The sequence below is a fragment of the Vogesella sp. LIG4 genome (assembly GCF_900090205.1).
GTDB lineage: Bacteria > Pseudomonadota > Gammaproteobacteria > Burkholderiales > Chromobacteriaceae > Vogesella.
On record NZ_LT607802.1, the window covers coordinates 1,125,215 to 1,343,672 of the forward strand.

211 protein-coding genes and 1 riboswitch (1 of these 212 only partly in view) are annotated in these 218,458 nt (G+C 65.9%); of the genes, 86 read left to right on the forward strand and 125 right to left on the reverse strand.

Going from position 1 to position 218,458, the window contains the following annotated elements; all coding sequences use genetic code 11:
- Positions 1–436: 436 nt before the first annotated feature.
- Together PSELUDRAFT_RS05285 and PSELUDRAFT_RS05290 are read right to left on the reverse strand one after the other, a co-directional pair.
- Positions 437–1,387 (reverse strand): carbonic anhydrase, encoded by a 951-nt coding sequence (locus PSELUDRAFT_RS05285; protein WP_231895309.1) that lies wholly within the window; start codon positions 1,385–1,387, stop codon positions 437–439.
- A 63-nt stretch (positions 1,388–1,450) separates the two neighbouring features.
- Positions 1,451–2,341, reverse strand: a complete 891-nt coding sequence (locus tag PSELUDRAFT_RS05290) for a DMT family transporter (RefSeq protein WP_088965851.1) — start codon at positions 2,339–2,341, stop codon at positions 1,451–1,453.
- A 120-nt stretch (positions 2,342–2,461) separates the two neighbouring features.
- Between PSELUDRAFT_RS05290 and PSELUDRAFT_RS05295 the strand changes: the two genes are divergently transcribed.
- Positions 2,462–3,565 carry an NAD(P)/FAD-dependent oxidoreductase gene (locus PSELUDRAFT_RS05295; RefSeq protein WP_088965852.1) on the forward strand — a complete coding sequence of 368 codons (1,104 nt, stop codon included), beginning with the start codon at positions 2,462–2,464 and terminating at the stop codon, positions 3,563–3,565.
- On the opposite strand, the gene PSELUDRAFT_RS05300 is transcribed toward PSELUDRAFT_RS05295, so the two are convergent.
- From PSELUDRAFT_RS05300 to PSELUDRAFT_RS05315, 4 genes are all read right to left on the reverse strand, one after another.
- Positions 3,566–4,120, reverse strand: a complete 555-nt coding sequence (locus tag PSELUDRAFT_RS05300; RefSeq protein WP_088965853.1) for a hypothetical protein — start codon at positions 4,118–4,120, stop codon at positions 3,566–3,568. It abuts the gene before it with no gap.
- A gap of 9 nt (positions 4,121–4,129) precedes the next feature.
- Positions 4,130–4,885, reverse strand: a complete 756-nt coding sequence (locus tag PSELUDRAFT_RS05305) for an ABC transporter substrate-binding protein (protein ID WP_157725023.1) — start codon at positions 4,883–4,885, stop codon at positions 4,130–4,132.
- Positions 4,882–5,682: an MOSC domain-containing protein gene (locus PSELUDRAFT_RS05310; RefSeq protein ID WP_088965855.1), complete on the reverse strand. Its 801-nt coding sequence runs from the start codon at positions 5,680–5,682 to the stop codon at positions 4,882–4,884. Before PSELUDRAFT_RS05310 ends, PSELUDRAFT_RS05305 begins: the two co-directional genes overlap by 4 nt.
- 112 nt (positions 5,683–5,794) lie before the next feature.
- Positions 5,795–6,763, reverse strand: coding sequence for a bile acid:sodium symporter family protein (locus PSELUDRAFT_RS05315; RefSeq protein WP_088965856.1), 969 nt, complete (start codon positions 6,761–6,763; stop codon positions 5,795–5,797).
- A 162-nt stretch (positions 6,764–6,925) separates the two neighbouring features.
- Here PSELUDRAFT_RS05315 and PSELUDRAFT_RS05320 point away from each other — a divergent pair, with 162 nt between their 5' ends.
- Positions 6,926–7,816, forward strand: coding sequence for a LysR family transcriptional regulator (locus tag PSELUDRAFT_RS05320; RefSeq protein ID WP_088965857.1), 891 nt, complete (start codon positions 6,926–6,928; stop codon positions 7,814–7,816).
- Between the two features lie 40 nt (positions 7,817–7,856).
- Here PSELUDRAFT_RS05320 and PSELUDRAFT_RS05325 read toward each other — a convergent pair whose 3' ends face one another.
- Entirely contained in the window at positions 7,857–8,642 is a 786-nt protein-coding gene (locus PSELUDRAFT_RS05325) for a helix-turn-helix transcriptional regulator (protein WP_088965858.1), read from the reverse strand.
- 93 nt (positions 8,643–8,735) lie between these two features.
- On the opposite strand from PSELUDRAFT_RS05325, the gene PSELUDRAFT_RS05330 reads away from it, so the two are divergent.
- Together PSELUDRAFT_RS05330 and PSELUDRAFT_RS05335 are read left to right on the forward strand one after the other, a co-directional pair.
- Positions 8,736–9,932, forward strand: a complete 1,197-nt coding sequence (locus PSELUDRAFT_RS05330; protein WP_088965859.1) for an MFS transporter — start codon at positions 8,736–8,738, stop codon at positions 9,930–9,932.
- A gap of 190 nt (positions 9,933–10,122) precedes the next feature.
- Positions 10,123–10,323 carry a DUF1059 domain-containing protein gene (locus tag PSELUDRAFT_RS05335; RefSeq protein WP_088965860.1) on the forward strand — a complete coding sequence of 67 codons (201 nt, stop codon included), beginning with the start codon at positions 10,123–10,125 and terminating at the stop codon, positions 10,321–10,323.
- A 694-nt stretch (positions 10,324–11,017) separates the two neighbouring features.
- On the opposite strand, the gene hutH is transcribed toward PSELUDRAFT_RS05335, so the two are convergent.
- The 6 genes from hutH to PSELUDRAFT_RS05365 form a co-directional block, all read right to left on the reverse strand.
- Positions 11,018–12,553: a histidine ammonia-lyase gene (gene hutH / locus PSELUDRAFT_RS05340; protein WP_088965861.1), complete on the reverse strand. Its 1,536-nt coding sequence runs from the start codon at positions 12,551–12,553 to the stop codon at positions 11,018–11,020.
- 86 nt (positions 12,554–12,639) lie between these two features.
- Positions 12,640–14,328, reverse strand: a complete 1,689-nt coding sequence (hutU, locus tag PSELUDRAFT_RS05345; protein WP_088965862.1) for a urocanate hydratase — start codon at positions 14,326–14,328, stop codon at positions 12,640–12,642.
- Between the two features lie 88 nt (positions 14,329–14,416).
- Complete coding sequence (gene hutG, locus PSELUDRAFT_RS05350; protein WP_164497420.1) at positions 14,417–15,349, reverse strand: formimidoylglutamase; 933 nt, start codon at positions 15,347–15,349, stop codon at positions 14,417–14,419.
- Between the two features lie 3 nt (positions 15,350–15,352).
- Complete coding sequence (hutI, locus tag PSELUDRAFT_RS05355; protein ID WP_088965863.1) at positions 15,353–16,585, reverse strand: imidazolonepropionase; 1,233 nt, start codon at positions 16,583–16,585, stop codon at positions 15,353–15,355.
- A gap of 197 nt (positions 16,586–16,782) precedes the next feature.
- Positions 16,783–17,511 (reverse strand): histidine utilization repressor, encoded by a 729-nt coding sequence (hutC, locus tag PSELUDRAFT_RS05360; RefSeq protein WP_088965864.1) that lies wholly within the window; start codon positions 17,509–17,511, stop codon positions 16,783–16,785.
- 160 nt (positions 17,512–17,671) lie between these two features.
- Complete coding sequence (locus tag PSELUDRAFT_RS05365) at positions 17,672–18,373, reverse strand: dienelactone hydrolase family protein (RefSeq protein ID WP_088965865.1); 702 nt, start codon at positions 18,371–18,373, stop codon at positions 17,672–17,674.
- A gap of 212 nt (positions 18,374–18,585) precedes the next feature.
- Between PSELUDRAFT_RS05365 and PSELUDRAFT_RS05370 the strand changes: the two genes are divergently transcribed.
- Both PSELUDRAFT_RS05370 and PSELUDRAFT_RS05375 read left to right on the forward strand, forming a co-directional pair.
- Positions 18,586–19,452, forward strand: coding sequence for a D-hexose-6-phosphate mutarotase (locus tag PSELUDRAFT_RS05370; protein WP_088968393.1), 867 nt, complete (start codon positions 18,586–18,588; stop codon positions 19,450–19,452).
- 37 nt (positions 19,453–19,489) lie between these two features.
- Positions 19,490–20,107: a hypothetical protein gene (locus tag PSELUDRAFT_RS05375; protein ID WP_088965866.1), complete on the forward strand. Its 618-nt coding sequence runs from the start codon at positions 19,490–19,492 to the stop codon at positions 20,105–20,107.
- Positions 20,108–20,536: 429 nt separating this feature from the next.
- Here PSELUDRAFT_RS05375 and waaA read toward each other — a convergent pair whose 3' ends face one another.
- Together waaA and waaC are read right to left on the reverse strand one after the other, a co-directional pair.
- On the reverse strand, positions 20,537–21,787 hold the full coding sequence (gene waaA / locus PSELUDRAFT_RS05380; protein WP_088965867.1) for a lipid IV(A) 3-deoxy-D-manno-octulosonic acid transferase: 1,251 nt from the start codon (positions 21,785–21,787) through the stop codon (positions 20,537–20,539).
- On the reverse strand, positions 21,784–22,743 hold the full coding sequence (gene waaC / locus PSELUDRAFT_RS05385; protein ID WP_088965868.1) for a lipopolysaccharide heptosyltransferase I: 960 nt from the start codon (positions 22,741–22,743) through the stop codon (positions 21,784–21,786). Before waaC ends, waaA begins: the two co-directional genes overlap by 4 nt.
- A 506-nt stretch (positions 22,744–23,249) precedes the next feature.
- Here waaC and PSELUDRAFT_RS05390 point away from each other — a divergent pair.
- Entirely contained in the window at positions 23,250–24,029 is a 780-nt protein-coding gene (locus tag PSELUDRAFT_RS05390; RefSeq protein ID WP_088965869.1) for a glycosyltransferase family 2 protein, read from the forward strand.
- Between the two features lie 144 nt (positions 24,030–24,173).
- Positions 24,174–25,172, forward strand: coding sequence for a S66 peptidase family protein (locus PSELUDRAFT_RS05395; protein ID WP_088965870.1), 999 nt, complete (start codon positions 24,174–24,176; stop codon positions 25,170–25,172).
- A gap of 6 nt (positions 25,173–25,178) precedes the next feature.
- Here the strand turns inward: PSELUDRAFT_RS05395 and PSELUDRAFT_RS05400 are convergent, their stop codons facing one another.
- The gene (locus tag PSELUDRAFT_RS05400; RefSeq protein ID WP_162291240.1) at positions 25,179–25,724 is read right to left on the reverse strand and encodes a DUF1294 domain-containing protein; all 546 of its coding nucleotides are present in this window, start codon (positions 25,722–25,724) and stop codon (positions 25,179–25,181) included.
- A gap of 132 nt (positions 25,725–25,856) precedes the next feature.
- Entirely contained in the window at positions 25,857–26,585 is a 729-nt protein-coding gene (locus PSELUDRAFT_RS05405) for a 16S rRNA (uracil(1498)-N(3))-methyltransferase (protein WP_088968394.1), read from the reverse strand.
- Positions 26,586–26,752: 167 nt separating this feature from the next.
- Between PSELUDRAFT_RS05405 and PSELUDRAFT_RS05410 the strand changes: the two genes are divergently transcribed.
- Together PSELUDRAFT_RS05410 and PSELUDRAFT_RS05415 are read left to right on the forward strand one after the other, a co-directional pair.
- Positions 26,753–27,526, forward strand: coding sequence for an inositol monophosphatase family protein (locus PSELUDRAFT_RS05410; protein ID WP_179947591.1), 774 nt, complete (start codon positions 26,753–26,755; stop codon positions 27,524–27,526).
- 136 nt (positions 27,527–27,662) lie between these two features.
- Positions 27,663–28,232 (forward strand): DUF4337 domain-containing protein, encoded by a 570-nt coding sequence (locus PSELUDRAFT_RS05415; protein ID WP_088965872.1) that lies wholly within the window; start codon positions 27,663–27,665, stop codon positions 28,230–28,232.
- Here PSELUDRAFT_RS05415 and PSELUDRAFT_RS05420 read toward each other — a convergent pair.
- The 4 genes from PSELUDRAFT_RS05420 to PSELUDRAFT_RS05435 form a co-directional block, all read right to left on the reverse strand.
- Positions 28,229–28,924: an alpha/beta hydrolase gene (locus tag PSELUDRAFT_RS05420; RefSeq protein ID WP_088965873.1), complete on the reverse strand. Its 696-nt coding sequence runs from the start codon at positions 28,922–28,924 to the stop codon at positions 28,229–28,231. The two genes, PSELUDRAFT_RS05415 and PSELUDRAFT_RS05420, sit on opposite strands and share 4 nt — an antisense overlap.
- A 167-nt stretch (positions 28,925–29,091) precedes the next feature.
- Positions 29,092–31,077, reverse strand: coding sequence for a tetratricopeptide repeat protein (locus tag PSELUDRAFT_RS05425; protein WP_088965874.1), 1,986 nt, complete (start codon positions 31,075–31,077; stop codon positions 29,092–29,094).
- A gap of 135 nt (positions 31,078–31,212) precedes the next feature.
- Complete coding sequence (locus tag PSELUDRAFT_RS05430) at positions 31,213–32,103, reverse strand: DMT family transporter (RefSeq protein WP_088965875.1); 891 nt, start codon at positions 32,101–32,103, stop codon at positions 31,213–31,215.
- 2 nt (positions 32,104–32,105) lie between these two features.
- Positions 32,106–32,621 (reverse strand): MarR family winged helix-turn-helix transcriptional regulator, encoded by a 516-nt coding sequence (locus tag PSELUDRAFT_RS05435; protein ID WP_088965876.1) that lies wholly within the window; start codon positions 32,619–32,621, stop codon positions 32,106–32,108.
- Positions 32,622–32,701: 80 nt separating this feature from the next.
- Between PSELUDRAFT_RS05435 and PSELUDRAFT_RS05440 the strand changes: the two genes are divergently transcribed.
- Positions 32,702–33,577 (forward strand): EamA family transporter, encoded by an 876-nt coding sequence (locus tag PSELUDRAFT_RS05440; protein ID WP_088965877.1) that lies wholly within the window; start codon positions 32,702–32,704, stop codon positions 33,575–33,577.
- Here PSELUDRAFT_RS05440 and PSELUDRAFT_RS05445 read toward each other — a convergent pair whose 3' ends face one another.
- From PSELUDRAFT_RS05445 to rarD (PSELUDRAFT_RS05455), 3 genes are all read right to left on the reverse strand, one after another.
- Positions 33,578–34,237 (reverse strand): alanyl-tRNA editing protein, encoded by a 660-nt coding sequence (locus PSELUDRAFT_RS05445; RefSeq protein ID WP_088965878.1) that lies wholly within the window; start codon positions 34,235–34,237, stop codon positions 33,578–33,580.
- Positions 34,234–34,683: a GNAT family N-acetyltransferase gene (locus PSELUDRAFT_RS05450; protein ID WP_088965879.1), complete on the reverse strand. Its 450-nt coding sequence runs from the start codon at positions 34,681–34,683 to the stop codon at positions 34,234–34,236. The genes PSELUDRAFT_RS05445 and PSELUDRAFT_RS05450 overlap by 4 nt, the downstream gene beginning before the upstream one ends.
- Before the next feature lie 150 nt (positions 34,684–34,833).
- Positions 34,834–35,742, reverse strand: coding sequence for an EamA family transporter RarD (rarD, locus tag PSELUDRAFT_RS05455; RefSeq protein ID WP_088968396.1), 909 nt, complete (start codon positions 35,740–35,742; stop codon positions 34,834–34,836).
- Between the two features lie 366 nt (positions 35,743–36,108).
- On the opposite strand from rarD (PSELUDRAFT_RS05455), the gene PSELUDRAFT_RS05460 reads away from it, so the two are divergent.
- From PSELUDRAFT_RS05460 to PSELUDRAFT_RS05470, 3 genes are all read left to right on the forward strand, one after another.
- Positions 36,109–39,600, forward strand: coding sequence for an indolepyruvate ferredoxin oxidoreductase family protein (locus PSELUDRAFT_RS05460; RefSeq protein WP_088965880.1), 3,492 nt, complete (start codon positions 36,109–36,111; stop codon positions 39,598–39,600).
- A 208-nt stretch (positions 39,601–39,808) separates the two neighbouring features.
- Complete coding sequence (locus PSELUDRAFT_RS05465; protein ID WP_088965881.1) at positions 39,809–40,249, forward strand: DUF488 family protein; 441 nt, start codon at positions 39,809–39,811, stop codon at positions 40,247–40,249.
- 33 nt (positions 40,250–40,282) lie between these two features.
- Positions 40,283–40,732, forward strand: coding sequence for a MarR family winged helix-turn-helix transcriptional regulator (locus PSELUDRAFT_RS05470; RefSeq protein ID WP_088965882.1), 450 nt, complete (start codon positions 40,283–40,285; stop codon positions 40,730–40,732).
- A 24-nt stretch (positions 40,733–40,756) separates the two neighbouring features.
- Here PSELUDRAFT_RS05470 and PSELUDRAFT_RS05475 read toward each other — a convergent pair whose 3' ends face one another.
- Positions 40,757–40,984: a hypothetical protein gene (locus PSELUDRAFT_RS05475; protein ID WP_088968397.1), complete on the reverse strand. Its 228-nt coding sequence runs from the start codon at positions 40,982–40,984 to the stop codon at positions 40,757–40,759.
- 214 nt (positions 40,985–41,198) lie between these two features.
- Between PSELUDRAFT_RS05475 and PSELUDRAFT_RS05480 the strand changes: the two genes are divergently transcribed.
- The gene (locus PSELUDRAFT_RS05480; protein WP_088965883.1) at positions 41,199–41,762 is read left to right on the forward strand and encodes a YIP1 family protein; all 564 of its coding nucleotides are present in this window, start codon (positions 41,199–41,201) and stop codon (positions 41,760–41,762) included.
- A gap of 97 nt (positions 41,763–41,859) precedes the next feature.
- On the opposite strand, the gene PSELUDRAFT_RS05485 is transcribed toward PSELUDRAFT_RS05480, so the two are convergent.
- The 4 genes from PSELUDRAFT_RS05485 to PSELUDRAFT_RS05500 form a co-directional block, all read right to left on the reverse strand.
- Positions 41,860–43,365 (reverse strand): tripartite tricarboxylate transporter permease, encoded by a 1,506-nt coding sequence (locus PSELUDRAFT_RS05485; protein WP_088965884.1) that lies wholly within the window; start codon positions 43,363–43,365, stop codon positions 41,860–41,862.
- On the reverse strand, positions 43,366–43,881 hold the full coding sequence (locus tag PSELUDRAFT_RS05490; RefSeq protein ID WP_088965885.1) for a tripartite tricarboxylate transporter TctB family protein: 516 nt from the start codon (positions 43,879–43,881) through the stop codon (positions 43,366–43,368).
- 3 nt (positions 43,882–43,884) lie between these two features.
- A complete protein-coding gene (locus PSELUDRAFT_RS05495) occupies positions 43,885–44,838 on the reverse strand; it encodes a tripartite tricarboxylate transporter substrate binding protein (protein WP_088965886.1) in 954 nt (317 codons plus the stop codon).
- A 94-nt stretch (positions 44,839–44,932) separates the two neighbouring features.
- Positions 44,933–45,985, reverse strand: a complete 1,053-nt coding sequence (locus tag PSELUDRAFT_RS05500; RefSeq protein WP_088965887.1) for an ABC transporter substrate-binding protein — start codon at positions 45,983–45,985, stop codon at positions 44,933–44,935.
- 220 nt (positions 45,986–46,205) lie between these two features.
- Here PSELUDRAFT_RS05500 and PSELUDRAFT_RS05505 point away from each other — a divergent pair, with 220 nt between their 5' ends.
- Positions 46,206–46,874: a response regulator gene (locus tag PSELUDRAFT_RS05505; protein ID WP_088965888.1), complete on the forward strand. Its 669-nt coding sequence runs from the start codon at positions 46,206–46,208 to the stop codon at positions 46,872–46,874.
- The gene (locus PSELUDRAFT_RS05510; RefSeq protein ID WP_088965889.1) at positions 46,871–48,250 is read left to right on the forward strand and encodes a sensor histidine kinase; all 1,380 of its coding nucleotides are present in this window, start codon (positions 46,871–46,873) and stop codon (positions 48,248–48,250) included. Before PSELUDRAFT_RS05505 ends, PSELUDRAFT_RS05510 begins: the two co-directional genes overlap by 4 nt.
- Positions 48,251–48,252: 2 nt before the next feature.
- On the opposite strand, the gene PSELUDRAFT_RS05515 is transcribed toward PSELUDRAFT_RS05510, so the two are convergent.
- From PSELUDRAFT_RS05515 to PSELUDRAFT_RS05530, 4 genes are all read right to left on the reverse strand, one after another.
- Entirely contained in the window at positions 48,253–48,612 is a 360-nt protein-coding gene (locus tag PSELUDRAFT_RS05515) for a group 1 truncated hemoglobin (RefSeq protein ID WP_231895310.1), read from the reverse strand.
- Positions 48,613–48,816: 204 nt separating this feature from the next.
- Positions 48,817–49,284 carry an aspartate carbamoyltransferase regulatory subunit gene (gene pyrI / locus PSELUDRAFT_RS05520; RefSeq protein ID WP_088965891.1) on the reverse strand — a complete coding sequence of 156 codons (468 nt, stop codon included), beginning with the start codon at positions 49,282–49,284 and terminating at the stop codon, positions 48,817–48,819.
- Between the two features lie 11 nt (positions 49,285–49,295).
- Positions 49,296–50,216, reverse strand: a complete 921-nt coding sequence (gene pyrB, locus PSELUDRAFT_RS05525; protein ID WP_088965892.1) for an aspartate carbamoyltransferase — start codon at positions 50,214–50,216, stop codon at positions 49,296–49,298.
- A gap of 312 nt (positions 50,217–50,528) precedes the next feature.
- A complete protein-coding gene (locus PSELUDRAFT_RS05530; protein ID WP_088965893.1) occupies positions 50,529–52,607 on the reverse strand; it encodes a methyl-accepting chemotaxis protein in 2,079 nt (692 codons plus the stop codon).
- 310 nt (positions 52,608–52,917) lie between these two features.
- On the opposite strand from PSELUDRAFT_RS05530, the gene PSELUDRAFT_RS05535 reads away from it, so the two are divergent.
- On the forward strand, positions 52,918–54,132 hold the full coding sequence (locus tag PSELUDRAFT_RS05535) for an HD-GYP domain-containing protein (RefSeq protein ID WP_088965894.1): 1,215 nt from the start codon (positions 52,918–52,920) through the stop codon (positions 54,130–54,132).
- Positions 54,133–54,206: 74 nt separating this feature from the next.
- Here the strand turns inward: PSELUDRAFT_RS05535 and PSELUDRAFT_RS05540 are convergent, their stop codons facing one another.
- The 12 genes from PSELUDRAFT_RS05540 to PSELUDRAFT_RS05590 all read right to left on the reverse strand — a co-directional run bounded on the left by PSELUDRAFT_RS05540 (position 54,207) and on the right by PSELUDRAFT_RS05590 (position 63,144).
- Entirely contained in the window at positions 54,207–55,145 is a 939-nt protein-coding gene (locus PSELUDRAFT_RS05540; protein WP_088965895.1) for a sensor domain-containing diguanylate cyclase, read from the reverse strand.
- A gap of 177 nt (positions 55,146–55,322) precedes the next feature.
- A complete protein-coding gene (locus PSELUDRAFT_RS05545) occupies positions 55,323–55,655 on the reverse strand; it encodes a nucleotide pyrophosphohydrolase (RefSeq protein WP_088965896.1) in 333 nt (110 codons plus the stop codon).
- A 153-nt stretch (positions 55,656–55,808) separates the two neighbouring features.
- Positions 55,809–56,417, reverse strand: a complete 609-nt coding sequence (gene gstA / locus PSELUDRAFT_RS05550) for a glutathione transferase GstA (RefSeq protein ID WP_088965897.1) — start codon at positions 56,415–56,417, stop codon at positions 55,809–55,811.
- 132 nt (positions 56,418–56,549) lie between these two features.
- Complete coding sequence (locus PSELUDRAFT_RS05555; RefSeq protein ID WP_088965898.1) at positions 56,550–56,834, reverse strand: VF530 family DNA-binding protein; 285 nt, start codon at positions 56,832–56,834, stop codon at positions 56,550–56,552.
- On the reverse strand, positions 56,827–57,231 hold the full coding sequence (locus tag PSELUDRAFT_RS05560; protein ID WP_088965899.1) for a YkgJ family cysteine cluster protein: 405 nt from the start codon (positions 57,229–57,231) through the stop codon (positions 56,827–56,829). Before PSELUDRAFT_RS05560 ends, PSELUDRAFT_RS05555 begins: the two co-directional genes overlap by 8 nt.
- 107 nt (positions 57,232–57,338) lie before the next feature.
- Entirely contained in the window at positions 57,339–57,803 is a 465-nt protein-coding gene (locus PSELUDRAFT_RS05565) for a DUF3291 domain-containing protein (RefSeq protein ID WP_088965900.1), read from the reverse strand.
- 151 nt (positions 57,804–57,954) lie between these two features.
- Positions 57,955–58,320 carry a VOC family protein gene (locus tag PSELUDRAFT_RS05570; RefSeq protein WP_231895311.1) on the reverse strand — a complete coding sequence of 122 codons (366 nt, stop codon included), beginning with the start codon at positions 58,318–58,320 and terminating at the stop codon, positions 57,955–57,957.
- 138 nt (positions 58,321–58,458) lie between these two features.
- On the reverse strand, positions 58,459–60,879 hold the full coding sequence (locus PSELUDRAFT_RS05575; RefSeq protein WP_088965902.1) for a DUF3141 domain-containing protein: 2,421 nt from the start codon (positions 60,877–60,879) through the stop codon (positions 58,459–58,461).
- 236 nt (positions 60,880–61,115) lie between these two features.
- Positions 61,116–61,580: a DMT family transporter gene (locus PSELUDRAFT_RS05580; protein WP_088965903.1), complete on the reverse strand. Its 465-nt coding sequence runs from the start codon at positions 61,578–61,580 to the stop codon at positions 61,116–61,118.
- 219 nt (positions 61,581–61,799) lie between these two features.
- Positions 61,800–62,300: a cupin domain-containing protein gene (locus PSELUDRAFT_RS05585; RefSeq protein ID WP_088965904.1), complete on the reverse strand. Its 501-nt coding sequence runs from the start codon at positions 62,298–62,300 to the stop codon at positions 61,800–61,802.
- Positions 62,301–62,342: 42 nt separating this feature from the next.
- A complete protein-coding gene (locus PSELUDRAFT_RS19590; RefSeq protein WP_164497421.1) occupies positions 62,343–62,510 on the reverse strand; it encodes a hypothetical protein in 168 nt (55 codons plus the stop codon).
- Positions 62,511–62,694: 184 nt separating this feature from the next.
- Complete coding sequence (locus PSELUDRAFT_RS05590; RefSeq protein WP_088965905.1) at positions 62,695–63,144, reverse strand: hypothetical protein; 450 nt, start codon at positions 63,142–63,144, stop codon at positions 62,695–62,697.
- Positions 63,145–63,298: 154 nt separating this feature from the next.
- Here PSELUDRAFT_RS05590 and PSELUDRAFT_RS05595 point away from each other — a divergent pair, with 154 nt between their 5' ends.
- The gene (locus tag PSELUDRAFT_RS05595; RefSeq protein WP_088965906.1) at positions 63,299–63,958 is read left to right on the forward strand and encodes a cupin domain-containing protein; all 660 of its coding nucleotides are present in this window, start codon (positions 63,299–63,301) and stop codon (positions 63,956–63,958) included.
- 22 nt (positions 63,959–63,980) lie between these two features.
- On the opposite strand, the gene PSELUDRAFT_RS05600 is transcribed toward PSELUDRAFT_RS05595, so the two are convergent.
- A complete protein-coding gene (locus tag PSELUDRAFT_RS05600) occupies positions 63,981–64,739 on the reverse strand; it encodes a sulfite exporter TauE/SafE family protein (protein ID WP_088965907.1) in 759 nt (252 codons plus the stop codon).
- Between the two features lie 97 nt (positions 64,740–64,836).
- Here PSELUDRAFT_RS05600 and PSELUDRAFT_RS05605 point away from each other — a divergent pair, with 97 nt between their 5' ends.
- Positions 64,837–65,745: a LysR family transcriptional regulator gene (locus PSELUDRAFT_RS05605; protein ID WP_088965908.1), complete on the forward strand. Its 909-nt coding sequence runs from the start codon at positions 64,837–64,839 to the stop codon at positions 65,743–65,745.
- Positions 65,746–65,787: 42 nt separating this feature from the next.
- Here the strand turns inward: PSELUDRAFT_RS05605 and PSELUDRAFT_RS05610 are convergent, their stop codons facing one another.
- From PSELUDRAFT_RS05610 to thiC, 6 genes are all read right to left on the reverse strand, one after another.
- Positions 65,788–66,177, reverse strand: a complete 390-nt coding sequence (locus PSELUDRAFT_RS05610) for a DUF3224 domain-containing protein (protein WP_088965909.1) — start codon at positions 66,175–66,177, stop codon at positions 65,788–65,790.
- A gap of 38 nt (positions 66,178–66,215) precedes the next feature.
- Positions 66,216–66,635, reverse strand: a complete 420-nt coding sequence (locus PSELUDRAFT_RS05615) for a DUF4019 domain-containing protein (protein WP_157725025.1) — start codon at positions 66,633–66,635, stop codon at positions 66,216–66,218.
- Between the two features lie 232 nt (positions 66,636–66,867).
- A complete protein-coding gene (locus tag PSELUDRAFT_RS05620; protein ID WP_088965911.1) occupies positions 66,868–68,853 on the reverse strand; it encodes a U32 family peptidase in 1,986 nt (661 codons plus the stop codon).
- Positions 68,854–68,977: 124 nt separating this feature from the next.
- Positions 68,978–69,292 carry a hypothetical protein gene (locus PSELUDRAFT_RS05625; protein ID WP_088965912.1) on the reverse strand — a complete coding sequence of 105 codons (315 nt, stop codon included), beginning with the start codon at positions 69,290–69,292 and terminating at the stop codon, positions 68,978–68,980.
- Positions 69,293–69,473: 181 nt separating this feature from the next.
- Complete coding sequence (locus tag PSELUDRAFT_RS05630) at positions 69,474–69,704, reverse strand: DUF2789 domain-containing protein (RefSeq protein WP_088965913.1); 231 nt, start codon at positions 69,702–69,704, stop codon at positions 69,474–69,476.
- Positions 69,705–70,074: 370 nt separating this feature from the next.
- Complete coding sequence (thiC, locus tag PSELUDRAFT_RS05635) at positions 70,075–71,979, reverse strand: phosphomethylpyrimidine synthase ThiC (protein WP_088965914.1); 1,905 nt, start codon at positions 71,977–71,979, stop codon at positions 70,075–70,077.
- An 86-nt stretch (positions 71,980–72,065) separates the two neighbouring features.
- Positions 72,066–72,203: riboswitch (TPP riboswitch) on the reverse strand.
- Between the two features lie 231 nt (positions 72,204–72,434).
- On the opposite strand from thiC, the gene PSELUDRAFT_RS05640 reads away from it, so the two are divergent.
- Positions 72,435–72,674 carry a DUF3562 domain-containing protein gene (locus tag PSELUDRAFT_RS05640; RefSeq protein WP_088965915.1) on the forward strand — a complete coding sequence of 80 codons (240 nt, stop codon included), beginning with the start codon at positions 72,435–72,437 and terminating at the stop codon, positions 72,672–72,674.
- A gap of 34 nt (positions 72,675–72,708) precedes the next feature.
- Here PSELUDRAFT_RS05640 and PSELUDRAFT_RS05645 read toward each other — a convergent pair whose 3' ends face one another.
- Complete coding sequence (locus PSELUDRAFT_RS05645) at positions 72,709–73,143, reverse strand: hypothetical protein (RefSeq protein ID WP_088965916.1); 435 nt, start codon at positions 73,141–73,143, stop codon at positions 72,709–72,711.
- A 467-nt stretch (positions 73,144–73,610) separates the two neighbouring features.
- Here PSELUDRAFT_RS05645 and PSELUDRAFT_RS05650 point away from each other — a divergent pair, with 467 nt between their 5' ends.
- The 3 genes from PSELUDRAFT_RS05650 to ung all read left to right on the forward strand — a co-directional run bounded on the left by PSELUDRAFT_RS05650 (position 73,611) and on the right by ung (position 75,486).
- Positions 73,611–74,270, forward strand: a complete 660-nt coding sequence (locus PSELUDRAFT_RS05650; protein WP_088965917.1) for a protein-L-isoaspartate O-methyltransferase — start codon at positions 73,611–73,613, stop codon at positions 74,268–74,270.
- Positions 74,271–74,272: 2 nt separating this feature from the next.
- Positions 74,273–74,599: a rhodanese-like domain-containing protein gene (locus PSELUDRAFT_RS05655; RefSeq protein WP_088965918.1), complete on the forward strand. Its 327-nt coding sequence runs from the start codon at positions 74,273–74,275 to the stop codon at positions 74,597–74,599.
- Positions 74,600–74,772: 173 nt separating this feature from the next.
- A complete protein-coding gene (gene ung / locus PSELUDRAFT_RS05660; RefSeq protein ID WP_088965919.1) occupies positions 74,773–75,486 on the forward strand; it encodes a uracil-DNA glycosylase in 714 nt (237 codons plus the stop codon).
- Between the two features lie 34 nt (positions 75,487–75,520).
- Here the strand turns inward: ung and PSELUDRAFT_RS05665 are convergent, their stop codons facing one another.
- Complete coding sequence (locus PSELUDRAFT_RS05665) at positions 75,521–76,054, reverse strand: cysteine hydrolase family protein (RefSeq protein WP_088965920.1); 534 nt, start codon at positions 76,052–76,054, stop codon at positions 75,521–75,523.
- Between the two features lie 286 nt (positions 76,055–76,340).
- On the opposite strand from PSELUDRAFT_RS05665, the gene PSELUDRAFT_RS05670 reads away from it, so the two are divergent.
- Positions 76,341–77,087 (forward strand): sulfite exporter TauE/SafE family protein, encoded by a 747-nt coding sequence (locus PSELUDRAFT_RS05670; RefSeq protein ID WP_088965921.1) that lies wholly within the window; start codon positions 76,341–76,343, stop codon positions 77,085–77,087.
- A gap of 11 nt (positions 77,088–77,098) precedes the next feature.
- Here PSELUDRAFT_RS05670 and speD read toward each other — a convergent pair whose 3' ends face one another.
- Genes speD through PSELUDRAFT_RS05690 form a run of 5 tightly spaced genes read right to left on the reverse strand, consistent with a single transcriptional unit; the run spans position 77,099 to position 80,585 of the window.
- Entirely contained in the window at positions 77,099–77,491 is a 393-nt protein-coding gene (gene speD, locus PSELUDRAFT_RS05675; RefSeq protein ID WP_088965922.1) for an adenosylmethionine decarboxylase, read from the reverse strand.
- The gene (locus tag PSELUDRAFT_RS19240) at positions 77,488–77,640 is read right to left on the reverse strand and encodes a hypothetical protein (RefSeq protein ID WP_157725026.1); all 153 of its coding nucleotides are present in this window, start codon (positions 77,638–77,640) and stop codon (positions 77,488–77,490) included. Before PSELUDRAFT_RS19240 ends, speD begins: the two co-directional genes overlap by 4 nt.
- Positions 77,637–79,100: a DUF4178 domain-containing protein gene (locus tag PSELUDRAFT_RS05680; RefSeq protein ID WP_088965923.1), complete on the reverse strand. Its 1,464-nt coding sequence runs from the start codon at positions 79,098–79,100 to the stop codon at positions 77,637–77,639. Before PSELUDRAFT_RS05680 ends, PSELUDRAFT_RS19240 begins: the two co-directional genes overlap by 4 nt.
- Positions 79,101–79,134: 34 nt before the next feature.
- Complete coding sequence (locus tag PSELUDRAFT_RS05685) at positions 79,135–80,145, reverse strand: SPFH domain-containing protein (RefSeq protein ID WP_197693972.1); 1,011 nt, start codon at positions 80,143–80,145, stop codon at positions 79,135–79,137.
- A gap of 38 nt (positions 80,146–80,183) precedes the next feature.
- Positions 80,184–80,585 (reverse strand): DUF350 domain-containing protein, encoded by a 402-nt coding sequence (locus PSELUDRAFT_RS05690; RefSeq protein ID WP_088965925.1) that lies wholly within the window; start codon positions 80,583–80,585, stop codon positions 80,184–80,186.
- A 65-nt stretch (positions 80,586–80,650) separates the two neighbouring features.
- Here PSELUDRAFT_RS05690 and PSELUDRAFT_RS05695 point away from each other — a divergent pair, with 65 nt between their 5' ends.
- The 3 genes from PSELUDRAFT_RS05695 to PSELUDRAFT_RS05705 all read left to right on the forward strand — a co-directional run bounded on the left by PSELUDRAFT_RS05695 (position 80,651) and on the right by PSELUDRAFT_RS05705 (position 84,759).
- The gene (locus PSELUDRAFT_RS05695; RefSeq protein WP_088965926.1) at positions 80,651–82,162 is read left to right on the forward strand and encodes a polyamine aminopropyltransferase; all 1,512 of its coding nucleotides are present in this window, start codon (positions 80,651–80,653) and stop codon (positions 82,160–82,162) included.
- Positions 82,162–83,763, forward strand: a complete 1,602-nt coding sequence (locus PSELUDRAFT_RS05700) for an NAD(P)/FAD-dependent oxidoreductase (RefSeq protein ID WP_088965927.1) — start codon at positions 82,162–82,164, stop codon at positions 83,761–83,763. Before PSELUDRAFT_RS05695 ends, PSELUDRAFT_RS05700 begins: the two co-directional genes overlap by 1 nt.
- 90 nt (positions 83,764–83,853) lie before the next feature.
- Entirely contained in the window at positions 83,854–84,759 is a 906-nt protein-coding gene (locus tag PSELUDRAFT_RS05705) for a LysR family transcriptional regulator (protein ID WP_088965928.1), read from the forward strand.
- 54 nt (positions 84,760–84,813) lie between these two features.
- Here the strand turns inward: PSELUDRAFT_RS05705 and PSELUDRAFT_RS19570 are convergent, their stop codons facing one another.
- The gene (locus PSELUDRAFT_RS19570) at positions 84,814–85,056 is read right to left on the reverse strand and encodes a hypothetical protein (protein WP_162291241.1); all 243 of its coding nucleotides are present in this window, start codon (positions 85,054–85,056) and stop codon (positions 84,814–84,816) included.
- On the opposite strand from PSELUDRAFT_RS19570, the gene PSELUDRAFT_RS05710 reads away from it, so the two are divergent.
- The 7 genes from PSELUDRAFT_RS05710 (at position 85,039) to PSELUDRAFT_RS05740 (ending at position 92,252) form a co-directional block, all read left to right on the forward strand.
- Positions 85,039–86,196, forward strand: coding sequence for an ABC transporter substrate-binding protein (locus PSELUDRAFT_RS05710; RefSeq protein WP_088965929.1), 1,158 nt, complete (start codon positions 85,039–85,041; stop codon positions 86,194–86,196). The two genes, PSELUDRAFT_RS19570 and PSELUDRAFT_RS05710, sit on opposite strands and share 18 nt — an antisense overlap.
- 197 nt (positions 86,197–86,393) lie before the next feature.
- Entirely contained in the window at positions 86,394–87,410 is a 1,017-nt protein-coding gene (locus PSELUDRAFT_RS05715; RefSeq protein WP_088965930.1) for an ABC transporter ATP-binding protein, read from the forward strand.
- A 9-nt stretch (positions 87,411–87,419) separates the two neighbouring features.
- Positions 87,420–88,373 carry an ABC transporter permease gene (locus PSELUDRAFT_RS05720; protein ID WP_231895312.1) on the forward strand — a complete coding sequence of 318 codons (954 nt, stop codon included), beginning with the start codon at positions 87,420–87,422 and terminating at the stop codon, positions 88,371–88,373.
- Positions 88,363–89,175, forward strand: coding sequence for an ABC transporter permease (locus tag PSELUDRAFT_RS05725; protein ID WP_088965931.1), 813 nt, complete (start codon positions 88,363–88,365; stop codon positions 89,173–89,175). Before PSELUDRAFT_RS05720 ends, PSELUDRAFT_RS05725 begins: the two co-directional genes overlap by 11 nt.
- Positions 89,172–90,623 (forward strand): gamma-aminobutyraldehyde dehydrogenase, encoded by a 1,452-nt coding sequence (locus PSELUDRAFT_RS05730; protein ID WP_231895313.1) that lies wholly within the window; start codon positions 89,172–89,174, stop codon positions 90,621–90,623. The genes PSELUDRAFT_RS05725 and PSELUDRAFT_RS05730 overlap by 4 nt, the downstream gene beginning before the upstream one ends.
- A 93-nt stretch (positions 90,624–90,716) precedes the next feature.
- Positions 90,717–91,220: an ester cyclase gene (locus PSELUDRAFT_RS05735; protein WP_088965932.1), complete on the forward strand. Its 504-nt coding sequence runs from the start codon at positions 90,717–90,719 to the stop codon at positions 91,218–91,220.
- Between the two features lie 261 nt (positions 91,221–91,481).
- Positions 91,482–92,252, forward strand: coding sequence for an EAL domain-containing protein (locus PSELUDRAFT_RS05740; RefSeq protein ID WP_088965933.1), 771 nt, complete (start codon positions 91,482–91,484; stop codon positions 92,250–92,252).
- A 641-nt stretch (positions 92,253–92,893) separates the two neighbouring features.
- Here PSELUDRAFT_RS05740 and PSELUDRAFT_RS05745 read toward each other — a convergent pair.
- The 3 genes from PSELUDRAFT_RS05745 to PSELUDRAFT_RS05755 form a co-directional block, all read right to left on the reverse strand.
- Entirely contained in the window at positions 92,894–93,685 is a 792-nt protein-coding gene (locus tag PSELUDRAFT_RS05745) for a DinB family protein (protein WP_088965934.1), read from the reverse strand.
- Positions 93,686–93,912: 227 nt separating this feature from the next.
- Entirely contained in the window at positions 93,913–94,527 is a 615-nt protein-coding gene (gene thiE, locus PSELUDRAFT_RS05750; RefSeq protein ID WP_088965935.1) for a thiamine phosphate synthase, read from the reverse strand.
- Entirely contained in the window at positions 94,514–95,386 is an 873-nt protein-coding gene (locus PSELUDRAFT_RS05755; RefSeq protein WP_231895314.1) for a hydroxymethylpyrimidine/phosphomethylpyrimidine kinase, read from the reverse strand. The genes thiE and PSELUDRAFT_RS05755 overlap by 14 nt, the downstream gene beginning before the upstream one ends.
- A gap of 63 nt (positions 95,387–95,449) precedes the next feature.
- On the opposite strand from PSELUDRAFT_RS05755, the gene PSELUDRAFT_RS05760 reads away from it, so the two are divergent.
- The 6 genes from PSELUDRAFT_RS05760 (at position 95,450) to PSELUDRAFT_RS05785 (ending at position 98,254) form a co-directional block, all read left to right on the forward strand.
- Positions 95,450–95,614, forward strand: a complete 165-nt coding sequence (locus PSELUDRAFT_RS05760; RefSeq protein ID WP_088968401.1) for a rubredoxin — start codon at positions 95,450–95,452, stop codon at positions 95,612–95,614.
- A 26-nt stretch (positions 95,615–95,640) separates the two neighbouring features.
- Positions 95,641–96,456 (forward strand): M48 family metallopeptidase, encoded by an 816-nt coding sequence (locus PSELUDRAFT_RS05765; protein ID WP_088965936.1) that lies wholly within the window; start codon positions 95,641–95,643, stop codon positions 96,454–96,456.
- Between the two features lie 153 nt (positions 96,457–96,609).
- On the forward strand, positions 96,610–96,960 hold the full coding sequence (locus PSELUDRAFT_RS05770; protein WP_088965937.1) for an MmcQ/YjbR family DNA-binding protein: 351 nt from the start codon (positions 96,610–96,612) through the stop codon (positions 96,958–96,960).
- Between the two features lies 1 nt (position 96,961).
- Positions 96,962–97,378 carry a CopD family protein gene (locus PSELUDRAFT_RS05775; protein WP_088965938.1) on the forward strand — a complete coding sequence of 139 codons (417 nt, stop codon included), beginning with the start codon at positions 96,962–96,964 and terminating at the stop codon, positions 97,376–97,378.
- Positions 97,378–97,791, forward strand: a complete 414-nt coding sequence (locus PSELUDRAFT_RS05780; RefSeq protein ID WP_088965939.1) for a DVU_2496 family lipoprotein — start codon at positions 97,378–97,380, stop codon at positions 97,789–97,791. The genes PSELUDRAFT_RS05775 and PSELUDRAFT_RS05780 overlap by 1 nt, the downstream gene beginning before the upstream one ends.
- The gene (locus PSELUDRAFT_RS05785) at positions 97,775–98,254 is read left to right on the forward strand and encodes a CYTH domain-containing protein (RefSeq protein ID WP_088965940.1); all 480 of its coding nucleotides are present in this window, start codon (positions 97,775–97,777) and stop codon (positions 98,252–98,254) included. Before PSELUDRAFT_RS05780 ends, PSELUDRAFT_RS05785 begins: the two co-directional genes overlap by 17 nt.
- Positions 98,255–98,329: 75 nt before the next feature.
- Here the strand turns inward: PSELUDRAFT_RS05785 and PSELUDRAFT_RS05790 are convergent, their stop codons facing one another.
- A complete protein-coding gene (locus tag PSELUDRAFT_RS05790; RefSeq protein WP_088965941.1) occupies positions 98,330–99,217 on the reverse strand; it encodes a DMT family transporter in 888 nt (295 codons plus the stop codon).
- 253 nt (positions 99,218–99,470) lie between these two features.
- Between PSELUDRAFT_RS05790 and PSELUDRAFT_RS05795 the strand changes: the two genes are divergently transcribed.
- The 3 genes from PSELUDRAFT_RS05795 to hemL all read left to right on the forward strand — a co-directional run bounded on the left by PSELUDRAFT_RS05795 (position 99,471) and on the right by hemL (position 101,807).
- Positions 99,471–99,887: a flagellar protein FlhE gene (locus PSELUDRAFT_RS05795; RefSeq protein ID WP_088965942.1), complete on the forward strand. Its 417-nt coding sequence runs from the start codon at positions 99,471–99,473 to the stop codon at positions 99,885–99,887.
- A gap of 52 nt (positions 99,888–99,939) precedes the next feature.
- Complete coding sequence (locus PSELUDRAFT_RS05800; protein ID WP_088965943.1) at positions 99,940–100,272, forward strand: thioredoxin family protein; 333 nt, start codon at positions 99,940–99,942, stop codon at positions 100,270–100,272.
- 257 nt (positions 100,273–100,529) lie between these two features.
- Positions 100,530–101,807, forward strand: coding sequence for a glutamate-1-semialdehyde 2,1-aminomutase (hemL, locus tag PSELUDRAFT_RS05805; RefSeq protein ID WP_088965944.1), 1,278 nt, complete (start codon positions 100,530–100,532; stop codon positions 101,805–101,807).
- A gap of 295 nt (positions 101,808–102,102) precedes the next feature.
- Here the strand turns inward: hemL and PSELUDRAFT_RS05810 are convergent, their stop codons facing one another.
- The 3 genes from PSELUDRAFT_RS05810 to parC all read right to left on the reverse strand — a co-directional run bounded on the left by PSELUDRAFT_RS05810 (position 102,103) and on the right by parC (position 107,470).
- Positions 102,103–103,431: a sigma-54 dependent transcriptional regulator gene (locus PSELUDRAFT_RS05810; protein ID WP_088965945.1), complete on the reverse strand. Its 1,329-nt coding sequence runs from the start codon at positions 103,429–103,431 to the stop codon at positions 102,103–102,105.
- A gap of 169 nt (positions 103,432–103,600) precedes the next feature.
- On the reverse strand, positions 103,601–105,121 hold the full coding sequence (locus PSELUDRAFT_RS05815) for a nitrogen regulation protein NR(II) (protein WP_088965946.1): 1,521 nt from the start codon (positions 105,119–105,121) through the stop codon (positions 103,601–103,603).
- A gap of 3 nt (positions 105,122–105,124) precedes the next feature.
- Positions 105,125–107,470, reverse strand: coding sequence for a DNA topoisomerase IV subunit A (parC, locus tag PSELUDRAFT_RS05820; RefSeq protein WP_088965947.1), 2,346 nt, complete (start codon positions 107,468–107,470; stop codon positions 105,125–105,127).
- 81 nt (positions 107,471–107,551) lie between these two features.
- On the opposite strand from parC, the gene PSELUDRAFT_RS05825 reads away from it, so the two are divergent.
- Positions 107,552–108,010 (forward strand): GNAT family N-acetyltransferase, encoded by a 459-nt coding sequence (locus PSELUDRAFT_RS05825; protein WP_088965948.1) that lies wholly within the window; start codon positions 107,552–107,554, stop codon positions 108,008–108,010.
- Positions 108,011–108,054: 44 nt separating this feature from the next.
- Here PSELUDRAFT_RS05825 and PSELUDRAFT_RS05830 read toward each other — a convergent pair whose 3' ends face one another.
- Together PSELUDRAFT_RS05830 and PSELUDRAFT_RS05835 are read right to left on the reverse strand one after the other, a co-directional pair.
- Complete coding sequence (locus tag PSELUDRAFT_RS05830) at positions 108,055–108,654, reverse strand: ParB-like protein (RefSeq protein WP_088965949.1); 600 nt, start codon at positions 108,652–108,654, stop codon at positions 108,055–108,057.
- Between the two features lie 44 nt (positions 108,655–108,698).
- Complete coding sequence (locus PSELUDRAFT_RS05835; protein WP_157725027.1) at positions 108,699–109,430, reverse strand: BPSS1780 family membrane protein; 732 nt, start codon at positions 109,428–109,430, stop codon at positions 108,699–108,701.
- Positions 109,431–109,641: 211 nt separating this feature from the next.
- Here PSELUDRAFT_RS05835 and tkt point away from each other — a divergent pair, with 211 nt between their 5' ends.
- From tkt to fba, 5 genes are all read left to right on the forward strand, one after another.
- Positions 109,642–111,633: a transketolase gene (gene tkt / locus PSELUDRAFT_RS05840; protein ID WP_088965951.1), complete on the forward strand. Its 1,992-nt coding sequence runs from the start codon at positions 109,642–109,644 to the stop codon at positions 111,631–111,633.
- Positions 111,634–111,751: 118 nt separating this feature from the next.
- Complete coding sequence (gene gap, locus PSELUDRAFT_RS05845; protein ID WP_088965952.1) at positions 111,752–112,765, forward strand: type I glyceraldehyde-3-phosphate dehydrogenase; 1,014 nt, start codon at positions 111,752–111,754, stop codon at positions 112,763–112,765.
- 427 nt (positions 112,766–113,192) lie between these two features.
- Entirely contained in the window at positions 113,193–114,365 is a 1,173-nt protein-coding gene (locus PSELUDRAFT_RS05850; protein WP_088965953.1) for a phosphoglycerate kinase, read from the forward strand.
- A 196-nt stretch (positions 114,366–114,561) separates the two neighbouring features.
- Positions 114,562–115,194, forward strand: a complete 633-nt coding sequence (locus tag PSELUDRAFT_RS05855) for a LysE family translocator (RefSeq protein WP_088965954.1) — start codon at positions 114,562–114,564, stop codon at positions 115,192–115,194.
- 87 nt (positions 115,195–115,281) lie between these two features.
- On the forward strand, positions 115,282–116,346 hold the full coding sequence (gene fba / locus PSELUDRAFT_RS05860; RefSeq protein ID WP_088965955.1) for a class II fructose-bisphosphate aldolase: 1,065 nt from the start codon (positions 115,282–115,284) through the stop codon (positions 116,344–116,346).
- A 153-nt stretch (positions 116,347–116,499) separates the two neighbouring features.
- Here fba and PSELUDRAFT_RS05865 read toward each other — a convergent pair whose 3' ends face one another.
- The gene (locus tag PSELUDRAFT_RS05865) at positions 116,500–117,657 is read right to left on the reverse strand and encodes an HPP family protein (protein WP_088965956.1); all 1,158 of its coding nucleotides are present in this window, start codon (positions 117,655–117,657) and stop codon (positions 116,500–116,502) included.
- 180 nt (positions 117,658–117,837) lie between these two features.
- On the opposite strand from PSELUDRAFT_RS05865, the gene PSELUDRAFT_RS19595 reads away from it, so the two are divergent.
- Together PSELUDRAFT_RS19595 and PSELUDRAFT_RS05870 are read left to right on the forward strand one after the other, a co-directional pair.
- Complete coding sequence (locus PSELUDRAFT_RS19595) at positions 117,838–117,981, forward strand: hypothetical protein (RefSeq protein WP_164497422.1); 144 nt, start codon at positions 117,838–117,840, stop codon at positions 117,979–117,981.
- 28 nt (positions 117,982–118,009) lie between these two features.
- A complete protein-coding gene (locus tag PSELUDRAFT_RS05870) occupies positions 118,010–118,804 on the forward strand; it encodes a TIGR00266 family protein (RefSeq protein WP_088965957.1) in 795 nt (264 codons plus the stop codon).
- Between the two features lie 243 nt (positions 118,805–119,047).
- Here PSELUDRAFT_RS05870 and aroG read toward each other — a convergent pair whose 3' ends face one another.
- From aroG to PSELUDRAFT_RS05900, 6 genes are all read right to left on the reverse strand, one after another.
- Positions 119,048–120,124 carry a 3-deoxy-7-phosphoheptulonate synthase AroG gene (gene aroG / locus PSELUDRAFT_RS05875; protein ID WP_088965958.1) on the reverse strand — a complete coding sequence of 359 codons (1,077 nt, stop codon included), beginning with the start codon at positions 120,122–120,124 and terminating at the stop codon, positions 119,048–119,050.
- A 453-nt stretch (positions 120,125–120,577) separates the two neighbouring features.
- Positions 120,578–120,988: an RNA polymerase-binding protein DksA gene (gene dksA / locus PSELUDRAFT_RS05880; RefSeq protein ID WP_088965959.1), complete on the reverse strand. Its 411-nt coding sequence runs from the start codon at positions 120,986–120,988 to the stop codon at positions 120,578–120,580.
- A gap of 219 nt (positions 120,989–121,207) precedes the next feature.
- Complete coding sequence (locus PSELUDRAFT_RS05885; protein WP_088965960.1) at positions 121,208–121,513, reverse strand: c-type cytochrome; 306 nt, start codon at positions 121,511–121,513, stop codon at positions 121,208–121,210.
- A gap of 58 nt (positions 121,514–121,571) precedes the next feature.
- Entirely contained in the window at positions 121,572–122,156 is a 585-nt protein-coding gene (locus tag PSELUDRAFT_RS05890; RefSeq protein ID WP_231895315.1) for a YggT family protein, read from the reverse strand.
- 3 nt (positions 122,157–122,159) lie between these two features.
- Complete coding sequence (gene proC, locus PSELUDRAFT_RS05895) at positions 122,160–122,963, reverse strand: pyrroline-5-carboxylate reductase (RefSeq protein ID WP_088965961.1); 804 nt, start codon at positions 122,961–122,963, stop codon at positions 122,160–122,162.
- Between the two features lie 50 nt (positions 122,964–123,013).
- On the reverse strand, positions 123,014–123,706 hold the full coding sequence (locus PSELUDRAFT_RS05900; RefSeq protein ID WP_088965962.1) for a YggS family pyridoxal phosphate-dependent enzyme: 693 nt from the start codon (positions 123,704–123,706) through the stop codon (positions 123,014–123,016).
- A gap of 171 nt (positions 123,707–123,877) precedes the next feature.
- On the opposite strand from PSELUDRAFT_RS05900, the gene PSELUDRAFT_RS05905 reads away from it, so the two are divergent.
- The 3 genes from PSELUDRAFT_RS05905 (at position 123,878) to PSELUDRAFT_RS05915 (ending at position 127,013) form a co-directional block, all read left to right on the forward strand.
- Positions 123,878–124,585 (forward strand): hypothetical protein, encoded by a 708-nt coding sequence (locus tag PSELUDRAFT_RS05905; protein WP_088965963.1) that lies wholly within the window; start codon positions 123,878–123,880, stop codon positions 124,583–124,585.
- Positions 124,586–124,820: 235 nt separating this feature from the next.
- The gene (locus tag PSELUDRAFT_RS05910; protein ID WP_088965964.1) at positions 124,821–125,861 is read left to right on the forward strand and encodes a type IV pilus twitching motility protein PilT; all 1,041 of its coding nucleotides are present in this window, start codon (positions 124,821–124,823) and stop codon (positions 125,859–125,861) included.
- 12 nt (positions 125,862–125,873) lie between these two features.
- Complete coding sequence (locus PSELUDRAFT_RS05915; RefSeq protein ID WP_088965965.1) at positions 125,874–127,013, forward strand: PilT/PilU family type 4a pilus ATPase; 1,140 nt, start codon at positions 125,874–125,876, stop codon at positions 127,011–127,013.
- A gap of 87 nt (positions 127,014–127,100) precedes the next feature.
- Here the strand turns inward: PSELUDRAFT_RS05915 and PSELUDRAFT_RS05920 are convergent, their stop codons facing one another.
- A complete protein-coding gene (locus PSELUDRAFT_RS05920) occupies positions 127,101–128,333 on the reverse strand; it encodes an EAL and HDOD domain-containing protein (protein WP_162291242.1) in 1,233 nt (410 codons plus the stop codon).
- Positions 128,334–128,536: 203 nt separating this feature from the next.
- Between PSELUDRAFT_RS05920 and thpR the strand changes: the two genes are divergently transcribed.
- Entirely contained in the window at positions 128,537–129,043 is a 507-nt protein-coding gene (gene thpR / locus PSELUDRAFT_RS05925) for an RNA 2',3'-cyclic phosphodiesterase (protein WP_088965967.1), read from the forward strand.
- An 80-nt stretch (positions 129,044–129,123) separates the two neighbouring features.
- On the opposite strand, the gene PSELUDRAFT_RS05930 is transcribed toward thpR, so the two are convergent.
- The 8 genes from PSELUDRAFT_RS05930 to cyaY form a co-directional block, all read right to left on the reverse strand.
- Positions 129,124–129,858, reverse strand: coding sequence for an amino acid ABC transporter ATP-binding protein (locus tag PSELUDRAFT_RS05930; RefSeq protein ID WP_088968403.1), 735 nt, complete (start codon positions 129,856–129,858; stop codon positions 129,124–129,126).
- 2 nt (positions 129,859–129,860) lie between these two features.
- Entirely contained in the window at positions 129,861–130,526 is a 666-nt protein-coding gene (locus PSELUDRAFT_RS05935) for an ABC transporter permease subunit (RefSeq protein WP_088965968.1), read from the reverse strand.
- The gene (locus tag PSELUDRAFT_RS05940; RefSeq protein ID WP_088965969.1) at positions 130,526–131,269 is read right to left on the reverse strand and encodes an amino acid ABC transporter permease; all 744 of its coding nucleotides are present in this window, start codon (positions 131,267–131,269) and stop codon (positions 130,526–130,528) included. The genes PSELUDRAFT_RS05935 and PSELUDRAFT_RS05940 overlap by 1 nt, the downstream gene beginning before the upstream one ends.
- 116 nt (positions 131,270–131,385) lie before the next feature.
- Positions 131,386–132,282 carry a glutamate/aspartate ABC transporter substrate-binding protein gene (locus PSELUDRAFT_RS05945; RefSeq protein WP_088965970.1) on the reverse strand — a complete coding sequence of 299 codons (897 nt, stop codon included), beginning with the start codon at positions 132,280–132,282 and terminating at the stop codon, positions 131,386–131,388.
- An 83-nt stretch (positions 132,283–132,365) separates the two neighbouring features.
- Positions 132,366–133,100, reverse strand: coding sequence for an amino acid ABC transporter ATP-binding protein (locus PSELUDRAFT_RS05950; protein WP_088965971.1), 735 nt, complete (start codon positions 133,098–133,100; stop codon positions 132,366–132,368).
- Positions 133,101–133,132: 32 nt separating this feature from the next.
- Entirely contained in the window at positions 133,133–133,918 is a 786-nt protein-coding gene (gene rsmA, locus PSELUDRAFT_RS05955; RefSeq protein WP_088965972.1) for a 16S rRNA (adenine(1518)-N(6)/adenine(1519)-N(6))-dimethyltransferase RsmA, read from the reverse strand.
- A gap of 200 nt (positions 133,919–134,118) precedes the next feature.
- Positions 134,119–134,535: a YqaA family protein gene (locus tag PSELUDRAFT_RS05960; RefSeq protein ID WP_088965973.1), complete on the reverse strand. Its 417-nt coding sequence runs from the start codon at positions 134,533–134,535 to the stop codon at positions 134,119–134,121.
- 2 nt (positions 134,536–134,537) lie between these two features.
- Positions 134,538–134,855 carry an iron donor protein CyaY gene (gene cyaY / locus PSELUDRAFT_RS05965; protein WP_088965974.1) on the reverse strand — a complete coding sequence of 106 codons (318 nt, stop codon included), beginning with the start codon at positions 134,853–134,855 and terminating at the stop codon, positions 134,538–134,540.
- Between the two features lie 96 nt (positions 134,856–134,951).
- On the opposite strand from cyaY, the gene PSELUDRAFT_RS19735 reads away from it, so the two are divergent.
- Together PSELUDRAFT_RS19735 and PSELUDRAFT_RS05970 are read left to right on the forward strand one after the other, a co-directional pair.
- Positions 134,952–135,071 carry a lipoprotein gene (locus PSELUDRAFT_RS19735; protein WP_231895316.1) on the forward strand — a complete coding sequence of 40 codons (120 nt, stop codon included), beginning with the start codon at positions 134,952–134,954 and terminating at the stop codon, positions 135,069–135,071.
- Positions 135,068–135,547, forward strand: coding sequence for a GNAT family N-acetyltransferase (locus PSELUDRAFT_RS05970; RefSeq protein WP_088965975.1), 480 nt, complete (start codon positions 135,068–135,070; stop codon positions 135,545–135,547). Before PSELUDRAFT_RS19735 ends, PSELUDRAFT_RS05970 begins: the two co-directional genes overlap by 4 nt.
- Before the next feature lie 13 nt (positions 135,548–135,560).
- Here PSELUDRAFT_RS05970 and PSELUDRAFT_RS05975 read toward each other — a convergent pair whose 3' ends face one another.
- Positions 135,561–137,273 carry a diguanylate cyclase gene (locus PSELUDRAFT_RS05975; protein WP_157725028.1) on the reverse strand — a complete coding sequence of 571 codons (1,713 nt, stop codon included), beginning with the start codon at positions 137,271–137,273 and terminating at the stop codon, positions 135,561–135,563.
- A 375-nt stretch (positions 137,274–137,648) separates the two neighbouring features.
- Here PSELUDRAFT_RS05975 and PSELUDRAFT_RS05980 point away from each other — a divergent pair, with 375 nt between their 5' ends.
- The 4 genes from PSELUDRAFT_RS05980 to PSELUDRAFT_RS05995 are packed head-to-tail and all read left to right on the forward strand — an operon-like array spanning position 137,649 to position 139,605.
- Positions 137,649–138,017 (forward strand): VOC family protein, encoded by a 369-nt coding sequence (locus PSELUDRAFT_RS05980; RefSeq protein WP_157725029.1) that lies wholly within the window; start codon positions 137,649–137,651, stop codon positions 138,015–138,017.
- Positions 138,014–138,457: an EVE domain-containing protein gene (locus PSELUDRAFT_RS05985; protein WP_088965978.1), complete on the forward strand. Its 444-nt coding sequence runs from the start codon at positions 138,014–138,016 to the stop codon at positions 138,455–138,457. Before PSELUDRAFT_RS05980 ends, PSELUDRAFT_RS05985 begins: the two co-directional genes overlap by 4 nt.
- Positions 138,458–138,461: 4 nt before the next feature.
- Entirely contained in the window at positions 138,462–139,175 is a 714-nt protein-coding gene (locus PSELUDRAFT_RS05990; RefSeq protein ID WP_088965979.1) for a YafY family protein, read from the forward strand.
- Positions 139,176–139,197: 22 nt separating this feature from the next.
- Entirely contained in the window at positions 139,198–139,605 is a 408-nt protein-coding gene (locus PSELUDRAFT_RS05995; protein WP_088965980.1) for a VOC family protein, read from the forward strand.
- Positions 139,606–139,621: 16 nt separating this feature from the next.
- Here PSELUDRAFT_RS05995 and PSELUDRAFT_RS06000 read toward each other — a convergent pair whose 3' ends face one another.
- The 5 genes from PSELUDRAFT_RS06000 to PSELUDRAFT_RS06020 form a co-directional block, all read right to left on the reverse strand.
- Positions 139,622–140,461, reverse strand: a complete 840-nt coding sequence (locus tag PSELUDRAFT_RS06000) for an N-acetyltransferase (RefSeq protein WP_088965981.1) — start codon at positions 140,459–140,461, stop codon at positions 139,622–139,624.
- An 89-nt stretch (positions 140,462–140,550) separates the two neighbouring features.
- Positions 140,551–141,096 (reverse strand): cytochrome b, encoded by a 546-nt coding sequence (locus PSELUDRAFT_RS06005; RefSeq protein WP_088965982.1) that lies wholly within the window; start codon positions 141,094–141,096, stop codon positions 140,551–140,553.
- A 119-nt stretch (positions 141,097–141,215) separates the two neighbouring features.
- On the reverse strand, positions 141,216–145,328 hold the full coding sequence (locus tag PSELUDRAFT_RS06010) for a DEAD/DEAH box helicase (protein WP_088965983.1): 4,113 nt from the start codon (positions 145,326–145,328) through the stop codon (positions 141,216–141,218).
- Positions 145,329–145,646: 318 nt separating this feature from the next.
- Positions 145,647–147,662, reverse strand: a complete 2,016-nt coding sequence (locus PSELUDRAFT_RS06015) for a methyl-accepting chemotaxis protein (RefSeq protein ID WP_088965984.1) — start codon at positions 147,660–147,662, stop codon at positions 145,647–145,649.
- A 312-nt stretch (positions 147,663–147,974) separates the two neighbouring features.
- Positions 147,975–148,832, reverse strand: a complete 858-nt coding sequence (locus PSELUDRAFT_RS06020; protein ID WP_088965985.1) for a LysR family transcriptional regulator — start codon at positions 148,830–148,832, stop codon at positions 147,975–147,977.
- Positions 148,833–148,934: 102 nt separating this feature from the next.
- Between PSELUDRAFT_RS06020 and PSELUDRAFT_RS06025 the strand changes: the two genes are divergently transcribed.
- Positions 148,935–149,867, forward strand: coding sequence for a DMT family transporter (locus PSELUDRAFT_RS06025; protein WP_088965986.1), 933 nt, complete (start codon positions 148,935–148,937; stop codon positions 149,865–149,867).
- Positions 149,855–150,058, forward strand: coding sequence for a 4-oxalocrotonate tautomerase family protein (locus tag PSELUDRAFT_RS06030; RefSeq protein ID WP_088965987.1), 204 nt, complete (start codon positions 149,855–149,857; stop codon positions 150,056–150,058). Before PSELUDRAFT_RS06025 ends, PSELUDRAFT_RS06030 begins: the two co-directional genes overlap by 13 nt.
- A gap of 164 nt (positions 150,059–150,222) precedes the next feature.
- On the opposite strand, the gene PSELUDRAFT_RS06035 is transcribed toward PSELUDRAFT_RS06030, so the two are convergent.
- Positions 150,223–150,606, reverse strand: coding sequence for a hypothetical protein (locus tag PSELUDRAFT_RS06035; protein ID WP_197694023.1), 384 nt, complete (start codon positions 150,604–150,606; stop codon positions 150,223–150,225).
- A gap of 198 nt (positions 150,607–150,804) precedes the next feature.
- Here PSELUDRAFT_RS06035 and PSELUDRAFT_RS06040 point away from each other — a divergent pair, with 198 nt between their 5' ends.
- Positions 150,805–151,569, forward strand: a complete 765-nt coding sequence (locus PSELUDRAFT_RS06040) for a transporter substrate-binding domain-containing protein (RefSeq protein WP_088965988.1) — start codon at positions 150,805–150,807, stop codon at positions 151,567–151,569.
- A gap of 66 nt (positions 151,570–151,635) precedes the next feature.
- Here PSELUDRAFT_RS06040 and argH read toward each other — a convergent pair whose 3' ends face one another.
- The 3 genes from argH to PSELUDRAFT_RS06055 form a co-directional block, all read right to left on the reverse strand.
- Entirely contained in the window at positions 151,636–153,018 is a 1,383-nt protein-coding gene (gene argH / locus PSELUDRAFT_RS06045; RefSeq protein WP_088965989.1) for an argininosuccinate lyase, read from the reverse strand.
- Positions 153,019–153,746: 728 nt separating this feature from the next.
- The gene (locus tag PSELUDRAFT_RS06050; protein WP_304440661.1) at positions 153,747–156,671 is read right to left on the reverse strand and encodes a DNA translocase FtsK; all 2,925 of its coding nucleotides are present in this window, start codon (positions 156,669–156,671) and stop codon (positions 153,747–153,749) included.
- 225 nt (positions 156,672–156,896) lie between these two features.
- Complete coding sequence (locus PSELUDRAFT_RS06055) at positions 156,897–157,085, reverse strand: Lar family restriction alleviation protein (protein WP_088965990.1); 189 nt, start codon at positions 157,083–157,085, stop codon at positions 156,897–156,899.
- 200 nt (positions 157,086–157,285) lie between these two features.
- On the opposite strand from PSELUDRAFT_RS06055, the gene PSELUDRAFT_RS06060 reads away from it, so the two are divergent.
- A complete protein-coding gene (locus PSELUDRAFT_RS06060; protein WP_088965991.1) occupies positions 157,286–158,896 on the forward strand; it encodes a methyl-accepting chemotaxis protein in 1,611 nt (536 codons plus the stop codon).
- A gap of 81 nt (positions 158,897–158,977) precedes the next feature.
- Here the strand turns inward: PSELUDRAFT_RS06060 and PSELUDRAFT_RS06065 are convergent, their stop codons facing one another.
- The 5 genes from PSELUDRAFT_RS06065 to PSELUDRAFT_RS06085 all read right to left on the reverse strand — a co-directional run bounded on the left by PSELUDRAFT_RS06065 (position 158,978) and on the right by PSELUDRAFT_RS06085 (position 163,167).
- Positions 158,978–159,481: a YgjP-like metallopeptidase domain-containing protein gene (locus PSELUDRAFT_RS06065; RefSeq protein WP_088965992.1), complete on the reverse strand. Its 504-nt coding sequence runs from the start codon at positions 159,479–159,481 to the stop codon at positions 158,978–158,980.
- 27 nt (positions 159,482–159,508) lie between these two features.
- Positions 159,509–161,062, reverse strand: coding sequence for a sensor domain-containing diguanylate cyclase (locus PSELUDRAFT_RS06070; RefSeq protein WP_088965993.1), 1,554 nt, complete (start codon positions 161,060–161,062; stop codon positions 159,509–159,511).
- A gap of 171 nt (positions 161,063–161,233) precedes the next feature.
- Positions 161,234–162,241: a class I SAM-dependent rRNA methyltransferase gene (locus tag PSELUDRAFT_RS06075; RefSeq protein WP_088965994.1), complete on the reverse strand. Its 1,008-nt coding sequence runs from the start codon at positions 162,239–162,241 to the stop codon at positions 161,234–161,236.
- Positions 162,242–162,348: 107 nt separating this feature from the next.
- Complete coding sequence (locus PSELUDRAFT_RS06080) at positions 162,349–162,699, reverse strand: DUF1304 domain-containing protein (RefSeq protein ID WP_088965995.1); 351 nt, start codon at positions 162,697–162,699, stop codon at positions 162,349–162,351.
- A gap of 15 nt (positions 162,700–162,714) precedes the next feature.
- On the reverse strand, positions 162,715–163,167 hold the full coding sequence (locus PSELUDRAFT_RS06085) for a thioesterase family protein (RefSeq protein WP_088965996.1): 453 nt from the start codon (positions 163,165–163,167) through the stop codon (positions 162,715–162,717).
- A gap of 65 nt (positions 163,168–163,232) precedes the next feature.
- Here PSELUDRAFT_RS06085 and PSELUDRAFT_RS06090 point away from each other — a divergent pair, with 65 nt between their 5' ends.
- Complete coding sequence (locus PSELUDRAFT_RS06090; protein WP_088965997.1) at positions 163,233–163,823, forward strand: TetR/AcrR family transcriptional regulator; 591 nt, start codon at positions 163,233–163,235, stop codon at positions 163,821–163,823.
- Here the strand turns inward: PSELUDRAFT_RS06090 and PSELUDRAFT_RS06095 are convergent.
- From PSELUDRAFT_RS06095 to PSELUDRAFT_RS06105, 3 genes are read right to left on the reverse strand one after another with little or no spacing between them, the layout of a single operon-like run.
- On the reverse strand, positions 163,808–164,548 hold the full coding sequence (locus PSELUDRAFT_RS06095) for an ABC transporter substrate-binding protein (protein WP_088965998.1): 741 nt from the start codon (positions 164,546–164,548) through the stop codon (positions 163,808–163,810). The genes PSELUDRAFT_RS06090 and PSELUDRAFT_RS06095 overlap by 16 nt on opposite strands.
- 46 nt (positions 164,549–164,594) lie before the next feature.
- The gene (locus tag PSELUDRAFT_RS06100) at positions 164,595–165,146 is read right to left on the reverse strand and encodes a YaeQ family protein (RefSeq protein ID WP_088965999.1); all 552 of its coding nucleotides are present in this window, start codon (positions 165,144–165,146) and stop codon (positions 164,595–164,597) included.
- Between the two features lie 59 nt (positions 165,147–165,205).
- Positions 165,206–165,814 (reverse strand): FMN-binding negative transcriptional regulator, encoded by a 609-nt coding sequence (locus PSELUDRAFT_RS06105; protein ID WP_088966000.1) that lies wholly within the window; start codon positions 165,812–165,814, stop codon positions 165,206–165,208.
- A 248-nt stretch (positions 165,815–166,062) separates the two neighbouring features.
- On the opposite strand from PSELUDRAFT_RS06105, the gene PSELUDRAFT_RS06110 reads away from it, so the two are divergent.
- Together PSELUDRAFT_RS06110 and PSELUDRAFT_RS06115 are read left to right on the forward strand one after the other, a co-directional pair.
- Positions 166,063–166,848 (forward strand): ABC transporter substrate-binding protein, encoded by a 786-nt coding sequence (locus PSELUDRAFT_RS06110; protein ID WP_088966001.1) that lies wholly within the window; start codon positions 166,063–166,065, stop codon positions 166,846–166,848.
- A 55-nt stretch (positions 166,849–166,903) separates the two neighbouring features.
- Positions 166,904–168,229 (forward strand): PLP-dependent aminotransferase family protein, encoded by a 1,326-nt coding sequence (locus tag PSELUDRAFT_RS06115; RefSeq protein WP_088966002.1) that lies wholly within the window; start codon positions 166,904–166,906, stop codon positions 168,227–168,229.
- A 97-nt stretch (positions 168,230–168,326) separates the two neighbouring features.
- Here the strand turns inward: PSELUDRAFT_RS06115 and ccoG are convergent, their stop codons facing one another.
- The 4 genes from ccoG to PSELUDRAFT_RS06135 form a co-directional block, all read right to left on the reverse strand.
- On the reverse strand, positions 168,327–169,685 hold the full coding sequence (gene ccoG / locus PSELUDRAFT_RS06120) for a cytochrome c oxidase accessory protein CcoG (protein ID WP_088966003.1): 1,359 nt from the start codon (positions 169,683–169,685) through the stop codon (positions 168,327–168,329).
- A 127-nt stretch (positions 169,686–169,812) separates the two neighbouring features.
- On the reverse strand, positions 169,813–171,651 hold the full coding sequence (locus PSELUDRAFT_RS06125; RefSeq protein ID WP_088966004.1) for a diguanylate cyclase: 1,839 nt from the start codon (positions 171,649–171,651) through the stop codon (positions 169,813–169,815).
- 141 nt (positions 171,652–171,792) lie between these two features.
- The gene (locus PSELUDRAFT_RS06130) at positions 171,793–172,422 is read right to left on the reverse strand and encodes a LysE family translocator (protein ID WP_088966005.1); all 630 of its coding nucleotides are present in this window, start codon (positions 172,420–172,422) and stop codon (positions 171,793–171,795) included.
- Positions 172,423–173,409: 987 nt separating this feature from the next.
- Positions 173,410–174,543, reverse strand: coding sequence for a GGDEF domain-containing protein (locus tag PSELUDRAFT_RS06135; protein WP_088966006.1), 1,134 nt, complete (start codon positions 174,541–174,543; stop codon positions 173,410–173,412).
- Positions 174,544–174,688: 145 nt separating this feature from the next.
- Between PSELUDRAFT_RS06135 and PSELUDRAFT_RS06140 the strand changes: the two genes are divergently transcribed.
- Positions 174,689–175,402 carry a pseudouridine synthase gene (locus tag PSELUDRAFT_RS06140; RefSeq protein WP_088966007.1) on the forward strand — a complete coding sequence of 238 codons (714 nt, stop codon included), beginning with the start codon at positions 174,689–174,691 and terminating at the stop codon, positions 175,400–175,402.
- Between the two features lie 68 nt (positions 175,403–175,470).
- On the opposite strand, the gene PSELUDRAFT_RS06145 is transcribed toward PSELUDRAFT_RS06140, so the two are convergent.
- From PSELUDRAFT_RS06145 to hemC, 4 genes are all read right to left on the reverse strand, one after another.
- Positions 175,471–176,679 (reverse strand): heme biosynthesis HemY N-terminal domain-containing protein, encoded by a 1,209-nt coding sequence (locus PSELUDRAFT_RS06145; RefSeq protein ID WP_088966008.1) that lies wholly within the window; start codon positions 176,677–176,679, stop codon positions 175,471–175,473.
- Positions 176,680–176,682: 3 nt separating this feature from the next.
- Positions 176,683–177,708, reverse strand: coding sequence for a uroporphyrinogen-III C-methyltransferase (locus PSELUDRAFT_RS06150; RefSeq protein WP_088966009.1), 1,026 nt, complete (start codon positions 177,706–177,708; stop codon positions 176,683–176,685).
- 158 nt (positions 177,709–177,866) lie between these two features.
- Positions 177,867–178,607, reverse strand: coding sequence for a uroporphyrinogen-III synthase (locus tag PSELUDRAFT_RS06155; protein ID WP_088966010.1), 741 nt, complete (start codon positions 178,605–178,607; stop codon positions 177,867–177,869).
- Between the two features lies 1 nt (position 178,608).
- Positions 178,609–179,544, reverse strand: coding sequence for a hydroxymethylbilane synthase (hemC, locus tag PSELUDRAFT_RS06160; RefSeq protein WP_088966011.1), 936 nt, complete (start codon positions 179,542–179,544; stop codon positions 178,609–178,611).
- A gap of 558 nt (positions 179,545–180,102) precedes the next feature.
- Here hemC and ppc point away from each other — a divergent pair.
- Complete coding sequence (gene ppc, locus PSELUDRAFT_RS06165) at positions 180,103–182,811, forward strand: phosphoenolpyruvate carboxylase (RefSeq protein ID WP_088966012.1); 2,709 nt, start codon at positions 180,103–180,105, stop codon at positions 182,809–182,811.
- A 149-nt stretch (positions 182,812–182,960) separates the two neighbouring features.
- Positions 182,961–183,551, forward strand: a complete 591-nt coding sequence (locus PSELUDRAFT_RS06170) for a DUF1003 domain-containing protein (protein ID WP_088966013.1) — start codon at positions 182,961–182,963, stop codon at positions 183,549–183,551.
- On the opposite strand, the gene PSELUDRAFT_RS06175 is transcribed toward PSELUDRAFT_RS06170, so the two are convergent.
- Positions 183,548–183,883 carry a DOPA 4,5-dioxygenase family protein gene (locus PSELUDRAFT_RS06175; RefSeq protein ID WP_088966014.1) on the reverse strand — a complete coding sequence of 112 codons (336 nt, stop codon included), beginning with the start codon at positions 183,881–183,883 and terminating at the stop codon, positions 183,548–183,550. The two genes, PSELUDRAFT_RS06170 and PSELUDRAFT_RS06175, sit on opposite strands and share 4 nt — an antisense overlap.
- A 73-nt stretch (positions 183,884–183,956) precedes the next feature.
- Positions 183,957–184,097, reverse strand: a complete 141-nt coding sequence (locus tag PSELUDRAFT_RS19245) for a hypothetical protein (RefSeq protein WP_157725030.1) — start codon at positions 184,095–184,097, stop codon at positions 183,957–183,959.
- A gap of 103 nt (positions 184,098–184,200) precedes the next feature.
- Between PSELUDRAFT_RS19245 and PSELUDRAFT_RS06180 the strand changes: the two genes are divergently transcribed.
- The 4 genes from PSELUDRAFT_RS06180 to PSELUDRAFT_RS06195 all read left to right on the forward strand — a co-directional run bounded on the left by PSELUDRAFT_RS06180 (position 184,201) and on the right by PSELUDRAFT_RS06195 (position 187,980).
- Entirely contained in the window at positions 184,201–185,115 is a 915-nt protein-coding gene (locus PSELUDRAFT_RS06180) for a LysR family transcriptional regulator (RefSeq protein ID WP_231895317.1), read from the forward strand.
- A gap of 79 nt (positions 185,116–185,194) precedes the next feature.
- Positions 185,195–186,097: an EamA family transporter RarD gene (gene rarD, locus PSELUDRAFT_RS06185; protein ID WP_088966016.1), complete on the forward strand. Its 903-nt coding sequence runs from the start codon at positions 185,195–185,197 to the stop codon at positions 186,095–186,097.
- A 148-nt stretch (positions 186,098–186,245) separates the two neighbouring features.
- Positions 186,246–186,500, forward strand: coding sequence for a GlsB/YeaQ/YmgE family stress response membrane protein (locus PSELUDRAFT_RS06190; RefSeq protein ID WP_088966017.1), 255 nt, complete (start codon positions 186,246–186,248; stop codon positions 186,498–186,500).
- 226 nt (positions 186,501–186,726) lie between these two features.
- On the forward strand, positions 186,727–187,980 hold the full coding sequence (locus PSELUDRAFT_RS06195) for an ABC transporter substrate-binding protein (RefSeq protein WP_088966018.1): 1,254 nt from the start codon (positions 186,727–186,729) through the stop codon (positions 187,978–187,980).
- A 49-nt stretch (positions 187,981–188,029) separates the two neighbouring features.
- On the opposite strand, the gene PSELUDRAFT_RS06200 is transcribed toward PSELUDRAFT_RS06195, so the two are convergent.
- The gene (locus PSELUDRAFT_RS06200) at positions 188,030–189,223 is read right to left on the reverse strand and encodes a winged helix-turn-helix domain-containing protein (protein WP_088966019.1); all 1,194 of its coding nucleotides are present in this window, start codon (positions 189,221–189,223) and stop codon (positions 188,030–188,032) included.
- A gap of 274 nt (positions 189,224–189,497) precedes the next feature.
- On the opposite strand from PSELUDRAFT_RS06200, the gene PSELUDRAFT_RS06205 reads away from it, so the two are divergent.
- Together PSELUDRAFT_RS06205 and PSELUDRAFT_RS06210 are read left to right on the forward strand one after the other, a co-directional pair.
- Entirely contained in the window at positions 189,498–191,357 is a 1,860-nt protein-coding gene (locus tag PSELUDRAFT_RS06205) for an ABC transporter ATP-binding protein (RefSeq protein ID WP_088966020.1), read from the forward strand.
- A 313-nt stretch (positions 191,358–191,670) separates the two neighbouring features.
- Positions 191,671–193,494 carry a phosphoenolpyruvate carboxykinase (GTP) gene (locus tag PSELUDRAFT_RS06210; protein WP_088966021.1) on the forward strand — a complete coding sequence of 608 codons (1,824 nt, stop codon included), beginning with the start codon at positions 191,671–191,673 and terminating at the stop codon, positions 193,492–193,494.
- A 183-nt stretch (positions 193,495–193,677) separates the two neighbouring features.
- Here the strand turns inward: PSELUDRAFT_RS06210 and PSELUDRAFT_RS06215 are convergent, their stop codons facing one another.
- From PSELUDRAFT_RS06215 to PSELUDRAFT_RS06265, 11 genes are all read right to left on the reverse strand, one after another.
- Positions 193,678–194,313 carry a tetratricopeptide repeat protein gene (locus PSELUDRAFT_RS06215; protein ID WP_088966022.1) on the reverse strand — a complete coding sequence of 212 codons (636 nt, stop codon included), beginning with the start codon at positions 194,311–194,313 and terminating at the stop codon, positions 193,678–193,680.
- Between the two features lie 95 nt (positions 194,314–194,408).
- Complete coding sequence (locus PSELUDRAFT_RS06220; protein WP_157725031.1) at positions 194,409–196,016, reverse strand: response regulator; 1,608 nt, start codon at positions 196,014–196,016, stop codon at positions 194,409–194,411.
- A gap of 261 nt (positions 196,017–196,277) precedes the next feature.
- A complete protein-coding gene (locus PSELUDRAFT_RS06225) occupies positions 196,278–196,493 on the reverse strand; it encodes a YdcH family protein (RefSeq protein WP_088966024.1) in 216 nt (71 codons plus the stop codon).
- 116 nt (positions 196,494–196,609) lie between these two features.
- The gene (locus PSELUDRAFT_RS06230; protein ID WP_088966025.1) at positions 196,610–197,215 is read right to left on the reverse strand and encodes a purine phosphorylase; all 606 of its coding nucleotides are present in this window, start codon (positions 197,213–197,215) and stop codon (positions 196,610–196,612) included.
- A gap of 112 nt (positions 197,216–197,327) precedes the next feature.
- Entirely contained in the window at positions 197,328–198,365 is a 1,038-nt protein-coding gene (locus PSELUDRAFT_RS06235) for a histone deacetylase family protein (protein ID WP_088966026.1), read from the reverse strand.
- A gap of 84 nt (positions 198,366–198,449) precedes the next feature.
- Positions 198,450–199,493 (reverse strand): extracellular solute-binding protein, encoded by a 1,044-nt coding sequence (locus PSELUDRAFT_RS06240; protein WP_088966027.1) that lies wholly within the window; start codon positions 199,491–199,493, stop codon positions 198,450–198,452.
- 23 nt (positions 199,494–199,516) lie between these two features.
- Positions 199,517–200,305 (reverse strand): ABC transporter permease, encoded by a 789-nt coding sequence (locus PSELUDRAFT_RS06245; RefSeq protein WP_088966028.1) that lies wholly within the window; start codon positions 200,303–200,305, stop codon positions 199,517–199,519.
- 1 nt (position 200,306) lies between these two features.
- Positions 200,307–201,194, reverse strand: a complete 888-nt coding sequence (locus PSELUDRAFT_RS06250; protein ID WP_088966029.1) for an ABC transporter permease — start codon at positions 201,192–201,194, stop codon at positions 200,307–200,309.
- The gene (locus tag PSELUDRAFT_RS06255; protein ID WP_088966030.1) at positions 201,187–202,272 is read right to left on the reverse strand and encodes an ABC transporter ATP-binding protein; all 1,086 of its coding nucleotides are present in this window, start codon (positions 202,270–202,272) and stop codon (positions 201,187–201,189) included. The genes PSELUDRAFT_RS06250 and PSELUDRAFT_RS06255 overlap by 8 nt, the downstream gene beginning before the upstream one ends.
- A gap of 432 nt (positions 202,273–202,704) precedes the next feature.
- A complete protein-coding gene (locus tag PSELUDRAFT_RS06260) occupies positions 202,705–203,739 on the reverse strand; it encodes an AraC family transcriptional regulator (RefSeq protein WP_162291243.1) in 1,035 nt (344 codons plus the stop codon).
- Positions 203,740–203,800: 61 nt separating this feature from the next.
- Positions 203,801–206,677, reverse strand: a complete 2,877-nt coding sequence (locus PSELUDRAFT_RS06265) for an EAL domain-containing protein (protein WP_162291244.1) — start codon at positions 206,675–206,677, stop codon at positions 203,801–203,803.
- A 170-nt stretch (positions 206,678–206,847) separates the two neighbouring features.
- Between PSELUDRAFT_RS06265 and yedA the strand changes: the two genes are divergently transcribed.
- From yedA to PSELUDRAFT_RS06305, 8 genes are all read left to right on the forward strand, one after another.
- A complete protein-coding gene (gene yedA, locus PSELUDRAFT_RS06270) occupies positions 206,848–207,720 on the forward strand; it encodes a drug/metabolite exporter YedA (protein ID WP_088966033.1) in 873 nt (290 codons plus the stop codon).
- A 763-nt stretch (positions 207,721–208,483) separates the two neighbouring features.
- Positions 208,484–209,218, forward strand: a complete 735-nt coding sequence (locus PSELUDRAFT_RS06275) for a GntR family transcriptional regulator (protein ID WP_088966034.1) — start codon at positions 208,484–208,486, stop codon at positions 209,216–209,218.
- Positions 209,215–210,330: an N-acetylglucosamine-6-phosphate deacetylase gene (gene nagA, locus PSELUDRAFT_RS06280; RefSeq protein WP_088966035.1), complete on the forward strand. Its 1,116-nt coding sequence runs from the start codon at positions 209,215–209,217 to the stop codon at positions 210,328–210,330. Before PSELUDRAFT_RS06275 ends, nagA begins: the two co-directional genes overlap by 4 nt.
- Positions 210,323–211,333, forward strand: coding sequence for an SIS domain-containing protein (locus tag PSELUDRAFT_RS06285; protein ID WP_088968404.1), 1,011 nt, complete (start codon positions 210,323–210,325; stop codon positions 211,331–211,333). The genes nagA and PSELUDRAFT_RS06285 overlap by 8 nt, the downstream gene beginning before the upstream one ends.
- A gap of 156 nt (positions 211,334–211,489) precedes the next feature.
- On the forward strand, positions 211,490–214,000 hold the full coding sequence (gene ptsP, locus PSELUDRAFT_RS06290) for a phosphoenolpyruvate--protein phosphotransferase (protein WP_088966036.1): 2,511 nt from the start codon (positions 211,490–211,492) through the stop codon (positions 213,998–214,000).
- A gap of 318 nt (positions 214,001–214,318) precedes the next feature.
- Positions 214,319–215,965, forward strand: coding sequence for an N-acetylglucosamine-specific PTS transporter subunit IIBC (nagE, locus tag PSELUDRAFT_RS06295; RefSeq protein WP_197693939.1), 1,647 nt, complete (start codon positions 214,319–214,321; stop codon positions 215,963–215,965).
- A gap of 801 nt (positions 215,966–216,766) precedes the next feature.
- A complete protein-coding gene (gene gap, locus PSELUDRAFT_RS06300) occupies positions 216,767–217,777 on the forward strand; it encodes a type I glyceraldehyde-3-phosphate dehydrogenase (protein ID WP_088966038.1) in 1,011 nt (336 codons plus the stop codon).
- A gap of 408 nt (positions 217,778–218,185) precedes the next feature.
- Positions 218,186–218,458, forward strand: partial view of a succinylglutamate desuccinylase/aspartoacylase family protein gene (locus tag PSELUDRAFT_RS06305; RefSeq protein WP_088966039.1) — the start only. It continues 852 nt past the right edge of the window; the window shows 273 of its 1,125 coding nt (coding positions 1–273); its start codon is at positions 218,186–218,188; the stop codon falls past the right edge of the window.

Below are 218,458 nucleotides of genomic sequence, written 5' to 3' on the forward strand. Positions count from 1 at the left end.
CAGGCCGAAGCCCCTGTTACCGTTCGACTTGCATGTGTAAAGCATGCCGCCAGCGTTCAATCTGAGCCAGGATCAAACTCTTTAGTTCAAATCCAAGCAATTTGTGGCACGCAAGTTCAAAGAAACCGAACTCGAGAAACCTCGAATCCGTGTCACTTTCTCTTGCAGTGCAAGTGTCTGGCTTGCCAGGCACTTACACCTATCGGTTATTTGGTTTGTTAAAGAGCGGGCTGACTTCGTTTCGTTGCGTCGTCAGCAGAGGAGGCGAACTATACCCATCGCCCCTGAAGCCGTCAACAGCTGATTGCACGAAAACCCCAACGAATTCGACAAGTGATTGATCCGTAAGGACAGCAAAAACCAAAAAGGTTGGCCGCAGCCAACCTTGCAGGAAAAAGCCCGGCTGGCGCCGGGCTGTCTGGTTCTGAATTACGGCTTAATGGCTCGCCACTGTGCCGGTTACGCTGCCCGCGCCCATGAAGAAGTTGCCGGCCTTGGTGAGTGCGGCCAGCTTGCCCGGCTCGGTTTCACCATTGATGTTGGTAATGATGAGTTTGCCGCGCCCCTGCTTGTAGTCGTTGCGGAAGTCATAGAAGGCGCCGATTACCGCCAGCTTGCCGGCATCGACCTCGCCACCGAACTTGAGCAGTGCCGCCTCCACCTGGTTGTTGACGTTGATCAGCACGCCATCGTTCACCGCGATGCCCTTGGGAATATTGATGGTGAGCAGTTCCTTGCGGATGGCCGGTTCCAGATTGGAGAAGTCACCGCTGGCGGCTTCGATGGCGCCGCAGACGGAGTGGCCGATGAACATCAGCAGCGGGGTGTGCAGGTGACGTACGCCGTATTCGATGGAGCCCTCGGCCGTGGCCAACTGGTTGCCGATGTCGCGCACCACGAACAGGTCGTTGACGGCATCACCATGGAAGGCATTGGTCTGTACGCGGGAATCGGAACAGGTAACAACGGTGGCACGCGGCGTCTGCTTGCTGGCGAAGCGTTCGAAATAGGCGGCCGGTTTGCTCTTCATATAGCGCTGGTTGGCATCCAGCATGGCTTTGACCAGGCCCTGCACCGGGCCCAGTTCATCGGCATGGCTGCTGGCTGGTGCCACCGGCTTTCTGGCGTGTTTGGCCACCTTGCCGCTGGCAGCCGCATGAACGGCAGCCACCTTGCCGCGGCTGCTGTTCATTACCTTGCTTTTGTTGTTGACCGAAGCGCTGTGGTCCGCCGGCTGCAGGGGGTGGATGGATGGCTCCAGTTGTTCGGCATTGGCTGCCGGCAATGGCAGCTTGGGCGGCTGGATCTCGCTGGCCGGCACATTGCCCGCCACCAGCAGTAACAGGCCTGTGCACCACAAGCCCGCCGGACGCATCAACTTGCGCATGACTTCCCCTTGCTTCAATTGTTCTGGCATCTTTGCCTCAATATCGGCAGGGTTGCAGAAAACTCAATTTTTGTGAACTTGTCGTTGCGGCCAACGTTTGGCCTGGCTGATGAAAACGCCCAGCAATACCAGCACGCCGGCCAGCCATTGCGGCGTGCTCAGCCGTTCGCCCAGCATGGAGGCCGCCATGCCCAGGGTGAATACCGGAATCAGGTTGATGAAGGAACCGGCCAGCGCCACCGGCACCCGGCTTACCGCCCAGGTATAGATACCGTAGGCCCCCAGCGTTACGCATACCCCCAGGTACAGCACCCAGGCTACCGCCGTAGGCGGGTAATGCGTGGGCAGGTGCGCCCATGGTGTCAGCAGGATGACGCCGAACCAGGCTGCACCCAGCACCGTCTGGGTAGCCGTGATGGCCAGGGCGGAAAAGCGCGTGGACAGTTTCTTGGCGATCAGCACATAGCCGGTGGCGCAGATCATGGCCATGAATTCGAGGAAGTTGCCCAATACCGGCGCCGGTGCGCTGGCATCCGGCTCGCTGCCGCTGGTCAGCCAGATCACGCCGGACACCGACAGCGACAGCCCCACCCACACCAGCGGCGACTGCCGCTCGCGCAACAGGAAGTGCGCGCCCACCGCCACCAGCAGCGGCAGTGTGGACGTGATCATGCTGGCTTGCGAGGCACTGGTGCGCAGCAGCGCATTGGCCTCGAACAGGAAGTACAGGCAGGGCTCGCACATGCCCATCAGCAGCAGCCACTTCCAGTCGCCCTTGCGGTATTTCCAGCGATCCCCGCGCCCGAGCAGGAACGGCAGCATGCAGAGGGTGGCGATCACCATGCGGCAGAACAGCACGAATACCGGGTCGAACACCGCAAACACGGTTTTGAGTGCAATGAAGGCACTGGCCCACAGCAGCATGGCCAGGCTCAGGGCAAGGTAAGGCAGCATGAATACTCCGAATGAAACAGCGGCCCGCATGGTGGACCAAGCCCGTGGGGGAGTCAAAGCCCGGCTGCAACGCGCTTTACCTGCCGACAGTGGCAAGGTAGAAACGCGCAGGGAGGGAATATGGATAAAGTGGATTGCGTGGTGATAGGCGCCGGGGTGATTGGCCTGGCCTGCGCCCGGCTGCTTGCCGCCAGCGGCCGCGAGGTGGTGATAGTGGAGCGGGAGGCTGCCGCCGGCCAGCATTGCAGCAGCCGCAACAGCGAGGTGATTCACGCCGGCATCTATTATCGCCCCGGCAGCCTGAAAGCCCGGCTGTGCGTGGCGGGCAAGGCCATGCTGTACCGCTACTGCGCCGAGCGCGCCATCGCGCACCAGCGTATCGGCAAGCTGCTGCTGGCGGTAACGGCGGACGATCTGCCAAGGTTGGCCGCATTGCAGGCGCAGGCGGCGCAGAACGGCGTCACCGACCTGCGCTGGCTGGATCAAGCCGGACTGGCCGACTGCGAACCGGCCCTGCAGGCACATGCCGCCCTGCTGTCGCCCTCCACCGGCATCATCGACAGCCACGGCCTGATGCAGGCGCTGCTGGCGGATACGGAAGCAGGCGGTGCACAGCTGGCGCTGGCTTCCAGCGTGCAGGGGCTGCGCGCCACGGCCGATGGCCTGGTGCTGCAACTGGCCGATGGCTACGAGCTGCTGGCCGGCTGCGTCATCAATGCCGCTGGTGCCTGGGCGCCGGCGCTGGCGGCCGGCTGGCAGGATGTTCCACGTGAAACCGTACCCACGCCCTACTACGCCCGCGGCGTGTATTTTGCACTGCAGGGGCGCAGCCCGTTTTCGCGGCTGATCTACCCGATGCCTGAAGCCGGCGGCCTGGGCACCCACCTGACGCTGGACCTGGCCGGCCAGGCGCGCTTCGGCCCGGACGTGGAGTGGATAGACAAGGTGGATTACACGCTGGACCCGTCACGCGGCGAGCGCTTCTACGGCAGCATCCGCCGCTGGTGGCCGCAACTGGCGGATGGCGCGCTGGCGCCGGCCTACTGCGGGGTGCGGCCCAAGATTGCCGGGCCGGGCATGGCCGATGCCGATTTCCTGATCCAGGACGCCAGCCAGCATGGCGTGCCGGGGCTGATCAACCTGTTCGGCATCGAATCGCCCGGGCTGACCGCCAGCCTGGCGATAGCCGAACAGGTGGCCGCCCGCGTGTTGCCGGCAGGCTGATCAGCCGGCCACTTGCTGCTGCGCAATCCGTGCCACGATGCCCAGCATGCGGCGGCGAATCAGGCCGCTGACCGGGCGGATCAGGCACCAGTACGGCAGAAAACGCAGATAGCTGGCACGGTCCGGGCAATGCACCCGGGTTTCCGTCTGCAACAAGCTGCCGCCATCGGGCAGCGGCTTGATCTGCCAGCCCAGTACCAGGCGCGGCACATCGCTGCAGCGGGCAAACCCGGCGGCATCCGCCAGCGTCCGCAGCCCGTAATCGGCTTGCCAGAAGCAACCCGCCAGGCCATATACCAGGCCGCCATCGTCCTGATGCAGCATGGTGAAGGAATGCAGGCCGAACGGCTGTGCCGGCAGCTGCCGGCGCGCGCCCAGACTTGCGGCCAACCTTGCCGGCGCTTCGCGTAGCGCTATCAGCCGCTCCACCAGCGGGTCACGCCACTGCGGCAGGGCGGCCAATGCCGCCCGCAGTTGCCCGGCATCGGTGCTGACCCGGCGCTGGTGGCGTTCGCTGAACTGGTAATGCGGCAGGAAATCATCAAGTGCCGGCATCAGGCGTCCTCATGGCTGCGGCTCGCTCTGGTAGCGGCGGAAAATGGCATCGTAGCGGCCATCCTGCTTGATGCGGCGCAGGCCGGCGTCGTAGTGCTGGCGCAGCGTGGCATCGTGCCACAGCACGTCGGCCTCCTTGGGCGGCAGCAAGGGGTAGAACGCTACCGCCAGCTGCGCCTGCTTGCCCAGCTTGCGGCGGTTCCATTCGAAGATCAGCCGGTCGGTAAAAATCACGTCGCAGCGCCCCAGGTACAGCGTGCGCAGCTGGCTGACCTGATCGGCAATTTCACTGTAATTGCCATTGGCAATCGCCAGCACCGAGTCGTAACCGCTGTTGGGGATATCCGCCTGCGCGCCATCCCAGGCCACCACGCGCAGCGGTTGCAGATCCTGCAGGGTTTCCAGCTGCAGCTGCCGGCGCTGCAGCGCCACCACCACGTTATCGAAGGAATGCAACGGCCGCCCGGCGCTGCCGGGCAGCTGGTATTCATGCTGCAGGCTGGGGGAAACATCGTACAGCGCGTCCAGCTCGCCGCGGCGATAGGCGCTGACTCGCCGCGTGAACGGGTAGAACACCGGCGTTACCGTCAGCCCTTCGCTGCGCAGCGCTTCCACCAGCAGCTCCACCGCGATACCCGGGCGCTTGTCCACGTTCACCCACGGCGGGATGCTTTCCGGAAAGCCGACCTTCACCACATCGCCGCCCCAGGCGTTTGCCAGCCACAGCAGCAGTAGTGCGGCCAACTTGATACGGGCTGTTTTCAATCGAAGCTCACCGTACTTGCCAACACTTCTACAGTATCGCCCAGTTTCAGCACGCCGCTGTTGCGGGCCACCAGGTTCACGCCAAAGCACACGCCTTCCGGCAGGCGGCGGTAGCCCATCAGCGTGGCCAGCGGCTGTTTGTCCGGGTGCGGTACTGCGCTGTGCGGATCGATGGTGGTGAAGATACAGCGCGTGCAGCGGCTGGCTACCTCGAACTCCACCTCGCCGATGCGGATGTGCTGCCACTCGTCTTCCTCGAAGGCGAAGGTGTCGTTCACCACCAGGTTGGGGCGGAACTGGCGCATGCTCACCGCTGCGGCCAACCTGCCGTTCAGATCCGCCAGCGAGGCCTCGCTGATCAGCATGAACGGCGCGCCGTCGGCAAACGACAACGGCAGTTCGCTGTCCTGGTAGCGGCGGGTGCTCTGCCCCAGCCACAACAACCGTACCGACTCGCCCAGCCAGGCGCTGAACCAGGCATCGGCGGCCGCATCGCCGGCCAGCGCGGTGAATTCCGACTTCCACACCTGCGCACGGTGCGATTGGGAGAACAGATGGCTGTGGGTATGCAAGGTGGCGGCGCCCGGCGCGGCAAACTGCCAAGCGCCATCCGCCAGCTGTTGCGCCACCACCTGCACCAGGCGGTGATGGGTACGCGCGGTGATCTGGCTGCCGTCCGGGCGCACCACCAGCCACACCCGGTCGCCGGCCAGGCCTTGCGGCGTCACGTCGGCCTGCTCCACGGCATTGCCGCGGCAGGATTTGAGCGGATGTACGAACAGCTGACTGAGTTGCATGAGTCCCCCGGCGTTATGCAGCGGCAATAAAGCGCTGTTTATAGCCGATTCGACAGTCCAGGGGAATCACCGGGTAACACGTGTTGCGGCCAACCTTTATAGGCGCGCCGCTTCAGCCTGCCTGCCGCCGCAGGCGGTAGCGCCGTGCCAGCACCGCGCACACCATCAGCTGGATCTGGTGGAACAGCATCAGCGGCAGCACGATGGCGCCGATGGCGTGGCCGGCGAACAGTACCTTGGCCATCGGCACCCCACTGGCCAGGCTCTTCTTGGAGCCGCAGAACACGATGGTGATCTCGTCCGCCAGGTTGAAACCCAGCTTGCGGCTGGCCAGCCGCGTCAGCCCCAGCACCAGCGCCAGCAAGCTGGCACAGGCCAGCAGCAGGCCGCCCAGCGCCGGCAGCGGCGTATCGCGCCACAGCCCGCCGATGACCGCCGCGCTGAAGGCGGTGTACACCACCAGCAGGATGGAACCCTGGTCCACCAGCTTGAGCTTGCTCTTGTGGCGGTCCACCCAGCGCCCCAGCCACGGCCGCAGCAGCTGGCCAGCCACGAACGGCAGCAGCAGCTGGTAGACGATGGTCATGGCCGAGCCGGCGCTGCTGCCCACCTGGCCGGACACCAGCAGCCAGCCCACCAGCAGCGGCGTCAGCGCAATGCCCAGCAGATTGGACGCGGTGGCGCTGCACACCGCCGCCGGCACATTGCCCTCCGCCACCGACACGAAGGCGATGGACGACTGCACGGTGGACGGCAACAGGCACAGGTACAGCAGCCCCAGGTACAGCTCCGGCGTGGTGAGCCCGGTGAGCAGAGGTTTCAGCACCACGCCCAGCAGCGGGAACAGCACGAAGGTGGCCGCCAGCACGGTAAGGTGCAAGCGCCAGTGGGTGATCCCGGCCAGCACCGCCTCGCGCGACAGCTTGGCACCATGCAGAAAGAACAGCAGGCCGATGGCGAAATCGGTTACCCACTCCAGCAGCCTGGCGGCGCTGCCGCTGCACGGCAGCAGCGTGGCCAGCAACACCGCAGTGATGAGGCCAAGAGTGAAATTGTCGGGCAGAAAACGTGGGCGCTGCATGCTGATCCTGTCTGGAGCCGGCCCTGTGTGTTGCCAGCAGTCCGGCGGCGGGTGATGGGTTGATGCGGCCAACCTGCCACGGCCAGCCATACAGCCGCTATTTCACCGCGCCGCGATCTACAATACAAATTCATTTATCTCATTGATTGATGCGCTATTGCGATGAATATCACCCTGCGCCAGCTGCGCGCCTTCCTGGCGGTAAGCCAGCACGGCGGCTTCGGCCGCGCCGGCGACCGCGTCGGCCTTACCCAGTCGGCAGTAAGCCGCAGCATTCGCGAGCTGGAGGAACAACTGGGCGTGCGGCTGCTGGATCGCACCACCCGCGAGGTGCTGCTCACCGCCACCGGCCAGCGCCTGAGCGCCCAGCTCACCCGCGTGCTGGACGAGCTGGACGGCGTGCTGGCCGAGGCGCACCAGGCCGGCGAACAGGCCAAGGGCACGGTGCGGGTGGCCAGCAGCCCGACGCTGTCCGCCAGCCTGATGCCCGCCTGCCTGGCGGCTTGCGGCCAACGTTATCCCCAGGTGCAGCTGCAGATACTGGACCAGGTGCAGCGCTTGAACCTCGACAGCGTGCTGTCCGGCGAGGTGGATTTCGGCCTGGTGGTGGACCCGCGCGCGCAGCCGGGGCTGGAAGGCGAAGCGGTGGTCAGCGACCCGTTCTGCCTGGTGCTGCGCCCGGATCATCCGCTGGCGCAGCAGGACAGCGTGCAGTGGCGGCAGTTGCAGGATGCGCCGCTGGTGCTGCTGGACGGCAACAGCGGCAGCCGGCCGCTGATCGAGGCGGCGCTGGCGGCGCAGGGCGTCAGCGCCCACGTGGTGCAGCAGCTGGGCCATTCCAGCGCCGTATTCCGCGTGGTGGAGGCCGGCATCGGCATCAGCATCTCGCCCCGACTGGCCCTGCCGCTGCCGGCCGGCAGCCAGCTCACCGTGCGCCCGCTGCTGCCGGAGATCCGCCGTGACGTGATGCTGGTGCGCCGCGCCGGGCGCTCGCTGTCGCCGCTGGCGGAAAAGGTATGGCAGCTGATGCGCGAGGTGCTGACCACGCAGTAGCCGTAACCAGGCGCTTCATGCGGCCAACGTTGGCCGCAGACTATTCCGGCGGCAGCCCGAAAAACACGCTGGGCACCATGCCGAACTGGCGGCGGAACATGGCGGTAAACGCGCTGGGGCTGGCATAGCCGGCATCCAGCGCCACATCCAGCACCCGCGCGCCGGCGGCCAGCTGCGCCAGCGCATGCATCAGCCGCGCCTGCCGCCGCCAGGCGCCGAAGTTCATGCCGGTGGCGCGCACGAAACGGCGCTGCAATGTACGCACATCCACCCCCAGCCAGGCCGCCCAGTCGTCGCTGCTGCGGGTGTCGTCCGGCTGCGCCTGCAAGGCCTGGCACAGCGGCGCCAGCAGGTCGTCGTCCGGTGTCGGCAAGGCCAGCGGCAGGGTTTCCAGTACCTCCACCTCCTCCAGCAACAAGGCCAGCAGCCGCGCGGCACGGGTGCCCGGCAACACCGGCGGCGGGCAGCGCACCGCGGCCAGCAGCAGTTCGCGCCACAGCGGCGTTACCGCCAGCACACAGCATTGCTGCGGCATGCCGCCCAGCGCCGGCTGCTGCACATAGACACTGCGCACCTGCGCCGGGCTCAGCATGTGCACCTCGTGCCAGTGGCCGGGCGGAATATAGATGGCACGCGTCGGCGGCACGATCCACTGCCCGCGCGCGGTGATCACCCGCATCACTCCGGCGGTGCCGTACAACAGCTGCGCGGTGCTGTGGGTATGGCGCACGGTGGCGTGGCCGGCCGGGTAATCCTGCGACTTGCCTATCATCAGCGTATCGCTGGTGAGCAGCGGCGGCTCGATCATCTCGATATCTGCACTCATGCCGTTTTCTCGATAGTTGCTGCCATTTTCGCGTGAGACTGGCAGATGTGGACATTCTAGGATGCTGCTACACCCACCCACAAGGAGTGCATCGTGCAAGCTACCCTGTCCACCCCGGCCCCAGCGGCCACCAACCCGCGCTGGCGGGTAATCGGCGCCGTGAGCGTCGCGCACTTTCTCAACGACCTGGTGCAGTCGCTGATCCTGGCCATCTATCCGCTGCTGAAAGGCAATTACGCGCTGAGCTTCGCGCAGATCGGCCTGATGACGCTGACCTACCAGTGCACCGCCTCGCTGCTGCAGCCGCTGGTAGGCATCATCACCGACCGCAAACCGCAGCCGCGCGCACTGGTGCTGGGCATGGCCGCCACCCTGTGCGGCCTGCTGCTGCTGTCGCAGGCTACGCAGTTCGGCTGGCTGCTGCTGGCCGCCGCACTGGTGGGCTCCGGCTCGTCCATCTTCCACCCTGAATCGTCGCGCGTGGTGCGCCTGGCCGCCGCCGGGCGCAAGGGGCTGGCACAGTCGCTGTTCCAGGTGGGCGGCAACGGCGGCACCGCCACCGGCCCGCTGCTGGCGATGCTGATCATCCTGCCCTACGGCCAGCACAGCCTGGCCTGGTTCGCCAGCCTCACCCTGCTGGCCATGCTGGTGCTGTGGCAGGTGGGCAACTGGTACCGCGCGCAGCTGGGCAACGGCAGCGTGCGTGCCGCGCACAATGTGGCGCCGCCGCTGCCACCGGCCAAGACCCGCAAGACGCTGGCGGTGCTGATGGCGCTGGTGGTGACCAAGTACACCTATATGGCCTGCCTGCACAGCTACTTCATCTTCTACCTGATCGATCGCTTCGCCATGTCCACCGCCGATGCGCAGCTGTACCTGTTCGCCTTCCTGCTGGCGGTGGCCAGCGGCACGGTGCTGGGCGGCCCGCTGGGCGACCGCATCGGCCGCCGCCGGGTGATCTGGTTCTCCATCTTCGGCAGCGCCCCGTTCGCCCTGGCCCTCCCCTATGCCGACCAGCACACCACGCTGGCGCTGGTGGTGATGATCGGGCTGATCCTGTCGTCGGCGTTCTCCGCCATCCTGGTGTATGCGCAGGAGCTGATGCCGCAGCGGGTGGGCATGATCTCCGGCCTGTTCTTCGGCCTCGCCTTCGGTGTGGCCGGCCTGGGCGCGGCGCTGATCGGCCAGCTGGCCGACCACTTCGGCCTGCAGACGGTGTACCAGTGGTGCGCATGGATACCGCTCACCGGCATCGTCGCCGCGCTGCTGCCGGAGCTGCGCAAGCGCTGACGATGTGCTGAAACGAAAAGGTTGGCCGCAAATCCTCCGGGGCTTGCGGCCAACCTTTATGCCGATTCGTGGCGGCTGGCGTGCAGGGGCAGATGCTATAACTCAGGGGCCAATAACAAGAATCCAGCTCGGTATCAGGGGTGCGCGCCAGGCGCATGGCGCCCACGTCCCAGGGGGAAAAGGAGCCACCATGGCCAGGAAATACATCGACTGCCGGGATCATCCTGGCAACACGCAATGCACGGTGTCCATTGCAGCGGACAACGAAGACGAACTGCTGAATGCAGCGGTACAACACGCGGTAGCCATGCACGGCTACCAGGATAGCCCGCAGCTGCGCGAACAATTGCGGCAGATGTTCAAGGAAGAACACGCCGCGGCGGCGCACTGACGCAGCGCCTGCTCGGCGAACCACAACAAACGGCTCCTGCAGGAGCCGTTGGCTTTATGTAGCCAGTTTGGCCAGTAGTGAGGAGGCCCACAGAGCTGCCAATGTTAATGAGCAATTGCGCAGTAGATGTTGGGCTTCGCTGCGCTCAAGCCCCTACGTGCTCATTGGTGGGCACGCTCCGCTTTGCCCACCCTACGTACCAGCAGAATCGCACCGACTTGCCCCAATCCCGTTGGCGCGAGCCGGGCAAAACGGTGCGCCCCAGGTTTTAAGACGCCGATCTGTCTGAGTCCCGAGCCGTTAGCGAGGGACGAGTTCGGCGGCGCCTGGGGCGTGCCTTTTTGCACGGGGTTTCGAGCAGCCCCGGGTCGCCTTTTCTTTGGGTACTTTCTTTTGGCGAAGCAAAAGAAAGTACCCCGTGCGCCGGGCGGAACCGGCTACTTCAATCAATATCCGCGCAGCGGATTCAAAATCAAACGTGGTAAACGTTGGGCTTCGCTACGCTCAACCCAACCTACGTGCTGCCCGTTTAGCATGGAGCGCTGCCAAGAAAAAAGGGCAAGCCTCGCGGCTTGCCCTTGCTTGTGTCCTGCACGACCAACCTGCCACAGCGTGGCGGAACGCCCCGTTACCGGGGCTTCCGCCCTACTGCTTACTGCTGGTTGGCCGCAGTCCTTCCCCTGTTGTTATCCGCTTACAGCGACGGCAGCAGGCCGTCGATGGCGTAGCGGTTGTACTCGGCGCGCTGGATCAGCGCGGCTGCCTTCTGGATGTCCGGCGCGAAGTAGCGGTCCTTGTCGTAGAACGGCACTTCGGCGCGCAGCGTAGCCTTGGCGGCTTCCAGTGCGGCGGCAGCCTTGTTCGGCGCGCGGAAGTCCACGCCCTGGCAGGCGGCCAGCAGTTCCACGGCCAGGATGCCGGCGGTGTTGTCGGCCATGTCGCGCAGGCGGCGGCCGGCGAAGGTGGCCATGGACACGTGGTCTTCCTGGTTGGCGGAGGTCGGCAGGCTGTCTACGGAAGCCGGATGCGCCAGCGACTTGTTCTCGGAGGCCAGGGCCGCGCCGGTTACCTGGGCGATCATGAAGCCGGAGTTCACACCACCGTTGTTCACCAGGAACGGCGGCAGCTTGGACAGGTTGCTGTCGATCAGCAGCGCCATGCGGCGTTCGGACAGCGAGCCGATTTCGGCAATCGCCAGCGCCAGGTTGTCGGCGGCGAAGGCTACCGGCTCGGCGTGGAAGTTACCGCCGGACAGGATGTCGTTGTCGGTGGAGAACACCAGCGGGTTGTCGGATACCGAGTTGGCTTCCACCAGCAGCACTTCCGATGCCTGGCGGATCTGGGTCAGGCAGGCGCCCATTACCTGCGGCTGACAGCGCAGGGAGTACGGGTCCTGCACCTTGCCGCAGTCGGCGTGGGAGTCGGCAATCTGGCTACCGTTGCCCAGCAGGGAGCGGTACTGCGCAGCAGCGTCGATCTGGCCCTTGTGGCCGCGAACCTGGTGGATGCGGTCGTCGAACGGGGTGCGGCTGCCCTGGGCGGCTTCCACCGACATGGCGCCGGCCACGGAGGCGGCTACGTACAGGTCTTCAGCGGCGAACATGCCTTCCAGTGCGAAGGCGGTGGATGCCTGGGTGCCGTTCAGCAGGGCCAGACCTTCCTTCGGTGCCAGGGTGATCGGCTCCAGGCCGGCGGCACGCATGGCGTCGCCACCGTGTACGCGCTGGCCGTTCACGAAGGCTTCGCCTTCACCGATCAGCACGGCGCTCATGTGCGACAGCGGGGCCAGGTCGCCGGAGGCGCCCACGGAACCCTTCTGCGGAATCACCGGGTAGATGCCCTTGTTGAACAGGGTGATCATCGCTTCCAGCACCAGGCGGCGGATGCCGGAGAAGCCGCGGGACAGCGAGTTGATCTTCAGCGCCATAACCAGGCGCACGGTGGAATCCTTCATCGGCTCGCCGATGCCGGCAGCGTGCGACAGCACGATGGAGCGCTGCAGCAGTTCCAGCTCTTCCGGGGCGATCTTGGTGTTGGCCAGCAGGCCGAAACCGGTGTTGATGCCGTATACGGTGCGGTTTTCGGCCAGCACGCGCGCCACGGTGGCGGCGGAGGCGTCGATGGCGGCGTGGGCAGCCGGGTCCAGCTTGATCTGCACGGAGGCGTCACGGGCGATCAGGCGCAGTTGGGCCAGCGACAGCTTGCCCGGGGTAATGGTGATGGTGGTCATGATGGTCTTTCCGGTTGGGCGGCCGCTATCGGCCGCCACAGGTGTTTCGATGCTGCGGCCAACCTTGTGGGTTGGCCGCAAGCGGATTACTTGATCATCGGCAGCTTGAGGCCGAAGCGCTTGGCAGCGGCAATGGCTTGCTCGTAGCCGGCGTCGGCATGGCGCATCACGCCGGAGCCGCAGTCGTTCACCAGCACGCGGGCCAGGCGCTCGGCGGCGGCGTCGGTGCCGTCAGCCACGATCACCATGCCGGAGTGCTGCGAGTAGCCCATGCCTACGCCGCCACCGTGGTGCAGCGATACCCAGCTGGCGCCGCCGGCGGTGTTCAGCAGCGCGTTCAGCAGCGGCCAGTCGGATACGGCGTCGGTGCCGTCCTTCATGGCTTCGGTTTCGCGGTTCGGGCTGGCTACCGAGCCGGTGTCCAGGTGGTCGCGGCCGATCACGATCGGGGCCTTCAGCTCGCCGTTCTTCACCATCTCGTTGAAGGCCAGGCCAGCCAGGTGGCGCTCGCCCAGACCCAGCCAGCAGATACGTGCCGGCAGGCCCTGGAAGCTGATGCGCTCACGCGCCATGTCCAGCCAGCGGTGGGTGTGCTTGTTGTCCGGGAACAGTTCCTTGATCTTGGCGTCGGTCTTGTAGATGTCTTCCGGGTCGCCGGACAGCGCTACCCAGCGGAACGGGCCCTTGCCTTCGCAGAACAGCGGGCGGATGTAAGCCGGTACGAAGCCCGGGAAGTCGAAGGCGTTCTGCACGCCCTTGTCGAACGCAACCTGGCGGATGTTGTTGCCGTAGTCCACGGTCGGGATGCCCATGGCCTGGAAGTCCAGCATCGCCTGTACGTGCACGGCGCAGCTCTGCGCGGCTTCGTCGGTGAGGCGGGCGTGCTGTTCCGGCTTGGTTTGCGCGGTCTTCCACTGCTCCACGGTCCAGCCGATCGGCAGGTAGCCGTTGATCAGGTCGTGGGCGGAGGTCTGGTCGGTTACCAGGTCCGGCTTGATGCCGCCGGCCTTGGCGCGCTTCACCAGCTCCGGCAGGATTTCGGCGGCGTTGCCCAGCAGGGCGATGGATACGGCTTCCTTGCGCGCGGTGTGGTACTTGATCAGTTCCAGCGCGTCGTCGATGTCCTTGGCCTGCTTGTCCACGTAGCGGGTACGCAGACGGAAGTCGATGCTGCTCTGCTGGCATTCGATGTTCAGCGAGCAGGCACCGGCCAGGGTAGCGGCCAGCGGCTGTGCGCCACCCATGCCGCCCAGGCCAGCGGTGAGGATCCACTTGCCGCTCAGGTCGTTGTTGTAGTGCTGGCGGCCGGCTTCGACGAAGGTCTCAAAAGTACCTTGCACGATGCCCTGCGAGCCGATGTAGATCCAGCTGCCGGCGGTCATCTGGCCGTACATGAACAGGCCCTTGCGGTCCAGTTCGTTGAAGTGTTCCCAGTTGCCCCACTTCGGCACCAGGTTGGAGTTGGCGATCAGCACGCGCGGGGCGTTGGCGTGGGTCTTGAACACGCCTACCGGCTTGCCGGACTGCACCAGCAGGGTTTCGTCTTCGTTCAGGTCCTTCAGCGACGCCAGGATCTGGTCGTAGCACTCCCAGTTACGCGCAGCGCGACCGATACCACCGTATACCACCAGCGCCTGCGGGTTCTCGGCAACGTCCGGGTCGAGGTTGTTCTGGATCATGCGGTAGGCCGCTTCGGCGATCCAGTTCTTGCAGTTCAGTTCGGCGCCGCGGGGGGCATGGATTACGCGGGTGGCGTCAAAACGCGGGTCAGTCATGGGAGTGCTCCTAAATGGTTTGTGCTCTGGTCAGGTGTTGTTCACTGCTGGGTCCGCACCGGCCTTCCATCCGGCTGCGGTGATACTGTCAGCGCCGCAGCTGGCGCGTGATCGACCACGCCAGCCGCGCCGCCGCCTTGGCGCCGTGGCTGTCCTGATCGAATGTCGGGTTGAATTCCACCAGGTCGGCGCCGATCAGCTTGCCGCTCCTGGCGATCTTGGACACCAGCGCTTCCACCACGCTGATATCCACGCCGTAACCGGCCGGGGCGGATACCGCCGGCATCTGTGCCGCCGGCAGTACGTCCAGGTCGATGGTGAGATAGACCACATCCACGCTGTCGACGAACTCGGCCAGCTGGTGGCGGGCATCGGCCAGCTGCCAGGCGGTCATGTCGCTGTCCAGTCGCCATTCGGCGCCGAGCTTGGCAGCGGATTCGAACAGCGCACGGGTGTTGGCGGTTTCCGCCACGCCCAGGCACAGGTAGCGGAAGTTGTTACCGCGACGGGTGCATTCGGCGGCGATCTGTGCGAACGGGGTGCCACTGGTGGCTTCTGCCGCGCTGCGCAGGTCGAAGTGGGCGTCGAAGTTGACGATGCCGATGCGCTTGCCCTGGTGGGCATTGGCCAGGCCCAGCCAGTGGCCGTAGGCGGTTTCGTGGCCGCCGCCCAGTACCAGCGGCAGGTGGCCGGCTTGCACGATGGCGGTCACTGCTGCGGCCAACCTTTGATGCGCGGCATCCAGGTCGCCGTCGTCGCAGACCACGGTGCCGGCGTCGTACAGCGGCAGCGTCGGGTGCCAGGCCAGGTTGGCCAGCGCCTTGCGCAGCGCCAGCGGGCCGGCCACGGCGCCGGTGCGGCCCTGGTTGCGGCGCACGCCTTCGTCACAGGCAAAGCCGAGAATGGCGATGCCCGGTGCCACGCCGGCCGCCAGCGGTTGTACCGCCTGGTGCCAGCGGCGGGCCAGATCGCCCTCGGCGGCGTCAATGCGCCCGGTCCACATGCTCATGTCGATAGTCATTGCTTAACCCTCGTGCTGCACCACGCCACGGAACACGCGGCGGGTCAGCGGATTGGTACCGAGGCCGTATACGATCTCGGCAGGATGTTCGATGTCCCACAGCAGCAGGTCGGCCACGCAACCGGCGGCCAGTTTGCCGTGGCTGGCACCGCGGCCCAGCGCCTGCGCGGCGTGGCGGGTGGTGCCCAGCACCGCTTCTTCCGGCGTCAGGCCGAACAGCACGCAAGCCTGGTTCATGGCCAGCCGGATGGAGGCGAACGGGCTGGTGCCCGGGTTCAGGTCGGTGGATACCGCCATGGCCACACCGGCCGCGCGCAGTTTGTCCACCGGCGGTTTCTGCGTTTCGCGCAGGAAGTAGTAAGCACCCGGCAGCAGCACTGCCACGGTGCCGGACTTGGCCAGCGCAGCCACGCCGGCATCGTCCAGGAATTCGATATGGTCGGCGGACAGGCCGCCGAACTCGGCCACCAGCTCGGCGCCGTGCAGGTTGGACAGCTGCTCCACGTGGCCTTTCACCTGCAGGCCGTGGGCGCGGGCGGTCTCGAATACCTGGCGGGTCTGCGCCGGGCTGAAGCCCACGCCTTCGCAGAACACGTCCACCGCCTCGGCCAGGTCTTCCTGCGCTGCGGCGGGGATGATCACCTCGCACACGTGGCGGATGTAGCCGTCGGCGTCGCCGGCGAATTCCGGCGGCAGCGCGTGGGCGGACAGCAACGTGGTGGAGACTTCCACCGGCAGCGCGGCTTCCAGCCGGCGTGCGGCGCGCAGCTGCTTGAGTTCGTCCACCAGGGTCAGGCCGTAGCCGGACTTCATCTCGATGGTGGTAACACCTTCCTTCATCAGCGCCTTCAGCCGCGGCAGGCTCACCAGCGCCAGCTCGTCCTCGTCCAGGCCACGGGTGGCGCGCACGGTGGAGATGATGCCGCCGCCTTCAGCCGCGATCTGCTGGTAAGGCACGCCGGTCAGGCGCTTTTCCCATTCCGCGGCGCGGTTGCCGCCGTACACCAGGTGAGTGTGGCAATCGATGAAGCCGGGGGTGATCCAGGCACCCTTCGCATCGATGATTTCGCCTTCGCCGAACGCACGCAGCGCTGCATCCTGCGGCAGCACGGCGTGGATCATGCCGTCACGCAGCCACAGTGCGTGGCCGTCCAGCGCGCCATAGGGCGCGGCAACGGCGGCGTCGCAGGTGGCGAGGCGGGCGTTGATCCACAGGGTGTCGGTGCGCTTGCTCATGGTTGTTCCGGTGTTTCGCGATTAATTGTATATACATTTAGTTGATTCCCGCGGACACGTCAAGATATTTCTTGGACCGGCAATGCAGGCCGTCAGCGCCACGCAACAGCACACGGCGAAAAAAACCCTTAAAAAACAACAGGCCACGCGTTTGCGTGGCCTGTTTTCCGTTGTTGCGTAAATGTATATACATTTTGTCAGCGCTTGCGCACCCTGGTCTGCGAACGCAGCTTGTACTTGGCGCCCGGGTGCAGCAGACGGGCGAAACTCACCAGGTGTTTGCCGGACCAGGTACGGCGCAGCACGCGCAGGCAGGGGTCGCTACCTTCCACCACCAGCAGCCGGCATTCGTCGGCCAGCGGCAATACCGCCTCCACCGTGTGCTCCACGTCGGACAACGGACAGGTGCGCATCAGGTAGGCGTTGGGGGTTTCGCGGGTGAAGTCCTGCTGCAGGTAATCCGGCGCCCACTGCGGATTCACGTAGCGCTCTTCGATCTGGATCGGGCTGTCGTCCTCGAAGTGCACGATCAGCGAGTGGAACACCGGCGCCGCTACTGCCAGCCCCAACCGCAGCGCCACTTCCTCGCTGGCGGCCTCCTGGCGCACGTAGTGCACTTCGGCGCTGTAGTGGTGGCCGCGGGTGGCGATTTCCTCGGCGATATTGTTCACGTCCAGCAACGGCGATTCCGCCTTGCGCTCGGCCACGTAGGTACCGTCGCCGGCATAGCGCAGCAGCACGCCGGCCTCGGCCAGATCGCGGATGGCCTTGTTCACCGTCATGCGCGATACGCCGAACTGCCTGGCCAGTTCCACTTCGGGCGGAATCTTGGCGCCGGGGGCGTAGCTGCGGTTCTTGATGCCGTCGAGGATGTAATCGCGGATGCGCAGATAGTGCGGCTTGGATGCGGTCTTGGGCGTGCTCATGCCGGCATTGTAAGGGAAAGTCTGTTCCAAAAGCGTGTCCACCATCTCGCGGGCAGGCGCGAGACAAGGCGAAACGGAGGGCGGGGTTTACGGCACGTTGCAGAGCATAAACAGACGCCGGGGTTGGCCGCATGCTTGCGGCCAACCCTGGCAGGCTCACTCAGCCCAGCTTGTCGGCCAGGAATTGCAGCGTGCGGCCATGTGCCAGTGCAGCGGCGCGCTGGTTGTACATCTTGGCCCGCCCCCAGCAGTTGAAGCCGTGATCGGTACCGGGGTAGTCATGGAACTGCGCATTGCTCTTGCCGGCAAACGCCTGCTTTACCTGCGCCACGATGTCCTGGGTGATGTGGGCATCCTGCTGCGCGTAGTGGAACAGAATGGGCATGCCGATCTGCCCGGCCAGGTCCAGGTGCTGGTGGATGCCGCCACCGTAGTAGCACACCGCGGCATCGGCCTGGCTCAGCGCCGCGGCGCGGAAGGCCAGTTGCCCGCCCAGGCAGTAACCCAGCGTGGCCACCTTGCCCGTTACCTGCGGCATGGCGCGCAGCGCGGCCACTGCCGCCGCCACGTCGCTGGCGGCCAGCGCGGTGTCCACCTGCTGGTAGTAGCCATAAGCCTGCTGGGTGCCGGCTTCGTCGTATGTCAGATCCACCCGCGGCGACAGCCGCCAGAACACGTCCGGCGCCAGCACCACGTAGCCGTCCTGCGCGTACTGGTCGGCCACGGCGCGGATGTGTTCGTTCACGCCCCAGATTTCCTGCACCAGCACGATGCCGGGGCCATGCCCGGCCGGCGGCAACGACAGGTAGCCGGAGAAGGTTTCACCATTGGCGGTTTGCAGATCGATCCAGCGAGAATTCACGTTGTGCTCCTGTGAAGGTTGGCCGCATGCAGACGGCACTGGCTTTGTGCCGGCAACTGCTGCATTGTAGCCGGCAACAATAGATAAAGGTGCCGGCGTCGATGGCTGAACGACGGCGCCACATAATGGTCTGAATCTGGCTGGCAGCGACAGCGCGGCCCGCTTGCACCCAGAAACGGCGCATGGCAACAGGCGCCAGCAAGGATGTCATCATGTCCCACCCAGTCCACCCCGATCTGCTCGTGCCGGGCGTACGCGCCATCGAACTGGCCCCCGGCCTGCCCGGCCTCGCCTTCAGCCACCCGGCCTTCAGCGCCACCTTGAGCCTGTACGGCGGCCAGCTGCTGGATTTCACGCCGACTGGCGGCCAGCCGCTGCTGTACCTGTCGCCGGCCAGCCGCCTGGAAGACGGCAAGGCGATTCGTGGCGGCATTCCGCTGTGCTGGCCATGGTTCGGCCCGCACCCGCAGGATGCCGGCCAGCCGCAGCATGGCGTGGCGCGCACCGCGCTGTGGACGGTCAGCGCGGTGGCACGCAGCGACGACGGGTTTCACGTGAAACTGGCCGGCCCGCGCCACGGCGCAATGGATGCCAGCCTCACCCTGCAGCTGGGCCCAGGCGTGGACATCGCACTGACCAGCCGCAACCTGGGCCAGGACAACATTACCGTCAGCGCCGCACTGCACAGCTACCTGGCGGTAAGCGATATCCGCAGCATCCAGCTGCATGGCCTGGGCGGCGCCCGCTATCACGACAAGCTCAGTGGTGATAGCGCCACCCTGCCCGCCGGCGACTGGCGCTTTGCCGCCGCCACCGATGCCGTGGTACAGCATGCCGGACCGTGCACGCTGGCCGACCCCGGCTGGCAACGGCACATCGCCATAGGCAGCAGCGGCTCGGCCAGCACCGTGGTGTGGACGCCGTGGCAGCAGGGTGCGGCCAACATGGCCGATCTGCCGGACGACGGCTGGCAACATTTCCTGTGTGTGGAAGCGGCCAACGCCGGCAGCGATGCCCGCGTGCTGGCCCCCGGCGCCAGCCACACGCTACGGCAGCAATTGCTGCTGCAGGCGCTATAATCCGCCCCTTGTACCCGCGTTTCCGAGACCTGCAGCAATGATGATGCAACCCGACCGGTTGGACCGGTTCTTTCCGATCACCTACCCCAATGGCGCCACTGTCAGCCGTTTCGCCAAACCCTGTCCGCACTGCCGGCAGTTGGTGAAGGCCAGTGCCATGGAAGGCGTGGCGATGCTGCTGCAGGACAAGGTATTCGTACTGGCCGACGGCGAATGCCCGCATTGCCAGCACCGCTTCGTGGTGAAGTGCGTGATCGACGCCTACAAGCGGGTATTGCCGGTACAGCTGCCGGTATTCCTGTACCGCCTGCTGCTGCGCTGGGGCGCACGGCGCCAGCTCAAGCTGTTCCGCCAGCAACCGGAATGGCAGCGCGCACGTCAGCTGGTGGAGGCGATGGACCCGGAACAGGTGAAGGAAGCCATCAGCCAGCTCACCAGCAGGCTGCTGAACGACAGCGAGGCGGTGGAAAAATCGACCGACATCGTGGGCCGCTTCCAGGACCAGCCCATCCACGCCTGGCTGCGCCATGATGGCCGCACGCTGGTGTTCGACCGCGCCGCCCCCGGCGCGGATGCGCAGTTCCAGCTGCAGGATGGCGAAGTGCTGTTCGATGGCCGTCTGATCTATAAGCAGGTCATGCCGGAACAGGCCTGAGCCACCATCCCTAATAACAAAACCGCCAGACATCGTGCTGGCGGTTTTGTTTTGTAAATATTGTCTTGGTGATCAAGCATGTTGCAAAACATGCGGCCAACGTTGTGAGGCGCCCAAACTGCCCCACGGGGAGCGCCGGCCAAAATGGTGTTCGCCAGGTTTTAAGACGGCAGCTGAGCCGTTTGACGTTAGCAAACGGCGAATTGCCGGCGCCTGGCGAATGCCTTTTTGGCCGGGGTTTCGCGGACCACCCTATTGAACCATCCGGCGAGCGGGGGTGGCGGGGGGCGGCGGCACGCCCCCTGGCCCGTCCGCCGGGCGGAACCGGCGACTTCAATCATCATCCGCGCAGCGGATACAAAACCAAACCCGGTAAATGTTGGACTTCGCTACGTGGGCAGACGGAACGCCCGCTTTGCGGGCTTCCACCTACACCTGGCTGCTGATCAGCTGCAGCATGCGCTGGCTGGCGCCGCGATGCTGCGCGGTAAACGCCAACCCGGCGTCCCGCATCCGCTGGCGCGCCGCGTCATCCTGCAGCAGTTCCAGCGCTACCGACACCAGCGTGCCGGCATCCCTTACCTGGCGCGCGGCGCCTGCTGCCAGCGCCAGGCTGGCTGCCTCGGCAAAGTTGAAGGTGGACGGGCCGATCAACACCGGCAGGCCGACGCTGGCCGGCTCGATCAGGTTCTGCGAACCGTAATCCAGCAGCGAACCGCCGACAAAGGCCACATCGGCAGCGACATAGTAGGCGAACAGCTCGCCCATGCTATCGCCCAGCCACAGCTGGGTGCCGGCGGCCACCGGCTGCTCGTCGCTGCGGCGCTGCACGGTAAAGCCCATGCTTGCGGCCAACATGGCCACCGTGTCGAAACGTTCCGGATGGCGCGGCACGATCAGCAGCAGCGCATCGCCACGCGGTGCTGCCTGCCAGGCCTGCAGGATCAGTTCTTCTTCGCCGTCGCGGGTGCTGGCGCACACCCATACCGGGCGGCTGCCAATGCGCTGGCGAAAGCGCTGCCCCAGCGCCAGCTGGTCCGCCGGCGGGGTGAAATCGTACTTGCTGTTGCCACAGACACTGACCTTGGCCGCACCCAGCTGCCGCAGCCGTTCGGCATCGGCTTCGCTCTGCGCCGCCACCGCGGTGAGCGCGCGCATCGCCGGGCGGATCAAGGGCCCGATGCGGCGGTAGCCGCGCAGCGATTTTTCCGACAGCCGCGCGTTCACCAGGAACAGCGGCACGCCGGCGGCGCGGCAGGCGTGCAGCAGATTCGGCCACAGCTCGGTTTCCATCAGCACGCCGAAGCGGGGCCGCAGCGCGGCGATGAAGCGGCGCATATTGCCGGCACTGTCGTACGGCAGATAGCGGATCTCGGCGTCCGGGTACAGCTCCAGCGCGGCGGCGCGGCCGGTGGGCGTCATCTGGGTGATGACAAAACGGGCAGCCGGGTACTGCTGGCGCAGCAGCTTCACCAGCGGTAGTGCGGCACGGGTTTCACCCACCGATACCGCGTGCAGCCAGATCACCTCGCGGCCATCGCCACGCGGCAGGTCGCGGGCAAAACGTTCGTCCCAATGCTGCAGATAGGCCGGCGCCTGGCGCGCGCGTTTCTTCAGATAGCGTTTCACCAGCGGCGTGAGCAGCGGCCACAGCGTGCTGTACAGCAGCCGCGCGATCATGCCGCGCCCCGGCAACGCGCCAGCAGCGCCAGCACCTCGTCCACCGGCGGAATCACCCCGGCCTCACCGATGTTGACCGCACGCGCGGTTTCCACCACGCCGGTCAGTGCCGGGTCGGTATCGGTGTAGATCGCCACCAGCGGTATATCCAGTGCATTGGCCAGGTGGGTAAGGCCGGTATCCACCCCTACCACCGCCGCCGCGTGGCCGAGCATGGCGGCGGCCTCCTGCAGCCGCATGCGCGGTGCCATCACGGCGCCGGGAATGGCTGCGGCCAACCTTTGTGCGCGCTGTTGTTCGCTGGCATTGCCCCACGGAATCACCGTGGCCAGGCCCTGTGCCTGCAATTCATGCGCCAGCGCCACCCAGTGCGCCTCCGGCCACAGCTTGCTGTCGCGGCTGGTGGCGTGCAGCAGCACCCAGTACGGCGCGGCCGGCAGCCAGGCGGGGCGCTCGCCGGCACGGATGCCGAATACCGGCGGGCCACTGAATTCATAGCCCAGCGCCGCAGCGAACAGCCGGCGGTTGCGTTCGATGGCCGACAGCTGGCGGCTTACCGGGTAGCAATGCTGATAAAACCGGCTGGCCAGCGGCTCGCGGATGCTGGCGGCGTCATAGCCGGCCAGCGGGCCGTTGGCGAGCTTGCCGGGCAAGGCGCTTTTCAGCAGCCCCTGCGCATCCAGCACCAGATCCCAGCGCGTGCCGGCCAGCGCCTGGCGCAATTCGCCCATCTCGCGCCAGCTGCGCCGCTGCAGCAGGGTTTTGCGCCAGCGCCGCCAGGCGATGGGAATGGTGCGCACCACCAGCGGATGCAGACCCGGGATATCCACAAACGCTTCTTCCGCCAGCCAGCTCACCTGCATGTCGGGGCGGGCACGGGCCAGATCGGACAGCGCCGGAAAGGTGTGGATCAGGTCTCCCATCGAAGAAGTACGCAATAACAGGAGATTTTGCATGCGCGGGATTGTACGAGCGGGCCTGTGGTTAACCAAGTAAAATCGCCCGGCACCGTTTGTGGATAAGCGCTTGTGGATAAGGACGGCCGGATTTGTCCACAACTGGTCACGAGGCTGCCGGTAGTAGTAATCCAACGGCCATCAACAGACTAAGTTACTGTCAGGTCAATGTTTTTGACTGTTATCCACATTTTTTGCCGCCTTTATCTTTATCTTCAATATAAATACGGGAAAACAGGGAACAACAGGATGAGCAGCAGACTGTGCCGGCAAAAACAGTACTGCACAGCCCCGGTGGAACAGTGTGGCGTCAGCCTGTGGAAAACACGGCGCTGCAGAATATCGCCAGAATTATCCACAACTGCTGCACCGCTGATCCTGCCTGGCAACCACATGCTGGCAAAGCACATAAACAGCTGAAAATATTCAGGAAAACAGGCTTATCCACAGCAAGGCTGTACCTTCATCTGCCCTCTTCTTTTTAAAAATTGGACATCTTAGAAACCATGTCTGAACCGCTAAGCGTGGTACTGATCACCAAAAACGCTGCTGCATTACTGGAAAAATGTCTGCAAAGCTGTGCCTTTGCCGACGAGATCGTGGTGGTGGATTCCGGCAGCAGCGACAACACCACTGCGATAGCTTCTGCCTATAAGGCCCGAGTTATCCACCAGGACTGGCTGGGATTCGGCCCGCAGAAGCAGTTTGCGGTCAGCCAGGCCAGCCATGACTGGGTGCTGTGCCTGGATGCCGACGAGTGGCTGTCGGAAAAACTGGTTAGTGAAATCAATGGCTTGCTGAACAATCCACAGCAGCTGGCTGCCTGCGGCGCCTGGCGCTTCGCGCGCAGCAACAAATTCATGGGGCGCTTCCTGAAATTCGGCGAGGGCTATCCTGATTACAGCCTGCGATTGTTTGATCGCCGCCGCGCCCGCTGGTCGGACGACCTGGTGCATGAATACGTGCACAGCCAGGGAGAAGTCGGCACCTTGCGTGGCGACCTGATGCACGAATCCGGCGAGGACATCGCGCTCTATCTTGGCAAGCAGAACCGTTACACCACGCTGCAGGCGGAAACGCTGTATCAGCGCGGCAAGAAAGTGGGCGTGGGCAAGCTGCTGTTCAGCCCGCTGCTGCGCTTCGTGAAGTTCTACCTGCTGCGGCAGGGCTTTCGCGATGGTCTGCCGGGGCTGGTGCACATCAGCATCGGCTGCTTCAACAGCTATATCAAATACGCCAAGCTGATCGAACTGCACCGGCTGGCCGCACAGGCAAAACCGCGCTGAATCGGCAGACGGCTGTGGATAAGCGGCGCTGACCAGCTATCCACAGCCTTGCTGGCTGGCAAGCGGCGACATGGCAGCGGCAGTGTTTTTTGCGGGTACTGCCGGCAGTGGCCCTTGCGGCCAACCTTATCCACAGGAGGCGTCATGCAGATACGTTTCCCTGCGCCCTTGCAGCCCGGCGACCGTATCGCGGTGTGCGCGGTGTCCTCCGGCGTGCCCGAGGTGATGCAGGGCGGGCTGGATGCCGCCCTGCACTGCCTGCGCGCAGCCGGTTACCAGGTGCTGGAAGGCGCTACCCTGCGCCGGCAGCGACAGGATGCCAGCGGCAGCGTTGCCGAGCGGCTGGCGGATCTGCAGCGCTTCCTGTACGACCCGGACATCCGCGCCATCCTGCCGCCCTGGGGTGGCGAGCTGGCGATACAGCTGCTGTCCGGCATCGACTTTGCCCGCCTGGCGACGCTGCCGCCGAAATGGCTGTGCGGTTTTTCCGATGTTTCCACCCTGGCGGTGCCGCTGACGCTGCTGTCTGGCTGGGCCACGCTGCACGCGCCCAATCTGTTCGACCTGGGAGATACCGAGCGGCAGCAGGAGCAGCAGGCGCTGTGGCATAGCTGGCAATACGGTTTGCCGCCGCAGCAAGCGGCCTTCCCGCGCTTCTGGCCGTTTGGCGACCCCGGGGTAAGCCGCGACAGCGGCGTGCGCGTGCTGGGCGGCGGCAGCGCCGTAATGGAGGGCAGGCTGGTGGGAGGCTGTCTGGATGTACTGTCGCGACTGGTGGGCACCCGCTATTTCGATCTGCGCGCTTTCAAGCGCCAGCCGGCCATCCTGTATCTGGAAAACTGCGAACTGGCGCCGTGCGAGCTGGCGCGCGCGCTGACCGGCATGCGCCTGGCCGGGGTGTTCGATGATCTGGCCGGGCTGGTGTTGGGCCGCAGCGGCGCGGTGGAACCCGCTGGCAGCGATGCGCTGCATTACCACGATGCGGTGCGGCAGACGCTGGACGGGCTGGGCTGCCCGGTGGTGGTGGATGCCGATATCGGCCATGTGCCGCCGCAGTGGTGCCTGCTCAACGGCGCCTGGGCGCGCTTGCAGGCCGGGGACGGGCAGGCACTGCTGACGCAGACGCTGCCCGGGGCTGTATAGCGGCGCTCAGCCGCCTACGCCGCTGTGCAGCCAGACCAGCAGGCCAAGGTTGGCCGCAATGCTGCCGCGGTACCAGAACTGGAACGCCAGCTTGCTGCTCTTGTGGCGCAGCCGCCGTTGCGCCAGCCAGGCTCCGGGCCAGCCGCCGAGCAGCGACAGCAGGTGCAGGGTGCTTTCGCGGGTACGCCAGCGCCGCAGCTGGGCAGCGCGCTTGTCGCGGGCGTACACGACATAGGTGAGCAGGCTGAAGAACAGGTAGAGGCCGGCCACGCCGACCGGCACGTAGTGCAGCAGGATGGCGCCGGCCAGCAGCACGGCGAACAGCAGCAGCGGAACAGCGCTGCTGCGCGGCCGGCGCACCGGCAGCGCCGGCCGGGTGCTGAGGCGGTGACGGACGCTCAGCTGGCGTATGGCGTGGGCGTTCAGGCGCCCTTGTGGATCACGACTCACGTTGTAGCTCAACAGATCGCCATTGCGTGGCGGGTGGTGCAGGCGCTGGAAGTCAGGCTGATGGACCAGGGCCGGTTCGCCGCCGCCATTGGGCGTAACCATGCCGAAGCCGCGCTGTGGCTGCCAGTTGTGCAATCTGCCCTGAAAACGCATTTGTAAATCCCCCAATGGCTGATGGGGGTATTTTCTATACATTCGTCATTTATGACAAATGTTTTGAAGCGCCAGTGTGCTTCACACGCTGTAGTCGCCCCACACCGTCTGCATGGCACCCACCGCCGCCAGTGCCGCGGTCTCGGTGCGCAGGATGCGCGGGCCCAGCTTCAGCGGCGTGCAGCCGGCGGCAATCGCTGCGGCTTCCTCGCCGGCGGACAGTCCGCCTTCCGGCCCGGCCAGCAGCCAGGCCGCGTCGGGCTGGCTGGCGATATCGGCCAGCCGCCGCGTGCCCAGTGGCGACAGCAGCAGATGGGCAGCGGCCGGCGGCAATGCGGCCAACCATTGCTTGAGGGTGAGAATGGGCAATACCTGCGGAATGACATTGCGCCCGCTCTGCTCGCAGGCGGCAATCACGATTTCCTGCCAGCGCTGCACGCGCTTGTCGGCGCGATCGCCGGCCAGCTTGACGATGCTGCGCTCGGTAGCCAGCGGCTGGAAGGCGCTGACGCCCATTTCCACCCCCTTCTGCAGGGTGAATTCCATGCGGTCGCCGCTGGAGATAGCCTGTGCCAGCCCCAGCCATACCGGCGATTCGCGGCTGACATCGTCAAAAGCGGTGATGGCGCAGCTGGCCTCGCGCTTGGCAATGCTGCCAAGCACCGCCTGCCACTCGCCGCCGCGGCCGTTGAACAGGGTGATGGCATCGCCTTCACGCAGGCGCAGTACCTGGATATGACGCACTACACTGTCAGGGAGCGCGTACTGTTCTGCCGTGGTCAACACAGCGTCGATGAAAAACCTTGGCATTGCGTGTTGCCCGTAACTGTCGATGGCGGTATTTTGCGTGTTTTGCTGCAGTTGCAACAACCATGGCGTGCAGCAAGGTCCGCACCCGGGCCGTCAGCGCTGCCGCGGCTATCCGCCGCGGCACCACACCACCACAGCGGGAGAAGGCTTTGCAGGTAGTCGATGAGGTGATCAAGGTCGTACGCGCGGTAGCCCGAAGCGAGGTGATGCCGCGGTTCCTGCGCGTGGGCAAGACGCGCAAGGAGGACGGCTCGCTGTTTACCGAAGCGGATCTCGCCTGCCAGAGCGCCCTGCAGCAACAGCTGCCGCGCATCCTGCCGCACCCGGTGCTGGGCGAGGAAATGACCATCGAGGAACAGGACGCACTATGGGCGGCCAACCCGGATGGCCTGTGGGTGGTGGACCCGATCGACGGCACCACCAACTTCGTCAACGGCCTGCCTTACTTCGCCATTTCCGTGGCGCTGATGATCAATGGCCGCAGCGAGTTGGGGGTGATCTACAACCCGGTATCCGACGAAATGTTCTACGCCCGCCGCGGCCACGGCGCCTTTCTCAATGGCCAGCGCCTGCCGCTGAAATCCATGGCCAACAGCATGGGCGACGCCATTGCCGCGGTGGAAATCAAATACCTGCGTTCCGGCAAGCTGGCCGCGCGCATGGGCAGCGTGGCGCCGTTCGGCAGCCAGCGCAGCATGGGCTCCAGCACCCTGGACTGGTGCTTCCTGGCCGCCGGCCGCTATGACCTGTACCTGCATGGCGGGCAGCGGCTGTGGGACTACGCCGCCGGCGCGGTGATCCTGGAAGAAGCCGGCGGGCGCATCGCCAGCCTCAACACCGACGATTACTGGGCGGACACGGTGTGGAAACGTTCCGCCATTGCCGCGCTGGATACCGCGCTGTTTGCGCAGTGGCACCGCTGGGTGCGCGCCAACCAGTAGCGCTGGTGCTGTCTTGTGACCACGGCCAGGCGCTTGCCTGGCCGTTTGCTTTGCTGGCTTGCTACGTTTGGTTGCAACAGCCGGCGCGCCGCCGCCGGATACTTGTCGTTATCGAAACAATGGCGAGGAACGGGCAATGGAAGTGGAACTGAGCGTGGAAGGCCGCCAGCGGCGGATCAACACCGCGGTGGCGATGACGGTGGTGCTGCTGTCGGTATTCATGGGCATCGCCAAGATCAAGGACGACAACCTGGTGCAGGCCATGCAGCTGGCCAAGTCGGACGCGGTCGATCTGTGGTCGGAATACCAGAGCCGCAGCATCAAGAAATCGCTGGCCGAAAGCACGCTGCAGCAGCTGGATATCGCCGCTGCGGCCAACCCGGCGCTGACTGCGCCGCTGGCTCGCCAGCGCAGCGAACTGCAGCAGAAGATCGCCGCCTACAACCAGGCGATTCCGGCCACTGCCGCCAAGGCCAAGGACCGCGAGGCGGAATACAACCGGCTGAATTTCCACGACGACCAGTTCGACCTCAGCGATGCGGCGATTTCCATCGCCATCGCCTGTGCGGCGGTGGCGGCGCTGGTGGAAATGTGGCTGCCGCTACTGGTGGCCTGGGGCTTTGCCGCCTTCGGCATGGTATTCGGCGTAGCCGGTTTTGCCGGCTGGATGCTGCACCCGGACTGGCTGATGAATCTGCTGAGTTAATCCGCCAGCCAGCTACCTGCCACCAGCCAGGCGGCAAAATCGTGCGCCATCTCGGTGCTGAGCTGGTGTCCGCCGGGGTAGCGCTGCAGCTGGTGCGGCACGCCAAGGTCGCTCAGCCAGGCGGTGGCGCGCTCGGCCCAGGCAATCGGCAGCTTGTCGTCCAGCTCGCCGTGGCCGATGAAGGCAGATAGCTGCGCCAAGTCTGCCGGTTCGCCGATGATGGGCGCAATTTCCGGCAGGATGCGCCCGCTGAGCAGGCCGAAGCCGGCCACCTGCTGCGGCGCGGTCAGTGCCACGCCGGCACTCATGATGCCGCCCTGGCTGAAGCCGGCCAGCACGGTATGTGCGGCATCGATGCCGTACTGCTGCTGCAGGCTGGCACACAGCTGCAGCAATTGCTGGCGGCTGCGCTCGGCCTGCTGCGCATCGATACGCGGGCCGTTCGGCCCGAAACTCACCTGGAACCAGCCATACTGCTGCGGCCCGAAGGTCAATGGCGCGCGCAGCAACACCAGCTGCACCCGCTCGTCCAGCAGCGGCTGCAGGCCGGCAAGATTCAGCTCGTTGCCACCCACGCCATGCAGCAGCAGCAACAGCACTTTGGCCGGCTGCCGGCTCGCCCGTGGCAGGGCGCGGTAGATCAGGCCGGAAGCGGCGTCTTCGATGGCGGGTGGCAGGCTGCTGGTGCTCATGGCGGATCTCGGTCGATAAGTGGGGATACGGCATTGTGCGATGCGCCGGCAAGTGAATAAACACGCTGCCGGTAAAGGAATTGTTGCCGTTGGTGACACAATGGCAGTGCGGTGGCCGGTGTTGTGTAGCGGATATGGCTGCAGTGCCTGGAGCCAGGGCGACAAACTTATTTCAATTTGATTTTTGCTTGGGAATGCCCTTGTTCTGCAGCCTTGCGGAACCAGCTTTGCGCTTGCGACTCATCCTTTGCTACGCCGGAACCGTCCTGATAAAGCAGGCCCAGTTTGAATTGGGCATCGGGCAGCCCCTGTTCGGCTGCCTGCCGATACAGGGCAATTGCCTGTTCCATATCCTTGTCTACGCTCCAGCCCCACTCGTACATCCGGCCAAGATTCAACTGTGCTTGCGGCAAGCCCTGCGCTACGGCTTTGCGGTACCACTCAACCGCAAGTGCAGTATCAATGGGCACACCACGCCCGTTGTCGTACATCTCCGCCAGCGCGTTCTGGGCGCGGGCGTCGCCCTGAGCTGCGGATCTGGCGTACCACTGGCGTGCCAGCTGCAAATCGCGCAGCACGCCCCAGCCATTGGCGTACATCACGCCAAGGTAATACTGGGCGATGCTGTCACCCTGCTCGGCGGCCTTGCGGTACCAGAAGGCCGCCTGGTCGGTGCTCTGCGGCATGCCCTTGCCGGCGTCGTGCATCAAACCGATCAGACGCTGGGCCACCGCATCGCCCTGCACTGCCGCCTGGCGGTATTTTTCCGCTGCCAGGATCTCGTCCTTGCTCAGGCCATAATCGTTCTCGAAAAGCGATTTGAAATAGATTTCAGCGATAGGGTTTCCGCCATCAATTGCCTTTTGATACCAGTAGGCAGCAGCACCAAAATCCATGGTTGTCCCCTGACCCCGTTCATACATTCTGGCCAGGCTGCCTTGGGCATAGATTTCCCCTTGTTCTGCCGCCTTGCGATACCACATGAATGCCTCGGTATCATTGTGTGGTACGCCTTCGCCAGATGCATATTTCTGGGCCAAGTTGGCTTGTGACGCAGCGTGACCTTGCTCGGCTGCTTTGCGGTACCACATCGCAGCTTCAACATCATCTTGTGCTCCCCCGCGGCCAGAGTCGTGCATATATGCCAGGGTGTACTGAGCACTGGCATATCCTTGCTTGGCTGCTTTGTAAAACCAGAGGGTGGCAGCTTTGTAGTCCTGTTTTATGCCAATGCCATTTAGCAACATTGCTCCCAAGTTATATTGTGATTGCGCATCACCCTGTTCGGCCGCCTTGCGAAACCAGACAAAAGCTTCATTACTATCTTGAGTAACCCCTTTGCCTTCCAGATACAGTGCGCCGAGGCTGAGTTGTGCCGCTGGCAAATTTTGTGCTGCCGCCTTGCGGAACCAGCTCAGGGCGGTCTGGTAATCCCGAGGTACTCCTCGCCCGAGTTCGTACAGGACCCCCAGATTACTCTGGGCGATGGCAATCCCCTGCTCGGCGGCCATGCGGAACCATGTCACTGCTGCGGCATCATCCTGTACCAAACCTCTGCCTTCCAGCATCATTAACCCGAGGTTGTGCTGCGCACTAGGATTGCCCTGACTGGCTGCCTTGCGAAACCAGGTGACAGCTTCCTCGTCATTTTTCTGTGTACCCCAGCCGTTCATATACATCACGCCAAGAGCGTTTTGTGCTTCGGCAAAGCCCTGTGCCACAGCCTTGCGAAACCAGGTGACGGCCTCCTCGTCATTTTTCTGTGTACCCAAGCCGTTCATATACATCACGCCAAGAGCGTTTTGTGCTTCGGCAAAGCCCTGTACCGCAGCCTTGCGATACCAGGCGAGAGCCTCGCCATAATTTTTGGTCACCCCTTGACCGTTCTGGTACAGCACAGCAAGGTTGTGCTGCGCCTCGGCCAAACCTTGCTCAGCGGCTTTGCGATACCACCGTGCCTCCTCGGCAAAATTCTGCGGCACTCCATTGCCTGTTTCGTAGCGGTAACCCAGTCGGAACTGGGCCATGGCATCGCCTTTCTCGGCTGCGATCTGTTCGATGGGTGGGGTGGCAGGTGTGGCGAGGGTGGCGTACGCAGCGGTGGGCAAGAGTATGGCGGACAGTAATGCAGCTAGCGGGGTGAGAGTCTTCATCCTGCAATATCCATCAGTAAATGAAACGGGCAGGCGTACAGCATACGGTAAGTGCTGACTGGGTAGTCTGTATTTATGACAAAAAAATGCGGCCAACCTTTGGGAAAAGGTTGGCCGCAAGTATGTGAAGCCGTCTCAGCGCAGCACGATCAGCATGCTGCCGGCCACGCTGGCAGCGGCGCCCAGCCAGGCCAGGGTGGGAGGGCGCTGGCCCATTACCGCCCACAGCATGGGCAGGATCATCACCGGGGTCATTGCCGACAGCATGCCCACGGTGGCGACGTTGCCGCCTTTCAGTGCCAGCATCACCAGCGTCATGCCCACGCCCTGGCCGACCAGGCCGTTGAGCACGGTCTGGCCGAACAGCCGCGGCGCCAGCGGGCTTTGCAGCCGCGCGTGGCGGTTGCCGCTGGCCCACAGCAGCCAGTGCGCCGCGCAGCTGACGGCGATGCGCAGGCCGTTGGCGGCAATCGGGTCGATGCCGGCGGCCATCACCGGCTTGGCAAGAAAGGTGCCCAGCGCCTGGCATAGAGCGGCGGTCAGCGCCAGGGCCACGCCCAGCTTGAGGCCGTGGGTGTTTTCCCAGTGGTGTTGCTGGCTGTCGCGGCGGCCGAAGGCGATGGCGCACAGCACGCCGGCGAACACCAGCAGGCTGCCGGCCGCCGCCGCCAGGCTCAGCCTTTCGCTGAGCAGCAGCACGCCCAGGCTTACCGAGAACACCGAATGGGTGGCGAACAGCAGGCCGGTGCGGCGCGGGCCGATGCGGTTCATGGCTGCGAACATCAGCGTGTCGCCGAGGAAGATGCCGGTAAGGCCGGAGGCGGCCAGCAGTGCCAGCTGGCTGGCGCTGAGCATCTGCCAGCCGCCGCCGGCCAGTGCAATGCCGCCCAGCAGCACGGTGAGCAGGCTCAGGCGGATGCGGGTGAAGCCGAAGGAGCCCAGCTGCCGCGACGGCGTGGCACCGATGATGGAGCTGAGTGCCCAGCAGGTGGCGGCACCCAGTGCCGCCAGGTCGTAGAACTGCATATTCAGTCTCCCGGGGTTTCCAGTAGTGCCAGCAGGCGGATCAGCCCCTGTTCCAGCTGCGCGCGTTCCGCCGCCGCCAGCGGCGCCAGGATGGCGTGTTCGTTGGCCACGTGTGCGGCTACCGCCTCGTCGATCAGTGCCAGGCCGGCGGCGCTGAGCTGCACCAGCTGGCTGCGGGCATCGTCCGGGTTGGGCAGGCGGCCGATCAGGCCGCGGCCTTCCAGCTGCTGCAGCTGGCGGGTCATGGTGCCGGAGGTGATCATCAGCGTGCGGAACAGCGCGGTGGGTGCCAGGCAGTAGGGGCTGCCGGCGCGGCGCAGGGTGGCCAGCACGTCGAATTCCCAGCTGCTGAGGCCGAAGCGGGCGAAGGTTTCGTCCAGCCGGCCGCGCAGCAGCGCGGTGCAGCGGCCCAGGCGGCCGATGATGCCCATCGGGCTGGCATCCAGATCCGGCCGCTCGCGCTGCCATTGCTGCAGGATGGCGGCGACGGCGTCGCCGGGAGTGGCAGTGCTGTCCATGCCTGTTCCTCGTAATTTGTCTTGAATTCAAGATGATTCTGCGATAGCGTGAATTATATCTTGAATTCAAGGTAATTGAGATGGCTACCACCCGCTTCTGGCGCGATGTCGCCGTTACCGCACTGGCGCCCGCGATCTGGGGCTCCACCTACATTGTCACCACCGAACTGCTGCCGCCGGAACGGCCATTCACCGCCGCGCTGCTGCGGGTATTGCCGGCGGGCCTGCTGCTGCTGGCCTGGACCCGCACCCGGCCGCGCCCCGGCGAATGGTGGCGGCTATGGCTGCTGTCGGCGCTGAACATCGGTGTGTTCCAGGCGCTGCTGTTCGTGGCGGCCTACCGGCTGCCCGGCGGCATCGCCGCGGTGATCGGCGCCTGCCAGCCGCTGCTGATCATGGCATTGCTGTGGCTGGCGGAGCGGCAGCCGCCACGGCGCCTGGCCCTGCTGGCCGCCTGCGGCGGCATGGCGGGCATGGCCCTGTTGTTGTTGTCGTCGGCAGCGCACTGGGACGGCCCCGGTGTGCTGGCCGCCCTGGCCGGCGCCGGCTGCATGGCCAGCGGTACCTACCTTACCCGCCGCTGGGGCAGCAGCCTGCCGGTGCTGGCGCTGACCGGCTGGCAACTGCTGCTGGGCGGTGTGTTGCTGGCGCCGCTGGCCTGGTTGCTGGATCCGCCGCTGCCGGTGCTGGCTGCACGGCAATGGCTGGGTTACGGCTATCTGTCGCTGGCCGGTGCGCTGCTGGCCTACGCGTTGTGGTTCCGCGGCGTGGCGCGGCTGCCGCCGGTGGCGGTGTCGTCGCTGGGCCTGCTCAGCCCGTTGTGCGCGGTGCTGCTGGGCTGGCTGCTGCTGGGACAGTCGCTGGGCGGCTGGGCGCTGTGCGGCTTGCTGCTGGTGTTGGGCAGCGTGCTGGCGGTGCAGTGGAGCAGCCAGCGGCCGGCACCGCACCGGGCTTGATCAGCTGTCAGCCGGGGGCTCGTCCAGCAGGGTAATCTCCACCCGCTCCTTGCCCTTGCCCACGTTTTTGCGTTTCAGCGCGATGCGGCCAACCTCGCCGGTGCGCTGCAGGTGGGTGCCGCCGCAGGGTACGCGGCAGTAGTCGGGTACTTCCCAGTAGCGGCGCTCGCTGGCGGTATCGGAAAACGCGCTGATGATGGCAGAGTCGGCGTCGATCAGCGCCTGCACCCTGGCTGTGATGGCGGCCAGGTGCGGGGTGATCGGCTGTGGCAGCGCAAAGTCGATGCGCGCCTTGTGTTCGCCGATGTGGGCGCCGATTTTTTCCACGCCGTCGAAGTCGCGGTAGATGGTTTCCAGCGTCAGCTCGGCGGCGAAGTGCAGCCGCATCAGCCGGTAGCGGCGCGGCCAGTCGATGCGCACGTTTACCGCGTCGCCAGCGTACAGGCCGTGGCCATCGGCCAGGGTGTAGACGATGTCATGGCCATGCTTTTCCGCCTGCAACACCGGCTGGCCGGCAATGCTGCCGCTGTCGCTCTCCTGGCCGCCGCTTTCGGCGTAGAAGATGGTTGCCTGCAGCGTGATGCGGTTGCCATCCACGCTGGCGACGCGGGTGGCGAGTTCGCTCTGGTACGGGTCGTCCCAGAAGGTCTTGTGCGTCATGCCGGTTTGCCCTGGGCGGCCAGACGCTGGTAGATGTCCGGTTCCACCTTTTCCATGATGCGTTCCGGCGCACTCAGTTCGGCAAAGCCGTACTGCGCGTACAGGCCGTGGGCGTCGGCGGTGGCCAGCATGAAGCGGCGCAGGTTCTGCAGCTGCGGGTGGGCCTGGATATAGCCCATCAGCGCCTTGCCCACGCCCTGGCCGCGTACGCTGTCCAGTACGAACACATCGCCCAGGTAGGCGAAGGTGGCGTAGTCGCTGATCACCCGCGCGAAGGCTACCTGCTGGCCGTGTTCGTCGTAGCCGCCGATGCACAGCGCACCGTCCAGCGAGCGTTCGAAGATGTCGCGCGGCAGGCCGCGCGCCCAGTAGGATTCGCCGCTCAGGTAGCGGTACACCATGTCGCGGTCCAGCCGCTGCTTGTCGGTATCGAATTCGATGCTCATCTCGGTCCCCCTCCTCACAGCCTGTAACGCTACTGCCGGTATCGGGCGGCGGCAAGCACTGCCGGCTGAACACTGTGTGATGCAGGCGGTCAAAAACAATGCGGCCAACCCGTTGCCAGGTTGGCCGCATGATCCGCTTGCTGTTGCTGCTTACGCACGCTGCAGCTGGCGTTCCTTCCAGTAGCTCAGCAGGCCGTGGCCGGAGTACAGCGCCAGCGCCAGCCAGATCAGCGCGAAGCCGATGGCATGCGCCTGGTCGAACGGCTCGCCGTACAGCCACACGCCCAGCGCCAGCACCAGGGTAGGCGCCAGGTACTGGATCAGGCCGACGGTGGCGAGCTTGAGGCGGCGCGCGCCGCTGGCGAACATCAGCAGCGGTACGGCAGTCACCACGCCGGCGCCCATCAGCAGCGCATCCTTGCCGAATGCCTGGTGGCCGAAGGCGCCGTTGCCCTGCCACTGGAACCACAGCAGCAGGCCCAGCGCCAGCGGGGTGAGCAGATAGGTTTCCAGCGCGAGCCCTTCCAGCGACGGCAGCGGCGCTTTCTTGCGCAGCAGGCCGTAGCTGCCGAAGGTGCCGGCCAGGCTCAGCGCGATCCACGGCAGTGCGCCGGAATTGAGGGTGATCCACGCCACGCCGACGGCGGCCAGCGCCACGGCGGTGGTCTGCACGCGGTTCAGCCGTTCGTGCAGGAAGATGCGCCCCAGCAGCACGTTCACCAGCGGGTTGATGAAGTAGCCCAGGCTGCTTTCCACCACATGGCCGGCGTTTACCGCCCAGATGTAGATCAGCCAGTTGCCGGACAGCAGCAGCGAGGACAGCGCGAAGATGGCCACGCGGCGCGGTTCGCGCAGCGCCTTGCCCAGCCACGCCCAGTTGCGCTGCCACAGCAGGATGAAGGTGACGAACAGCGCCGACCACACCACGCGGTGGCACATGATCTGCAGGGCGGGCACCTGGTGCAGCGGTTTCCAGTACAGCGGAAACAGCCCCCAGATGAAGAAGGCGCCAATGGTGTACAGCACACCGCGGCTGGTTTCGTGATGGGTATTCGACATGATGATGACCAGCGTTGGCCGCATGGGCTTGTGGCCCGGCGGCAGGAATGGAAACTGCACTGTAACCATCTGCCGCACGCTACTCAACCACTGTAGCCAAAACGCAGTGTTCAAGTTGGCACAACGATAGGCACAGGTGCGTTGTGGCTGCCGGTTTTGCTGCGTTGGCACATTTGCCGCAGTCCACTAGGTAGAGACCGCAATAAACGACAAACACTTTGACGTTTACGTTCACGTCAATTAATGTCCGCAGCAGTCGGCGCATAGACGCCTCGCCACCTATAAAGACAGAGAGCCAGCCAGATCGGGACCGCTCACAAGGCCCACCCGACCCGTTGCCACAAGCACAAACATGGAGGAGAAACCATGTCGATTCGCCACGTCGAACTGGAAGACAAGTACACCGCCCCCACCGGCGAAGTGCTGCTGAACGGCATTCAGGCGCTGGTGCGCCTGCCGATGATGCAGCAGGAGCGCGACCGCGCCGCCGGCCTGAACACCGCCGGTTACGTTACCGGCTACCGCGGCTCGCCGCTGGGTAACGTCGACCAGAACATGCAGAAGGCGGAAAAACACCTCGCTGCACACAACGTGGTGTTCCACCCCGGCCTGAACGAAGACCTGGCTGCCACCGCGGTATGGGGCACCCAGCAGGTGAACATGTTCGAAGGCGCCAAGTACGACGGCGTGTACGCCATGTGGTACGGCAAGGGCCCGGGCGTGGACCGCTCCGGCGACGTGATCAAGCACGGCAACGTGGCCGGCACCAGCAAGAATGGTGGCGTGCTGCTGGTGTGCGGCGACGACCATGCCGCCAAATCCTCCACCTTCCCGCACCAGTCCGACCATATCCTGGCCGCCAGCATGATCCCGGTGCTGTCGCCGTCCGGCGTGCAGGAAGTGCTGGACCTGGGCCTGCACGGCTGGGCGATGAGCCGCTATTCCGGCTGCTGGGTGGCGATCAAGGCCATCTCCGACACCGTGGAAAGCTCCGCTGTGGTGGATGTGAGCCCGGAACGGGTGCAGCCGGTGATTCCCGATGACTTCCCGCTGCCGGAAGACGGCCTGTCGATCCGCTGGCCGGACACCCCGCTGGCGCAGGAAAAGCGCGTGCTGCACCACCGCCTGTACGCGGCGCTGGCCTACGCCCGTGTGAACAAACTGAATCACGTCACCCTGGATTCGCCCAAGGCGCGCCTGGGCATCATCACCTGTGGCAAGAGCTACCTGGACGTGATGCAGGCGCTGGACGACCTGGGCATCGATGAAACGTTGGCCGCAGACATCGGCCTGCGCATCTTCAAGGTGGGCATGGTGTGGCCGCTGGAGCCGGAAGGCGTGCGCCAGTTCGCCGAAGGCCTGGACGAGATCCTGGTGGTGGAAGAAAAACGCCAGATCATCGAATACCAGCTGAAGGAACAGCTGTACAACTGGCGCGACGACGTGCGCCCGCGCGTGGTGGGCAAGTTCGCCGAGAAAGGCGAATGGGCACTGCCGCACGGCGACTGGCTGCTGCCGGCGGCCGGCGAGCTGACCCCGGCGATGATCGCCCGCGCCATTGCCAAGCGCCTGGCCAATATCTACGACAGCCCGGTGATTCACGACCGGCTGAAGTTCTACGAAGAAAAAGAAGCGCAGCTGGTGAAGCCGCGCGAGGCCATCGCCCGCGTGCCGCACTACTGCTCCGGCTGCCCGCACAACACCAGTACCCGCGTGCCGGAAGGCAGCCGCGCGGTGGCCGGCATCGGCTGCCACTACATGGCGCACTGGATCGAGGGCGACAGCACCAAGACCTTCACCCAGATGGGCGGCGAAGGCATCACCTGGCTGGGCCAGGCGCCGTTCACCACCACCAAGCACATCTTCACCAACCTGGGCGATGGCACCTACTTCCACTCCGGCCTGCTGGCGATCCGCGCCGCGGTGGCCGGCAAGGTGAACATCACCTACAAGATTCTCTACAACGACGCGGTGGCCATGACTGGCGGCCAGCACGTGGACGGCTACCTGGACGTGCCGATGATCACCCGCCAGGTGCATGCCGAAGGCGTGAGCCGCATCGTGATCACCAGCGACGACCCGGACAAGTACCGCACCGCCCACGGCCTGAAAGAAGGCCTGGCGCCGGGGGTGGAAGTGTTCCATCGCCGCGAGCTGGACCGCATCCAGCGCGAACTGCGCGATGTCGAAGGCACCACTATCCTGATCCACGATCAGACCTGTGCCGCCGAGAAGCGCCGCCGCCGCAAGCGCAAGGAATTCCCGGACCCGGATCGCCGCGCCTTCATCAACGAGCGCGTGTGCGAAGGCTGTGGCGACTGCAGCAAGAAATCCGGCTGCCTGTCGGTGCTGCCGGTGGAAACCGCCATGGGGCGCAAGCGCAAGATCGACCAGAGCAGCTGCAACAAGGACTACAGCTGCGTGGAAGGCTTCTGCCCCAGCTTCGTGTCGGTAGCCGGCGCCAAGCTGAAGAAATCCGGCAGCGGCAAGACCAGCCTGGACAGCATGGGCGAGCTGCCGATGCCGCGCCTGCCGGGTGCGCATGAGCCGTACGGCATCATGGTCACCGGCATCGGCGGTACCGGCGTGGTTACCATCGGCCAGGTGCTGGGCATGGCTGCCCACCTCGACAACAAGGGCGTGACGGTGCTGGACATGGCTGGCCTGGCGCAAAAAGGCGGCTCGGTGTGGTCGCACGTGCGCATCGCTGACAGCCAGCAACAACTGCACGCAGTGCGCATCGCCGCCGGCGACGCCAACCTGGTGCTGGGTTGCGACCTGGTGGTGACCGCCGCCGAGGAAGCCATGGCCAAGATGCGCGACGGTTTCAGCCACGCGGTGGTGAACAACTACGAATCGCCGACCAGCGCCTTCCTGAAAAACCCGGACGTGCGCTTCCCGTCCAAAGCCATGAAGGACGCCATCGTCGAATCGGTGGGTGCGGCCAACTATGCCGAGGTGAACGCCACCCGCATCGCCACCGCCCTGCTGGGCGATGCCATCGCCGCCAATATGTTCATGCTGGGTTACGCCTGGCAGCGCGGCCTGGTACCGGTGTCGCTGGAAGCCATCATGCACGCCATCGAGCTGAACGGCGCCGCGGTGAAATTCAATCAGGATGCCTTCGCCTGGGGCCGTCATGCCGCGCATGACCCGGCAAAAGTGGAAGCGCTGGTGTCGCCGTCTACCGTAGTGCAGTTCGTTCCACGTGAAACCGTGGAAGGCGTGCTGCATCACCGCAGCAAGGAGCTGACGGCCTACCAGAACGACAAGCTGGCCGCCCGCTACAAGGCGCTGGTGGAACGCGTGAAGCAGGCCGAGGAGCAGGTGAACCCGGCCAGCAGCGCGCTGACCCTGGCGGTGGCGAAGAACTACTACCACCTGCTGGCCTACAAGGACGAGTACGAAGTGGCGCGCCTGTACAGCGACGGCGAGTTCCAGCGCGAGCTGGCCGCCCAGTTCGATGGCGACTTCAAGCTGACTTTCCACTTTGGCGCCAGCTGGATGACCGGTCACCAGCCGAAAAAGATCAACCTCGGCCCGTGGGCGCTGAAGGTGATGGGCGTGCTGGCCCGCTTCAAGGGGCTGCGCGGTACCGCGCTGGATCCGTTCGGCTGGCAGAGCGACCGCAAGCTGGAGCGCGAGCTGATCGTCGAGTTCGAGCAGCTGGTGAACGAACTGACTGGCAAGCTCAAGCTGGGCAACCTGGCCACCGCCACCGAGATGATCAAGCAGTACGAAGGCGTGCGCGGCTTCGGCCACGTGAAGGAAGCCGGCCTGAATGTGGCGCGCCAGAAACTGGCCGAACTGCGCAAACAGTTCGAAGCCCTGCCAAGCAGCAAGGGCGCGGCAGCGTAACAGACTACTGATGCTGAAGTAGAGGGTGTTCAGCGGGCCATATGGCCCGCTTTTTTTTTTAACAAATAAAGCCTGAACGAGGCGCTTTTTTCCGGTAACGGTGAAATGTGCGGGGCGGGTGCGCTGGATCAAGGTTTTTGTAGATATATCGTTCTACGATATATTTGTGCAGTCGTGAATAGCGGCCGCCACAGCAAGGAGAACAATCATGGCATCGCGCATCCGCCTGCTGGCTGTAGCCGACTACTGCCAGCGCGCCGACAACGTATTTCTGATTACCGCCAGCTGGCCCACCGGCCTGCCGCGGCGCAGTATCACCCGTGCGCGCTGGCTGCCGCGCGTGGCGCCGGCCGATGGCCTGCTGGCCTGGCTGCGGCGCGACGAAGGCCGCTGGCCGTATTTCTGCGACAGCTACTGGGCCGACCTTGCGGCCAACCCGGCACGCTGGCAGCCGCTCATCGACGCGGTGCGGCAGTACGGCGAAGTGGTGCTGCTGCACGATACCCCGATGGTGGAAGCCAACCCGGTGGTGGCGCTGGTGCAGTTCCTGGAAGCACGGCTGGCGGCGGAAGACTGGCGCGCCGGTGCGGCCTGCCTCGCCTCGCCGGTGTGCTATGCCGCCGAGACCCTTCACGGTGGGGAATTGTGATACCGTGGCGCGGTTTCCCTGCCGCTGCCTGCCATGACCCCGCCTGACACCCTCAGCAAGGACGATTTTCAGCGTCTCGCCGACTTCCGCTACCGCCTGCGCCGCTTCCTGCGTTTCAGCGAAGAACTGGCGCAGGAACATGGCCTGACGCCGCAGCAGTACCAGGTGCTGCTGCAACTGCGCGGCTACCCTGGCCGCGACTGGGCCACGGTGGCCGAGCTGGCCGAGCGGCTGCAGACCCAGCATCACAGCGTGGTGGGGCTGATCAGCCGCTGCGAGGCGCTGAACCTGGTGCAGCGCACGCCGGGGCGCGACGACAAGCGTTGCGTGGAAGTGAGCCTGCTGCCGCTGGGCGAGCAGCTGGTGGAAGAAATGGCGCGCGCGCACCGCGACGAACTGCTGGCACTGCGCCAGCTGGGTGGTTTTGCCTCGCTGGAGCTGCTGCTGCACAGCGGCCCGGGCAGCGAGGAACCCGCCATCTGACCCTTGCGGCCAACGTTGGCCGCATCAGCCGGGGAACAGGCTCAGGCGGCGGGCATCGTCCACCGCCTTTTCCATATCGTGGCTCTCGTCCTGCCACACCCATACCTTGTGCAGGGAATCAAACACCTCCACCAGCCACAGCCCGCCGCGGCAGTCCTGGGCGACCAGGCGCGCGCGGGTGGGACGCTGGTAATTGAAAATCACGGCTTCGCTGGTGGCGGCGGCTGACGGTTTGGCAAAGCGGGCTAGCATGACGCGCTCCTGCATACTGGATTACATGGCATTGCAAAAGGCATGCCTGCTTGCTGCGGCTTGCGGCGTGGTAAATGGCTGCCTGCTGGTGCAAGCCGCATCCGCTTGCAGCACGGCACGCACCAGCTTGAAACCCGGCTTGAATTTATATCGTATCACGATATATTTATGGTACCACCCGTCATTTGCCGGGCACTGCCCAGGGAGTACTGCCATGACCCCGCTTACCCCGTTCCGCATGCTGATGTCGTCCCACCACGGTTGGGATGAGCTATCCACCCGCCACCCGGGCGCAGGCTCCAGCTTCAGCCACGTGGTGCTGCCCGCCTCCACTCTGGCGGCCGCCATGCTGCTGTACGCCGGCCACATCAACGGCCATGTCTATGCGGCCAACCTGTCCATGCTGCGCTGGGATGTAATGGTGGCGCTGTTCTGGTGTGCCTGCTGGGGCAGCGTGCACCTGATGGCAGGCTTCATCCGCATGGCGGTGCATGCCGAAGCGCGCCCGCCGTATGCCGACTGCTACCGGCTGGCGGCGCTGGTGGCACTGCCGATCTGGCTGTCGTCGCTCACCCTGCTGCTGCCGTGGCCGCTGTTCAATGCCGCGGTGGGCGTGCTGGGGCTGCTGGCATCCGGCCTGCTGCTGTACCACGGGCTGGATGCGCTGTTCGAGCACGATGACTCGGTGCGTACCGAAGCGCTGGCCTACACCGTGTTCAGCGTCGGCGCGCTGGTGTGGAGCCTGCTGGTGGCACTGATCCTGCTGCCGTTGCTGTAGGCCTGCCGGGCAAAAAAAGCGCCAGCGGCCGCAGACGGGCGCGCTGGCGCAAGGACCGGTACTGGGAAGTACGGTGTTCAGTGTGGCCGCATGCTGTTCAGGCGGCGGCCAGCAGGCGCTGGCGGCGTTTCAGCAGCGGCGGCACCACCAGGATGGCTACCGTCACCAGCAGAATGGCCAGCGAGATCGGGTGGGTGAGGAATACCGTCAGGTCGCCCTGGTGGATGGACATGGCGCGGCGGAAGTGTTTTTCCGCCATCGGCCCCACTATCAGCCCCACCACCAGCGGCACCACCGGGAAGTCATAGCGCCGCATCAGGAAGCCCAGCACCCCGATCACGTACAGCAGCATCAGGTCGAACCAGCTCTGGCGCAGCGCGTAGGCGCCCATGGTGGCCAGCAGTACGATGCCGCCATACAGCAGTGGGCGCGGCACTTTCAGGAACTGCACCCACAACCCCACCAGCGGCAGGTTCAGCACCAGCAGCATCACGTTGCCGATGTACAGCGAGGCGATCAGGCCCCACACCAGCTCCGGGTTGGTATCGAACAGCAGCGGGCCGGGCACGATGTTGTACTGCTGGAAGGCAGACAGCATGATGGCCGCGGTGGCCGAAGTGGGGATGCCCAGCGTCAGCAGCGGCACCAGGGTACCGGTGACGGCGGCATTGTTGGCCGCTTCCGGGCCGGCCACGCCTTCGATGGCGCCCTTGCCGAATTCCTTCTGCGCCTCCGGGCTGGCCAGCTTCTTCTCCGCCGAGTAGGACAGGAAGGTCGGCATCTCGGTACCGCCGGCCGGCAGGGTGCCGAACGGGAAGCCGATGGCGGTGCCGCGCAGCCAGGACTTCCACGAGCGGCGCCAGTCACTCTTGCTCATCCAGAAGCTGCCACCCATGGTTTCCAGGCCGGCCTTGACCTTGTTCTCGTAGGTGGCGGTGTACAGCGTCTCGCCAACCGCGAACAGGCCCATGGCGATCACCACGATATCCACGCCGTCGATCAGCGGCAGCAGGCCGAAGGTGAAGCGGCTCTGGCCGGATTGCGGCTCGATGCCGATCAGGCCGATGGCCAGGCCCAGCAGCAGCGCGATGCAGCCTTTCAGCGGCGAGTTGCCCAGCACCGCGGATACCGCGGCAAAGGTCAGCATCATCAGCGCGAAGGTTTCCACCGGGCCCAGCTGCAGCGCGAAGCCGGCGATCACCGGTGCCAGCAGCGACAGCAATACGGTGGAGATGCTGCCGGCCACGAAGGAGCCGATGGCGGCGGTGGACAGCGCCGGGCCGGCGCGGCCGGCCTTGGCCATCTTGTTGCCTTCCAGCGCCGAGACGATGGAGCCGGCCTCACCCGGAGTATTGAGCAGGATGGAGGTGGTGGAGCCGCCGAACATGGCGCCGTAGTAGACACCGGCCAGCATGATCAGCGCGCCGGTAGGATCCACGCTTTGCGTCACCGGCAGCAGCAGCGCCACGGTTACTGCCGGGCCCACGCCGGGCAGCACGCCGATGGCGGTGCCCAGGGTACAGCCCAGCAGCGCCCACAGCAGGTTGGCCGGGGTCAGTGCGGTAGCAAAGCCCAGGCTGAACAGCGCATTCAAGGATTCCATTTACAGTACTCCCCCCGGCAGCAGGGCCGGCAGGTTCAGGCCCAGCCACTTGAACAGGTGGAACAGGACGAGGGCCAGGGCGAAGGACAGCACCAGATCCAGCGCCGGACGGCGGGTTTCCAGTGCGCGGCAGATGCCGAAGCACAACAGCGTGCCGGCCAGGGTGAAGCCGATCAGGCCGATCAGCGCCATGTGCGCGATCAGGCTGCCGCTGGCAATGACGAACATGCGCCAGTCCGGGTCGCCGCGCTCGGCGGCTTCTTCGGCTTCCAGCGCGTCCGTGTCGTCTTCCCCGTCGCTGAGCACCGTGTCCGGCCCGTTGCGGTGGCGACGCTGCATCAGCAACGCGCCACCGGCAACGATGAGACCGGAAACGATCAGGGTGGGGAAGAAGCGCGGACCGATGCCGGCGTAACCGGCATCATTCGGGATATCGCCGATCTGCCAGGCCATGAAGATGCCCAGCACGATCACCCCGATGGCGAGCCACTGCTCGCCGGATACGCGCTTGATCATGGCTCAGTTACCCAGCTTCAGTTTCTTCACGGTGGCGGCGGTACGCTTCACGTCCTCGTCGAGGAAGCTCTTGAAGCTGTCGCCGGTCTGCAGCATGTCCAGCCATTCCATCTTGTCGGCCTTGGCTTTCCAGCCCGGCGATTTCACCGCCACTTCCACCGCCTTGATCAGCGCGGCCTTCTGGCTGGCGTTGATGCCCGGGGCGGCGAACACGCCGCGCCAGTTGTACACCACCACATCGCTGCCCTGTTCACGCAGGGTCGGCACCGGGATGTCCGGGTTGCGGGTGGCGGCGGAGATGCCCAGCGCGCGCACCTTGCCGGCCTTGATCAGGTCGGCCAGCTCGCCGTAGCCGCTGATGTAGGCGGCGATCTGGCTGCCCAGGATGGCGGCCTTGCCCTCGCCACCACCGGCGAACGGGATGTAGTTCAGCTTGGCCGGATCCACGCCGGCTTTTTCCGACATCAGGCTGGCCATGATGTGGTCGATGCCGCCGGCGGAGCCGCCACCGATGCTGACGCTGCCCGGGTTGGCCTTGTAGGCGGCCAGCAGGTCCTTGATGGATTTGTACGGCGAGGAAGCCGGCACCACGATGACGTTGAACTCACCCATCAGGCGGGCAATCGGCGTCACCATGCCGAAGTTCACCGGCGACTTGTTGGTCTCCAGCGCACCCACGGTCACGGCGCCGGCCACCAGCAGGGCGTTGGGGTTGCCCTTCTCGTTGTTGACGAACTGCGCCATGCCGATGGCGCCGCCGGCGCCGGCCTTGTTTTCCACCACCACGCTCTTGGCGTAGCCGGTGGCCTGAAGTGCTTCGGCCATGGTGCGCGCCACGGTGTCGAAGCCACCGCCCGGGTTGGCCGGCGCCATCATCTTGAACTGGTCCACCTGTGCCAGGGCGGCGAACGGCGCCAGCGCGAGCAGGCAGGCGGCAAGCAGTGCTTTGCGTTTCATGTGTTTCTCCTCCGTCATGCGGTTGTTGTGTGATGTATGCCCTCTGCCGGGGCGGTATTGGCAGCCGGTGCCGGCACCGGTCTGCGAATGGGGTTTACGGCGCCCTGCCCGGCGCCAGCTGCTGTTGCCAGTGGCGCAGGAACAGGCTGCGCTTGGCACTGTCCAGGTACACCAGCAGGCCGCTGCCCACCTGGATCGGGCGCAGCTTGGGCGCCTCGCGGTCCAGATCGACATTGCCCAGCCGCCGCGGCAGGTCATTGCGTATCGGCGGCAGGCCGCTGGCCTGTGCCAGCACCTGCTGACCTTCGCGCGACAGCACGAAATCCATCCACAGCCTGGCCGCTGCCGGGTGCCGCGCCGCCTTGTGGATCAATTGCAGGCGGCTGACCACCAGCGTGTAATCCTGCGGCAGCAGCCAGCCCACCTGCGGGTGCTGCCGGGCGAAGCGCCATGCATACGGCCCCAGCACGTTGTAGGCGATGTCCGCTTCGCCGCGCTGCAACCGCTGCAGCAGGGTCAGGCTGTTGCCGTCCTGGTAGCGCATGTGGCGCCCCAGCGCCGCGGCCAGATCCCAGAACTCCGGGTTGTGCCGCGAGTCCTGGCTGAAAAAGAAATAGCCGGCACCGGAGCTGGCCACGTCGTAGCTGGCCAGCCGCCAGCGGGCGCCGTCCTGGCGCAGGGCACGGCGCAGCGCGGCATGGCTGTCCGGCATGTCGCCATCGGCAATGCGGTGGCGGTCGTAGGCCAGCACGATAGGCTCGAAGGTGGTGCCGTACACTTCGTCGCGCCACGATGCCCAGCCGGGCAGCGCTGCCTTCTGCGGCGAGCTGTAGCGCAGCGCCAGCCCCTCGTTCACCAGCTTGATCTGCAGGTCCATCGCCGAACTCCACAGCACGTCGCCATGCTCGCCGCGCAGTGCGCGGCGGTAGATGTCGGCACCGGACAGGTCGCGGTAGTCCACTCGCAGGTAGGGGTGGCGCTGGTGGAAGGCTGCCAGCAGCGGCGCCACCTGTTCGCGGTCGGTGGTGGAATCCACCTGCAGCACGCCTTCGCGGCGCGCGGTTTCCTCCAGCGCGCTACGCGGCGCAGCGCCCGCCAGCAGCGGGGCGGCGATCAACAACAGCAACAGTGCGCGCAAAGCGTTCATGCGGTTTTCCTTCCGTTGGTGGCTAGTCTGGCAAGGCAAGCTTTCAATTCCCTTTCATCCGCCGCTTGTTGCACTGCACTGGTGCAAGAAAGCCGCAGCATGGCGGCGTGCCGGGCGGAGCCGTGGCACACGGGTGTTACGATGAAAAAAGACGGCCGCGCCACCGCAGCGCTGCCGGCATACAACACACGAAGCAATGAGAGAACGAGAGAGCGAGACCATGAGACTGTTGCTGGTCGAAGACAACCCCGACATCGCGCTGTGGCTGCAGAAGGCGCTGTCGGCTGCCGGCCACGCGGTGGATGTCGCCGCCGACGGCGTGCAGGCCGATCAGCTGCTGGGCTATGAGCCCTACGCGCTGGTGATCCTGGACATTGGCCTGCCGCGCATGGACGGCTTCGAGGTGCTCAAGCGCCTGCGCCGGCGCGGCAACCGGGTGCCGGTGCTGGTATTGACAGCGCAGACCGGGGTGGATGCGCGCGTGCATGGCCTCGACCTGGGCGCCGACGACTACCTGGGCAAACCGTTTGAGCTGGCCGAGCTGGAAGCGCGGGTGCGCGCGCTGCTGCGCCGCTCGCAGGGCAAGGAAGACGGCGTGCTGCAATGCGGCGAGCTGTTGTTCGAGCCGGCCAGCAAGCGCTACAGCGTGCGCGGCCAACCTTTGGCGCTGACGCCGCGTGAAATGGCGGTGCTGGAAGTGCTGCTCTACCGCCAGGGCAAGCCGGTGAGCAAGGAAACCCTGGCCGAGCAGATCGTGCGCCTGGACCAGGACCTGAGCCCGGACGCCATGGAAATCTACGTGTACCGGCTGCGCAAGAAGCTGGTGGACAGCGGTGTGGTGATCCTCACCCTGCGCGGGCTGGGCTATATGCTGGACGTGGCCAAATGAGCCGTTCGCTGCGCCGCCAGCTGGTGCAGTGGGTGGTGATTCCGTTGCTTCCGCTGGCGGCGGCCACCGCCTGGCTGGCACAGAACAACGCGCGCGAGGCGGCCAATGCCGCCTTCGACCGCACCCTGCAGGCTTCCGCGCGCAGCATTGCCGAGCGCATCACGCTGCAGGATGGCGAACTGGTGGTGGACCTGCCGGTGGCGGCGCTGGAGATGTTCGATCCGCACTTCCAGGACCGGGTGTTCTACCGCATCAGTTTTGCCGGCGGCACCACCGTTACCGGCGATAGCGAACTGCCACAGCCGCCCAGCCTGCCGGCGGCGGGCGAGGTGCGTTTCTACGATGCCCGCCTGCGTGGCGAGGAAATCCGCAGCGTGGCGCTGGGCGTGCCGCTGTTCTACGGCGGTGGCCAGCGCCTGCTGCTGGTGCAGGTGGGCGAGACCACCCTGTCGCGCCAGGCGCTGGCGCGACAGCTGTTCCGCCAGTCGCTGGCACAGCAGTGGCTGATCGGCGCGGTGGCGGCGCTGCTGGTGGCGGTGGGCATCAACCGTGCGCTGCGGCCGCTGCAACGGGTGCGCGCCATCCTGCGCGAGCGTGCCGGCGACCCGTCGCTGCAACTGGAAGTGGGCAGCGTGCAGCGCGAGCTGCAGCCGCTGGTCAGCGCACTCAACAGCGCGCTGGCGGAGCTGGAGCAGCAACTGGCGGTGCAGAAGCGCTTTACCGCCGATGCCGCCCACCAGCTGCGCACCCCGCTGACGCTGTTGAAAACCCAGGCCGAGGTGACGCTGCGCATGGCGGATCCAGCCGAGCAGCGCAGTGGTGTGGCAGCGCTGGTGCGCGCCACCGACCAGGTGATACGGCTGGCCAACCAGCTGCTGGCGCTGTCGCGCGCCGAACCCGGCCCCAACCGCCACGACACCGCCGAGCTGGACCTGGCTGAGCTGGCGCGCGCGGTGACCCTGGACTTCGTCACCGTGGCGCTGGGCAAGTCGCTGGACCTGGGCTACGAGGGCGACGAGCATGCCCCCTTATGCGGCCAACCTTTGCTGCTGCGCGAAATGCTGTCCAACCTGGTGGACAACGCGGTGCGCTACACCCCGGCCGGCGGTGAAATCACCGTCGGTGCGCATGCCCGCGGTGACGAGGTGGAACTGACAGTGGCCGACAGCGGCCCGGGTATTGCGCCGCAGGAGCGCGCGCTGGTGTTCGAGCGCTTCTACCGCGGCCAGCAGACCGGCGGCGACGGCTGCGGCCTCGGTCTTGCCATCGTGCGCGAGATCGTGCGCGGCCACGGCGGCCAGATCCGGCTGGAAAGCGCCAGCGCCGGCGGCCTGCGGGTGGCGATCACCCTGCCCCGTCAGCCACCGGCGCGCTGAGCTTACTGCCGGATCACCTCGTCCTTCAGGCTGTACAGGATGGCGATCACTTCGTGGCGGGCGTCTTCCGCTACGTTGTTGCTGGCCAGTGCCGTGAGGATATCGTCCATCACCGCCAGGTATTCCTGCTCGCTGATATTCATGCCGCGGTGCGCGCTGCGCATGTCCTTGCCGCAGTACACCTGCGGCCCGCCACTACCCATGCAGAAAAACTGGAACACCATTTCCTTGAGGTGGCCAAGGTCGGCAACGTGGGCAAAACGGGGATGCACAGCCGGGTTGGACAGGTGGTTGGCCACCACGTCGTCGATGATGCGGCGGATGCCGTCGGCGCCGCCAAGTCGTTCGTAAAGGGTAAGCATGATGACTCCCGCGTGCGTGGATCACTGCTGCAGGCAGCGGCCATCGGGGTCGTCGGGTGCGGCAGACTGCGCCTGCCAGCGGGCAGGCTGGCCGGGTAGTTTCACCATAGCCCGCGAGGCGGGGGAGTCAATTGCTGGGCGCAGGCGCATGAAAAACGCCACCGCGGGGCGGTGGCGTCGGGTCGGTGCAGCGCGGGCCGGCGCTTAGCGGCTGCCTACCACGATGTCCTTGCTGAACACCTTCTCGCAGTATTTGCACTTCATCTTGGTGTCGTGCTCGGTGACGCGCACGGTGAAATGGCTCTTTACCGGCTCCACGTGCGATACGCAGTTGGAGTTGGCGCAGGCGAAGATGCCGGTGACTTCTTCCGGAATCGCCAGCTTCTGCTTGCGCACCACTTCGAAGTCCTCGATCACGCTGACGGTGCACTTGGGTGCCAGCAGCGCCAGCTCGTTGGCCTGCTCTTCGCTCAGCACCAGGTTTTCCACCTTGATCAGATCCTTGGCGCCCATGTGGCCGCTGGACAGGTTCAGCCCCACGGTGACGCGCTCGCCGTATTCGGTGAGTTTGAACAGGTGCAGGATGCGCAGGCCCATACCGGCCGGGATGTGGTCGATCACGGTACCGTTTTTCAGTGCCTCGACGTTGCGGGCGTAGACTTTTTCGCTCATCGGTTTTCCTTTCACACCGTTTCGTTCAGTACCAGCGACAGCAGCGCCTGGCGTGCGAACACGCCGTTGCGGGCCTGTTCGAAGTAGTAGGCATGCGGGGTGCTGTCCACGTCGGTGGTGATTTCGTCCACCCGCGGCAGCGGGTGCAGGATCTTCATGTTCGGGCGCGCGTTGCGCAGCATGTCGGCGCGCAGCACGAACTGGCCCTGGATCTTCTGGTACTCGGCCTCGTCGAAGCGCTCGCGCTGCACGCGGGTCATGTACAGGATGTCGATGTGCGGGATCACTTCTTCGATGGTGGCAGCGATGGTGTAGCTGATGCCGCGCTCGTCCAGCTCCTCGCACAGGTAGTCAGGCATTGCCAGCGACTCGGGGCCGACAAAGTAGAACTTGGCGCCGAACAGCGACAGCGCCTGCGCCAGCGAGTGCACGGTGCGGCCGTACTTGAGGTCGCCGACGAAGGCCACGGTGAGGTTGTCCAGCCGGCCCTGGGTTTCGCGCAGGGTGAACAGGTCCAGCAGGGTTTGCGACGGGTGCTGGTTGGCGCCGTCGCCACCGTTGATGATGGGCACGGCAGAGAACTCGCTGGCCACGCGCGCGGCGCCTTCCTTGGGGTGACGCATCACGATGGCATCGGTGTAGCTGCTGATGATGCGCACGGTGTCGGCCAGGGTCTCGCCCTTCTTGGTGGAGGTACTGGCGGCGTCGGAAAAGCCGATCACGTTGCCGCCCAGGCGCTGCACCGCGGTTTCGAACGACAGGCGGGTGCGGGTGGACGGCTCGAAGAAGCAGGTGGCGATCAGGCGGTCCTTGAGCAGGTCGGCGCGCGGCTTGGCCTTCAGGCGCGCGGCGGTTTCCACTACCAGTTCCAGCTCTTCACGGCTGAAGTCCGGAATGGAAAGGATGTGCTTGCGGTAAAGCGGATTGGCCATGGGATATCGCTCCGGCAATGATGAAACTTTAAAAAAAAGCTCCTGAACGGGTCAGGAGCTTTTTTCACAAAAACGGCAGGGCCAGGCCACGCCTCGGCCACGTTCGGCAACGCCGGCTGCGCGCGCGGCGGTGGCGCACGGGGCTGGCTGGCAACGGGTGGCGGTCATGGCAGGCTTTCGAACAAAACCGCGGGATTATACGAAATTCACTTTCGTCGCGGTAGGCCCACGCTGCAAGCTTGCGGCCAACGTTGGCCGCAAAAAAGGCCACGCCGCGCATGACATGCGGGGGGGCCCGTGCTGCTGCGCGGCTTACAGCCGGAAGTTGCCCACCAGGTTTTCCAGGCTGGCGGCCAGTTCGCGCAGCTGATCCACCTCGCGGCGCACTTCGCCAACGATGTGGTTGTTGCTCTGCGCCATGGTGCTGATGCGCTCCACGTTCTGCGCAATTTCGGAGGCGGCGCTGGATTGCTCGCGGGTGGAGGAGGCAATGTCGCCGATGCCCAGCACCAGCGCCTGGCTCTTCTCGCGCACCTGCTGCATGGCCTGGTTGGCTTCCTCGGCAATGTCCACGCTCACCGCCACCATGGCGCTGGATTTCTTCACATTGCTCACGGCCTCGTCGGTTTCGCTGCTGATGGCGTTGACGATGCGGGTGATCTGCAGCGTGGCCTCGGCGGTGCGGCTGGCCAGCTGGCGCACTTCGTCGGCCACCACCGCGAAGCCGCGGCCCATTTCGCCGGCGCGCGCCGCTTCGATGGCAGCGTTCAGCGCCAGCAGATTGGTCTGGTCGGCAATGTCCTTGATCACGTTGACGATGGTGGTGACTTCGCCGGAGCGCTCGCCCAGTGCCTCCATGCGCGTGGCCAGCGCCTGCATGCCGCTGGTCATGCGGGTGATCTCGGTGGTGACTTTCTCCACCGTGGCCACGCTCTGCTCGGTGAGGCTGCCGGTATCGCGCGCCGCGGTTTCGGCGTCCTGCGCGGTGTTGGCGATGTGGTGCACGCTGACGGTGACCTGCTCCACCCCGGCGGCGGTGGCGCTGGCGGCGTCGGACTGCTGCGCCGAGGCCTGTTCCACCTGCACGGCGGAGGCGCTGAGCTGGCCCGCGGTGCGGCTTACCGCCAGGCTCTGCTCGCGTACTTCCACGAACATGTCGCGCAGTGATTCGATGAACTGGTTGAAGGCGGCGGCGGTGCGACCGATCTCATCGCGGTTGGGCACCTGGATGCGCACCGTCAGGTCGCCCTTGCCGGAGGCCAGCTGCTCCATGGTGCCGGCCAGCACGTTCAGCGGGCGGGTCAGCGCGCGCACCACGCCGGCCAGCACCAGCAGGATGATCACCAGCGCGGCGATGCCGATGCCGATGGCGGTGTTGCGCTGGCTGGCGGCGGCCGCGGTGATGGCGGCGGTGGGCACCGACACGCCGGCGGCCCAGAACTGGCCGGTGTCACCTACCTTGATCGGGTAGAAGAAGTGGGTGAAGCCGGCGTCCTCGTAGACGAAGCTCTCGCCCTTCTTGATCTTGTCGAGGTTGGCCGCAAGCGGGTCTTCCTTGGCGATGGGCTTGCCCAGCAGCTCGGCCTTGGGGTTCACCACGTACAGGCCGCCTTCCGACACCATGCGCACGAAGCCGGTGTCGTACAGCTTCACGCTGCCGTATTTCTTCTGCAGGTCGTCCAGCGCCAGGTCGGCGGCGGCCAGGCCCTGGAACTTGCCGCTGCCGTCCTGGATGGCGTGCGCCAGCGAGCTTTCCAGCACCTGCTTGCCCTGCACTTCGTAGAAGAACGGCTCGGTGATGGTGTCGCGGTTACGGGTCTTCGGCGTGTAGTAGAAGTCGCCCCAGCCCGGCTTGTCATAGTCCGGCTGGTACTGGGAGAGTTTGTCCTTCCATTCCGGGAACTTGGCCACCCGGTCGCTGGACATCATGACGTCCTGCTTGGCCTTGCCGTCCGCGCTGCGGGTGATGTACGGGGTGTAGCGGCCGCTGGGGTCGTGGCGCGGCCAGTCCAGGCGGAACTGGTCGTCCTTGCCGTCCAGCGCGTTCGGCTCGTACAGCATCCACACGCCGATGGCCTGCTTCTCGGCGTCCAGAGTGCTCAGCAACATGTTGTCCACCACCTTGCGATCCACCGCGCCGGCGCGTTGCAGCCCGGCCACGTTTTCCGCCAGCAGGCGCGGAATGGCGAAGCCGCGTGCCAGGTCGCCGGTGACGGAGTCGGCGAAGCGGCCGGCCTGTTGCGAGGCCAGCTCGTAGCCCTGTTCCTTGGCCGAGTCGTAACTTTGCTTGGCGATCAGCGCGATCATGCTGGAAAAGCCGATGGCGATGGCGATGCCCGCCACCAGGATGATGCGGTTGCTCAGATGGCCCCAGCGTGTGGTTTCTGTCATGACTTCCCCCTTGTTGTTGTGCGCATTCTTGCTACCAGCTTAAGCGCCTAGCCGTATTCTTACTGAGGCTTTGCCGGTGTTATGGAAAATATCCTCAATTGTGTCCTGATAAAAATCAAGTGTTTGCAGCGGAATATACGGCTGCGCTGCAAACAAAACACCCATTTGTAGAATGACGCTGTGTTCGATGTAGGCTATATCAGGCTGTGGGGAAAATGCCAGATTTGCATTTGATTAAGGTTGAGGACGGATGCGATTCTGCGGCGTATGATCGTTTGAATTCCGGTGTATCGCGGCTAGTGGCGTATTCATGATCAAGTGTATCGACGTGTCCGACCTGAAGGTCGGGATGTTTGTGGATGACCTGAATTGCGATTGGTCTTCGCACCCGTTTTTCCGCAAAAGCTTCCTGCTCAAGAACGAGCAGGAGATCGAGAAAATCGTCGCCGCCGGCATCCACGAGGTATACATCGATACCAGCAAGGGCCTGGATGTAAAGCATGCCCGCACCGCCGAGGAGGTGAAGGTATCGCTGGAAAAGGAGATGATCGAGGCGCTGTCGCAGGAGCAGGCGCTGCCGCTGAAAGTGGAGCTGGCCGACGAAATGTCGCGCGCTGCCCGCATCAAGAACCAAGCGCACGAGCTGGTGAAAACGGTGATGCAGGACGTGCGGCTGGGCAAGGCGGTGGAGCTGGAAAAGGTCGATCCGATGATCGAGAGCATCACCGAATCCCTGCTGCGCAATGGCGGTGCGCTGCTTACCCTGCTGCGCATCAAGCACAAGGACGACTACACCTTCCTGCATTCGGTGAGCGTGGGCACGCTGATGATCGCCTTCTGCCGCTCGGTGGGCATGGACCGCGAAACCATCCACCTGGCCGGCATGGGCGGGCTGCTGCACGATACCGGCAAGGCGCTGGTGCCTGACGAGGTGCTGAACAAGCCTGGCCGGCTCACCGAAGCAGAGTTCGACATCATGAAGCGCCACCCGCGCGATGGTTTCGACATTCTGTGCCGCACCGACGGCATCGACGAGATTCCGCTGGACATCACCCTGCACCACCACGAACGCATCGACGGCAGCGGCTACCCGCACCACCTGAAGGGCGACACCATCAGCACGCTGGCCAAGATGGCGGCCATCGTCGATGTCTACGACGCCATTACCGCCGACCGCTGCTACCACAAGGGCATGCCGGCCACCGATGCGCTGCGCAAGATCTACGAATGGTCGAAGTACCACTTCGACCCCAAGCTGGTGCAGGCCTTTATGCGCTGCGTCGGCATCTACCCGGTGGGCACGCTGGTGCGGCTGGAGTCCGGCAGGCTGGGCGTGGTGGTGGAACAGAACGAGGGCAGCCTGCTGCAGCCCAAGATCAAGACCTTCTTCAGCGCCAAGAGCGGCGTGTACCTGACGCCGGAGATTGTCGACCTGTCCAAACCGCTGGGTTTTGGCGGCGGCGACAAGATCGTCAGCCACGAGAATCCGGAGCAATGGCAGCTCAACCCGCTGCGTTTCATGTGAAACAGTCAGCCAAATGCTGAAAACGATGCGGCCAACCTTTGAGCAAGGTTGGCCGCATTATTTTTGGGCTGCGTTTACAGCCGGATCAGCTCGCGGTCATTGCCGCCGCGGCGCTTGGCGCGGTACATCGCGCGGTCGGCCTGGCCCAGCAGGTCTGCCGGCATGGCGTCGCCGGTAGTGAAGGTGGCGATGCCGATCGACACGCCCACCTGGTTGGGGTGCGGCAGCCCTTCCAGCGGGTGACGCAGCGAGGCAATGACCTTGGCGGCCACCGCGCGGGCGCCGACATCGTTGCTGTTTTCCAGCAGGATGGCGAACTCGTCGCCGCCGACGCGCACCAGCAGATCGTTGCTGCGCACCGCGCCACGCAGGCGCTGGGCGATCAGCGACAGCACCCGGTCGCCTACTACGTGGCCGTGCACATCGTTGATGGGCTTGAACTGGTCCAGGTCGGCGAACAGCAGCGCGCACTGGCGCGACACGCGGTCGCGCGCCAGGGTTTCCAGCTTCAGTTCCAGGAAGCGGCGGTTGGACAGGCTGGTCAGCGGGTCGCGATGCGCCAGCTCGGTCAGCTGGCCCTGCAGCAATTGCAGGCGCTGCTCTTCCTGCTTGCGGGCGGTGATGTCGTGATGGGTTTCCAGCAGGCCTTCCAGCAGGCCATCGTCGCCGAACAGCGGTGCCACGGTCACATCGATGAAGCGTTCATTGCCGAGGATGTCCTGCTGGCGATGCTCCATGGTGACGGGCTGGCCGCTTTGCAGCGCGCTCTGGAACGGGCACGGCTGCTCGCCGCTGCAGGGGCTGGTGCTGGCATGGGCATAGTGGTGGCAGTTGCTTGCCGCGTCGGGGGTGCCGAACTGGCGCCGTGCGGCGGCATTGGCGTAGTCCACGCGGCCATCGGGACGGAACAGCATCACCGGTTGCGGCAGAAAATCCAGGATTTGCTGCAGACGGCGTGCCGCCGGGCTGTTGATTGCACCGTCGTGAATCAGGGCATGATCGGAATGCGTCATGGCAGCCAGTGGAAGCAAAAATAGGATGCTAGCATTCGATTTAAAATATTGGTGATGAATATTGGGTATTACGCCCGTTCATCACCATGAATGCGTTTTTTGGTGAAATATTTCTATAAATAGAGGTATCAGAAACGGCGCTGGCGACTGCCCTTTTTCGCAACACGCCGCCGTGCTTCAGCCTGCCGGCGGTGGATATTTCCGCGCGTTCTTGCGCAGTTTGTCCGCTACCGCGGCATCCAGGTCCACCTGGCACACGTCGGCCAGCCGCACCAGGTACATCAGCACATCGGCCAGCTCTTCCTGCAGGTGGGTGTACTCGGCCGGGTTTCCCGCAAGCTGCGCTGCCTCGGCATCGGTCTTCCACTGGAAGATTTCCGCCAGCTCCCCTACTTCGCCGGCCAGCGCCAGCATCAGGTTGCGCGGGGTATGGTAGGGCTGCCAGCTGCGCTCGGCGGCAAAATCGCGCTGCGCGGCAATCAGGCCGTCCACATCGACCAGTCTGCTCATGTTTTTGCTCCAGCTGCCAAAACAGCGATGAATGGTGGCCGCAGTTGGGCGGATACCCCGCAGGGGTGATCCGCCAGCGGCCTTGCCACAAGTCTGCCATGTATCGGCGGAACGCCCGGCTATGCCGGGCTTCCGCCCTACTCAAGGCAGTGCTTACAGCAGCCCTTCCTCGCGCATGGCCTGCATTACCGCCGGGCGTTCGCCGATGCGGCCACGGTAGGCTTGCAGCACCGGCCAGGCGTCCAGGTTGCGGCCCAGGATGCTCGCCCAGCCCAGGCAGGTGAACAGGTAGCCGTCGGCCACGCTGAAGCCGTCGGCCAGCAGGTAGTCCTGTTTGGCGAGGATGCCGCTGAGCAGGGTGAAGCGGGTGCTCAGCTGTTGCCAGGCGGCATCGCGCACGGCTTCGTCCTGGCTGCGGAACATCGGCGAGAAGCCCTTGTGCACTTCGGTGGAGATGAAGTTGAGCATTTCCTGCAGGCGGTAGCGCGCCAGCGTGCCGTTGGCCGGCGCCAGCTTGCGCTCGGGCGCCTGGTCGGCGATGTACTGCACGATGGCCGGGCCTTCGGTGAGGAACTCGCCGTTATCCAGCTGCAGCGCCGGCACGTAGCCTTTCGGGTTCAGTGCGCGGTAGTCGGCGCCGCTCTCGGTGAGGCGCGGCTCGGCACGCAGGTTCACTTTTTCGAAGCTGTACGCCAGGCCGGATTCGGCCAGGGCGATATGCGGGGACAGCGAGCAGGCACCGGGGGAGTAAAACAGTTTCATCGCGACTCCATGCAGTATGTCGGCGATGAGCAGGCCCGGCGTGTAGCCGGCGGGGCGATCGCCAACGGTTGGACAGCCTCCGGTGGGAGGGACCAGCTGCAAATGGCGTCGGCTTATGCGTTTTGCAATGGCTTAGTGTTGATTTTTGCCGGCGAACAGCACCCGCGGTGCCGGGCCGCGTGGCGCAGGTGCGGCCTTGGGCGTGACCAGTTCCAGGTACAGCGCTTCCACCTGCTGTCGTGCCCACGGGGTGCGGCGCAGAAAAGCCAGGCTGGATTTGATGCTGGGGTCGTGGTTGAAGCAGCGGATCTTCACCAGCTGCCCCAGGCGCGGCCAGCCGTAGTGGCGCACCAGCTCGGTGAGCAGCGCTTCCAGCGTGATGCCGTGCAGCGGGTTGTTGGCCTGCTTGTCAGTCATGGCTGGTTACCTTGCGGCCATGCGCCGGATTGCGCAGGTAGGCGCAGAAACCGGGGCGCGGGCCAACCTTGGGGTGGTTGCGGCAGGTGTTGGGGCGCTGTTCGTAGATGGTGCACAATCGGCTTTTGGCATCCAGGTACAGGCAGTCGCCGTTGGAGCGCTGCGCCAGGGTGAATACCCCGTACTTGAAGTTGAAATGCTGGATGATGCGCTGTTTTTCCAGCCGTTTGGCGATGTTCTTGATCGGCTCGTCCAGCTCGAACTCGTCCACCACACCCATGCGCACCAGGTCCGGCAGCTTTACTTCCACCGGCATGGTGCAACAGGAGGCCATGCAGTCGCTGCACAGCCCGTTCTTGTACTTGATCCAGGTATCGAGGCGGTCGATATCGGCCACGGCTATCCCTAACGCATTGAATTGACAACGAAATCCGCCCTCTGGCGGAAGCCGCGCATTCTACGGGCAGGTGGCAGTGGTGGCAAGGCCGCTGTCAGTGCAGGATTTCAAGCCGGCTGGTTGGCCGCATCCGGCGCCGGAAACGGCCGCGCGTAGCTGAACGCCGCGGCACTGGGGCCCTGCTGGCGCAACAGCGCCAGCTTGTCGGCGGCTTCCTGCAGGCTGGGGATGTGACCATGCGGCACCCACCACAGCACGGTGGCGGCCTCGGCCATGCGGCCGAACCACTCGCGGCGGCGGCGGAAGAATTCCACGTGCTCGCTGCGGTAGACGAAGTCGCCCAGCGCCTCGATGCTGCGCCACACCGACATGTTCACGATCACGTCGTCGCCGAACGGGCGCAGGCTGGTGGCGTCGCCGGCTTCGTCCTGCAGCCGCCACACGAAGCCGGGCGAGCCCTCGCCCAGGCCGTTGATGTGCTGCAGGTTGGCGACGAAGTCGGCCAGCTGCGGCGAATCCAGTGGCGCCAGCAGGGTGGCGATATTGAGTTGGGCAAGCTGGTAGGCGGACATGGCAGGCTCCATCGCGGGTGGGTGTCCGGCACAGGTGGTGATGACGATGGCAAAAAACAAGCGGCCAACCCTGGCAGGCTGGCCGCTTGTTGATCGCGCGTAGTGAGCGCCCCGCCTGGCGAGGCCCGACGTTTGCCGTGTTCGGCGCCTGCTACATGGAATGCAGGCCGAAGCTGTTGCCGTCCGGGTCCAGCCCCAGCGCGATGAAGCCGTACTGGCCGATGGATGTCTTGCCTTGCAGCAGTTTGCCGCCGGCGGCTTCGATACGGCTTGCCTCCTCGGCGCAGTCACCGCAGATGAAATACACCATTACGCTGTTGCCGCCGGAGGGCTGGCCGTCGCGTTTCACCAGGGCGCCGCCTGCGCCCCTGCCTTCCGGCTGCATCGGGAAGGTCCACATTTCCATGCCGGGGAATTCCAGTTTTTCCAGTTGCTGCTGCAGGACTGCCTGATAGAAGCTCACTGCGCGCGCCATGTCCTGGACGTGGATTTCGAACCAGCCTACCGGGTTGTTCATGATTGCCTCCTGTCTGTCCGGCTGGATGCCGGTGAGACTTCAGCATAGTGGCTGGTGGTGATTTGGCGATTAAAAAATATTGAGCAGACAATGGCTTGCGGCCAACCTGCAGAGGTTGGCCGCAAGGCGTGGCGCGGTTTATTCCGCGTCCGGCGCTGCCGGTTTGCGGCGGCTGCGCGGTGCTGCCGGCTTGGCCTCCGCGCTGCTTGCCGCTTTGCTGGCGGCGGGTTTGGCAGCGGCCGGGCTGCGCTTGGCGGCAGGCTGGCGCGCGGGTTTGGCTGCCGGCGTGGCAACTTCTACCCTGGCGGCTTCTGCTGGCTCAATTACCGCCGCTGTTTGCGCGGCCTCTGCTACTTCAGCAACTGCGGCAGCGGGTGCCGGTGCTGCCGCTTCGGCCTTGCCCGGCTGCGGGCTGGGGCCGCTCAGCTGCAGCGCGGCGGCCACGCGGGCCAGGCGTGCCTGTTTCTCCTCGCTGATCGGCCCGGCGATGCCCAGCAGGTGCCAGGCCAGGTCCAGCGCCTGCTGGCGCTGCTGCGGCTCGGTAAGCAGGCTGCCCAGGGTGTCCAGCGCGCGGGTTTCGTCGTTGCGCACCAGCCAAGTCTGGCGGCGGATGCTGTCTTTCAGCGCCGGCAGCGCCACGCCCTCGCCCAGCGGCGTTTCCGCCATCAGGCGGCGAATGGCGTTGAACGGGCGCACGTCCACCACGCCGGTGCCGATGGCGGTGTACACCAGCAGGCGCAGCAGGCCGTCGAACGGGTTGCCGGCGGTGTAGTGCTGCTCCAGCTCGGCACGCTTCAGGCGCAGCATTTCCTCGCGCTCCCAGCGGCCGGACTGCGCTTCGCGCTGCCAGGCGTCCGCCGGCGGCAGGCCGACCACTGCACGCAGCCACGGCGCGCCGTAGGTGAGTTCGAAGCATTGCTCCATCCAGCGGTCGCGCCAGTCGCCCCACTGCTCCAGCGCGCCGGCCATGAGCTTGCTGCCTTGCTGCTGCCACTGCCAGAACAGGTTGCCCTCGTCCACCGGCTGGCGTTGCAGGCGAATCTGCTCGGCCGCCCGTGGCAGCCAGGACAGCCACGGGTTGAGGCTGGACAGCAGCAGGCGCTCCTGCCGCGCCGGGTGCAGCACACGCAGTGCCTCGGCCTGCGCCGGCTTGATCAGCGCGCGCAGCCAGGGCGACACGAAGCTGTCGTACAGCTGCTGGTTGATCTCGGCTACGCGGCGCACCACTTCGAATGGCAGCTCGTCGTCGCGGCCGTCGTCCAGCGCGGCAATGTCGGCGATGTCGCGCGGCTCGAAGCGCACGATGTAGCGGCCCTGCAGGTAGTCCACGCCGGGGGTTTCCGGGTGGGTGTCGGTGATGACCGCCTCGTACAGCCCCGGCGGCAGCACGTCGATGAGATCCAGCGCGCTGGCCAGCTCGCTGTGCTCGCGGTTGGCCACGCCGGCGGACACGAAAATACCCAGGTGGCCCACCTGCTCGTGCAGGCAGTAGACGATGGTCTGCTCGTTGGCGCGAATCTCGTCGGTGCTGCGGTACAGGTCCATGACCCAGTTCAGCGCCTGTTGCGGCGGGGTGATGTTGTCGCCCCAGCTGGCGAACACGATGATGGGCGAGCGGATGTTGCGCAGGTCGACGCGGGTATTGCCCTGCTCCAGCTCGATGTCGCCGGCGGACAGGTGATTGCCGACGAACAGGTTCTGGGTGATCCACTCCATTTCCTGCTTGCCGAGCATGAAATGGCCGCCCCACCAGCGTTCGAAGTCCAGGAAGCGCTCGCGCTCGTCATCCACGTTGGCGTACAGACGGTACGGCTTTTCCCACAGCGTGTTGGCCGGGTTCAGGTTTTCGAAGTTGCTTACCAGGTGGGCGCCGTCGAACAGCCCGCCGCCCAGGTCGCCGGCCAGCGAGGCGCCCCAGGTGCCGCCGGTGAGGCCGCCGCTGTAGCGCAGCGGGTGCTTGCCGCGAATGCCGGACCAGTAGGCCAGCGGCGAGCCGGCCAGCAGGATGGGGCCGACCTTTTCCGGCGCGGTGGCCGCCAGCAGCGCCAGCGCCCAGCCGCCCTGGCAGTTGCCGATCACGAACGGCTTGCCGCTGTGGCCGCTGTGCAGGCTGTTGATGCGATCCATGAAGGCTTTTTCCGCCTGCAGCACGCATTCGATGGTCTGGCCCGGCTCCGGCTGCGGGAAGAACATCACGAAGTAGCACGGGTGGCCCTGGCGCAGCGCGATGCCGATTTCGCTGTCCATCTTGAAGCCGCCGATACCGGGGCCGTGGCCGGCGCGCGGGTCGATCACCACGAAGGGGCGTTTGTCCGGGTCGGTGGCCGGGCTGCCGGCCGGCGGGTGGATGGCGGCCAGTGCGTAGTTCACCGGCTGCGGCAGCTTGCGGCCATCCATGATCAGGCTGTAGTCGAAGGCCAGCACCGGCGGCTTGCCGTCGGCGTGGTGCTGCAGGTAGACATCGCCACGTTCGCGCAGCACATCCAGCGCGAGGATGCCGCGCTGCCAGGCATCGGTGAGGTAGGAATTCAGGTCGTTGAACAGGGTTGCGCTGTGCATGGCACGCTCCGCTAGACAGTATCACTAGCAGCATAGCCATACTTTTGTTGCAGTGCAGCTAAGGTATGCGGCAAAAATGTATCCGCATGTCCTTGATCTTTCGTGGGCAAGGCATGCGGCCAAGCTGTCCGTTCGGGCATGTTGTGTGCGGCGCAACAATACCCTGGCTGCAGGCCGGATCGTCTTGCGCAGTGTTGCCGGCCCTGCTCATCTGTTCCACGTGAAACGCCGCGGGTTCAGGCCTTGCCGATCTTGTCGCCCAGGTTCACCAGCAGCACGCCGGCAATCACCAGCGCCGCGCCCAGCAGGCGCCAGCTGTTGATCTCCTTCAACGGCATACCCAGCCAGCCGTAGCGGTCGAACAGCAGCGAGGCGCATACCTGGCCGGCGATGATCAGCGACAGCATTACCGCCACGCCCAGCCGCGGCGCCAGCAAGGTGGTGCCGAACACGAACAGCGCGCCCAGCATGCCGCCGGTAAGCATCCACCATTCGGCCTTGGGCAGCGCGGCCAGGCCCAGCCAGCGCTGGCCGGTAAGCAGGGCGGCAATGGCCAGGGTGACGGCGCCCACCAGGAAGGACACCAGGGCGGCCATGATGGGGCTGCCGCCTATCAGCATCTTGAGCTGGTTGTTGATTGCCGCCTGCAGCGGAATCACGATGCCGATGACGAAGGCCAGCGGGAGGTAAAGCGAGTTCATGGGTAAATCCGGTCGGGTGGGAGCGGCGATGATCCCGCCAATACCGGCGGCATGCAAGCAACGCAGTGTTCAGTTGCGCCCTGCCGGGGCCACGCTCCGGCGCGCGGGTGCGGGACAGGGCGAACACCGGGGGGCGCGGCATTTACAGAGGGTAAATGCGCCTGCCCAAAGCGGTATCAACGCCGTATCGCCGCCGCGTGGTGGAGCGTGTATCGCCGCTCAGTCCTGGCTGCCGGCCTGGCCGTCCCAGTATTCCATGGTGGCCTTGCCGTCGAAGCCCTGCCCCAGGCTGCGCACGCCGATGCGGCCGCTTTCCGGGTACACCACCACCTCGTTGCGGTTGCGCTCGCCGATGATCAGGTAGCGGCATGGGGCATCGCTGTGGTTGAACAGCGCATGGCCCACCTGCTGCCCGGCGGGAAAGCACACGTAGTCGCCGGCCTGCATGCGGTAGCGCGCCTCGCCCAGCAGCAGCGTCAGCTCGCCATCCAGGATCAGCAGGTGTTCCTCCTCCTGCATGTGGTAGTGCAGCGGGCAGGATTGCTTGCCGGGCGCCAGCTCCTCGCGGCTTACGCCCACGTGCTGCGCACCGCCGAATTCGCCCAGCTGTTGATAACGCAGGCCGAAGCGGCTGCCCTGTTGATAACTGTCCCACGGCACGCTGTCGGCGGCGAACGGTTCGTAGGCGCCAATGGTGTTGCGGCTGGTTTTCTGCTCCATATATGGCTCCGTGGTCAAGGCCCGGTCTGTGCATCCCGGCGCTTACTGCGCCGGGGAACTGTCGGTGTGCTGCTGCAGCTGCTGATTGTAGCTGTCCACCTGCTGCTGCACCGCCTTGGCCTTGTCCAGATCCTGGCGCTGGCTTTCGGCGATCTTGCCGCTGGGGCCGCAGGCGGCAAGCAGCAGGCTGAGGAGAATGACGACGCGCATGGTGCTCTCCGGCGGGTAGTGATGCCTGCGTTGTAGGCCAGGTCGCGGCGGGAGGAAAGCCCCAGGGGCGGCTCAGCATGGGGGCACTACCGCCTTCATGCCGGCATTGTGCAGCGCACTGCAGCGATTGATCCCGTTGACGTGCCGGGTGAGCGCAGCCGCCCCGGCAAAGCCTGGTGAATCATCACCTGGGCAGCGGGCACTGCGCGGGCGGGCCGGGCTGCTGCTGCGCCAGCAGCGCATCGGCCTGTGCCTGCTCGCCCTCGCTCAATTTGCGGTAGCCACGGCCATAGCGCCAGCCATAGCCCCAGCGGTAAGGCGTGAAAAAGTATGGCCCGCCGCCCAGGTGCACGCCAGTGAACATCAGCTCGGCAAGCTCGCGGCTGCCGCTGGCCGCCAGCACGCAGCGGCGCAGGGCCTGATCTGCCTGTAGCCGTTGCTCGGCGCTGCCGCCGCGCCAGTAGGCCAGATCATGTGCCACGCAGCAGGTGCACCAGTCCGCCTTGCCGATCAGCGCCCGGTCCGGAAACAGGCTGCAGCCATCGGTGGTGAACGGCTGCAACGGTGCCTGGGTGGCACAGGCGGACAGCAGAACGGCACAGCTGGCAATCAGGGATTTGGCAGGGAATGTCATGCGCATGCTCCAGGCGGGGGCCAGGGCAAGGTGCGCGTGCGGTGGTAGCGGGTCAAGCCGCGATGGCTAAACAATGGTGTGCATCGCGGCTGCCGCCGTGGCCGGCTTGGTGCTATGGTGGGCGCCTCGGCCAGGGTTGGCCGCAGGAGAGAGCATGCTGCTACGAGCCGACATGACGCAACGCGCGCTGGTGCTGCCCGGCGACTACCAGTTCGTGGCCTCGCCGTTGCCCGGGGTGCAACGCATGATGCTGGACCGGGTGGGCGGCGAAGTGGCGCGCGCCACCAGCATTGTCGATTACGCCCCCGGCGCCTGTTTTGACGCCCACGATCACGATGGCGGCGAAGAGATACTGGTGCTGTCCGGCGAGTTTGCCGACGAGCACGGCGTGTACCCGGCTGGCAGCTATCTGCGCAACCCGCCGGGCAGCCGCCACGCGCCGTATTCCCGTAGCGGCTGCCGGCTGCTGGTCAAGCTGCGGCAGTTTGCGCCGGACGATGCCGCCACGGTGCGTATCGATACCGCCAGCGCGCCGTGGCAGCCGGGGATGCATCCCGGCGTGCAGTTGCTGCCACTGCATCGGCATGGCGCCGAGCACACCGCGCTGTTGCGCTGGGCGCCCGGCACGCTGTTCCCGCTGCACAGCCACCCCGGTGGTGAAGAGATGCTGGTGCTGCAAGGCGTGCTCTGCGACGAAAACGGCTGCTACCCGGCCGGCAGCTGGCTGCGCAGCCCCTGTGGCAGTGCGCACACGCCGTATACCGGCCACGAGGGCGCTGTGATCTACGTGAAAGCGGGCCACTTGGCGGTGTGATGCGGCAGCCCGGCGCCGCCGCTCAACCCAGCCAGCAGCTCAGGCCGGCGGTCAGCCACAGCATCAGCGCGAACAGCTGACGCAGCCGCGGCTGTGGCAGGCGGTAGGCCAGCGCCACGCCAGGCGACACGGTGAACAGCCCGCCCAGCGCCAGGCACAGCCCCAGCGGCCAGTCCACCGCGCCTGCGCGGCCATAGCTGGCCAGCGCCACCAGAGCCCCCGGCAGTACCAGCGCCAGTGCCAGGCCCTGCGCCTCGGCCTGCGCTTTGCCGAAGCCGCGCACCAGGATGGGCGCCGCCACGATGCCGGCGCCCACGCTGAAGAAACCGGCGCAGGCGCCGCCCACCAGCCCCACGCCGGGCAGGTAGCGGGCGGGCCACGGCTGCTGCGTGGCGCGCTGCGGCCGTGGCCGCGACTCGCGCCAGAAATAGCCGCCCAGCAGCAGCAGAAAGCCGGCAAAGATCTGCCGCAACAGCGTCTTGTCCAGCCCCAGCGCCAGGTGCGCGGCCAGCCAGGTGGCCAGCACCGACAGCGCGCCGATGCGCAGCGCCAGCGACAGCGGGAACGGGCTGCGCTGGCGGTAGCGCCAGAACGCCAGCAGCACATTGGGTACCATCATCACCAGCGCCGTGCCCTGCGCCATGGTCTGATCCAGGCCGTAGGCAGCGCCCAGTAGCGGTATCGCCAGAATGCCGCCGCCGATGCCCAGCAGGCCACCCACCCCGCCCAGTACCGCGCCCAGCAGCAATGCGGCCAACGTTGTCACTGCGCCCAGATGCATGCCTGCTCCCTTTTCATCGTGTGAGCGGGCAGTGTATAGCGGCTATCCGTGGCTATAATTTCGCCATAAACAAGCCATTCTTGATCTGAGCGTAACAATGGACCCGGTCGCCGACCTCGCCTTCTTCAGCCGCCTGATGCAGTGCGGCAGCCTTACCGCCACCGCCCAGCAGCTGGGCATCACTCCGCCTGCCGTCAGCCGGCGGCTGGCTGCGCTGGAGCAGCGGCTGGGTGTGCGCCTGGTCAACCGCACCACGCGCACGCTGGCACTTACCGCGGAGGGCGAACGCTACCTGGCGCGTGGCCGGCCGCTGCTGGCGGAGCTGCTGGAGCTGGAAAACGAGCTGAGCGCCGCCAGTGCCGCACCGCAGGGCCTGCTGCGCGTCAACGCCACGCTGGGCTTTGGCCGCCGCCACATCGCCCCGGCGGTATCGGCCTTCGTGCGCGCCTACCCGCAAGTGCAGGTGCAACTGCAGCTGAGCGACCGCATGCCGGCGCTGAGCGAAGGCAGCTTCGATGTGAGCATCCGCTTTGGCGCGCCGCCGGATGCGCGCATCGTGGCACGGCGCATCGCCGCCAACCGCCGCATCCTGTGCGCATCACCCGCCTACCTGGCGCAGCACCCGGCACCGGCCGAGCCGGCCGACCTGCGCGCGCTGGACTGCATCGTGGTGCGCGAGAACGACGATATCTGGGGCAACTGGGTGCTGCACAACGGCAGCCAGGTGCAAACGGTGAAGGTAGCCGGCCCGCTGTCCAGCAACGATGGCGAAACCGCGGTGCACTGGGCGCTGGACGGCCACGGCGTGCTGCTGCGCTCGCTGTGGGATGTCACGCCCTATCTGCACAGCGGCCGCCTGCGCCAGCTGCTGCCGGCGTGGAGCGGCGCGCCGGCCGACATCTGGGCGCTGTACCCGCCGCGGCTGGGCTTGTCCGCCCGGGTGCGCTGCTTTGTGGATTTCCTGAGCGAGCACTTTGCCGCCGCCGCCAACTGGCAAGGAGCGTAGGCGCGGCTTGGCCTTGCGGCCAACGTTGGCCGCAAGCCAGCGTCAAAGCTGGTAGTCGAAGCGGTAGTGGTGCAGGCCGTCCACGATGTCGATGGCCATGGTGCCGCTGAGCCCGGCCAGCTCGCCGCTGGCCGAATCCGGCACCACCGTCAGCGTCAGGCTCTTCTCGCCGCGCGTCATCACTCCGTTGTGCTGCAGCAGGAAACTGCCCTGCCGCCCCGCCAGGCTGCCCTGCACCTGTTCGATGGCGACGTAGCCGGCAGAACCCGGCGTGGGGGTGATGGCGCTAAGCATCTCGCCACGGCTGCTGCCGCTGAGATCGCCGCTGAATTCCTTCTCGATGGCCAGGCGCCCCAGCTGCATGGCGTCGGTGCCCTGATGAAAAATCACCAGCGGCGTGAGTTTGACGTTGAACGTACCGATTGCCTGCATGCTGCTGTCTCCTGTGGGGGGCGCGGCCCTGCCCGGCCCTAGTTGACAAAGTAGCCGGAAATCCGCCAACTGCCATCCGCTTCTCGCTGTGGTGTTACTGTTTCGATGGCTTCTGCACGGTTATCGAAACGGGCACGGTACTGGATGACCACGTAGTCGCCGGGTGGCGCGCCTGGCAAGGTACGGGCTGGCACGGTGGATTGGAGAGTGCGCGCCTGCAGCTTGCCCAGCGGGCTGCGGGCGCTGTGCAGTGCGTCCAGCCACTGTTGCTGGCTGATGGATGCTTTGAACAACGCGGCGGCCTGCTGCCAGCTGGCGGCAAAGTCGTTGCTGTCGATCAGCGCGAGCCAGGCGCGGGCGGCGGTATCGGCCGCCTCTGTGTCGGGAGTGCTGGCAGCGTGGGCGGCATTGGCGCACAGGCAGCCTGCCAGCAGGGCGGGTAAGAGTCGGCGTTTCATGCGGCGGATTCCGGTGCTGTTGCGCGTGGGAGCGCGGGTGGAGGAAATGGCGCCACCATAACCGAATCCGCTGGCCCGCTCCATTCTGTTGGCATTTTTATTGATGGCGGGTTCGCTACTCACGCCCTACGTGAATAATCGTCTGCAAAGCACAAGGGCAAGCCGTATGGCTTGCCCTTGTCGTTTGCTGCGGGAGAACGGATGCGGCCAACGTTGGCCGCAAGCCATGCCCTTACTGCGGCCGCTGCTTGAAAAAGGTAATCGGTGCGCTGGCCGGGATATCGCTCGGCGGCGCCGATTTCAAGATGTGCTTCTTCATCTTGCCCATCACGTGCATTTCGCACGGGCGGCATTCGAATTTCAGCGTGTAGGTCTCGTCGCCGGTTTTCAGGATCATCGGGTCGGCGCGCACCTGGCCCATCACCCCCTTCACGCCCTTGGCCTGCTTGGGGCACAGGTTGTAGGAGAAGCGCAGGCAGTGCTTGGTGATCATCAGCGAGACCTCGCCCTCTTCCTGGTGCGCTTCGTAGGCCGGCTCGATCACTTCCACGCCGTGCTGCTTGTAGAAATCCCAGGCCAGCGCGTTGTAGACGTTGGCGAGGTAGCTCAGGTTCTGTTCCGGGTAGGCCACGGGCGGTTCCACCGCGGCCTTGCGCGGCTGGCGCGGCCAGGCGGCCACGCGTGCAGCCTCCAGTTTTTCCACCGCTTCGCGGCGCAGGCCGTTGATTACCGAGGCCGGCACAAACCACGGCTGGCTGAGTGTGAGTGCCACATCGTGTGCCTGGAACATGGTATTGCCGAGCTTGGCCACCGCTTCGCGCAGGCTGGCCTCGGCGCGGGCGGCGTCCTTGGCCGGCTCCAGTGCCATGTTGGCCGCAGCGCTGGCGCTGCAGCCGTCGGCGTCGGTCAGGGTCAGCGTCAGGCCGTCCGCGTTGTCGGCCAGCGTGGCCCACACGCCCACGCGACGTTCGGCGGATTTCTTCAGCAGCGCCAGCTCCCAGGCGTGGTCGCGGTTGCGGCTGATGTCGGTGCCGGGCTTGAGGCCGGCCAGCAGCGCCGGGTCGTTGGGTTCGCAGCGCCACAGCAACAGGCCGCCGGGCGCCTTGCCCACCTGTTTCACGGTGTTGAGCTGCATGCCCACCACTTCGCGTTTCTTCATGAAGTTGATGCCGTCGCCGTTGCTCATCTGTTCGCTGGTGGCGATCTCCACCCAGCCCTCGCCCACCTGGTGCACGCTGCCGAGGGCAATGCCGACGAACTTGGGCGAATCGAAGGCGCCGATGTCCTGCTTGCGGCCGGTGGCGAAGTAGTCGGTGGCGCCGCGGTGGAAGGTTTTGTCCGGGTTGGGCGTGAAGAAGATTTCGCTGCTGCCGCTGGCTGCCGGGGCCAGCTCCGGGCGGCGCTCGAAGATTTCGTCCAGTAGCAGGCGGTAGTGGGCGGTGATGTTCTTCACATAGCTCACGTCCTTGTAGCGGCCTTCGATCTTCAGCGAGCGCACGCCGGCGTCCAGCAGCGCTTCCAGGTTGTTGCTCTGGTTGTTGTCCTTCATCGACAGCAGGTGCTTGTCGAAGGCCACCACGCCGCCTTTTTCGTCGGTCAGCGTGTACGGCAGGCGGCAGGCCTGCGAGCAGTCGCCGCGGTTGGCACTGCGGCCGGTGTCGGCATGGCTGATGAAGCACTGGCCGGAGTACGCCACGCACAGCGCGCCGTGGATGAAGTATTCGATGGCGGCCGGGTCGGCGCCTTCGGCCACGGTCTGCGCGATCTTGGCGATCTGCGGAATGGTCAGCTCGCGCGCCAGCACGATCTGGCTGAAGCCGGCATCGGACAGGAAGCGCGCCTTCTCCGGGCTGCGGATGTCGCACTGGGTGGAGGCATGCAGCTGGATCGGCGGCAGATCCATGCGCAGGATGCCCATATCCTGCACGATCAGCGCGTCCACGCCGGCGTCGTACAGTTGCCAGATCAGCTTGCGCGCCGCGTCCAGCTCGGCATCGTGCAGGATGGTGTTGAGGGTGGTGAAGATGCGCGCATGGTAGCGGTGGGCGAATTGCACCAGGGAGGCGATATCTTCCACGCTGTTGCAGGCGTTGTGCCGCGCGCCAAAGCTGGGGCCGCCGATATACACCGCGTCGGCGCCGTGCAGGATGGCCTCGCGGCCGATGTCGGCGTTCTTGGCGGGGGACAGCAGCTCTACCTGGTGCGGCAACAGACTCATGAATACTTCCTGCGGTGGGTGGTGGGGTGAAGGGGCGGAAGTATAGCGGAATCAGTGGCTTAGGTGTAGCCGCCCGCATTGCCGCCGCGAGCGCCGGCGGCAGGCGGACGCCGTGTGGAAAAGATCAGCTCAGCAGGCGGAAGATTTCCCAGTGCTGGGTACCGGAAACCACGTGTGGTTCCAGCTGTCGGCTCCAGGCGGCGTGGGCGTCCAGGGTGGCCAGCTTGGCCCAGGCGGCTTCCAGCTCGGCCAGGCTGCCAACGGTGATTTCGGACTGGATGGTGGATTCCCTGGCGCCGATCGAACCGGTCAGCAGGCGCACGCGGTCTTCGCTCCAGCCTATTTGTGAACCGATTTCCTGTAACCAGTGATGCATCTGCGCCAGCACTTCGGCCTTGTGGCCGAAACGGGCTTCGATACTCCAGCGGGCGATGAACATGGTGGCTACTCCTGTCAGAACAGGGCATGCCGGAAGCGCGCGGTCAGCAGCTGCCGCTGCAGCGCGGAGGCTGTTGGGCGGCCGTGTTGCAAGGTAGCCGGGCCGGCGCACGCGGGGGCGCGTGCGCGCATGCCTGGTGGGTGTAACCCAGCATAGACCATGACCGGGCGGCTGGCTGGCCTCAGCTGCTGAGCAGGTTGGCCAGTGCGTCCACTGCTTCCGCCCACTCGGCGTCTTCGTCCAGCGCCTGCTTCAGGAACGATGACTGCGAGCGGTTCCAGAACGGGGCATCCTCGATGGCGGTTTCGTGCGGCAGCGGGTGGCTGGCGATGAAGGCGCGGATGGCGGGGGGCTCGGCCGGCAGGCCCAGTTGCTGGAACAGGCCCGGCAGATCGTGGTGGCTGGTATCCATGCTGCTCTCCTTTGGCAACGTGTTTTGTTGGTGATGTGACTGTGCAACGATTTGTCTGTGCAGCATAGACTGCAGCAACGGATGTAGCAGCGCAATTGGCATCGCCGGTGAGTAATACGTCGCTGCCGTGTAGCTGGGTGTGAGCAATGCCGCGCCGCCGGCAGCCTGCCCGACTACGGCAAGCTGTGCAGCGATGGCGACCTGAAAAACCTGCACGCCTGCGACTGGTTCCACGCGCTGCTGGAGGAGGTACGCCAGCAGGAATTCAGCCGGCAGTGAGCCGTTGCGCCTTTGGCAAATAAAAAAGGTTGGCCGCAAGCTTGCGGCCAACCTTTTGTTTCATGTGAAACGGTAAATCAGGAACGCGGCATCAGATCTTGTCGTACAGCTTGCCGCCGCCCTGCACGAACTCGATAGCCTTCACTTCCATGCCCTTGTGCAGCGCGTCCTGCTCGCTGATGCCCTGCTTGGCGGCGAATTCGCGCACGTCCTGGGTGATCTTCATCGAACAGAAGTGCGGGCCGCACATGGAGCAGAAGTGCGCCACCTTGGCGCTGTCTTTCGGCAGCGTTTCGTCGTGGAAGTCGCGCGCCTTGTCCGGGTCCAGGCCCAGGTTGAACTGGTCTTCCCAGCGGAACTCGAAGCGCGCCTTGGACAGCGCGTTGTCGCGGATCTGCGCGCCGGGGTGACCCTTGGCGAGATCGGCGGCGTGCGCAGCCAGCTTGTAGGTGATGATGCCTTCCTTCACATCGTTCTTGTTCGGCAGGCCCAGGTGTTCCTTCTGGGTGACGTAGCACAGCATGGCGGTGCCGTACCAGCCGATCTGTGCGGCGCCGATGGCGGAGGTGATGTGGTCGTAGCCCGGTGCGATGTCGGTGGTGAGCGGCCCCAGGGTGTAGAACGGCGCTTCGTGGCACCACTCCAGTTCCTTGTCCATGTTCTCCTTGATCAGCTGCATCGGCACGTGGCCGGGGCCTTCGATCATCACCTGCACGTCGTGCTGCCAGGCGATCTGCGTCAGTTCGCCCAGGGTCTTGAGTTCGCCCAGCTGCGCGGCGTCGTTGGCGTCCCAGGCGGAGCCCGGGCGCAGGCCGTCACCCAGGCTGAAGGCTACGTCGTAGGCCTTCATGATTTCGCAGATTTCCGCAAAGTGGGTGTAGAGGAAGTTTTCCTGGTGATGCGCCAGGCACCACTTGGCCATGATGGAGCCGCCGCGCGACACGATGCCGGTCATACGGTTGGCGGTCATCGGCACGTAGCGCAGCAGTACGCCGGCGTGGATGGTGAAGTAGTCCACGCCCTGCTCGGCCTGTTCGATCAGCGTGTCGCGGAAGATTTCCCAGTTGAGGTCTTCGGCCTTGCCGTTCACCTTTTCCAGCGCCTGGTAGATGGGCACGGTGCCGATGGGTACCGGGGAGTTGCGCAGGATCCACTCGCGGGTTTCGTGGATGTTCTTGCCGGTGGACAGGTCCATGATGGTGTCGGCGCCCCAGCGGATGCCCCAGGTCATCTTGTCCACTTCTTCGCTGATCGACGATGTTACCGCGCTGTTGCCGATGTTGCCGTTGATCTTCACCAGGAAGTTGCGGCCGATGATCATCGGTTCGCTTTCCGGGTGGTTGATGTTGTTGGGGATGATGGCGCGGCCGGCGGCCACTTCCTGGCGCACGAATTCCGCGGTGATGTCTTCCGGCAGCTGGGCGCCGAAGTTCTGGCCGGCGTGCTGGCGGGTCATCAGCTCCAGCAGGCGGTTGTTGCCGGTGGCGTGCAGCGATTCGATATACGCCTTGCGGTTCTGGTTTTCGCGGATGGCGACGAATTCCATTTCCGGGGTGATGATGCCGCGGCGCGCGTAGTGCATCTGGGTAACGTTGGCACCGGCCCTGGCGCGGCGCGGCTTGCGGGTGAGGTCGAAGCGCAGGTCGGCCAGCTTCGGGTCCGCCTCGCGGGCGCGGCCGTATTCGCTGCTCAGGCCGGCCAGCAGCTCGGTGTCGTCACGCTCGGCAATCCAGGCAGCACGCAGTGCCGGCAGGCCGGAGCGGATGTCGATGCTGGCTTGCGGGTCGCTGTACGGGCCGCTGGTGTCGTAGACGTAGATCGGCGGGTTCTGCTCGCCGCCGAACTGGGTGGGGGTGTCGGCCTGGCTGATTTCGCGCATCGGCACGCGAATGTCCGGGCGGCTGCCCTGTACGTGGATCTTGCGGGAGTTCGGCAGCGGCTGGATGGCGGCGGAATCCACCACCATTTGTTCGTTCAGTTTGCTAGGCGCGTTCATCGGGGGGCTCCAGTTGCGATGAAACGGCGCAAGGAGCGACCCGGACAGGCGGGGCGGCACGGGCGAGGCCCGTACGGCATTGGAGTGTCTGGCAGATCACGCTTCCCTACGCCGGGATTATCCGGGTCAGGTTCGAAGGGTAACTCTCACCCACCAGCCTGCCGTTGCGTGCGGGAACTGCTCCCTGGCGCTGTCCGGCAGGGGCAGGACCCCTAGCGACGCAGCGAAGGTAAGTGAATTGCGGTGTGACCGCAAGCGCTTTTTCCTCTGCGCCGTCGCGGCATTCCGCTTTGAAACCAGGTAGTTGCCCGGCATCGGCAGGCGTCTGGCGCCAACCATCATGGGTGATTTGGGCGTGGGGAGGCGGTTGGCGGCAAACCGGGCTGGCGTCTGGCAGGTGTTGTTCTACAGTCAATACTTGTCGGCTGGCCACAGGTGGCCAGGAGGAGGCGGGAATGAACGAGAGTCAGTTGCGGCATGCCATCGAGGATGTTGCCAGCAAGACCGGTGTGCCGGAGGCCGAGGTGCAAAGATGCTTCGAGCAGGCGCTGGGCTCGCTATGCGCCCACGCCCGGGTGCAGGATTACCTGCTGGTGCTGGCCGGGCGGAAGGTACGCGAATCCCTGCGTGCCATGCCCGGCGCGCAGGCAGACGCCGCTCGTGTGGCGCCTGCTGCCCGCCGTTTACAGGGCTGAGCGGCAGTTGGCCGCATTGCCTGATTGTTAATGCCTAGTCGTTCTTGGACGACGGGCGGCCGGTCTTGATGCTTTCCACCTTGGCCAGCATGGTTTTCAGCCGTGCAACAGGCATGGCTTCCAGCGCCAGCAGGCCGGCGCGCAGCAGCTCGCTCTTCTTGATGTTGATGCCGGCATCCAGGCTTTTCTTCTTCAGCTCGGCAATCTTGTCGTAGTCGCTCTTGGGCATGGTGAAGCTGTCGCGCACCACCTTGGTTTTCTTCTTTTTCTTGTCACCGGCAGTGGTGACGGCGGCGGCCTCTACCGGGGCGGCAGCAACGGCTGGCGCCTTGCTTGCCACGGCTTCTGCCGGGGCGGCCTGCTCCGCTGCGGCCGGCTTGCTGCCGGTGCGACGGCGGCTACGGGTAGGGCGGGCGGTTTGCTGGGTGGGAGTAGTGGTCTCGGGCGTGATTGCTGCGGGTTTCTTCATGACGGGCACCGGTGCGCTGATTAAACGAGATATACAGTATATACCGTTATTTACTGCGGAATGCCAATGCAATGCCGGCTGCGGCCGGCTACCGGCATGCAACTTTTCCTCGCCCTGCCCATCCATGCCACTGGTCCGTTCTTCAAGCCCTGCCCCCTAGCCTTTGAGGCAAGAATGCGACATGTGCCTTGGGGGCTTTCTCCGACTCCTGTATGATGACGGCCACTTTGGATAAGTGCGGCCAGCGGCCGCCACTGCGGGCGGTAGCGGTGGCGTGAGGGTGGCACGGTACGGTAGTGGCATTTTTTTGCCAGTGCCTTGATATTGATGGTTTTTCTCCGGCTGCTGCACAGGCAGCATGGTGATGTTTCAGCCCGATGCCGGGCGCCTGCGAAAACCGTATGACATGCCGCGTGCGGTTTTCAGAGTCGTCCTTTTATTTAGTCTTGAATCCCCCGGAGTTTCCGATGAATTTCGAACAAGCCCGTTTCAACATGGTTGAGCAGCAGATCCGTCCGTGGGATGTGCTCGACACCTCCATCCTCGATTTGCTGTTTCACGTGAAACGCGAAGATTTCGTGCCGGAAGACAAGCGCACCCTGGCATTTACCGACGTGCAGCTGCCGCTGGAAAACGGCTGCACCATGCTGGAACCGAAGGTGGAAGCCCGCCTGCTGCAGGACCTGCAGGTGAAAGCCAGCGACAAGGTACTGGAAGTGGGCACCGGCAGCGGCTACATGACCGCACTGCTGGCCGCGGTGAGCCAGCACGTGTACAGCGTGGACCTGGACGCCGAGCAATCCCAGCGCGCTGCGGCCAACCTGAAGACCGCCGGCATCCGCAATGTGACCCTGAGTGTGGGCAACGGCATCGACGGCCTGGCCTCGCAGGCGCCGTTCGACGTGATCTTCCTCGGCGGCTCGGTACCGGTGGTGCCGGAAGCGCTGAAGGCGCAGCTGGCCGTGGGCGGCCGCCTGGCGGTGATCGTGGGCGATGCCCCGGTAATGATCGCCAAGATCATCACCCGCGTGTCGGAAAGCGCCTACCAGGAAAGCGTGAGCTTCGACACCAATATCGCACGCCTGCAGCAGCTGGACGCCATCGAGCCGTCCCGCTTCAGCTTCTGAGCATGGTAGGCGAAATCACTGCCCGCGATCTGGCGGCCTGGCTGGCGGACGACAGTCGTGCCAAGCCGGTGCTGCTGGATGTGCGCGAGGACTGGGAATACGCGCTGTGCCACATCGCCGGCTCGCAGCAGATGGTGATGAACATGGTGCCGCTGCGTCATAACGAGCTGCCGGACGATGTGCCCATCGTTACCATCTGCCACCACGGCGTGCGCAGCTTCCAGGTGGGCCTCTACCTGCAGAACGCCGGCTTCGAGCAGGTGCTGAGCCTGCGTGGCGGCGTGGATGCCTGGGCCAATGAGGTAGACCCGGCGATGGCACGCTACTGAGAACCTGCTTACGATCTGCTGTGCTTCGTGAAACGTTACGCGGTGAGTACGCCTTGTCTCGCTCTAGCTCGCGAGATCGTAAACAGATTCTGCGCCATCCTGCCAAGTCGAAAGCCGTTCCTGCCGGAGCGGCTTTTTTGTTGTTGCCACCGCGTGGCAGAAATCGAGTGAGCATGAGTTACCTATCCCCCGCTATCGAATCCCTGCCCACCGCCTGGCGCGATGTGCTGGCCGCTCCGGCGCTGGCCGCGCAGCTGCAGGCCATCGAGGCGCGTCTTGCCGCCCGCGCCGCTGACGGCGTGGCGATCTATCCGCCGCGCGAGCTGATCTTCAATGCACTGCGCCACGTGGCGCCGCAGGACGTGCGGGTGGTGATCCTGGGGCAGGACCCGTACCACGGTGCCGGCGAGGCCATGGGGCTGAGTTTTTCGGTGCCGGCCGGGGTGAAGATTCCGCCCAGCCTGCGCAATATGTACAAGGAGCTGGCCAGCGACCTGGGCGTCGCCCCGGCCGCCAGCGGCGACCTGTCGCACTGGGCGCGCCAGGGCGTGCTGCTGCTCAACACCTCGCTGACGGTGGAGGCCGACAATGCCGGCAGCCACGGCAAGCTCGGCTGGCAGCAAATCACGGATGCGCTGATCGACGCGGTGAGCGCGCAAAACCCCGGTTGCGTGTTCCTGCTGTGGGGCAACTGGGCGCAGGGCAAGGCCGAGCGCATCGATGCCGGCCGCCACGCGGTGCTGAAGGCGGTGCATCCGTCTCCGCTGTCCGCCAGCCGCGGCTTCTTCGGCTGCCGTCACTTCTCGCAGGCCAATCAATGGTTGGCCGCACGCGGCCGCGGCGAAATCGCCTGGGGCGCGCCGGCTACGCAGGACCGCCTGTTCTAGCGGGCTGCCCTGCTTGCCGGCCTGACTGTCGGCATCAGAACTGGATCTCGCTTGCCGGCTGGATAGAAGCGAAGGCCGCCAGGGTCGCGTTATGGTGGGCCACGATCTGGCTGGCCGGCAGCTGTGGCGTATCCGCGCAGGAATGCGCATCCGCCACCAGCACGCATTGCAGGCCGCGCTCGGCGGCGGCGCGCACGGTGCTGTCCACGCAGTACTGGGTTTTCATGCCGCAGATGATCAGCCGCTGGATGTCATGCTGCGCCAGCAGCGCTGCCAGCTCCGTGCCCTGGAAGCAGCTGGGGCGGGTCTTGTTGAAGATGATGGCGTCGTTTTGTTCGAGCGCCAGCTCCGGCAGCAACTGCCACAGGGGGCTGCCCGCAGCAATGGGGGAATCGGCGGGGCCGGTATGGCGCGCAGCCAGCAGCAGGGTTCCCGTACGGCGTGCCCGGGTGACGAGGCTGCCAATATTGGCCAGCAGCTGTTCGCGCTGCCACGGTTTGTCCGGGGCGTGATACAGGCCGTACTGCATGTCGATGATCAACAGGGCGCTACGAACGGGGGAACTCATGGCTTCTCCTTGGTGATGTGCCCGAACGGGCCGGAGAAGTACACCCCGGCCAGCGCCCGGGGTGGGAAAGTACGGCTACTGCGGCTGTACGTCGCCTTCCCGGCCCCGTTGTCGGGTCGTGGTGGTGGCGGTGGTGTGGCGGGCAGGTGCACTCATGCGTGCATCATGAGTTGGCGCCGCCGGTTTCGTCAATCACGATACCGGCATTGCCGCTACCTGCCGGATGACGGCATGACGGTTTCGCCACTATGCTCGTCGGTTCCACTTCAATAGATTCGATTGTCAGATGAGCTTCTCACTTTCCGCCTGGCTGGTCAGCGCCGTGGCCATCCTGCTCACCGGTGTCGCCAAGGGTGGCTTTGGCGGCGTGTTCGGCGGCATTGCCGTGCCGCTGATGTCGCTGGTGATGCCGCCGGAAGCCGCCGCCGCCCTTACCCTGCCGCTGCTGTGCCTGATGGATCTGTCCAGCGTGAAGCTGTACTGGCGGCGCTGGGACACGCACGAATTGCGGCTGATGCTGTCCGGTGCGCTGCTGGGCATTGGCCTGGGCGCGCTGGCCTTCGGCCTGCTGCCGGCCTGGTCGGTGAAGCTGGTGATCGGCTTGCTGGCGCTGCTATTCGCCGCGCAGCGGCTGTGGCTGCGCTTCTTTCCGGCCACGCCGCGGCAGATGGGGCCGCTGGCCGGGCGCATCGCCGGGCTGTTTGGCGGCCTCACCAGCACGCTGGCGCATGCCGGCGGCCCGCCGGTGCTGGTGTACCTGTTCAGTCGCCCGCTGTCCAAGGAACGCTTCGTCGCCACACTGGCGGTGTTCTTTACCGTGGTGAACCTGGTGAAGCTGCTGCCCTACCTGGCGCTGCATCTGTTTACGGCAACGGTACTCTGGCAGTGCCTGTTGCTGTCACCACTGGTGCCGCTGGGCGTATGGCTGGGCGTGCGCCTGCAGCGCCGCATGCCGGAGCAGGCCTTCTTCAGCAGCGCGGTGGCGCTGCTGGCGCTGTCCGGCGCGCAGCTGGTGTACTCGGCGTTGGTTTGAGTGGTCGTGGATCAAGCTGGGTTGTTTGCTGGCAGAACTGCGCTGTCGTGGTGGCGGGAACGCTGCCCGCGCTGATGCCGGCTGGTTTCGGTTCGCCCCGCCTGCAGCGCTTGATTCAGTACCTGCAAGGCCGCCATGTGCGCGCCGCTGCCGCATAGGAACAGGTCGATGGCGGCATAGCCGTACTCTGGCCAGGTGTGGATGCTGATATGCGATTCGGCCAGCAGCAGTACGCCGGTGACGCCCTGCCCCGCGCCGAAATGATGGAAGTGTCCTGCCAGCACATGGGCTCCCGCCGCACGGGCCGCAGCGTAAAGTGCGTGCTCCACGTGTGAGGCATCGGCGAGAAGGTTGGCCGCACAGTCATACAGGTCGGCCAGCAGGTGTTCGCCCAGGTGGCTCATTTGTGCCCGCCGGAGAAGCCGCCATAGCCGCGGCTGCTACTGCCGCTGCCGCCGCTACGGTAACTGCCTTCATCATCCTGGGCGTAGCTCAGCAAGGTGGTGATGATGATGATCGCCAGGCAGTAGCAGATGAAGGTGAAGTGTTTCATCGGTTATTCAGCGGCGCCCACAATATGCAGGTCGCCATAAACAGAATGATAAAAACAGCACTACTGTCGCTGTTGATCAAGGGCGGCAGATTGATGCACCAGAGCAGGACGCTGGCGCCGGTAGCGATTCGTTGCTGAGTCTCAAGCCGCTTGGCTGGTGATCCGCTAAAGGCTGGCTCCAGCGGTGCTTCATTGCCGAACCAGCGTGCGATGTCGGCATTGCTGATGCGACTGCTGCTGCTCCAGGTGAGCTCCAGCTTGCTTTCTTCGCTGGCCAGCAGCGTCTTGCCGTCGGCACTGGCAAACTCGCTGATGCTGACGCGTTCGCCGACACGTGCCCGCCATGGAAAGGCGCCAGCTGCACAGGCGATCTCGCCATCGTAGATCGGGTAGCGCGGCTCGAAACTTTTTTTACCCCATATCGCGTAGTCCGCCGTGACCTGGTCCACCCAGACATCCATCAGGGTGCCCAAGTACCAGCCGTCGCTGGTTTCTGTCAGCCAGCGGAAGCCTAGCAGGGGTTCGTACAGCAGGTATTCGTTCCAGCTGCTGCTGCGATCCTTTGTGACCACCCAGCCCAGCAGGCCGATGATGGTCCAGGTCTTGCCGTCTATCTTCGCTTCGCTGCCATTGGCCAGGGTGAAACGCTGTCCCAGAGTCTGCAGTGCCTGGTGTTGCCCCAGTACGGTGGCGCGCTCACCCTGGATATCCACTTCGCTGCCGCACGACGGGCAGTTCAGGTGGGTGGCTGTGCCGGCACGGTAGTCGAGGCCCGCGCCGCAGCTGGGGCATTCGAGTTGTTGCACGCTGCCCTTCAGCTTGCCGGTGGCTGTCTGGATCATGCGCTCGTCGCGCAGGCGCTGCATATTGAGCTGTTTCAGCGTCACTGCTTCGCCCAGATACACCTGCGGCACATCCTCGCTGTAGTCCAGGGTCAGGAAGCTGCCACCACTGCGGGCGTCGGCCACCTTGATATCGTAGCCGGGGCCGACGGCAAACGGCAGCTCGCCCTCTCCGGCTACACAGCGGGCCTCGCGAATGTCGCAGAAGGTGTAGTCGCGTTTGTTGTAAGGCCAGGTCTTGCCGGCTCGGAGGTCTGTAAAGCGGGGTGGATTCTGGTACCGCCCCTGCGACTGGGTCAGTACGTACTGGCCGACGGCATCGGCTAGCCAGCCGCTCTCGCCATCGTCGAACAGGATGTGCCATTCGTTCCAGCTGCCGCTGTCGTATTGCAGCTGGATGCGGCCAACCACGGTGAACTGGCGGCCGTGCCAGATGCCGCAACTGGCAATCTGCAGGGGTGAGTAGTCATCCAGTAGCTCGGCCATCTTGCCAAGGTCACGCACGCTATCGGCATCGCGCAGCAGGGTGCTGCGGCAATAGCTGCACACCGCCAGTACCGAACTGGTGGCGTGAAAGCGCACTTCAGCGCCGCAGGCAGGGCAGGCTACGCGGTACATCAGGCAGGGTTGGCCGCAAGCAGGGACATGAGTATTAGCCCACCAGCTTTTTAAGTACGTCCGCCTTGGCAGCGTCGTAGTCGGCCTGGGTAATCAGCCCGGCATCCAGCAAGCCTTTGAGCTGCGCCAGTTTGGCCTGCGGGGTGTCGCCCCCGGCCGCCGTGGGAGCCGCCGTAGTGGCGGCGGGCGACAGACTCTGTTGCAGTGCCTGGCCCATGACCTGCCCCACGCCCACGCCGGTGGACAGGGCTGCGCCCAGGCCAGCCAGGCCGCCTTCGTTCTGTGCGGCCAGCGGAATGCTTTCCGCCGCCTGGTAGCGTGTGTACTGGGCGAGATCGCCTGCCATGCCCATGGCGATGCGCTTGTCGATGGCTTTCTGCAGCTCTTCCGGCAGGGAGATGTTTTCCAGTGCAAAGCTGTCCAGTTCGATACCGTAGCGGGCAAATGCCGGCAACAGGGCCGTCTTGATGGTATCGGCCATCAGCCCCTGATTAGCCGCCATGTCCAGGAACGGTACAGCGCTGTTACCCAGCGTGCTGGCAATGGTGGCCACTACCTGGTCACGCAGCTGTTGCTCCAGTTCATCCACGCTGTAGCTGTCGCGGGTGCCGCTGACTTCGGTGAAGAAGCGCTGCGGGTCGGTCACGCGATAGCTGTAGATACCGAAGGCGCGTAGCCGCACCATGCCGAAATCCTTGTCGCGCAGGGTAATTGCCTGCGGCGTCCCCCACTTGCGACCCAGCTGCAGCCGGGTGCTGAAGAAAATTACATCGGACTTGAAGGGCGAAGCGAACAGCTTGTCCCAGTGCTGCAGATAGGTGAGTACTGGCAGCGTCTGGGTGGTGAGCTTGTACATGCCCGGCCCGAACACATCGGCGATCCGGCCCTCGTTGATGAACACTGCCATCTGCGATTCACGAACCGTCAGGCTGGCCCCGTACTGGATTTCGTTATCCTGCATCGGGTAGCGCCAGGCCAGCACGCCGTCGCTGTCTTCCTGCCATTCCAGGATGTCGATGAACTGCTTGGAGATAAACGAGAACAGGCTCATGCGGCACGCTCCGTGAGGTTGTTGGCGATCGTTCAGGACAGGCTGCCGGCGTTGATCAGCCCGGCGGCCAGCTGGATGCTGCCGGCCAGAATGCCGACGGCGCTGTTGTTGTCCATCAGTGCCTGGGCCAGGTCGCGCAGGCAGCGGGACAGCACGATGTGCACCAAGACCTGCACCAGCATGGCCAGCAGGCCCCACAGTACGAAGCTGGGCAGTGAATTCAAGTGCCAGGCGCTGGAGGCCAGGGTCAGCGAAAACCCCAGCAGCGCACCACCAAAGGACAGCGCGGCCGCCTGATTGTGCCGGCGTATCAGCGCCAGTTCGTCCAGCGGGGTTACCTGGCAATAGAGCCAGCTGAACAGTGCCAGCAACAGTCCGCCGCAGGCGAGGTAGGCAAGATAGGCCAGCAGGGGCGTCAACGGAAACACGAACATGCGGCATCCTCGGCGGGCTTGGGCAATAATGGCGGCCATTCTACCCATATTTCATGAAAGACTGCATGCGCGACCGCTTGCTGATCCTGTCGGTGTTCGTGGTGGCCTCATGTGGCCTTGCCTACGAGCTCATTGCCGGCGCTCTGTCCAGCTATCTGCTGGGTGACTCGGTGCTGCAGTTCTCTTCCATTATTGGCTGCTACCTGTTCGCCATGGGGGCCGGTTCGCATCTGTCGCGTTACGTGAAGGATGAGCGGGTACTCGATACCTTTATCGAGATCGAGCTGCTGGTTGGGGTGCTGGGGGGGCTGTCGGCCAGCGTGCTGTTTGCCGTATTTGCATGGAGTAGCGAATCGTTCCGGCTGGTGCTGTACGCGCTGGTATTCCTTACCGGCTGCATGGTGGGGATGGAGATTCCGCTGGTGATGCGCGCCCTCAACCAGCGTCGGCAGAGCTTTGCCGAGCTGGTCAGCCGGGTGCTGACTTTCGATTACCTGGGCGCGCTGGCCGTGTCGCTGCTGTTTCCGCTGGTGCTGGCACCCAGGCTGGGTCTGACGCGCTCGGCGTTGCTGTTCGGCATCGGCAATGTGCTGGTGGCACTGTGGACCTGCCGTGTGTTCCGCACCGAGCTGTTGCGGCCAACCCGGCAGTACCTGCGTAGCCTGGTGGTACTGCTGTTGCTGGGGGGCTCCTTCCTTGGATCGGATGTGCTGACGCGCTGGAATGAGCGGGCAATCTATGGTGACGAAATCATCCATGCCGTCACCACGCCTTACCAGCGGCTGGTCATCACGCGCTGGAAGGACGATATGCGCTTGTACATCAACGGCAACCTGCAGTTCTCCAGCCGTGACGAGCACCGTTACCACGAGGCGTTGGTGCACCCGGTGCTGGCGAATCTGCCCTGGGCGCGCAATGTGCTGATCCTGGGCGGTGGCGATGGTCTGGCCGCGCGTGAGGTGCTGAAATACCGGCAGGTTCAGCGCGTGGTGCTGGTGGATCTGGACCCGGCAATGACGCAGCTGTTCTCCACGTCGGCGCCACTGGTGGCGCTCAATGGCGGCTCCTTGCGCAACCCGAGGCTGCAGGTGGTGAATGCCGATGCCGCCCGCTGGCTGGAACAGCATGGCGACGTGTTCGATGCGATCATCGCTGACTTTCCCGACCCGTCCAGCTTTGCCCTGGGCAAACTGTACTCGGTACCGATGTACCGGCTGCTGGCACGACATCTGGCGGAACATGGCCTGGCGGTTGTGCAATCCACCTCTCCCTACCACGCGCCGCGATCTTTCTGGAGTATCGATGCCACGCTAAAGGCCGCCGGCTTCAGTACCACGCCCTACCATGCCTATGTGCCGTCGTTCGGGGAGTGGGGCTTCATCCTGGCGGCCAAGCATCCCGGCTACCAGCCGCCACAGACATATCGTGTGGCGCTGCGCTTCCTGGATCGCGAAAGCACGCGACAGATGTTCTTCTTTCCCCCGGACATGCGGCCTTGGAAGGTTTTGCCCAACAAACTCAATGACCAGCAGCTGGTGCATTACTTCGAGCAGGACTGGTCGCTGGTGATCCGCTGATGCGACGGCGCGATTTTCTGCAGCGGGCAGCCATGCTGGCCGGCCTGCCACTGGCAACGGCCTGCCAGCGCATACTGTCCTTCGGCCTGCCGCTGGAGGTGAGTCGGCCTGGGATGGCGCAGGGGCACCGTTTGCGGGATGCGCAGGTGTTGCCCTCTCCGCGTGCCACGCGCCAGACTGGCGTAGTCATCGTGGGCAGCGGTGCGGCGGGGCTGTTTGCCGCCTGGCGCTTGCGGCGCGCAGGCTTCAACGATTTTGTGGTACTCAACGGCCCGGAACCGGATGGCAATGCGGCGGGTGGTCGCTTCGACAGCTGGGCATACCCGACCGGTGCACATTACCTGCCGCTGCCGTCGCGGGAGTCGGTACACGTGCGCGAGCTGCTGGCCGAGATGGGCGTGATCGAAGATGCCCCGTTCAGCGAGCGGCCACGCTTTGATGAACGCGTGCTGGTGCACGCGCCGGATGAGCGGCTGTGGCGTGATGGCCAGTGGCAGTATGGCCTGATGCCACAGGGAATGGGGCGGGACGAGGCGGCACAGCAGCAACGGTTCCTGCTTCACGTGGAACAATTGCGGCAGCAGCATGGGCGAGACGGACGGCGGGTGTTCGCTGTACCGCTGGTGTTGTCGTCGCAGGATCCGCAGTGGCGCAAGCTGGATTGCAGCAGCTTTGCGCAGTGGCTGGCCGCCAATGGTTACACTGCGCCGGGGCTGCTGTGGTACCTGGATTATTGCTGCCGTGATGATTATGGCAGCGGCCTGGCGCATACCTCGGCGTGGGCTGGTCTGCATTACTTTGCCGCCCGTGATGGCCATGCGGCCAACGCGGAGGATGGTGCGGTGCTGACCTGGCCGGATGGACTGAGCGCCGTGATGCGGTATATGCGGCGCAGGATCGGTGGCGAGGCGTTGCTGGATGGTGCGGCCTGGCGCATCCAGCGCCAGGGGCGGTGGCAGCAAGTGGATTATCTGGATGCCGGCGGTAGCCAGCGCCTGCTGGCACGACAGGTGATCATCGCCACGCCTTTGCATGTGGCCTGGCATCTGCTGCCGGAGATGGCCGCCATGGGGTTCGCCCGCGAACATCTGCCGCCACGGGCTCCCTGGCTGGTGGGCAACGTGCTGTTGCAGCGCTTTCCGCGCGAGCCGGCAAACCAGTCTCTGGCCTGGGACAACGTGGTTTTTGGCAGCCGGAGCCTGGGCTACGTGGTGTCGACCAATCAGTTGATCGGCGTTGCCAAGCCGGAGCGTACGGTATTCACCTGCTATCACGCGTTTGCGGACGGGGATGTCGCCGCCACGCGCCAGAACTTGCGGACACTTGGCGACGAGGCACTGTTCGATATCGCCAGCCGGGATATCTACACCGTCTATGGCTCCCGCTTGCGGCGCGATATGTTGGCCGCACGCCTGACTGTGCGCGCCCATGCCATGGCCAGCCCTTCCCCCGGCTTTCTGGGCAATGCCGGGCTGTCTGCATTGCGCGCGGCGGACGATGGTGTGCTGTTCGCCCATTCCGATCTGAGCGGCTTGTCGCTGTTCGAGGAGGCCTGCTGGTGGGGGGAGCAGGCTGCGCACAAGGTGCTGGCGCGCGGCTAGTACAACGTGCCTGCCCGCTCATCGTCTGGGGGGCATGGTGTAAAGTGCAGCCCAAGGCGGGCGACACCGCCGTTGTCTACAGGGGGAAACGTGGCCATCACGCTGAAGAATGTGCGCTATTTCGTGGCGGTAGCCGAGGCGGAGTCGATCTCCGGCGCGGTGCAGGATCTCAACGTATCGCAATCGGTGGTTACCGAGGCGATACGCGCGCTGGAGGCGGACCTTGGCGCCACGCTGTTCCAGCGCCACGCGCGCGGCATGATTCTCACCCACGCCGGCTACCAGTTCCTGCGCCATGCGCACCAGATCCTGGCCTCGGTGCGCAATGCACGCGAGGCGATGCGTGCGCGGCCGGACACCGTTACCGGCCAGCTCAATATCGGCGTCACCAGCCTGGTGTGCGGCTACTTCCTGCCTTATCTGCTGGACCGCTTCCGCAATACCTTTCCGCTGGTGGACATCCGCGTGGTGGAAGACCAGCGCGAATACATCGAGCACCTGCTGGTGAACGGCGAGCTGGATGTGGGGGTGCTGATCGTCTCCAACCTGGAAAACCGCCAGGCACTGGAGGCGGAAACGCTGCTGGAATCCGCCTATCGGCTGTGGCTGCCGGTGAACCACCCGCTGCTGGAGCTGGGCACGGTGGCGGTGGCGGAAATGGCGCAGCAGCCGCTGGTGACGCTGAAGCTGGACGAGCTGGAGGACGTGGCCACCGCCTTGTGGCGCAGCCAGGGCTTGCGGCCAACGGTGGCGGTGCGCACCAGCTCGGTGGAGGGCCTGCGTAGCCTGGTGGCCACCGGCGCCGGCCTGGCGGTGATGCCGGACCTGCTGTACCGGCCGTGGTCGCTGGATGGCGACCGGTTGGAAGTGCGGCAGCTGCTGGAAAAGACGCCGTCGCTGCAGGTGGGCCTGGCTTGGCGCCGCGGCGCCAAAGTGGCGGAAACGGCACAGAACTTTCTGACCGTGGCGCGCGAGTACACGCGCAGCCATGCCTGATGCGCGCAATCTGCGTTCTATTTTTTCTATAGCTGATTATAGCCAATCTGTTTTTCAGATATTTAGCGCCGCACTCGCGGCGTTTTTGTTATGGCAGCGAAAAAATTGGCGCTGCAGCGCACAAAAGTAGCGGAAAATGCCAATGCAGGCATTGAGCGTGCGGTTTTTCCGATAGGTAGTATTGGGCAAGTTACCTTGGTAGTGCCAAAACGCGGTTCCTAGAATGCAGCACATCATTCGAGACGCAATCAATGCGCCGATCTGCAAAGGAGAACTGTGATGAAGCATCGCCTGCATGCCCTGGCCTGCGCCGCCGTCTGTAGCAGCATGGTCGCTACCCCGCTGATGGCCGCTCCGCCGACCTCGCTGGGCAAGCCGGAAGGCAAACTCAACATCATCGCGTGGCCGGGTTATATCGAGCGCGGCGAGACCGACAAGAACTACGACTGGGTAACCCAGTTCGAGAAGAACACCGGCTGCCAGGTCAGCGTGAAAACCGCCGCCACCTCCGACGAGATGGTGTCGCTGATGAACTCGCCCAACTACGACCTGGTCACCGCTTCCGGCGATGCCTCGCTGCGCCTGATCTACGGCAAGAAGGTGCAGGAGATCAACCCGAACCTGATTCCCAGCTGGAGCACGCTGGACCCGCGGGTGAAGAACGGCAACTGGTACACCGTGGGCGGCAAGGTGTACGGCACGCCGTACCAGTGGGGCGCCAACTTCCTGATGTACAACAGCAAGGTATTCACCACTGCGCCTACCAGCTGGTCGGTGGTGTTCGAGCCGGGCAAGCTGCCCAACGGCCAGCCCAACAAGGGCAAGGTGCAGGCTTACGACGGCGCCATCTACATGGCAGACGCCGCGCTGTACCTGATGAGCAAGAACCCCAAGCTGGGCATCAAGGACCCGTACGAGCTGAACGAGGCGCAGTACCAGGAAGTGCTCAAGCTGCTGCGCCAGCAGAAGCAGCTCACCCACCGCTACTGGCATGACGTTACCGTGCAGATGAACGACTTCAAGAAAGAAGGCGTGGTGGCATCCAGTGCCTGGGGCTACACCATCAACAGCCTGCAGGGCGAGAAATTCCCGGTGGAAGGCGTGATTCCGAAGGAAGGCGCCACCGGTTGGGCCGACACCACCATGCTGCATGCGCAGGCTCAGCACCCGGTGTGCGCCTACAAGTGGATGGAATGGTCGCTGAACAAGAACCTGCAGTCGGGCCTGGCCGAGTGGTTCGGCTCCAACCCGGTAGTGGCCGACGCCTGCAAGACCAAGGCACCGGGCGGCAGCGATTTCTGCAAGAGCAACGGCTTTGACCGCTTCGCGCAGATCCGCTTCTGGAAGACCCCGATCGCCACCTGCAAGTCGCAAGGCAGCTGCGTACCTTACAGCCGCTGGACGTCCGACTTCATCGCCATCATGGGTGGCCGTTAAGGCGGGCCGCTGCCACAGGGTTGGCCGCAGCAGGCCGGGTGGATGCCCGCCCGCCTGCCCCGCGCCGGCCTGACGTTTCAACCGAGCGCCGCCATGTCCCTCCTGGGGGGGCGGGGTGTGGCGGTTGCTCACCCGCAGTATGGCCTGTCATTTGGTCAGGCCGCTTTGCGCGCTGTTGCCGCGCATCGGAGTACATCATGTCCATTGCCGTCCAGTTCCAGAATGTCAGCCGCCACTACGACAGCGTACGCGCCGTTGACGACATCAACCTCGATATTGCCGAGGGCGAATTCTTCTCCATGCTGGGCCCGTCCGGCTCCGGCAAAACCACCAGCCTGCGCCTGATCGCCGGCTTCGAGCAGCCCAGCCAGGGCTCCATCCGCATCTTCGGCCAGGAAGCCGCCGGGCTGCCGCCCAATCTGCGCGCGGTCAATACCGTGTTCCAGGATTACGCGCTGTTCCCGCACATGAACGTGCTGGACAACGTGGCCTACGGTCTGATGATCAAGGGCGTGGGCAAGGACGAGCGCTACCGCCGCGCCGAGGAAATGCTGGAGATGGTCAAGCTGGGCCAGTACGGCACCCGCCGCCCGGCGGCACTGTCCGGCGGTCAGCGCCAGCGTGTGGCGCTGGCGCGGGCGCTGATCCTGCAGCCGCGCGTGCTGCTGCTGGACGAGCCGCTGGGCGCGCTCGACCTCAAGCTGCGCGAGGCGATGCAGACCGAGTTGAAGGCGCTGCAGCGCCGCCTCGGCATCACCTTCATCTATGTCACCCACGACCAGGGCGAGGCGATGTCGATGTCCGACCGCGTGGCGGTGTTCAACAAGGGGCGCATCGAGCAGGTGGCGGCGCCGCAGCAGCTGTACAACCAGCCGGCCACGGCCTTCGTGGCGGATTTCGTCGGTGCGGCCAACGTATTCGATGGCGAGCTGGCCGGCACGCTGGTTGGCCATGCGCAGGCCTTCGCCGTGCGCCCGGAGCGCATCCGCCTGGCCGGCCAGCTGGCCGATGCCGACGCGGTGCGCGTGCCCGGCAAGCTGCTGGATATCCAGTACCTGGGCGCGGTAAGCCGCTACGAGGTGGAAGTGTTCGGCCAGAAAGTGCTGAGCATGGTGCTGCCCAACGAGCACGGCCATGTCGAGCCGCAGGCCGCCATCGGCGGCGCCATCACCGTGGCCTGGCCGCGCCAGGCCATGCTGCCGCTGGCCGGTTGAGGGGGAAACATGATGACCGCTTCTGTTTCCGCCGCTCCCGCCGCCGCCGTGCTGGGCCCGTGGCAGCGCCTGGGTGTGGCGCTGTACCGCCGCCCGGGGCTGCAGCTGGTGTTGCTGCTGGGCCTGCCGCTGCTGTGGTTCCTGGTGGTGTATATCGGCTCGCTGGCCACCCTGCTGGTGCAGAGCTTCTTTACCTTCGACGACTTCACCATGTCGGTCAGCCACGACCTGACGCTGGCCAACTATAAGCAGTTGCTGCAGCCGGCCAACTTCGACGTGGTGCTGCGCACGCTGGCAATGGCCAGCGCGGTGACGCTGGCCTCGGCGGTGCTGGCCTTCCCGCTGGCCTACTACATGGTGCGCTACGCCCGTGGCTGGAAGAAGGGTTTCTTCTACGTGGCGGTGATGCTGCCGATGTGGGCCAGCTACATCGTGAAGGTGTACGCCTGGACCGTGCTGCTGGCCAAGGACGGCATCGTGTACTGGGGCTACCAGCACCTGGGCCTTGCCGGCGTGGTGGACTGGCTGATGACCGTGCCGCTGCTGGGCGGCAACTCGCTGACCACCTCGCACCTGGGCCGTTTTGTGGTGTTCACCTACATCTGGCTGCCGTTCATGATCCTGCCGGTGCAGGCGGCGCTGGAGCGGGTGCCGCTGGGGCTGATGCAGGCCAGCAGCGACCTGGGCGCCAGCGGCGCGCAGACCTTCCGCCACGTGATCCTGCCGCTGGCGTTTCCGGGCGTGGTGGCCGGCTCCATCTTCACCTTCTCGCTGACGCTGGGCGATTACATCATCCCGCAGCTCATCGGCCCGTCCGGCCTGTTCATCGGCTCCATGGTCTACACCATGCAGGGCTCCATCGGCAACATGCCGATGGCCGCCGCCTTCACCGTGGTACCGGTGGTGATCATCGCGCTGTACCTGACCGGCGCGCGCAAACTGGGAGCGTTCGATGCACTCTGATCAAGACCGCGCACCCCTGTGGCTGCGCCTGCTGGCCTACGGCGGCATCGGCTTTCTGTTCCTGCCCATCGCCGTCATCATCATCTACGCCTTCAACGCCGAAAGCGCCGGCTACAGCTTTCCGCCCAAGGGCTTCACCCTGGCGTGGTTCTCGCTGGCCTTCGCCCGCAACGACGTGATGCAGGCCATCGGCCTGTCGCTGCAGTTGGCCGCATTGGCCACCGTACTGGCGGTACTGCTGGGCACCCTGGCGGCCGCGGCCATGTACCGGCGGGATTTCTTCGGCAAGAACACCATCACCACCATGCTGATCCTGCCGATTGCCCTGCCCGGCATCATCACCGGTATCGCGCTGCTGTCGGCGTTCCGGCTGGCGGACATCCCGTCCGGCTTCTGGACCATCGCCATCGGCCACGCCACCTTCTGCGTGGTGGTGATCTACAACAACGTGATCGCCCGCTTCCGCCGCATGAGCTACAGCCTGGTGGAAGCCTCGCAGGACCTGGGCGCCGACATGCTGCAGACCTTCCGCTACGTGGTGGTGCCGCAGATCGCCACTGCGCTGCTGGCGGGCGGCATGCTGGCCTTCGCGCTCAGCTTCGACGAGATCATCGTTACCACCTTCACCGCCGGCAACGAGATCACGCTGCCGATCTGGATGCTGAACCAGCTTACCCGCCCACGCGATGTGCCCATCACTAACGTGGTGGCCATGACCGTGATGATGATTACCACGCTGCCTATCCTGGCGGCCTACTACCTGACCCGCGGCACGGAAGAAATTGCCGGCAGCGGTAAATGACCGAGGTATCTATGGAAAAGACTCTCAACACCCGCATGCTGATCGGTGGCGAATTCGTGGAAGGCCAGGGCGAGCGCGAACGCATCGTCAACCCGGCGACAGGCGAGCTGATCGTGGAAATCGCCGAAGCCAGTGCCGAGCAGGTGCAGGCGGCGGTGGCCGCCGCCCAGGCCGCCTTCGGCAGCTGGGCGCGCACCACCCCGCGCGAACGCAGCGAGAAGCTGCTGGCGCTGGCCGACGCCATCGAGGCGCGCGGCCCGGAGTTTGCGCGCCTGGAATCGCTGAACTGTGGCAAGCCGCATCACCTGGCGCTGGGCGACGAGATTCCGGCGGTGGTGGACGTGTTCCGCTTCTTTGCCGGCGCGGTGCGCGCCCAGACCGGCGCGCTGGCCGGCGAATACCTGCCCGGCCATACCAGCCTGATCCGCCGCGACCCGCTGGGCGTGGTGGCCTCCATTGCGCCGTGGAACTACCCGCTGATGATGGCGGCGTGGAAGATGGCGCCGGCCTTGGCCGCAGGCAATACCGTGGTGCTCAAGCCTTCCGAGCAGACCCCGCTGTCCACGCTGAAGCTGGCCGAGCTGGCCGCCGGCATCTTCCCGCCGGGGGTGTTCAACCTGGTGCTGGGCCGCGGCGAGACGGTGGGCAGCCCGCTGATCTCGCAGCCGGAAGTGCGCATGATCTCCATCACCGGCGACGTGTCCACCGGCCAGCGCGTGCTGGAAACCGCCTCGCGCTCGCTCAAGCGCACCCACCTGGAGCTGGGCGGCAAGGCGCCGGTCATCGTGTTCGACGACGCCGATATTGCCGCCGCAGTGGAAGGCATCCGCGCCTTTGGCTACTACAACGCCGGCCAGGACTGCACCGCCGCCTGCCGCCTGTACGTGCAGAAGGGCGTGTACGAGCGCTTCGTTGCCGACCTGGGCGCGGCGGTATCCACCATCAAGTACGGCCACCAGCACCTGGAAGGCGTGGAGATGGGCCCGCTGATCTCCGAACGCCAGCGCAGCCGCGTGGCCAGCTTCGTGGAGCGTGCCGAGCAGCATGCGCACATCGAAGTGGTGACCGGCGGCGCCATGGGCAGCGGCCCGGGTTTCTTCTACCAGCCGACGGTGATTGCCGGCGCGCGCCAGGACGACGAAATCGTGCGCCGCGAAGTGTTCGGCCCGGTGGTGTCGGTTACCCCGTTCGACGACACCGAACAGGTGATCGGCTGGGCCAACGATTCCGATTACGGCCTGGCCAGCTCGGTATGGACCCAGGATGTGGGCAAGGCGATGAAGGTTTCCGCCGAGCTGCAGTACGGCTGCACCTGGGTGAACACCCACTTCATGCTGGTGAACGAGATGCCGCATGGCGGCATGAAGCGCTCCGGCTACGGCAAGGACATGTCGATGTACGCGCTGGAAGACTACAGCTGTGTGCGTCACGTGATGATCAAACAGTAAACCGCTGTTCACGATCTGCTGGGCGCCGGGAAGACGGTGCCATCCGGTTGGCCGCAAGGCTGCGGCCAACCTCGTTCACATAGGGAGAGACACATGCACACAGGAATCACCCGACGCGTTGCCCTGCTTACGGTAGCGGGCGGCATGATGTTGTCCGCCGGCAGCTGGGCGGCCACGCCGCTGCAGGTGGTGCAGCAGTACATGGCGGGCTGGAACGCCCACGACGCCAACCAGGCGGCCATGGCCATGGACCCGGAAGTGGAATACTACGATGTGACGGTGGGCGAATCGCAGTACGGCGTGGTGGTGGCGCGCGACAACGTGATCCGCTTCTTCATGAACAGCTTCCCGGACCTGAAATGGCAGATGCTGGACAAGCCGGTGGTGACCAAGAACGAAGTGGTGTTCCGCTGGCGCTTCACCGGCACCAATACCGGCCCCAATATCGACAGTAGCATCAATGAAGGCAAGGCCACCGGCAAGCCGATCAATTTCGAAGGCCTGAGCCTGGTCCGCATCAAGAACAACAAGATCGTGTACCAGGGCGATTTCTACGATGCACTGTCGCTGAACAAGCAGCTGGGCAACATCAAGTAATTCCCGTGGTGAGAGCTGATGTGCCAACAAAGCCCCTGCGCAACCCGCAAGGGCTTTGTGGTGCAAGCCGACAGGCTGCCGATGCTGCCATATCATTGGTGCGGCCTGGCTTTGCCGGATCCGCCAACGCCTGACCTGCTGCCTGGCCGCAGCCTTGGGCCACCCGCGAGGGTGGCCTTTTTTCATGGCTGCCGGCCATGGCAAACGACATGCCGGGCGGCAACAGGCTATGCTGCAAACATTGTCCCGGTGGAAACCGCAATGACCCAGCCGCTCACCCTTGCCACCCTGCTGCCCGCCCTGCAGCGCGATGAAGCCGGCCGCTACCAGGCCAGCTTTGCCGATTACCGGCTGGCCAGCGTATTCCAGCCGGTGTACTACCGCAGCGGCAGCATCTTCGGTCACGAGGCATTGCTGCGGGTGCAGGCCGCCGATGGCAGTGCCTTGCGCCCCGACCTGCTGTTTACCGGGCTGGACGAGCCCGATGCGCGGCGGCTGGATGCGCTGGCGCTGCTGATGCACCTGCACAACTTTGCCCAGGCGCGCTGCGCCGGCTGCCTGTCGCTCAACGTGCAGGCCACATCGCTGCAGGTGGACGGCCTGCTGCCCATGCTGCAGCAGCTGCTGGCCGCGCTGGGGCTGGGGGCGGATGGCGTGGTGCTGGAAGTGCTGGAATACGAGCTGGAACACAGCCCGTTGCAGCTGGCCGGCAGCCTGCGCCGCTTTTCCCAGGCCGGTTTCGGCCTGGCCATCGACGACTTCGGCGCCACCGCCTCCAGCCACGGCCGCACCCGCGCGCTGTGCCCGGACATCATCAAGTTCGACCGCTGCATGCTGCTGGATCAGCAACAGGGCGATGGCGGCCGCATGGCGCGCGAGCTGCAGCTGGCGTGGCAGATAGGCTGCCGCAGCGTGGTGTGCGGCGTGGAGACGGCGGAGCAGCACAGCGCCATGCAGGAACTGGGGCTGGAGCTGTACCAGGGCTACCACCTGGCGCGCCCGGCGCCGCTGCCGGTGTGCGAGCTGCTGTGATGCGGCCAACGTTTGGGCGCCGTACCTTGTAGGGCGGAAGCCCCTTCGGGGCGTTCCGCCGCCATGCGGCCAACCTTACCCCCTGGTGATGACCTTGCCGGCGGAACGCCCGCTTGCAGCGGGCTTCCGCCCTACGCGCTATATCTGGGCTACCACCTGGCGCGCCCGGCGCCGCTGCCGGTGTGCGAGCTGCTGTGATGCGGCCAACGTTTGGGCGCCGTACCTTGTAGGGCGGAAGCCCCTTCGGGGCGTTCCGCCGCCATGCGGCCAACCTTCCCCCTGGTGATGACCTTGCTGGCGGAACGCCCGCTTGCAGCGGGCTTCCGCCCTACGCGCTATACCTGGGCTACCACCTGGCGCGCCCGGCACCGCTGCCAGTGTGCGAGCTGCTGTGATGCGGCCAACGTTTGGGCACCGTACCTTGTAGGGCGGAAGCCCCTTCGGGGCGTTCCGCCGCCATGCGGCCAACCTTACCCCTGGTGACGACCTTGCCGGCGGAACGCCCGCTTGCAGCGGGCTTCCGCCCTACACGTTACCGTTGGCACGACAACAGCGCGTAGCTTGGGCCCAGCGCAGCGAAGCCCAACGTTTACCGCGTCTGGTTTGCTATCCGCGTTTCGGATGATGATTGACGTCGCCGCTCAGACCTCCTCGCCCGCCAGTGCCGCCAGCAGTTCGTCGATCTCCAGCAGGTGGGTGGCATCGTGTTCTGCCATGTCGGCCACCAGCTCGGCCAGCGTCAGCCGGCGCCGGCCTTCCCATACCGCGATGCGCGCCTGTGCTGCCTCGTCGCAGTCTTGCAGCGTGGCCAGCAGCGCCAGGCGCGCGGCGGCGAAGCCTGCTGCTGCCTGCTGCCAGTCCTGTGTCTGGTAGTTGCGCTCGGTTGCCCACACGCTGCCGTTGACGCCGTGCAGCGCGGCCTGCTGCTGTTGCAGCATGGCCTGCACCCGCGGCAGGAAGGCGTCGCGATCCAGGTCGCGCAGGTGGCACAGGTGTTCCAGCGCCGAGAACGCGGTGCCGGCCGGGCGTTGCGTGCGCTGACTGGCGGGCAGCGTGGCCAGGCGTTGCATCACCTGCTGCGGCATGGTGGCCAGCTGTTGCAGCAGCTCGGCAAAGCTGCGCCGCAGCGGCGCCGGCGACCACACCGCGCCGTAGCTGAAGTAGCCGCCCGGTACGCGGCCGCGCGGGCGCAGCAGCTCGTGGCCGTGGCGGCGCATCACGTCGCCGACCATGGCGCCGCAGAACTGGCGCGCGGTCTGGTCGGCGGCCAGTTCCGGAAAGCGGGTTTGCAGGTCGTGCACGATGGCGGTAACTGCCGGGATGTCGGCGCGCGATAGCGCCGCGTATTCGGTGTAGCGCTGCGGGCTGTCGATAAGCGCTTCCAGTTGCTGGCCCAACGCAGTGAGGCGGAACTGGTCGAAACGGTTGTGCATGGCGGGGCTCCAAGTAACGTATCGTTTTGATACGTTACTCGTCTTGCTTTGCCTTGTACAGTCTGTGAGGGGTTGGCTGCAGGCTCAGAGTGTGTTCACGATCTAGCGAGCTAGGGCGAGACAAGGCGAAAACGGCGGAGGAAGCGGAATTGACATGAAGTCAATGCGCATCCCCGAGTTGAATTCAACGTCGTCGCGCCGAAGCACAGCAGATCGTGAATACGCTCTCAGCCGAACAGCGCCGCCAGCGCGGCAGCTCGTTCGCTCACGTCGTCGCCGTCGAACAGGCCGCCAATCACCGCGATGGCATCGGCGCCGGCCGCTACCACCTGTGCCGCGTTGGCGCTGGTGATGCCGCCGATGGCCACGCGCGGCACGCCGAGGCTGGCGCTCTGCGCAAACAGTGCCAGCGGCGCGGCTACCGCTCCCGGCTTGGTGCCGGAGGGGAATACCGCGCCGAACGCCACGTAGCTGGCGCCGGCGGCGACTGCCGCGCGGGCCAGCTCGATGCTGTTGTAGCAGCTGGCGCCGACAATGGCGGCCGGGCCCAGCGCGGCGCGCGCGGTGGCGATGGCGGCATCGTCGCGGCCAACGTGTACCCCGTCGGCCTGCACCGCGCGGGCCAGCTGGATGTCGTCGTTGACGATGAACAGCGCGCCGCGGCTGCGTGCCAGGCTGGCCAGGATATTGGCCTGCCACAGCCGGCGCACCGGGTCGCTGCCCTTGTTGCGGTATTGCAGTACGCGGGCGCCGCCGTCCAGCGCGGCGCTGACCTGCTCGATCAGCTTCTCGCTGTCGTCGGTATCGGGGGTGATGGCGTACAGGCCGTTAACGTTTTGCATCCTGATCCTTGTCTGCCGCTTGCTGGCCTTCTTCGGGTTCGGCGGTGTCATTGGCCCAGAACAGTCGGTCCGGGATGTATTGCCCCATGCCGGGGCGGAAGCCGTAGCGCAGCGCCTGCCAGGTGTAGTCCTGCGCCTCTTTTACCGCTTCCGGCACCGCCAGGCCGCGGGCGATCAGCCCGGCCACCGCCGAGGCCAGCGTGCAGCCGGAGCCGTGGAAGCTGCCGGCCAGCCGTGGCCAGGTGTCCACGCGTACTTCGCCGCTGCGGTCGTACAGGCGGTTTTCCACGTCACGGGTGGCTTCGTGGGTGCCGGTGATGAATACATAGTCGCAGCCCAGGCGGGTGAGCCGCTTGGCGCAGTCGGCCAGGGTGATGCTGTCCTCGTCGTCTTCGTCGTTGGCTGCCAGGCGGCGCGCTTCCATACTATTGGGGGTGAGTACGGTAACCTGCGGCAACAGCACGTCGCGCAGCACGTGTACCAGCTCGTCGCGCGACAGCTCGTCGCCGCGGCCGCTGGCCAGCACCGGGTCGTAGATCAGCGGAATGTCCGGGTAGTCGGCGGCCAGTTCGGCAATCGCCATGACGTTGTCCACGCTGCCTATCATGCCTACTTTGAACGCAGCGACCGGCATGTCCTCTAATACCGCGCGTGCCTGGTCCAGCACCCATTCGCCGTCCAGGGTCATGAAGTCCTGTACGCCACGGGTATCCTGCACGGTAACGGCGGTGATCACCGACAGCGGATGGCAGCCCATGCTGGCCAGGGTCAGAATGTCGGCCTGGATGCCGGCGCCACCGGTGGGGTCGGAGCCGGCCAGCGTCAGGACGATGGGCGGCAGCTCGATGTCTTGGCTCAAGGTTTATCCTCTTGGGGCAGGAGCAATTACAATGTGCATTTTAACCGTTTGGAAAGCAAAACCATGCAAACCTGGATGTGCCTGATCTGCGGCTTTATCTATGACGAGGCTGCCGGCCGCCCGGAAGACGGTATTGCGGCCGGTACCAGATGGGAAGACGTGCCGATGAACTGGACGTGCCCCGACTGTGGCGCACGCAAGGAAGATTTCGAAATGATGGCATTCTGAGCCATCACCAACTGGATGCATAGACGATGAACACCACTTTGCGACGTTATGGCGCAGCGCTGCTGGCAACGGCGGCGCTGGCAGGCTGTGTCAACACCACTTCCAGCGGCGAGGTGGGCGTGCAGCGCAAGCAGTTCATCCTGCTGTCGGAGCAGGAAGTCACCACAATGTCGGCGCAGGCCTATGCGCAGGAAGTGCAAAAGGCCAAGACCGGCGGCGCGCTGAATACCAATGCCGTGCTCACCCGCCGCGTGCGTACTATCTCCGAGCGCCTGATCCGCCAGACGCCGGTGTTCCGCCCGGATGCGCGCAACTGGAAGTGGGAGGTCAACGTGGCCAACTCTTCCGAGCTGAACGCCTACTGCATGGCCGGTGGCAAGATCATGGTGTACAGCGGGCTGGTGGAGCGGCTGTCGCTCAGCGATGACGAGCTGGCCACGGTGATCGGCCACGAAATGGCGCACGCGCTGCGCGAGCACAGCCGCGAAAGCATGAGCCAGGCTTACGCCCAGCAGGCCGGCCTCAGCATCGTCGGCCAGCTGGCCGGGCTGTCGCAGGCGTCGATGGAACTGGCCTCGCTGGCCACCGACGTCACACTGACCAAGCCGCACAGCCGCACCATGGAAAGCGAAGCCGATACCATCGGCCTGGAGCTGATGGCACGCGCCGGCTACAACCCGCAGGCATCGCTCAGCCTGTGGCAGAAGATGCTGAAAGCCGGTGGCGGCGGCAATGGCCCGGCCTTCCTGTCCACCCACCCGGCGGGCGAGGATCGCATTGCCAGCCTGCAGCGGCTGATTCCCAAAGTGATGCCGCTGTACCTGGCTGCGCCGAAGAAGTAAAAGCGTGTTCACGATCTCGCGAGCTAAGGCGAGACAAGGCAAAACCGGCTGAGGAAACGGAGTTTACAAGTGGTAAATGAGTATTCCGAAGACGGTTCTAACGCCGTCTCGCCAACGCGCAGCAGATCGTGCACCGACGCTGAGCGGTTTCACGTGAAACTGACTCTGGCTCAGCTCGATGCACTGCTGCAGTACGCCCAGGCCCTGCCCGGCGCGCAGCTGGAAATCCTGTGGGGCGGCGTGCAGGTGCTGAAGGTGGCGGGCAAGATGTTCGCCACCTTCCACGGCGACACCCTGGCCTACAAGGTGGCGGACGAGGATTTCCTCGCCCTGTCCGGCCTGCCCGGCGTGCGCCCGGCGCCCTACCTGGCCCGCTCGCGCTGGATCAGCGTGGACAGCACCGCCGCACTGGACATGGCGCAGCTGCAGCAGGGCCTGGCCACCTCCTGGCGCCTGGTGTTGCTGAAACTCCCCAAGAAAGTACGCGCCGCGTACGGACTCTGACATGGCCTATCTCTATATCAAGGCGTTTCACATCTTCTTCGTGGTGTCGTGGTTTGCCGGCCTGTTCTACCTGCCGCGCATCTACGTCAACCTGGCCATGGCACAGCCCGGTGCCGAGTACGACCGCCTGCTGCTGATGGCGCACAAGCTGCTGCGCTTCATGACGCCGCTGGGCGTGCTGGCCATCCTGTTCGGCCTGTGGCTGATGTTCGGCTACGGCATCAGCGGCGGCTGGCTGCACGCCAAGCTCACGCTGGTGGCGCTGCTTGCGGCTTACCATGGCTACTGCTTCAAACTGCTGGGCGATTTCCGCGCCCGGCGCAACCAGCGCAGCCACAAGTGGTTCCGCGTGTTCAACGAGCTGCCGGTGCTGGTGCTGCTGGCGGTGGTGATTCTGGTGGTGGTCAAACCGTTCTGATGAAATTCGCTCTCCCCCTCATCCTGCTGGCCGCGCTGCTGGCCGGCTGCAAACGCCAGGACTGTACCGACGGCGTATTCGTGCTCACCGGCCAGGACTACGGCGATGCCCCTGCGGCCAACGTGGCGCCGATGCCGGGCCGTCTGCCTGCCGGCAAAGTGCCGGCCGGGCTGCAACCGGCATCCGATGGCCACTACCCCGGCACCAAGGCCTACTGCAGCGTGCTGGCTGCGCACAGCGACTACAGCGATGCGCTGAAAGGCAACCGCCTGCAGCGCGGCAAACCGTGGTTCGTCTACCGGCTGGACGCACGTTGGCCGCAGGACGTCTATCCCTATCACGAGGCCGACTGGCGCCTGAAAGCCCCGGCCCGCCTCATCAAGAAAGAAGAATCGCATGGCAGTGGAAATTGAACGCCGCTTCAAGGTGAACGGTGACGCCTGGCGCGGCCTGGCAGAAGGCGTGCGCTACCGTCAGGGCTATCTGTCGGTGGAAAAGGAACGCACCGTGCGCGTGCGCGTGGTGGGCGAGCAGGCCTGGCTCACGCTCAAGGGCCAGATCAGCGATATCAGCCGCCACGAATTCGAATACGCCATTCCGCAGGCCGAGGCGCAGACCATCATGGACGCCATGTGCCCGATGGTGGTGGACAAGCTGCGCTACCGCATCGAATTCGGCGGCTTCATCTGGGAAGTGGACGAGTTCTTCGGCGAAAACGGTGGCCTGGTGCTGGCCGAGATCGAGCTGCCGTCGGAAGAAACCGCCTTCGACAAACCGGCCTGGCTGGGCGAGGAAGTCACCTTCGACGGCCGCTACACCAACGCCTACCTGTCGAAAAATCCGTATACAAAATGGCCGGATGAGCCATTGAAATAAGCAGCAAAGACATTCGGCAGTTACGGGCCACATACCATCGGAGTGTGTGGCCCATTTTATTGGGTGCTTGCATGCTCATGGCTTCAGTGACACAGCTGTTTTTCGCGTGCCGAACTGCAGTTCGGTTATCAGCATGGCAACAATGATCAGGGCCGCGCCAAGCCAGTTCTGCATGCTGAGCCGGTCCCCGGCCAGCAGGTAGCCAAACAGTCCGCCAAATACAGGCTCAAGTACGATGATCAACGCAATCTTGTTGGGGGAGGAGGCTATTTGTGCATTGGTCTGCACAAAAAAGCCGAGTGCGGTGCCGATGATGGCGATAGGTAATACGCTATGAATGAGAGTATTGGTATCTGGAAAGGCCAATTCATTGCTGAATAATGCCTGTAGTGCAGACAATGTTGATACTGTCGCCAGCTGAGTGAATGTTAGGTTTACCGCATCACTTAGCTTGCTGGCTTTGGATAGTAAAATGACGTGAATTGAAAAGAAAAGTGCACATATCAACACCAGAGTGTCTCCCCGCCGGATGTTGAGTTCAGTTAGCGTGAGCAATGCCAAGCCAATTGCAGCAATTATCGCCCCCAATATTTGCTTGGGCATAATTTCCATTTTTAGAAACAGCCATGACAGTAGCGGTGTGATGACAACCGTCAGCCCTGTTATAAAACTGGCATTCGATGCAGTCGTATAATTCAGCCCCTTTGTCTGAAATAGAAAAGCCAGAAACAAGGCCATGCCGGTGGTCATGCCCCATCCGACTTCCTTTTTTGTGAAGTGGGTGCTTCTTCGGAGGACAATGGGCAGTATGGATATACTGGCAAAAAAGAAGCGCCATGTGTTGAATGAGGAGTCACTTAGGCTGTTCAAGGCCGCATGTATTGCTGAAAAAGACCAGCCCCAGAAAGCCGTCACCGAAATGAAAGCCCACTCCCAGAACCTTCTGTTGTGGTCCGCAGTCATAGGCCCTCCTCGCTAGAAAATATTTGCTGAATGATAGGTGTGTTGATCGGCGGCGATGTGACGTTTTTACCTAGTTAACTTTTATTTGTATTTTGTGGAAACAAGCAGGGCATGCATGGGCATCCGTCGCGCTGCCGCTGCCTGCGAGCAACCTTGCCGTCCCCGGTCGCTGGCAACTGGCACCTGCCTTGCTTGTCTCAGTAGTTCTGACGCGATGTTGCCGCCCGGCACCACCGGGCGATAAGGAGGCCGCATGACCCGCCATACTCCCCTGTTGCACGGCCTGGCAGCCCTGCTGTTATTGCTGTCGGCACTGGCCTGCGCCAATGGTGGCTCGTATGCCAGTGACGTGGTGGCGCAGAGCATCAGCACCCGCAACACGGTCTACAGCGCGAACTTCCCGCTGCTGGGGGCGCCGCCGACCGATGGCAAGATCACCTCGGTGTACTACGCCTGGAGTTTTTCCTACCGGCCGCCGGACTTGCTGGTGTTCCTGTGCCAGGGCAGCACCTGCCTGAACGTCAGCAAGGAACCCAGCGGCAACACCCTGGCGTTCCGCGAGCGCAATCCGGCGCTGCCGTTCTATCTCAAGTACTTTGTCGGCGGCCGCGGCCCGCTCATGCCGGCAGTCAGCGGCAAACAGCAGCTGGCGGTAAGCTACGGTTTTTAGGCCGTAAGCGGCAGTTCTTGCCGCCGCTGCAGCGCCATACATGGAGCCTGCCATGCCCTATATTGCCCACTACCCCGCCAGCGCCCCCGACCGCGCCACGGTCGATGCCGCCGCCGAACCGCTGCTGCTGGAATTCGGCGTGAACTGGTGCCCGCACTGCCAGAACGCGCAGCCGGCCATCGAACAGGCGCTGGCCGCCTACCCGGCGCTGCGCCACATCAAGGTGGAAGACGGCCCGGGGCGGCGGCTGGGGCGCAGCTTCCGCGTCAAGCTGTGGCCATCGCTGATCCTGCTGCAGCACGGCGTGGAGCTGGGCCGCGTGGTGCGGCCGCTGGCCGAGGCCGAGGTGGCGGACTTGCTGGCGCTACTGCCGCCTGCGCCGTGAAGCGGGCACAAGGTTGGCCGCAGGCTGAACACAGCTTTCCCGCTACCCGCTAGCCCGCGGCGGCGATTTGCCGGAAAATCCCGGTCTTGATTTTCACGACCCGCCCGCAGAAGGCGTCGCATCTGGACACAGGTCAACGCAGCCCCGGCAACACGGCTGTATGTTGCCGACAGGAATTCCCGCCCGGTTGCCAGCCGCAGCCGGTGCCGCACCCCATGTGAATCGCAGCCGCGTGCGGCTGCCTGAAAGGAAAAGCAATGTCCCGCAATCTCGAACTGTTTGAACGTGGCAAGCAAGTCATTCCCGGTGGCGTGAACTCGCCGGTGCGCGCCTTTGGCCAGGTGGGCGGCACCCCGCGTTTCGTGAAGCGCGCCGAAGGCGCCTACTTCTGGGATGCCGACGACAAGCAGTACCTGGACTACGTCGGCTCCTGGGGCCCGGCCATTCTCGGCCACGCCCACCCGGAAGTGATCAAGGCAGTGCAGGACGCCGCTGCCGGCGGCCTGTCCTTCGGTGCGCCCACCGAAGGCGAAGTCGAGATTGCCGAGGAAATCTGCAAGCTGCTGCCTTCGGTGCAGCAGCTGCGCCTGGTGAGCTCCGGTACCGAGGCCACCATGTCCGCCATCCGCCTGGCGCGCGGCTTCACCGGCCGTGACCTGATCGTGAAATTCGAAGGCTGCTACCACGGCCACTCCGACAGCCTGCTGGTGAAAGCCGGCTCCGGCCTGCTCACCTTCGGCAACCCGTCCTCCGGCGGCGTGCCGGCGGACACCACCAAGCACACCCTGGTGCTGCAGTACAACGACGTGCAGCAGCTGGCCGACACCTTCAAGGAACTGGGCGACAAGATCGCCTGCGTGATCCTGGAGCCTATCGCCGGCAATATGAACCTGATCAAGCCGTCCGCCGAGTTCGTGCGCAGCTTGCGCGCACTCACCGAGCAGTACGGCGCGGTGCTGATCTACGACGAAGTGATGACCGGCTTCCGCGTGGCGCTGAACTGCGCCCAGGGTCTGCACGGCATCACCCCGGACCTGACCACGCTGGGCAAGGTGGTGGGTGGCGGCATGCCGCTGGCAGCCTTCGGCGGCCGTGCCGACATCATGGCCAAGATCGCACCGCTGGGTAACGTCTACCAGGCCGGTACCCTGTCGGGCAACCCGCTGGCGGTGGCCGCCGGCCTCACCACGCTGCGCCTGATCCAGCAGCCGGGCTTCCACGACAATCTCGGCCGCCTCAGCGCCCGCCTGGCTGCCGGCCTGGCCGATGCCGCGCGCGATGCCGGCGTGCCGATGGTCACCGACAGCGTGGGCGGCATGTTCGGCTTCTACTTCAGCAGCAAGGTGCCGGCGAGCTACGCCGAGGCCACCCAGTGCGACATCCCGCGCTTCAAGGCCTTCTTCCACGCCATGCTGGACGAAGGCGTGTACCTGGCGCCGTCGGCTTACGAGGCCGGCTTCACCTCCAGCGCCCACACCGAGGCGCTGATCGACGATACTATCGCCGCGGCCCGCCGCGCGCTGGCGCGCATCTGAGGCGAGTCAATTTACCCCGCGTGCGGCGGCCTACTCCAGCCACATGCAGAAACCCCCTGCCGTTGCAAAGCGGCAGGGGGTTTTTCATTGCGGAGTGCAGGGTGGAAGCCCGCTGCAAGCGGGTGTTCCGCCAGCCCTGGCAAGCATAAGGTTGGCCGCAAGCTGGGGCCGCCTGGCCGCCCGGAAAAGTCGCTGGCGCATCCGGGGATGGCGCTGCGGCCAACGTTGGAGTGGATCCTGATGAGGGTTCCCGGATGCGCTGCACTTATCCGGGCTGCGCATGCAGCGCCAGGCCTCAGCCTTCCTTCATCCCCAGCCGCTCCAGCCGGTAGCGCAGTGAGCGGAAGCTCACCCCCAGCAGCTTGGCCGCCTGGGTGCGGTTGCCGCCGCTTTGCGCCAGCGCCGCCTCGATGGCGCTGCGCTCCACCCGGTCCAGGTAGTCCTGCAGCGTTTCGCTGCCGGCGCTCACGCCGCCCGCTTCCATGCCGGGCGCGGGGCTGTCGGCACGCAGTTGCAGGTCCAGCGGCTCGATCATGCCGTCGCTGCACAGCGCCACCGCGCGTTCCAGAATGTTTTCCAGTTCGCGGAAGTTGCCGGGGTAGTGATAGGCCAGCAGCGCCTGTACCGCCTCCGGCGTCAGCCGCGGCCGTTCGCTGCCGGCATAGCGATCCAGCAGAGCGCCGATGAAGCGCGGCAGATCCTCGCGCAGCTCGCGCAGCGCCGGCATGGCCAGGCTGATCACGTTCAGCCGGTAGTACAGGTCCTGGCGGAAGGCGCCGTCGGCCACTTGCTGCACCAGGTTCTTGTGGCTGGCGGACAGGATGCGCACGTCCACCGCCTCCTCCTGCGCTGCGCCCAGCCGGCGCACGGTTTTTTCCTGTATCGCCCGCAGCAGTTTCACCTGCATCGCCAGCGGCAGGTCGGCCACTTCATCCAGGAACAGCGTGCCGCCGTGCGCCTGCTGGAAGAAGCCTTCGCGGTCGGCATCGGCGCCGGTGAAGGCGCCTTTTTTGCTGCCGAAGAACTCGCTTTCCATCAGCGTTTCCGGGATGGCGCCACAGTTCACCGCCACGAAGGGCTTGCCGGCGCGCGGCCCCAGTTCGTGGATGCTGCGCGCCGCCTGCTCCTTGCCGGAGCCGGATTCGCCGCTGATGAACACTGCCGCCTGGCTTCTGGCCAGCTTGGCGATCAGCCGCTGCACGTCCTGCATTGCCGGCGATTCGCCCTGCAAGCGGGTGATGCTCACCGCGGCCGTGCCGCTGTCGCGCAGCCCCAGTGCGGATTTCACCAGCGAACGCAGCGCGGCCAGGCTCAGCGGCTTGGCCAGGTAGTCGAAGGCGCCGGCCTTCATCGCCGCCACCGCGTTTTCGGTGCTGCCGTAGGCGGTGATCACCGCTACCGGCACGTCCAGCCCGGCCTTGGTGATGTACTGCACCACCTGGATGCCCTCGCCATCCGGCAGCCGCATGTCGGTGAGCGCCAGGTCGTAGCGGCTGCTGGCCAGCTGGCTGTGCGCCTCTGCCACGGTCCCGACGGCGTCCACCGTCAGCCCCATCTTGTCCAGCGTCAGCGCCAGCAGTTCGCGGATATCGGGTTCGTCGTCAACTATCAGCACTCGGCTCATGGTTTGCTTCTCGCTTGCACGCCGCCTCAGGGCCTGTTTACGCTCTCGCGAGCTAGGGCGAGACAAGGCGAAAATGGCAGAGGAAGCGGAGTTTACACATAGTAAATGAGCATTCCGAAGACGTTTTTAACGCTGTATCGCCGAAGCGCAGCAGAGCGTAAACAGGTCCTCAGGCGCTCTTGGGCAGGGTCAGCACAAAGCAGCCCCCCGGCCCCTGGTAGTTCAGTTCGGCACCGTTGGCCTCGGCCAGCTCGCGGGCGATGTACAGGCCAAGGCCGGTACCGGTGCTCTCGGTAGTGTAGAACGGTTCGAACAGCCGGCTCTGCGCCGGCTCGCCCACGCCGGGGCCGTCGTCGCGCACGCGGATGGCTTCGGCATCCACTTCGATGCTGACCGCGCCCGGTGCCCGGCTGCTGTAGCGCCAGCCATTGCTGATCAGGTTGGTGAGAATCTGCTGCAGGTGGCCGCGGTCGAAGCGCACGGTCTGCTCCACCAGGATGCGGGTGGCAATGCTGCCGGCCGCCTGCGGGTTGGCCAGCAGGAAGTCGTCCACCAGCGCGGTGAGAAAGCCGCCCAGCGTGATCTGCTCCGCTTTTACCCGGTCGCGGCGGTTCAGCTGCAGCACCTCTTCCACCAGGTGGTTGATGCGTCGGCTGTTGGCATGCACCATCGCCGCCAGCCGGCGGCTGCCTTCGTCGCTGGCGTCCTCGCCCAGCAGCTCGGCCGCCTGGCTGATGGCCGCCAGCGGGTTGCGGATTTCGTGGGCGATATTGGCGGTAAGCCGGCCCAGCGCGGTGAGCTTGATGCGCTGCGCCTCGGCGGCCAGGTCGGCCACGTTCTGCAGGAAGATCACCACCAGCCGCACCTCGCCCACTGCCAGTGGCAGCATGCGGCCCAGCAGCTGCTGGCCGCGCACGTTGATGTCCAGCGTCTGTGCGTGCGACGGGCAGCCCTGCTGCCGCCAGCGGCGCAGGATGGCTTCCAGCTCCGGCAGCACCGACTCGCGCTGGATGCGGCCGAACACCCGCTCGGCGCGGCTGTTGTAGTGTTGCACCAGGCTGTTTTCGTCCACCACCACCACCGCCTCGCGCAGCGCCTGCAGCACCAGCGCATTCAGGCGGTTGAGGCTGGCCAGCTCGCGGCTGCGCGCGGCCACCAGCCGCTCGGATGCGCGCGCCTTGCTGCCCAGCAGCGAGGTGATGCCAGCGGTAACGAAACAGGCGATGGCCAGCATGGCGGCCTGGTACAGCTCGCGGGTATCCAGGCCATGGCCGCGGCTGCCCCACAGCACGCTGCCGAATACCGCCAGGGTGGCCAGCGAGGCATAGAAGGCGGCGATGCGCCGCGATACCAGCATGCCGGCCACGGCCAGGAACGGCAGCAGCATCATGCCGAAGCCGCTTTGCACCCCGCCATAGTGCTGCATGAAGGTCACCAGCAACAGGATGTCGCCGGTGAGGGTCAGAGTGAGCGTCCAGTGCAGCGGCAGGCGCAGGCGCGGCAGCAGCATCGCCAGGGTGATCAGTGCCGCATACAGCCACACCCAGCCGCCCAGCGGCAGATTGGGCGTCAGCGACGCGGTCACCCACTGCGTCATGATCAGCAGGATCAGCACGCTGACCATGCGGAACAGGTTGAAGTAATGCAGCGCCCGGTTCGGTGACATCAGGCCTTCGACGGGCGCCGGCATCGCTTATTCCACGTCGCGGATGGCGGTGACGGTCCACTTGCGTGGCAGCAGCTTGCCCTTGCGGCCACGCTTGCCGTCGAACTCGGCCAGTGCCAGCTTCTCGTCCGCCAGCTTGCCGCGTATCGAGGTGGTGGCCAGCAGCGCGCGCTCGCCGGCCACCAGGCCGAAGGCGGTGACCGCCTCGCCGTCGTCCAGCGCCAGCAGCATCAGGCCGCGGCCCTTGGCCAGCTCCTTCAGCTCGCCGGCCGGGAAGGCCAGCAGGCGGCCGCCATCGCTGGCTACCACCAGGCGCAGGCCGTCAAGGTTGGCCGCAGCCTTCACCGGTGCCAGCACCGCTTCGTTGTCGTCCAGGGTGAGGAAGGCCTTGCCGGCCTTCACCCGCCCGGCCATGTCGGCGATCTTGGCGATGAAGCCGTAGCCGCCGCTGCCGCCGACGATGAAGCGTTCCTCGTCGCGGCCGGAGATCATCTGCGCCGGCTTGGCGCCGTCCTGCAGCTCCACCAGGCTGGCAACCGGCACGCCGTCGCCGCGGCCGGTGGGCACATCGGCCGGGTCGATGGTGTAGGCGCGGCCCTTGCTGTCCAGCACGATCAGCGACCACACGGTGCGGGTTTCCACCACGGTGTGCTGCGCGTCGCCGTCCTTGAACGAGAGCGCGGACAGGTCCAGGTTGTGGCCCACGCGGGCGCGGATCCAGCCCTTCTGCGACAGGATCACCGTCACCGGCTCGTCGGCCACGGTCTGGGTGAGCACCGCGCGTTCGGCCGGCTTCATCTCGCTGCGGCGCGCATCGCCGTACTTGGCGGCATCTTCGCGGATTTCCTCGGCCATCTTGCCGCGCAGCGCGGCCTCGCTGCCCAGCAGGTAGCGCAGGCGGTCGCGCTCCTCGCGCAGCTCGGACAGCTCCTTCTCCAGCTTGAAGCCTTCCAGCCGCGCCAGTTGCCGCAGGCGGATTTCCAGGATGTCCTCGGCCTGGATCTCGGTGAGGCCGAAGGCCTTCATCAGCTCCGGCTTGGGCTCGTCCGATTCGCGGATGACGCGGATCACTTCATCGATATGGATGAAGGCGATCATGCGCCCTTCCAGGATGTGGATGCGCTTGTCCACCTGGCCCAGGCGGAAGTTCAGCCGGCGGGTGATGGTGTGCTGGCGGAACTGCAGCCACTCGGCGAGGATGCTCTTCAGCCCCTTCTGCGCCGGGCGGCCGTCCATGCCTATCATCACCAGGTTGAGCGAGGCATTGCCTTCCAGGCTGGTCTGCGCCAGCAGGATGTTCATGAACTCGTCCGGGTCCTGGCGGCTGGACTTGGGTTCGAATACCAGCCGTACCGGCTGCTCGCTGTCGGACTCGTCGCGCACGCGATCCAGCAGCGACAGCATCAGGCTCTTCAGGTTCTGCTGTTCCTGGGTCAGCGCCTTCTTGCCGGACTTCACCTTCGGGTTGGTGGCCTCCTCGATCTCGGCCAGCACTTTCTGCGCGCTGGAGCCGGGCGGCAGCTCGGACACGATGACCCGCCACTGGCCGCGCGCCAGCTTTTCCACTTCCCACTTGGCGCGCACGCGCACGCTGCCGCGGCCAACCTCATAGGCTGCCTGGATGTCCTCGGCCGGGGTGATGATCTGGCCGCCACCGGGGAAATCCGGCCCGGGCACGTGCTGCATCAGCTCGGCAGTGGTGAGGTCCGGGTTGGCCAGCAGCGCCAGCGCGGCGGAGGCTACTTCCTTCAGGTTGTGCGGCGGAATCTCGGTGGCCATGCCCACCGCGATGCCGGAGGCGCCGTTGAGCAGCACCATGGGCAGGCGTGCCGGCAGCAGCGCCGGCTCGTCGAAGGCGCCGTCGTAGTTGGGCACGAAGTCCACGGTGCCCATGTCGATCTCGGACAGCAGCAGCTCGGCCAGCGGCGTCAGCCGCGCCTCGGTGTAACGCATTGCCGCCGCACCGTCGCCGTCGCGGCTGCCGAAGTTGCCCTGGCCGTCGATCAGCGGGTAGCGCAGGGTGAAATCCTGCGCCATGCGCACCAGCGCCTCGTAGGCGGAGCTGTCGCCGTGCGGGTGGTATTTACCCAGGATCTCGCCCACCACGCGGGCGGACTTCACCGGCTTGGCACCGTGGGTCAGCCCCATGTCGCGCATGGCGTACAGGATGCGGCGCTGCACCGGCTTCTGGCCGTCGGCCACTTCCGGCAGCGCGCGGCCCTTCACCACGCTCATCGCGTATTCGAGGTAGGCGCGCTCGGCGTACAGGTCGAGCGGAATGCTGCCGTCGTCCACGGCAAGGTTGGCCGCAGGCGGGGCCGGCGGCGGCGGCTCGGATACGTCCGGTACGTCAAACAGGTCGTTGTGGCTCATATGTGGGGATCGCGGCCGGCATGCAGGGCGCACGCCGTGATATGTTCGGATCACTGAAAGTGAAAGTTCGAGGATTGTACTATGGCAATTCAAGTACGGTGGCAATGCCACGGTTTTGGCGAGTTCACCGCAACGGCACTGTATGACGTGCTGCAACTGCGCGACCGGGTGTTCGTGCTGGAACAGCAGTCGCTGTATGGCGATATCGACGGCGTGGACCGGGACTGCTGGCACCTGTGCGGCCGTGATGCAGCGGGCCAGCTGGTGGCCTACGCGCGGCTGATCGCCCCCGGCGTGAAGTATCCGGACGCCAGTGCCATCGGCCGGGTGGTGATTCCGCAACCGCTGCGCGGCAGCGGCCTGGCCAAGCCGCTGATGCAGCAGGCAGTGAACCAGTGCCTGGCGCTGTTCCCGGGCCGCGCCATCATGCTGTCGGCGCAGGCCGACCGCCAGGGCTTCTACGAAAGCTTCGGCTTCCGCCCGGTATCGGCGCCCTACGACGACGGCGGCATTCCGCACCTGGACATGCGCCGCGATTGAGCGTCAAAGCCTGGCCGCAAGCCGTCCCGGCCTTGCGGCCAACGTCAACTCCCGCTCTTGAAGCCCGGCATGCCGCGCGCCAGTTCGCTGCCGGCCAGCGGCAGCGCCGCTTTCACTGCCGCGGCGAAGTCGGCCTGCACCTCTTCCAGCGGCAGGTTGCGGCGGAAAAAGTCGGCCCACACGAACTCGGCAAACGCCGTCGGCGTCTTGTCGTAGCCGCCGGCGTTGCGTACGTAGCCGGCCAGTGAGCGGTAGACATCGTCGACCAGTTTTTCCAGGTGGCGCGGAATGCAGGCGTACACATGGCGCACGCCGTTTTCGTCCAGCGGATGCACCCAGTGCTTGTTGTCCATCGCCAGCCAGAAGGCATCGCCGGACAAGTGGGAAAAATCGGCTTCCACTTCAAAGAAGCCGCTGTCGACGCCGGCCTCGAATGCCGCGCGGCCCAGGTGGTGGTGGTCGGTGATGTACAGCTCGCCGCCGGCGCCCAGTACCGCCGGAATCGGGTGTGCGCGCATGAATTCCAGTTGCTCGGCGGCTTTCAGCGCCGCCAGGTGTTTCTTCTTGTCGTGCACCTCGATCATGCCGACGGTGAGCTGGGTCGGGTGCAGCTTGTGAATGGGCGCTTGCTGTAGCGTGCTCATCGCGTTCTCCCAAGTGTGTGGCGGCAGGCTTGCGGCCAACCTTATCAACGTTGCGGCAGCCCGTCGCCGAACACGTCCTGCCAGGCGGTGTAGACGGTGACGAACATCACCGGCAGCCACAGCAACAGGCCCAGCCCGGCCGGCAGCAGCGCCAGCAGCAGCAGTGCCGACAGCACCAGCCCGCACAGCAGTACCGCCTGCCAGTTGAGCAGGCCGCCGGCCAGGCTGCGGCGCATGGCGCGCAGCGGGTCGAAGCCGCCCAGTACCACCGCCGCCGGTGCGAACCAGTACAGCAGCGAGGCGATGAACAGGCCGCCGGCCATCAGCGACATGCCCACCATCTGCGTGCCCAGCGGCAGCGCCTGCATCTTCTGCGGGTCGTGCATGCCGCCCATCATGGCCATCAGCAACAGCATGATCAGCAGCATGGTCAGTACCAGCAGGCCGAAATAGCTCAGCCCCAGCCCGATCAGCGGCCGGGCGTGCTCCTGGAACGCCGCCAGCACCTCCTGCGGCCGCAGGGTGGCGCCGCGGTCGGCGCGCCTGGCCGCCAGTACGAAGCTGCCGGCGAACACCGGCGACAGCATGATGGCCAGCAACTGCCCCAGCCCCGGCAGCAGGCCGAACAGCAGGTGCAGCAACAGGTAGCTGGCGGCGAACAGTATCCAGGTCAGCGGCTGCTCGCGTACCAGGTAGAAGGCTTGCGCCACCCAGTACCAGCCATGCACAGCCGGCACGCGCCGTGGCGGAAAGGCATGCGAAGGGGGTGATTGCATCGACTGTCGGCTCCGTTTTGATGACGCCATGATCAAGTACGGCGGCATGGTAATTTTATTACGGCGCAAAGCCAGCACCGGCGCGGGTTGGCGAGGTTGCCGCGCTGCGGCAAAATCGGCGATAATCCCATGATTTCGCAACGGTTAGACCGCCGCCAACAGCGGCGCGACACTGTTGCTCCGGCTCCCTACATCTTGAGGTTTTCCCCGAATGGTCACCCGAACCGAGCTAGCCAATGCCGTGCGTTTCCTGTCCATGGACGCCGTGGAAAAGGCAAAATCCGGTCACCCCGGCGCCCCGATGGGCATGGCGGATATCGCTGAAGTATTGTGGCGCGATCATCTGAAACACAACCCCGCCCATCCGGACTGGGCCAACCGCGACCGCTTCGTGCTGTCCAACGGCCATGGCTCGATGCTGCTGTACAGCCTGCTGCACCTCACCGGCTACGACCTGTCGATCGAAGACCTCAAGAACTTCCGCCAACTGCACAGCCGCACCCCGGGCCACCCGGAATACGGCTACGCACCGGGCGTGGAGACCACCACCGGCCCGCTGGGCCAGGGCATCACCAACGCGGTGGGCCTGGCGCTGGCCGAGAAGATCCTGGCTGCCGAATTCAACCGTGACGGCTTCCAGGTAGTGGATCACTACACCTACGCCTTCATGGGCGATGGCTGCCTGATGGAAGGCATCAGCCATGAAGCCTGCTCGCTGGCCGGCACCTGGGGCCTCAACAAGCTGATCGGCTTCTACGACGACAACGGCATCTCCATCGACGGCGACGTGGATGGCTGGTTCACCGACGACACCCCGGCGCGCTTCGAAGCCTACGGCTGGCAGGTGATCCGCAACGTGGACGGCCACGATGCGCAGGAAATCCAGACCGCCATCGACACCGCCAAGAAGAGCAGCGACCGCCCCACCCTGATCTGCTGCAAGACCCTGATCGGCAAGGGCGCCCCGAACAAGGAAGGTGGCCACGACGTGCACGGCTCGCCGCTGGGCAGCGCCGAGATCGCCGCCGCACGCGCCAACCTGCAATGGGCCTACGAGCCGTTCGTGGTGCCGCAGACCATCTACGAAGCCTGGGATTGCCGCGCCAAGGGCGCCGGCCTGCAGGCCGCGTGGGACAAGCTGTTCGCCGACTACGCCGCTGCTCACCCGGAACTGGCTGCCGAGTTCATCCGCCGCATGAAAGGCGAGCTGCCGGCCGGCTGGAATGAACATGTTGCCGCCAAGATCGCTGCGGCCAACGACAAGGGCGAAACCATCGCCACCCGCAAGGCGTCGCAGAACGCCATCGCCGCCTTCGCCGAGGTACTGCCGGAACTGGTGGGCGGCTCCGCCGACCTCACCCCGTCCAACCTCACCAACTGGCCGGGTTCGGTAGCGGTTACCCCGGAAGCCGGCGGTAACTACGTGCACTACGGTGTGCGCGAGTTCGGCATGGCCGCCATCCTCAACGGCCTGGCGCTGCATGGCGGCGTGAAGCCGTTCGGCGCCACCTTCCTGATGTTCAGCGAATACGCGCGCAATGCACTGCGCATGGCGGCGCTGATGAAGATCAACCCGGTGTTCGTGTTCACCCACGATTCCATCGGCCTGGGCGAAGACGGCCCCACCCACCAGCCGGTGGAACAGATCGCCACCCTGCGCCTGATCCCGAACATGGCGGTATGGCGCCCGTGCGACACCGTGGAATCCATGGTGGCCTGGGCCGAGGCGCTGGCCGCCAAGGATCACCCGTCCTGCCTGATCTTCAGCCGCCAGAACCTGCCCTTCGTCACCCGTGACGCCGCGCAGATTGACGGCGTGAAAAAAGGCGGCTACGTGCTGCGCGATGCGGCGGGCGCCAAGGCCGTGCTGATCGCTACCGGTTCCGAAGTGGAGCTGGCGCTGAAGGCGCAGGAAGCCCTGGCCGCCGAAGGCATCGCGGTACGCGTGGTTTCCATGCCGTGCACCCGCGCCTTCGACCAGCAGGACAAGGCCTACATCGCCTCGGTACTGCCGGCAGGCGTGCCGCGCGTGGCCATCGAGGCCGGCGTGACCGACGGCTGGCGCAAGTACGTGGGCCTGGAAGGCGAAGTTGTCGGTATCGACCACTTCGGCGAATCCGCCCCGGCCGGCGTGCTGTTCAAGGAATTCGGCTTTACCGTGGAAAACGTGGTCGCCAAGACCAAGAACGTCATCCGCGCATAACACACAGGCCGCCCCCGTACGCGAGGGGCGGCCGTTTCATTTGTAGTGCCACCAGATCGGCAAAAGCCGGCAGACATGGGCACTTTCCGGTTTCAGACATTTTCTTGGGAGAGAAAACATGACCATCCGTATCGCGATCAACGGCTACGGCCGTATCGGCCGCCAGGCACTGCGCTCCATCTACGAATACAAGCTGCGTGGCGATTTCGAAATCGTTGCCGTGAATGCTTCCGGCGACCTGGCCACCAACGCGCACCTGACCAAGTTCGACACCGTGCACGGCCGTTTCGACGCCGATGTGAGCCACGACGAGCACAACCTGATCGTCAACGGCGACGTGATCCCGTTCTTCTCCACCCGCAACCCGGCCGAACTGCCGTGGGACAAGCTGCAGGTGGACCTGGTGCTGGAGTGCACCGGCTCGTTCACCACCAAGGAAAAGTGCCAGGCGCACCTGAACGCCGGCGCCAAGAAGGTGCTGATCTCCGCACCAGGCGGCGATGACGTGGATGCCACCATCGTTTACGGCGTGAACCACGACGTACTGCGCGCCGACATGACCGTGGTGTCCAACGCCTCCTGCACCACCAACTGCCTGGCCCCGGTGGCCAAGGCGCTGAACGACGCCATCGGCATCAAGAAGGGCCTGATGACCACCATTCACGCCTTCACCAACGACCAGGTGCTGACCGACGTGCGTCACAAGGACCTGCGCCGCGCCCGTTCCGCCACCGACAACCTGATCCCGACCAAGACCGGCGCCGCCAAGGCGGTAGGCCTGGTGCTGCCGGAGCTGAAGGGCCGTCTGGATGGCTTCTCGGTACGCGTGCCGACCATCAACGTATCGCTGGTGGACCTCACCTTCACCGCCATGCGCGACACCACCAAGGACGAGATCAACGAGATCGTACTGAAGGCGGCCGAAGGCAGCATGAAGGGCACCCTGGGCTACAACACCCTGCCGCTGGTATCCAGCGACTTCAACCACAGCACCGAAGGCTCCATCTTCGACGCCACCCTGACCAAGGTAACCGGCGGCAATATGGTGAAAGTGCTGGCCTGGTACGACAACGAGTGGGGCTTCTGCCAGCAGATGCTGAAAACCGCCAAGGCAATGTTCGAGGCGAAGTAAACCGGGACTGATGCGGCCAACCTGCGGGTTGGCGCCAGCCTGGTAGGGTGGGCCGCAAGCGGCCCACGCCAATAACCGATTTGCCGCTGCCCGGCTTACCGGCAGCAGCAGAGTGATAATGGCGGGCCCAGGAGCCTGTTCAATGTCTTTTGACGGCTGCGGCCGGCTTCTGCCGGATGCAGCGCTAGGAGAGAGTCCCGCCGCAGTGCCTTCACTGCCAGGGACGATCGACAACGCGATGCGCCGGCAGAACCCGGCCCCGTAGGGCTGGCCCGGCAAACCGCCATCTGCGGCGTTGGCCGGCTTGGCCTTAGAATAACTAAGGCCTGCGCCGTCCGCCTGGCATCTGACTATTTGTCGGGCCAGCGCAGTCGCCAAAAGGCATTGAACAGGCTCTACACCCGCCCTGCCCAGCTGAGGAGAAAACATGCAATTCAAGAAACTCACCGACCTGGCCCTGGCCGGCAAGCGCGTACTGATCCGCGTGGACATGAACGTGCCGGTAAAAAATGGCGTGATCGGTGACGACACCCGCATCCGCGCCAGCCTGCCGTCCATCGAGCACTGCCTCAAGGCCGGCGCCAGCGTGATCCTGATGACCCACCTGGGCCGCCCCACCGAAGGCGAGCCGAAGCCGGAAGACAGCCTGGCACCGGTAGCCGCCCGCCTGTCCGAACTGCTGGGCAAGGCCGTTGCCGTGTCCGACAACTGGCAGGCCGGCCTGCAGTTGGCCGCAGGTGACGTGGTGATGCTGGAGAACGTGCGCCTGAACAAGGGCGAGAAAAAGAACAACGAAGAGCTGGGCAAGGCATACGCCAGCCTGTGCGACATCTTCGTCAACGATGCTTTCGGCACCGCGCACCGCGCCGAAGCCTCCACCCATGCCGTGGCCAAGTTCGCCCCGACCGCCTGCGCCGGCGTACTGCTGGCTGCCGAGCTGGAAGCGCTGGGCAAGGCGCTGCAGGCGCCGGCCCGCCCGCTGGTGGCCATCGTTGCCGGCTCCAAGGTCTCGACCAAGCTCACCATCCTGGAAGCACTGGCCGACAAGGTGGATCAGTTGATCGTGGGTGGTGGCATCGCCAACACCTTCCTGCTGGCCGAAGGCAAGACCATCGGCAAGTCGCTGGCCGAAGCCGACCTGGTGGAAGAGGCGAAGAAAGTCATCGCCAAGATCCGCGCCCGTGGTGGCGACGTGCCGCTGCCGAGCGACGTGGTGTGTGCCGGCGAGTTCGCCGAAACCGCCGCCGCCACGCTGAAGAACGTGGCCGAAGTGACTGCCGGCGACATGATCCTGGACATCGGCCCGCAATCGGCTGCCGAACTGGCCGCCATCGTGGCCCAGGCCGGCACCGTGGTGTGGAACGGCCCGGTGGGCGTGTTCGAGTTTGCGCAGTTCAGCGACGGCACCCGCGTGCTGGGCGAAGCCATCGCCAAGTCGCCGGCGTTCTCGATTGCCGGCGGTGGCGACACCCTGGCGGCCATCGCCAAGTTCGGCCTCACCGACGACATCAGCTACATCTCCACCGGTGGCGGCGCCTTCCTGGAATTCCTGGAAGGCAAGGAACTGCCGGCAGTGGCGATTCTGGCCGAGCGCGCTTAACAAGCCGCGGACGACCTGGCGAGCCAGAGCGGGGCAAGGCGAAGAGGTACTCGCCATGTAAGGTTCTGGCTGCAGGTCGTTGCTTGCGGCCAACGTTGGCCGCAACCGTTCACGCGCAATCGTGAACAGCATGTAACTTGCCGGGTACAGGCCAGCGGCCTAGACTCGGCAAGACTGTTTTCAAGGAGCTGCGACCATGGCATTCAATACCTGGCTGATCTTCGTGGTGACGGTGTTCTTCGTCTCCGCCACCCCCGGCCCCAACATGTTGCTGGCAATGAGCCACGGCATCCGCTTCGGCCTGCGCGGCGCACTGCCGACCATGGCCGGCCTGCTGCTGGCGCTGGGTCTGGTCATGGGCGGCTCCGCTGCCGGTCTGGGCGCGCTGCTGGCGGCCTCCGAGCTGCTGTTCTCCATCGTCAAGTACGCCGGCGCCGCCTACCTGGTGTGGCTGGGCTACCAGGCCTGGCGCGCGCCGGTAAGCGATACCGCTGCTGCCAGCGATGACGAGGGCGATAAAGTCGTCAGCGCCGGGCAGCGTTTTCGCACCGGCTTCCTGGTGGCGATGAGCAACCCGAAGGCCTTCGTATTCTTTACCGCGCTGTTCCCGCAGTTCATGCGTGCCGACGTGCCGCAGCTGCCGCAACTGGCGGTGCTGGCCGGCACTTTCTACGTGATCGAAAGCAGCTGGCAGCTGGTGTACGCCTTTGGCGGCGCCAAGCTCAAGCACTGGCTCACCAGCCCGCTGCGCCAGCGCCTGATGAACCGCTTTGCCGGCGGCTCCTTCATGGCGGCCGGCATCGCACTGAGCACCGTAAACCGCGCCTGAGCCAGGTCTGAACGGCCGCGCGGCCAACCTTTTTTCCGCGCCAGCCCCGGCTGGCGCGACAGCATTCAACTACTGGAGACTCGCCACATGGCACTCGTATCGATGCGTCAGCTGCTGGACCACGCAGCAGAATTCAGCTACGGCCTGCCGGCCTTCAACGTGAACAACCTGGAGCAGATGCGCGCCATCATGGAAGCCGCCGACAAGGTGGATGCTCCGGTGATCGTGCAGGCCTCCGCCGGTGCCCGCAAATACGCCGGCGCCCCGTTCCTGCGCCACCTGATCCTGGCCGCGGTGGAAGAATTTCCGCATATCCCGGTGGTGATGCACCAGGATCACGGCACCAGCCCGGACGTATGCCAGCGCTCCATCCAGCTGGGCTTCTCCTCGGTGATGATGGACGGCTCGCTGAAGAGCGACGGCAAGACCCCGGCCGACTACGACTACAACGTTGACGTCACCCGTACCGTGGTGAACTTCGCCCACGCCTGCGGCGTGTCGGTGGAAGGTGAAATCGGCTGCCTGGGCAGCCTGGAAACCGGCATGGCCGGCGAAGAAGACGGCGTGGGCGCCGAAGGCGTGCTGGACCACAGCCAGCTGCTGACCGACCCGGAAGAAGCCGCCCGCTTCGTGAAGGACACCGGCGTGGACGCACTGGCCATCGCCATCGGCACCAGCCACGGCGCTTACAAGTTCACCAAGAAGCCCACCGGCGACGTGCTGCGCATCGACCGCATCAAGGAAATCCACGCCCGCATCCCCAATACCCATCTGGTGATGCACGGCTCCTCCAGCGTGCCGCAGGAATGGCTGCAGATCATCAACGAATTCGGCGGTGACCTGGGCGAGACCTACGGCGTGCCGGTGGAAGAGATCGTGGAAGGCATCAAGCACGGCGTGCGCAAGGTGAACATCGACACCGACCTGCGCCTGGCCTCCACCGGCGCCATCCGCCGTTTCCTGGCGCAGAACCCGAAAGAGTTCGACCCGCGCAAATACCTGAAGGTCTCCACCGACGCCATGCGCGACATCGTGCTGGCCCGCTACGAAGCCTTCGGCGCCGCCGGCATGGCTAGCAAGATCAAGCCGGTAAGCCTGGACAGCATGGCCAATCTGTACCTGAAAGGCCAGCTGGCGCAGATCGTGAAGTAATCACGCCCTGCCCATGCAAAACGCCACTCTGCGGAGTGGCGTTTTTTATTGCCCTGCGGCCAACGTTGGCCGCATGGTTTTGCTCAACGAGCGGTAGGTTGGCGTCGAGCATAACGAGGCCCAACGTTTACCGTGAATGCATGTCTACCAGAGTCAGCCGGCATGCAGCCGGTCGCGGAACAGCGCGGCAATCAGGTCGGACTGGCTGATCATGCCCTGCAGCGTGCCGTCGTCGGTCAGCACCGGTACGTGGTGCAGGCCGCGCTCGGCGAACAGCGGCACCAGCTCCACCAAGTGCAGATCGGCACGCACGCTCACCACCGGGCTGCTCATGATGGCCGCCACGCGGTTGCTGCTGCCGCGGCCGCCCAGCAGCCGTGCCAGGCGCTCGCGCAGGCCTTCCGGCGTGCCGTCCAGCCGCTTGAGGAAGTCCACCAGCGACACCATGCCCACCACCTGGCCGAACTCGCCGACCACCGGCAGCGCGCGCACCTTGTGGCGGCGCAGCAGGCGCCATGCCTCCTGCAGGCTGCTGTCCGGCGGCAGGCTCACTACGTCGCGGGTCATGAAGTCGCGGCAGCGCACATCGCCCAGCCGGCGGCGGTAGGCGTGCATCTCGGCCAGGGTCATCACCTGCTCCAGGTCGTCGCGGCTGATGTCCAGCAGGTGGTTGAAGCCGGCCAGCGCCGCGTTGACGTCATCATCCAGAATACCCATGCGTGCCAGCGGCGTCGGGTCGCTGACCAGGTGGCGGTTCGGCGCCGGCAGCGCGCGCGGGTAGGGGCGGCGCAGCAGGTAGCGGTTCAGCGCCAGCGCTAGCAGCAGCATCAGCAAGGCATTGCAGGACACCAGTGCCACGAAGCCGAAGCCCATGGCGTGCACCGCCGGGCCGCCGATGACCGCGTTGAGGGCGATGGCGCCGCCGGGCGGGTGCAGGCAGCGCAGTGCGATCATGGCAAAGATGGCCAGCCCGACAGCCAGGCCCGCCGCCAGCGCCGGTTGCGCCACGAAATGCGCGCACAGCACGCCCACGCTGGCCGATACCAGGTGGCCACCCACCAGCGGCCACGGCTGTGCCAGCGGGCTGCTGGGCAGTGCGTACAGCAGCACTGCCGCTGCGCCCATGGAGGCCACCAGCATCGGCGCCGGGCCCAGCAGCCAGTGGGTGGTGAGGCCGGTGATGGCAATGGCCAGCAGCGATGCCAGGGTGACCGCCAACCGCTCGCGCTGGCCGATGACCAGCGGCTCCGGCCACCAGCGCTTCAGTTGGCCGCGCAGTGCGGCCGGCAGGGATAGGGAATGGTTTTGCATCGAAGTATTGTAGGGAAGATGTATTTCATTTGTCACTTAGCGGCCGCACGTCCGGCCTGATTCATGCCAATGCCCTGGCGCAGGGACGCTGCTTTTTTGCCGGGCCCAACCGCCGGGGCCGGGCTCTGCCGGGCGCTGGCGTGAACAGACTTTGAACAGGCACTTAGGTACACTGTTGTCATGAGCGAGCTTTTCTCCCCCCTGGAATGGGTCTTCGTCATCATCCTGGCGCTGGTGCCGCTGGCCGGCATCGCGCTGCATCTGTGGATCATGCTGCTGCGGCCGCCCAGGACGCCGCCGGACGAGCACGACAAGACCAGCTGACAATCCCTCTATCGCGAAAGGAACCCGTATGTCCATGGATGTGATCGACTATCAAATCTTCGGCGACGATATGCAGTATGTCGAGGTGGAACTGGACCCGGGCGAAGCTGCCGTCGGTGAGGCCGGGGTGATGTACTACATGGAAGACGGCATCGGCATGGATACCGTGTTCGGCGATGGCTCGGCCAACCAGGGCGGGCTGTTCGGCAAGCTGCTGGGCGCCGGCAAGCGGCTGCTTACCGGTGAGTCTCTGTTCACCACCGTGTTCCAGAACCAGAGCAGCCAGAAGCGCAAGGTGGCGTTTGCCGCCAGCTACCCCGGCAAGATCGTGCCGGTGCATCTGCTGGAGCTGGGCGGCACGCTGTATGCGCAGAAGGACAGCTTTCTGGCTGGCGCCAAGGGCGTGAGCCTGGGCCTGGCGTTCCAGAAGAAGATCGGCGCCGGCCTGTTCGGCGGCGAGGGCTTCATCATGCAGAAGCTGGAGGGCGACGGCTACGTGTTCCTGCACGCCGGCGGCACGCTGACCAGCCGCCAGCTGCAGCCGGGCGAGACGCTGCGCGTGGATACCGGCTGCGTGGTGGCGTACCAGCCGACGGTGGATTTCGACATCGAATACGTGGGCAAGCTCAAGACCGCGCTGTTCAGCGGCGAGGGGGTGTTCTTTGCCCGCCTTACCGGCCCGGGGCATGTGTGGCTACAGTCACTGCCGCTGTCGCGGCTGGCCGACCGCATCCTGGCCGCCAGCCCGCGCGCCGGCGGCGAAAACCGCGAGCAGGGTTCGGTGCTGGGCGGTTTGGGGCGGCTGATGGATGGCGACGACTGATCTGCCTCCCGGCAGGGTTGGCCGCAAGCAAAACAGCCAGCGCGAGCGCTGGCTGTTGATGTTTTGACAAAGCCCTTGCGCATGGCGCAAGGGCTTTGTCATGAAAACAGGAAGGCTGCCAATGCCAAGACTTAGCTGGAGCGGCCCGGCTTTGCCGGGTCCGGTAGAGCCTGCATAAGAAACTTTGTATGCAGCCTGGCAGCCAGCGCAAGCGCTGGCTGTTTTACAAGGGCGACTGGCAGCTTACTTGCCGGCAGCAGTGCCGAACTTGCTGCGGCGTGCCGTCACCGCGTCGGCCAGGGTGGCCAGCAGCGCTTCGGTATCGTCCCAGCCGATGCAGGCATCGGTGATGCTCTGGCCGTAGGTCAGATCGCAGCCCGGTTTCAGATCCTGGCGGCCTTCCACCAGGTGGCTTTCCACCATCACGCCAAAGATATGGCTGTCGCCGGCGGCCATCTGGCTGGCCACGTCCTGGCACACTTCCATCTGGCGCTTGTAGTCCTTGCGGCTGTTGGCGTGGCTGAAGTCCACCATCAGCTTCTGCGCCAGGCCCACGGCGGCCAGTTCGGCCGCGGCAGCCTTCACGAAGCGCTCTTCGTAGTTCGGCTCCTTGCCGCCGCGCAGGATCACGTGGCAGTCCGGGTTGCCGCCGGTTTCCACGATGGCGGAATGGCCGGTCTTGGTGACCGACAGGAAATGGTGCGACACGCTGGCAGAGCGGATGGCGTCCACTGCGATCTTCAGGTTGCCGTCGGTGCCGTTCTTGAAGCCCACCGGGCAGGACAGTCCGGAGGCCAGCTCGCGGTGCACCTGCGATTCGGTGGTGCGCGCGCCGATGGCACCCCAGCTGATCAGGTCGGCCAGGTACTGCGGGGTGATCATGTCGAGGAATTCGGTGGCGGCCGGCATGCCCATGCTGTTCAGGTTCAGCAGCAGGCGGCGGCCGATGCGCAGACCGGCGTTGATGTCGTAGGACTCGTCCAGGTGTGGATCGTTGATCAGGCCCTTCCAGCCCACGGTGGTGCGCGGCTTTTCAAAGTACACGCGCATCACCACTTCCAGCTCGCCGGCATACTTGTCGCGCAGCGGTAGCAGGCGGCGGGCGTATTCCTCGGCGGCGGCCGGGTCGTGGATGGAACAGGGGCCGATCACCACCAGCAGGCGGTCGTCTTCGCTGCGCAGCAGGCGCGCGATGTTGCGGCGGGTGTGGTAGATCAGCTCGGCAGCCGGTTCGGTGATCGGCAGTTCGTAAAGATGGGCGATCGGGGGCAGTAATTCCTTGATATCGCGGATGCGTACGTCGTCGGTCTGGCGGTGCATGATTTGTTTTCCTTGCCTGTCGGGCTATCTCTTTGCATAGCAACATTACCTGCTTGAGCCCGCTGTGCCAAGCGTTTGACGGCAAAACAAAAGGGCACCCGGCGGGGAGATCAGGCTGTAGACAAGGCAACTTGTGCAGGTGCAACCGGACCCGGCGAAGCCGGGCCGCGCCGGCCAAGCGGTTGAATCGGCAGCCTTCCCGTTTGCATAACAAAGCCCTTCCGCGCTGCGAAAGGGCTTTGTCGATACGGCCCCCCGTGGGGTGCCCAGGCTGCGGACAAGGCAACTTGTGCCGGTGCAACCGGACCCGGCGAAGCCGGGCCGCTCCGGCAAAGCGGTTGAATCGGCAGCCTTCCTGTTTGCATGACAAAGCCCTTCCGCGCGGCGAAAGGGCTTTGTCGATACACACAGGGCACCCCGAAGGGTGCCCTTGAGCGCGGATAGCCGGTGATATCAGTCGGCGTACTGGCGCTTCATGCGCTCGCGGCGCTCCTGGGCCTCCACCGACAGGGTGGCGGTCGGGCGGGCCAGCAGGCGCTTCAGGCCGATGGGTTCGCCGGTGTCTTCGCAGTAACCGTAGGAACCGTCATCGATCAGGCGCAGGGTGGACTGGATCTTCTGCAGCAGCTTGCGCTCGCGGTCGCGGGTGCGCAGTTCCAGTGCATATTCCTCTTCCAGCGTGGCACGGTCAGCCGGGTCCGGCGTGGCCTCCTGCTCTTGCAGATGGCTGGCCGTGGCATTGGCGTTGCCCAACAGCTCTTGCTGCATCTGCAGCAGGCGCTCCTTGAAGAACTCAAGGTGGTCGGCGTTCATGTAGTCGTCACCGGACCAGTTGTGGATGTCTTGTTCAGTCAGCTTGGCCATGATGTGAGCTTCCAGCTATTAAGAGTTTTGGCAAACAGGCGTGGAAGATTACCGACGGCATAGGGAAAGTGCAACAGCGGTAATGGATGATTAAGGAATCATCTACTTGTATAGTACCGGCCGTTACAAAGCTCAAGCCGGATATTGCCTGCCGCCAGGCGTGGCCGCAGACGGTAAAAAGCGGCCTGGCGGCCGCTTTTTACCTGGCAGTGCTGCGTCTTACTTCAACGTCAGAATCCACTTCACCAGTGCCTTCAGGTCGGCATCGCTCACCTGCGGGTTCGGCGGCATCGGCACCGCGCCCCATACGCCGGAGCCGCCGTTCTTCACTTTGGCGATCAGTCTGGCTTCGGCGCCCTTGTCGCCAGCATATTTCTTGGCCACGTCCTTGTAGGCCGGGCCAACCACTTTCTTGTCCACCGCGTGGCAGGCAAGGCAGTTGTTCTTCTGCGCCAGTTGCAGGTTGGCGAAAGCCGGCGCAGCCAGAGCGCCACAGGCGACAGCAGCAAGCAGCAATTTCTTCATCTGGTATCTCCACTGTTGTAAGCACCGGGTACGCGGGCCCGGCTGCCATAATGATTGCTTAGACGGCAATCTTGAGTTGCGTCAAGAACAGCTGCTCCAGCAGGCGCAGTGGCAGCATCTGGATTACCTGGATAATCAGCAGCAGCACCAGCGGCGACAGATCCACCCCGCCCACGTTGGCCGCACGGAACGGCTTGAGGTAGGGGCGGGTGAGTGCTTCCAGTATCGGCGACAGCGCGTTGTACGGGCTGACCCAGCTCAGGATGGCCTGCACGATCACCGCGCCGGTGAGCAGGTTGAGCGACTGGCGGAACAGCTCCAGCAGCGCCAGCAGCGAGAGGCCGAACCAGGTCTGCGGGCTGACGAAGTTGTACGGGATGCGCCCCAGTGCCACCACCACAGCCATGACCAGCAGCTGCACCAGCAGCGCCACCAGGATGGAGGCGCTGTCGTAGCCGTGCCAGGAAGGCACGCGCCGCCGCAGCGGCAGCACCACGAAATTGGTTACCGCCATCACGAACTGGTTGAGCGGGTGCTTGTGCGGTGCATGCGACAGCTGCAGGTAAAAGCGCAGCAGCAGCACCAGCACGAACAGCCCGCCCACGGTGCTGATGAGAAACGTCAGGGTTTCCAGAAACAGCATGCATTAGTCCTTGGAGAGTTCTTCGCCCATTTCCACCGAACGGGCACGGCAATCCATCGCGCCGGCGATGATCGCCTGTTTAACACCTTCCGCCTCGAAGCGGAAGATGGCGCGCTCGGTGGTGCCGCCCTTGGACATCACGTTCTGGCGCAGGGTTGCCACCGGCAGCGGGCTCTGCCGCGCCAGTTCCACCGCGCCGTCGAAAGTGGCGATCACCAGGCGGCGTGCCTCGTCCTCGCTGAAGCCCGACTGCCTGGCGGCTTCGATCATGCTTTCGATGAAGTAGAACACGTAGGCCGGGCCACTGCCGGACACGCAGGTGATGTCGTCAATGCCGCTTTCTTCCGCCAGCCAGGTGGTGGTGCCTACCGACTGCATGATGCGGGTGGCGGCATCGCGGTCCGCCGCGCCGATGTTGGCCGCAGCGTACAGCCCGGACACGCCCTTGCCGACCATGGCCGGGGTGTTGGGCATGACGCGCACGATGCGCTGGCTGCCCAGCCAGCGTGCCAGTGCGTCGCCGCGGATGCCGGCAGCGATGGAAACCACCAGCGCGCCGCCCAGCTTAGGGGCCAGCGCCAGGCATACGTCGCGCAGCACCTGCGGCTTCACCGCCAGCACCACTACGTCGTCCACGCCGAACTGTGCCGGTGCCTCGGCCAGCGGTTCCACGCCGAACTGCTGCTGCAGCTGGGTGCGTTTCTCCTCGTGCAGCTCCACCACGCGGATGTGATGCTCGCCACTGCCAACCAGGCCGCCGATGATGGCTGTCGCCATATTGCCGCCGCCGATGAAGGTAATCTGCATGTTCGTCCCTTTGTAGTTTGTATACAGTTTGTGTGTGCCGCGATGATAGCTCAGGCCGGATAGTGGCGGGCGCCAAAAATGGCGGTGCCGACACGCACCATGCTGCTGCCGGCCGCCACCGCCTGCGCCATATCGGCCGACATGCCCATGGACAGCGTATCCAGCTGCATGCCCTCGGCCGCCATCTGCTGTTGCAGCTGGCGCAACACGCCGAAGCGTGCGGCCAACAGTGCCGTGTCCGGCGTGGGCTCCGGAATGCACATCAGCCCGCGCAGGCGCAGCTGCGGCAGTGCCGCCACCGCGCGCAGCAGCGCCGGCGCTTCCGCCAGCTCGCAACCGCTCTTGCTGTCCTCGCCGGACACGTTCACCTGCACGCAGACATTCAGTGGCGGCATGCCGGCGGGGCGCTGCGCCGACAGGCGTTCGGCGATCTTCAGGCGTTCTATCGAATGCACCCAGTGCGCCACCTCGGCCACCGGGCGGGTCTTGTTGGATTGCAGCGGGCCGATGAAATGCCACTCGATGGCGAGATCCGCCAGCTGCTGCGCCTTGGTGGCCAGTTCCTGCACGTAGTTTTCGCCGAAGGCGCGCTGCCCGGCCGCGTATGCCTCGCGGATTGCTTCCGCCGGAAAAGTCTTGCTGACGGCCAGCAGCGTCACCTCGTCGGGGCTGCGTCCGGCGGCGGTGGCCGCGGCGGCCAGGCTGTCGCGTACGGTCTGCAATGCGTGTGCCAATTGCGTCATGATGCGTGGTTTCGTTGGGTCCGGTAACGGTGTTGCCATGTTAGCGGTTTGGCCGCCCGCTGGCGATTTTGCCAGCGGCCAGCATTCCCGCCCGGCGGCATGCGCTTGAGCTATAAAACCAGAGCCACCGTCCTGCCCATGCTCCGGGCTGGCCTGGCACAGGAGAAGCACATGCCGATTCGTGACGAAAGCACGCGAGCCAACCGACTGAAAGAGGTCGAGAAGAAATGCGCGCTGTGCCAGGAAAAATATCGGGGCCTGGAACATGAACTGGGCATCGCCGACAAGGCGGCGGTGATCGAAGAGGACGGCTATGGCGGCGTGCCGGTGGAGCTGACCGCCTTGCGCGAGCTGTTCGGCCCCACGCGCAGGCCACAGCAGGGGCAGGCTACGCAGCACAGGAGTTATGACTACATCAGCAGCCGCATCAGCAAGGTGCGCCGCAAACTGCGCGAGCTGTATTTCTCGGTGCCCGACGTGGCGCAGCGCAAGGCGCTGATCACCGCCCGGCGCCAACCCCGGCGCCTGGTATGCGAGGCGCTGCAGGACGAGCTGAATGTTGCCCGGCACACCCTGCAAACCACCAAGCACCGCTCGCACGCCAAGCCCTGGCTGCTGGGCGCGGCGGTGGGCGCCGGTGCGGTACTGCTGGGCGCTGCGCTGGCGCATCTGTACGGCGCACTGGCCGGCATGGTGGCGGGGTTTTTTGTCGGCAAATGGCTGGTGGACAACCACAACAAGCAGCTGCAGCGCCAGACGCGCAGCGAGCAGTTCGATGCCGACAGTCTGGCCAATCTGCTGCAGACCTGCCGCCGCGCGCCGGAGTGGTTTTCCGAGGCGGAGGAAAACAGCGGTGAGCGCGACGCGTACGAAGTCTGAAGCGCCGCGCATGCCCAAGGTTGGCCGCAGCCGGCATAGCGGCAGACCAATGTTCTGCCCGGCGGGGTACGGCCGCCGGCCCAGGCAGGTGCTGGCGGCATGGAAGCCCCGCCAAGCGCCGTGTATGATTTATCAAAACAACTGTTACAAGCCTGCCATTTAACGCATCACTACTGCGCGCCGGTTTTTTGTGGAGCAATGGCCTGGCGGCCATTCCGGGCGAACGGGGAACTCAATGGAAATTTCCGACCTGCTGTCCTTCACGGTCAAGAACAAGGCATCCGACCTGCATCTGTCCGCCGGTCTGCCGCCGCTGATCCGCGTGCATGGCGACATCCGCCGCATCAACCTGCCGCCGATGGACCACCACGACGTGCACGACATGGTGTACGACATCATGAACGACTATCAGCGCAAGAACTTCGAGGACAGCTTCGAGTGCGACTTCTCGTTCGAGGTGCCCAACCTGGCACGCTTCCGGGTGAACACCTTCATGCAGAACCGCGGCATGGGCGCGGTGTTCCGCGTGATTCCGTCCAAGGTGCTGTCGCTGGAAGACCTGAACGCGCCGAAGATTTTCCGCGATATTTCCGAATACCCGCGCGGCATCGTGCTGGTGACCGGGCCGACCGGCTCCGGTAAATCCACCACCCTGGCGGCGATGGTCGATTACATCAACAGCAACTACTACGCGCACATTCTCACCGCGGAAGACCCGATCGAATTCGTGCACGAGAGCAAGAAGTCGCTGATCAACCAGCGTGAACTGGGTACCCAGACCCGCAGCTTCGCCAATGCGCTGAAGAGCGCGCTGCGTGAAGACCCGGACGTGATCCTGGTGGGCGAGATGCGCGACCTGGAAACCATCCGCCTGGCGCTGACTGCGGCGGAAACCGGCCACCTGGTATTCGGTACCCTGCATACCAGCAGCGCGGCCAAGACCATCGACCGTATCGTGGACGTGTTCCCGGCAGCGGAAAAGGACATGGTGCGCGCCATGCTGTCGGAAAGCCTGCGCGCGGTGATTTCGCAGGCACTGCTGAAGACCAAGGACGGCGCCGGCCGGGTGGCGGCGCACGAAATCATGATCGGCACCCCGGCGATTCGCAACCTGATCCGTGAGAACAAGCTGGCGCAGATCAACTCGATGATCCAGACCGGCCAGCAATATGGCATGCAGACACTGGACCAGTGTCTGACCGACCTGGTGCGCCGCAATATCGTGTCCGACGAAGAAGCGCGCGGCAAGGCCACCAACAAGGACAACTTCCTGTAAGCGGAGCGGGTGATGGAAAAGGAACAGGCATCAAAATTTATCCATGATCTGCTGCGCCACGCGGTCAGCAAGAACGCGTCCGATATCTTCATTGCCGCGGAATTTCCGCCGGCGATGAAAATCGACGGCAAGATCACCCCGGTATCGCCGCAGCCGCTGTCCGGCCAGCACACCAAGGAACTGGTGCGCGCGGTGATGAACGACCGCCAGACCGAGGAATTCGAGGCCAACAAGGAAGCCAACTTCGCCATCAGCCCGCCGGGCATCGGCCGCTTCCGCGTCAGCGCCTATATCCAGCAGGGCAAGGCCGGCATGGTGCTGCGCAAGATCAACACCGATATCCCCACTTTCGAGCAGCTGCAGCTGCCGGAGGTGCTGAAGGACATCGCGATGATCAAGCGCGGGCTGGTGATCTTCGTCGGCGGCACCGGCTCGGGTAAATCCACCTCGCTGGCCGCCATGGTCGATTTCCGCAACAGCAACAGCGCCGACCACATCATCACCATCGAGGACCCGGTGGAGTATGTGCACCCGCACAAGAAGAGCATCATCACCCAGCGCGAAATCGGCGTGGATACCGACAGCTGGGAGATTGCACTGAAGAACACGCTGCGCCAGGCGCCGGACGTGATCCTGATGGGCGAGATCCGCGACCGCGAAACCATGATGTACGGCCTGCAGTTCGCCGAAACCGGCCACCTGTGCCTGGCCACGCTGCACGCCAACAACGCCAACCAGGCGCTGGACCGCATCCTGAACTTCTTCCCGGAAGAGCGGCACCAGCAGGTGCTGATGGACCTGTCGCTGAACATGAAGTCCATCATCTCGCAGCGCCTGGTGCCGCTGAAGGGTGGCAAGGGCCGTACCGCGGCGATCGAGATCCTGATCAACACCCCGCTGATCGCCGACCTGGTGTTCAAGGGCGAGGTGTCCAGCATCAAGGAGGTGATGAGCCGCTCGCGCGAATCCGGCATGCAGACTTTCGACCAGGCGCTGTTCGACCTGTTCGAAAGCGGCAAGATCAGTTACGAGGATGCGCTGCGCAATGCCGACTCGGTGAACGATCTGCGGCTGCAGATCAAGCTGCACAGCGAAACCGCCAAGCACCAGGGGCTGGAGCAGGGCGGCATCGACCACCTGGACATCGTCTAGCCTGCGGCCAACCCTGGCCACAGCAAAACGCACAAGGCCGGTCTTGCGACCGGCCTTGTGCGTTTTGCTGTGGCGATTCCTGCCTGCTCAGTGCGGCAGCTCGTCCTGCCACAGCTGCTTCACCCACTCCAGCGCATGCAGCTGCAGGCGGTTGAAGCGTTCGGCATCCATCTGCGGCAAGGGGCTGCCGCTCTGGCGGCACTCCGCCAGCTCCACCTGCTGCAGCAGGTCGCCCAGCTCGCCGTTGCGATGCAGCAGCGCGTCTTCCACCGCCGGGTGCAGCGCCAGGCTGGAAACCAGCTCCGGCATCGGCATCGCCAGCATGCTGTCGGCCAGCGACAGGATGCCGGCCATGAAGGCGTCGTCGCTGTCATGCCCCAGCTCGTCGGCCAGCAGTTCCATCATGCGGCCGCGCACCGCCGCCATTTCCAGCAGCGGGCTGTGGCCGCTGCGCCCCGGCTTGCAGTCGGCGGCGAACAGCAGGATCAGCGCCCAGCGCTTGAGCCGCGCCGTGCCCAGCAGCATCAGCGCTTCGCGGATGGAGGACACCGGGCGGCGATAGTTTTCCGCGGCATTCACCAGCTTGAGCAGGCCCAGCACCATGTCCGGCGCTGCCTTGAACACTTCCTCCAGCCGGCCGATGTCCGCCTCCTGCAGCACCAGGCCCAGCAGGCGCAGCGTTACCGCGCGGTTGGGGGTGGCGCGGTTGTGGGTCATCACCGTTGGCCGCGCAAAGAAATAGCCCTGGAACAGCGAGATGCCCAGCGCCTTGCAGGCCTCGAACTCTTCCACCGAATCCACTTTTTCCGCCAGCAGCCGGCCCTGGAAGCCCTGCAGGCGGGAAACCACCTCGGGCAGGGTGGCCAGCGGAATCTCGCGCAGGTCGAACTTGATGTAGTCCACCAGCGGCAGCATGCGGGTGACATCCGGCGTAATTGCCACCACATCGTCCAGCGCAAAGTGATAGCCCAGCCGGCGCAGCTCGGCACAGCGCGCGCGCACGCTGTCGTCCAGCGGTACGTTTTCCAGGATTTCCAGGATGATGTTGTCCGGCGGCATCAGTTCGATCAGCGGGCTTTTCAGCAGCGTTTCGTTGACGTTGATGAAGCCCGGGCAGCCTTCCAGCACCCGCGACAACCCCAGGTCGATGAAGGTGTGGCGGATCACCGCGGCGGTGGCATTGATGTCGTCCTGAAACAGCGCCCGGTTTTCCGGCCCTGAGCGGAACAACAGTTCGTACGCCACGCGTTGTTGCTTGAGGTCGACGATCGGCTGACGCCCCAGATAGATGGTGGAGTACATGTTTTCGATTCCTGCCATGACTATTCGATAGTAGCCGAAAGCGCCGGCAGCGGGCAGCACCGGCGTTGCCGGCTGCTCGCCGCCAGGGGCGGGCGTGGGTGGCTTGCAACAAAACTGCAACTGGCTGCCCCGTGCCGCTGCTGTTTCATGTGAAACCTGCCCGGCAGCGCTGCGGTGTTGGCCGCATACTGCAAACATGCCCCCGCAGCCAGGAGCCTGCCGTGCGACTGTTTTTCGCCATCCTGCCAGGCCGGCACCTTGCCGGCACCCTGCATGGCCTGGCACGCCCGCTCACCCGGCGCTGCCGCGGCCGCCTGGTGCCGCAGGGCAGCCTGCACCTCACGCTGGCCTTTCTGGGCGAGGTGGCGCCACAGCGGCTGGACGAGTTGCGCCGCATTGGCAGCCAGTTGCCGCACGCTGCCGGGGCGCCCTGGCAGCTGGACCAGGTAGGCAGCTGGCATGGCGGCATCGTCTGGGCCGGCGCCAGCCAGCCCTGCCCGGCGCTGGACGAACTGGCCGCCGCCCTGCGCAGCGCGCTGGCTGCTGCCGGCTTCGGCCTCGAGCAGCGTGCCTATCTGCCGCACGTCACCCTGCTGCGCCACGCGCGCCAGCTACTGCCAACACATGCCATCACGCCGCTGGCCTACCCGCTGCGGCGCATTTCGCTGATGGCATCCACGCTGACACCGCAGGGCGCACACTACCGCGAGCTGGCGCACTGGCCCTGATGCGACAACGCCACCGCGGGCGGTGGCGTTGATGGCCAGGGTTGGCCGCAAGCTTGCGGCCAACCTTGTGGCGAGAGTGCTCAGTGCTGCAGGATCTTGGACAGGAACTGCTTGGCGCGCTCGGAGCGGGCGTCCGGGTTGCCGAAGAATTCCTCCTTGGCGCAGTCCTCCACGATGTGGCCGCGATCCATGAAGATGACGCGGTTGGCCACCTTGCGCGCAAAGCCCATCTCGTGGGTGACGCACATCATGGTCATGCCTTCGTGCGCCAGCTCCACCATCACGTCCAGCACTTCGTTCACCATTTCCGGGTCCAGTGCCGAGGTCGGTTCGTCGAACAGCATGGCGATCGGGTCCATCGCCAGCGCACGGGCGATGGCCACGCGCTGCTGCTGGCCGCCGGACAGCTGGCCGGGGAACTTGTGCGCATGCGCCTTCAGGCCCACGCGGTCCAGGTAATGCATGCCCTTCTGCATTGCCTCGTCCTTGCTGCGGCCCAGCACGCGCTGCTGCGCGATGGTGAGGTTTTCGGTAATGGACAGGTGCGGGAACAGCTCGAAGTTCTGGAACACCATGCCGATGCGGGCGCGCAGCTTGGGCAGGTCGGTCTTCGGGTCGCCCACCGAGGTGCCGTCCACGATGATGTCGCCCTTCTGGAACGGCTCCAGCGCGTTGACGGTCTTGATCAGCGTGGATTTGCCGGAGCCGGACGGGCCGCACACCACCACCACCTCGCCTTTGCATACTTCGGTAGTGCAGTCGGTCAGCACCTGGAACTCGCCATACCATTTGCTGACGTTGTTGATGGAAATCATGCTCATACCGCGAACCTCTTTTGCAGGCGCTTCACCAGGGTGGAGGCGCCGAAACTGATCACAAAGTACACCGCACCGGCAAAAATCAGGAATTCATGCGGCAAACCGACGATGTCGCCCTTGGAACGGGCCATGTTGAGGAAGTCCATCAGGCCCACCGCGTATACCAGCGAGGTGTCCTGGAACAGGATGATGGATTGCTGCAGCAGCAGCGGCATCATCTTGCGGAACGCCTGCGGCAGGATGATCAGGCGCATGGCCTGGCCATAGCCCATGCCCAGCGCGTAGGCGGCGTTGAGCTGGCCGCTGGAGATGGACTGGATGCCGGCGCGCACGATCTCGCAGTAGTAGGCGGCCTCGAACATCATGAAGGCCACCAGGCAGGAGGTGAAGGCGCCGACGGTGACGAAGTGCCCGGTCATCCAGTTCAGCAGCATGGGCACCGCCAGGTAGAACCAGGTGATGACCAGCAGCAGCGGAATGGAGCGGAAATAGTTGACGTAGACCTTGGCCAGCCCGGACAGCAGGCTGTTGCTGGACATGCGCATCAGCGCCAGCACGGTGCCCAGCGCCACGCCGCCGCTCACTGCCAGCAGCAGCAGCTTGAGGGTGAGCAGCATGCCGTCCGCCAGGTTGGGCAGCGTCGGAATGATCTGGTTGAAATCCATTATTTACCCCCTCCCATCATGCCGGGCACGCGCACCTTGCGTTCCACCCAGCCCATCAACCCCATCAGGCTCATATTGAGCACGAAGTAGATCAGCGTGGACAGCGTGAAGGCTTCAAACATATTGGCGGTGAATTCCGCGGTCTGCTTGGTTTGCGCCAGCAGCTCCATCAGGCCGATCAGCGATGCCACCGAGGAGTTCTTGAATATGTTGAGAAATTCGCTGGTGAGCGGCGGGATGATGATGCGGAACGCCTGTGGCAGCAGCACGTAGCGGTAGGTCTGCGCCTGGTTGAAGCCCACCGCCAGTGCCGCGGCACGCTGGCCCTTGGGCAGCGCCTCGATGCCGGTGCGTACCTGCTCGCAGACGCGGGAGGCGGTGAACAGCGCCAGGCAGATCACCACCGAGATATAGGCCGAGATGGTCGGCGGCAGCTCCTGCTTGAACCAGACCTGCGCATGTTCTGGCAGCAGGTCCGGCACCAGGAAGTACCACACGAAAAGCTGCACCAGCAGCGGTACGTTGCGGAACAGCTCGACATAGGCGGTGGCAAAGCCGGATACCGCCTTGTTTGGCAGGGTGCGCATCACGCCCAGAATGGCACCGAGCAGCAGTGCCACGATCCAGGCCACCAGCGCCACGGCGATGGTCCAGCCCAGGCCGGCGATGAACCAGTCGAGGTAGATCTCGTGGCCGATACCGGTGGACCTGAAGAAAACGTGCCAGTCCCAGTTGTAGTTCATTGATGTCTCCAAAGAAAAAGGGGCGCGCGGCGCCCCTTCGCAAGCGGGAGGGGCACGCCCCTGGCCCGGTTACGTTGGCCGCAAGCCGAACTCACCCGCTTGTATGACCACGCCGCTTACATCTGCTCCGCAGACTTGTCGGTCGGCTTGGCAACCAGGTTCTTGATTTCTTCGGACATCGGGAAGTTCAGGTTCAGACCTTTCGGCGGTACCGGGCTCATGAACCACTTGTTGTAGATCTTGTTGATTTCGCCGGACTTGTACACCGCCTTCAGCGCGTCATCCACCACCTTCTTGAAGGCCGGGTCATCCTTGCGCAGCATGCAACCGTAGATCTCGTAGGACTGCGGCTTGCCGGTTACTACCCAGTTGGCCGGGTTCTTGGCTTTCACCAGTTCGCCGTACAGCAGCACGTCGTCCATCATGAAGGCCACGGCGCGGCCGGATTCCAGCATCAGGAACGCTTCGCCATGGTCCTTGGCGGAGATGATGTTCATGCCCATCTGCTTCTCGGCGTTCATCGCCTTCAGCAGGCGCTCGGAGGTGGTGCCGGCGGTGGTCACCACGTTCTTGCCCTTCAGGTCCGGGAAGTCCTTCACGCCGGAAGTCTTGGCGGTCAGCAGGCGGGTGCCGATCTCGAAGATGCCCATCGAGAAGGCCACCTGTTTCTGGCGTTCCAGGTTATTGGTGGTGGAGCCGCACTCCAGGTCCACGGTGCCGTTCTGTACCAGCGGGATGCGGGTCTGCGAGGTCACCAGGTTGTAGCGCACCTGCAGGTTCGGCATCTTCAGCTGTTTCTTCAGCGCTTCCACTACCTTCAGCTGCAGGTCGTGCGAGTAGCCGATCGGGGTCTGGCCTTCGGCCAGGTAGGAGAACGGGATCGAGGCATCGCGGTGGCCCAGCACGATGGTGCCGGATTGCTTGATCTTGTCCAGGGTACCTTCGGCCATGGCCGGTGCGGCCAGGGCGGATGCCATCACGGCGCTGGCCAGCAGTCGGGTAGTAAATCGCATGAGTTTCTCCATTTTTCTCGAGTGTTTGCTGCTTGTCCCGGCCGCTCCGGCATGCCGGGCGACCTAAAAAATCTGTATTGCGGCTAGTTCATCGGCGTCAGCAACTGGCGCAGGAACTGCTTGGCGCGTTCGTGCTGCGGGTTGGTGAAGAACGCCTCCGGCGCCGCCTGCTCGATGATCTCGCCGTGGTCGATGAACACCACGCGGTCGGCCACTTCGCGGGCAAAGCCCATTTCGTGGGTCACCACCATCATGGTCATGCCGGACTCGGCCAGGTCCTTCATCACCTTCAGTACTTCGCCGATCATCTCCGGGTCCAGCGCCGAGGTCGGTTCGTCAAACAGCATCACCCGCGGCTGCATGGCCAGGCTGCGGGCTATCGCCACACGCTGCTGCTGGCCGCCGGACAGCTGCGACGGAAAGGCATCGCGCTTGTGCGCCAGGCCCACCCGTTCCAGCAGGTCGATGGCCAGCTTTTCCGCCGCCGCCTGCGGTACACCTTTTACCTTGATAGGCGAAAGCGTGATGTTGTCCAGCACGGACAGGTGCGGGTAGAGGTTGAAGTGCTGGAACACGAAGCCCACCTCGGCGCGCAGCGCGTTCAGATCGGTCTTCTTATCGGCCACATTCACCCCGTCCACCCAGATGCCGCCTTCGCTGATGGTCTCCAGCTGGTTGACGGTACGGATCAGCGTGGACTTGCCGGAGCCGGACGGCCCGCACACCACCACCACCTCGCCCTGCTGCACTTCCAGGCTGATGCCCTTGAGCACATGCAGGTCCTTGAACCACTTGTGCACATTGTCGAATCGGATCATGACTGCCCTTTTCCGCCGTCTGTCGATGCCGCCTAGCCGGCAGCCTGGGGCGCCAGCGCGTTGGCAATGGCCACGTACTGCTGCACGCTGAGGTTCTCGGCACGCAGCCCGGCATCAATGCCCAGTGCGGCCAGGGCCTCGTCGCTGATTACGCCCTTCAGGTTGTTGCGCAGCGTCTTGCGTCGCTGCGCGAACGCCTTGGCTACCACCTCCTCCAGCAGCGCCTCGTCGCGGGCAATGCCGCAACGCCCCGGTACCGGAATCATGCGCACCACGGCCGAGTCCACCTTCGGCGGCGGGTAGAACGAGCCGGGCGGTACCAGCAAGATCTGTTCCATGTCGAAACGGTACTGCAGCATCACCGTCAGGCGGCCGTAATCGGCGGTGCCGGGCACGGCCACCATGCGGTCCACCACTTCCTTCTGCAGCATGAAATGCATGTCGGTCACCCGCTCGCCGTAGCTCGCCAGGTGGAACAGCAGCGGGGTGGAAATGTTGTACGGCAGGTTGCCCACCAGCTTGAATTTGCCGTCGGTTACCGAGCCGAAATCGAAGACCAGCGCATCGCCTTCGTGAATGGTCAGCCGTGCCGGCGGGTACTCGCTTTTCAGGCGGGAGATGATGTCGCGGTCGATCTCCGCCACGTGCAGGTGGTCCAGGCGCTGCAACAGCGGCTTGGTCAGCGCGCCCAGGCCCGGGCCGATCTCCACTACCACGTCGTTGCGCGCGGCGCCGACGGCGTTGACGATGTCCTCGATGACTTTCTGATCCTGCAGAAAGTTCTGGCCGAAACGTTTGCGCGGAATGTGTTTGCTCATGAAATGTCCGGGTAGCTGATAAAGCGCGCAGCCGGCGCCGGCGGGCACCGGCTGCGTATAAAAATAATGGCCGCCATGTTCACCTTACGTGCTGGCGGCAGTTTTGCCATGACTAACTGGGCAGGTGGCTGCCAGTGCGCCGGCGCACGGAAAACCGAACAGGCGACGGGGGCGATGGTCGCCCTGCCGGATGGCAGCGCTCAATGGCCATGCCCCAGCCACAGCATGCCGGCCACCAGCACCGCGTAGCGGGCGAACTTGCCCAGCGTGATCCAGCACACGCAGGCGGCCCACGGCAGGCGCAGCCAGCCGGCGGCCAGCGGCAGCGCATCGCCCAGCACCGGCAGCCAGCTCAGCAGCAGCGCTGCCGGGCCGAAGCGGGCGAACCACGCCGCCGCGCGCGGCGGCAGCGGCTTGGGCGGTACACGGCGCCCCAGCCATACGCTGGTCAGGCTGCCGACACTGTTGGCCGCAGTGGCCACCAGCAAGGCCGGCAGCCACAGCCGCGGCGCCGCCAGCAGCACGCCGCCCAGCGCCAGCTCGGAATTACCCGGCAGCACCGTGGCGGACAGGAAGGCCGATGCCGCCAGCCCTGCCAGCAGCAGTACGCTGTCCATGCCTAGACGCTGAACTGGAACGGCTCGCCGGCCGCGGCGCTCACCACCTGCGACAGCGTGGCGCCGAACTCGGCGCCGTCGCGGGCGGCGATCCACTGGCCGTCGCGCTGGGCAAAGTGGAAGCCGCCGCTCTTGGCGGCGATCCATAGCTCCTGGTTCGGTACGTGGCGGTTCACCACCACCTTGCTGCCGTCATCGAACTCGATCTCCAGCACATTGCCGCTGATCACGCAGTCCACATCCAGCCCGGCATCGTCCAGCGCGTTTTCGATGCGGCGGAAGATGGCTTCGCTGATGCTCAGGAATTCGGTTTCGCTCATTGCTTGTCCTGTCCAAAAGAGCGGCCGCGGCGCTTGGGTGAGGCTGCCGCGGCCTGTTAGACTGCCATTTTGCCATAGCTGACCACTGGAATCCTTATGCGTACTGTGCTGCTGCTTGCCCTGCTGTCCGTTACCGTTGCCGCTTGCGGCTACAAGGCGCCGCTGTATCTGCCCAAACCGCCGGTCGATCAGCTGTCGTCGAGCGCAGCCAAATGAGTGTCCTGCAGGTTCGTGCGGCCAACCTTGCCGACCGCGCCGACCGCGCGCTGCTGGTGCGGCTGACCGACGGCTATGCCAGCGACCCGATGGGCGGCGGCGCCGGCCTGTCCAGCCATGCCCGGCTGCATCTGGCCGATGCGCTGGGCCGCCACCCCGGCCTGTTCGCGGTGATCGCGGAGCTGGATGGCGAGCCGGTGGGCCATGCGCTGTGCGTGCTGGGCTTTTCCAGCTTCTACGCCGCGCCGGTGTGCAATCTGCATGATCTGTCGGTGCTGGCAGCCGGCCGCGGCAAGGGGCTGGGCCGCTTGCTGATGCAGGCGGTGGAAGACGGCGCCCGTAGCCGTGGCTGTGCCAAGGTGACGCTGGAAGTGCGCGAGGACAACCACATCGGCCTTGGCCTGTACCACAGTGAAGGGTTTGCCCATTCCGGGCTGGGCGACGCCCGCTACCTGATGATGGAAAAGAAACTCTAAGCGATACCGGCGCTCAGCCGGACAGGCCGCCGGCGGACATCTGCAGCCGGTTGCGGCCATTGTGCTTGGCGCCGTACAGCGCCAGGTCGGCCGCGCGCAGCGCCTCGTCCCAGCCCTGCGGCTGTTCGCACCAGTGCAGGCCGAAACTGGCGGTAACGTGCAGCAGCGGGTGCACGTCCTGCCAGCTGTATTCCATGATTGCCAGCCGCAGGCGCTCGCAACAGGCCAGCGCGCTTTCCACCATGTCTTCCTGCAGCAGCAGCACGAACTCCTCGCCGCCGTAGCGCGCTACCAGGTCGCTACTGCGCGTGCGCAGGGTCACCAGCTGCGCCACCTTCTTCAGCGCCTCGTCGCCGATGGCGTGGCCAAAGCGGTCGTTGATGCTCTTGAAGTGATCCAGATCCAGCACCACCACTGCCAGGCCGCCGGCTTCGGTGCCCAGCCGCGCCAGCCGCGCCGGGCCTTCCAGATCCAGTGAACGGCGGTTGGCCACCCCGGTCAGCGGGTCGAACAGCGCCGCCTGCTCCAGCTCGTTCATGCGCGCATCGGCCAGCGCCTTTTCCGCCTCAAGCCGCGCCGCGCGCAGCCGTTCGCGCTCCGCCTGCAGCCGTTCGCGCTCGGCGGAAAGCTGGGCGCTGGTGATCTCCAGCTCCTTGCGGATCGCCCAGCCCTGGGTGCTGCTGCGCTGGTTGGTCAGCGCCTTCTCGATGCGGCGCAGTTCTTCCAGCTCGGCCAGCGCCAGCTGGAACTGGCCGGTGTCCTTGTACAGCCGGTACAGCCCTTCGTGCGCCAGTACCACCATGTCGAATTCGATCAGCTCGCCCTGCGCCAGCAGGTTGCGCAGCGCCTTCGCCGCCGCCTCGTGCTCGCCGGAGTGATGCAGCAGCGCGGCCTCGGCCAGGTCGGCATTGCGCTGCATATGGGTGAAGTGCCCCTGCTCGGCCAGGCCGCGCGCCCGCGCCAGCGCGCTGGTGGCCGTGGCCAGGTCGCCCAGGTTGATGTCGATTTCCGCCAGGTTGATGTAGCTGGTGGTCAGCGAGTGCAGATTGCTGCCGCTGGTGGCCAGCGCCTCCGCCTGCACGAACTGCTGGCGTGCCAGCAGGAACAGCCGCCGCGCCTCGTCGTGATTGCCCAGCACTTCCTGCTGCAGGCCGGCCGCGCGGTAGTTGACTCCCAGGTTGGTCAGCGCGCTGAAACAGGCGACATCGTCGCCGGCCTGCCGCGCCTGCTGGTCGGCCTGCTGCAGCAGGCTCACGCTCTGCTCCAGGTCGCCCAGCGCGGAAAAGGTGGCCAGCCCGGCGCGGTTCAGCGCCCAGGACAGCAGCAGCGGGTCGCCATCAATGCGCGCGGCGCTCAGCGCCTCCAGCGCGTACTTCAGCGCGTCCTGCCCCAGCCCCATCTCGTTGCAGGCCATGGCCACCGTGCACAGCACGTCGGCACGGGCGCCGGCCTGGCCAACGAAATCCAGCCCGGCCGCTGCCTCCAGCCCGTATTGCACCGCCTCGGTGAGGTGCCCCATGCGCAGCAGGTGCAGCGCCAGCAGCAGCAGCGCCTCGTTGCGCTGCTGCTGGTGTTGCGGCGTCTTGCACAAGGCCAGCGCGTTCGCCGCCGCCAGCCTGCCCAGGTGGTGCTGGCCGCTCTTTCTGGCTTGCCTTGCCTGACGCAAGTGCATGGCAATCATGCGTCCCGGCTGGGACGTTGCTGCCGGCGCAGTGGAGTCGCTCATGGCTCTGGCCATCACTCTGGTGGGCATGTCGTTGTTGTGGCAGGCGCGTTAGTTGAAAGTGAAAAACATAGAATCAATACAGCCAATTGCAGGCTGTATTTATATATCCGAATCCACGGCGACAACAACGGCTAAACAAGTGATAGCCGGTTTTTTTGCACGCTGCTGTCTTGTATGGGCCGCTGCGGCACGGCCAGCGAAGCCGCGCAGGCAATGGTGAGATTTTTATAAATATTTACTTAAAGCACGAATGCCGCCGTGTTGCTGCCGCGCCACGCCCGGCCACTGTGCTACCGCCCTGCTGACAATACGCTGTCAGCAGCCCCTGCCGATACTGGCCACATGCAGGATGTCCTGCCCAACAAGGAAACCATCATGTCGCCATTCGTTCACTGGTTCGAAATCCCCGTCACCGACTTCGAGCGCGCCGTCGCCTTCTATCAGCAGGTCTTCGCCACCACGCTGCGCTGCCGGGACTTCATGGGCGAGCGCAATGCGGTGTTCACCCAGGCCGATGGCAGCAGCCAGGGCTGCCTGCTGGCCAGCCCGCGGCTGCGACCGGCCGCACAGGGCTGCCGCTTGTACCTCGACGGTGGCGCCGATGTCGCCACCCTGCTGGCGCGGGTGCCTGCCGCCGGTGGCCAGGTGGTGCTGGAGAAGACGGCGCTGCCGGAAGGCCTCGGCCATATCGGCCAGTTCGCCGACCCGGACGGCAACATCATCGGCGTGCACAGCGCGCCATGAGCCGCTACTGGATAGGTGTTGCCAGCCGCGACCACGTTGGCCGCGGCGTGGCTGGCGGCTTCGCCCAGCTGTGCCACGGCAAGGCCGGGCCGCTGGCGCGCATGCAGCCCGGCGACGGCCTGGTGTACTACTCGCCGCGCGAGCAGTTCGCTGGTGATACGCCCTGCCAGTGCTTTACCGCCATCGGCCTGGTGCAGCCGGGCCAGCCCTACCAGGTGCAGATGGCGGCGGATTTCACGCCGTGGCGGCGCGATGTGCAGTTCCTGCCCGCCACGGCAGCTGCCATCCGTCCGCTGCTGACACGGCTGGCCTGCATCCCCGACCCGCAGCACTGGGGCCAGGCCTTCCGTTTTGGCATGCTGCAGATCAGCGCCGCCGACTTCCGCTTGATCGCCGCCGCGATGACGGCCACACTGCCGGCGGACATGCCAATGGAGTGACATCATGCGCCGAGCCGACCGCCTGCTGCAGATCCTGCTGCTGATGCGTGGGCGCCGCCGAACCACTGCCGCACAGTTGGCCGCATGGCTGGAGGTATCGCCGCGCACCGTGTACCGCGACATGGCCGCACTGCTGGCCAGCGGCGCACCGCTGAACGGCGAGGCCGGCGAAGGCTACTGGCTGGAGGCGGGCTTCACCCCGCCGCCGATCAGCTTCGACACGGCGGAACTGGCGGCGCTGGAAGCTGGTGCGCGCATGCTGGCCGGCTGCGCCGACAGCGACACCGCCGCAGCCGCCGCCAGCGCGCTGCAGAAGATCCACGCCGTGCTGGGCAGCGGCGGGCTCACGCCCTCGCCGCTGTTCGTGCCGCCGCTGCGCTCCCCGGCGCCGGCGGTGCTGACCGAACTGCGCCAGGCCTGCGAGCAGCAGCGCTGCCTGCAGCTGCACTACCGCGACGAAGGCGGCCGCAGCAGCGAGCGGGAAGTGGCGCCGCTGGGGCTATTCTTCTGGGGGGAGCACTGGACATTGGCTGCCTGGTGCCGGCTGCGCCAGGCTTACCGCCACTTCCGCACCGACCGCATCCAGGCGGTGCATGCGGCCAACCTTGCCTGGCCGGACGATATTTCGCTGGATGGCTTTCTGCAGCAGGCCGGTGCCGGCACGGATGTCCGCCAGCGCCTGCAGCAGCAGACCAGCCAGCCCTGGCACCGGCGCTGAACATTGCCACGAGGAGAGCGACATGGAAGCACGACTGAGTTTCATTACCCTGGGAGTGGCCGATCTGGCGCGCGCCACCGCCTTCTACCGCGACGTACTGGCGCTGCCGCAGATCGCCATGCCGGAAGGCGCCGGAGTGGCCTTCTTCGAAATGGGCAGGACCTGGCTGTCGCTGTTCCCGCGCAGCGAGCTGGCCAAGGACGCCGGCGTGCCGGACAGCCCGCCGGCGGCGTTTCCCGGTTTCTCGCTGGCGCACAATGTGCGCGAACGGCTGCAGGTGGATGCGCTGCTGGATGAAATCGCCAGCCGCGGCGGCGAGATCGTCAAGCCGGCGGAAGATGCGTTCTGGGGCGGGCGCAGCGGTTATTTCCGCGACCCGGACGGCTTTTTGTGGGAAGTGGCGTGGAATCCGCAGTTCCCGCACACCTGAGCCGGCTCGGCGGATGTCAGGGTAGCGGGCGGCGCATCAGGTACTGGTGCAGCGGCTCGCGCCGGCAGCCCAGCGCCAGCAGCGCATCACCCCCCAGCTGCGGCGCCTGGAGGTAAGGCACTCGCCAAGGCAATGCCGGGTGGGCAGCGCGCAGTGACTGCAGCAGCGCACGCGCCGCCTGCTGTGCCGGCTGGCGGTCTACCAGGCTGAGAATCTGCACATCATCGTCCTGCGCCACGAAAACCAGCTGTGCGCTGTCCTGCTGCCAGGCCTGCCAGGGTAGCTGCGACGAGGCCAGCACCGGCGCGCTGACCTGCAGCGGCAGCACGCAGCCGGCGGCCTCGGCGGCATCCAGCCAGCCCAGCGCCGCCTCGCGGCCAACGTCCTGCGGCGGCTGGCCGGCCGCCGGCAACGCCGCGCCTGCCGCCAGGCTGTAACCATGCAGCGGCATCAGCTCGGCAAAACCGCGGCTGCGGTACAGCCGCAAGGCGCGTTCGTTCTGCGCAAACACTTCCAGCTCCAGTTCCGCCAGCCCGTGCGCGCTGGCGCGGGCGATCAGCTCGTCCAGCAGCGCCGGCGCCGCACCGCTGCCGCGGGCCTGCGGCAAGGCGCCCATGGTGGCCAGCCGCCAGCGCGGGCCACGTGGCGCCACCAGCGCGAAAGCCACGATCTCGCTGCCGCGCAGCGCCACCCGGCTGCGCGACAGCGACACCGCCTGGCGGGCAAGAAAGCTCGGCCACAATGCCAGTGGCTGGCTGAACGGGCCGATCAGGTAGTCGGCAAAGGCGGTGCCGAAGGCAGCATGCAGCTGTGCCGGCGGCACTACATTGGCGGCTTCGAGGCGGAAAACGGACATGGCGCGGCTCCGTGACAGAACCGCGCCATTCTAGAAAGCCGGCGGCGGGCGCACAGCCCGCCGGAAGGACAGCCCGGCAGAAAGAAAACTCAGCGCTGCGGGCCGATCAGCCGGGTGAGGGTGTCGTCGCGCAGGAAGCGGTGGTGCCACACCGCGGCAGCCACGTGTATCGCCAGCACGATCAGCAGCAGGTTGCCCAGCAGGCCGTGGATTTCGCGCCACAGGTGGCGCAGACCCGGCGCCGGGGCGATGAATGCCGGCATGGCGATGCCGAACAGTGCCACCGGCTTGCCGCCGGCCTGCTGCGTCAGCACACCGAACAGCGGCAACAGCAGCATCAGCGCGTACAGCGTCCAGTGCCCGGCGTGCGCCAGCCGCTGCACCAGTGGCGATGGCAGCGGGGTGATGACCGGCGGGCGGTTGCCCAGCCGCCACAGCAGGCGCGGCACCAGCAGCAGGGCGGTCAGCAGGCCGGCATCGATATGCCACAGCAGCAGCTGCATGCGCTCGGCGGAGCCTCGCGGCCAGAAACCGTTGATCTCGACGCAGAACAGCGCCGTCAGCACGGCGATGGCCGACAGCCAGTGAAAGACACGGGCTGCCAGCCCGTAGCTGTGTTGCGAGTTGCGCAGCATGCCAACCTCCACCCCAGAGTAGGCTTTGAGCATAGCCAAGCCGGCTTAATCCGTACTTATGCACGCAAAAAAATCGCGCCCGCCGTGACATGGCGGGCGCGATGTTGGCCGCAAGGGTGTTACAGCTCGCCCTTGAGCAGCGCCAGCAGCGCCTCGGTATCCAGCTTGGCGCTGGCGTCGCCGCCTTCCAGCAGGCTGTCGGCCAGATCGCGCTTCACGCCGTGCAGCGCCACGATCTGCTCCTCGATGGTGTGCTCGGCCACCAGCCGGTAGATGGTCACCGGCCGTTGCTGGCCCATGCGGTAGGCGCGGTCGGAGGCCTGGTCTTCCACTGCCGGGTTCCACCACGGGTCGAGGTGGATGACGAAATCGGCGGCGGTGAGGTTGAGGCCGGTGCCGCCGGCTTTCAGGCTGATCAGGAACACATCGCCCTCGCCGCGCTGGAAGGCATCCACCCGCGCCTTGCGCTCCCGGGCCGGTGTGCTGCCGTCCAGGTACTGGTAGGCGATGCCCTGATCGTCCAGCCACTGCCGCACCAGCTTGAGATGGTCGACGAACTGGCTGAACACCAGTGCCTTGTGGCCGTTTTCCAGCAGCTCCTCGGCGATTTCGGTAAATGCGGCCAACTTGCTGCCGGCAATGGCGCTGTCCGGCAGCACCAGTTGCGGGTGGCAGCAGAAGCGGCGCAGCTTGGTGATTTCGGCCAGCACCTGCATCTGCCTGCCATCGGTGCCCTGCAGCTGGTCGAGCTTGTCCACCGCCTGCTGGCGCATGGCTTCGTACAGATGCACCTCGTCCGGAGACAGCGGCACCTTGCGGGTGATCTCGGTGCGCGGCGGCAGCTCGTGCAGCACCTGGCTCTTGGTACGACGCAGGATGAAGGGCTGGATCAGCGCCTTCAGCGCCGCGCGCGCGTTCTTGTCGCCGCGCTCGATCGGCGTGGAAAAACGCTGCTGGAAGCGCTCCTGGCTGCCCAGCAGGCCGGGGTTGAGGAAGCGGAACAGGTTCCACAGCTCGCCCAGGTGGTTTTCCACCGGGGTGCCGGAGGCGGCCAGGCGGAAGCCGGCGTTCAGCGACATCACCGCCTGCGAGCGCTTGGTGCCGGCGTTCTTGATCGCCTGCGCCTCGTCCAGCACCACCGAGCGCCAGTCCACCGCGGCAAAGGCGTCGGCATCCAGCTGCAGCAGGCCGTAGCTCACCACCACCAGGTCGAACGGCCCCAGGTCCACCAGCGAGCGGAACTGGTGATACGGCCGCACGCGCAGGGTGGGGGCGAAGCGGGCGGCCTCGGACAGCCAGTTCAGCGCCACCGAGGTGGGCGCCACCACCAGCTGCGGGCCGCCGGGAGCGCGCTCCAGCAGCAGCGCCAGCGTCTGCACCGTCTTGCCCAGGCCCATGTCGTCGGCCAGGCAGGCGCCCACGCCCCAGTGCGCCAGGCGCGCCATCCAGTCGTAGCCTTCGCGCTGGTAGTCGCGCAGCTCTGCCTGCAGCGTGGACGGCAGCTGCGGCTGGTAGTCGCGCAGGCTGTCCAGCGTGGCCAGCTGCTGCTGCCAGGCGGTGTCGGCGTCGAATTCGCCCACCTCGCCGGACAGCTCGGCCAGCACCGGTGCGGCCAACTGTGCGTAATGTATGCCGTCGCGGCCAACGTGGTCGGCCAGCAGCGCCAGCTCTTCCAGCCGCTGTTTCATGCTGTCGGTCAGCGCCAGCCAGTCGTCGTCGCCCAGTGCGATGAAGCGGCCCTGCTGCTGCGCGGCCAGTTCCAGCAGCTCCTTGAGCTGCAGTACGCGGCCGTCGTCCAGCTGCAGCTTGCCGGTGAGCACGAACCATTCGCCGTGGCGCTTCACCGACAACTGCAGCTGCGGCAGGCCGCGGCGCGACTTGATGCGCAGCCGCTCGCCCTCCGGCCACACGCAGGCCAGCAGCGCAGCATCCAGCTGCTGCAGTTCGGACAGCACTTCCAGTGCCTGCTGCGGCGACGGCAACTGCCATTCCTGGCCGTCGTTGTCGGCGCCGGCCAGCGCCGGGCAGGCGGCCAGCACCTGCTGCAGCGCGGCGCGCTCGGCCGCCAGGTTGCGGCGGGTCTGCACGGTGCGGCCATCCACCTCGCCGACGATGCTTTCCATGCCGCTGCCCGGCTTGCACCAGTTGGCCGCCGCCAGCGGCCGCATCAAGAGTTGCAGGCGCAGGCCCTGCGCCAGCGGCAGCAGGTGGGCGTACAGGCGGCCGTCGGCCGGAATGCTGTCCAGGTGGCCGGCCAGCTCCGGCAGGTCGGAATGAATCGGCACCAGCGGCGCCACGCTGGTCACCGCGTCGATCAGCTGCGCCTTGGCCGCCAGCGGCACGGTGAGTTCGCGGCCGATGATGCCGGCGATCTGCCGCACCTCGCGGCCAACCTGGTACACCGCCAGCCGGGTGGGGGTGTCTTTTTCCCACACCACTTCGCTGTCGGCGGCGATCTTGCCCGGGTGCAGGCGCACGCGGATCTCGCGCGCGTCCTCGGTAAGCTGCAGCGACACCTGGCCGGCAATCACGTCCACGCGCACGTCCGGGGCGTCGGCCCAGTACACCGCGCCGTGGCCTACCAGCGCCGGTAGCGATTTCTCGGCGTCCAGCTCGTAGGCGCTGCCGCCGCCGTAGTAGCTGTCGTGCGCCGATTTGATGTGGCGCAGGATGCGGCGATCCGGCTCGCCCAGGTAGTCGAATTCGTCCGGGGTCTCCAGCAGGCGGCGCAGTGCCACGGCGCGGCCGCGGCTCCATTGCCCGCGGGCGCCCAGTTTCTGTTCGCGCGGCTCCATCAGCACGCCATGCGGCGCCACGGTGATGAGCCAGGCCAGGCGGGTGTCCTTGCTGTCCACGGTAAGCGGGGTCTCCTTGCCGGCGCCCAGCAGCTTGAGCGCATTGAGTGCGTGCTGCCAGGCTTCCTGGCGGCGGTAGATGTCCACCAGCGGGGTGAGCTGGCGCTGGGCATGCCACTGCGGCTGCTGCCGCGGCACGCCGAACTGGCGCCACAGCAGCGCGGCCACTTCCTCTGCCGCCCAGGCATAGCCTTCGTCCTGCAGCTGCTGGCCGAACTGTGTCAGCGCCGCCTGCCACGCCGGGGTGCGCGCCTGTTTCACGTCCAGCCACCAGGCGGCCACCGCCAGCAGCAGGCCATCGAGGCCGCTCAGCGCCGAGGCGTCCGGCAGTTGCAGGCCGGCGGCCACCGCCGCGCTTTCCTGCACCGTGAGCAGGTGCTGCAGCACGTAGTAGCTGTGGCCGTGGCGCTGGCGCACGCCGGCGGCAATGGCCTGCTTCAGTTCGGCCTGGCGTTTGTCGTCGCGGCTGCCGATCAGCGCCAGGCAGTAGAAGGCGTTGAATACCGCCGGCAGCTCCAGCGTGCGCTTGCCGGTTTCGCGGCGGATGTCGGCCAGCCATTCGGCCACCACCTCCAGCGCCTCGGCATAGCGGCCCTGCATTACCGGCAGCAGCAGCCGGCGCGCCACCGGCAGGCCGTCGCCTTCGGCGCCCGGCCGGGTGACCAGCTCGAAATCGGCACGCCACAGTGCCTGCTGCAGCAGCTGCGCGGTGAGTTCGTCCCAGTCGCGGTAGCCGTCTTCCAGCCGCGCCAGTGCGTAGCGGTAGCCTTCGGTGAAATGGTCCAGCCGCCAGTTGGCGTCCGGCAGGTAGTCCATCAGCAGCAGCACCTGGATGTCGTCGTCCAGGCGGTCGAACAGCGCGCGGCCGGCGGCGGTGTGGAACAGGCGCTTGAACGGCGGTTGCGGTGCCACTCCGCTGCTGCCCTGCACCAGCTGCTGGTACAGCGCCAGCCACTCGGCGGTGGGCTCGGCGCGGCCCTGCAGGATCGCCAGCCACAGCCGCAGCTGCACCGCCGGCGCACTGGGCGCGGCGCGTGGCAGCGGCAGGTGGTCGCACAGCAGCTCGCCCCAGGCGGCCAGCTCGGCCTGGTCGTCCAGCAGCTGCAGCAGCACCGCGTTGCGCGCCTGCGGCGCGATGCGGTAGGGCAGGCCGGTGGTGCGAACGATGGCGTCGCGGTGTTCCAGGTCGCCCAGCACCGCCCCCAGGGTTTCATTGTTCAGTGCCTTGCCGTGTGCATCGCGGATCAGGTTCAGGCTGAGCAGCATCAGCAGGTTGGGCTTGTTCTCGCCGTTGGGCAGCAGCGCCAGCGCGCGCAGCACCGCCAGGTGGGGGGCGGGCAGCTGGTCGAGCGGCAGCAGGAGTTCGGACGTGGTCATGGGGCGGCGGGCAATCGGGTTGGCCGCGGCTCAGCAAACTGTGTGCCGCGGTGTGGCGAAACGAACCCGAAAGTGTACGCCAAGGCGGCGGCGGCGGCCATCGGCGGCGCGAGAAAACGAGCAGGAACTGCTGCAAAAAGCAGGGCGGAAGCCCCGCCGGGGCGTTCCGCCATTCAGCTGCCATATTAGGCGTGGTACCAGGCCCGGATGCGCCTGTGGCTTGTCCGGGCTACGGGGTTGCGGAGCACAACGTTGGCCGCACGCTGGCGGATCGCCCTGCGGGCATCCGCCCTACTGCCTTATGCGGCCAACCCTGGCCTACACCGTGAAGCGCGCCACGGCCTGGCGCAGTTGCTGCGCCAGCGCGGTCATTTCGCAGGCGGCCAGCGAGGCGTCGCGGGCCTTGTGGTGGTTCTGGTCGGCCTGCTGCGCCACCCGCTCCACGTTGTGGGCGATGTCCATGCTGGCGGTGCTCTGCTCGCGCAGCGCGTCGGCAATGCCCACCACCGCCTGCTCCACCTGGCGTGCGCCGTCGCGGATGTCTTGCAGGCTGTCGCCGGCTTCGCTGGCGGCGCGCACGCCGCTTTCTACCTGCAGCGCGGCGCTGTTCATGCTGTCCACCGCCTGCTGCGCCTCGTTCTGGATGCGGGTGACGATGCCGGTGATTTCCTGGGTGGACTGGGTGGTGCGTTCGGCCAGCTGGCGCACTTCGTCGGCCACCACCGAGAAGCCGCGGCCCATTTCGCCGGCGCGGGCAGCTTCGATGGCGGCGTTCAGCGCCAGCAGGTTGGTCTGGTCGGCGATATCGCGGATCACCGTTACCACCCGGCTGATCTGCTCCGAGCGCTCGCCCAGCTGGGTGACGGTGCGCGCGGTGTCACCGGAGGCGGCGGCGATTTCGCGCATGGTGTTCACCGTGCGGCCAACGGTCTCCTCGCCGCTGCGCGATACCTGGTCGGACTGTACCGCCAGTTCGCGCGCGCTGCCGGCGTGCTGGCTGACCTGGCCGATGCTGTGGGTCATTTCCTCCACGCAGGCGGCCATGGCCGATACCGCGGCGCTTTGCTCGCTGGAGCTTTGTGCCACGTCGTCGGCCAGTTGCGACACGTTCTGCGCATTGCGGCCCAGGCCGCCCACGCCCTGGTTGACCTCGCTGATCAGCTGGCGCAGCTCGCTGCACATGTGGTTGCTGGCGGCCAGCACCTGGCCGATCTCGTCGCCACGGTCCACGTCGACCTGCGCGGTGAGGTCGCCGGCGGCGATGCGGCGGGTAACCGCCACCAGCTGTTCCAGCGGGCGGCTGACCCAGCGGCGCATGGCGAAGTGCAGCATGGCCACCAGTGCCAGCAGCACCAGCAGCGTGCCCAGCAGCATGGTCAGCTGCATTTGCCGCGGCTCGCGCACCAGTTCGTCCTGGTAGGCGCCGGTGGCGACCAGCCAGCCCCAGTGTGGGTAGCTCTGGAAGGTGGCCAGCTTGCGGCGCGGTTCGCTGGCGCCCGGGTCCTGCCACAGGTAGCTGATCTGGCCGTTCTGCTGCTGCAGCATGGTCTTGATGAAGGTGTTGCCGTCGGCGTCGGTTTTTTCCAGCAGGTTTTTGCCGGCGGCGCTCGGGTGGATCAGCATGGTGCCCGGCCGCTGGCGGGCATCCAGCACGTAGACGTAGCCGGTATCGCCGATCTTGATCGACAGGATCTTCTGCTGCAGCGCCTTCAGGCCGTCGGTGTTGTCGATGCCGACGAACAGCGCGCCCACCACCTGGCCGGCGTCATCGCTGATCGGCTGGTAGTGGGTCATGTAGTCGCGGCCGAACAGGCGCGCCGGGCCGGTATACGGCTGGCCGGCAGACAGCAGCGCGTAGGCAGGGCTCTCGTGCGCCAGCGAGGTGCCCACCGCGCGGCGGCCGTCTTCCTGCTTCACCGAGGAACTGATGCGGCGGAAGTCACTGCCGTTCTTCACGAACAGGGTGGCGACGTTGCCGGTGGCCTGGGTGTAGTTGTCCACCAGGCTGTTGTTGTCGTTCAGCAGCTGGCTGCCGCCGTACAGCGCCGCGCTGGCGCCGGAGGCATCGACGCGCAGCGGGCGCGGCAGGCCGGTGGCCAGCAGGCGGGTGCTCTGCCGGGCGTTGTCTTCCAGCACGCGGGCATAGGCGTCGATGGTGTCCACCACCTGCTGGTTGGTGGTCTGCATGGTGGCGATGGCGCGCGCTTCGATGCGGTTGCCCAGCCAGTTGCTGAGCAGGAAGCCGGCGCCGCCGAGGACGAGCAGCAGTGCCAGGCTCAGCAGCAGGCCGAGCCTGGTCGCCAGGGAAAGTGATTTGGGAGTGGTTGTAGGCATGTCTGGTCACGGTGCATGGATAGGGATCAACTGCGCCTTATCTGTCGGGCACCCCGCAAAACCCTGCTTTCGTCGCGATACTGCGTTGCTCACGAAAAACGCCTCCTGACATAGCAACCCTATGCGGCGTCGGAGTTTTTCATTCGCGCCTTGTCTCGCCGCGACTGGCTTCTATTGGAAACCGGGGCTTTTCGAGGCGCCCTGTAATAAGAATTTTTCTTTTTTTGGCGCAATCGAATGTTATCCACACAGCAATGCCACCGTGTTGATGGCCGTCAAGCAGCCGGCTAATGCCTTGATCGGGCGGCGATTTCAGCCGCCGGCGGCGCCCGGCAGCAAGGCGGCCAGCGCATCGATGGCCGGCGCGTGCTGGCCGTGGCGGCGCACCAGCACGGTATCGGCCACCGCCAGCTGTGGCGGCAGCGGGTGGATGGCCACGTTGCCGGCGGCCGGGGTGATGGCCAGCAGCGCTTCCGGCACCATCGCCAGCCCCATGCCGCTGGCGGCGCAGCTGATCATGGCGTGGTAGGAATCCAGCTCCACCAGGCGGTCGGCCACGCAGCCGCTGTCGGCCAGCCAGCGCTCCAGCCGCTGGCGGTAGGCGCAGCCGCGGTCGAAGGCCAGCAGCGTGTAGGGGCCGGCATCCGGCGCCACCCGCTGCCCCAGCGCGCTGATCAGCACCAGGTTTTCGCGGCTGAACGGCACGCTGTCCAGCCGTACATCGTCCACCGGGCCGCATACCAGCGCGCAGTCCAGCTCGCCGGCCAGCACCGCGGCGATCAGCGGCGCGGTGGGGGCGGTGCGCAGCTCCAGCCGTACCTGCGGGTAGCGCTGGTGGAAATCGGCCAGCAAGGGCGGCAGCCGCACCGCGGCGGTGTTTTCCATCGCCCCCAGCCGCAGGCTGCCGGCCGGGGTATCGCCGGCCACCGCCTGTTGCGCCTCTTCCGCCAGCTGCAGCAGGCGGCCGGCATAGCCTTGCAGCACGCGCGCCGCCGGGGTTGGCCGCAACTGCTTGCCTTCGCGTTCGAACAGCGCCACGCCCAGGTTGTCTTCCAGCTGGCGGATGCGGGTGGTGACATTGGATTGCACGCGGTGCAGGCGGCGGGCAGCGGCAGTCACGCCGCCTTCCTGCAGCACGGCCTGGAAAATGCGCAGATCGCCCAGGTCCATGATCGTTCTCTTTTCGGGATGGATATGATCATACTAATTCATTTTTCAGGATGATGTGGCCGGCGCAAACTGTTGCCGTCACATCTCGTCCTGGAGCCTGTCATGGCTACGCCTTCCCTGCGGCAGGGCTATCTTGCCGCCTTTTCCGCCGTCGCCATCTGGAGCGGTTTCATGCTGGTGGCCCGTGCCGGTGGCCACAGCGGCCTTACCCCGTACGATTTGCTGGGCCTGCGCCTGGCCATCGCCAGCCTGCTGTTGTGCTTTCTGGGGCTGCCGCCGCGCGAGAGCTGGCGCGACGGCCGGCTGTGGCTGCTGGCGGTGATCGGCTGCATCGGCTTCTGCCTGCTGTGCTACAGCGCGGTGCAGTGGGTGCCGGCAGCGCATGCCGCGCTGCTGATTCCCGGCCTGCAGCCCTTCCTGATGGCCTTGCTGCTGCTTTGCACCGGCCAGGGTTGGCCGCAGCGGCGGCAAGGCCCCGGCTACCTGCTGATGGCACTGGGCGTGCTGCTGCTGGCGCTGCCGCTGCTGCAGGGCCATGCCGGCAGCCGGCAATGGCTGGGCGACGGCATGCTGTTGCTGGCGTCGCTGTTATGGGCGGTATATGGTCTGCTGGCGCGGCGCTGGCAGCTGCCGGCCTGGCAGCTCACCGCCTTCGTCACCCTGGCCTCCGCCGTGCTGTACCTGCCGGTATACCTGCTGTGGCTGCCCAAGGGCCTGGGCCAGGTGTCGCTGGCTACCGTGGCCGGGCTGGGGCTGTTTCATGCCGTGGTACCGGCCATTGTCGGCATGCTGGTGTACCTGCGTGCGGTCAGCGTGCTGGGGCCGGCGCGCATCTCGGCGCTGATGGCGCTGATACCGGTGCTGACCGGCCTGCTGGCGGTGCCGGCACTGGGCGAGGCGCTGAGCCTGCCGCTGGCCGCCGCGCTGTGCAGCGTGTCGCTGGGCGCCTGGCTGGTGGCGCGCGAAGGGCTGCCCGCCGGCAGGGCAAGGTTGGCCGCAACGACTTTCAACAAGGAGCAGACATGCCGTACGTGAACATCAAGATTACCCGCGAAGGCGCCAGCAGCGAGCAGAAGGCCGAGCTGATCGCCGGCGTCACCCGACTGCTGCAGGACGTGCTGGGCAAGAACCCGGCTACTACCGTGGTGGTGATCGACGAGGTGGATACCGACAACTGGGGCATAGGCGGCGAGAGTGTCTCCGTGCGCCGCGCGCGCGGCAGCTAGCCCCATCCGCCTCGCGCAATGGCTGCTGCGCTGCAGGGCGCGCATGGCACAGGCGCCGGGCGGGCCCGGTGTTGCGGCCATGGCACTGGTCTTTGGTGCAGGCGGCCGCTGCAAACAAAACGCCCCGGCATGCCGGGGCGTTGTGCTGACTGACAGGCTGGCGCTTAGTTGCCGCCGGCGTCTTTCACGCACTTCTGGATGAAGCTCTTCTTGGCGGCGCCGGCCAGTTTCTTGTCGGCGGCCTTGTTCTCGCACACGCCCTGGGCACCCGGTGCCTGCGCCTTCATGTCCTTCTCGCATTTCTTGATGAAGCTGCCCTTGGCTGCGCCGGCCAGTTTCTTGTCGGCAGCCTTGGCTTCGCACGATGCCGGCGCGGCAGCGGCAGCCGGGGCGGCGGCTTTCATGTCTTTCTGGCACTTCTGGATGAAGCTGTTCTTGGCGGCGCCGGCCAGTTTCTTCTCGGCAGCCTTGGCTTCGCAGGCGTTATCGGCGGCGTAGGCGCCGGCAGCGGTACAGGCCAGAGCGGCCAGCAGCAACAGTTTACGCATTTTGCTTCCTTTCCTGGAGGGGACATCAGACCGGTGAATATTGCGCCGTCGTACGACGTGATGCAATGTGTAGGCCATTAAATTCACGGCAATGTCATCTTGTGCTGCCAGCCTGCCGGCTGTAGCCGGCGCGTTTCGGGCGCCATGCCGGCATTGTCACATCATCCTCCGGCAGCCACTGCCGGGACGCGAGGTTCCATGCGCCTGTTTTTCCTGTTGAGCCTGATCCTGCTTGTGCCGGCGCCGCCGGCGGCCGCGGCTGAAACACTGCGGCTGGTGATCAGCGACCAGGCGGGCATGCCCTACCTGACCGATACGGACAAGGCGGACGGTGGCCTGCCCGGCCTGGCGGTGGAGCTGGTGCAGTTGGCTGCCCAGGCCTGCGATATCACACTGAAGATAGACCGGTTGCCCAGCTTGCGTAGCCTGCAGGCGCTGCGCAACGGCACCGAGGACGCCATGCTGCTGTTGTCCTACAACCCGGAGCGCGCCGTCTACGCCCACTACCCGCTGCGTGACGGCCAGCCGGATGGGCGCTACCGGCTGGCCACGCTCAGCTACAGCTTCTTCGTGCAGCGCGGCAGCGGCATCAGCTGGGACGGCAAGCAGTTGCTGGGTTATGACGGCAAGGTGGGCACCGATCTTGGCTGGTCGGTGGTTCGGGATCTGGCGCAGCTGGGCATTCCGGTGGAAAACGCGGTGGGGGTGGAAACCAATCTGGCCAAGCTGCGCAAGGGGCGCATCAGGGTGTATGCCGCGCAGAACATCCTGGTGGATACCTACCTGAAGAACAGCGACGATATCGTGGCGCTGTCGCCGCCCATCGCTACCCGTGATTATTTCCTGCCCTTCAACCGGCTGTACGCGCAGTACCACCCGCAGGTGGTGCACTGCCTGTGGCAGCAGATCGCCAGCCAGCGCGAGCCGCTGTACCGGCAGCGGGCCAGAGCCTACGGCCTGTAGCCGCGGCGCCGGCCACAAGACAAAGCCACCGTAACGGTGGCTTTGTCATCAGGGTTGGCCGCAGGCTCAGCCGGCGAGGCGGGCGCGGTGGCGGGCAATCTGCGCGCGCACCTGGTTCGGTGCGGTGCCGCCCACGTGGTCGCGCTGCGCCAGGCTGCCTTCCGGCGTCAGCACGGTGAACACGTCCTGCTCGATCAGCGTGCTGAACTCGCGCAGCTTGTCCAGGCTCAGGTCGGCGATGTCCACGCCCTGCAGCTCGGCATGGCGCACGGTCAGCGCCACCACTTCGTGGCTGTCGCGGAACGGCATGCCCTTCTTCACCAGGTAGTCGGCGAGATCTGTGGCGGTGGCAAAGCCCTGCAGCACCGCGGCGCGCATTGCCGCCGGCTTCACGGTGATGCCGCGCATCATGTCGGCGTAGATGCGCAGGGTGTCGATCAGCGTGTCGGCGGTATCGAACAGCGGTTCCTTGTCTTCCTGGTTGTCCTTGTTGTAGGCCAGCGGCTGTGCCTTCATCAGGGTAACCAGCGCGATCAGGTGGCCCACCACGCGGCCGGATTTGCCGCGTACCAGCTCCGGCACGTCCGGGTTCTTCTTCTGCGGCATGATGGAGGAGCCGGTGCAGAAGCGGTCGGCGATGTCGATGAAGCCGACGCGCGGGCTCATCCACAGGATCAGCTCTTCCGACAGGCGCGACAGGTGCACCATCACCAGGCTGGCGGCGGCGGTGAATTCGATGGCGAAGTCACGGTCGGATACCGCGTCCAGCGAGTTGTGGCACACGTCGTCGAAGCCCAGCAGCTGCGCGGTGTAGAAGCGGTCGATGGGGAAGGTGGTGCCGGCCAGCGCGGCGGCGCCCAGCGGCAGGCGATTCACCCGCTTGCGGCAGTCGGTCATGCGCTCGGCGTCGCGGCCCAGCATTTCCACGTAGGCCAGCATGTGGTGGCCGAAGGTCACCGGCTGCGCTACCTGCAGGTGGGTGAAGCCCGGCATCACGGTGTCGGCGTTGGCGTCGGCCAGGTCCAGCAGGCTGGTCTGCAGCTCGGCGATCAGGCCGACGATGAGGTCGATCTGCGCGCGCAGCCACAGGCGGATGTCGGTGGCTACCTGGTCGTTGCGGCTGCGGCCGGTGTGCAGGCGCTTGCCGGCGTCGCCGATCTTGTCGGTGAGGCGGCGCTCCACGTTCATGTGCACGTCTTCCAGGTCCACGCTCCAGGCGAAGTTGCCGGCGCGGATGTCGGCGATGATCTCGCTCATGCCCTGGCGGATGGCCGCCAGGTCGGCATCGGACAGCACGCCGGACTTGTTCAGCATGGCGGCATGCGCCAGCGAGCCTTCGATGTCGAACTCGGCCAGGCGGTTATCGAAGTTCACGGAGGCGGTGTATTTCTTCACCAGTTCGGAAACAGGTTCGGAGAAGCGGCCGGACCAGGCGTGCGAGTCTTGCATGATGGATGTCCCAAAGTTGTAAGTGTGCGGCGACTATGGGCAAGGATTATAGGTTGGCCGCACCGTGCGGCCAACCTTGCTGTCGGATGCCTCGAGTTTGCTGGGCTGTTGCGCTGATGATGGTGGGTGTGGAATCCGCTGCGCGGATGCTATTTGAAGTCGCCGGTTCCGCCCGGCGTACGGGGAGGGGGGCGTGCCGCCGCCCCCCTCCACCCCCGCTCGCCCCTTATGGTCCGCGAAACCCCGTCAAAAACGGCACCCGCAAGGCGCGGCCGAACTCGCCGCGCGCTAACGTCGCGCGGCTCAGACAAAGCGGCCGCTTAAAACCTTGCGGATACCGTTTTTGCCGGCGCTCCCCGTGGGGCAGTTTGGGTGCTACACAACGTTGGCCGCATGTCATGGTTGTGGGTTGATGCGGCCAACCCGCCCTACGAGGTTAGGCACACTAAGCGCCCACCAGGGCAACCTTCCAAAAAATAGAACCGATGTGCCCCAATCCCGTTGGTGCGAGCCGGGGATTGTTAAGGGGGCTGCGGTGGCCCCCTTAACCTGTCCGCCGGGCGGAACCGGCGATTTCAAACATCATCCGCGCAGCGGATACCAAGCCGGTTTGGTTTGTGCAGGCGGCGGAAGGCCCACCTGCATCGGGCTTCTGCCTTACCGTGTACGGTCCAAAAAAATGCCGCCAACCTTGCGGTTGGGCGGCATGTTTGCCTGGCGGGGCGGGCTCAGTAATCCCGCTGCGGTACCAGCACCGTGCGGTTGCCGTTGCTTTCCATCGCCGAAACGATGCCGGCGGCTTCCATGTCCTCGATCAGCCGTGCGGCGCGGTTGTAGCCGATGCGCAACTGGCGCTGCACCGAGGAGATCGATGCCTTGCGGGTGCGCAGCACGATTTCCACCGCCTCGTCGTACAGCGGGTCGGCCTCGCTGCCGGCGGCCGCCTTGCCCTTGGCTTCCAGCTGTTCCTCGTCGGCCACCGATTCGCCGGTGAGCAGGCCTTCCACGTAGTCCGGCTCGCCCCACTGCTTCAGGTACTCCACCACTGCGTGCACTTCCTCGTCGGTCACGAAGGCGCCGTGTACGCGCTGCGGGTAGCCGGTGCCCGGCGGCAGGAACAGCATGTCGCCCTGGCCCAGCAGGCTTTCGGCGCCCATCTGGTCGAGGATGGTGCGGCTGTCGATCTTGCTGGATACCTGGAACGCCACGCGGGTGGGGATGTTGGCCTTGATCAGGCCGGTGATCACGTCCACCGACGGCCGCTGGGTGGCCAGGATCAGGTGGATGCCGGCGGCGCGTGCCTTCTGCGCCAGGCGCGCGATCAGTTCCTCGATCTTCTTGCCGGCCACCATCATCAGGTCGGCGAACTCATCCACCACCACTACGATGAAGGGCAGCGTGGTCAGTGGTTCCGGCGTTTCCGGCGTCAGCGTGAACGGGTTGGTCAGGCGCAGGCCGGCGGCTTCGGCGGCGCGCACCTTGTCGTTGTAGCCGGCGATGTTGCGCACGCCGAGGTGGCTCATCAGCCGGTAGCGCTTTTCCATCTCGCCCACGCACCAGTTCAGCGCGTTGGCGGCCAGCTTCATGTCGGTCACCACCGGTGCCAGCAGGTGCGGGATGTCGTTGTACACCGACAGCTCCAGCATCTTGGGGTCGATCATGATGAAGCGCACTTCGTCCGGCGTGGCCTTGAACAGCAGTGACAGGATCATGGCGTTGACGCCCACCGACTTGCCGGAGCCGGTGGTGCCGGCCACCAGCAGGTGCGGCGCCTTGGCCAGGTCCGTCACCACCGGCGCGCCGGTGATGTCCTGCCCCAGCGCCATGGTGAGCTTGGAGGCGGACTGGGTGAATACGTCGGCGCCGAAGATCTCCGACAGGCGGATCATCTGCCGCTGCGGGTTGGGCAGCTCCAGCCCCATGCAGGTCTTGCCGGGGATGGTTTCCACCACGCGGATGGAGGCCAGGCCCAGCGCGCGCGACAGGTCCTTGCTGAGGTTCACCACCTGGCTGCCGCGCACGCCCACCGCCGGTTCCACCTCGTAGCGGGTGATCACCGGGCCGGCGTAGGCATCCACCACCGCCACTTTTACCTTGAATTCGGCGCAGCGCTCCTCGATCAGGATGCCGCGTTCGATCAGGTAGTCCTCGCTCTGCACCGCCTTGTGCGTCTCCGCCGGGCGCAGCAGCTCCAGCGACGGCAGCGTCACGTCGCCGTACACCACCGGGATGTGGCGCGGCGGCGGCATCAGCGGCAGTTGCTGCGGCGCGGCCTGCCAGCTGCTGTCGTGGCCAAGGTGCGCATCTTCGGTATCGTCTTCGGCATCGCCTTCATCCGGGGCTGCATCGTCGTCCAGCACCTGCCACACCAGGGGGCTGGCGGGGCGCAGTGCTGCCGCTGCCGGCTCGTCGTCGGGCGCAGCGGCGCTGTCGTCATCCAGCACATGCCAGACGATGTCGCCATTGGATGATGGCTGCTGCTGCCAGCTGCTCGGGCGCGGCGCGTCGTCCCACGGCGCTGCTTCTGCCGCAGGGTTGGCCGCAGGCAACGGCGCTGCCGGCGGAGTGGGCGCCGGTACTGCTGGCGGGGCGATTTCCTGCGGCTCACTCACCGGCTGGGCGGCATCCGCCGGGCTGCTGGCGGCCGGGACTTCCGCTGGCGCCGGCACGGCTGGCGGGCTGAAGCGGGCGGCCTGCGGCGTGGCCGGTTTGGCTGTCCAGTTGCCTTGCTGGCGCAGTTGCCACGGCGAGCGGGTGTCGATGCTGATGCTGGCGCCGGGCAGCGGGCTGGCTGGCAGCGGCTGGGCTGCCGCAATGCTGTCTGGCGTGCTTGCGGCCAACGTTGCCGGCGGCAGCTCGGCCTCGGCGGCCGTTTCGTTACTGCCATCCCACGCATCGTGCATGGCGGTGCTGTCGTCCTGCTCTGGCGCGGCCTCGCTGGCTGCGGTGTCGGCCGGCTGCTCGCGCTCCTTGTTGCCAAAGCGCGAGTTGGGGCCGAACAGTGCGCTGGCGGCACGTTCGCGCTCGTCCGGCGGCAGCGGGGTTTCGAAATGCGGCAGCGGGTCCGGCGGGTAGTAGGCGGCCAGGCTGGAAGGTGCCGGCTCGCTGGTGCCCAGCATGGCGTCCGGGGCGCGGTAGCGCTCGCCGTGCAGCTGCTGCAGGCTGGCGCGCACTTCTTCCGGCGCAATCAGCGGCAGGTCGCGCGACGGTTTGCCGCTGCGCGGCTGCGGCAGCTCGCGCGGGCTGCGGCGTTTCAGGTCGCGCTGCAGATTGTGCTGTACCTCCGCCAGCCCGATCACCGGCAGCGGCTCGGCGCTGGGCGGCGGGGCGACGTGCTTGTACTGCGGCAGTTGGCTCGGCAGCTCGCTGATGAGTTCCGGCGCGGGCGGCGGCGCCGGCTGCGGCTTGGGCTGCCGTGGCGGCAGGGTGATGATTTCCGGCTGCGGCGTGTCGGCAGCGGGTGTGGCTACCGGCGCCGGCGGCAACTCGTCCAGCACTTCGCTGACCAGGTTGCGGCGTGGCTTGGCGGTGGCGGGGGGCGCCGTGTCGTCGCTGGCGGCGGGCGCGGGCTCGTTCACGCCGTCGCCCTCCTCCATGCTCAGGGTGTCGCGCACACGCTGACCCAGCGTGTGCAGCATTTTGAACAGCTCCATGCCTGTGTTCGCTTGCAAAACAGGCCGCGCGGGCGGCCTGTCGGGGTTGTCCGGGTTAGCCGGGGGCCGGGTGGAAAGATCGCGCTTTGAGTCTGCTTGCGATCTGCTGCGCCTTGGCGATACGGCGTTGAATTCGACTCGGAGATGCGCATTGACTTCATGTCACTGCGCGCCCCTCCGTTTTTGCCTTGCCTCACCTTGGTTCGCGAGATCGTAAATAGGTTCTCAGCGCAGCTTGTTCCAGCCGGCGATGGCCTCTTTCTTGTTGTCGGCCTGCGGGCCGATGGCACTGCAGTTACCCTGGCCGGCGTAGCGCGTGCATTGCACCCAGAAGCGACGCGAGCCTGCCTTGACCAGTTCGGCGGGCGAGCCGCACTTGAAGCAGGGTTGCGGGGTGGTGTTGCTGTCGCTCATGGCGAGTCTCCAGGGTGGCAAGGCCCAGATGATACCGCAAAGCCGTGCCGGGGTTGGCGCGTGCCGGGCATGGCATCAAATTGTCACGCAGGCGGCGTACCCTTCGCCCTCCGGCTTGACGAGCCCGGTGGCGTGGCCGATACCGGAGACTACGGCGGCATGCGCCAGAAACAACAATTAGCCCCACGGAAACATCCCCCATGAAACTCTCCACCCGTTTGCTGATCCTGATCGGCGCCAGCCTGATCGGGCTGTTGCTGCTGGGCGGCTTTGCCTTGCAGACCATCCGCAGCACGCTGATCCATGAAAAAGAACTGCAGATCACCCAGCTGCTGAAAGTGGCCGAGCACGTGGTGGCCGAGGCAGCCAAGCAGGCCGAGGCCGGCAAGCTGTCCGAAGCCGATGCCAAGCAGCAGGCGCTGCGCACGCTGGGCCTGATCCGCAACGACGATGTGTATTTCTTCGCCCGCGACAGCGGCAGCGTGATGCTGCTGCACCCCAAGGCATCGCGCATCGGCAAGGTGGACGACGGCGGCAAGATGGCGGATGGCCGCACTTCGGTGCAGGTGTACGACGCGGCGTTGCAACAGCAGCACTACGGGCTGGTGTACGTGCCCGCGGCCCGGCCCGGCAGCAGCGAGGAGATCACCAAGCTCAACGGCGTGGTGCGGGTGCAGCCCTGGGGCTGGGTGATCGGCACCGGCTTCTTCGTCGATGACATCGATACCGTGTTCTGGCGCGAGGCCAGCTTCATGCTGGTGCTGATCGTGCTGGGCGTGCTGCTGGTGGGCGTGCTGGCCCACTTCATGGCGCGCAGCATCCTGCGCTCGCTGGGGGGCGACCCGACCTATGCCGCGCAAGTGGTTGGCCGCATCGCCGAGGGCGACCTGACCCATGTCATCGAAGTGCGCGGGCCGGCGGACAGCGTGCTGGGCAGCATGCAGCAGATGCAGAGCGGGCTGGCGCGCATCATCGAGCAGATCCGCGACGGCAGCCACCGCATTGCCGATGCCGGCGAGGCGCTGAAGGGCCAGATGTCGCACCTGCGGTCGGTGTCGCACAATGCCAGCGAGTCCACCTCGTCGGCGGCGGCGGCCATCGAGCAGCTGTCGGTGAGCATCGACCACGTTACCGCCAGCGCGCGGGAAACCGAGCAGGATGCGCAGCGCACCGCCGAGGAAGCGGCCAGCGGCGCCGGGCTCACCGGCCAGGCCATGGGCAGCATCCAGCAGATTTCCGGCCAGGTGGGCGAGGTGAACGGCCTGGTGGCGTCGCTGTCGGAGCGCACGCGCAATATCAGCGGTATTGCCGAAACCATCCGCGAGATCGCCAACCAGACCAATCTGCTGGCGCTGAATGCGGCGATCGAGGCGGCGCGCGCCGGCGAGACCGGCCGCGGTTTCGCGGTGGTGGCGGACGAGGTACGCAAGCTGGCCGAGCGCACCGCGCTGGCCACCGACGAGATCGCCAGCATCGTGCAGGCGGTGGTGGCGGAAACCGGCAGCGTGTCCGAGCGGGTGCAGGCGATTGCGCCGTCGGTGGCGGGCGGCGTGGAGCAGGTGCAGGAGGCGTCGCAGGCGCTGGGCAGCATCAACGAGCGCGCGCATACCTCGCTGCAGCATATCCGAGCAGTGGCGCAGGCGATGTCGGAGCAGAGCAAGGCCGGCACCAGCATTGCCGGCAGTGTGGAACAGGTGGCGGCGGTGGTGGAGGATGCGCTGTCCGCCGCCGACAGTGCCGTGGTGCAGGTGGAGGACATCTATGGCCGCGCCGAGGCGCTGCGCCTGGCGGTGAACCGCTTCCGCACCTGACAGGGTTGGCCGCAAGGCCGCCTCCGGCAGGCTGCTGCCAACACACCCGCCCGGCGTTGCCGGGCTTTTTCACGCCCGCGCTCAGTCGGGGGCGGCCTCCTGCTCGCGCGCCAGCAGCCACAGCCGCAGGTCGAGTTCCAGCTGGTGGTAGTGCGGCTCCATGTGGCAGCACAGCTGGTAGAAGGCCTTGTCGTGGTCTTTGACCTTGAGGTGGGCCAGCTCGTGCACCACGATCATGCGTAACAGCGGCGGCGGGGCATCGCGGAACAGCGTGGCGATGCGGATCTCGTTCTTGCTCTTGAGCTTGCCGCCCTGCACCCGCGACACGAAGGCGTTGCTGCCCAGCGTGCCCTTTACCGGGTGCAGCTTGTTGTCGTACTGCACGCGCGCCAGCGCCGGGGTGTTTTTCAGGTAGCGCTGCTTGAGCTCGCTGACGTAGTCGTACAGCGCGCGGTCGGTCTGGATGTCGTGGCGTTCCGGGTAGCGGCGGGCCAGCCAGCTGCCCAGCTGGCCGCTGTCCAGCAGGGCGGCCACCTGTTGCAGAATGGCTTCCGGGTAGCCGGCGAGGTATTTGATCTGGAGCATGCGCGCATTGTAGCGCGCGGCAGGCGCTCAGGCTTCCGCCTGCAGGCAGCAGTTGCGCCCGGCGCGCTTGGCGGCGTACAGCGCCTGGTCGGCGCGGGCGAGCAGGATGTCGATATTGTCCTGCGGCGACTGCATGTCGGCCACGCCGATGCTGACGGTGAGCTGGATCAGCCGCTCGTGCCAGCTCAGCTCCAGCCGCGATATCGCCTCGCGCAGGCGGTTGGCCAGGCGCAGCGCGTTGGTGCTGTCTTCCTGCGGCAGCAGGATGCAGAACTCCTCGCCGCCCCAGCGCGCGATCTGGTCGGTGTCGCGCAGCTGCTGACGCAGGAGTTGCGCGATCTCGCACAGCACGTAGTCGCCGGCGGCATGGCCCAGGCCGTCGTTGATCAGCTTGAAGTGGTCCAGGTCCAGCATCAGCACGCTGAAGCGGCTCTGGTAGCGCTGCAGCAGCTGCAGCGCCGTCTGGCAGCGCTCCAGGAAGGCGCGGCGGTTGGCCAGGCCGGTGAGCGGGTCGATGCTGGCCTGGCGCGCCAGTTCCGCCTCGGCCGCCTGGCGCGCCAGTTCCAGGTCGCGTACGTGCAGCAGCGAGCCTATGGTGTCGGCCAGGGTGGACAGCTGCGCCACCAGTTCGTGCTCGTAGCCGCCGGGGCGGTCGGCCAGCACCATCAGGCCTTTCACCGTGCCGTGGCAGAAGCAGGGAATCGCCAGCAGCGAGGTCAGCTCGGCCAGCCGGCTGTCGTCCTCGGCGAACAGCCGCGGCTGGTTGATCACCAGCGGCTCGCCGTCGCTCAGTGCCGACGCCAGGATGTGGTCGAAGCCATACAACCGGTAGCTGCCCTCGTGCTTGTGCAGCAGCGGCAGCAGCCAGGCCATGGCGATGGGGTCGTTCTGCGCCAGGCCGAGGATGTCCAGGTACAGGTTGCCTTCCGGGTCCAGCTGACAGCTGGCGATGAAGCCGAGCTTGCTGCCGCTGCTTTCCAGCAAGGGTGAAAGAATGGTCTGGCTGGCCGGCTCCATATTGCGGTCGAGCAGAAAGCCGGCCTGCGCCCGGTTGACGCTGAGCAGCCGTTCGCACTGCCGTTCCACCGCCTGCAGCGCCATGCGCCGGCGCAGCAGATCGCTGACGGTATCGGCCAGCAGTTGCAGCTGTTGTTGCTGCTCCTGGCCGAACTGCCGTGGCTGTTCATCCACTACGCACAGTGTTCCGATGACGTACTGCCCTTCCAGCCGCAGCGGCGCGCCGGCGTAGAAGCGCATGCCCTGCTCGGCTACCAGCGGGTTGTCGGCAAAGCGCTCGTCCTGCAGCGCGTCTTCCACCACCAGCAGGCTGCCATCGGCGACCACGTGGCCGCAGAAGGAAACATCGCGCGGGGTTTCGCACAGCGTGGTGCCATGCCGTGCCTTGAACCACTGGCGATGGCTGTCCACCAGGCTGAGCATGGCGGTAGGCATGGCAAATACCGCGGCCGCCAGGGAAACGGCGCGGTCCAGATCCGCCTCCGGCGGGGTATCCAGCAAGGCGGCACGATGCAGTATGGCGAGTCTGGCCTGCTCGCCGGCAGGCATTGGGGGTGCTTGCATGCAAATTCTCCGGGTACCTTTCTCAGTGTAGGAAATCCCCGCGGAATCATGAAGCTGGCTGTATAAACAGCTGTGTGTGTTTTTATCGAACCTGTGGTGTGGCCAGGCTGGCCGGAAAAAGCACAAGGCCCGGCATGGCCGGGCCTTGTCACGCGGTGGATGCGGCTACGCTCACACGTGCAGCAGCACCATCTTCAGCGGCGGCTGGCCGTCAAAGCTGGGGAAGTCGCCTTCCGGCTCGATCCACTCGTGGCTGTGCACCGGGCGGCCGGCCTTCTCGGCGCTGCGCAGCAGCTGCGCCAGCCAGGTGTCGCGGTCCACTTGTGCCACGTTGTTGCAGCAGATCAGCACGCCGCCGGGCGCGGTGCTCAGCAGCGCCGGCTTGAGCAGCGCCGGGTAGTCGTTGATCAGATCCACCACGCCGAACGGGCTCTTGGCGTAGCGCGGCGGGTCGAGGAACACCAGGTCGAACTGGCGCGGCTCCAGCGCCGGGAACGGGGGCATTTTCTTGCCGCGCACCATTTTCGGCTGGCCGATGCCGGACAGCTGGCGCATGGCGGCGAAGCAGTCGCTCTGCACGCAGCGCGGGCGGGTAGTCAGCGCGTTGAGCTTGGCGTTGGCGCGCGCTACCTGCAGGCTGGATTCGGCGAAGTCCACGTTCATCACGAAGCTGGCGCCGGCCTTGGCGGCGGCCACACCCACGCCACCGGTGTAGGCGAACAGGTTGAGCACGCTCTTGCCTGCGGCCAGTTCCATCACGCGGCGGCGGCCGGCGCGCAGGTCGAGGAACAGCCACGGGTCCTGGCCCTGGTGGCGGGCCTGGAAGTGGTAGTTCACCCCCAGTTCGCTGATCAGGCGCGGCAGCTGTGCCTGCTCCAGTTCGTCCGCCGGCAGCGGGTTGCCGATGCGCGAATTGGCTTCGCTGCGGTCGTTGTATACCGGGTGCAGATTCAGCGGTGCGTAGTGCGCCACGATGGCGGCGTACTCGTCGTCGCTCAGCGGGTGGTGGAAGGTCTGCAGCAGCAGCACATCGCCGTAGCGGTCGATGGACAGGCCGGGGCGGCCTTCGGCGCTGCCGTGGAACAGGCGGTAGGCATTGGTGTGCTCTTCCGCCAGGCGGGGAGTCAGCTCGGCACGGCGCGCGTCGGCGGCCTGCAGCAGTTCGGTCAGGGTGGACATGGTTCTCGCTCGAAAAAGGGCGGCCGGTAGCAAAGGCTCCGGCCGGATGTGCCCATTGTACGCCTTTGCCGCGCCCCCTGCCCGCCGCGCTGCGGCCAACCTTGCGGCTACAGCTGCAGCAGCGCCAGCGCAATGGCGGCCGGCAGCGCCTGCACGTACAGGATCTTGCGGCTGGCGGTGGCGGCGCCGAACACGCCGGCCAGCAGCACGCAGCCCAGGAAGAACGGCGCGATGCCGGCCGGGCTGCCAGGCAGCAGGCTCCACAGCAGGCCGGCGGCCAGGAAGCCGTTGTACAGCCCCTGGTTGGCCGCAAGCACGCGGGTGTCGGCGGCCAGCTGCGGCGTCAGGCCAAAGGCACGCCGGCCGGCCGGGCGCGTCCACAGCAGCATTTCCAGCACCAGGATGTAGACATGGATCAGCGCCACTACGGCGATGGCGATACGGGCGGCAAGCGGCATGGCAAGGCTCCGGGTTTATTTGTAGGTGGGCAGCGGCAGGGCGATGAAGTCGGCGCTGTGGCCGAGTTCGGCCAGCAGCGGCTGCAGCTCGCCCGGCGGCGGGATCAGCTTGCGCGCCGTGAGGCTCATCCAGGCGCCGGTGACTTCGTGGATGGCGGCCAGCTGGCCGTCCGGCTTGTACAGCTCGTGGCGGAAGGTCCAGCGGCCGTTGTCCGGGCTGGCGGCGGCCAGGCTCAGGCGGATGGTGATACGCTCGCCCAGGTGCACTTCGCGGCGGTACTCGGTGCTTTCGCGGAACAGCACCGGGCCAAAGCCCAGGCGCTGGAAGGCCTCCGGGCCGAAGCCGGCATCCTGCAGCCATTCGATGCGGCTGTGCGCGCACAGGTCGGCATAGGCGCTGTGGCGCAGGTGGCGGTTGGCGTCGATGTCCGCCCAGCGGATTTCCACGGTTTTGCTGAAAACGCTCATGATGGGGCTTTCAAAAAAGAACGATCGTGCTATTTTGCACGTAAACCCAGGCAAGGCAAGTAGTGATGAGTAAAAAGTCAGTCACGCGGGAGACCATCCTGCAACAGGCCGTGGCATTGGCCAGCGCCAGCGGTATTGCCGCGTTGACCATAGGCGAGCTGGCATCGGCCAGCGGCATGTCGAAAAGCGGGCTGTTCGCGCACTTCGGCAGCAAGGAGGCGCTGCAGCTGGCGGTGGTGGAGGCGGCGCAGGCGCAGTTCGTCGAGGAGACGCTCAAGCCGGTGCTGCAACTGCCGCGCGGCCTGCCGCGGCTGAGCGCGCTGTTCGACGCCTGGGTGGGGCGGCTGGAAGCCGGCCGCTACCCGGGCGGCTGCCCGCTGCTGGCGGCCTGCTACGAGTTCGACGATCAGCCCGGCGTGGTGCGCGATGCGCTGATGGCCGGCCAGGCCAGGCTGCGCGAGGCGCTGCAGCGCATGCTGCAGGACGCCTGCGAGCAGGGCGAGCTGCCGGCGGGCAGCGACCCGGCGCTACTGGCCTTCATGCTGTTCGGCCTGGTGCAGAGCGCGCATCACGACCGCCAGCTGCTGGGCCGCAATGACGCCGAGCAGCTGGCGCGGCGCGGCTTTGCGCTGCTGACGGCTCAGGGCAGCGCCTGACGTGCGCGTGCTGCCGCCACTTCGGCATCGAACTGCTGCAGGATGCGCTGCATGCTGTGGTCGCGCTGCATGTCGCGCAGCACGGCGGTCAGCCCGGGTAGCAGTGCGGCGCGGCGCTTGTTGAGGTAGTGGTATAGCGGCTCGCTGCTCAGCGGCGGTTCCAGCGCGTGCAGCGGCCCCTGGTGCAGGCGGTCGATCAGCAGCCAGGAATCCTGGCTGAGAATGGCCATGTCGCAGCGGCCGGCACGCAGCATGGAGAACAGCTGCTGCTCGCTGTGGGTGATTTCGCGCTGCATGCCCTCGGTGTGCTGCAGCACGATGCGGATGCCGCTGCGCACGCACAGCCGGTAGTTCTGCAGGCTCTGCCAGCCATGCACCGGGTAGTTGGCCCCGGTGGTGAAGGCCTGCATCCGCACCTCCAGCAGCGGCACCGGCACGCGCACCAGGTTGGGGTAGTCCTGTTCGAGGCCGGCGATGCGCATCACCTCGCCGTCGGTGCCACCGCTGTTGGAGTAGCGCAGCGAGCGCTCGACCGGCAGCGCTACGCTGCTCAGGCGGATGCCCAGCCGGCGGTACGCCTCCTGCAGGATGCGGTAGGTGACATCGGACAGCGGCTCCCCGGAGATGCGCGACAGTACTATGGCATCGGGGTTGGCCGCATGGGCTGGCAGGCTGACCAGCAGTGCCGGCAGCAGGCACAGGCAGGGTAGGAATCGGCTGAGCATGCTATGTGATAGCACGTCAGCCGGCGGGCGCCAGTAAGCGTGCCGCTCAGCGGTTGTCGCCGCCGTACAGCCGCTGCGGCGTCAGGCTGGCGCTGCCCTGCTCGCTACTCAGCCACAGCGTGCCGTCCTGGATGGTGGCGGTCAGCTGCATGCTGCGCTGGCACAGCGCGGCCAGTTCCGCCAGTGCCTCGACCGGCACGCTCATGATGTTCAGGTGCTCGAAGCGGCCCACCTTGCCGGCCATGCCCGGCCACCACACCTCGGCCGAGCGGCCGCCGTAGCTGTACACCCACACGTTGTCGGCGCGGCTGCAGATCTGGCGCATGCGTTTTTCGTCCGGCTCGCCCAGCTCGATCCACTGCTCTACTTCTTCGGCGTAATTCTTGCGCCACAGGTCCGGCTCGTCGTCGGCGCTGATGCCCTTGCTGAAGTGCAGCCGTTCGTCGGCATGCAGTGCGAACACCGCGATGCGCAGCATCATGCGCTCGATGGTTTCCGACGGGTGCTGTGCCAGCGTCAGGTTGTGGCTGGCGTAGTAGCCGCGATCCATGTCGGAAATGGCGAGGTCGGCTTTGTAGATGGTGGCTTTCAGGGCCATGGCTGGCTTTCGTGCTGGGCTTGTCGAGGCCGGCAGTATAGACCTCCGGCCCCGCTGCGTCAGCGCGCGGCTACCGCCAGCATGCGTGCGGCCAACTGTTGCTGCTGCGGGCTGCCGGCCTGCAGCGCCTCTACCGCGCCGGCCACGTCCTGCGGTGTGCGGTTCTGGCTGAGCTTTTCCTTCACTTCCCAGCGTGCCACCCGCAGGCGGAAACCGACGATGGCGCGCTGCATGGCAGTCAGCGCCTTTTCCGGCACCGCGTCCATGCTCCAGCCATCCGCACCTTCGAAGCGCGCGGCCAGCAGCTGCAGCAGGACAGACAGCCCGGCACCGTCCACCACGCTGGCCTGGCCGTGGGCATGGGCGACGCGGTAGTTCCAGGTGGGCACCATATTGGGGCTGCTGTACCAGCGCGGCGAGATGTAGTCGTGCTCGCCGTGGAAGATAGCCACGCTGGGCGCCTGCAGCACGGCCTGGCTGTGGCCGTTGGCGGCGGCCAGGTGGCCCAGCAGGCAGTCCGGGTCGGCAGGGTCCGGCAGTAGCACCAGGTGGCTGATCCACGGCGTGCCCTCGTGCTGGGTGATCAGGGTGGCGAACGGAAACTCGCTGGCAAGTGTGCGGCCAACGTTGGCCGCAGCGACGAAAGACGGGGGCTGGTAGAAGGGCATGGCAGGCTCCGGTAGATAACGCTGCCGTGATGCTGCCGGCAAAGTGGCCCCGTCGCCAGTGCCACTTCCTGTTAAGGCCAGGGGGCCAGTTCCCGCGTGGTCGTGTGGCGTCGGCTTTTCTATCCTCAAACCAGTAGGCGGGCAGGACGATGCAGGGGACTACCTGTCCTGTTGGGCTTTGTTTTTAGTGCGCGCTCCGGTTTACGCTCGCGCTTATAAAAACAAGGTAGTCACGAAGGAAGATAACGATGTGGCGCACTATCGCGCTGGTGTGGCTTGGCCTGTTGCCGTGCCTGGGGCAGGCGGCGGAGCCACCGCTCAGCGTGCATTTTTCCAATTCGGAGTATGCCCCGCTGATAGGCGAGAAGCTGCGCTACGGCGGCGTGCTGACGCGGCTGGTCACCGAGGTGTTCCGCCGCGGCAATGTTACCGTGCGCTACAGCTGGTACCCGAACAACCGCGCCATCCAGCTGGCGCGCATCGGCGACGTGGACGGCAGCGTGGGCTGGACGCCGAACGAGGATCGCCGCCGCGACCTGCTGTTCACCGACGAGGTGCTGCCGTTCCGCATGGTGCTGTTCCAGCGCCGCGGCGAACGCTACCCCTGGCACACGCTGGCCGACCTGTCGCGCTACCGTTTCGGCATCACCGTCGGCAATTTCTACTCCGACACCTTTACCCGGCTGCAGGAAAAGGGTGTGCTGAAGGTAGACACCGCCGGTGACGATGTCAGCAATCTGCGCAAGCTGGCCGCCGGGCGCATCGACCTGTTCCCGATGGAAAGCGAGGCCGGCATGCTCACCACCCTGCTGCACCTGGAGCCGGGCGACGCCACGCGCATCGTGCCGCAGGACCGCGCCTACTGGAGCACGCCGCTGTGCGTGGCCATCTCGCGCAAGACGCCGCACGCGGCGGAGCTGGTGGCGCGTTTCAACCGCGAGCTGAAGAAACTGCGCGACAGCGGCGGCTTCGACAGCCTGCTCAGCGGCACCCGCGCCGAGGTCTATGCGGCGCTGGAACATCACGAACGCTGATTTGCCACGGCGCTGCCGCACGGCATAATCGCCCTTTTCCGCGCAGGGGCGCAGCGTGAGCAAATACGGTCAACTGGTGCAGGGCATCATCCACGCCATCGAACGCGGCGACTACCGCCGCGGCGATGCGCTGCCTTCACTGCGCCAGCTGGTGCAGCAGCATGCCGTCAGCCTCAACACCGCGCGCCGCGCTTACTACGAGCTGGAGCGGCTGGGCTATGCCGAGGCGCAGCCGCGCCGCGGCTACGTGGTGGCTGCCGGCGCCAGTGCCGCCGGCGACAGCCTGATTGCCCCGCTGGGCGCACCGTTTCCCCACCCTGCCCTGTACGACACCCGCGCGCTGAGCCATGCCTTTGTTGCCGCCATGCGCCACTACCACGAGGCGCTGGCGGAGCCGGCGCTGGCCGGGCTGCCGGCGTTGCGTCGCCAGCTGGCGCGCGAAGCGGCGACGGAAGGCTGGGAGCTGCACGCCGACGAAGTGCTGATCACCTGCGGCGGCATGGAGGCATTGTCACTGGCGATTGCCGCCGTCACCCACGGTGTGGCGCGGCCAACCCTGGCGGTGCTGCTGCCGGCCTTCCCCGGCCTGCTGGGCTGGCTGGCCGAACACGGCGTGCGCCTGCTGCCGTTGCAACTGGCGGCGGATGGCTCGCTGGATACCACCGCGCTGGAGGCGGCGCTGGCGCGCGGCGAGCTGCAGGGCATCGCGCTGATGTCGGCGTTTGCCCACCCGCATGGCCGCAGCCTGCCACCGGCCACCCGGCAGCAACTGCTGGCGTTGGCCGCGCGCTACGACGTGGCGCTGATCGAGGACGACGCCTACCGCCAACTGGGCTTCGACGAAGCCGTACCGCTGCCGCTGCGCGCCGCCGACGACAGCGGCCGGGTGCTGCTGTGCGGCACTTTTTCCAAATCGCTGGCGCCGGGTTACCGCGTGGGCTGGCTGCTGCCGGGGCGCTATGCCGAACTGGCGCGGCGCTTGAAGCTGGCGCAGACCCTGGCCAGCCCGCTGCCCAACCAGCTGGCGTTGGCCGAATTGCTGACCGGCGGCCGCCACCTGCCCGGCCTGCGTCGCCTGCGCCAGCAACTGGCCGGCCGGGTGCGCGCGCTGGAGTCGGCACTGCGGCCCATCCTGCCTGCCGGCTGCGTACTGCCGCCAGCCGAGGGCGGCTATTTCGTGTGGCTGGAAAACCTGCCGGCGGACTGCGAACTGCTGGCGGCCGAGGCGCAGCAGCATGGCATCCAGCTGGCGGCGGGCACGCTGTGCCAGCCGGGCGAGGCCGGCCGCCATGCACTGCGGCTCAATGCCAGCTACTTCGATGCCGCCAGCCAGCAGCCGGCACTGGACTGGCTGGCGCGCGCCTGGCGGCGTAGCGGTTGAACCGGCTTTGGCGCGTATTCACGCTCTCGCGAGCCAGGGCGATACAAGGTGTTTTTAACGCCGTATCGCCGACGCGCAGCCGATCGTGAACACGCTCTTACGGCATCAGCAGCCGCGCTTCCTCGCTAACCCGTTGCTGCGGGTTGGCCGCATCCTGCAGGGTGAATGTCACCGCATGGCTGCCGCGCGCCAGCTGGTTCGGGTCGGCGGCCACGGTAACGATAAAGCTGCGGTCGCCATCGGCCGGCACCAGCAGCGGTTCCGCCGGCTGCGCCGCCACCACGCCTTCGCCATTCACCGCCAGCCGGTACTGCCGCGCTTGCGGCAGGGTGTTGAAGATGCGCACGGTATAGGCGTTCTCAATATTGCCGTCCGGCGTTTCGCGCGCCATCACCGCGCGGTCGCGCAGGATATCGACACGGAACGGCTGGCGCAGCGCCAGGCTGGCCAGCATGGCCACGGTGACCGTGGCGATCAGCCCGCCGTAGACCAGTGCGCGCGGGCGTTGCCACAGCCGCGGCGGCTTGCCGCTGGCCAGCGCATGCTGGGTGGTGAAGCGGATCAGCCCGCGCGGCGCGGCCAGCTTGTCCATTACCGTGTCGCAGGCGTCGGCGCACAGGCCACAGCCGATGCACTCGTATTGCAGCCCGGCGCGGATGTCGATGCCGGTGGGACACACTTGCACGCACAGGCCGCAGTCCACGCAGTCGCCTTGCGCTGCGGCGGTGGCGGCTTCCTTGCGCCGGGCGCCGCGCGGCTCGCCGCGGGCCTGGTCATAGGCCACCAGCAAGGTGTGGTCGTCGAACATGGCGCCCTGGAAGCGGGCGTACGGGCACATGTGCTTGCAGACCTGCTCGCGCAGGTGGCCGGCCAGCAGCCAGGTAAAGGCGGCATAGCCCAGCGCGAACATGGCTTCCCATGGGCCGATATGGCCGGCGCCAAGGTTGGCCGCAAGCTCGCGCATCGGGGTGAAATAGCCCACCAGGGTCAGGCCGGTCCACAGCGAGAACAGCAGCAGCAGTGTTTGCGTGCTGCCCTTCTTCAGCAGTTTCTCCGCGCCCCACGGTGCGGCATCAAGCCGGCGGCGGGCATTGGGCGGGCCTTCCACCCAGCGCTCCAGCCACAGCATGATCTGGCTGTACACCGTTTGCGGGCAGGAAAAGCCGCACCACAGCCGCCCGGCCAGCATGGTCCACAGGAACAGCCCCAGCGCGGCAATGATCAGGCTGCCGGCCAGGTAGATCAGGTCCTGCGGCAGCAGCGTCAGGCCGAACAGGTAGCCGCGCATGCTGGCGAAGTCGTAGCGCACCGCCTGGCGGCCGCCCCACTGCAGCCACGGCAGGCCGAAGTAGATCAGCTGGGTAATCAGCACGAAGGCGATGCGCCAGTTGTTGAAACGCCCGCCGGTAAGCCGCGGGTAGACCTTGCTGGAAACGAAATGGATGGGAATGGCCATGATCTGCGCCCGATGAGTTGTACGCGCCGAGCTTAGGCAGCGTCCAGGGGGGCAGACAGGCACAGATGGCGGCTATCGGGCGGACACAGCGCCGGCTTGCGGCCAACGTTTGCGCCAGCGCAAACGGCTAGCCGGTGCGCACCCGGTTGCGGCCTTCCTGCTTGGCCAGGTACAGCGCCGCGTCGGCGCGCGCCATCATCGGCGTGGCGGTGGCATCGCCCGGGTATAGCTCGCTGATGCCGATGCTGACGGTGAACTGCACCGGCATGCCGCCCAGCGGGTTGGGCAGCTGCAGCGCGGCCACCGCCTCGCGTACCCGTTCCATGACCTGGCTGGCGCTGTAGCGGTCGGTGTCCGGTAGCAGGATGGCGAATTCCTCGCCGCCGAGCCGGCCGCAGACATCCTCCAGCCGTACCGTGGTCTGGCAGCAGGCGGCGAAGCGGCGCAGCACTTCGTCGCCAAACGGGTGGCCGTAGCGGTCGTTGACCTGCTTGAAGTGGTCCAGGTCGAGCATGGCCAGTGTCAGCGGGCGATCCCAGCGCTGGCTGCGGGCGATTTCCTCGCTGGTGCGCTGCATGAACTGGCGGCGGTTGTACAGGCCGGTCAGCTCGTCGGTGTTGGCCAGCCGTTGCAGCTCGGCCTGCAGCAGCTTGGCGTCGCTGATATCGTGCTTGATCGCCACCGTGTACTGTACGCGGCCTTCCGGCGACAGCACCGGCGCTACCGAGATGGTTTCGTGGTACGGGTGGCCGTCGCGGTGCTTGCTGGCCAGCTCGCCGCGCCAGGTATCGCCGGAGATCAGCGTTTCCACCATGGTGTTTTTCAGGTCCGGATGCTCGGCCAGCAGCAGCTCGGCCAGCTGGATTTTGCCCTGCACGTCGGCATTGCCAAGGCCGGTGAGGCGCTCGAACGCCGGGTTGACGTACTCCACCGCGCCTTCGGCATTGGCGATCACGATGGCCTCGGCGGCGTGGTCGACGGCAATGCTGCGGATGGCCAGTTTTTCCAGCTTGCGGCTGCCCTGCTGGTAGCGCGTCACACAGTAGGCAGCCAGGGCGCTGACCAGCAGCCAGGCCAGCAGCGACAGCCAGGCGCGAAGCTGCCAGCCCTGCAGCAGCGTGTCCTTGTCCAGCCCCACGGTGACCAGCAGCGGCAGGCGGTCGATCTTGCGCACCGAGTACAGCCGGCTGCGGCCATCCAGTGGCGAGCGGCGCTCGTAGCTGGCTTCGCTGTCGCTGCGGGCCAGCATGGCCCGCGCCTCGCGGTCGTCCACTGCCTGGGCGGCGTCACCCGACAGCATGGGCATGCGCGCCAGCAGCTGCAGGCGGCTGTCGAGAAAGGCCATTTCGTCGTAGCGGCCGCTCACCACCGAGCGATCCAGCAGCTGCTGGAACACGCCGGTGCGGATCACGGTGCCGATCAGGCCGATGACGCGGCCATTGAGCCCGCGCACGCGCTGGGTAGCCACCACCACGTCATCGCCGCTGGCGTTGCGAAAGCGGGTGGAAACAAAACGGTCGTCACGGGTGGGGGCCAGCATCGCCTTGCAGTAGCTGCTTTCGCTGGCATCGAAACCGGGGGAAACCTTGAACGACAGCACCAGCTGGCAGTGGCGGTCCACCAGCATGATGTCGTAAGCCTGCGGCACGCCGCGCATGGCGTGCACCAGCCGCGATTCCAGCGCATTGCGCTGCGGCCCGCTGCTGATGATGAAGTCCTGCTCCTCCAGCTGCTCGGACAGCATGTTCTGCAGCAGCTCCACCTCGCGCAGTTCCTGCTGCATCCATTCGGCAAACAGCATGCTGTCCAGCCGCGCCTGGTTGTAGCCCTGCTCCAGCGTGGCGCGATAGGCGCTGGCCAGCTCGATACTGCCGCCAATGAGCAATAGCAGGCTGATGATGATGCCTGCGGCAAGGACTTTCAGACGCTGGCCGTGAGCGCTGACCAGTTGCGGGGTATCGGGCATGGTTGAATGCAAGGGGCGAGCATGTGGTCATTCTGGCATGAAGCTGTGCTTGCCACATGGCTTGTTACGACAATTGTCAGATGTCGTGATGCTTTATGCCGCAGGGGTTGAAAATTGTCGCATTTCGCGGCCTCCGGCCGTTCAGCGAACCACCAGCAGGCGCAGGCCCAGGCCGATGAACACGGTGCCGGCCAGGCGATCCAGCCACATGCCGCGCCGTGGCGAGGTGTTCAGCCAGCGGCCGGCATGGCCGGCGAAATAGCCCAGGCTGCCGAACAGCACCGCCGCCTGCAGCGTGAACAGCACGCCCAGCTGCGCCGTCTGCCAGGCGGCATGCTGGCTGCCGGAGATGAACTGCGGCAGGAAGGCCAGAAAGAACAGGATCACCTTGGGATTGACGGCATTGGCCACCAGCCCCTTGCCGAACAGCTGCCGCAGCGAAGGTTCCGCGCCGCCCTGCTGCGCCGGTTGCAGCCGGCTGCCGGCACTGTGCAGCGCCTGCCAGCCCAGCCACACCAGATAGCCGCCACCCAGCACCTTCAGCCCCAGCAGCGCCCACGGCGTGGCGGCAATCAGCGCGCTTACGCCCAGCGCGGCCAGTAGCGTGTGGCTCAGGCAACCCAGCGCACAACCCAGGCCGAACACCATGCCGCTCTTGCGGCCACGGGCCACACCCAGGCTCAGCACCATCAGGTTGTCCGGGCCGGGCGACAGGGTAATCAGTACCGCGGCGGGCAGAAAGGCAAGCAATTGTTCCGGGCTGAGCAACATGGTGACTCCTGTGGAAAGGCGCTGTTTACCCGCTCGCGGGTAAGCGCGAGGCCGGGCGAAAACGGCTGGGCAGGCCGGGTTTACAAAGTATGAATATGCAATTCGATGTGCTGCTTACCGTGTGAGGTTTGATCAAGTGCTGCCTGGCGTCAACTGCTTGCCGATTGGCGTTGGCCAGTTGTGTCGGCAAAAGCGTCATATGGCTGCTATCAAGGATGATGTCCGGCTTTCTGCGGGAAAGATCGGGTTGTGGCGCTCGCTGCCTGGTGTTGCCGGCCGTTGCGGCTAACGTTGCGGCCAACGTTGCGGCCAACGTTGCGACTGGGCACGGCTGCTGGGTAACAGGGCGATGCTCGCCGCTGGCTACGCCTTCGGGGTGGCGGCTCCCTTGCCGCGCTTTTCGTGCAATGCCTTCCGTGCGGCCGGAGAGTGAGGGATGTGTCGAATGAGGGTGCTGCACTGGATTGCCGCAATGGCGGGTTGTTCAGCGCGGCAGGTTGGGCGCAGCTGGTGTGGGTCGAGCCCGGGCATGTTTTGTCCCCGCCACTGATTTTTGCGGTGGGTGGCCATGGTGCTGGCCAGGCGTGATGTGCAGCCGCCGGTACCGCCTGTTTTTGCCGGGTTGCCTGGCGGATTTTTAGCAGGCCTGCCATGGGGTGCTCCGGCGGGCTGCAGGTGCTGGTAGGTAAAATTCGTAATATATTTACGATTAACATGTATTTATTACGTAAAAATCATATTGAACGCTGAGGAAGCGGAGTGCCGCCGTGCCAGTGGCCTGGCTGATGGCGGGATCGGGGAAGGATTGGTGAGCGGGGAGCTACGGCAATGCACGGCGCGGCGCTATGGCAAGGCTCTCGCCGCATCAGGGGGTAGCGGTGGGTGTTGCCGGGAGGAGCGGGAAGAAACGGCGAGGACAGCTGGTGTGAGCTGCCGGCTGTGCAGGCCGGCAGCGTCAGCGCAGGAAGAAACGGCTGCGTGATGGGCTCAGGCGTCGCACCAGATCAGCTGGTTGCGCCCCGCACGTTTGGCCCGCAGCAGGCGCCGGTCGGCCTGCTCGAACAGTTGCGGCCAACCATGCGGCCCGCAGTCCGGCACGCTGGAGATGCCGATGCTGGCTGTCAGCCGGCTGCACTCGCTGCCGGCGCCTACCTCCACTTCACGAATGCAGGCCGACAGCTTGGCGGCTACCTCGCAGGCCCCCGGCATGTCGGTATGCGGCAGCAGCAGGCAGAACTCCTCGCCGCCGATGCGGCCGAACAGGTCGCCGCGGCGGATGTTGCCGCTGATCACGGCGGCCAGCCGGCGCAGTGCACTATCACCCGCGCTGTGGCCGAAGCGATCGTTGATGCGCTTGAAGTAATCCAGATCGATGACCAGCAAGGCCAGTGGCTGCTGCAGGCGCGCGTGCAGTGCGCACAGGCGTGCGGCCTGCTCCTCGAAGCCACGCCGGTTGAGAATGCCGGTCAGCGGGTCGAGGTGGGCCAGCTGCTGTAGCGCCGCCAGCTCCTGCTCACGGCCCAGATGGATGAAGCACAGCGGCAGGATGGCGGCATTGGCCAGCAAGGGCAGCAGCAACAGCGGCGACATGGCCGGGTGCTCCACCGGCTGTGGCATGGCCTGGGCAAGCAGCAGCTGGTAGCCGCACCAGGCGGCCAGGTAGCCGGCCAGCACGCGTGTCGCACGCTGCTGGTTATGGCCGTGTTGCCACAGCAGCCAGGCCAGCTGGCTGCCGCAGGCCAGCGACAACAGCAGCGGGCAGACCGTGGCCAGCAGCGGGCCGGCGGGCAGCAGCAGCGTTGCCGCCACGGTAATGGCGCACAGTGGCAGCAGATGCTGGCGTTGCAGCAGGGCCGGCCGTGGCAGGGCCAGCAACTGCTGGAAGGCGCCCAGCAGCAGCAGGCCCTTGAGCAGGGTAAGCAGGGGAATCAGCAAGGCCGGCGGATAGGCCGGCATGGGCAGCAACGGCAGGGTATTGCTGGCTTGCAAGGCGGAGGCAAGGCTGAAGCCCAGCCAGTAATATCGGGCGCTCTGGCGTTGCAGCAGCCAGACCATCGCGCCGCACAGCAGGTGCAGCAGGGCCAGGCAGAGCAACAGCGTGCCGGAATCCAGGTAAATCATTACAAATAACGCGACTAGCTAAAGGTTTTTGTTATTAAAAGCCAATGCTAGCACGGTTGTTGGAATAAAAAATCACCAGCTGACATGACAACGCGCTGACACCGTCGGGCGCGGGGCGCTGCGGTGCTAATGCTAGAATGGCGCGATGGAACTGTACCGTTTATTGCAACAACAGGGCTTTGGCAGCCGCAAGGAATGCCGGCAGCTGATCGACTACGGCCTGGTGGCCGTGGATGGCGAAACCATCGACGACTGGCGCGCGCCGGTGGAGCCGGCGGCCATCCGCCAGCTGACGGTGGATGGTGAGGACTGGCCGCTGCTGACGTTGCCGCTGTACCTGCTGCTGCACAAGCCGGCCAACTTCGAAACCTCGCACAAGCCCATCCATCACCCCAGCGTGTACCGGCTGCTGCCGCCGCAGCTGAACAACCTCGGCATCAGCGCGGTGGGGCGGCTGGACGTGGATACCACCGGCCTGCTGCTGTTCAGCAGCGATGGCCAGTTTGTGCACGCGCTGACCTCGCCGAAGAAACAGGTGCCCAAGCTGTACCGCGTCACCACCAAGCACCCGGTGAGCGCCGAACTGCTGCAGCGGCTGCGCGACGGCGTGCTGCTGCACGACGAGAACGAAACCCTTGCTGCGGACAGTGCCGAACAGGTGGCTGACTGCGTACTGGACATGGCCATTACCCAGGGCAAGTACCACCAGGTGAAGCGCATGGTGGCGGCCGCGGGCAACCGCGTGGAGCAGCTGCACCGGCTGGCGCTGGGCGCGGTGACGCTGGGCGAGCTGCCGCCGGGGCAGTGGCGCCATCTGACGGCGGCAGAGTTGGCCGCATTGGGTTTCGGGCCGGCCTGAATTGCTGCCGCGCCGCAGGCAAGAAAAAACCGCCCCGAAGGGCGGTTTTTTTATCGGCAGGAAAAAACTCAGCAGCCCTGCTGCAGCGCGATTTCCAGCGCCAGCGCCTGGTGCTGCGCGGCCTTGTCTTCCTTGCCGATGGTGGCAAACAGCTGGTGCAGCTCGGCATGGGCGCACAGTGTCGGCTGCACCGACAGGCTGGCTTCCAGGTAGCTCTGCGCCTTGCCCCATAGCTGCTCGGCCCGTGCCAGGCGGCCCAGCGCCAGCAGCAGCATGTGGTCGTGCGGGCGCGATTTCAGCCAGTTCTCGGCGTCGCGCATCAGCGTCAGGCGGCGCTGGCTGTCGATATGCTCGGCCAGCATGCCCAGTTCGCGTGCCAGCTCCGGTGTGGCCTGCTCGTCATTGGACAGCGCGCCGGCAATCACCTCGGCGGCGGCGCCGTAGGCCTGCAGGGCGATCAGCTGCTTGGCGCAGTCGGACACCAGGTCCGGGTTCTGCCGTTCCACTTCCGGGATGCGCTTGAGCCAGTCGCGCACTTCGCGCTCGCTGGCGAAGCCGGCCAGCTGCTGGCGGTAGGCGGCCAGGCGGTAGCGGCGTGCGCGTTCGGCGTCCAGCGCGTCGGCCTTCAGCAGTTTTTCGGTGAGCTGCAGTACCTGTTCCGGCTGTTTCAGCATCAGGCGGATCTTCAGCTCCAGCCGCAGCGCGGAAGTGAGGTTGCTGCTGATGGCGCGGGCGCGTTCCACCGCGGCCAGTGCTTCCAGCGGCTGTTTGGCATCCATGCGGATCTGCGCTTCCACCATGTGGCGCGCCAGCTGGCTGCGCTCCGGCATGCCTTCCAGCCGCGACAGGTAGCCATCGCGCTTGGCGTTGTCGCCCACGCTGGCGGCGGAGCGGGCGGCGATCAGCAGCGCCAGCGCCTGGTTGTCGCTGGAGTACTCGTCGTCGATCGACTTGATCGCTTCACGTTCGGCGCGCTGGTAGCGGCCCTCGAACATGGCCAGTGCCGCTTCGCGCAGTGCATGGCGCGAGGCTTTCAGCCGCTTCTGGCGCTGGAAGGCACGCACCTCGGTCGGCAGGTTGGCCGCAAGGCTGATCAGGCGCAGCACGCCGTAGGCCAGCAGGATCAGCACCACGATGGCGACGATCAGCAGGTTGAACGACACCTCCATGCGGTACGGCGGCACGAACAGGATGGCGTATCCGGTGTTGACGGTAGAGGCCAGCCCGATCAGCACCGCCAGGGCAAACAGCCCGACAATCCACAGTACGAATCTCACGGCTTACTCCACTTTGGTGCCCTGCGCCTCGCGCACGGCTTTCAGGCTGGCGGACAGGTCCGGCAGGGTGATGTTCAGGCGTGCGGTGGCCAGCTCGCCCAGGGTGGCCAGCCATTTCTGCGTGGCCGGGGCATCGCCGTCGAAGTAGCGCTTGGCGTACTGGCCGGCGGCGGCGAGATCCGCCTGGTAGCTGGGGCCGTCACGCTGGGTCAGCGCCAGGCGGGCATCCAGCAGGCGCAGCTTGAGGTTTTCGCGCAGGAAGAATGCCTGCTCCGGCGACAGCAGCAGCGCTTCCGGTTTGTCCATGCGGCGGATGCGCACCATCTCGCCCAGGCTGTGGCTCACGTCGGTGAGCAGCCGCTCCCACCACGGCGAGTTGGCCGGCAGCGCGGCCGGGCTGCTCTGGCCGGCCAGGCGGTGCTGGTCGATCACCAGCGGCAGGGTTTCGGCGCCCAGCATCAGGGTGTCCAGTTTTACGGTCAGGCCCACGCTGTCGAGGTAGGGCAGTGCTTTCAGCGTTTCCAGGTCCTTGGCCACGGCCTTCTTCACCGGGATCAGCGCCGGGCTGTCCACGCGGTTCAGGCGGTCGCTCACCATTTCCAGCGCGGTGACGGCGCCGCTGACGTTACCGGCCAGCTGCAGCTGCTGGCTGGATACCGCCAGGGTGTGTTCCACCTCGGACAGCAGCCAGTCGCTGCGGGTCTTGGTGAGTTCCTGGTACATGGCGCCCAGCGTGGCGTACTGGCCGGCGGATTCGTTGACGCGCGCTTCCAGCAGCGTCAGCTTGGCCTCGGCGGCGCGGGAGGCGGCCAGCGCCTGCTCGGTCTGGGTCTGCATGGCCTTGGCACTGCCGCCGGCTTCGGCCAGGCGGCTGGCCAGCGCGGTTTGCGCCTCGGTCAGCTGCTGGCGGGTCTGAAAGTATTGCCAGCCGGTTACGCCCAGCGCCGCGATGGCGATGATCAGTGCCAGATTGACGGATTTCTTGGCGGGCAGCGCACTGCCGCTGTTGACGGAATTGGCTTCGCTCATGGGGTACAGGTAACCGCAAGTTGGCCGCAAGGCGCGGCTGGGTTAGCAGAGGGGCGTATCTACGCCGGGTAATGCAGGGCATTGTAACGCCCAAGTACATGGGCTGCCAGAAATGTGCGCCTGCCGCTGCGGCCGGCTGCGGTGCTGTGCCGGCGGTTTCAGCCGTGCAGCATGGCCGCCAGTGCGGCGCTGCCCCCATCGCACAGGCGGATATCGCGGGCGCCCAGCTGGCGCAGCCGCTCGGCAATGCGCGGGTGCAGGGTAAAGAAAACCTGTGCGGCCAACGCTGGCTGCCGCGTGGCGCCGGCGGCGGCAAACAGCGCGCTGGCGGCCTCGCTGGAGGCGACCAGCAGGCCGGCAAGCGCGCCGTGTTGCCGCAATTGTTCGAACAGCGCCCAGTCCAGCGGCTGCGGCTCGCGGCGGTAGATGTCGGCGTAGGCGACGGCAGCGCCGCGCGCGGCAAGGGTCGCCCCCAGTTGCGCGCGACCATCGGCTCCGCGCACGATCAGCCAGCGCTGGCCGGCCAGTTGCTGCAGCGCCGGCTGGGCCAGCAGCGCGTCACTGTCGTTGCCGTCGTCCGGCGCGATGACCGTGCGGCCGCTGGCGGCGGCCAGCTTGCCGGCGCTGCCGGCACCGACACAGGCCAGCAGCGTGTGCGGCGGCAGGCTGGCGGCGATGGCCGGCCAGCCGATGTCGATGGCGGAAGGGCTGACGAAGATCACGCCGTCGCTGCCGGCGGCCTGGCGCGGCAGTGCAGCCAGCGCCGCGGCATCCGCCACGGTGTCCAGCGCGCAGAACGGCAGGCTGCTGATGCCCAGTGCCGCCAGCTCGGCCTGCTGGCGCAGCGCCTGGGCCTGCGGCCGGACCAGTAGCAGTGTGGGCGGCAGCGTGCCGGGCATCTTACTTGTTGGCCTGTTCGGCGATGACGGCCGCGATCAGCGGGCCGGCGTCCTGGTCCAGCAGCTTCTTGGCTACCGCACGGCCCAGCGCGTCGGCGTAGTCGCGCGGCGCGCTGGCGCTGGCGGTGAGCATCACCGAGCCATCCGGGTGCGCCACGAAGCCGCCCAGGGTGATCACGTCATCGGTGATGGTGGCAAAGCCGCCGATGGGAATCTGACAGCTGCCGCCCAGCACGCGCGACAGCGAGCGTTCGGCGGTGACGCAGGCGGCGGTGTCGGCGTGGTTCAGCGGCGCCAGCAGTTCGATGAGGTCGTTGCGGTCGGCGCGGATTTCGATGCCCAGTGCGCCCTGGCCCACTGCCGGCAGGCTTTCCGACGGTGCCAGCTCGCAGCGGATGCGCTCGGCCAGCTCCAGGCGCTTCAGCCCGGCGGCGGCCAGGATGATGGCGTCGAACTCGCCCTCGTCCAGCTTGCGCAGGCGGGTCTGCACATTGCCGCGCAGCGGCTTGACGGTAAGGTGCGGGTAGCGGGCGCGGATCTGCGATTCGCGGCGCAGGCTGGAGGTGCCCACCACTGCGCCGGCCGGCAGCTCGTGCAGGCTGGCGTAAGTGTTGGAAACAAAGGCGTCGCGCGGGTCTTCGCGTTCGCAGATCGCGGCCAGCGCGAAGCCTGTCGGCAGGTTCATCGGCACGTCCTTGATGGAGTGCACGGCAATGTCGGCGCGGCCGTCCTGCAGCGCCTGTTCCAGCTCCTTCACGAACAGGCCCTTGCCGCCGATCTTGGACAGCGTCTTGTCCAGGATCTGGTCGCCCTGGGTGGTCATGCCGAGGATTTCCACCTGCAGCTGCGGGTAGAGGGCCTCCAGGCGGGTCTTGATGTGTTCGGCCTGCCACATGGCGAGTTTGCTTTCGCGGCTGGCGATGACGAGCTTGTTCATGGACGGCGATCCTGCACGAAAAGGGGATGCGCAATTCTAGCACGCCGGCTACGCACCACCTTGACGCAGGGCAGTGTGTGTAGCTGCAACAGTACGTGTAGTTTAACTACACGGCATCGGGGTTTTACGGCAGGATGGATCGGCATGGTGCGCTGCACGAGCTGCTGGTGCGGGCATGGCGCGGCGGCAAAATGGCGCGCGGCGCGCAAACAGGTTGACAGCCACGGCCATTGCACTGCACAAAAGTGGTTTGCCCGCCGTTGCCCGGCAGGAAGGCGGCGAGCGGGCAAGCAGCCGGCGGCCTGGCATGGCACGCTGGCGCAAAGTCCGGCCTGGCGCATGCCGGGGCGCGAAAACAGCAGGTGCCGCACAACACAGAAAAAAGCCGCTCCGCTGCGGCAGACAAGGCGGCAGGGATAAAGCCGCCACTTCGCAGCGCGAAGCAGCACAGGATAGGCGTAGCGCATGGCCACGACACCACTCGAAACGGGGGCCGGCAGCGCGGCGCAGATTCTGCCGGGATTCAACGACAATGACTATCAGGGAAAACGGAAGAAGATGACTGATCTGGACAAGGACCTGCCCCTGCGCGAAGACCTCGCGCGGCTCAACCGCCTGCTGGAAGCGCTGCTGCGCGAACAGGCCGGCGACGAAGTAGTGGATGAAATCCGCGCCATTCCCGCTGGCGCGCTGCAGCACGACAAGCGCGCCGACGAACTGGTGCAGCGGCTCACCCCGGCCGCCACCACCGCGCTGGTGCGTGCCTGCGGCCTGTATTCGCAGCTGTTCAATATTGCCGAAGACCTGCACCACGCCCGCCGCCGCCGTGCGCACCAGCGTGCCGGCAGCGCGCCGCAGCGCGGCAGCCTGTCGCGGGCGCTGTCCACCATTCACGAGGCTGGCGTGCCGTTTGCACAGCTGAACGCCGCGCTGCAGGAGGCCAGCGTCAGCGCCGTGCTCACCGCGCACCCCACCGAGGTGCAGCGCCAGAGCGTGCTGGATGGCCACCGGGCAGTGCGCAAGTTCCTGCAGCAGCTGTCTTCCGTGGAGATCACTCCGGAAGAAGAGCAGGAAGTGGAGGCCAAGCTCACCCGCGTGATCCACGCGCTGTGGCAGACCACCGAGATCCGCCCGTTCAAGATGACGGTAGCCGACGAGATCGAAAACGGCGTCGCCTACCACCCGCTGTCCTTCTTCCAGTCCATCCCGGCGCTGTACGACCGCCTGGGCAAGCAGATTCGCGAACTGTGGGGCGAGCGCGCCGACATCCCGTCCTTCCTGCGCGTGGGCAGCTGGATCGGTGGCGACCGAGACGGCAACCCCAATGTCGACGCCGGCGTGCTGCGCCACGCGGTGAAGCGTCAGGCTGAAGTGGCGTTCAAGCATTACTTCTACGAACTGGCCGGCCTGTACCGTGAATTGTCGCTGTCGCAGCGCCACGTGCAGGTATCCGCCGGGGTGCAGCGCCTGGCCACCGCTTCGCCGGATACCGCCATCAGCCGCAAGGAAGAACCCTACCGCCTGGCGCTGGCCAGCATCGAAGGCCGCCTGTCCGCCACCGCGGCCGGCCTGGGCCTGCCGCTGCGTGGCCGCTGGAGCGCCGGCGAGCCCTACGCTTCCGCCTCCGAGTTGCAGGCCGAGCTGCAGACGCTGGCCGATTCGCTGACCGAGCACGGCAGCGCCCTGCTGATCGACGGCCGTCTGGGCAAACTGCTGCGCGCGGTGGACGTGTTCGGCTTCTACCTGATGCCGCTGGACCTGCGCCAGCACGCCGAAAAACATGCCGGCGTGGTCAGCGAACTGTTCGCCCACGCCAACCTGGAGCAATACGACGCGCTGGACGAACCGGCGCGCGTGCGCGTGCTGCTGCGCGAACTGGCCACGCCGCGCCTGCTGTACTCGCCCTACCTCAGCTACAGCGCCGACAGCGAAAAAGAGCTGGGCATCTTCCGCGAAGCGGCGCTGGTGCAGCGCCAGTTCGGCGACGGCGCCATCGCGCAGTGCATCATCTCCAACTGCGCCAGCGTGTCCGACATCCTGGCGCTGGCACTGCTGTGCAAGGAGTGCGGCCTGCTGCGCCTGGATGGCGGCGTGCCGGCCATCAGCCTGAACCTGGTGCCGCTGTTCGAAACCATTGCCGACCTCGACGCCTCCGCCAGCATCATGCAGCAGCTGTTTGCCCTGCCGTGGTACCAGCAGCTGCTGAAGAGCCGTGGCGAGGTGCAGGAAGTGATGCTGGGCTACTCCGACAGCAACAAGGACGGCGGCTATGTCACCAGCCAGTGGCAGCTGTACCAGGCCGAGCAGCGCCTGGTGCGCGTGTTCGACAAGGCCGGCATCCGGATGCGCCTGTTCCACGGCCGCGGCGGCTCGGTGGGCCGCGGCGGCGGCCCGTCCTACGAGGCCATCATGGCGCAGCCGGCAGGCACCGTGGTTGGCCGCATCCGCATCACCGAGCAGGGCGAGGTGATCACCGCCAAGTTCGCCGACCCGGACAACGCCACCCGCAACCTGGAAGCGCTGGTGGCCGCCACGCTGGAATCCACCCTGGCGCACGGCGACAGCCGCATCACCGACGAAAGCGCGGTGGCCGAGCTGTCCGACAGCGCCTTCCGCGCCTACCGCGCGCTGGTGGAATCGGACGGCTTCATGCAGTACTTCATGGAGGCCACCCCGATCGGCGCCATCGCCAAGCTCAACATCGGCAGCCGCCCGGCCTCGCGCAAGACGCTGGCCAGCATCAAGGACCTGCGCGCCATTCCGTGGGTGTTCTCCTGGTCGCAGTCGCGGGTGATGCTGCCGGGCTGGTACGGCTTTGGCAGCGCGGTGCGCGCCTTCCTCGATGCCCACGGCGAAGCGGTCGGCCTGGCACGGCTGCAGGCGCTGTACAGCGGCTCGCCCTTCCTGCAGGTGATGCTGTCCAATATGGAACAGGTACTGGCCAAGGCCGATCTGCAGATTACGCGCCGCTACGCCGCGCTGGTGGGCGATGCCGCGCTGGCCGACCGCCTGTTCGGCCGCCTGCAGGCCGAGTTCGATGCAACGTTGGCCGCATTCTTCTCCATCACCGGCCAGGAAAAGCTGCTGCAGGGCAACCCGACGCTGGCGCGCTCGCTGGATACCCGCCTGCCCTACCTGGATGCACTCAACCTGCTGCAGGTGGAGCTGCTCAAGCGCCTGCGCGACCAGCCGGACGACGAAGAGGCGCTGTACGCCATCCACCTCACCATCAACGGCATCTCCGCCGGCCTGCGCAACAGCGGCTGATGCGGCTTGCGTCATGAGCTGCAACGGGCTGCCTGCGGGCGGCCTGTTTTGTTTCCCGATTACATCTGGACACAAGACAGTGCGTGCGGGCAGTGGGCAGGAATTGGAAAATACCGTAGAGACAACACTATTTCGTTCAGAGGTGCCGCATGAACCCTACCAGCAAAGACATCAAATACCTGGCCGAGCACCTTCTGCATACCGGCGTCGGCGGCCTGGCCGACCGTGAGCTGCAGGCCTTGATGCGCATCTCGCGCAAGCTGCAGTCGGTGCGCCCGGAAAGCACGCTGCTGGACAACGGCCCCACCCTGGGCGAGCGGCTGTCCGACCGCGTGGCCGAGTTCGGCGGCTCGTGGACCTTCATCCTGCTGTTCATGGGCTTTCTGCTGGCCTGGGCGCTGGTGAACACCTTCGTGCTGGGTACACAGGCAGTCGATCCCTACCCGTATATCTTCCTGAACCTGATGCTGTCGATGCTGGCGGCCATCCAGGCGCCCATCATCATGATGTCGCAGAACCGCCAGGCTGCGCGCGACCGCATGACCATGATTCGCGACTTCGAGGTGAACCTGAAGTCGGAAAACGCCATCGACGGCCTGCACAAGCGGCTGGATCACCTGACCTGGGAGATGCTGTCGGATCTGGACCTGCTCAAGCAGGGGCAGCGCCAGCTGGCGCAGCAGCTGGGCAAACAGCCGCCGCACGCGCCGGAAACATCCAGCCCGGCCAGCGGTGACTAGGCGCGGGACAGCGTTTCCAGCTTCAGCGGCAGCGGCTCGCCCAGCCAGCTTGCCGCCGTGGTGTGGGCGGCCAGTTCGTCGGCCAGTTGCGGGTGCAGCAGCACCGGCAGCTGGCCGCGGTGTTTTTCCAGCAGTGTACGTACGGCGGGTAGCAGGCTGTCGGCAAAGTCGATCTCGAACATCGGCCGGGTATGCGGGCCAACCTCGCGGTGGATCAGCCGCCCCAGCCAGCAGCCTGGCGGCAGTTGCGCGCTCAGGGTGGCATGCAGCGCGGCGGCGAACTCGGCCTGTTCCGGCAGGAAGTAGACGTGGGCGTGGTAGATCAATGACATGGCGGCTGGCGTGGCGGGAAAACGGCATTGTAGCCGCGGACGGCAGCGATGGCTGCCGTCCGGATGGCCGGCATCACACCCAGCGGCCGCGGCTGAGGCTGTCTGCCTGGTGGCGCAGCTGCTCCAGCCGTTGTTCGGCGCAGGGCAGGGGCGGTTCCACGTGCAGCAGGCGGGGTGAAAACAGGTGATCGAACAGCTGGCGTAGCAGTTTCATGACATCCTCACTGTTGAGTGGTGGCGACAGATGTCAGCCTAATCTGCTATGTTGTGGGAATAAACTGCCTATTCCTTGATGGTTTGTCGAGAAAATGAAAACAATGCCATCGCCAGACGAAGTGCTGGCATTCGAAGCGCTGGCTCGCTGCGGCAGTTTCACCGCCGCCGCAGAGGCGCTGGGCTGTACCAAGAGCATGGTCAGCCTGCGGCTGAAGGCGCTGGAGAAGCAGCTGGGGGCGGTGCTGGTGTTGCGCACCACCCGCCGGCTGGCACTCACCGAGGCCGGGCAGCGGCTGCTGCCGCATGCCGAGGCGCTGCGCCAGAGCCTGCTGCAGATGCAGCCGGCGGTGGACAGCGCGCAGTGCGCGGTGGAAGGCCCGCTGGTGGTGAGCACCTATGTGTCGGTATCGCAGTTGCTGGCGCCTATCCTGGCCGAGCTGGCCCGCGAACAGCCCGGCCTGCAGCTGCGGCTGGAGGTGAACAACCGCGTGCAGGACCCGATTGCCGACGTGCTGGACTTCTGCGTGCGCTCGCGCAAGGTGCACGACGACTCGCTGGTGGCGCGGCCGCTGGGCTGGGTGGAAGAAGCGCTGTATGCCGCGCCGGGCTACCTGGCGGCACAAGGTTGGCCGCAGACGCCGGAGGAGCTGGCCGCACACCGGCTGATCATGGACGGTAGCTGCCTGACGCTGTGCCGCGGCGAGGAACTGCGCTCGCTGACGCAGCCTGCGCCGCTGCTGGATTGCAATCTGTACCAGAACAACCTGACGCTTACCCTGCTGGGGCACGGCATCGGTGCGCTGCCGGACTTCCTGGCGGCGCCGGCGCTGGCGAGCGGGCAGTTGCAGCGGGTGCTGCCGGGCTGGCACAGCGACCGCTGGCCGGTGTTCCTGGTGCACCCCTACCGCTTGCCGCTGCCGCGCAAGTACCAGGTGTTTCTCGATTTCGTGCTGCCGCGGCTGCGCGCCGTGCTGCAGGCGGCCGATAGCGGCGCATTACCGTCGCCAATGCACTAAAACAGGGCGCGTGCGGCTTGCTGCTGCGACGCAGCACAGGCAGGATAGGGCCTCCCCCCATCTATCGAACGGTTTTGTCATGTCTCACCCCACCGCCCCGTCGCCGCGCGGCATTGCGCTGTCGCTGCTGGCGTCATCGCTGTTTGCCATGCTGCCGGGCTACGTCACCCTGCTGGCACCGCTGGACAGCGTGGCCATTTTTGCCTGGCGTATTGTCTGCACCCTGCCCGGCGTGCTGCTGATCCTGCAATTGTCCGGCAAGCGCCAGGCCTTCATCGATACCTGCCGGCGGCTGCGCGAACCGAAGCTGATGCTGCTGGTGCCGCTGATGACGGCGATGATGGGGGTGCAGCTGTGGCTGTTCCTGTGGGCGCCGTTCCACGGCCAGGTGGTGGCGGTGTCGCTGGGTTACTTCCTGGCGCCGCTGGTGATGGTGCTGGTAGGCCGTCTGCTGTACGGCGAAAAACTGTACCGGCTGCAGGCGCTGGCGGTGGCACTGGCGCTGCTGGGTGTGGCGCACGAGATCTGGCTCACCCGCGGCCTCGCCTGGCCGACGCTGCTGGTGGTGCTGGGCTACCCGCCCTACTTCGTGCTGCGCCGCATGACCGGGCTGGACGCGGTGTGCGGCTTCGCGCTGGAAATGGCGCTGATGCTGCCGTTGGCGATCGTGCTGCTGCTGTGGCAGGACCCGTCCGGCTGGGTGGTGCTGCGCGAGTTCAAATACTGGCTGCTGCTGCCGGGGCTGGGGCTGGTGAGTTCGGTGGCGCTGCTGTGCAATATCGCCGCCAGCCACCTGCTGCCCATGGGGCTGTGGGGTCTGCTGGGCTACGTGGAGCCGGCGCTGCTGTTCGTGCTGGCCATTACCGTGCTGCGCGAGCCGGTGACCGCCGGCACGCTGTTCACCTACGGCCCGATCTGGGGCGCCATCATCCTCACCGGCATTCACACCCTGCGTCAGCAGCGCCGCCTGCAGCTGGCCTGAGCCGACAAGGGGTTGGCCGCAGGGCCGGCTGCTGCCGGCAGTGTGCTATATGGTAATTGTCTGAAATGGCGCAACGGCGCGGGACAGCGGGATTCTATATGCCAGAATTCCGACTCCCTGAACAATCTCTTGAGTGGAGGGCTTCACCATGTTGCACATCCTCTGGATGTTCATTGTCGGTATCGTTGTTGGTGCCATCGCCAGGCTCATCATGCCCGGTTCGGAACACCTCGGCCTGCTCATGACCGGTGTGCTGGGCATCGCCGGCTCGTTCGTGGGCGGCTTCATCGCCCGTCTGATCAGCCCGCCGGCCGAGGGCGCCATGCTCCATCCGGCCGGGCTGGTGCTATCGGTGATCGGCGCGCTCATCCTGCTGTACGCCTGGCACCACCTGGCGCGCTGACGCAGCGGCCTTCCCTGCCGGCCGCGGGCATCTGCCTGCGGCCGATTTTCTTTCCTTTCCGCGTTCTGTCAGTCGCCACCGCCTGCGGTGCGCATCCTTTTGCTGCCACGGCAGTCATATCAGCTTGCCCTATAAAATTTCGATAAAACGTTGATTTTATTGAGATCATGGCCGCCTCCCTATACTGCAGCCACTTCGGAACTCGGGCCGATGCCGGGAGGTGGTGATGCGAAGCATCCGATGCGGCTGGCTGTGGCTGGCCCTGCTGCTGGCCGACCCGGCCCGGGCGGTGGATGTACCGCCCGATCTCACGCTGGCCTTCATGGTCAGCTCTGGTGCACAGCGCAGTGCCTGGGCCGATATCGTGGCGGCGTTCCGCCACGATAATCCGGATATCCGGGTGCGCAATCTGGTGTTCGGGCAGGAGGATTACAAACAGGACACGGCGCTGCAGCTGCAGCGCCGTGAAGTCGATCTGGCGTTCTGGTTTGCCGGGCAGCGCCTGCAGCGGGCGGTACGCCTGGGCTGGCTGCTGCCGGTGGACGACCTGCTGTCGCCGGCGTTGCGGGAACGTTTTGTGCCGGCGGTAATGCGCGGGTTGCGGCAAGGCGGGCACTACTGGGCGGTGCCGGTCAGCTACTACCCGTGGGGGCTGCTGTACCGCCGCTCGCTGTTTGCCGCGCTGGGGCTGCGCGTGCCGGCCACCTGGGCGCAGTTCCTCAGCATCCTGCAGCACTTGCAGGCGGTGGGTATCGCGCCGCTGGGGCTGGGCGCGAAAAGCGGCTGGCCGGCGGCGGCATGGTTCGATTACCTGGATCTGCGCCTGAACGGCGGCCGCTTCCACCGGCAGCTGCTGGCCGGCCGGGCCGACTGCCGCGACCCGCGCGTGGCGGCGGTGCTGGCGCAGTGGCAGGCGCTGCTGCGTGCCGGCATGTTCCAGCCCGGCGCGGCGGACAGGGAATGGGACGAGGTGCTGCCCTATCTGTACCGCTACCAGGTGGGCATGGTGCTGGCCGGCTCGTTCGCGCTGGCCTATATGCCGCGTACGGTGCTGGCCGACATCGGTTTCATTCCGTTTCCGGCAATGAATGCGCGGCAACCGCGAGTGGAGGATGCGCCGCTGGACGTGCTGGTGCGCCCCAGGACCAGCCGGCATGGTGCGGCGGCACGGCGCTTCATCGACTTCCTGCTGACGCATGGCGAACTGCTGGCCCGGTATGGCGAGACCGCCTTCCAGCTGCTGCCGCTGCGCGACGGCCCGCCGCCGGAGGCGCCGGTGCTGCGCGAAAGCCAGCAGTGGCTGGCACAGGCGGCGCAGCTATCGTTCTTCTTCGACAGGGATGCTACGCCGGCACTGAGTGAGGCGGCGTTGCCGGCTTTCCGCCGCTTTCTGCTGCCGCCTTACGATAGCGGGCAGTTGTGGCACAGCCTGTGCCCACGCTTTCCCTCGCTGGAGCGGGTGCATCGCCTGGGTGGCTGAAGCCGCCCGCGCCGGCGTTGCGGCCAACCTTGAGCTGTTCACCAGCCGCTTACCACCCTGCCGGCAGGCGGTCAAAGCGCAGCTGCGGCGTGCCGTGCCAGTCGGCCACGCGCTGCAGCGCCTTGATGATGTCGTCGCGCAGGCGCTGGCTGAGCCGCACGCCGGGTTCCAGGTACAGCGCTTTTACTTCGAACACGCCCTGCGCGCGATGCGCCTTGGCATCCAGCCGCCCCGCCAGCCGGCCGCGCAGCAGCAAGGGCAGCACGAAGTAGCCGTACTGGCGCCTGGGTGCCGGGGTGTAGCACTCGATGCGGTAGTCGAAGCCCCACAACTCGCTGGCGCGCTTGCGGTCCCACACGATGGGGTCGAATGGCGACAGCACGCTGCAGGCGCTGGCGGCCAGTTGCTCGCTTGCGGCCAACGTCAGCTGCGGCTGCAGGCTGTGGTGGACGAAGAAGTCGCCCTTCAGACCATCCACCCGCACCGGCAGCAGTTCGCCGGCGTCGGCCAGCGCGTGCAGGCTGGCGGCATCGTTGCCGCGGCGCAGCCGGTAGTAATCGGCCACCCAGCCGGCCTTCACCAGCCCCAGCGCGCGGCAGCTGGCGCGGATCATGTCCAGCCGCGCCTCGTCATCGCCGGGCAGGTGGGCGGCATCGTTCCACTCCGGCAGCACGCGCTCGGCGATGTCGTATACGCGCTGGAAGTTCTGCCGCTCGCGCACCATCAGCCGGCCGCTGGTGAACAGCACTTCCAGGTGGCGTTTTTCCGGTTTCCAGTCCCACCAGCCGTTGCCCTTGCCGCTACGGCGTTCGAAGTCGCGCGAGCGTACCGGGCCGTTGTCGCGGATGTGGCTAATGAGCTGCTCGATGTCGGCCTGGTGCTTTTTCATCCATTCCACCGAGAACTTCCAGCCCATGGCCGCCGGGTTCAGCATGCGGTGGCGCAGCAGGCGGTAGTCCTCGCGCGGCACGAAGCAGGCTTCGTGCGCCCAGTATTCGAACAGCGCGCCCTCGGCCAGCAGCTCGTCCAGCCAGGCCGGGTCGTAGGCGCCCAGGCGGCTGAACAGCACCAGGTAGGGGCTGCGCGCCACCACGCTGATGGTGTCGATCTGCAGCAGCGCCATGCGGCGGATGGCGGCCAGCACGTCGGCCTTGGCGGCCTTGCGCCGCGGGGTGGTCAGCATGCCCTGCGCGGCCAGGTGCAGCGCGCGGGCGGCGGGCAGGGATAGCAGGGTGTGGCTCATGATGACACTCGGGTGGAAAACACTGTGTGCAGCATAACGCAGCAGGCGCTCAAGGTTGGCCGCAGTATCATCCGCTAGCCTGAATCACCTGGCGCCTGCCTTACTACAATCCAGTGTGGGCGGGTGGTGGCGATCACCATGCTACAGCGTGGCCGCTGCCGGTACTGGCCACTAGGCCGGGCTGCCTTGTCGGCCCGGTGATGCCAATGTTATATGTCGCTTCCCGTAAACCTGACCGCAGCGGCAAGCCCGTTGCGGCATCGGAGTGTTCTTTATGTATTCGTGGTTCGAACGTCGTCTCGACCCTTATCCCGACACCCCGCCGGCGCAGCCGCCGGCCGGTTTCCTGCCGTTTGTCTGGGCCGCCACCCTGGGGCTGCGCCGCCTGATCCTGCTGATGACGCTGCTCACTGCCGCCATCGGGGCATTCGAGGCCTTGCTGTTTTCCATGCTCGGTTCCATCGTCGACTGGCTCAGCCACGTGCCGCCGGCACAGCTGTGGAGCAGGGAACAGCACAACCTGCTGCTGCTGGCCGGCATCCTGCTGGCCAGCCCGCTGCTGATCTGGCTGCAGGCGATGTGCAAGTACCAGGGGCTGTCCGGTAACTTCCCCATGCGCCTGCGCTGGCATTACCACCGCCACCTGCTGGGCCAGAGCATGGGCTTCTACCAGGACGAATTCGCCGGCCGCGTGTCCGCCAAGGTGATGCAGACCGCACTGGCAGTGCGCGACACGGTGATGATCGTCACCGACATCCTGGTATTCGTGGTGATCTACTTCGTCACCATGGTGGCGGTGGCCGGCAGCTTCGACCGCCTGCTGCTGTGGCCATTCGTGGCCTGGCTGGTGCTGTACGTGCTGACGCTGCGCTTCTTCGTGCCGCGCCTGGGCAAGGCGGCCAAGGCGCAGGCCGATGCGCGCAGCCTGATGACCGGCCGCGTTACCGATGCCTACACCAATATCGCCACGGTGAAGCTGTTTGCGCACAGCGCCTACGAGGCCGGCTTTGCCAGGAGCGCCATGCGCGAGTTCATGGCCACCGTCTACCGCCAGATGCGGCTGGTCAGCGGCTTCGAGGTGGTGAACCACGTGCTGAGCATGGGGCTGATCGCCAGCACCGCCGGCGCCACGCTGTGGCTGTGGAGCCGCGGCCAGGTGGGCATAGGCGCGGTGGCGGCAGCCACCGCCATGGCGCTGCGGCTGAACGGCATCTCGCACTGGATCATGTGGGAGATGTCCAGCCTGTTCGAGCAGATCGGCACGGTGCAGGATGGCATCAACACCCTGGCGCGGCCGATCGCCATTACCGATGCGGCGGGTGCTGCGCCGCTGCAGGTGGCGCGCGGCGAAGTCCGCTTCGATAACGTGAGCTTTGCCTACGGCGGCGAGCGGCCGGTGGTGGATCACCTCAACCTCACCATCCGCCCCGGCGAGAAGATCGGCCTGGTTGGCCGCAGCGGCGCCGGTAAGTCCACCATCGTCAACCTGCTGCTGCGCTTCTACGACGTGGAAGGCGGCCGCATCCTGATCGATGGCCAGGACGTGCGCGCGGTAACGCAGGACAGCCTGCGTGCGCAGGTGGGCATGGTGACGCAGGACACCTCGCTGCTGCACCGCTCGGTGCGCGACAACCTGCTGTACGGCCGGCCGGATGCCGGCGAGGCGGCGATGGTGGCCGCCGCGCAGAAGGCCGAGGCGCACGAGTTCATCCTGGAGCTGAGCGACCCGCACGGCCGCCGCGGCTACGATGCCCACGTCGGCGAGCGCGGCGTGAAGCTGTCCGGCGGCCAGCGCCAGCGGGTGGCCATCGCCCGGGTGATGCTGAAGGACGCGCCGATCCTGCTGCTGGACGAGGCTACCAGCGCGCTGGATTCCGAGGTGGAAGCGGCCATCCAGGGCAGCCTGTACCGGCTGATGGAAGGCAAGACCGTGGTGGCCATCGCCCACCGCCTGTCCACCATCGCCGCCATGGACCGGCTGATCGTGCTGGACAAGGGCCGCATCGTGGAAGAGGGCGACCACGCCAGCCTGCTGGCCAGGGGCGGCCTGTACGCACGGCTGTGGGCGCACCAGAGCGGCGGTTTCCTCGGCGAGGAGCTGGACCCGGACGAAGAGGCCGAACTGGCAGGTTGAGCAGCGGCATGGCGCGATATTTCATGCCACCGGGGTTTTTCATGTGCTGGCCGCTTTGGCAACAAAGTAGTTATCCGACTACCTGACAATCGTCTGTTTCGACCGATTTGCGCTTTTTGCGCAACAAAAAGCCGTGACCGATGCATAAAAAGCGTCGCGTCACGGCAGATTTCCGTCGTGCCTGAACCTCTGGGACTACAGCTCGGCGATAATGCCGCAGCCCCTACTCAGGGCGACCTACCAGACCTGACCTGGCCACAGCATTCAGGCGGGTTTTGTCGGTTGCTCTGCCATTGAAATCGCAGAGGTAGATATGTCCTTGCAAGTACCCTCCTACATCCAGCATCAGAAACTCATCGATTGGGTGGCCGAAGTCGCCGCCCTCACCAAGCCTGCCGCCATCCACTGGGTGGATGGTTCCGACGCCGAAAACAGCCAGCTGCTGGCGCAGATGGTGGCCGCCGGCACCCTGAAGGCCCTGAACCCGGAAAAGCGCCCCAACTCCTACGCCGCCTTCTCCGACCCGTCCGACGTGGCGCGGGTGGAAGACCGCACCTTCGTGTGCAGCAGCAAGCGTGAAGATGCCGGCCCGAACAACAACTGGCAGGCGCCGGAAGAGATGCGCGCCACCCTGAACGGCCTGTTCGACGGCTGCATGGCCGGCCGTACCATGTACGTGATTCCGTTCAGCATGGGCCCGCTGGGCAGCCCGATCGCCCATATCGGCATCGAGATCACCGACTCGCCCTACGTGGTGGCGTCGATGCGCATCATGACCCGCATGGGCCGCAATGTGTACGAAGTGCTGGGTACCGACGGCGACTTCGTGCCCTGCGTGCACACCGTGGGCGCACCGTTGGCCGCAGGCCAGGCCGACAAGCCGTGGCCGTGCAACCCGGACACCAAGTACATCGTGCACTTCCCGGAAAGCCGCGAGATCTGGTCCTACGGCTCCGGCTACGGCGGCAACGCGCTGCTGGGCAAGAAGTGCTTCGCGCTGCGCATCGCCTCCACCATGGGCCGCGACCAGGGCTGGCTGGCCGAGCACATGCTGATTCTGGGCGTGGAAAACCCGCAGGGCGAGAAATCCTACGTGGCCGCCGCCTTCCCCAGCGCCTGCGGCAAGACCAACTTCGCCATGCTGATTCCGCCCAAGAGCTACAACGGCTGGAAAGTCAGCACCGTGGGTGACGACATCGCCTGGATCAAGCCGGGCCAGGATGGCCGCCTGTACGCCATCAACCCGGAAAACGGCTACTTCGGCGTGGCGCCGGGCACCTCGGAGAAATCCAACCCCAACGCCATGGCCATGCTGCGCGAGAACGTGATCTTCACCAACGTGGCGCTGACCGACGACGGCGACGTGTGGTGGGAAGGCATGAGCAAGACCCCGCCGGCGCACCTGATCGACTGGCAGGGCCAGGACTGGACGCCGGAGATTGCCAAACAAACCGGCCGCAAGGCGGCGCATCCGAATGCGCGCTTTACCGTATCCGCCAAGCAGTGTCCGTCGCTGGATGCGGCATGGAACGACCCGGCCGGCGTGCCGATCTCGGCCTTCATCTTCGGTGGCCGCCGCTCCAGCACCGTGCCGCTGGTGTTCGAAGCCGCCAGCTGGGAAGAAGGCGTGTACCTGGCCGCCACCATGGGCTCGGAAACCACCGCCGCCGCCTTTGGCGCGCAGGGTGTGACCCGCCGCGACCCGTTCGCCATGCTGCCGTTCTGCGGCTACCACATGGGCGACTACTTCAACCACTGGCTGCAGATGGCCGGCCAGCTGCAGCAGCTGCCGCGCATCTTCTGCGTCAACTGGTTCCGCACCGACAAGGACGGCAACTTCCTGTGGCCGGGCTTCGGCGACAATATGCGCGTGCTGGAGTGGATGGTGGGTCGCGTGCAGGGCAAGGCACAGGCGCAGCGCAACGCGCTGGGCTGGGTGCCGGAGTACGGCCACCTGAACTGGGCCGGGCTGGATGAATTCAGCGCCGAGCACTTCGCGCAGCTGATGGCGCTGGACGCGCAAGCCTGGCAGCAGGAACTGGCCGCGCACGACGACTGGTTCGCCAAGCTGGCCGACCGTCTGCCGCCGCAGCTGGCCGCGCATCGTAGCAAGCTGGCTGCTGCGCTGACGGCTTGAGCCCCGGCCAAGCCGTTCGCAAACAAGGCCGCCCACGGGCGGCCTTGTTGTTTGTTGGCCGCATGCGGCCAACCTTGCGGGTTGTGGATAAGTTTATCCACAGCTTGGGCGCCAAATACGGTGCCTGCCATATCGTGACGCATGGTGCGGTCACGATATGGCAAGGCTTTGAAAGGGAAGGGTTTATTCTGACGGGCTGACGCGGCGTGCCAGCGCGATGGCTTTCAGGCTGGCGGCGACATCGCCCTGTACGCCGGCGCGTGCATACCAGCGGATGGCGTTTTCCAGATCCTGACTCACACCGTCGCCGTGCTCGTACATGCTGGCGATCAGGTATTGCGCGCCGGCATCACCCTGTTCGGCGGCACGTTCATACCAGTAGGCGGCCATGTGCATGTCCTTGGGCGCACCGCGGCCCAGATAGTACTGGGTGCCCAGATCCAGCTCGGCGGCGCTGAGGCCCTGCAGGGCCGCGCGCATGAACCAGTGCGTGGCCTTGGCTTGCGAACGCGGCACGCCGTCGCCGTTTTCATACAGCAGGCCCAGCGCGTATTCGGCCAGCGGCAGCTGCTTGTCGGCTGCCACCCGCAGCCAGCGTATTGCCTTGTCGTGATTTACCGGCACCGACTCACCACGCCAGTGCATGATGGCCAGGTTGAAGGCCGCCACCCGGTTGCCTTCCACCGCAGCGCGCTGAAAGCGGTCGCGTGCCTGCTGCCAGCGCCCGGCCTGGTAATCCTGCCAGCCTTCGATTTCGGGTAGCGGGGCCTCCGCGTGGGCGAGGGAAGCCAGTAACAGTCCTATCCACAGCAGCCGCATGATCGTTCCTTTCCCTCATCCTGGCCTGGCAACCGCGTCGCCTGCGCAAGGGCTTTGACCATGCTGCCGCTGATAAACTCCCGCGGAAGTCGCTGTCAGTCCTTGATGACCTCGGCCTCGCTGCTGGCGTTGCCCAGCTTGAGCAGGGCGCGCTGGAAACCCTGCACCCGCTCGTGTTCCAGCGGCAGCCAGTGCAGCATTTCGCGCACCTTGGCAATGCTTTCCGGGTCGCCCTGCTGCAGCAGCAGCGAACAGGCATTCATGCCCAGACGCTCGTTGAGCGTGCGCTGCGCCTGCTCGTACAGCAGCATGGCGGCCTGCACGCGCTTCTTGTCCTTGGTCAGCGCCACCGCTTCGTCGTTGGTGACCTGCAGTTCGGCATAGGCATCGCGGATGGTCTGCGCCAGTTGCTCGCGCTTGCGCGTCATGGCGGTGAGCTGCTCCACGTCCTGGTGGGTGCGCACGAAGCGCATCGACAGCTGCTGTATCCACGCCGGGCCGCAGTAGTTTTCCAGGTCGGGCGGCAGGCGCACCACCGCTTCCAGGAAGCGTACGCCGCTGCGCCAGGCCAGGCGGCCTTCGCCCAGCTGCGCGGCGGCCTGGCGCAGCGATTCCTGTGCCTCGGCATAGGCCTGGCGGCCCAGCAGGCTGATGGCGCGGCAGACATGCGGCAGAAAGCCGTCCTGCCCGTTCTTGAACATGGTGGACAGCTGGTTGGCCACCTGGTCCATCTTGTCGGTATTGCCGGCCTCGCTGTGCGCCTGCAGCAGATCCACCAGCACGTCCGGCCCGAAGCCGCTGTTGTTGCGGCCAACCTGCACCGCCTTTTCCAGGAACTGCGCCGCCTTGGCCGGGTCGCCGGCGTTCAGCGCGCTTTCGCCGGCCAGGCACAGGCGGCGGAAATTGCGCGGCGACATGGCGATGGCGCGTTCCAGCACGTCCAGCGATTCGGCGAACTGGCCACAGCGCGCCAGGTTGTGCGCCAGTGTGTCGTAGGCATCGGTGTAGTGCGGGGCGTCCTGGATGATTTCCTGCAGCAGGTCGGCGCTTTCTGCCGCCTTGTCCTGAGCGTGTAGGATGCGCGCCATGCCCATCTTCGCCCACGGAATCACCCGCAGCTGCATGATTTCGCGGTAGCGTCTGGCGGCGGCGTCGTACTGCTCCAGCGCCAGATGGGTTTCGGCCAGCAGGCGCAGCACATCCAGCTTCTTCACCATGGTGTCGGCCTTGGGAATCAGGCTTTCCAGGATGGGAATCGCTTCCTTTTCGCGGCTGTCCATCAGCGCGTCGTGTGCCGGGCGCAGGAAGAATTTGCGCTGGAACGCCTGCTGCATGCGGTCGAGCAACATCTGGCTGGAGAAGGGCTTGAGGATGTAGTCGTCGGGGGCGACTTCCGCGGCGGCCACCACGCGCTCGTAGCTGCGCTCGCCGGTGATCATGATCCACACCGTGGTCAGCGGGATGCCGCCTTCGCCGCGCAGCTGCTCCAGCAGCTCCTGGCCGTTCATGCCTTCGCCCAGGTGGTAGTCGCACAGCACCACATCGAACTGTTTGCTTTTCAGGCGGCTCAGCGCATCGGCAGCATTGGTGCACATTTCCGAGCGGGTAATGTCGACATTACCCAGCATGGCGCGCACTGACTGGCGAACCATCAATGAATCATCGATCACCAGGACGGTGGTTTTGTCGTTCAACTCACTCACGGGGATGGGGTCCCAAATGCTGATGTGGTAGTTGCCGGGCTGCTACAGCGCGCAGGCCGGCGTTTTGCTGCACTATAAACCAAGCCAGGTTTTAAATTGTTATTACATCTACAAGTTATAGCTTGAAGATGCCGCTGTCGTGCAAAGTGTGTCCAATTCGGTATACCCGCGATGGGCGGGGCATGCAAAGCCTGTTCTTGCACAATAGTAAAACCCCGCCAACTTCGGGCTGGCGGGGCTGGTTGCCGGCGGGCGCTGCGCTCAGGCGGCGGTGCTTTTCAGGATCAGGTACAGCTCGTCCTTGAGCTTGAGCTTTTCCTTCTTGAGGTTCTCGATTTCCACCGCAGTGGCAACTTCGATGCGGGCTTCCATGTTCTTGATCTGCTGGTCCAGCTCGTTGTGGCGCTCGAACAGTCGCGTGAAATGGGCATCTTCGGTTTTCAGTTTGCTGATCAGGTCGCGAAATTCCGGAAACATGATGACTCCTCAGGTGGGTTGGCAAGGCTTTTCAACACCATGCTAAGACTGCGCTCGCCAGCCTACTTTGATCCAGAGCACAAATCCATCCGGCATTGTCTTATCTCCGGTTTGCGCTAGGTGCCGTGCCGGGCCTGCAGATGGTCGATCAAGCGATGCAGGCCGGCGGTAAGCGCCTGCACCGAGCCGGCCATGTCCCAGTCGTCGTGGCCGGGCTTCACCACGTTGGAGATGGCGCGCAGTTGCAGGAACGGCACCTGCTCCTCGCGGCAGACATGGAAGAACGCGGCGCCTTCCATGTTCTCGATGTCCACGCCGCGGCTGTCGATGAACGGCGCCAGCGCGGCATTCAGCGAGGCGCTGCGCGCCAGCGGGAAGGGGGCGTCCGCCGGCAGGTGGTGGCATGGCAGCGTATGGCGGCGCACGAAATCCATGTCCAGCGGCAGGTGGGCCAGGTGGGTGAAACCTTCCGGGGTGAAGAAGCCCAGGTCGGCTTCCACTTCCGAGGCCACCAGCACCACGTCGCCGATGGCGAGATCGGCATGCGGGTACATGCCGGCGATGCCGGCCAGGATCAGCAGCGACGGGCGCTGCTGCTGGATGGTTTTCAGCGTGGCATAGGCGGTGGCGGTGAGGCCGACGCCGCTGACGATGCTGTGCACGTCGTCACGCTGGAACAGGGCCGCCTCGCTGGCGGTGGGGAACAGCACGCAGATGCTCATGGCGGGGCCTTGCCGACGGATGATTGATAAGCGGATTGTAGTGCCTGCCGGCCAATCTGCCGTCATGTTGGCCGCAAGCGGTGCGGATAGCGCTTGCGGCCAACGTTCCCTGTCAGCTGGCCACGCTTTCAAAGCCGCTCAGCACATTTACTGCATTGATGCCGATGTCTTCCACCGCGTAGCCGCCCTCCATCACGAACAGGGTGGGTTTGCCGAGCTGGCCGATCAGCTCGCCCATGCGCAGGTAGTCGTCGTTCTTCAGCTTGAAGCGCGAAATCGGGTCGTGCTCGAAGGTGTCCACCCCCAGCGACACCACGATGGCGTCCGGTGCATAGTCGGCGATGCAGCGGCAGGCGTCCTGCAGCGCCAGCTGGTAGGCGGCCCAGTCGGTGCCGTGCGGCAGCGGGTAGTTGTGGTTGTAGCCCAGGCCTTCGCCTTCGCCCGGCTCGTCGGCATGGCCGAGGAAGTACGGGTACTCCACCAGCGGGTCGCCGTGCAGCGACAGGAACATCACGTCGGAACGCTGGTAGAAGATGCTCTGCGTGCCGTTGCCGTGGTGGTAGTCCACGTCGAGGATGGCCACCCGCTTCGCGCCCTGGTCGCGTAGCGCCTGGGCGGCGATGGCGGCGTTGTTGAAGTAGCAGTAGCCGCCCATGTAGTCGGCAGCGGCATGGTGGCCGGGCGGGCGGCACAGCGCGAAGGTGCTGCGCTGGCTGCGCTGCATTTCGTCCAGCGCGGTCAGTGCCACATTGGCCGACGAGCGTATCGCCTGCCAGGTGCCGGCGGTGATCGGCACGCCGGCATCGAAGGAGTAATAGCCCAGTTGGCCTTCGATATCCTGCGGCTTGCGATCGGTGCGCAGCCCGCGCACCGGCCACACCAGTGGCAGCGCATCATGCGTGCGGCCGTCGGCGCTCCAGCGGCGCCAGGCGGTTTCCAGGAACTGCACGTAGCCGGCGTCATGCACGCGCAGTACCGGTTCCAGGCCGAATTCGCGCGGCGCGGCGATGTCGCCCAGCCCGACCTTGCGCACACGGTCCAGCACCATGTCGGCGCGGCGCGGCATTTCGAAGCAGGGTTTCAGCGTGCCGTCTATCAGCTCGGCATGGCCGTGGTGCAGGTGGTGGTCGTCACTGTAAATCGTCAGCATGAGAGTCTCCCCGGCGGTGCGCGCTGCAGCGCACCGCCGTTGTGTTTTGGGGCAGGTAAGGTTGGCCGCGTCAGCCGAAGCGGATTATTTCTTCAGCTTGGTCCACACCCGGTCGCGCAGCTGGTTGGCCTTGGCCGAGCAGTTCTGGTTCGGCACGAACAGCTTGCGCATGGCATCGGTGGGGTTGATCGCCGGGTCGGCGCGCAGGTCGGCCACGAAGAAGGCGGAGGAGCCCTTGATGGCGTTGTTGTAGCCGGTGAAGTTGGACGCCTCGGCGATGTTCTTCGGCTCCATCATCCAGTTGATGAAGCGCAGCGCGTTGTCACGGTTCTTCGCGCCCTTGGGCACTACCAGGTTGTCGTTCCAGAACGGAATGCCTTCCTTCGGGTACACGAACACCGCGGATTTCAGCTTCTGGCGGGTGCGGTAGGCGGCGCCGTTCCATTGCTGGTGCATGATCACTTCCTGCGCCTGCATGCGTTCGATGGTGCCGTCGGAGTTGTACATCGCCAGCAGCGGCTTTTGCTGCTCCAGCAGGTCCTGGATGCGCTTGGCCTGTTTCGGGTCCTCGGTACACTGGTCCACCTTCAGGTAGATGGCGGCGGCCTTGTACAGCTCGGCCACGTCGTTGAGCGCCACCACCTTGCCCTTCAGCTGCGCCGGCGGCATGAAGAAGCTCTTCCAGCTCGGGTCGAGCTTGCCGCCCGGCACGTGGCTGGCATCGTAGGTAAAGCCGGTCACGCCCCACATATAGGGTGCGGAATACGCGCGCTGCGGGTCGAAGTCCGGCTTGTTCAGCGGTGCCTGCACCAGCTTGAAGTTGGCCATCTTGCTGGCGTCGATCTTCTCCAGCAGGCCCTCGTCCACCATGATCTTCACCATGTAGTCGGACGGCACCACCACGTCGTAACCCTTGGCGCCGGCCTTGAGCTTGGCCAGCAGCGATTCGTTGGAATCGAACACATCCAGGTTCACCTTGATGCCGGTTTCCTTCTCGAAGCGCTTGAGCAGGTCCTGCGGAATGTAGTCGGACCAGTTGTACAGATTGAGCTCGCCGGCGGCCATGGCCGGGCTTGCGGCCAACATGCCAAGGGACAGCGTCAGAATATGCAGTTTGCTGAGTTTCATTGCGTTTCTCCCGGATGGATCGATCAGGCCTGGCGTTTGCCCAGCCAGTAGGACAGCACTACGAAGGCGATGGACACCAGTAACAGCAAGGCGGATACCGCATTCACTTCCGGCGTGATCCCCATGCGGATCAGCCCGAAGATGTACACCGGCAGGGTGGTGGCGCCGGCCCCTGCCACGAAGAAGGTGATCACGAAGTCGTCCAGCGACACGATGAAGGCCAGCATGGCGCCGGAGAGGATGCCCGGCAGGATCAAAGGCAGCGTGACGCGGCGGAAGGTGGCGAACGGCCCGGCGTACAGGTCGGCCGCCGCCTCGGCCAGCCGCGGGTCCAGCCCGGCCAGGCGGGCGCGGATCGGCAAATAGGCGAACGGGATGCAGAACACGGTGTGGGCGATCAGCACCGTGGTGAGCCCCAGTTCCAGCCCCAGCGCCAGGAAGAACAGCAGCGAGGCCACCGCGGTCACGATCTCCGGCACCAGGAGCGGCAGGCCCAGCATGGCGTTGATCAGCGCCTGGCCGCGAAAGCGCCGCCCGCTCATGGCCAGTGCCGCCATGGTGGCGAACAGCGTGGACAGCACGGTGGCGCCGCTGGCGATGATCAGCGAGTTGCGCGTTGCCCGCAGGATGTTGTCGTTGTCCATCACCTTCAGGTACCAGTCCAGCGAGAAACCGCTCCACAGTGTGGCGATGCGGTTGGCGTTGAACGACAGCACCACCAGCACCACGATGGGCAGGTACAGGTAGACGAAGGCCAGCAGCGTGGTAGTGCTGACGCCGCGGAACTGCCAAAGCTTGTGCGATACCTGCATCTCACTCTCCCGGCGGGCGCTGGAAGCGCCTGGTGTAGATCAGCATGCTCGCCAGCACCAGGGCCAGCAGCATGAAGGACAGGGCGGCGCCGAACGGCCAGTTGCGGGCGGTGCCGAACTGGTTCTGCACCAGGTTGCCGATCATCAGGCTCTTGCCGCCGCCGAGCAGCTCGGGGATGTAGTAGGAGCCGATGGCCGGGATGAACACCATCAGGCAGCCGGCCACGATGCCCGGCATCGCCAGCGGCAGGATCACCCGGCGCAGCGCCATCCAGCGGTTGGCGCCCAGGTCGAAGGCGGCCTCCACCAGGCGCCAGTCCATTTTTTCCAGGCTGGTGTAGATCGGCAGGATCATGAACGGCAGGAAGGAGTACACGAAGCCGATGGCCACCGCGGTAGGGGTGTAGAGGATGTCCAGCGAGCCGTTGCCCAGCCCCAGTGTCGACAGCGCACTGTCGATCAGGCCGCCGTTGCGCAGCAGCAGAATCCAGGCGTAGGTGCGCACCAGCAGGTTGGTCCAGAACGGAATCGACACCAACAGGATTAGCCGCTGGCGGGTTTTCTCGTCCTTCAGCGCGATATACAGCGCCACCGGAAAACCGATCAGCAACGTTACCGCGGTGGCGAAGCCGGCCAGCAGGAAGGAGCGCACGAAGATTTCCACGTAGTCGCTGTTCAGCGCCAGGCTGTCGTCCAGGTCGCGCTCGTACAGGAACTGCACGTAGGCATCCAGGCTCCAGTCGTGCCAGCGCACGCCGCCGTAGGTGTCGGGCTGCAGTACCGACATCCACGCCATCAGCAGCATGGGCAGCACCATGAAGGCCAGCAGCGTGAGCGTGGTGGGTGCCAGCAGCAGCGATTGCCGCAGCCGGTTGCGGGTATCAGCCATGGCTCGCCTCCTGCAGCAGGTGGAAGGCGCCGTCCAGTGCCGTCAGCCGTACGCGGTCGCCCACGCCGGCCAGCCGGCTGGCGCCCAGGCTGTTGGTCTTGCGCACGCGGCAGGGCTGGCCGTCGGCCAGCTGCACCGTGTACACCGTGTCCACGCCGCGGTACACCACCTCGGCTACCACGCCGTGCAGGCCGTCGTCGCCGCTTGCGGCCAACTGCAGCCGCTCCGGGCGCACCGCCACCGCCGCCTCGCCATCGCGGCGGCTGTCCAGCACGCTGGCCGGCAGGCTGCCGGCGTCGCCGAAGTGCAGGCGGTCGGCGGCGATGTGGCCGCTCAGGAACGAGGTTTCACCAATGAAGTCGGCGACGAAGCGGTTGGCCGGGCGGTCGTAGATGTCCTCCGGGGCGCCGATCTGCTGCACCTTGCCGGCCGACATCACCGCGATGCGGTCGGACATGGTCAGCGCCTCTTCCTGGTCGTGGGTGACGAACACGAAGGTGATGCCGGTCTCGCGCTGCAGGCGCTTGAGTTCCACCTGCATCTCCTTGCGCAGCTTCAGGTCCAGCGCCGACAGCGATTCATCCAGCAGCAGCACCTTGGGGTGCGGCGCCAGCGCGCGGGCCAGCGCCACGCGCTGCTGCTGGCCGCCGGACAGCTGGTGCGGGCGGCGCTTGGCAAAGCCGGCCAGCTTCACCAGCGCCAGCATGCTGTCCACGCGCGGGGCGATATCGGCCTTGGCCACGCCGCGCATTTCCAGGCCGAAGGCAATGTTCTCGGCCACCGTCAGGTGCGGAAACAGCGCATAGCTCTGGAACACGGTGTTGACCGGGCGCTGGAACGGCAGCTTGCCGGTGAGCGATTCGCCATACAGGCGGATATCGCCGCCGCTGGGGTCCTCGAAGCCGGCGATCATGCGCAGCAGGGTGGTCTTGCCGCAGCCGGACGGCCCCAGCAGGGTGAAGAACTCGTTTTCGCGGATGCTGATGGACACATGATCCAGCGCCAGCACCGCCTGGTCGCTGTCACCAAAGCGCTTGATGACCTGGTCAATTTCGATTGCTGCACGGTCTGCGGGCATGACTGCTCCTCCTGTGCCGGGGCAAAGGTTCGATGGTGGGTAAGGCAGGGGTTGGCCGCAGCGCTGCCGCATGTGGCTTGCGGCGCGGGCGGGCGGTGTGCGAGGCGGCTTTTCAGTGCCGGGCGGTGCTGGGGAAGTGCGGGGAGTCGTTGCCGGCAGGGAAGAAGGCAGCCGGGGTGATGGGCGTCACAAGGGTCTGATGCATGGTGGTTTCTCCTCTTCAACCGCGCTGTTTCGCGCTCTTGGTCATGGCAGGACACCCACTCCTGCCTGGGCGCTTGCCGGCCGGCGGGGTGGTGTGTTCAAGCTGTCCGTGTGGTTTTTTGCAGTCATTCTGCCTGCAGGATGACAGGGGTGTGACAGGGAGAAAGCGGTCAACAAAGGGATAATTCCGGCCAAATTCCTGGCACGGTATTCGCGGTTGGCCGGCGCTCAGCGCCGCAGCTCGGAGGGAAGGCGGCCGGTCCAGCGGGTAAAGGCGTGGCGGAAGCTGGCCGGTTCGGCAAAGCCCAGCTGTTCGGCAATCTGGGCAATGGTGAGATTGCTGTGGTGCAGCAGGTGCAGCGCCTGCTGGTGGCGGGCGCGATCCAGCTGCGCCTGGAACGAGGTGCCGGTGGCCGCCAGCTTGCGGCGCAGCGTGCGTTCCGACATGTGCAGGGTCTCGCACAGCTCCGTCACGCTGGCAAAGCGCGCCGGGTCGGACTGCAGCAGCCGCATCACCCGAGCCACCAGCGCCGAGCCCTGGCTGGCCAGCCACTGCGCCTGCTGCCGCTCGCACTGCTCCAGCGCCATGTGGTAGCTGACGGCATCGGCCAGCGGCTGCGGCCGGTCCAGCCACTTGGCGGGAAACACCACCGCGTCCTCGCTGCTGGCGAACTGCCCGGGCTGGCCGAAAATCGCCGGGTACAGCCCGGCGTACGGCGGCTCGGCAAAGCGCATCTGCACCGCGGTGGGCGGCCAGCGCACGCCCATGCAGTCGCGGATGATGCTCCACATCGACGACAGGCACATCTCCACATTGAAGCGGTACAGATCGACATGGTAGGCGTAGTCGCGCGCCACCAGCCGCGCCTGCTTGCCGTCCTCTTCCACCGCCAGGCGGAAGTAACTGGCCAGCAGCAGCGGGAAGCGGATGGCGGTATCCAGCGCCACGCGCACGGTGGGGCTTACCAGCATGGTGTAGCCGAGGATGCCGTAGTTGGACACATGCATGGCCTTGCCCAGGTGCAGGCCCAGCGCCTCGTCGCCGGACAGGCGGCGGGCATTGTCGAACACCTTCAGCTCCTGGCGGTGGCTGATCAGCCGCGCCGGCTCCTGCAGCCGCTCCGGCGGAATGGCGCTGCCGGCCAGCAGCTCGCCGGCGGCGATGCCGCGCTTGGCCAGCAGGCTGACGGTGGCCACCACCGCGTGCAGGGAAACCGGGCGGTCGGCAAGCTGGGTGCTGCTGTCGCTGGAGCGGTCGGGCATGGGTACGGGGTGGTGGTTGCGCTGCCGACGACTGTACCGCGATGCCGGGCGGAAACCCAGCCTATTGGCCGGATAAATCCGTCGGCAGCGGCACCTGCTGCAACAGGCGCTGCTCGAAGGCGTCGGCGGGTATGGCCGGGGCGAACAGGTAGCCCTGGCCATAGTCGCAGCCGGCTTCGCGCAGCCAGTCCAGGTGATCCTGCTTTTCGATGCCCTCGGCCACCACGCTCATGCCCAGGCGATGGGCCATGGCGATCATCGCCTCGCACAGTGCGCGGTCGCTGGCGTCGCTTTCCAGGTCGCGCACGAAGGACTGGTCGATCTTCAGGTAGTCGATGTCGAACTTCTTCAGGTAGGACAGCGAGGAATAGCCGGTGCCGAAATCGTCCAGCGACACGCGGATGCCGAAGTCGCGCAATGCGGCCAACTGCGTGCTTACCTGCTCGCGGTTGTCCAGCAGCAGCCGCTCGGTGATCTCCAGCACCACGCTGTCGCCCGGCAGGCCGTGGCTGTCCAGGGTGGCGGTCCAGCTGGTCAGGCTGCTGCCTTCGGCAAAGAACTGCAGCGGCGAGACATTCACGCTGATGTGCAGCTGCGGCTGCAACTGCCGCCAGTGGCTCAGCTGGCGGCACACCTGGCGGAACACCCAGTCGCCCAGCTCGATGACCAGGCCGCTGTCTTCGGCCAGCGGAATGAATTCCGCCGGGCTGATCCAGCCGCGCTCCGGGTGCTGCCAGCGCAGCAGCGCCTCGGCACCGATGACCTGGCGCTGCTGCAGCGCCAGGATGGGCTGGTAGTAGATGTGGAACTGGCCGCCGGCCAGTGCCTGGCGCAGGTCGCGGCTCAGCCGCACCCGGTTCTGGGCGGCCTGCTGCATGGGCTGGGTAAAGAAGCAGCTGCGGTTGCGCCCCAGGTCCTTGGCGGCGTACATCGCCTGGTCGGCGTTTTTCAGCAGCGATTCCATTTCGCTGCTGTCGTCCGGAAAAATGGTGATGCCGATGCTCACCGACAGGTAGGCCACGTCGTTGCCCAGGTGGTAGGGGGCGGCCAGGGTCTGCAGGATGCGCTCGGCCAGCTCGCCGGCCTGCTGTGCATGCTCCAGGCTGCTGATGATCACGGTGAATTCGTCGCCGCCCAGCCGGGCAACGGTATCGACGTGCCGCACGCAGGCCTGCAGCCGCTGGGCGGCCGATTGCAGCAGCTCGTCGCCGGCGCGGTGGCCCAGGGTGTCGTTTACTTCCTTGAAGTGGTCCAGGTCCAGCAGCAGCAGTGCCAGGCGCTGGCCGTCGCGGCGGCAGCGGGCGATGTCCTGCGCCAGCCGGCTTTGCAGCATGTAGCGGTTGGGCAGGTCGGTGAGCTGGTCGAAGTTGGCCTGGCGCCAGATCAGCGCCGCGTCCTTCTTTTTTTGAGTGATGTCGCGGCAGGTGGCCAGGATGTGGCGCTCCGACCCCAGCTCCGCCACCGTCAGCTGCAGCTCGGCATCGAACAGGCTGCCGTCCGGGCGCATGAAGCGCCATTCGCATTGCCACAGGCCCTGCTCCAGCGTCTTTTGCAGATGCTGTGCGGCCAACTGTGCCGAATCCTGGCCATCGGGCTGCTGCGGCGGCGACAGATCGCAGGGCGTGCGCTGCAGCAGCTGTGCGCCGTCGCAGCCGAACAGCCGCGCCGCCACCGGGTTGACATCCACGATCAGCTGGCCGTCCAGCACCAGGATGGCATCGGCCGAGGCGGCGAACAGCGCGCGGTAGCGCTGCTCGCTGGCCTGCAGCGCGTTCTCGGCGCGCATCTGCGCCCCCAGGTCGATATCCAGGCAGAACATCATCAGCTGATCGCCGGTATTCACCACCGTGTGGCTGGAATGCACGTCCACCAGATGGCCGTCCTTGTGCATCAGCCGCAGATGCGCCGCCGGCACCCCGCGCTGCTGCGCGAACATCCAGTTCACGTCCCGCTCCACCATCTCGCGCGCCAGCGGCGGGATGATCAGCTGGTACAGCGACTTGCCCAGCGCCTCCTGCTGGCTGTAGCCATACAGCAGGCTGGAGGCGTGGTTCCAGTACAGTACGGTGCCGTCCGGCGCATAGCCCTGTATCGCCAGCGCATCCACATTCTCGAAGATGGCGCGAAAGCGCGCCTCGCTGGCGCGCAGCGCCTGCTCCGCCTGCTTGCGGGTAGTGATGTCGCTGAGGCTGCCCACCATGCGTTTGGGCAGGCCCTGCGCATCGCGCTCCACCACGTCGCCGCGGTCCATCACCCATACCGTGCGGCCGTCCCGGCGGCAGATGCGGTACTCGCTGTAGTACGGTGCTTCACCGCGCTGGCAGCGCTCCAGCAGCGCCTGCACCGCGCTCAGGTCATCCGGATGCACGCTGGCGACGAACTCGCCCAGCGGGTGCGACTCCTGACCGACGGCGATGCCGGTGATCTCGCTCCAGCGGCTGTTGTGCTGCAGGATGCCGCTCTGGATATCCCAGTCCCACACCCCTTCGCCGGTGGCTTCCATCACGTAGCGCAGCATGCTTTCCTGGCTGGCCAGCTGCTGCTGCACCTGGTGCAGGTGGGTGATGTCGCGGCCGATGCCCAGCACGCCCACCAGCTGCGTGCCGTGGTACAGCGGGGTCTTGATCACCTGCAGCAGCCGGCGCAGGCCGTCGTGGGCGAAGGTGATCCACTCGTCGTTCACCAGCGCGCGGTCGTGATGGATGGCCAGCAGGTCGCGCGAACGGAAGAAGTCGGCCAGCTCCGCTTCCACCAGGTCGCAGTCGCGTTTGCCGACGATATTGTTGGCCGCATCGCCGAACATCTGCACGAAGGCTTGGTTGCAATACAGGTAGACACCCTCCGCGTCTTTCAGCCAGACCGGGTCGGGCAGATGCTGCAGCAGGGTGTTCAGCCAGTGGACATCGGCTGGCAGGAAGGGCGGCACGGTAGCGGACATGGGGTGTTCCCGACCCGGGCAAAGGACGTTTCCAGCATAGGAAGCCGGCCCGGCAATTGCCATGCGCGAGCGCAGGGCGGCAGGCGGCAGAACACCGTTTTCAAGGATTTGCCCTTGTCCGGGTGACAGCCAGCAGGCATTGTGCGATTCCTAGCCAAGGTATCGATGTCATGACCCTCAGCCGTCACCAGTTCAAGCTGGCCGCCTCTTTTCTTGCCCTGTATCTGATCTGGGGCTCCACCTATTTCGCCATCCGCATCGGTGTGGACGCCTGGCCGCCGTTCCTGATGGCCGGCGTGCGCTTCGTGCTGGCCGGCCTGCTGATGTACGGCTTTCTGCGCTGGCGCGGCGCGCCCAACCCCACGCTGCAGGAGATGAAGGGCGCCACCATTCTTGGCGTGCTGATGCCGGCCATTGGCAACGGCTTCGTGACGATGGCGGAAAAAGAAGTGTCCTCCGGCGTGGCCGCACTGGTGGTGGCCACCGTGCCGCTGTTTGCCATCCTGTTCGCGCGCCTGTTCGGCCACAAGCCGCGGCGCATGGAGGTGGCCGGCGTGCTGCTGGGCATTACCGGCATCGTGGTGCTGAACATGGGCGCCAACCTGCGCGCCTCGCCGGCCGGCGCCGCCGCGCTGCTGTTCGCCAGTGCCGGCTGGGCGCTGGGCTCGGCCTGGAGCAAGCGCCTCACCCAGCCCAAGGGGCTGATGTCCAGCGCCATGATGATGTTCACCGGCGGCATCGCGCTGCTGCTGCTGAGCCTGGCCAGTGGCGAGCAGCTGGTGGCGATGCCGAGCTGGCACGGCTGGCTGGCCATGCTGTACCTGGCCATCTTCGGCTCGCTGATCGCCTACACCGCCTATATGTTCCTGCTGCAGAACGTCAGCGCCGCCGCCGCCACCAGCTATGCCTACATCAACCCGGTGATCGCGGTACTGCTGGGGGTGTGGCTGCTTAACGAGCGCGTGGGCGCGCCGGAACTGCTGTCGATGACCATCATCGTGGCCGCGGTGCTGCTGATAGGCTGGAAGAAGGTGGCGCGCTAACGCTGCCGCCCCGATTGCTGTGACGAACCGCCCGGATGGGCGGTTTTTTATTGTGTGCTGGCTGTCTGTAGGTTGGGTTGAGCGTAGCGAAGCCCAACGTTTACCGCGTTTCTGGTTTTGTATCCGCTGCGCGGATGATGGTTTGAAGTCGCCGGTTCCGCCCGGCGCACGGGGTACTTTCTTTTGCTTCGCCAAAAGAAAGTACCCAAAGAAAAGGCGACCCGGGGCTGCTCGAAACCCCGTGCAAAAAGGCACGCCCCAGGCGCCGCCGAACTCGCCCCTCGCTAACGGCTCGGGACTCAGACAGATCGGCGTCTTAAAACCTGGGACGCACCATTTTGCCCGGCTCGCGCCAACGGGATTGGGGCGAGTGGGTTCGACTCTGCTGGCCCGCGGGGTGGGCAAAGCGCCGCGTGCCCACCTGAACCCTCATGTCGGTGGGCGTGGCCACTCGTATGCGGCCAACGTTGGCCGCAAGCACACTCCTTCCTCCCCCTGTGTTGCATTTTTGATACCTGCTTAATACCAGTTGTGCCAGTAACCCAATGCCCCGCAACGCCAGCATTGGCGCGGCCCGGCATTTTTTCTCGCTTTTTTACCTCACCAATGCTGCATTGCAGCGTTGCCAATCGTTGCAACTGGTCTACAACTGGTATTGACGTGGTTGGGTAGTGGTATTAATTTTGCGGCAACAAAGCGGCTGGGATGGCAGCCAGGCAGCACGTACACTGATGCCTTTCCAAGACCACTTGAGGATTTCGCCATGGATGAACGCTGGCAGGCACTGAAGCCGGACGAGACGCAGAGTACGCCGCTGTACCTGCAGTTCGCCCGCAAGCTGGCCGACGCCATCAATGCCGGCTGGTGGCAGGCCGACGAGGCGCTGCCGTCGGAGCGTACTTTCTCCGACGAGCTGGGCATCTCGCGCGTCACCGCCCGCAAGGCGCTGGATGTGCTGCTGGAGCAGGGGCTGATTCGTCGCCGGCATGGCTCCGGCACCTTCATCACCCCGCGGCTGGAGCAACCGCTGTCACGGCTGACCAGCTTCACCGAGATGCTGAAGCAGAAGGGGTTCGAACCGTCGTCGGTGTGGCTGGAGCGCAGTATCGGCACGCCGACCCACGACGAGGTGATCAAGCTGGGGCTGTCGCCCACCGCGCAGGTGGTGCGGCTCAAGCGCCAGCGGCTGGCGGACGGTGTGGTAATGGCCATCGAGCAGAGCACGCTGCCGCTGGCTTACCTGCCGGACCCGCAGGCGGTGGGCAGCTCGCTGTATGCCTTCCTGGATGCCGCCGGCCACCCGGTGGTGCGCGCGCTGCAGCATATCCGCGCGGTGAATGCCGGGCCGGATATTGCCGCCAGCGCCGGCATCAAGCAGGGCGAGGCGATGTTGTTGATGACACGTATCGGCTACACCGCCGACAACGTGGCGATAGAACTGACCGACACCTGGTGTCGCAACGATTACTACGACTTTGTGGCAGAGCTGAGACGATGAACACACGGGTACTGCAGGGACGCATGCTGACCGCCGCCGGCTGGCTGGATGGCGAGCTGCATCTGGACGACAACGGCCGCATCGCCGCCATCGACGGCCGCCTGGCCGGCGCGGGCGAGCCGGCACGCTACCTGCTGCCCGGTTTCATCGACCTGCACGTACACGGTGGCGGCGGGGTGGACATCATGGAAGCGGGCCATGCGGCCAACCATGTGGCGCGTACCCACGCCCGCTTCGGCACCACTTCGCTGCTGGCCACCACCATGACCGCGCCGCGCGCCGAGCTGGTACATGTGCTGACGGCGCTGGGCAAGGTGGCGCAAGAGCGCGCCGCCGGCAGCGCCCGCATTCTGGGCGTGCACCTGGAAGGCCCCTACATCAACCCCGGCAAGCTTGGCGCGCAACCGGACGACGCCGTGGCCGCGGTGATGGACGAAATCGACTACTACCGCAGCCTGGCGCCGCTGAAGGTGCTGACGCTGGCGTCGGAGATCGCCGGCCACCACGAGGTGATCCGCAGCCTGAGCGCGGACGGCATCCGCGTGCAGCTGGGCCACACCCTGGGCAGTTACGAGGAAGGCGTGGCCGCGCTGCAGGAAGGCGCCAGCGGCTTCACCCACCTGTTCAACGCCATGACCGCGCTGCACCACCGCGAGCCGGGCATGGTGGGCGCCGCGCTGGCGCACGCCGAATACGCCGAGCTGATTCCCGACCTGCTGCACGTGCACCCGGGCGCGATGCACGCCGCGCTGCGCGCCATTCCGCGCCTCTACTGCGTGACCGATTCCACCGCCGCCGCCGGCATGCCGGACGGCGAATACAAGCTGGGCTCCCATACCGTGACCAAGTGCATGGGGGGCGTACGCCTGGCGGACGGCACCCTGGCCGGCAGCACCCTGACCATGGATCAGGCGCTGCGCAACCTGGTGCAGATCGGCCTGCCGCTGGCGCAGGCCAGCAACCGGCTGTCGCTGTACCCGGCCGATTACCTGGGCGTGGCCGACCGCGGCCGCCTGGAAACCGGCGCCTGGGGCGACGTGGTGGTGATGGATAAAGACCTGTTTGTGCAACACGTGTACGTAGAAGGAGAGTGCCTTGAGCCTGATGCTTGATGAAGCCCTGTTTGCCGCCGAGGCGGTAGCCGCCCAACACATGTATGCCGACGAAGGGCTGGCGCTGCTGGGGCGCGAACTGGCCAAGGCACAGCCGCAGCTGGCGCTGACCGTGGCCCGTGGCAGCTCGGACCATGCGGCCAACTATTTCGCCTACCTGGCGATGCAGCGCACCGGCACCCCGGTGGTATCGCTGCCGATGTCGCTGATCACCCTGCACCACGCGCCGCTGGCGGTGCGTGGCCAGCTGGCGGTGGCGCTGTCGCAGTCCGGCCGCAGCCCGGACCTGGTGGACACCATGGCGGCGCTGTCCAGGGCCGGCGCCCGCACCGTGGCGCTGGTGAACCAGCCGGATTCGCCGCTGGCCGCCGCCTGCGAGTGGTCGCTGCCCCTGTGTGCCGGCGCGGAAAAGAGCGTGGCCGCCACCAAGAGCTACATCGCCTCGCTGTCCGCCGTTGCCCGCCTGGTGGCGCACTGGCAGCGTGACGCCGGCCTGCTGGCGGCGCTGGAAACCCTGCCGCAGGCACTGCAGGAGGCCACCCGCCAGGACTGGTCGCCGGCCATCGAGGTGCTGCAGAACGCCGAACGCATCATGGTGGTGGGCCGTGGCCTGGGCTTTGCCGTGGCGCTGGAGGCAGCGCTGAAATTCAAGGAAACCTGCGCCATCCAGGCGGAGGCGTTCTCCGGTGCCGAGATCAAGCATGGCCCGATGGCGCTGATCGACGAAGGCTACCCGCTGCTGATCTTCGCCCCGCGCGGCCCGGAACAGGCCGGCCTGATCGCGCTGGCCGACGAGATGCGCGGCCGTGGCGCCCGCGTGCTGCTGGCGGCGCCGGCCGATGTGGCCAGCCGCGACCTGACGCTGGCGCTGGCCGGTGACGAGGCGCTGGACCCGCTGCTGGCGATCCAGAGCTTCTACCTGATGGCGGCCCGGCTGTCCGAGGCGCGCGGGCTGAACCCGGATGAGCCGCGGCACCTGAACAAGGTGACCCTTACGCTGTAAACGACCGGTCAGCCTCTGACCCTTCGCATACCTGACCGTTTAGTAAGCCATACCAAGCCATGACGACCGCGGCCCACCGCGGCGACACAACGCATGCTGCGCGCACGGCGGGGGACGCCGTACGCGCAAAAAACAGCACAGAGAGAAAGGCGTCACATGACTGCAACCGTAACCCTGCGCGCGCCGCTGAGCGGCAAGGTGCTGCCGCTGAGCCAGGTGCCGGACCCGGTATTCGCCGGCGGCATGATGGGCCAGGGCCTGGCCATCGAGCCGCTGTCCTCCACCCTGCTGGCGCCCTGTGACGGCGTCATCAGCCAGCTGTCGTCCACCGGCCACGCGGTGGCGCTGCGTGCGGCCAACGGTGCCGAGCTGCTGCTGCACATCGGCATCGACACCGTGAAACTGGGCGGCCAGGGCTTTGCCCCGCGCGTCCAGGCCGGCGACCGCGTCAGCTGCGGTCAGCCGCTGGTGGATATCGATATCGACAGCGTGGCGCAGCGCGCGCCGTCGCTGATCACCGTGCTGGTGGTTACCAACAGCGACGACATGCAGCTGGGCGCCGCGGCCAGCGGCATGGTGCAGGCCGGCAGCAGCGCGCTGCTGGATATCAGCGCCAGCGGCACGGCGGCGGAAGGCGACAGCGTGGCCGGCGGCGTCAGCCACAACGGCCAGGCGGTGGTGGCACACGAAGGCGGCCTGCATGCGCGCCCGGCGGCACTGCTGCAGCACACCGCGCGCCGCTTCACCTCCCGTATCGAAATCGGCTTTGGCGGCAAACATGCCAGCGCGCGCAGCGTGGTGGCCATCATGGGCCTGGGCGTGGGCGAGGGCGACACGGTCAGCGTGCATGCCTTCGGCGCCGATGCCGAAGCCGCACTGGCCGCCATGCTGGCTGCCGTGCAGACCCGCAGCGAAGCCGGCCATGCCGCCGCCGCGGTTCCGCAAACCACGTTGGCCGCACGCAGCGACGGCAAGCTGGGCGGCGTCTGTGCCGCGCCGGGGCTGGCAGTGGGCACCCTGCTGCTGCTGGCCGAGCAGGACCGCGCGGTGCCGGAACGCGGCGCCGGCGTGGAGGCGGAACTCACCGCACTGCATGGTGCGCTGGCGCAGGTGCGCCGCGACATCGAGGCCGATATTGCCCTGGCCGGCCAGCGCGGCGCCCGTGCCGAAGGCGAGATCTTCGGCGCTCACCTGGCGCTGCTGGACGACCCGGAGCTGACGCTGGCGGCGGAGCGTTTCATCGTCGATGGCCGCAGCGCCGCCCACGCCTACCGCAGCGCCATCCGCGTGCAGAGCGAGGTGCTGCTGGGCCTTGGCAATGCCTTGCTGGCCGAGCGCGTGGCCGATCTGAAAGACCTGGAGCGCCGTGTGCTGGATGTGCTGCTGGGCAGCGACAACAGCGCGCCGCAGCTGCCGGCGCAGGCCATCGTGGTGGCCGACGACCTGACCCCGTCGCAACTCACCCGCCTGCCGCGTGCGCAGGTGGCCGGCCTGGTGCTGGCCCGCGGCGGTGCCACCAATCACGTGGCCATCCTGGCGCGCGCGCTGGGCATTCCGGCGCTGGTGGCCTGTGGCCCGGCGGCGTTGCAGCTGCCGGCCGGCGCCGAGGCGGTGCTGGATGCCGGCGAAGGCTGGCTGGATGCGCAGCCGGATGCGGCCAACCTTGCGCTGGCGCGGCAGCAGATCGCCGGGCACGAAGCGCGCCGCCAGGCGCTGCGCGAGCAGTCCGCCGGCCGGGCGCTCACCCGCGACGGCGTGCACATCGAAGTGGCCGCCAACGTGGTGAACGCCGCCGAAACCCGCGATGCGGTGCTGCACGGTGCCGACGGCGTGGGCCTGCTGCGTACCGAATTCCTGTTTACCGAACGCACCGACGCGCCGAGCAGCGAGGAGCAGCGCGCCGCCTGCCAGGCGGTGCTGGATGCACTGGAAGACCGCCCGGCCATCATCCGCACTCTGGATGCCGGCGGCGACAAGGACGTGCCCTACCTGCCGCTGCCGGCCGAGGACAACCCGGCGCTGGGCCTGCGCGGCATCCGCACCAGCCTGGCGGTGCCGGAAGTGCTGGACGCGCAGCTCACCGCGCTGCTGCAGCTCAAGCCGCTGTCGCGCTTGCGCATCCTGCTGCCGATGGTGACCGACGTGGCCGACCTGCTGCTGGTGCGCCAGCGCATCGAGGTGCTGGCCGCGCAGCTGGGGCTGAGCGAGCGGCCGCAGCTGGGGGTGATGATCGAGGTGCCGTCGGCGGCACTGCTGGCCGCCCAGCTGGCCGAGCATGCCGATTTCCTCTCCATCGGCACCAATGACCTTACCCAGTACACGCTGGCGATGGACCGCTGCCACCCGGCACTGGCCGCGCGCCAGGATGCGCTGCACCCGGCGGTGCTGCGCCTGATCGCCCTCACCGTACACGGCGCCCGCCAGCACGGCCGCTGGGTGGGCGTGTGCGGCGCGCTGGCTTCCGACCCGCTGGCGACTGCCGCGCTGGTGGGCCTGGGCGTGACCGAGCTGTCGGTCAGCCCGGCGCTGGTGCCGGAGATCAAGGACCGCGTGCGGCAGCTGGACGCCGCCGCCTGCCAGGAGCTGGCGCTGACGCTGCAGGCGCAGCGCTCCGCTGCCGAGGTGCGCGCGCTGCTTACCGCTGCGGCCAACGTTGCGGCGCATTGAGAACCTTCACGATCTGCTGCGCCAGGGCGCAACAAGACGGTGCCACCGCGATATCGCCGCCGCGCCGCAGATCGTAAGCAGAACCCGGCCGTAGCCGCTTAGCCGGCACGGCGGGGGATACGGGCGGCTGCCGGCGGCAGCGGCCCACACACAGAGGGGCGCCTCGAAAACCCGGATTTCTAAGCGAGACAAGGCGCGAACGAAAAATTTCGACGCAGCATATGTTTGATATGTAAGGAGAAATTTTTCGTGAGCAACGCAGTATCGCGACGAAAGCTGGCGTTTTTCTAGGTGCCCAGAGAGATGAGGGAGAAACAAGTGACTACATCTAGCAAGTTTGCCGGCATCCAGCAGCTGGGCCGCGCCCTGATGCTGCCGATCGCCGTGCTGCCGGTGGCTGGCCTGCTGCTGCGGCTGGGGCAGCCCGATCTGTTGGGCATCGCAGTGATGGCGCAGGCGGGGGATGCCATCTTCGGCAACCTGGCGCTGCTGTTCGCCATCGGCGTGGCGGTGGGGTTCGCCAAGGACAACAACGGGGCTTCCGGCCTGGCCGGCGCCATCGGCTACCTGGTGCTGACCTCGGTGCTGAAAGTGATCGACGCCAAGATCAATATGGGCGTGCTGGCCGGCATTACCGCCGGCATCAGCGCCGGCCTCTTGTACAACCGCTACAAGGACATCGCGCTGCCGTCCTACCTGGCGTTCTTCGGTGGCCGCCGCTTCGTGCCCATCGCCACCGGCTTTGCCATGCTGCTGGCCGGCGTGGTGCTGGGCTATGTGTGGCCGCCGGTGCAGCAGGGCATCGACGCGGTGGGGCACTGGATCATCGGCGCCGGCGAGTTCGGCCTGTTCATCTACGGCATCCTCAACCGCGTGCTGATCGTCACCGGCCTGCACCACATCATCAACACCTTCGCCTGGTTCCAGCTGGGTGACTTCACCGACGCCACCGGCAAGCTGGTGCACGGCGACCTTACCCGCTTCTTTGCCGGCGACAAGAGCGCGGGCATGTTCATGTCCGGCTTCTTCCCGGTGATGATGTTCGGCCTGCCGGCTGCCTGCCTGGCGATGTACCGCGCCGCGCGCCCGGAAAACAAGGCCGCGGTGGGTGGCGTGCTGCTGTCCATGGCGCTCACCGCCGCGCTGACCGGCGTGACCGAGCCGGTGGAATTCGCCTTCATGTTTCTGGCGCCGGCGCTGTACGCCATCCACGCCGTGCTCACCGGCATCTCCATGGCGCTGATGCATGCGCTGGGCGTGCACCTGGGCTTCGGCTTCTCCGCCGGCCTGTTCGACTACGTGCTGAACTTCGGCATCGCGCAGAAACCGTTGCTGCTGGTGCCGGTGGGCATTGCCTACTTCGCGGTGTACTACGGGCTGTTCAGCTTCTTCATTAGGAAATTCAACCTGCTGACCCTGGGCCGCGAGGAAACCCCCGTTGCCGCAGCGCCGGCAGCCGCTGCCGGCAGCATCGGCGGCCGTGCCGGTGGCTTCATCAGCGCACTGGGCGGTGCGGCCAACCTCAAGAACGTGGATGCCTGCACCACCCGCCTGCGTCTGCAGGTGGTGGACAACGGCAAGGTGGACGAGGCGGCGCTGAAGGCGCTGGGCTCGCGCGGCCTGATCAAGCCGGCCGCCGGCAGCGTGCAGGTGGTACTGGGGCCGGAAGCCGAGCTGGTGGCCGACCAGATCCGCGATGCTCTGCTGCAGGGTGTCGGCGGTAGTGCCGGCGGCAGCGGCGACCGTCAGCAGTGGCTGGCGGCGCTGGGCGGCGAAGGCAACCTGCGCGGCGTATCGGTGGTGGCCGGCAGCCGGCTGCGGCTGGAGCTGGCCGACAGCGGCCGCATCGACGAGGCGCAGCTGAAGGCGCTGGGCGCCAGCGGTGTGATGACGCTGCCGGGCAACCTGCTGCATGTGGTGGTGGAAGGCGACGTGGCGCTGACCGCGCGGCTGCTGCAGGCCTGAGCCAGCCAACATTTCCTCCCAAGCCCGCCACCCGGCGGGGCTGGCGGCGGCAAGGCAGTCATGCCTGCCGCCGCTTTTTTCTGCTTCCGCCGGGCGGCTGAGCGTAGCGAAGCCCAACGTTCACCGTGTTATCAGGTTTTGTATCCGCTGTGCGGATGATGATTTTGATGCCGGTTCCGCCCGGCGGACAGGTTAAGGGGGCCACCGCGGCCCCCTTAACAATCCCCGGCTCCCCGACGGCCACTCGAAACCCCGTGCAAAAAGGCACGCCCCAGGCGCCGCCGAACTCGTCCCTCGCTAACGGCTCGGGATTCAGACAGATCGGCGTCTTAAAACCTGGGGCGCACCGTTTTGCCCGGCTCGCGCCAACGGGATTGGGGCACGTCGGTTCGGTTCTGCTGTTTGTTTTGTGGGCGTAATTGTCGGGTAGGAGTCTGCCGTAGGGCGGGTTGGCCGCAGGCCATACCCGCGTGAGGTGGTTGGTTGTGCGCGGGTATGAACCCTTGGTTCAACCCGCCCTACAACATGTGGAACAACAACGTTGGCCGCATAAGTGGGCCGCTTGGGCTACGGTCTGGCACGCCTTTGCCTGAGCGGTATGACGAACGCGCTGGTATCGATACCAGGCAAGCAGCAAATTCCTCCTGCACCAGCATGGCACTTTGCTACGGTGAGAAGTGTTGGTAGTGCACACACTACAGTCATGAAAACCGTTGAGTACAAGCGCGAATGAGAGAACGATGGTTGCACAACAGGCGTGCAACAGGCACGCAGAGATCACCCGCAAACAAGGAGACAGACATGGCACTGAAACTGGCCATCAACGGGTACGGCCGCATCGGCCGCATGGTATTGCGCGCCTGGCAGGAACGTTTTGCCGACAAGGGCATTGAAATCGTTGCCATCAACGATCTGGGCAACCCGGAACTGCACGAACACCTCACCAAGTTCGACTCCATCCACGGCCCCTTCCCCGGCAGCGTGGCGCTGGAAGGCGACAAGCTGGTGGTGAACGGCAAACCCATCCAGCTGCTGTCGGTACGCAACCCGGCCGAGCTGCCGTGGGGCGAGATGGGCGTGGACATCGTGCTGGAATGTACCGGCATCTTCACCAAGCGCGACAAGGCCGGCCTGCATCTGCAGGCCGGTGCCAAGAAGGTGCTGATCTCCGCCCCGGCGGACGATGCCGACGCCACCATCGTGTTCGGTGTGAACGACAACACCCTGCGCAGCGACATGAGCATCGTCTCCAACGCTTCGTGCACCACCAACTGCCTGTCGCCGCTGGTGAAGCCGCTGAACGACACCCTGGGCGTGGTGCATGGCCTGATGACCACCGTGCATTCCTACACCAATGACCAGGTGCTGCTGGATACCGAACACAGCGATCTGCGCCGCGCCCGTTCCGCCGCGCTGTCGATGATTCCGACCAAGACCGGCGCCGCCGCTGCCGTGGGCCTGGTGCTGCCGGAGCTGAAAGGCAAGCTGGACGGCTTCGCCGTGCGCGTACCTACCGCCAACGTATCGCTGGTGGATCTCACCTTTACCGCCGCGCGCGATACCAGCGTGGCCGAGGTGAACGAGATCGTCACCGCTGCGGCCAACGGTGCGCTCAAGGGCGTGCTGGCAGTGAACACCCTGCCGCTGGTGTCCATCGACTTCATGCACAACCCGGCGTCCAGCGTGTTCGATTCCACGCTGACCCGCGTGATCGACGGTCGCCAGGTGAAGGTGCTGTCCTGGTACGACAACGAATGGGGCTTCTCCAACCGCATGCTGGATACCGCCCAGGCCTGGGCCGCGGCCAAGTAAGCGCCACGCCGCCGGCGCAGGCCGGCGGCCAGGTTTCATACCGGCAGCCGTGTGGAGACGGTTGCCTCGCTCTTTGGTTCTTCTGTTGCTTCTTTTGTGCATAGACCCACTCGCCTGCCCAACAAGGGTGGGCATTTTTTTTGCGGCCAGCGGTAGTGGCCGCAAGGTTGGCCGCACGCTTGCTGCGGCAGGGGGCGGGGTGTAATCGGGCAACAACATGGCGAAATCCCCTGGCAACAGTAGGGGTGGGGTGTGTAGTGGGGCAATTACCTGCCTGCCACGGTTCGTCATCCTGCTGCGCGGCATGGCTACCTGTCCGGTGGGCCACCTGGCCCGGTGGCGGTTTCTGGCCGCCACCACCGCGGTGGTAAGGTAGCGTTTTGCCGCGCGAAACAGAGGAGAAGCCGCATGAGACAAGAAAGGCACAGGCTGGCATCCGCCAGCATCGGGCGCTACCACGAACTGACCAGCTACCATTTCGGCGCGCCGGCGGCCGGCGGCTGGCCGCGCAAGGTCTACATCCAGAGCAGCCTGCACGCCGACGAGATTCCCGGCATGCTGGTGAGCCACCATCTGCGCGAGGCGCTGAGCCGCCTTGAGGCGGCAGGCAAGCTGAACGGTGAAGTGGTGCTGGTGCCGATGGCCAACCCCATGGGCCTGGCGCAGCGCGTGCTGCACAAT

Excerpts from the sequence above, each read along its gene's own strand:
- PSELUDRAFT_RS05285 (WP_231895309.1), bottom strand. The coding sequence starts at position 1,387 with ATGCGCAAGTTGATGCGTCCGGCGGGCTTGTGGTGCACAGGCCTGTTA.
- PSELUDRAFT_RS05290 (WP_088965851.1), bottom strand. The coding sequence starts at position 2,341 with ATGCTGCCTTACCTTGCCCTGAGCCTGGCCATGCTGCTGTGGGCCAGT.
- PSELUDRAFT_RS05295 (WP_088965852.1), top strand. The coding sequence starts at position 2,462 with ATGGATAAAGTGGATTGCGTGGTGATAGGCGCCGGGGTGATTGGCCTG.
- PSELUDRAFT_RS05300 (WP_088965853.1), bottom strand. The coding sequence starts at position 4,120 with ATGCCGGCACTTGATGATTTCCTGCCGCATTACCAGTTCAGCGAACGC.
- PSELUDRAFT_RS05310 (WP_088965855.1), bottom strand. The coding sequence starts at position 5,682 with ATGCAACTCAGTCAGCTGTTCGTACATCCGCTCAAATCCTGCCGCGGC.
- PSELUDRAFT_RS05315 (WP_088965856.1), bottom strand. The coding sequence starts at position 6,763 with ATGCAGCGCCCACGTTTTCTGCCCGACAATTTCACTCTTGGCCTCATC.
- PSELUDRAFT_RS05320 (WP_088965857.1), top strand. The coding sequence starts at position 6,926 with ATGAATATCACCCTGCGCCAGCTGCGCGCCTTCCTGGCGGTAAGCCAG.
- PSELUDRAFT_RS05325 (WP_088965858.1), bottom strand. The coding sequence starts at position 8,642 with ATGAGTGCAGATATCGAGATGATCGAGCCGCCGCTGCTCACCAGCGAT.
- PSELUDRAFT_RS05335 (WP_088965860.1), top strand. The coding sequence starts at position 10,123 with ATGGCCAGGAAATACATCGACTGCCGGGATCATCCTGGCAACACGCAA.
- hutH (WP_088965861.1), bottom strand. The coding sequence starts at position 12,553 with ATGACCACCATCACCATTACCCCGGGCAAGCTGTCGCTGGCCCAACTG.
- hutU (WP_088965862.1), bottom strand. The coding sequence starts at position 14,328 with ATGACTGACCCGCGTTTTGACGCCACCCGCGTAATCCATGCCCCCCGC.
- hutG (WP_164497420.1), bottom strand. The coding sequence starts at position 15,349 with ATGACTATCGACATGAGCATGTGGACCGGGCGCATTGACGCCGCCGAG.
- hutI (WP_088965863.1), bottom strand. The coding sequence starts at position 16,585 with ATGAGCAAGCGCACCGACACCCTGTGGATCAACGCCCGCCTCGCCACC.
- hutC (WP_088965864.1), bottom strand. The coding sequence starts at position 17,511 with ATGAGCACGCCCAAGACCGCATCCAAGCCGCACTATCTGCGCATCCGC.
- PSELUDRAFT_RS05370 (WP_088968393.1), top strand. The coding sequence starts at position 18,586 with ATGTCCCACCCAGTCCACCCCGATCTGCTCGTGCCGGGCGTACGCGCC.
- PSELUDRAFT_RS05375 (WP_088965866.1), top strand. The coding sequence starts at position 19,490 with ATGATGATGCAACCCGACCGGTTGGACCGGTTCTTTCCGATCACCTAC.
- waaA (WP_088965867.1), bottom strand. The coding sequence starts at position 21,787 with ATGATCGCGCGGCTGCTGTACAGCACGCTGTGGCCGCTGCTCACGCCG.
- waaC (WP_088965868.1), bottom strand. The coding sequence starts at position 22,743 with ATGCAAAATCTCCTGTTATTGCGTACTTCTTCGATGGGAGACCTGATC.
- PSELUDRAFT_RS05390 (WP_088965869.1), top strand. The coding sequence starts at position 23,250 with ATGTCTGAACCGCTAAGCGTGGTACTGATCACCAAAAACGCTGCTGCA.
- PSELUDRAFT_RS05395 (WP_088965870.1), top strand. The coding sequence starts at position 24,174 with ATGCAGATACGTTTCCCTGCGCCCTTGCAGCCCGGCGACCGTATCGCG.
- PSELUDRAFT_RS05400 (WP_162291240.1), bottom strand. The coding sequence starts at position 25,724 with ATGGTTACGCCCAATGGCGGCGGCGAACCGGCCCTGGTCCATCAGCCT.
- PSELUDRAFT_RS05405 (WP_088968394.1), bottom strand. The coding sequence starts at position 26,585 with ATGCCAAGGTTTTTCATCGACGCTGTGTTGACCACGGCAGAACAGTAC.
- PSELUDRAFT_RS05415 (WP_088965872.1), top strand. The coding sequence starts at position 27,663 with ATGGAAGTGGAACTGAGCGTGGAAGGCCGCCAGCGGCGGATCAACACC.
- PSELUDRAFT_RS05420 (WP_088965873.1), bottom strand. The coding sequence starts at position 28,924 with ATGAGCACCAGCAGCCTGCCACCCGCCATCGAAGACGCCGCTTCCGGC.
- PSELUDRAFT_RS05425 (WP_088965874.1), bottom strand. The coding sequence starts at position 31,077 with ATGAAGACTCTCACCCCGCTAGCTGCATTACTGTCCGCCATACTCTTG.
- PSELUDRAFT_RS05430 (WP_088965875.1), bottom strand. The coding sequence starts at position 32,103 with ATGCAGTTCTACGACCTGGCGGCACTGGGTGCCGCCACCTGCTGGGCA.
- PSELUDRAFT_RS05435 (WP_088965876.1), bottom strand. The coding sequence starts at position 32,621 with ATGGACAGCACTGCCACTCCCGGCGACGCCGTCGCCGCCATCCTGCAG.
- PSELUDRAFT_RS05440 (WP_088965877.1), top strand. The coding sequence starts at position 32,702 with ATGGCTACCACCCGCTTCTGGCGCGATGTCGCCGTTACCGCACTGGCG.
- PSELUDRAFT_RS05445 (WP_088965878.1), bottom strand. The coding sequence starts at position 34,237 with ATGACGCACAAGACCTTCTGGGACGACCCGTACCAGAGCGAACTCGCC.
- PSELUDRAFT_RS05450 (WP_088965879.1), bottom strand. The coding sequence starts at position 34,683 with ATGAGCATCGAATTCGATACCGACAAGCAGCGGCTGGACCGCGACATG.
- rarD (WP_088968396.1), bottom strand. The coding sequence starts at position 35,742 with ATGTCGAATACCCATCACGAAACCAGCCGCGGTGTGCTGTACACCATT.
- PSELUDRAFT_RS05460 (WP_088965880.1), top strand. The coding sequence starts at position 36,109 with ATGTCGATTCGCCACGTCGAACTGGAAGACAAGTACACCGCCCCCACC.
- PSELUDRAFT_RS05465 (WP_088965881.1), top strand. The coding sequence starts at position 39,809 with ATGGCATCGCGCATCCGCCTGCTGGCTGTAGCCGACTACTGCCAGCGC.
- PSELUDRAFT_RS05470 (WP_088965882.1), top strand. The coding sequence starts at position 40,283 with ATGACCCCGCCTGACACCCTCAGCAAGGACGATTTTCAGCGTCTCGCC.
- PSELUDRAFT_RS05475 (WP_088968397.1), bottom strand. The coding sequence starts at position 40,984 with ATGCTAGCCCGCTTTGCCAAACCGTCAGCCGCCGCCACCAGCGAAGCC.
- PSELUDRAFT_RS05480 (WP_088965883.1), top strand. The coding sequence starts at position 41,199 with ATGACCCCGCTTACCCCGTTCCGCATGCTGATGTCGTCCCACCACGGT.
- PSELUDRAFT_RS05485 (WP_088965884.1), bottom strand. The coding sequence starts at position 43,365 with ATGGAATCCTTGAATGCGCTGTTCAGCCTGGGCTTTGCTACCGCACTG.
- PSELUDRAFT_RS05490 (WP_088965885.1), bottom strand. The coding sequence starts at position 43,881 with ATGATCAAGCGCGTATCCGGCGAGCAGTGGCTCGCCATCGGGGTGATC.
- PSELUDRAFT_RS05495 (WP_088965886.1), bottom strand. The coding sequence starts at position 44,838 with ATGAAACGCAAAGCACTGCTTGCCGCCTGCCTGCTCGCGCTGGCGCCG.
- PSELUDRAFT_RS05500 (WP_088965887.1), bottom strand. The coding sequence starts at position 45,985 with ATGAACGCTTTGCGCGCACTGTTGCTGTTGTTGATCGCCGCCCCGCTG.
- PSELUDRAFT_RS05505 (WP_088965888.1), top strand. The coding sequence starts at position 46,206 with ATGAGACTGTTGCTGGTCGAAGACAACCCCGACATCGCGCTGTGGCTG.
- PSELUDRAFT_RS05510 (WP_088965889.1), top strand. The coding sequence starts at position 46,871 with ATGAGCCGTTCGCTGCGCCGCCAGCTGGTGCAGTGGGTGGTGATTCCG.
- PSELUDRAFT_RS05515 (WP_231895310.1), bottom strand. The coding sequence starts at position 48,612 with ATGCTTACCCTTTACGAACGACTTGGCGGCGCCGACGGCATCCGCCGC.
- pyrI (WP_088965891.1), bottom strand. The coding sequence starts at position 49,284 with ATGAGCGAAAAAGTCTACGCCCGCAACGTCGAGGCACTGAAAAACGGT.
- pyrB (WP_088965892.1), bottom strand. The coding sequence starts at position 50,216 with ATGGCCAATCCGCTTTACCGCAAGCACATCCTTTCCATTCCGGACTTC.
- PSELUDRAFT_RS05530 (WP_088965893.1), bottom strand. The coding sequence starts at position 52,607 with ATGACAGAAACCACACGCTGGGGCCATCTGAGCAACCGCATCATCCTG.
- PSELUDRAFT_RS05535 (WP_088965894.1), top strand. The coding sequence starts at position 52,918 with ATGATCAAGTGTATCGACGTGTCCGACCTGAAGGTCGGGATGTTTGTG.
- PSELUDRAFT_RS05540 (WP_088965895.1), bottom strand. The coding sequence starts at position 55,145 with ATGACGCATTCCGATCATGCCCTGATTCACGACGGTGCAATCAACAGC.
- PSELUDRAFT_RS05545 (WP_088965896.1), bottom strand. The coding sequence starts at position 55,655 with ATGAGCAGACTGGTCGATGTGGACGGCCTGATTGCCGCGCAGCGCGAT.
- gstA (WP_088965897.1), bottom strand. The coding sequence starts at position 56,417 with ATGAAACTGTTTTACTCCCCCGGTGCCTGCTCGCTGTCCCCGCATATC.
- PSELUDRAFT_RS05555 (WP_088965898.1), bottom strand. The coding sequence starts at position 56,834 with ATGACTGACAAGCAGGCCAACAACCCGCTGCACGGCATCACGCTGGAA.
- PSELUDRAFT_RS05565 (WP_088965900.1), bottom strand. The coding sequence starts at position 57,803 with ATGTCCGCCTACCAGCTTGCCCAACTCAATATCGCCACCCTGCTGGCG.
- PSELUDRAFT_RS05570 (WP_231895311.1), bottom strand. The coding sequence starts at position 58,320 with ATGAACAACCCGGTAGGCTGGTTCGAAATCCACGTCCAGGACATGGCG.
- PSELUDRAFT_RS05575 (WP_088965902.1), bottom strand. The coding sequence starts at position 60,879 with ATGCACAGCGCAACCCTGTTCAACGACCTGAATTCCTACCTCACCGAT.
- PSELUDRAFT_RS05580 (WP_088965903.1), bottom strand. The coding sequence starts at position 61,580 with ATGAACTCGCTTTACCTCCCGCTGGCCTTCGTCATCGGCATCGTGATT.
- PSELUDRAFT_RS05585 (WP_088965904.1), bottom strand. The coding sequence starts at position 62,300 with ATGGAGCAGAAAACCAGCCGCAACACCATTGGCGCCTACGAACCGTTC.
- PSELUDRAFT_RS19590 (WP_164497421.1), bottom strand. The coding sequence starts at position 62,510 with ATGCGCGTCGTCATTCTCCTCAGCCTGCTGCTTGCCGCCTGCGGCCCC.
- PSELUDRAFT_RS05590 (WP_088965905.1), bottom strand. The coding sequence starts at position 63,144 with ATGACATTCCCTGCCAAATCCCTGATTGCCAGCTGTGCCGTTCTGCTG.
- PSELUDRAFT_RS05595 (WP_088965906.1), top strand. The coding sequence starts at position 63,299 with ATGCTGCTACGAGCCGACATGACGCAACGCGCGCTGGTGCTGCCCGGC.
- PSELUDRAFT_RS05600 (WP_088965907.1), bottom strand. The coding sequence starts at position 64,739 with ATGCATCTGGGCGCAGTGACAACGTTGGCCGCATTGCTGCTGGGCGCG.
- PSELUDRAFT_RS05605 (WP_088965908.1), top strand. The coding sequence starts at position 64,837 with ATGGACCCGGTCGCCGACCTCGCCTTCTTCAGCCGCCTGATGCAGTGC.
- PSELUDRAFT_RS05610 (WP_088965909.1), bottom strand. The coding sequence starts at position 66,177 with ATGCAGGCAATCGGTACGTTCAACGTCAAACTCACGCCGCTGGTGATT.
- PSELUDRAFT_RS05615 (WP_157725025.1), bottom strand. The coding sequence starts at position 66,635 with ATGAAACGCCGACTCTTACCCGCCCTGCTGGCAGGCTGCCTGTGCGCC.
- PSELUDRAFT_RS05620 (WP_088965911.1), bottom strand. The coding sequence starts at position 68,853 with ATGAGTCTGTTGCCGCACCAGGTAGAGCTGCTGTCCCCCGCCAAGAAC.
- PSELUDRAFT_RS05625 (WP_088965912.1), bottom strand. The coding sequence starts at position 69,292 with ATGTTCATCGCCCGCTGGAGTATCGAAGCCCGTTTCGGCCACAAGGCC.
- PSELUDRAFT_RS05630 (WP_088965913.1), bottom strand. The coding sequence starts at position 69,704 with ATGGATACCAGCCACCACGATCTGCCGGGCCTGTTCCAGCAACTGGGC.
- thiC (WP_088965914.1), bottom strand. The coding sequence starts at position 71,979 with ATGAACGCGCCTAGCAAACTGAACGAACAAATGGTGGTGGATTCCGCC.
- PSELUDRAFT_RS05640 (WP_088965915.1), top strand. The coding sequence starts at position 72,435 with ATGAACGAGAGTCAGTTGCGGCATGCCATCGAGGATGTTGCCAGCAAG.
- PSELUDRAFT_RS05645 (WP_088965916.1), bottom strand. The coding sequence starts at position 73,143 with ATGAAGAAACCCGCAGCAATCACGCCCGAGACCACTACTCCCACCCAG.
- PSELUDRAFT_RS05650 (WP_088965917.1), top strand. The coding sequence starts at position 73,611 with ATGAATTTCGAACAAGCCCGTTTCAACATGGTTGAGCAGCAGATCCGT.
- PSELUDRAFT_RS05655 (WP_088965918.1), top strand. The coding sequence starts at position 74,273 with ATGGTAGGCGAAATCACTGCCCGCGATCTGGCGGCCTGGCTGGCGGAC.
- ung (WP_088965919.1), top strand. The coding sequence starts at position 74,773 with ATGAGTTACCTATCCCCCGCTATCGAATCCCTGCCCACCGCCTGGCGC.
- PSELUDRAFT_RS05665 (WP_088965920.1), bottom strand. The coding sequence starts at position 76,054 with ATGAGTTCCCCCGTTCGTAGCGCCCTGTTGATCATCGACATGCAGTAC.
- PSELUDRAFT_RS05670 (WP_088965921.1), top strand. The coding sequence starts at position 76,341 with ATGAGCTTCTCACTTTCCGCCTGGCTGGTCAGCGCCGTGGCCATCCTG.
- speD (WP_088965922.1), bottom strand. The coding sequence starts at position 77,491 with ATGAGCCACCTGGGCGAACACCTGCTGGCCGACCTGTATGACTGTGCG.
- PSELUDRAFT_RS19240 (WP_157725026.1), bottom strand. The coding sequence starts at position 77,640 with ATGAAACACTTCACCTTCATCTGCTACTGCCTGGCGATCATCATCATC.
- PSELUDRAFT_RS05680 (WP_088965923.1), bottom strand. The coding sequence starts at position 79,100 with ATGTACCGCGTAGCCTGCCCTGCCTGCGGCGCTGAAGTGCGCTTTCAC.
- PSELUDRAFT_RS05690 (WP_088965925.1), bottom strand. The coding sequence starts at position 80,585 with ATGTTCGTGTTTCCGTTGACGCCCCTGCTGGCCTATCTTGCCTACCTC.
- PSELUDRAFT_RS05695 (WP_088965926.1), top strand. The coding sequence starts at position 80,651 with ATGCGCGACCGCTTGCTGATCCTGTCGGTGTTCGTGGTGGCCTCATGT.
- PSELUDRAFT_RS05700 (WP_088965927.1), top strand. The coding sequence starts at position 82,162 with ATGCGACGGCGCGATTTTCTGCAGCGGGCAGCCATGCTGGCCGGCCTG.
- PSELUDRAFT_RS05710 (WP_088965929.1), top strand. The coding sequence starts at position 85,039 with ATGAAGCATCGCCTGCATGCCCTGGCCTGCGCCGCCGTCTGTAGCAGC.
- PSELUDRAFT_RS19570 (WP_162291241.1), bottom strand. The coding sequence starts at position 85,056 with ATGCAGGCGATGCTTCATCACAGTTCTCCTTTGCAGATCGGCGCATTG.
- PSELUDRAFT_RS05715 (WP_088965930.1), top strand. The coding sequence starts at position 86,394 with ATGTCCATTGCCGTCCAGTTCCAGAATGTCAGCCGCCACTACGACAGC.
- PSELUDRAFT_RS05720 (WP_231895312.1), top strand. The coding sequence starts at position 87,420 with ATGATGACCGCTTCTGTTTCCGCCGCTCCCGCCGCCGCCGTGCTGGGC.
- PSELUDRAFT_RS05725 (WP_088965931.1), top strand. The coding sequence starts at position 88,363 with ATGCACTCTGATCAAGACCGCGCACCCCTGTGGCTGCGCCTGCTGGCC.
- PSELUDRAFT_RS05730 (WP_231895313.1), top strand. The coding sequence starts at position 89,172 with ATGACCGAGGTATCTATGGAAAAGACTCTCAACACCCGCATGCTGATC.
- PSELUDRAFT_RS05735 (WP_088965932.1), top strand. The coding sequence starts at position 90,717 with ATGCACACAGGAATCACCCGACGCGTTGCCCTGCTTACGGTAGCGGGC.
- PSELUDRAFT_RS05740 (WP_088965933.1), top strand. The coding sequence starts at position 91,482 with ATGACCCAGCCGCTCACCCTTGCCACCCTGCTGCCCGCCCTGCAGCGC.
- PSELUDRAFT_RS05745 (WP_088965934.1), bottom strand. The coding sequence starts at position 93,685 with ATGCACAACCGTTTCGACCAGTTCCGCCTCACTGCGTTGGGCCAGCAA.
- thiE (WP_088965935.1), bottom strand. The coding sequence starts at position 94,527 with ATGCAAAACGTTAACGGCCTGTACGCCATCACCCCCGATACCGACGAC.
- PSELUDRAFT_RS05760 (WP_088968401.1), top strand. The coding sequence starts at position 95,450 with ATGCAAACCTGGATGTGCCTGATCTGCGGCTTTATCTATGACGAGGCT.
- PSELUDRAFT_RS05765 (WP_088965936.1), top strand. The coding sequence starts at position 95,641 with ATGAACACCACTTTGCGACGTTATGGCGCAGCGCTGCTGGCAACGGCG.
- PSELUDRAFT_RS05775 (WP_088965938.1), top strand. The coding sequence starts at position 96,962 with ATGGCCTATCTCTATATCAAGGCGTTTCACATCTTCTTCGTGGTGTCG.
- PSELUDRAFT_RS05780 (WP_088965939.1), top strand. The coding sequence starts at position 97,378 with ATGAAATTCGCTCTCCCCCTCATCCTGCTGGCCGCGCTGCTGGCCGGC.
- PSELUDRAFT_RS05785 (WP_088965940.1), top strand. The coding sequence starts at position 97,775 with ATGGCAGTGGAAATTGAACGCCGCTTCAAGGTGAACGGTGACGCCTGG.
- PSELUDRAFT_RS05790 (WP_088965941.1), bottom strand. The coding sequence starts at position 99,217 with ATGACTGCGGACCACAACAGAAGGTTCTGGGAGTGGGCTTTCATTTCG.
- PSELUDRAFT_RS05795 (WP_088965942.1), top strand. The coding sequence starts at position 99,471 with ATGACCCGCCATACTCCCCTGTTGCACGGCCTGGCAGCCCTGCTGTTA.
- PSELUDRAFT_RS05800 (WP_088965943.1), top strand. The coding sequence starts at position 99,940 with ATGCCCTATATTGCCCACTACCCCGCCAGCGCCCCCGACCGCGCCACG.
- hemL (WP_088965944.1), top strand. The coding sequence starts at position 100,530 with ATGTCCCGCAATCTCGAACTGTTTGAACGTGGCAAGCAAGTCATTCCC.
- PSELUDRAFT_RS05810 (WP_088965945.1), bottom strand. The coding sequence starts at position 103,431 with ATGAGCCGAGTGCTGATAGTTGACGACGAACCCGATATCCGCGAACTG.
- PSELUDRAFT_RS05815 (WP_088965946.1), bottom strand. The coding sequence starts at position 105,121 with ATGCCGGCGCCCGTCGAAGGCCTGATGTCACCGAACCGGGCGCTGCAT.
- parC (WP_088965947.1), bottom strand. The coding sequence starts at position 107,470 with ATGAGCCACAACGACCTGTTTGACGTACCGGACGTATCCGAGCCGCCG.
- PSELUDRAFT_RS05825 (WP_088965948.1), top strand. The coding sequence starts at position 107,552 with ATGGCAATTCAAGTACGGTGGCAATGCCACGGTTTTGGCGAGTTCACC.
- PSELUDRAFT_RS05830 (WP_088965949.1), bottom strand. The coding sequence starts at position 108,654 with ATGAGCACGCTACAGCAAGCGCCCATTCACAAGCTGCACCCGACCCAG.
- PSELUDRAFT_RS05835 (WP_157725027.1), bottom strand. The coding sequence starts at position 109,430 with ATGCAATCACCCCCTTCGCATGCCTTTCCGCCACGGCGCGTGCCGGCT.
- tkt (WP_088965951.1), top strand. The coding sequence starts at position 109,642 with ATGGTCACCCGAACCGAGCTAGCCAATGCCGTGCGTTTCCTGTCCATG.
- gap (WP_088965952.1), top strand. The coding sequence starts at position 111,752 with ATGACCATCCGTATCGCGATCAACGGCTACGGCCGTATCGGCCGCCAG.
- PSELUDRAFT_RS05850 (WP_088965953.1), top strand. The coding sequence starts at position 113,193 with ATGCAATTCAAGAAACTCACCGACCTGGCCCTGGCCGGCAAGCGCGTA.
- PSELUDRAFT_RS05855 (WP_088965954.1), top strand. The coding sequence starts at position 114,562 with ATGGCATTCAATACCTGGCTGATCTTCGTGGTGACGGTGTTCTTCGTC.
- fba (WP_088965955.1), top strand. The coding sequence starts at position 115,282 with ATGGCACTCGTATCGATGCGTCAGCTGCTGGACCACGCAGCAGAATTC.
- PSELUDRAFT_RS05865 (WP_088965956.1), bottom strand. The coding sequence starts at position 117,657 with ATGCAAAACCATTCCCTATCCCTGCCGGCCGCACTGCGCGGCCAACTG.
- PSELUDRAFT_RS19595 (WP_164497422.1), top strand. The coding sequence starts at position 117,838 with ATGAGCGAGCTTTTCTCCCCCCTGGAATGGGTCTTCGTCATCATCCTG.
- PSELUDRAFT_RS05870 (WP_088965957.1), top strand. The coding sequence starts at position 118,010 with ATGTCCATGGATGTGATCGACTATCAAATCTTCGGCGACGATATGCAG.
- aroG (WP_088965958.1), bottom strand. The coding sequence starts at position 120,124 with ATGCACCGCCAGACCGACGACGTACGCATCCGCGATATCAAGGAATTA.
- dksA (WP_088965959.1), bottom strand. The coding sequence starts at position 120,988 with ATGGCCAAGCTGACTGAACAAGACATCCACAACTGGTCCGGTGACGAC.
- PSELUDRAFT_RS05885 (WP_088965960.1), bottom strand. The coding sequence starts at position 121,513 with ATGAAGAAATTGCTGCTTGCTGCTGTCGCCTGTGGCGCTCTGGCTGCG.
- PSELUDRAFT_RS05890 (WP_231895315.1), bottom strand. The coding sequence starts at position 122,156 with ATGCTGTTTCTGGAAACCCTGACGTTTCTCATCAGCACCGTGGGCGGG.
- proC (WP_088965961.1), bottom strand. The coding sequence starts at position 122,963 with ATGCAGATTACCTTCATCGGCGGCGGCAATATGGCGACAGCCATCATC.
- PSELUDRAFT_RS05900 (WP_088965962.1), bottom strand. The coding sequence starts at position 123,706 with ATGACGCAATTGGCACACGCATTGCAGACCGTACGCGACAGCCTGGCC.
- PSELUDRAFT_RS05905 (WP_088965963.1), top strand. The coding sequence starts at position 123,878 with ATGCCGATTCGTGACGAAAGCACGCGAGCCAACCGACTGAAAGAGGTC.
- PSELUDRAFT_RS05910 (WP_088965964.1), top strand. The coding sequence starts at position 124,821 with ATGGAAATTTCCGACCTGCTGTCCTTCACGGTCAAGAACAAGGCATCC.
- PSELUDRAFT_RS05915 (WP_088965965.1), top strand. The coding sequence starts at position 125,874 with ATGGAAAAGGAACAGGCATCAAAATTTATCCATGATCTGCTGCGCCAC.
- PSELUDRAFT_RS05920 (WP_162291242.1), bottom strand. The coding sequence starts at position 128,333 with ATGGCAGGAATCGAAAACATGTACTCCACCATCTATCTGGGGCGTCAG.
- PSELUDRAFT_RS05930 (WP_088968403.1), bottom strand. The coding sequence starts at position 129,858 with ATGATTTCCATCAACAACGTCAGCAAATGGTATGGCGAGTTCCAGGTG.
- PSELUDRAFT_RS05935 (WP_088965968.1), bottom strand. The coding sequence starts at position 130,526 with ATGGATTTCAACCAGATCATTCCGACGCTGCCCAACCTGGCGGACGGC.
- PSELUDRAFT_RS05940 (WP_088965969.1), bottom strand. The coding sequence starts at position 131,269 with ATGAACTACAACTGGGACTGGCACGTTTTCTTCAGGTCCACCGGTATC.
- PSELUDRAFT_RS05945 (WP_088965970.1), bottom strand. The coding sequence starts at position 132,282 with ATGCGATTTACTACCCGACTGCTGGCCAGCGCCGTGATGGCATCCGCC.
- PSELUDRAFT_RS05950 (WP_088965971.1), bottom strand. The coding sequence starts at position 133,100 with ATGATCCGATTCGACAATGTGCACAAGTGGTTCAAGGACCTGCATGTG.
- rsmA (WP_088965972.1), bottom strand. The coding sequence starts at position 133,918 with ATGAGCAAACACATTCCGCGCAAACGTTTCGGCCAGAACTTTCTGCAG.
- PSELUDRAFT_RS05960 (WP_088965973.1), bottom strand. The coding sequence starts at position 134,535 with ATGGACAGCGTACTGCTGCTGGCAGGGCTGGCGGCATCGGCCTTCCTG.
- cyaY (WP_088965974.1), bottom strand. The coding sequence starts at position 134,855 with ATGAGCGAAACCGAATTCCTGAGCATCAGCGAAGCCATCTTCCGCCGC.
- PSELUDRAFT_RS19735 (WP_231895316.1), top strand. The coding sequence starts at position 134,952 with ATGCGTACTGTGCTGCTGCTTGCCCTGCTGTCCGTTACCGTTGCCGCT.
- PSELUDRAFT_RS05970 (WP_088965975.1), top strand. The coding sequence starts at position 135,068 with ATGAGTGTCCTGCAGGTTCGTGCGGCCAACCTTGCCGACCGCGCCGAC.
- PSELUDRAFT_RS05975 (WP_157725028.1), bottom strand. The coding sequence starts at position 137,273 with ATGAGCGACTCCACTGCGCCGGCAGCAACGTCCCAGCCGGGACGCATG.
- PSELUDRAFT_RS05980 (WP_157725029.1), top strand. The coding sequence starts at position 137,649 with ATGTCGCCATTCGTTCACTGGTTCGAAATCCCCGTCACCGACTTCGAG.
- PSELUDRAFT_RS05985 (WP_088965978.1), top strand. The coding sequence starts at position 138,014 with ATGAGCCGCTACTGGATAGGTGTTGCCAGCCGCGACCACGTTGGCCGC.
- PSELUDRAFT_RS05990 (WP_088965979.1), top strand. The coding sequence starts at position 138,462 with ATGCGCCGAGCCGACCGCCTGCTGCAGATCCTGCTGCTGATGCGTGGG.
- PSELUDRAFT_RS05995 (WP_088965980.1), top strand. The coding sequence starts at position 139,198 with ATGGAAGCACGACTGAGTTTCATTACCCTGGGAGTGGCCGATCTGGCG.
- PSELUDRAFT_RS06000 (WP_088965981.1), bottom strand. The coding sequence starts at position 140,461 with ATGTCCGTTTTCCGCCTCGAAGCCGCCAATGTAGTGCCGCCGGCACAG.
- PSELUDRAFT_RS06005 (WP_088965982.1), bottom strand. The coding sequence starts at position 141,096 with ATGCTGCGCAACTCGCAACACAGCTACGGGCTGGCAGCCCGTGTCTTT.
- PSELUDRAFT_RS06010 (WP_088965983.1), bottom strand. The coding sequence starts at position 145,328 with ATGACCACGTCCGAACTCCTGCTGCCGCTCGACCAGCTGCCCGCCCCC.
- PSELUDRAFT_RS06015 (WP_088965984.1), bottom strand. The coding sequence starts at position 147,662 with ATGCCTACAACCACTCCCAAATCACTTTCCCTGGCGACCAGGCTCGGC.
- PSELUDRAFT_RS06020 (WP_088965985.1), bottom strand. The coding sequence starts at position 148,832 with ATGGACCTGGGCGATCTGCGCATTTTCCAGGCCGTGCTGCAGGAAGGC.
- PSELUDRAFT_RS06025 (WP_088965986.1), top strand. The coding sequence starts at position 148,935 with ATGGCTACGCCTTCCCTGCGGCAGGGCTATCTTGCCGCCTTTTCCGCC.
- PSELUDRAFT_RS06030 (WP_088965987.1), top strand. The coding sequence starts at position 149,855 with ATGCCGTACGTGAACATCAAGATTACCCGCGAAGGCGCCAGCAGCGAG.
- PSELUDRAFT_RS06035 (WP_197694023.1), bottom strand. The coding sequence starts at position 150,606 with ATGCGTAAACTGTTGCTGCTGGCCGCTCTGGCCTGTACCGCTGCCGGC.
- PSELUDRAFT_RS06040 (WP_088965988.1), top strand. The coding sequence starts at position 150,805 with ATGCGCCTGTTTTTCCTGTTGAGCCTGATCCTGCTTGTGCCGGCGCCG.
- argH (WP_088965989.1), bottom strand. The coding sequence starts at position 153,018 with ATGCAAGACTCGCACGCCTGGTCCGGCCGCTTCTCCGAACCTGTTTCC.
- PSELUDRAFT_RS06050 (WP_304440661.1), bottom strand. The coding sequence starts at position 156,671 with ATGGAGCTGTTCAAAATGCTGCACACGCTGGGTCAGCGTGTGCGCGAC.
- PSELUDRAFT_RS06055 (WP_088965990.1), bottom strand. The coding sequence starts at position 157,085 with ATGAGCGACAGCAACACCACCCCGCAACCCTGCTTCAAGTGCGGCTCG.
- PSELUDRAFT_RS06060 (WP_088965991.1), top strand. The coding sequence starts at position 157,286 with ATGAAACTCTCCACCCGTTTGCTGATCCTGATCGGCGCCAGCCTGATC.
- PSELUDRAFT_RS06065 (WP_088965992.1), bottom strand. The coding sequence starts at position 159,481 with ATGCTCCAGATCAAATACCTCGCCGGCTACCCGGAAGCCATTCTGCAA.
- PSELUDRAFT_RS06070 (WP_088965993.1), bottom strand. The coding sequence starts at position 161,062 with ATGCAAGCACCCCCAATGCCTGCCGGCGAGCAGGCCAGACTCGCCATA.
- PSELUDRAFT_RS06075 (WP_088965994.1), bottom strand. The coding sequence starts at position 162,241 with ATGTCCACCCTGACCGAACTGCTGCAGGCCGCCGACGCGCGCCGTGCC.
- PSELUDRAFT_RS06080 (WP_088965995.1), bottom strand. The coding sequence starts at position 162,699 with ATGCCGCTTGCCGCCCGTATCGCCATCGCCGTAGTGGCGCTGATCCAT.
- PSELUDRAFT_RS06085 (WP_088965996.1), bottom strand. The coding sequence starts at position 163,167 with ATGAGCGTTTTCAGCAAAACCGTGGAAATCCGCTGGGCGGACATCGAC.
- PSELUDRAFT_RS06090 (WP_088965997.1), top strand. The coding sequence starts at position 163,233 with ATGAGTAAAAAGTCAGTCACGCGGGAGACCATCCTGCAACAGGCCGTG.
- PSELUDRAFT_RS06095 (WP_088965998.1), bottom strand. The coding sequence starts at position 164,548 with ATGCTCAGCCGATTCCTACCCTGCCTGTGCCTGCTGCCGGCACTGCTG.
- PSELUDRAFT_RS06100 (WP_088965999.1), bottom strand. The coding sequence starts at position 165,146 with ATGGCCCTGAAAGCCACCATCTACAAAGCCGACCTCGCCATTTCCGAC.
- PSELUDRAFT_RS06105 (WP_088966000.1), bottom strand. The coding sequence starts at position 165,814 with ATGCCCTTCTACCAGCCCCCGTCTTTCGTCGCTGCGGCCAACGTTGGC.
- PSELUDRAFT_RS06110 (WP_088966001.1), top strand. The coding sequence starts at position 166,063 with ATGTGGCGCACTATCGCGCTGGTGTGGCTTGGCCTGTTGCCGTGCCTG.
- ccoG (WP_088966003.1), bottom strand. The coding sequence starts at position 169,685 with ATGGCCATTCCCATCCATTTCGTTTCCAGCAAGGTCTACCCGCGGCTT.
- PSELUDRAFT_RS06125 (WP_088966004.1), bottom strand. The coding sequence starts at position 171,651 with ATGCCCGATACCCCGCAACTGGTCAGCGCTCACGGCCAGCGTCTGAAA.
- PSELUDRAFT_RS06130 (WP_088966005.1), bottom strand. The coding sequence starts at position 172,422 with ATGTTGCTCAGCCCGGAACAATTGCTTGCCTTTCTGCCCGCCGCGGTA.
- PSELUDRAFT_RS06135 (WP_088966006.1), bottom strand. The coding sequence starts at position 174,543 with ATGATTTACCTGGATTCCGGCACGCTGTTGCTCTGCCTGGCCCTGCTG.
- PSELUDRAFT_RS06140 (WP_088966007.1), top strand. The coding sequence starts at position 174,689 with ATGGAACTGTACCGTTTATTGCAACAACAGGGCTTTGGCAGCCGCAAG.
- PSELUDRAFT_RS06150 (WP_088966009.1), bottom strand. The coding sequence starts at position 177,708 with ATGAGCGAAGCCAATTCCGTCAACAGCGGCAGTGCGCTGCCCGCCAAG.
- PSELUDRAFT_RS06155 (WP_088966010.1), bottom strand. The coding sequence starts at position 178,607 with ATGCCCGGCACGCTGCCGCCCACACTGCTACTGGTCCGGCCGCAGGCC.
- hemC (WP_088966011.1), bottom strand. The coding sequence starts at position 179,544 with ATGAACAAGCTCGTCATCGCCAGCCGCGAAAGCAAACTCGCCATGTGG.
- ppc (WP_088966012.1), top strand. The coding sequence starts at position 180,103 with ATGACTGATCTGGACAAGGACCTGCCCCTGCGCGAAGACCTCGCGCGG.
- PSELUDRAFT_RS06170 (WP_088966013.1), top strand. The coding sequence starts at position 182,961 with ATGAACCCTACCAGCAAAGACATCAAATACCTGGCCGAGCACCTTCTG.
- PSELUDRAFT_RS06175 (WP_088966014.1), bottom strand. The coding sequence starts at position 183,883 with ATGTCATTGATCTACCACGCCCACGTCTACTTCCTGCCGGAACAGGCC.
- PSELUDRAFT_RS19245 (WP_157725030.1), bottom strand. The coding sequence starts at position 184,097 with ATGAAACTGCTACGCCAGCTGTTCGATCACCTGTTTTCACCCCGCCTG.
- PSELUDRAFT_RS06180 (WP_231895317.1), top strand. The coding sequence starts at position 184,201 with ATGCCATCGCCAGACGAAGTGCTGGCATTCGAAGCGCTGGCTCGCTGC.
- rarD (WP_088966016.1), top strand. The coding sequence starts at position 185,195 with ATGTCTCACCCCACCGCCCCGTCGCCGCGCGGCATTGCGCTGTCGCTG.
- PSELUDRAFT_RS06190 (WP_088966017.1), top strand. The coding sequence starts at position 186,246 with ATGTTGCACATCCTCTGGATGTTCATTGTCGGTATCGTTGTTGGTGCC.
- PSELUDRAFT_RS06195 (WP_088966018.1), top strand. The coding sequence starts at position 186,727 with ATGCGAAGCATCCGATGCGGCTGGCTGTGGCTGGCCCTGCTGCTGGCC.
- PSELUDRAFT_RS06200 (WP_088966019.1), bottom strand. The coding sequence starts at position 189,223 with ATGAGCCACACCCTGCTATCCCTGCCCGCCGCCCGCGCGCTGCACCTG.
- PSELUDRAFT_RS06205 (WP_088966020.1), top strand. The coding sequence starts at position 189,498 with ATGTATTCGTGGTTCGAACGTCGTCTCGACCCTTATCCCGACACCCCG.
- PSELUDRAFT_RS06210 (WP_088966021.1), top strand. The coding sequence starts at position 191,671 with ATGTCCTTGCAAGTACCCTCCTACATCCAGCATCAGAAACTCATCGAT.
- PSELUDRAFT_RS06215 (WP_088966022.1), bottom strand. The coding sequence starts at position 194,313 with ATGCGGCTGCTGTGGATAGGACTGTTACTGGCTTCCCTCGCCCACGCG.
- PSELUDRAFT_RS06225 (WP_088966024.1), bottom strand. The coding sequence starts at position 196,493 with ATGTTTCCGGAATTTCGCGACCTGATCAGCAAACTGAAAACCGAAGAT.
- PSELUDRAFT_RS06230 (WP_088966025.1), bottom strand. The coding sequence starts at position 197,215 with ATGAGCATCTGCGTGCTGTTCCCCACCGCCAGCGAGGCGGCCCTGTTC.
- PSELUDRAFT_RS06235 (WP_088966026.1), bottom strand. The coding sequence starts at position 198,365 with ATGCTGACGATTTACAGTGACGACCACCACCTGCACCACGGCCATGCC.
- PSELUDRAFT_RS06240 (WP_088966027.1), bottom strand. The coding sequence starts at position 199,493 with ATGAAACTCAGCAAACTGCATATTCTGACGCTGTCCCTTGGCATGTTG.
- PSELUDRAFT_RS06245 (WP_088966028.1), bottom strand. The coding sequence starts at position 200,305 with ATGCAGGTATCGCACAAGCTTTGGCAGTTCCGCGGCGTCAGCACTACC.
- PSELUDRAFT_RS06250 (WP_088966029.1), bottom strand. The coding sequence starts at position 201,194 with ATGGCTGATACCCGCAACCGGCTGCGGCAATCGCTGCTGCTGGCACCC.
- PSELUDRAFT_RS06255 (WP_088966030.1), bottom strand. The coding sequence starts at position 202,272 with ATGCCCGCAGACCGTGCAGCAATCGAAATTGACCAGGTCATCAAGCGC.
- PSELUDRAFT_RS06260 (WP_162291243.1), bottom strand. The coding sequence starts at position 203,739 with ATGCCCGACCGCTCCAGCGACAGCAGCACCCAGCTTGCCGACCGCCCG.
- PSELUDRAFT_RS06265 (WP_162291244.1), bottom strand. The coding sequence starts at position 206,677 with ATGTCCGCTACCGTGCCGCCCTTCCTGCCAGCCGATGTCCACTGGCTG.
- yedA (WP_088966033.1), top strand. The coding sequence starts at position 206,848 with ATGACCCTCAGCCGTCACCAGTTCAAGCTGGCCGCCTCTTTTCTTGCC.
- PSELUDRAFT_RS06275 (WP_088966034.1), top strand. The coding sequence starts at position 208,484 with ATGGATGAACGCTGGCAGGCACTGAAGCCGGACGAGACGCAGAGTACG.
- nagA (WP_088966035.1), top strand. The coding sequence starts at position 209,215 with ATGAACACACGGGTACTGCAGGGACGCATGCTGACCGCCGCCGGCTGG.
- PSELUDRAFT_RS06285 (WP_088968404.1), top strand. The coding sequence starts at position 210,323 with ATGCTTGATGAAGCCCTGTTTGCCGCCGAGGCGGTAGCCGCCCAACAC.
- ptsP (WP_088966036.1), top strand. The coding sequence starts at position 211,490 with ATGACTGCAACCGTAACCCTGCGCGCGCCGCTGAGCGGCAAGGTGCTG.
- gap (WP_088966038.1), top strand. The coding sequence starts at position 216,767 with ATGGCACTGAAACTGGCCATCAACGGGTACGGCCGCATCGGCCGCATG.